Source organism: Chryseobacterium pennipullorum (genome assembly GCF_003384725.1).
GTDB classification, from domain to species: Bacteria; Bacteroidota; Bacteroidia; order Flavobacteriales; family Weeksellaceae; genus Chryseobacterium; species Chryseobacterium pennipullorum.
The window spans coordinates 1-230,686 of record NZ_QNVV01000001.1 but is presented as its reverse complement, the minus strand read 5'-3'; the positions used below and the strand labels follow the sequence as shown (position 1 = coordinate 230,686).

210 protein-coding genes, 4 tRNA genes, 1 other RNA gene and 1 riboswitch (1 of these 216 cut by a window edge) are annotated in these 230,686 nt (G+C 38.1%); of the genes, 137 read left to right on the top strand and 78 right to left on the bottom strand.

Translation table 11 applies throughout. The annotated features are described in order from the left end of the window. Positions 1-1,121, bottom strand: partial view of a methionine aminotransferase gene (locus tag DRF67_RS01070; RefSeq protein WP_115925983.1) — the 5' portion only. Its footprint begins 28 nt before the window's first position; the window shows 1,121 of its 1,149 coding nt (coding positions 1-1,121); it begins with the start codon at positions 1,119-1,121; its stop codon lies off the left edge, out of view. Positions 1,122-1,492: 371 nt separating this feature from the next. On the opposite strand from DRF67_RS01070, the gene DRF67_RS01065 reads away from it, so the two are divergent. The 7 genes from DRF67_RS01065 (at position 1,493) to DRF67_RS01035 (ending at position 10,179) form a co-directional block, all read left to right on the top strand. After that, the gene (locus DRF67_RS01065) at positions 1,493-3,376 is read left to right on the top strand and encodes a DNA topoisomerase IV subunit B (RefSeq protein ID WP_115925982.1); all 1,884 of its coding nucleotides are present in this window, start codon (positions 1,493-1,495) and stop codon (positions 3,374-3,376) included. Positions 3,377-3,392: 16 nt separating this feature from the next. Further along, positions 3,393-3,902, top strand: a complete 510-nt coding sequence (locus DRF67_RS01060) for a hypothetical protein (protein WP_165851713.1) — start codon at positions 3,393-3,395, stop codon at positions 3,900-3,902. Continuing rightward, positions 3,877-6,471 carry a DNA gyrase/topoisomerase IV subunit A gene (locus DRF67_RS01055; RefSeq protein ID WP_115925980.1) on the top strand — a complete coding sequence of 865 codons (2,595 nt, stop codon included), beginning with the start codon at positions 3,877-3,879 and terminating at the stop codon, positions 6,469-6,471. Before DRF67_RS01060 ends, DRF67_RS01055 begins: the two co-directional genes overlap by 26 nt. Positions 6,472-6,501: 30 nt before the next feature. After that, positions 6,502-7,143, top strand: coding sequence for a rhomboid family intramembrane serine protease (locus DRF67_RS01050; protein WP_115925979.1), 642 nt, complete (start codon positions 6,502-6,504; stop codon positions 7,141-7,143). A gap of 31 nt (positions 7,144-7,174) precedes the next feature. Next, a complete protein-coding gene (locus DRF67_RS01045) occupies positions 7,175-8,263 on the top strand; it encodes a helix-turn-helix domain-containing protein (protein WP_115925978.1) in 1,089 nt (362 codons plus the stop codon). A 159-nt stretch (positions 8,264-8,422) separates the two neighbouring features. Further along, complete coding sequence (locus tag DRF67_RS01040) at positions 8,423-9,208, top strand: SDR family NAD(P)-dependent oxidoreductase (RefSeq protein WP_115925977.1); 786 nt, start codon at positions 8,423-8,425, stop codon at positions 9,206-9,208. Beyond that, complete coding sequence (locus tag DRF67_RS01035; protein WP_115925976.1) at positions 9,205-10,179, top strand: NAD-dependent epimerase/dehydratase family protein; 975 nt, start codon at positions 9,205-9,207, stop codon at positions 10,177-10,179. The genes DRF67_RS01040 and DRF67_RS01035 overlap by 4 nt, the downstream gene beginning before the upstream one ends. Here DRF67_RS01035 and DRF67_RS01030 read toward each other — a convergent pair. The 7 genes from DRF67_RS01030 to DRF67_RS01000 are packed head-to-tail and all read right to left on the bottom strand — an operon-like array spanning position 10,176 to position 15,954. After that, positions 10,176-11,426: a hypothetical protein gene (locus DRF67_RS01030; RefSeq protein WP_123912689.1), complete on the bottom strand. Its 1,251-nt coding sequence runs from the start codon at positions 11,424-11,426 to the stop codon at positions 10,176-10,178. The genes DRF67_RS01035 and DRF67_RS01030 overlap by 4 nt on opposite strands. Before the next feature lie 52 nt (positions 11,427-11,478). Further along, the gene (locus DRF67_RS01025; protein WP_115925974.1) at positions 11,479-11,838 is read right to left on the bottom strand and encodes a DUF4180 domain-containing protein; all 360 of its coding nucleotides are present in this window, start codon (positions 11,836-11,838) and stop codon (positions 11,479-11,481) included. Positions 11,839-11,844: 6 nt separating this feature from the next. Beyond that, a complete protein-coding gene (locus DRF67_RS01020; protein ID WP_115925973.1) occupies positions 11,845-12,867 on the bottom strand; it encodes a serine hydrolase domain-containing protein in 1,023 nt (340 codons plus the stop codon). Positions 12,868-12,896: 29 nt separating this feature from the next. Continuing rightward, positions 12,897-13,838 (bottom strand): peptide chain release factor N(5)-glutamine methyltransferase, encoded by a 942-nt coding sequence (prmC, locus tag DRF67_RS01015; RefSeq protein ID WP_115925972.1) that lies wholly within the window; start codon positions 13,836-13,838, stop codon positions 12,897-12,899. Beyond that, positions 13,839-14,597, bottom strand: a complete 759-nt coding sequence (yaaA, locus tag DRF67_RS01010) for a peroxide stress protein YaaA (RefSeq protein ID WP_115925971.1) — start codon at positions 14,595-14,597, stop codon at positions 13,839-13,841. 4 nt (positions 14,598-14,601) lie between these two features. Next, the gene (locus DRF67_RS01005) at positions 14,602-15,309 is read right to left on the bottom strand and encodes a CPBP family intramembrane glutamic endopeptidase (protein WP_115925970.1); all 708 of its coding nucleotides are present in this window, start codon (positions 15,307-15,309) and stop codon (positions 14,602-14,604) included. Positions 15,310-15,342: 33 nt separating this feature from the next. Further along, entirely contained in the window at positions 15,343-15,954 is a 612-nt protein-coding gene (locus DRF67_RS01000; protein ID WP_115925969.1) for an L-threonylcarbamoyladenylate synthase, read from the bottom strand. A 101-nt stretch (positions 15,955-16,055) separates the two neighbouring features. On the opposite strand from DRF67_RS01000, the gene DRF67_RS00995 reads away from it, so the two are divergent. The 4 genes from DRF67_RS00995 to DRF67_RS00980 all read left to right on the top strand — a co-directional run bounded on the left by DRF67_RS00995 (position 16,056) and on the right by DRF67_RS00980 (position 16,461). After that, positions 16,056-16,128, top strand: a tRNA-Met gene (locus tag DRF67_RS00995). A 38-nt stretch (positions 16,129-16,166) separates the two neighbouring features. Next, positions 16,167-16,239 (top strand) — tRNA-Met (locus tag DRF67_RS00990). 38 nt (positions 16,240-16,277) lie between these two features. Then, positions 16,278-16,350, top strand: a tRNA-Met gene (locus tag DRF67_RS00985). A gap of 38 nt (positions 16,351-16,388) precedes the next feature. Next, a tRNA-Met gene (locus DRF67_RS00980) sits at positions 16,389-16,461 on the top strand. Between the two features lie 517 nt (positions 16,462-16,978). Here DRF67_RS00980 and DRF67_RS00975 read toward each other — a convergent pair. After that, the gene (locus tag DRF67_RS00975) at positions 16,979-17,281 is read right to left on the bottom strand and encodes an Ada metal-binding domain-containing protein (RefSeq protein WP_115925968.1); all 303 of its coding nucleotides are present in this window, start codon (positions 17,279-17,281) and stop codon (positions 16,979-16,981) included. A gap of 153 nt (positions 17,282-17,434) precedes the next feature. Continuing rightward, positions 17,435-18,148 (bottom strand): 2OG-Fe(II) oxygenase, encoded by a 714-nt coding sequence (locus tag DRF67_RS00970; protein WP_185142036.1) that lies wholly within the window; start codon positions 18,146-18,148, stop codon positions 17,435-17,437. 293 nt (positions 18,149-18,441) lie between these two features. On the opposite strand from DRF67_RS00970, the gene DRF67_RS00965 reads away from it, so the two are divergent. Further along, positions 18,442-18,888 carry a GNAT family N-acetyltransferase gene (locus DRF67_RS00965; protein ID WP_115925967.1) on the top strand — a complete coding sequence of 149 codons (447 nt, stop codon included), beginning with the start codon at positions 18,442-18,444 and terminating at the stop codon, positions 18,886-18,888. Between the two features lie 496 nt (positions 18,889-19,384). Here the strand turns inward: DRF67_RS00965 and DRF67_RS00960 are convergent, their stop codons facing one another. Then, positions 19,385-19,966, bottom strand: a complete 582-nt coding sequence (locus DRF67_RS00960) for a hypothetical protein (RefSeq protein ID WP_115925966.1) — start codon at positions 19,964-19,966, stop codon at positions 19,385-19,387. 329 nt (positions 19,967-20,295) lie between these two features. On the opposite strand from DRF67_RS00960, the gene DRF67_RS00955 reads away from it, so the two are divergent. From DRF67_RS00955 to DRF67_RS00940, 4 genes are all read left to right on the top strand, one after another. Beyond that, positions 20,296-20,661, top strand: coding sequence for a BlaI/MecI/CopY family transcriptional regulator (locus DRF67_RS00955; RefSeq protein WP_115925965.1), 366 nt, complete (start codon positions 20,296-20,298; stop codon positions 20,659-20,661). Between the two features lie 5 nt (positions 20,662-20,666). After that, positions 20,667-22,511, top strand: coding sequence for a M56 family metallopeptidase (locus DRF67_RS00950; RefSeq protein WP_115926280.1), 1,845 nt, complete (start codon positions 20,667-20,669; stop codon positions 22,509-22,511). Positions 22,512-22,564: 53 nt separating this feature from the next. Beyond that, a complete protein-coding gene (locus tag DRF67_RS00945; RefSeq protein ID WP_115925964.1) occupies positions 22,565-23,470 on the top strand; it encodes a GLPGLI family protein in 906 nt (301 codons plus the stop codon). Between the two features lie 167 nt (positions 23,471-23,637). Next, positions 23,638-24,207 (top strand): sugar O-acetyltransferase, encoded by a 570-nt coding sequence (locus tag DRF67_RS00940; RefSeq protein WP_262511394.1) that lies wholly within the window; start codon positions 23,638-23,640, stop codon positions 24,205-24,207. A 94-nt stretch (positions 24,208-24,301) separates the two neighbouring features. Here DRF67_RS00940 and fsa read toward each other — a convergent pair whose 3' ends face one another. Next, positions 24,302-24,955 (bottom strand): fructose-6-phosphate aldolase, encoded by a 654-nt coding sequence (gene fsa, locus DRF67_RS00935; protein WP_115925963.1) that lies wholly within the window; start codon positions 24,953-24,955, stop codon positions 24,302-24,304. A 257-nt stretch (positions 24,956-25,212) separates the two neighbouring features. Here fsa and DRF67_RS00930 point away from each other — a divergent pair, with 257 nt between their 5' ends. Further along, positions 25,213-25,701: a YdeI/OmpD-associated family protein gene (locus tag DRF67_RS00930; RefSeq protein WP_115925962.1), complete on the top strand. Its 489-nt coding sequence runs from the start codon at positions 25,213-25,215 to the stop codon at positions 25,699-25,701. Between the two features lie 39 nt (positions 25,702-25,740). Here DRF67_RS00930 and DRF67_RS00925 read toward each other — a convergent pair whose 3' ends face one another. After that, positions 25,741-26,301 (bottom strand): tetratricopeptide repeat protein, encoded by a 561-nt coding sequence (locus DRF67_RS00925; protein ID WP_115925961.1) that lies wholly within the window; start codon positions 26,299-26,301, stop codon positions 25,741-25,743. Between the two features lie 196 nt (positions 26,302-26,497). Between DRF67_RS00925 and pepE the strand changes: the two genes are divergently transcribed. From pepE to DRF67_RS00905, 4 genes are all read left to right on the top strand, one after another. Further along, complete coding sequence (pepE, locus tag DRF67_RS00920; RefSeq protein WP_115925960.1) at positions 26,498-27,190, top strand: dipeptidase PepE; 693 nt, start codon at positions 26,498-26,500, stop codon at positions 27,188-27,190. Positions 27,191-27,228: 38 nt separating this feature from the next. Further along, positions 27,229-28,041, top strand: coding sequence for a hypothetical protein (locus DRF67_RS00915; protein ID WP_115925959.1), 813 nt, complete (start codon positions 27,229-27,231; stop codon positions 28,039-28,041). Between the two features lie 113 nt (positions 28,042-28,154). Continuing rightward, positions 28,155-29,528, top strand: a complete 1,374-nt coding sequence (gene dacB, locus DRF67_RS00910) for a D-alanyl-D-alanine carboxypeptidase/D-alanyl-D-alanine endopeptidase (protein WP_185142034.1) — start codon at positions 28,155-28,157, stop codon at positions 29,526-29,528. A 7-nt stretch (positions 29,529-29,535) separates the two neighbouring features. Further along, entirely contained in the window at positions 29,536-30,702 is a 1,167-nt protein-coding gene (locus DRF67_RS00905; protein WP_228435701.1) for a sensor histidine kinase, read from the top strand. Positions 30,703-30,962: 260 nt separating this feature from the next. Here the strand turns inward: DRF67_RS00905 and DRF67_RS00900 are convergent, their stop codons facing one another. The 7 genes from DRF67_RS00900 to DRF67_RS00870 form a co-directional block, all read right to left on the bottom strand. Beyond that, entirely contained in the window at positions 30,963-32,819 is a 1,857-nt protein-coding gene (locus DRF67_RS00900; protein ID WP_115925958.1) for a M61 family metallopeptidase, read from the bottom strand. 135 nt (positions 32,820-32,954) lie between these two features. Further along, positions 32,955-34,586: a M1 family metallopeptidase gene (locus DRF67_RS00895; protein ID WP_115925957.1), complete on the bottom strand. Its 1,632-nt coding sequence runs from the start codon at positions 34,584-34,586 to the stop codon at positions 32,955-32,957. Between the two features lie 157 nt (positions 34,587-34,743). After that, positions 34,744-37,674 (bottom strand): reprolysin-like metallopeptidase, encoded by a 2,931-nt coding sequence (locus DRF67_RS00890; RefSeq protein WP_115925956.1) that lies wholly within the window; start codon positions 37,672-37,674, stop codon positions 34,744-34,746. A gap of 207 nt (positions 37,675-37,881) precedes the next feature. Further along, positions 37,882-38,709 carry a twin-arginine translocase subunit TatC gene (gene tatC / locus DRF67_RS00885; RefSeq protein ID WP_115925955.1) on the bottom strand — a complete coding sequence of 276 codons (828 nt, stop codon included), beginning with the start codon at positions 38,707-38,709 and terminating at the stop codon, positions 37,882-37,884. Between the two features lie 206 nt (positions 38,710-38,915). Further along, on the bottom strand, positions 38,916-39,602 hold the full coding sequence (locus DRF67_RS00880; RefSeq protein WP_115925954.1) for a type 1 glutamine amidotransferase domain-containing protein: 687 nt from the start codon (positions 39,600-39,602) through the stop codon (positions 38,916-38,918). A 96-nt stretch (positions 39,603-39,698) separates the two neighbouring features. Further along, positions 39,699-40,262, bottom strand: a complete 564-nt coding sequence (locus DRF67_RS00875) for a Crp/Fnr family transcriptional regulator (RefSeq protein ID WP_115925953.1) — start codon at positions 40,260-40,262, stop codon at positions 39,699-39,701. Positions 40,263-40,272: 10 nt separating this feature from the next. Continuing rightward, positions 40,273-41,232 (bottom strand): KpsF/GutQ family sugar-phosphate isomerase, encoded by a 960-nt coding sequence (locus DRF67_RS00870; RefSeq protein WP_115925952.1) that lies wholly within the window; start codon positions 41,230-41,232, stop codon positions 40,273-40,275. Between the two features lie 158 nt (positions 41,233-41,390). On the opposite strand from DRF67_RS00870, the gene recQ reads away from it, so the two are divergent. The 6 genes from recQ (at position 41,391) to DRF67_RS00840 (ending at position 48,416) form a co-directional block, all read left to right on the top strand. Next, positions 41,391-43,595, top strand: coding sequence for a DNA helicase RecQ (gene recQ / locus DRF67_RS00865; protein ID WP_115925951.1), 2,205 nt, complete (start codon positions 41,391-41,393; stop codon positions 43,593-43,595). A gap of 337 nt (positions 43,596-43,932) precedes the next feature. Continuing rightward, the gene (locus DRF67_RS00860; protein WP_115925950.1) at positions 43,933-45,012 is read left to right on the top strand and encodes a glycosyltransferase; all 1,080 of its coding nucleotides are present in this window, start codon (positions 43,933-43,935) and stop codon (positions 45,010-45,012) included. Between the two features lie 68 nt (positions 45,013-45,080). After that, positions 45,081-45,425: a hypothetical protein gene (locus DRF67_RS00855; protein WP_115925949.1), complete on the top strand. Its 345-nt coding sequence runs from the start codon at positions 45,081-45,083 to the stop codon at positions 45,423-45,425. 44 nt (positions 45,426-45,469) lie between these two features. After that, on the top strand, positions 45,470-45,856 hold the full coding sequence (locus tag DRF67_RS00850) for a cupin domain-containing protein (protein WP_115925948.1): 387 nt from the start codon (positions 45,470-45,472) through the stop codon (positions 45,854-45,856). A 130-nt stretch (positions 45,857-45,986) separates the two neighbouring features. Then, positions 45,987-47,390 carry a dihydrolipoyl dehydrogenase gene (gene lpdA, locus DRF67_RS00845; protein ID WP_115925947.1) on the top strand — a complete coding sequence of 468 codons (1,404 nt, stop codon included), beginning with the start codon at positions 45,987-45,989 and terminating at the stop codon, positions 47,388-47,390. A gap of 177 nt (positions 47,391-47,567) precedes the next feature. Further along, positions 47,568-48,416 carry a DUF4476 domain-containing protein gene (locus DRF67_RS00840; RefSeq protein ID WP_115925946.1) on the top strand — a complete coding sequence of 283 codons (849 nt, stop codon included), beginning with the start codon at positions 47,568-47,570 and terminating at the stop codon, positions 48,414-48,416. A 36-nt stretch (positions 48,417-48,452) separates the two neighbouring features. Here DRF67_RS00840 and DRF67_RS00835 read toward each other — a convergent pair whose 3' ends face one another. Next, the gene (locus DRF67_RS00835) at positions 48,453-48,899 is read right to left on the bottom strand and encodes a hypothetical protein (RefSeq protein ID WP_115925945.1); all 447 of its coding nucleotides are present in this window, start codon (positions 48,897-48,899) and stop codon (positions 48,453-48,455) included. 138 nt (positions 48,900-49,037) lie between these two features. Between DRF67_RS00835 and DRF67_RS00830 the strand changes: the two genes are divergently transcribed. After that, entirely contained in the window at positions 49,038-49,862 is an 825-nt protein-coding gene (locus DRF67_RS00830) for a CvfB family protein (RefSeq protein WP_115925944.1), read from the top strand. Positions 49,863-49,895: 33 nt separating this feature from the next. Here DRF67_RS00830 and DRF67_RS00825 read toward each other — a convergent pair whose 3' ends face one another. Next, the gene (locus tag DRF67_RS00825) at positions 49,896-53,807 is read right to left on the bottom strand and encodes a DUF7948 domain-containing protein (RefSeq protein ID WP_115925943.1); all 3,912 of its coding nucleotides are present in this window, start codon (positions 53,805-53,807) and stop codon (positions 49,896-49,898) included. A 178-nt stretch (positions 53,808-53,985) separates the two neighbouring features. Between DRF67_RS00825 and DRF67_RS00820 the strand changes: the two genes are divergently transcribed. The 4 genes from DRF67_RS00820 to DRF67_RS00805 all read left to right on the top strand — a co-directional run bounded on the left by DRF67_RS00820 (position 53,986) and on the right by DRF67_RS00805 (position 60,291). After that, positions 53,986-54,579, top strand: coding sequence for a TetR/AcrR family transcriptional regulator (locus DRF67_RS00820; RefSeq protein ID WP_115925942.1), 594 nt, complete (start codon positions 53,986-53,988; stop codon positions 54,577-54,579). Positions 54,580-54,674: 95 nt separating this feature from the next. Further along, positions 54,675-56,027, top strand: coding sequence for a TolC family protein (locus tag DRF67_RS00815; RefSeq protein WP_115925941.1), 1,353 nt, complete (start codon positions 54,675-54,677; stop codon positions 56,025-56,027). Positions 56,028-56,036: 9 nt separating this feature from the next. After that, entirely contained in the window at positions 56,037-57,098 is a 1,062-nt protein-coding gene (locus DRF67_RS00810; RefSeq protein ID WP_115925940.1) for an efflux RND transporter periplasmic adaptor subunit, read from the top strand. A 7-nt stretch (positions 57,099-57,105) separates the two neighbouring features. Beyond that, positions 57,106-60,291, top strand: a complete 3,186-nt coding sequence (locus DRF67_RS00805; protein ID WP_115925939.1) for an efflux RND transporter permease subunit — start codon at positions 57,106-57,108, stop codon at positions 60,289-60,291. A gap of 129 nt (positions 60,292-60,420) precedes the next feature. Here DRF67_RS00805 and DRF67_RS00800 read toward each other — a convergent pair whose 3' ends face one another. Continuing rightward, positions 60,421-60,867, bottom strand: coding sequence for a KTSC domain-containing protein (locus DRF67_RS00800; protein ID WP_115925938.1), 447 nt, complete (start codon positions 60,865-60,867; stop codon positions 60,421-60,423). 353 nt (positions 60,868-61,220) lie between these two features. Beyond that, positions 61,221-63,542 carry a 5-methyltetrahydropteroyltriglutamate--homocysteine S-methyltransferase gene (gene metE / locus DRF67_RS00795; RefSeq protein ID WP_115925937.1) on the bottom strand — a complete coding sequence of 774 codons (2,322 nt, stop codon included), beginning with the start codon at positions 63,540-63,542 and terminating at the stop codon, positions 61,221-61,223. 310 nt (positions 63,543-63,852) lie between these two features. Continuing rightward, positions 63,853-64,035, bottom strand: a riboswitch (cobalamin riboswitch). Positions 64,036-64,189: 154 nt separating this feature from the next. Here metE and DRF67_RS00790 point away from each other — a divergent pair. Then, positions 64,190-64,651, top strand: a complete 462-nt coding sequence (locus DRF67_RS00790; protein WP_115925936.1) for an Lrp/AsnC family transcriptional regulator — start codon at positions 64,190-64,192, stop codon at positions 64,649-64,651. 136 nt (positions 64,652-64,787) lie between these two features. Here DRF67_RS00790 and DRF67_RS00785 read toward each other — a convergent pair whose 3' ends face one another. The 8 genes from DRF67_RS00785 to DRF67_RS00750 form a co-directional block, all read right to left on the bottom strand. Beyond that, positions 64,788-65,558, bottom strand: coding sequence for a hypothetical protein (locus DRF67_RS00785; RefSeq protein WP_228435700.1), 771 nt, complete (start codon positions 65,556-65,558; stop codon positions 64,788-64,790). Positions 65,559-66,099: 541 nt separating this feature from the next. Further along, positions 66,100-66,771: a DUF2306 domain-containing protein gene (locus DRF67_RS00780; protein ID WP_115925935.1), complete on the bottom strand. Its 672-nt coding sequence runs from the start codon at positions 66,769-66,771 to the stop codon at positions 66,100-66,102. Between the two features lie 3 nt (positions 66,772-66,774). Beyond that, the gene (locus tag DRF67_RS00775; protein ID WP_115925933.1) at positions 66,775-67,149 is read right to left on the bottom strand and encodes a hypothetical protein; all 375 of its coding nucleotides are present in this window, start codon (positions 67,147-67,149) and stop codon (positions 66,775-66,777) included. A gap of 95 nt (positions 67,150-67,244) precedes the next feature. Next, on the bottom strand, positions 67,245-67,826 hold the full coding sequence (gene nudK / locus DRF67_RS00770) for a GDP-mannose pyrophosphatase NudK (RefSeq protein WP_115925931.1): 582 nt from the start codon (positions 67,824-67,826) through the stop codon (positions 67,245-67,247). A gap of 79 nt (positions 67,827-67,905) precedes the next feature. After that, positions 67,906-68,808 carry a TIGR01777 family oxidoreductase gene (locus DRF67_RS00765; RefSeq protein ID WP_115925930.1) on the bottom strand — a complete coding sequence of 301 codons (903 nt, stop codon included), beginning with the start codon at positions 68,806-68,808 and terminating at the stop codon, positions 67,906-67,908. 27 nt (positions 68,809-68,835) lie between these two features. After that, positions 68,836-69,180 carry a hypothetical protein gene (locus DRF67_RS00760; protein WP_115925929.1) on the bottom strand — a complete coding sequence of 115 codons (345 nt, stop codon included), beginning with the start codon at positions 69,178-69,180 and terminating at the stop codon, positions 68,836-68,838. Between the two features lie 5 nt (positions 69,181-69,185). Continuing rightward, positions 69,186-69,800, bottom strand: coding sequence for an HPP family protein (locus tag DRF67_RS00755; RefSeq protein ID WP_115925928.1), 615 nt, complete (start codon positions 69,798-69,800; stop codon positions 69,186-69,188). Positions 69,801-69,922: 122 nt separating this feature from the next. Continuing rightward, on the bottom strand, positions 69,923-70,705 hold the full coding sequence (locus tag DRF67_RS00750) for an arginase family protein (RefSeq protein WP_228435699.1): 783 nt from the start codon (positions 70,703-70,705) through the stop codon (positions 69,923-69,925). 404 nt (positions 70,706-71,109) lie between these two features. Here DRF67_RS00750 and DRF67_RS00745 point away from each other — a divergent pair, with 404 nt between their 5' ends. The 8 genes from DRF67_RS00745 to DRF67_RS00710 all read left to right on the top strand — a co-directional run bounded on the left by DRF67_RS00745 (position 71,110) and on the right by DRF67_RS00710 (position 77,433). Further along, entirely contained in the window at positions 71,110-71,442 is a 333-nt protein-coding gene (locus DRF67_RS00745) for a single-stranded DNA-binding protein (protein WP_115925926.1), read from the top strand. A gap of 14 nt (positions 71,443-71,456) precedes the next feature. Next, on the top strand, positions 71,457-71,912 hold the full coding sequence (locus DRF67_RS00740; protein WP_228435698.1) for an HRDC domain-containing protein: 456 nt from the start codon (positions 71,457-71,459) through the stop codon (positions 71,910-71,912). Positions 71,913-72,032: 120 nt separating this feature from the next. Beyond that, entirely contained in the window at positions 72,033-73,385 is a 1,353-nt protein-coding gene (gene hisS / locus DRF67_RS00735; protein WP_115926268.1) for a histidine--tRNA ligase, read from the top strand. A 273-nt stretch (positions 73,386-73,658) separates the two neighbouring features. Continuing rightward, complete coding sequence (locus DRF67_RS00730; RefSeq protein ID WP_115926266.1) at positions 73,659-74,522, top strand: SHOCT domain-containing protein; 864 nt, start codon at positions 73,659-73,661, stop codon at positions 74,520-74,522. A gap of 9 nt (positions 74,523-74,531) precedes the next feature. Next, positions 74,532-75,371, top strand: coding sequence for a PH domain-containing protein (locus DRF67_RS21725; protein ID WP_228435697.1), 840 nt, complete (start codon positions 74,532-74,534; stop codon positions 75,369-75,371). Between the two features lie 8 nt (positions 75,372-75,379). After that, positions 75,380-76,033 (top strand): GNAT family N-acetyltransferase, encoded by a 654-nt coding sequence (locus tag DRF67_RS00720; RefSeq protein ID WP_115925925.1) that lies wholly within the window; start codon positions 75,380-75,382, stop codon positions 76,031-76,033. A gap of 66 nt (positions 76,034-76,099) precedes the next feature. Then, positions 76,100-76,630 carry a PH domain-containing protein gene (locus DRF67_RS00715; protein ID WP_115926264.1) on the top strand — a complete coding sequence of 177 codons (531 nt, stop codon included), beginning with the start codon at positions 76,100-76,102 and terminating at the stop codon, positions 76,628-76,630. Positions 76,631-76,641: 11 nt separating this feature from the next. Next, entirely contained in the window at positions 76,642-77,433 is a 792-nt protein-coding gene (locus tag DRF67_RS00710; protein ID WP_115925924.1) for a class I SAM-dependent methyltransferase, read from the top strand. A gap of 410 nt (positions 77,434-77,843) precedes the next feature. On the opposite strand, the gene DRF67_RS00705 is transcribed toward DRF67_RS00710, so the two are convergent. From DRF67_RS00705 to DRF67_RS00695, 3 genes are all read right to left on the bottom strand, one after another. Continuing rightward, a complete protein-coding gene (locus tag DRF67_RS00705; protein WP_115925923.1) occupies positions 77,844-78,080 on the bottom strand; it encodes a YtxH domain-containing protein in 237 nt (78 codons plus the stop codon). 98 nt (positions 78,081-78,178) lie between these two features. Beyond that, entirely contained in the window at positions 78,179-79,021 is an 843-nt protein-coding gene (locus tag DRF67_RS00700) for an isoaspartyl peptidase/L-asparaginase (RefSeq protein WP_115925922.1), read from the bottom strand. Positions 79,022-79,275: 254 nt separating this feature from the next. Then, the gene (locus tag DRF67_RS00695) at positions 79,276-80,166 is read right to left on the bottom strand and encodes a cyanophycinase (RefSeq protein ID WP_115925921.1); all 891 of its coding nucleotides are present in this window, start codon (positions 80,164-80,166) and stop codon (positions 79,276-79,278) included. A gap of 199 nt (positions 80,167-80,365) precedes the next feature. Between DRF67_RS00695 and cphA the strand changes: the two genes are divergently transcribed. Continuing rightward, the gene (gene cphA / locus DRF67_RS00690; RefSeq protein WP_115925920.1) at positions 80,366-82,996 is read left to right on the top strand and encodes a cyanophycin synthetase; all 2,631 of its coding nucleotides are present in this window, start codon (positions 80,366-80,368) and stop codon (positions 82,994-82,996) included. A gap of 121 nt (positions 82,997-83,117) precedes the next feature. Here the strand turns inward: cphA and DRF67_RS21900 are convergent, their stop codons facing one another. The 10 genes from DRF67_RS21900 to DRF67_RS00645 all read right to left on the bottom strand — a co-directional run bounded on the left by DRF67_RS21900 (position 83,118) and on the right by DRF67_RS00645 (position 92,718). Beyond that, entirely contained in the window at positions 83,118-83,342 is a 225-nt protein-coding gene (locus DRF67_RS21900; RefSeq protein ID WP_262511393.1) for a MepB family protein, read from the bottom strand. Further along, entirely contained in the window at positions 83,302-83,610 is a 309-nt protein-coding gene (locus DRF67_RS21895) for a MepB family protein (RefSeq protein WP_262511392.1), read from the bottom strand. Before DRF67_RS21895 ends, DRF67_RS21900 begins: the two co-directional genes overlap by 41 nt. 42 nt (positions 83,611-83,652) lie before the next feature. Next, positions 83,653-84,837 (bottom strand): ATP-grasp domain-containing protein, encoded by a 1,185-nt coding sequence (locus DRF67_RS00680; RefSeq protein WP_115925919.1) that lies wholly within the window; start codon positions 84,835-84,837, stop codon positions 83,653-83,655. A gap of 195 nt (positions 84,838-85,032) precedes the next feature. Further along, positions 85,033-85,866: a type 1 glutamine amidotransferase gene (locus tag DRF67_RS00675; protein ID WP_115925917.1), complete on the bottom strand. Its 834-nt coding sequence runs from the start codon at positions 85,864-85,866 to the stop codon at positions 85,033-85,035. Positions 85,867-85,898: 32 nt separating this feature from the next. After that, entirely contained in the window at positions 85,899-87,017 is a 1,119-nt protein-coding gene (locus DRF67_RS00670) for a carboxylate-amine ligase (protein ID WP_115925916.1), read from the bottom strand. A gap of 29 nt (positions 87,018-87,046) precedes the next feature. Next, positions 87,047-88,000: an ATP-grasp domain-containing protein gene (locus tag DRF67_RS00665; RefSeq protein ID WP_115925915.1), complete on the bottom strand. Its 954-nt coding sequence runs from the start codon at positions 87,998-88,000 to the stop codon at positions 87,047-87,049. Positions 88,001-88,074: 74 nt separating this feature from the next. Continuing rightward, entirely contained in the window at positions 88,075-88,788 is a 714-nt protein-coding gene (locus tag DRF67_RS00660) for an alpha/beta hydrolase-fold protein (protein WP_115925914.1), read from the bottom strand. A gap of 32 nt (positions 88,789-88,820) precedes the next feature. Further along, positions 88,821-90,035, bottom strand: coding sequence for an ATP-grasp domain-containing protein (locus DRF67_RS00655; protein WP_115925913.1), 1,215 nt, complete (start codon positions 90,033-90,035; stop codon positions 88,821-88,823). 141 nt (positions 90,036-90,176) lie between these two features. After that, positions 90,177-91,592, bottom strand: coding sequence for a leucyl aminopeptidase family protein (locus DRF67_RS00650; RefSeq protein ID WP_115925912.1), 1,416 nt, complete (start codon positions 91,590-91,592; stop codon positions 90,177-90,179). 4 nt (positions 91,593-91,596) lie between these two features. After that, positions 91,597-92,718, bottom strand: coding sequence for an alpha/beta hydrolase-fold protein (locus DRF67_RS00645; protein WP_115925911.1), 1,122 nt, complete (start codon positions 92,716-92,718; stop codon positions 91,597-91,599). A 197-nt stretch (positions 92,719-92,915) separates the two neighbouring features. Here DRF67_RS00645 and glgB point away from each other — a divergent pair, with 197 nt between their 5' ends. The 8 genes from glgB (at position 92,916) to apaG (ending at position 104,129) form a co-directional block, all read left to right on the top strand. Then, on the top strand, positions 92,916-94,865 hold the full coding sequence (gene glgB, locus DRF67_RS00640; protein WP_115925910.1) for a 1,4-alpha-glucan branching protein GlgB: 1,950 nt from the start codon (positions 92,916-92,918) through the stop codon (positions 94,863-94,865). A 1-nt stretch (position 94,866) separates the two neighbouring features. Beyond that, the gene (locus DRF67_RS00635) at positions 94,867-96,273 is read left to right on the top strand and encodes a glycogen synthase (RefSeq protein ID WP_115925909.1); all 1,407 of its coding nucleotides are present in this window, start codon (positions 94,867-94,869) and stop codon (positions 96,271-96,273) included. 1 nt (position 96,274) lies between these two features. Next, on the top strand, positions 96,275-96,844 hold the full coding sequence (locus DRF67_RS00630) for an FEKKY domain-containing protein (RefSeq protein ID WP_123912688.1): 570 nt from the start codon (positions 96,275-96,277) through the stop codon (positions 96,842-96,844). Between the two features lie 15 nt (positions 96,845-96,859). After that, positions 96,860-98,128, top strand: coding sequence for a glucose-1-phosphate adenylyltransferase (locus DRF67_RS00625; RefSeq protein WP_115925907.1), 1,269 nt, complete (start codon positions 96,860-96,862; stop codon positions 98,126-98,128). A gap of 256 nt (positions 98,129-98,384) precedes the next feature. Further along, positions 98,385-99,425, top strand: a complete 1,041-nt coding sequence (locus DRF67_RS00620; protein WP_115925906.1) for an SRPBCC family protein — start codon at positions 98,385-98,387, stop codon at positions 99,423-99,425. 125 nt (positions 99,426-99,550) lie between these two features. Continuing rightward, the gene (locus tag DRF67_RS00615) at positions 99,551-102,364 is read left to right on the top strand and encodes a 2-oxoglutarate dehydrogenase E1 component (RefSeq protein WP_115925905.1); all 2,814 of its coding nucleotides are present in this window, start codon (positions 99,551-99,553) and stop codon (positions 102,362-102,364) included. A 40-nt stretch (positions 102,365-102,404) separates the two neighbouring features. Beyond that, positions 102,405-103,658, top strand: a complete 1,254-nt coding sequence (gene odhB / locus DRF67_RS00610) for a 2-oxoglutarate dehydrogenase complex dihydrolipoyllysine-residue succinyltransferase (protein WP_115925904.1) — start codon at positions 102,405-102,407, stop codon at positions 103,656-103,658. A gap of 81 nt (positions 103,659-103,739) precedes the next feature. Next, on the top strand, positions 103,740-104,129 hold the full coding sequence (gene apaG / locus DRF67_RS00605) for a Co2+/Mg2+ efflux protein ApaG (protein WP_115925903.1): 390 nt from the start codon (positions 103,740-103,742) through the stop codon (positions 104,127-104,129). A 99-nt stretch (positions 104,130-104,228) separates the two neighbouring features. Here the strand turns inward: apaG and DRF67_RS00600 are convergent, their stop codons facing one another. The 3 genes from DRF67_RS00600 to DRF67_RS00590 form a co-directional block, all read right to left on the bottom strand. Beyond that, complete coding sequence (locus tag DRF67_RS00600; RefSeq protein ID WP_115925902.1) at positions 104,229-104,783, bottom strand: 3'-5' exonuclease; 555 nt, start codon at positions 104,781-104,783, stop codon at positions 104,229-104,231. A gap of 100 nt (positions 104,784-104,883) precedes the next feature. Continuing rightward, on the bottom strand, positions 104,884-105,876 hold the full coding sequence (locus DRF67_RS00595; protein WP_115926263.1) for a glycosyltransferase family 2 protein: 993 nt from the start codon (positions 105,874-105,876) through the stop codon (positions 104,884-104,886). Positions 105,877-105,882: 6 nt separating this feature from the next. After that, complete coding sequence (locus DRF67_RS00590; protein ID WP_115925901.1) at positions 105,883-106,767, bottom strand: lysophospholipid acyltransferase family protein; 885 nt, start codon at positions 106,765-106,767, stop codon at positions 105,883-105,885. 80 nt (positions 106,768-106,847) lie between these two features. On the opposite strand from DRF67_RS00590, the gene DRF67_RS00585 reads away from it, so the two are divergent. Beyond that, positions 106,848-107,411, top strand: coding sequence for a thioredoxin family protein (locus tag DRF67_RS00585; RefSeq protein ID WP_115925900.1), 564 nt, complete (start codon positions 106,848-106,850; stop codon positions 107,409-107,411). 106 nt (positions 107,412-107,517) lie between these two features. On the opposite strand, the gene DRF67_RS22040 is transcribed toward DRF67_RS00585, so the two are convergent. The 5 genes from DRF67_RS22040 to DRF67_RS00565 form a co-directional block, all read right to left on the bottom strand. Beyond that, the gene (locus tag DRF67_RS22040; protein WP_449384846.1) at positions 107,518-107,703 is read right to left on the bottom strand and encodes a bacteriocin-like protein; all 186 of its coding nucleotides are present in this window, start codon (positions 107,701-107,703) and stop codon (positions 107,518-107,520) included. Positions 107,704-107,772: 69 nt separating this feature from the next. Beyond that, positions 107,773-109,134, bottom strand: coding sequence for an aldehyde dehydrogenase (locus DRF67_RS00580; protein WP_115925899.1), 1,362 nt, complete (start codon positions 109,132-109,134; stop codon positions 107,773-107,775). Between the two features lie 436 nt (positions 109,135-109,570). After that, a complete protein-coding gene (locus tag DRF67_RS00575; RefSeq protein ID WP_165851712.1) occupies positions 109,571-111,085 on the bottom strand; it encodes an MFS transporter in 1,515 nt (504 codons plus the stop codon). 270 nt (positions 111,086-111,355) lie between these two features. Next, on the bottom strand, positions 111,356-112,402 hold the full coding sequence (locus DRF67_RS00570; RefSeq protein ID WP_115925897.1) for an HlyD family secretion protein: 1,047 nt from the start codon (positions 112,400-112,402) through the stop codon (positions 111,356-111,358). Positions 112,403-112,407: 5 nt separating this feature from the next. Then, positions 112,408-113,664, bottom strand: coding sequence for a TolC family protein (locus DRF67_RS00565; protein ID WP_115925896.1), 1,257 nt, complete (start codon positions 113,662-113,664; stop codon positions 112,408-112,410). Positions 113,665-113,878: 214 nt separating this feature from the next. On the opposite strand from DRF67_RS00565, the gene DRF67_RS00560 reads away from it, so the two are divergent. After that, positions 113,879-114,682, top strand: a complete 804-nt coding sequence (locus DRF67_RS00560) for a helix-turn-helix domain-containing protein (RefSeq protein WP_115925895.1) — start codon at positions 113,879-113,881, stop codon at positions 114,680-114,682. Positions 114,683-114,751: 69 nt separating this feature from the next. On the opposite strand, the gene rplI is transcribed toward DRF67_RS00560, so the two are convergent. From rplI to DRF67_RS00525, 7 genes are all read right to left on the bottom strand, one after another. After that, positions 114,752-115,255: a 50S ribosomal protein L9 gene (rplI, locus tag DRF67_RS00555; RefSeq protein WP_115925894.1), complete on the bottom strand. Its 504-nt coding sequence runs from the start codon at positions 115,253-115,255 to the stop codon at positions 114,752-114,754. 165 nt (positions 115,256-115,420) lie between these two features. Beyond that, positions 115,421-115,723: a 30S ribosomal protein S18 gene (gene rpsR / locus DRF67_RS00550; protein ID WP_034706728.1), complete on the bottom strand. Its 303-nt coding sequence runs from the start codon at positions 115,721-115,723 to the stop codon at positions 115,421-115,423. Positions 115,724-115,755: 32 nt separating this feature from the next. Next, positions 115,756-116,097 carry a 30S ribosomal protein S6 gene (gene rpsF, locus DRF67_RS00545; RefSeq protein ID WP_115925893.1) on the bottom strand — a complete coding sequence of 114 codons (342 nt, stop codon included), beginning with the start codon at positions 116,095-116,097 and terminating at the stop codon, positions 115,756-115,758. A gap of 131 nt (positions 116,098-116,228) precedes the next feature. Further along, positions 116,229-116,987 carry a hypothetical protein gene (locus tag DRF67_RS00540; protein ID WP_115925892.1) on the bottom strand — a complete coding sequence of 253 codons (759 nt, stop codon included), beginning with the start codon at positions 116,985-116,987 and terminating at the stop codon, positions 116,229-116,231. Positions 116,988-116,998: 11 nt separating this feature from the next. After that, complete coding sequence (locus DRF67_RS00535) at positions 116,999-118,348, bottom strand: chloride channel protein (protein ID WP_115925891.1); 1,350 nt, start codon at positions 118,346-118,348, stop codon at positions 116,999-117,001. Positions 118,349-118,763: 415 nt separating this feature from the next. After that, on the bottom strand, positions 118,764-120,071 hold the full coding sequence (locus DRF67_RS00530) for a dihydrolipoamide acetyltransferase family protein (RefSeq protein ID WP_115925890.1): 1,308 nt from the start codon (positions 120,069-120,071) through the stop codon (positions 118,764-118,766). 63 nt (positions 120,072-120,134) lie between these two features. Continuing rightward, positions 120,135-120,962 carry an SAM hydrolase/SAM-dependent halogenase family protein gene (locus tag DRF67_RS00525; protein ID WP_115925889.1) on the bottom strand — a complete coding sequence of 276 codons (828 nt, stop codon included), beginning with the start codon at positions 120,960-120,962 and terminating at the stop codon, positions 120,135-120,137. Between the two features lie 132 nt (positions 120,963-121,094). Between DRF67_RS00525 and DRF67_RS00520 the strand changes: the two genes are divergently transcribed. The 6 genes from DRF67_RS00520 to DRF67_RS00495 all read left to right on the top strand — a co-directional run bounded on the left by DRF67_RS00520 (position 121,095) and on the right by DRF67_RS00495 (position 126,613). Further along, a complete protein-coding gene (locus DRF67_RS00520) occupies positions 121,095-122,054 on the top strand; it encodes a PhoH family protein (RefSeq protein WP_115925888.1) in 960 nt (319 codons plus the stop codon). A gap of 109 nt (positions 122,055-122,163) precedes the next feature. Then, a complete protein-coding gene (locus DRF67_RS00515; protein WP_115925887.1) occupies positions 122,164-122,826 on the top strand; it encodes a porin family protein in 663 nt (220 codons plus the stop codon). Positions 122,827-122,966: 140 nt separating this feature from the next. After that, entirely contained in the window at positions 122,967-123,464 is a 498-nt protein-coding gene (locus DRF67_RS00510) for a hypothetical protein (protein WP_115925886.1), read from the top strand. 453 nt (positions 123,465-123,917) lie between these two features. Then, a complete protein-coding gene (locus DRF67_RS00505; protein WP_115925885.1) occupies positions 123,918-124,568 on the top strand; it encodes an outer membrane beta-barrel protein in 651 nt (216 codons plus the stop codon). Between the two features lie 708 nt (positions 124,569-125,276). Continuing rightward, entirely contained in the window at positions 125,277-125,939 is a 663-nt protein-coding gene (locus DRF67_RS00500) for a porin family protein (protein WP_115925884.1), read from the top strand. Positions 125,940-125,953: 14 nt separating this feature from the next. Beyond that, on the top strand, positions 125,954-126,613 hold the full coding sequence (locus DRF67_RS00495) for an outer membrane beta-barrel protein (RefSeq protein WP_115925883.1): 660 nt from the start codon (positions 125,954-125,956) through the stop codon (positions 126,611-126,613). Between the two features lie 82 nt (positions 126,614-126,695). Here the strand turns inward: DRF67_RS00495 and ffh are convergent, their stop codons facing one another. Next, positions 126,696-128,057 carry a signal recognition particle protein gene (ffh, locus tag DRF67_RS00490; RefSeq protein WP_115925882.1) on the bottom strand — a complete coding sequence of 454 codons (1,362 nt, stop codon included), beginning with the start codon at positions 128,055-128,057 and terminating at the stop codon, positions 126,696-126,698. Between the two features lie 175 nt (positions 128,058-128,232). Between ffh and DRF67_RS00485 the strand changes: the two genes are divergently transcribed. From DRF67_RS00485 to DRF67_RS00345, 29 genes are all read left to right on the top strand, one after another. Further along, positions 128,233-128,604, top strand: coding sequence for a hypothetical protein (locus DRF67_RS00485; RefSeq protein ID WP_115925881.1), 372 nt, complete (start codon positions 128,233-128,235; stop codon positions 128,602-128,604). A gap of 59 nt (positions 128,605-128,663) precedes the next feature. Beyond that, positions 128,664-129,764: a F0F1 ATP synthase subunit A gene (atpB, locus tag DRF67_RS00480; RefSeq protein WP_115925880.1), complete on the top strand. Its 1,101-nt coding sequence runs from the start codon at positions 128,664-128,666 to the stop codon at positions 129,762-129,764. Between the two features lie 61 nt (positions 129,765-129,825). Then, positions 129,826-130,017: an ATP synthase F0 subunit C gene (gene atpE, locus DRF67_RS00475; protein WP_027384648.1), complete on the top strand. Its 192-nt coding sequence runs from the start codon at positions 129,826-129,828 to the stop codon at positions 130,015-130,017. A gap of 86 nt (positions 130,018-130,103) precedes the next feature. After that, complete coding sequence (locus tag DRF67_RS00470) at positions 130,104-130,601, top strand: F0F1 ATP synthase subunit B (protein WP_115925879.1); 498 nt, start codon at positions 130,104-130,106, stop codon at positions 130,599-130,601. A 2-nt stretch (positions 130,602-130,603) separates the two neighbouring features. Next, positions 130,604-131,143 carry an ATP synthase F1 subunit delta gene (gene atpH / locus DRF67_RS00465; protein WP_115925878.1) on the top strand — a complete coding sequence of 180 codons (540 nt, stop codon included), beginning with the start codon at positions 130,604-130,606 and terminating at the stop codon, positions 131,141-131,143. A 16-nt stretch (positions 131,144-131,159) separates the two neighbouring features. Beyond that, a complete protein-coding gene (gene atpA, locus DRF67_RS00460) occupies positions 131,160-132,737 on the top strand; it encodes a F0F1 ATP synthase subunit alpha (protein ID WP_115925877.1) in 1,578 nt (525 codons plus the stop codon). 83 nt (positions 132,738-132,820) lie between these two features. Further along, positions 132,821-133,684: an ATP synthase F1 subunit gamma gene (gene atpG, locus DRF67_RS00455; RefSeq protein ID WP_115925876.1), complete on the top strand. Its 864-nt coding sequence runs from the start codon at positions 132,821-132,823 to the stop codon at positions 133,682-133,684. A 270-nt stretch (positions 133,685-133,954) separates the two neighbouring features. After that, complete coding sequence (locus DRF67_RS00450; protein ID WP_115925875.1) at positions 133,955-135,313, top strand: hemolysin family protein; 1,359 nt, start codon at positions 133,955-133,957, stop codon at positions 135,311-135,313. Positions 135,314-135,323: 10 nt separating this feature from the next. Further along, on the top strand, positions 135,324-135,629 hold the full coding sequence (locus DRF67_RS00445) for an ATP-dependent Clp protease adaptor ClpS (RefSeq protein WP_115925874.1): 306 nt from the start codon (positions 135,324-135,326) through the stop codon (positions 135,627-135,629). 335 nt (positions 135,630-135,964) lie between these two features. Continuing rightward, positions 135,965-136,579 (top strand): uridine kinase, encoded by a 615-nt coding sequence (gene udk, locus DRF67_RS00440; protein WP_115925873.1) that lies wholly within the window; start codon positions 135,965-135,967, stop codon positions 136,577-136,579. A 4-nt stretch (positions 136,580-136,583) separates the two neighbouring features. Further along, positions 136,584-136,940, top strand: a complete 357-nt coding sequence (locus DRF67_RS00435) for an FtsB family cell division protein (RefSeq protein ID WP_115925872.1) — start codon at positions 136,584-136,586, stop codon at positions 136,938-136,940. A 95-nt stretch (positions 136,941-137,035) separates the two neighbouring features. After that, positions 137,036-138,199 (top strand): methylmalonyl-CoA mutase family protein, encoded by a 1,164-nt coding sequence (locus tag DRF67_RS00430; protein ID WP_115925871.1) that lies wholly within the window; start codon positions 137,036-137,038, stop codon positions 138,197-138,199. A 207-nt stretch (positions 138,200-138,406) separates the two neighbouring features. Continuing rightward, positions 138,407-138,790: a GxxExxY protein gene (locus tag DRF67_RS00425; protein WP_115925870.1), complete on the top strand. Its 384-nt coding sequence runs from the start codon at positions 138,407-138,409 to the stop codon at positions 138,788-138,790. A 187-nt stretch (positions 138,791-138,977) separates the two neighbouring features. Then, positions 138,978-140,126: a class I SAM-dependent methyltransferase gene (locus tag DRF67_RS00420; protein WP_228435696.1), complete on the top strand. Its 1,149-nt coding sequence runs from the start codon at positions 138,978-138,980 to the stop codon at positions 140,124-140,126. A 135-nt stretch (positions 140,127-140,261) separates the two neighbouring features. Next, a complete protein-coding gene (locus tag DRF67_RS00415) occupies positions 140,262-140,540 on the top strand; it encodes a hypothetical protein (protein ID WP_115925869.1) in 279 nt (92 codons plus the stop codon). A gap of 169 nt (positions 140,541-140,709) precedes the next feature. After that, entirely contained in the window at positions 140,710-142,089 is a 1,380-nt protein-coding gene (locus DRF67_RS00410; protein WP_115925868.1) for a dipeptidase, read from the top strand. Positions 142,090-142,392: 303 nt separating this feature from the next. Beyond that, entirely contained in the window at positions 142,393-143,139 is a 747-nt protein-coding gene (locus tag DRF67_RS00405; protein WP_115925867.1) for a hypothetical protein, read from the top strand. Positions 143,140-143,162: 23 nt separating this feature from the next. Continuing rightward, positions 143,163-144,896, top strand: coding sequence for a T9SS type A sorting domain-containing protein (locus tag DRF67_RS00400; protein ID WP_115925866.1), 1,734 nt, complete (start codon positions 143,163-143,165; stop codon positions 144,894-144,896). A 78-nt stretch (positions 144,897-144,974) separates the two neighbouring features. After that, complete coding sequence (locus tag DRF67_RS00395) at positions 144,975-145,682, top strand: SDR family oxidoreductase (RefSeq protein ID WP_115925865.1); 708 nt, start codon at positions 144,975-144,977, stop codon at positions 145,680-145,682. Between the two features lie 200 nt (positions 145,683-145,882). Further along, a complete protein-coding gene (locus tag DRF67_RS00390) occupies positions 145,883-146,629 on the top strand; it encodes an electron transfer flavoprotein subunit beta/FixA family protein (protein WP_115925864.1) in 747 nt (248 codons plus the stop codon). Between the two features lie 41 nt (positions 146,630-146,670). Then, the gene (locus DRF67_RS00385; protein WP_115925863.1) at positions 146,671-147,618 is read left to right on the top strand and encodes an electron transfer flavoprotein subunit alpha/FixB family protein; all 948 of its coding nucleotides are present in this window, start codon (positions 146,671-146,673) and stop codon (positions 147,616-147,618) included. 180 nt (positions 147,619-147,798) lie between these two features. Beyond that, positions 147,799-148,398: a bifunctional nuclease family protein gene (locus DRF67_RS00380; RefSeq protein ID WP_115925862.1), complete on the top strand. Its 600-nt coding sequence runs from the start codon at positions 147,799-147,801 to the stop codon at positions 148,396-148,398. 21 nt (positions 148,399-148,419) lie between these two features. After that, positions 148,420-149,802, top strand: coding sequence for a nucleoside permease (locus DRF67_RS00375; protein ID WP_115925861.1), 1,383 nt, complete (start codon positions 148,420-148,422; stop codon positions 149,800-149,802). Between the two features lie 285 nt (positions 149,803-150,087). Next, positions 150,088-150,492, top strand: coding sequence for a hypothetical protein (locus tag DRF67_RS00370; RefSeq protein ID WP_115925860.1), 405 nt, complete (start codon positions 150,088-150,090; stop codon positions 150,490-150,492). 139 nt (positions 150,493-150,631) lie between these two features. Further along, positions 150,632-151,810, top strand: coding sequence for an acetyl-CoA C-acyltransferase (locus tag DRF67_RS00365; protein WP_115925859.1), 1,179 nt, complete (start codon positions 150,632-150,634; stop codon positions 151,808-151,810). 105 nt (positions 151,811-151,915) lie between these two features. Further along, the gene (locus tag DRF67_RS00360; protein WP_115925858.1) at positions 151,916-153,406 is read left to right on the top strand and encodes an MFS transporter; all 1,491 of its coding nucleotides are present in this window, start codon (positions 151,916-151,918) and stop codon (positions 153,404-153,406) included. A 771-nt stretch (positions 153,407-154,177) separates the two neighbouring features. Next, positions 154,178-155,104: a mevalonate kinase family protein gene (locus DRF67_RS00355; protein ID WP_115925857.1), complete on the top strand. Its 927-nt coding sequence runs from the start codon at positions 154,178-154,180 to the stop codon at positions 155,102-155,104. Between the two features lie 10 nt (positions 155,105-155,114). After that, a complete protein-coding gene (locus tag DRF67_RS00350; protein WP_115925856.1) occupies positions 155,115-156,044 on the top strand; it encodes a UbiA family prenyltransferase in 930 nt (309 codons plus the stop codon). A gap of 63 nt (positions 156,045-156,107) precedes the next feature. Beyond that, on the top strand, positions 156,108-157,274 hold the full coding sequence (locus DRF67_RS00345; protein ID WP_115925855.1) for a proline dehydrogenase family protein: 1,167 nt from the start codon (positions 156,108-156,110) through the stop codon (positions 157,272-157,274). A 443-nt stretch (positions 157,275-157,717) separates the two neighbouring features. Here DRF67_RS00345 and DRF67_RS00340 read toward each other — a convergent pair whose 3' ends face one another. After that, positions 157,718-158,257, bottom strand: coding sequence for a helix-turn-helix domain-containing protein (locus tag DRF67_RS00340; RefSeq protein ID WP_115925854.1), 540 nt, complete (start codon positions 158,255-158,257; stop codon positions 157,718-157,720). A 950-nt stretch (positions 158,258-159,207) separates the two neighbouring features. Between DRF67_RS00340 and DRF67_RS00335 the strand changes: the two genes are divergently transcribed. After that, a complete protein-coding gene (locus DRF67_RS00335; RefSeq protein ID WP_115925853.1) occupies positions 159,208-160,317 on the top strand; it encodes a M14 family zinc carboxypeptidase in 1,110 nt (369 codons plus the stop codon). Between the two features lie 152 nt (positions 160,318-160,469). Here the strand turns inward: DRF67_RS00335 and DRF67_RS00330 are convergent, their stop codons facing one another. Then, positions 160,470-160,970 carry a DUF4920 domain-containing protein gene (locus DRF67_RS00330; RefSeq protein ID WP_115925852.1) on the bottom strand — a complete coding sequence of 167 codons (501 nt, stop codon included), beginning with the start codon at positions 160,968-160,970 and terminating at the stop codon, positions 160,470-160,472. Between the two features lie 142 nt (positions 160,971-161,112). Here DRF67_RS00330 and DRF67_RS00325 point away from each other — a divergent pair, with 142 nt between their 5' ends. The 6 genes from DRF67_RS00325 (at position 161,113) to DRF67_RS00300 (ending at position 169,430) form a co-directional block, all read left to right on the top strand. Next, on the top strand, positions 161,113-162,525 hold the full coding sequence (locus tag DRF67_RS00325; RefSeq protein WP_115925851.1) for an APC family permease: 1,413 nt from the start codon (positions 161,113-161,115) through the stop codon (positions 162,523-162,525). A 171-nt stretch (positions 162,526-162,696) separates the two neighbouring features. Then, positions 162,697-163,137 carry a GPW/gp25 family protein gene (locus DRF67_RS00320; RefSeq protein WP_115925850.1) on the top strand — a complete coding sequence of 147 codons (441 nt, stop codon included), beginning with the start codon at positions 162,697-162,699 and terminating at the stop codon, positions 163,135-163,137. A gap of 24 nt (positions 163,138-163,161) precedes the next feature. After that, a complete protein-coding gene (locus DRF67_RS00315; protein ID WP_115925849.1) occupies positions 163,162-165,045 on the top strand; it encodes a type VI secretion system baseplate subunit TssF in 1,884 nt (627 codons plus the stop codon). Positions 165,046-165,070: 25 nt separating this feature from the next. Next, positions 165,071-166,000 carry a DUF6845 domain-containing protein gene (locus DRF67_RS00310; protein WP_115925848.1) on the top strand — a complete coding sequence of 310 codons (930 nt, stop codon included), beginning with the start codon at positions 165,071-165,073 and terminating at the stop codon, positions 165,998-166,000. A 256-nt stretch (positions 166,001-166,256) separates the two neighbouring features. Further along, positions 166,257-169,085, top strand: a complete 2,829-nt coding sequence (gene uvrA / locus DRF67_RS00305) for an excinuclease ABC subunit UvrA (RefSeq protein WP_115925847.1) — start codon at positions 166,257-166,259, stop codon at positions 169,083-169,085. Between the two features lie 210 nt (positions 169,086-169,295). Further along, positions 169,296-169,430: a bacteriocin-like protein gene (locus DRF67_RS00300; RefSeq protein ID WP_115925846.1), complete on the top strand. Its 135-nt coding sequence runs from the start codon at positions 169,296-169,298 to the stop codon at positions 169,428-169,430. A gap of 32 nt (positions 169,431-169,462) precedes the next feature. Here the strand turns inward: DRF67_RS00300 and DRF67_RS00295 are convergent, their stop codons facing one another. Then, complete coding sequence (locus DRF67_RS00295) at positions 169,463-170,011, bottom strand: DUF3828 domain-containing protein (protein ID WP_115925845.1); 549 nt, start codon at positions 170,009-170,011, stop codon at positions 169,463-169,465. 189 nt (positions 170,012-170,200) lie between these two features. Here DRF67_RS00295 and DRF67_RS00290 point away from each other — a divergent pair, with 189 nt between their 5' ends. The 3 genes from DRF67_RS00290 (at position 170,201) to DRF67_RS00280 (ending at position 171,556) form a co-directional block, all read left to right on the top strand. Next, positions 170,201-170,713, top strand: coding sequence for a DUF421 domain-containing protein (locus tag DRF67_RS00290; RefSeq protein WP_115925844.1), 513 nt, complete (start codon positions 170,201-170,203; stop codon positions 170,711-170,713). Between the two features lie 5 nt (positions 170,714-170,718). After that, complete coding sequence (locus tag DRF67_RS00285; RefSeq protein WP_115925843.1) at positions 170,719-171,210, top strand: GNAT family N-acetyltransferase; 492 nt, start codon at positions 170,719-170,721, stop codon at positions 171,208-171,210. Positions 171,211-171,337: 127 nt separating this feature from the next. Then, positions 171,338-171,556 carry a hypothetical protein gene (locus tag DRF67_RS00280; protein ID WP_115925842.1) on the top strand — a complete coding sequence of 73 codons (219 nt, stop codon included), beginning with the start codon at positions 171,338-171,340 and terminating at the stop codon, positions 171,554-171,556. Positions 171,557-171,590: 34 nt separating this feature from the next. On the opposite strand, the gene DRF67_RS00275 is transcribed toward DRF67_RS00280, so the two are convergent. Continuing rightward, entirely contained in the window at positions 171,591-171,908 is a 318-nt protein-coding gene (locus tag DRF67_RS00275) for a DUF4286 family protein (protein ID WP_115925841.1), read from the bottom strand. Between the two features lie 147 nt (positions 171,909-172,055). Here DRF67_RS00275 and gyrA point away from each other — a divergent pair, with 147 nt between their 5' ends. The 7 genes from gyrA (at position 172,056) to DRF67_RS00240 (ending at position 179,258) form a co-directional block, all read left to right on the top strand. Next, positions 172,056-174,641 (top strand): DNA gyrase subunit A, encoded by a 2,586-nt coding sequence (gene gyrA / locus DRF67_RS00270; RefSeq protein ID WP_115925840.1) that lies wholly within the window; start codon positions 172,056-172,058, stop codon positions 174,639-174,641. Positions 174,642-174,670: 29 nt separating this feature from the next. Further along, positions 174,671-175,696 carry a tetratricopeptide repeat protein gene (locus tag DRF67_RS00265; protein ID WP_115925839.1) on the top strand — a complete coding sequence of 342 codons (1,026 nt, stop codon included), beginning with the start codon at positions 174,671-174,673 and terminating at the stop codon, positions 175,694-175,696. Between the two features lie 217 nt (positions 175,697-175,913). Further along, positions 175,914-176,750, top strand: a complete 837-nt coding sequence (locus DRF67_RS00260) for a 1,4-dihydroxy-2-naphthoyl-CoA synthase (RefSeq protein ID WP_115925838.1) — start codon at positions 175,914-175,916, stop codon at positions 176,748-176,750. A gap of 76 nt (positions 176,751-176,826) precedes the next feature. Beyond that, complete coding sequence (gene menA, locus DRF67_RS00255) at positions 176,827-177,756, top strand: 1,4-dihydroxy-2-naphthoate octaprenyltransferase (RefSeq protein ID WP_115925837.1); 930 nt, start codon at positions 176,827-176,829, stop codon at positions 177,754-177,756. 17 nt (positions 177,757-177,773) lie between these two features. After that, positions 177,774-178,220 carry an SRPBCC family protein gene (locus DRF67_RS00250; protein WP_115925836.1) on the top strand — a complete coding sequence of 149 codons (447 nt, stop codon included), beginning with the start codon at positions 177,774-177,776 and terminating at the stop codon, positions 178,218-178,220. 22 nt (positions 178,221-178,242) lie between these two features. After that, positions 178,243-178,554, top strand: a complete 312-nt coding sequence (locus DRF67_RS00245; RefSeq protein ID WP_115925835.1) for a hypothetical protein — start codon at positions 178,243-178,245, stop codon at positions 178,552-178,554. Between the two features lie 17 nt (positions 178,555-178,571). Next, positions 178,572-179,258, top strand: a complete 687-nt coding sequence (locus tag DRF67_RS00240) for a metal-dependent hydrolase (protein ID WP_115925834.1) — start codon at positions 178,572-178,574, stop codon at positions 179,256-179,258. A 115-nt stretch (positions 179,259-179,373) separates the two neighbouring features. Here DRF67_RS00240 and ffs read toward each other — a convergent pair. After that, an RNA gene (gene ffs / locus DRF67_RS00235) (signal recognition particle sRNA small type) lies at positions 179,374-179,471 on the bottom strand. A 131-nt stretch (positions 179,472-179,602) separates the two neighbouring features. Here ffs and DRF67_RS00230 point away from each other — a divergent pair. From DRF67_RS00230 to DRF67_RS00160, 15 genes are all read left to right on the top strand, one after another. Next, positions 179,603-180,205, top strand: coding sequence for a DUF4199 domain-containing protein (locus tag DRF67_RS00230; protein ID WP_115925833.1), 603 nt, complete (start codon positions 179,603-179,605; stop codon positions 180,203-180,205). Positions 180,206-180,220: 15 nt separating this feature from the next. Next, positions 180,221-181,171: a glycosyltransferase family 2 protein gene (locus DRF67_RS00225; protein ID WP_115925832.1), complete on the top strand. Its 951-nt coding sequence runs from the start codon at positions 180,221-180,223 to the stop codon at positions 181,169-181,171. 111 nt (positions 181,172-181,282) lie between these two features. Further along, a complete protein-coding gene (locus DRF67_RS00220; protein WP_123912687.1) occupies positions 181,283-182,254 on the top strand; it encodes a hypothetical protein in 972 nt (323 codons plus the stop codon). A gap of 179 nt (positions 182,255-182,433) precedes the next feature. Then, complete coding sequence (locus tag DRF67_RS00215) at positions 182,434-182,910, top strand: DUF4280 domain-containing protein (protein WP_115926261.1); 477 nt, start codon at positions 182,434-182,436, stop codon at positions 182,908-182,910. Positions 182,911-182,921: 11 nt separating this feature from the next. Beyond that, a complete protein-coding gene (locus DRF67_RS00210; RefSeq protein WP_115925830.1) occupies positions 182,922-184,895 on the top strand; it encodes a phospholipase effector Tle1 domain-containing protein in 1,974 nt (657 codons plus the stop codon). A 10-nt stretch (positions 184,896-184,905) separates the two neighbouring features. Beyond that, the gene (locus DRF67_RS00205; RefSeq protein ID WP_115925829.1) at positions 184,906-186,012 is read left to right on the top strand and encodes a DUF2931 family protein; all 1,107 of its coding nucleotides are present in this window, start codon (positions 184,906-184,908) and stop codon (positions 186,010-186,012) included. A 459-nt stretch (positions 186,013-186,471) separates the two neighbouring features. Next, positions 186,472-187,173, top strand: coding sequence for a GIN domain-containing protein (locus DRF67_RS00200; protein WP_115926259.1), 702 nt, complete (start codon positions 186,472-186,474; stop codon positions 187,171-187,173). Positions 187,174-187,230: 57 nt separating this feature from the next. Beyond that, entirely contained in the window at positions 187,231-188,946 is a 1,716-nt protein-coding gene (locus DRF67_RS00195; RefSeq protein ID WP_115925828.1) for a phospho-sugar mutase, read from the top strand. A gap of 17 nt (positions 188,947-188,963) precedes the next feature. After that, positions 188,964-189,863: a hypothetical protein gene (locus DRF67_RS00190; RefSeq protein WP_123912686.1), complete on the top strand. Its 900-nt coding sequence runs from the start codon at positions 188,964-188,966 to the stop codon at positions 189,861-189,863. A 27-nt stretch (positions 189,864-189,890) separates the two neighbouring features. Beyond that, on the top strand, positions 189,891-191,144 hold the full coding sequence (locus tag DRF67_RS00185; protein ID WP_115925826.1) for a pyridoxal phosphate-dependent aminotransferase: 1,254 nt from the start codon (positions 189,891-189,893) through the stop codon (positions 191,142-191,144). Positions 191,145-191,407: 263 nt separating this feature from the next. Then, positions 191,408-192,394, top strand: a complete 987-nt coding sequence (locus tag DRF67_RS00180) for a phosphatase PAP2 family protein (RefSeq protein ID WP_115925825.1) — start codon at positions 191,408-191,410, stop codon at positions 192,392-192,394. A 228-nt stretch (positions 192,395-192,622) separates the two neighbouring features. Further along, complete coding sequence (gene kdsB / locus DRF67_RS00175) at positions 192,623-193,345, top strand: 3-deoxy-manno-octulosonate cytidylyltransferase (protein ID WP_115925824.1); 723 nt, start codon at positions 192,623-192,625, stop codon at positions 193,343-193,345. A gap of 123 nt (positions 193,346-193,468) precedes the next feature. Further along, positions 193,469-194,131 (top strand): LolA-like protein, encoded by a 663-nt coding sequence (locus DRF67_RS00170; RefSeq protein ID WP_115925823.1) that lies wholly within the window; start codon positions 193,469-193,471, stop codon positions 194,129-194,131. A gap of 36 nt (positions 194,132-194,167) precedes the next feature. After that, entirely contained in the window at positions 194,168-194,743 is a 576-nt protein-coding gene (locus DRF67_RS00165; protein WP_115925822.1) for a glutathione peroxidase, read from the top strand. A 67-nt stretch (positions 194,744-194,810) separates the two neighbouring features. Further along, entirely contained in the window at positions 194,811-195,326 is a 516-nt protein-coding gene (locus tag DRF67_RS00160; RefSeq protein WP_317047984.1) for a VOC family protein, read from the top strand. A gap of 29 nt (positions 195,327-195,355) precedes the next feature. Here DRF67_RS00160 and DRF67_RS00155 read toward each other — a convergent pair whose 3' ends face one another. Continuing rightward, positions 195,356-196,012 (bottom strand): NAD(P)H-binding protein, encoded by a 657-nt coding sequence (locus tag DRF67_RS00155; RefSeq protein WP_115925821.1) that lies wholly within the window; start codon positions 196,010-196,012, stop codon positions 195,356-195,358. Between the two features lie 96 nt (positions 196,013-196,108). Here DRF67_RS00155 and DRF67_RS00150 point away from each other — a divergent pair, with 96 nt between their 5' ends. Beyond that, entirely contained in the window at positions 196,109-196,462 is a 354-nt protein-coding gene (locus DRF67_RS00150) for an MmcQ/YjbR family DNA-binding protein (RefSeq protein WP_115925820.1), read from the top strand. Positions 196,463-196,558: 96 nt separating this feature from the next. Beyond that, on the top strand, positions 196,559-197,035 hold the full coding sequence (locus DRF67_RS00145; RefSeq protein WP_115925819.1) for a hypothetical protein: 477 nt from the start codon (positions 196,559-196,561) through the stop codon (positions 197,033-197,035). A gap of 13 nt (positions 197,036-197,048) precedes the next feature. On the opposite strand, the gene DRF67_RS00140 is transcribed toward DRF67_RS00145, so the two are convergent. After that, positions 197,049-198,098 carry an acyltransferase family protein gene (locus DRF67_RS00140; protein ID WP_115925818.1) on the bottom strand — a complete coding sequence of 350 codons (1,050 nt, stop codon included), beginning with the start codon at positions 198,096-198,098 and terminating at the stop codon, positions 197,049-197,051. Beyond that, the gene (locus DRF67_RS00135) at positions 198,082-199,008 is read right to left on the bottom strand and encodes a bifunctional riboflavin kinase/FAD synthetase (RefSeq protein WP_115925817.1); all 927 of its coding nucleotides are present in this window, start codon (positions 199,006-199,008) and stop codon (positions 198,082-198,084) included. Before DRF67_RS00135 ends, DRF67_RS00140 begins: the two co-directional genes overlap by 17 nt. Before the next feature lie 206 nt (positions 199,009-199,214). On the opposite strand from DRF67_RS00135, the gene atpD reads away from it, so the two are divergent. The 3 genes from atpD (at position 199,215) to DRF67_RS00120 (ending at position 201,986) form a co-directional block, all read left to right on the top strand. Further along, positions 199,215-200,723, top strand: coding sequence for a F0F1 ATP synthase subunit beta (atpD, locus tag DRF67_RS00130; RefSeq protein ID WP_115925816.1), 1,509 nt, complete (start codon positions 199,215-199,217; stop codon positions 200,721-200,723). A gap of 81 nt (positions 200,724-200,804) precedes the next feature. Further along, on the top strand, positions 200,805-201,086 hold the full coding sequence (locus DRF67_RS00125) for a FoF1 ATP synthase subunit delta/epsilon (protein ID WP_115925815.1): 282 nt from the start codon (positions 200,805-200,807) through the stop codon (positions 201,084-201,086). 81 nt (positions 201,087-201,167) lie between these two features. After that, positions 201,168-201,986, top strand: coding sequence for a hypothetical protein (locus DRF67_RS00120; protein WP_115925814.1), 819 nt, complete (start codon positions 201,168-201,170; stop codon positions 201,984-201,986). 130 nt (positions 201,987-202,116) lie between these two features. On the opposite strand, the gene DRF67_RS22035 is transcribed toward DRF67_RS00120, so the two are convergent. The 5 genes from DRF67_RS22035 to DRF67_RS00095 all read right to left on the bottom strand — a co-directional run bounded on the left by DRF67_RS22035 (position 202,117) and on the right by DRF67_RS00095 (position 208,727). Beyond that, on the bottom strand, positions 202,117-204,306 hold the full coding sequence (locus tag DRF67_RS22035) for a B12-binding domain-containing radical SAM protein (protein WP_228435695.1): 2,190 nt from the start codon (positions 204,304-204,306) through the stop codon (positions 202,117-202,119). A 117-nt stretch (positions 204,307-204,423) separates the two neighbouring features. Continuing rightward, positions 204,424-205,167 (bottom strand): hypothetical protein, encoded by a 744-nt coding sequence (locus tag DRF67_RS00110; RefSeq protein ID WP_115925813.1) that lies wholly within the window; start codon positions 205,165-205,167, stop codon positions 204,424-204,426. 217 nt (positions 205,168-205,384) lie between these two features. Continuing rightward, on the bottom strand, positions 205,385-206,263 hold the full coding sequence (locus DRF67_RS00105; protein WP_115925812.1) for a DMT family transporter: 879 nt from the start codon (positions 206,261-206,263) through the stop codon (positions 205,385-205,387). Positions 206,264-206,333: 70 nt separating this feature from the next. Beyond that, positions 206,334-207,605, bottom strand: a complete 1,272-nt coding sequence (locus DRF67_RS00100; RefSeq protein ID WP_185142038.1) for an aminotransferase class I/II-fold pyridoxal phosphate-dependent enzyme — start codon at positions 207,603-207,605, stop codon at positions 206,334-206,336. Between the two features lie 84 nt (positions 207,606-207,689). Beyond that, positions 207,690-208,727, bottom strand: coding sequence for a PLP-dependent cysteine synthase family protein (locus DRF67_RS00095; RefSeq protein ID WP_115925810.1), 1,038 nt, complete (start codon positions 208,725-208,727; stop codon positions 207,690-207,692). A 222-nt stretch (positions 208,728-208,949) separates the two neighbouring features. Between DRF67_RS00095 and DRF67_RS00085 the strand changes: the two genes are divergently transcribed. The 6 genes from DRF67_RS00085 to DRF67_RS00060 all read left to right on the top strand — a co-directional run bounded on the left by DRF67_RS00085 (position 208,950) and on the right by DRF67_RS00060 (position 216,795). Next, the gene (locus DRF67_RS00085; RefSeq protein ID WP_115925808.1) at positions 208,950-212,435 is read left to right on the top strand and encodes a glycosyltransferase family 117 protein; all 3,486 of its coding nucleotides are present in this window, start codon (positions 208,950-208,952) and stop codon (positions 212,433-212,435) included. 89 nt (positions 212,436-212,524) lie between these two features. After that, positions 212,525-214,018, top strand: a complete 1,494-nt coding sequence (locus DRF67_RS00080; RefSeq protein WP_115925807.1) for a hypothetical protein — start codon at positions 212,525-212,527, stop codon at positions 214,016-214,018. A 46-nt stretch (positions 214,019-214,064) separates the two neighbouring features. Beyond that, positions 214,065-214,592, top strand: coding sequence for a DUF1697 domain-containing protein (locus DRF67_RS00075; protein WP_115925806.1), 528 nt, complete (start codon positions 214,065-214,067; stop codon positions 214,590-214,592). 186 nt (positions 214,593-214,778) lie between these two features. Beyond that, a complete protein-coding gene (locus DRF67_RS00070) occupies positions 214,779-215,567 on the top strand; it encodes an SDR family oxidoreductase (RefSeq protein WP_115925805.1) in 789 nt (262 codons plus the stop codon). 1 nt (position 215,568) lies between these two features. Continuing rightward, positions 215,569-215,973 carry a GlcG/HbpS family heme-binding protein gene (locus DRF67_RS00065; protein ID WP_228435694.1) on the top strand — a complete coding sequence of 135 codons (405 nt, stop codon included), beginning with the start codon at positions 215,569-215,571 and terminating at the stop codon, positions 215,971-215,973. Positions 215,974-215,991: 18 nt separating this feature from the next. Continuing rightward, complete coding sequence (locus DRF67_RS00060) at positions 215,992-216,795, top strand: helix-turn-helix domain-containing protein (RefSeq protein ID WP_115925804.1); 804 nt, start codon at positions 215,992-215,994, stop codon at positions 216,793-216,795. A gap of 105 nt (positions 216,796-216,900) precedes the next feature. Here DRF67_RS00060 and DRF67_RS00055 read toward each other — a convergent pair whose 3' ends face one another. The 3 genes from DRF67_RS00055 to DRF67_RS00045 all read right to left on the bottom strand — a co-directional run bounded on the left by DRF67_RS00055 (position 216,901) and on the right by DRF67_RS00045 (position 219,148). Further along, on the bottom strand, positions 216,901-217,977 hold the full coding sequence (locus tag DRF67_RS00055; RefSeq protein WP_115925803.1) for an SDR family oxidoreductase: 1,077 nt from the start codon (positions 217,975-217,977) through the stop codon (positions 216,901-216,903). An 82-nt stretch (positions 217,978-218,059) separates the two neighbouring features. Further along, on the bottom strand, positions 218,060-218,644 hold the full coding sequence (locus DRF67_RS00050) for a Crp/Fnr family transcriptional regulator (RefSeq protein WP_115925802.1): 585 nt from the start codon (positions 218,642-218,644) through the stop codon (positions 218,060-218,062). 45 nt (positions 218,645-218,689) lie between these two features. Beyond that, positions 218,690-219,148: a PPC domain-containing DNA-binding protein gene (locus DRF67_RS00045; RefSeq protein WP_115925801.1), complete on the bottom strand. Its 459-nt coding sequence runs from the start codon at positions 219,146-219,148 to the stop codon at positions 218,690-218,692. Between the two features lie 219 nt (positions 219,149-219,367). On the opposite strand from DRF67_RS00045, the gene DRF67_RS00040 reads away from it, so the two are divergent. Then, the gene (locus DRF67_RS00040) at positions 219,368-219,994 is read left to right on the top strand and encodes a chloramphenicol acetyltransferase (RefSeq protein ID WP_115925800.1); all 627 of its coding nucleotides are present in this window, start codon (positions 219,368-219,370) and stop codon (positions 219,992-219,994) included. A gap of 828 nt (positions 219,995-220,822) precedes the next feature. Further along, complete coding sequence (locus tag DRF67_RS00035; RefSeq protein WP_115925799.1) at positions 220,823-221,164, top strand: helix-turn-helix transcriptional regulator; 342 nt, start codon at positions 220,823-220,825, stop codon at positions 221,162-221,164. Here the strand turns inward: DRF67_RS00035 and DRF67_RS00030 are convergent. Then, positions 221,161-221,904 (bottom strand): MBL fold metallo-hydrolase, encoded by a 744-nt coding sequence (locus tag DRF67_RS00030; protein ID WP_115925798.1) that lies wholly within the window; start codon positions 221,902-221,904, stop codon positions 221,161-221,163. The two genes, DRF67_RS00035 and DRF67_RS00030, sit on opposite strands and share 4 nt — an antisense overlap. A 342-nt stretch (positions 221,905-222,246) precedes the next feature. Between DRF67_RS00030 and DRF67_RS21715 the strand changes: the two genes are divergently transcribed. From DRF67_RS21715 to DRF67_RS00005, 5 genes are all read left to right on the top strand, one after another. Beyond that, positions 222,247-222,612, top strand: coding sequence for a T9SS type A sorting domain-containing protein (locus DRF67_RS21715; RefSeq protein WP_228435693.1), 366 nt, complete (start codon positions 222,247-222,249; stop codon positions 222,610-222,612). Positions 222,613-222,621: 9 nt separating this feature from the next. Next, entirely contained in the window at positions 222,622-226,002 is a 3,381-nt protein-coding gene (locus DRF67_RS00020; RefSeq protein ID WP_123912685.1) for a hypothetical protein, read from the top strand. 5 nt (positions 226,003-226,007) lie between these two features. After that, positions 226,008-229,490 carry a DUF6443 domain-containing protein gene (locus tag DRF67_RS00015; protein WP_115925796.1) on the top strand — a complete coding sequence of 1,161 codons (3,483 nt, stop codon included), beginning with the start codon at positions 226,008-226,010 and terminating at the stop codon, positions 229,488-229,490. Between the two features lie 401 nt (positions 229,491-229,891). Beyond that, positions 229,892-230,047 carry a hypothetical protein gene (locus tag DRF67_RS21395; RefSeq protein WP_165851711.1) on the top strand — a complete coding sequence of 52 codons (156 nt, stop codon included), beginning with the start codon at positions 229,892-229,894 and terminating at the stop codon, positions 230,045-230,047. Beyond that, the coding region (locus DRF67_RS00005) for an RHS repeat-associated core domain-containing protein (RefSeq protein ID WP_317047982.1) at positions 230,040-230,686 on the top strand (647 nt) is incomplete at its 3' end. The genes DRF67_RS21395 and DRF67_RS00005, both read left to right, overlap by 8 nt.

Sequence of the window (230,686 nt, the reverse complement as noted above, 5' to 3'; positions counted from 1 at the left end):
TTTTCCAGAGTTTCTTCCTTTTTGGCAAAACACAGCCTGATGACATGCTCATTCACCTTGTTTTTATAAAATGATGAAAACGGTACAGTAGCGACCTTATGATTAATGGTCAGCTCTTTCGCAAAATCAAAATCATTTTTATCCGAAATCTTGTCATATTTCACGGCCTGGAAATAGGTTCCTTCACAATCCAGCAATTCAAAAGAGGTCCCTGAAAGTCCTTTTCTAAGGAAATCTCTTTTCGCCTGAAAGAATTCATTGAGATGGATATAATGCTCATCATTTTTCATATACTTTGCCAAAGCCATCTGGATGGGAGTATTGACGCAGAAAACATTGAACTGGTGTACCTTTCTGAACTCCTCCGTTAAATTTTTTGGGGCGGCACAATACCCGACTTTCCAGCCTGTAACATGAAAAAGCTTTCCAAAAGAAGCTACCAGAAGGCTTCTTTCTTTAAGTTCAGGGTAATGGCAGACGCTTAAATGCTGCTTTCCGTCAAAAACAATATTTTCATATACTTCATCACTTAAAATAAGAATTGACGTTCCCTCTATCAAACGGATCAGCTCCTGTATATCTCTTTCCTTAAGAATCTTTCCCGAAGGATTATTCGGATTATTCAGAATGATCATTTTTGTTTTGCTGCTGACCAGGCTACGTACTGCAGTCCAGTCGATATCAAAGTCGGGAGCTTTCATTTCAAAACGCTTGATAATCCCTCCGAAAAGTTCAACGGTAGGTTCATAACAGTCATATGCCGGTTCAAAAATGATTACTTCATCATCTTTTTTTACAAAAGCGGCAATCGCTGTAAATATAGCCTGGGTTCCCCCTGCAGTCACTGTGATCTCAGAGTCGGGATGATAAACTGCCTGATGGCTGTTTTCAATTTTACGGGCAATTTCCTCTTTTAATCCGATGACGCCTCCTAGGGGCGCATACTGATTGAATCCTTCTTTAATAAAATGATCCACATTGCTTAACAGTTCCGGATCCGGCATGAAATCCGGAAATCCCTGTGACAGGTTGATGGCTTCATTTTCATTGGCCAGCTGAGTCATTTGGCTGAAAATAGTGGTTCCTACATTAGAAAGTTTAGACAAAGGAAGTTGTATCATAAAAAGCAGTTTTGTTGACCGAATTTAATGAAATTTTAAAGATACCGGGAATTTAAAATGAAAATTATGTCCGGTTACAAATTTCATAGAACGAAAATGTGCTTTATCCTGAAAACCTGGTAACACATGGACGGATTGAAAGGCAGTACATTCCTGGAGGTAGTGTGATTTTGGTTATTCTGAGTTGATTATGGGCATAGCCCACTCTTCACATACAATGAAAACATCCTGTGTCTTTTACGATGATTTTCATGAAAATGACCCTGATCCGGATCCTTTTGTAATTAATAAAAAATGTTAATAAAAATGATTTTTAAAATTCGGATAATTTTATACAATTTCGTACTTTTGTATGTTTGCTGAAATCATATATGTCACAAGAAATAAATCCAACCTACTCCGAAGATAATATCAGAACCCTCGATTGGCAGGAACATATCCGTCTGCGTCCCGGCATGTACATCGGGAAGCTCGGTGACGGTTCTTCCGCTGATGACGGTATTTATATCCTGCTAAAAGAAATTCTTGATAACTCTATCGATGAGTTCAGAATGAAAGCAGGGAAAAGAATTGAAATAAAGCTGGATGACGGCAAAGTTACAATCCGTGATTTTGGACGTGGAATTCCGCTTGGAAAAGTAGTGGATGCCGTTTCCAAAATGAATACTGGTGGAAAGTACGACAGTAAGGCGTTCAAAAAATCCGTCGGGTTGAACGGGGTGGGTACCAAAGCAGTTAATGCGCTTGCAGAATATTTCAGGGTACGCTCTTTCCGTGACGGAAAAATGAAAGTAGCGGAATTCTCCAGGGGTATGATCACAGAAAATTTTGATGAAAAAGAAACTTCGGACAGAAACGGTACCGAAATTTCCTTCATTCCGGACGGAGATATATTCCTGCATTTTAAGTACAGAAAAGAGTATATCGAAAGAATGCTCCGCAACTATGCATACCTGAATCCGGGGTTAAAAATCCTTTTCAACGGCGAAACCTATTTTTCTGAGAATGGTCTTAAGGATTTGCTGGAAGAAGAACTGGAAAGTGATACCCTTTATCCGATCGTCCACCTGAAGGATGAGGATATTGAGGTGGCCATTACCCATTCTGATAAATCGCAGACAGAAACGTATTTCTCATTCGTCAACGGACAGAATACAACTCAGGGAGGAACCCATCTCAATGCGTTCCGCGAAGCCTATGTAAAAACTATCCGTGAATTTTTTAACAAAAGCTTTGATGCTTCCGACATCAGGAAATCAATTATTGCCGCCATCTCCATCAATGTAGAGGAACCGGTTTTCGAATCGCAGACCAAAACAAAGCTGGGATCCAACGATATGGGACCTAACGGACCTACGGTAAGAACTTTTATCATTGATTTTCTTAAAAGCAAGCTGGATAATTTCCTTCACAAGAACCCGGAAATTGCAGAAGCAATTCAACGAAAGATACTGATCTCCGAAAGAGAAAGAAAAGAACTCTCCGGAATCCAGAAACTGGCCAGGGAAAGAGCCAAAAAAGTTTCTCTTCACAATAAGAAACTTCGTGACTGCAGACAGCATTACAATGATCAGAAGGCAGAAAGAAAAGGAGATACCCAGATTTTTATCACCGAGGGAGACTCGGCATCAGGATCTATCACCAAGTCCAGGGATGTGGAAACTCAGGCAGTATTTTCCCTGAAAGGTAAACCTCTGAATTGCTACGGGCTTACCAAAAAGGTGGTTTACGAAAACGAAGAGTTCAATCTTTTGCAGGCTGCTTTGAATATTGAAGAAAGCCTTGAGGATCTGCGATACAACCAGGTGATTATCGCTACCGATGCCGATGTGGATGGGATGCACATCCGTCTGCTTATGATTACATTCTTCCTGCAGTTCTTCCCGGACCTTATAAAGAACGGACACTTGTACATTCTTCAGACCCCTTTATTCAGGGTAAGAAACAAGAAAGAAACAAGATACTGCTATTCCGAAGTGGAGAGGATAAAAGCCTTGAACGAGCTCGGGAAAAACCCTGAAATTACACGATTCAAGGGATTGGGTGAGATTTCACCGGATGAATTTAAACATTTTATAGGCAAAGATATCCGTTTGGAGCCGGTAGTGGTAGGGAAGGATCAGACCATAGAACAGCTTCTGGAGTTTTATATGGGAAAAAATACTCCTGACAGACAGGTCTTTATTCTTGAAAACCTGGTCGTGGAAGATCCCGATATTGATAAAAAAGAAATTCTGGATGAAGTAGAGAGCTAAAAATAGTGAAAACTAAATGAGACTAAGTAACCGTAATAAAGCTTCCGTTTATAATTTTATAAACACTCTTCTCCTGATGATGGTCGTGCTCGGCATCGTCGCGTACCTGGTTAATAAATACAGATTCAACGCAATAGAACATGGCGGTTCCTTACTGATTATGGTTCCTGTTCTGATGCTTATTACCTTTCATCTTGCGGGAAGACAGATTTTTGAATACGATAGTGACGGAGAAGCACTGAATTTTAAAAACAGAAATATCATTCCTTTTTTAGATAAAGCTCTGCACGATGAGTTTCCGAAATACAAACTGATAAAATATGACATCGTACGTATTCTCTTTATCAAAAGGCTATATGTTACCGTGTCCAGCAAGAACAGCGGTTCTACCATACTGAAATATGAAATTTCTTATCTCACCAGAAAAGAAGTAAACGATTTAAAACTCTCTCTGAATAAAGTAGTGAAAGCTAATAAAGAGAAAAAAGATAAAAAAACAGATGACGACAGACGAATATTCGCATGAGGGTGAAAGCTTAAAGAAGGTTTCCGGTCTTTATAAAGACTGGTTTCTGGATTATGCTTCCTATGTAATTTTGGATAGGGCAATTCCTTCGGTGTATGATGGGCTGAAGCCGGTACAGCGGAGAATTATGCACTCTATGCGGGAACTGGAGGACGGCCGTTACAATAAAGTGGCCAATATCGTGGGAAATACCATGAAATATCACCCGCACGGGGATGCATCTATTACCGATGCTATGGTGCAGATCGGGCAGAAAGAGCTGCTGATAGACACCCAGGGAAACTGGGGGAATATCTATACAGGAGATTCTGCAGCGGCTGCAAGGTATATAGAAGCAAGGTTGACTCCTTTCGCCCTGGAAGTAGTCTTTAACCCTAAGACTACCGAGTGGTCAAAATCCTATGACGGAAGAAATAACGAGCCGATTGATTTACCGGTAAAGTTTCCGCTGCTCCTTGCGCAGGGCGTGGAAGGAATCGGGGTAGGCCTTTCTACAAAGATACTGCCGCATAACTTCAATGAGCTTATCAATGCTTCTGTAGCCTATCTAAAAGGAAAGAAATTTGAGCTGTATCCGGATTTTCTGACCGCAGGATATCTGGATGTTTCCGAATATAATGACGGCCACAGAGGGGGGAAAGTACGTGCAAGGGCTAAAATTACCCAAACCGATAAACATACCCTGGTGATTTCTGAACTTCCCTATTCAAAGACAACCAGTGACCTTATCGACTCTATTTTAAAAGCAAATGAGAGAGGGAAAATCAAGATCAAAAAGATTGAGGACAATACATCGGACAAAGTAGAAATCCTGATCCATATTCATAATGACGTTTCTCCGGATAAAACGATTGATGCATTGTATGCGTTTACGGATTGCCAGGTTACCATCTCACCGAATGCCTGTGTAATTGTAGGAGATAAGCCGATGTTTATGAATGTTTCCCAGATCCTGAAGATGAACACGGATCATACGGTTTCATTGCTGAAAAAAGAACTGGAAATTGAGCTTCATGAACTTCAGGAAAGCTGGCATTTCTCATCCCTGGAAAGAATTTTCATCGAAAACAGAATTTACCATGATATTGAAGAGGTAAAAACCTGGGAAGACGTGCTGAAAACGATCGATGCTGGATTGAAACCTCACACCAAACATCTTTTGAGAGCCGTAACAGAAGAGGATATTCTAAAACTGACCGAGATCAGAATCAAGAGGATCTCAAGGTTCGATTTAGATAAATTTAAAGAAAATATTGCAGCCCTTGAAGGTAAAATAGAGCAGGTAAAACATCACCTTGCCAACCTGATTGCCTATGCAATTGATTATTATCTCAACATCCAGAAAAAATACGGAAAAGACAGACAGCGAAAAACCGAGCTTAGAATTTTTGATACTATTGACGCAACAAAAGTAGCGGTAGCCAATGAGAAGTTCTATGCCAATTTTGAAGAAGGCTTTATCGGGACTTCACTGAAGAAAGATCAATACCTCTTCGACTGTTCTGATATTGATGACATCATCACATTCCGGAAGGATGGAAGTATGAAAGTGGTAAAAGTAGAGGCAAAAACATTTATCGGGAAGGATATACTCCATGTAGCCATATGGAAGAAGAATGATAAGAGAACCGTCTACAATATGATCTACCGGGAGGGTAGAGAAGGCCCTTATTATATGAAAAGATTCTCTGTGACCGGAGTAACCAGGAATACAGATTATCCGCTGGCTTCAGATAAAAAAGGCTCAGAAACTCTTTACTTTTCAGCAAACCCTAATGGTGAAGCGGAAACCGTAACAGTACTTTTAAAGCCTAATCCCAGAATAAGAAAGAACAAAATGGAGATCAGCTTTTCTGATCTTGCCATCAAAGGAAGAGACTCCAAAGGAAATCTGGTCACGAAATATTCCGTGAAAAAAGTCGATTTGAAGGAAGAAGGGGTTTCTACGCTGGCTCCGAGAAAGATCTGGTTTGATGATACGGTACGCAGACTGAATGCAGATGCCAGAGGTACGCTGCTGGGAAGCTTTAAGGGAGATGATAAGATCCTGACAATTAATACCAATGGAGAAGTAAAACTGGTATCTTTTGACCTGGGGAACCGTTTTGATGACGAATATCTGGTCCTTGAAAAATGGAAACCTGCACAGCCGGTTACCTGCATCTATTATGACGGAGAAAAAGACATCTACTTTATCAAAAGGTTCTTACTGGAAAATACGGTCAATGTACAGACCTTTATGCCTTCTGAACATCCAAAGTCATTTATAGAAAATGTAATTGTCGCCAATGACGTAACGGCAGAAATTATTTTTGCAAAAGACAAAGGCAAGGAACGTGATCCCGAAACCATAAATATCGATGAATTTATCGCTGTAAAGGGGATAAAGGCTATTGGAAACCAGTTTACAAAGTTCAAGGTTAAAGCAATTAATATTACCATTCCTGAGCCAGTAGAAGAAGAACCTGAAGTGTATGAAGACCCGGAACCTACTGCCGGTGATACAGATGAAGACGGGGGGATTATCGGAGACCTGTTTCAGGGTGACGGAAGTAACGAAACCGAATAAGACCGAATAACAAAATAAAAAGAACATCAGATGAGTATAGTTGTTTTAATTATAATGGCCGTTACCTGTATATTCAGTTACATGGGTTTCAATAATATGAGTTTGTTTGAAAAATACAAATTCAATGTTGGGGCTATTGCCAACCGTAAAGAATATATAAGGCTGATAAGCTCGGCTTTTTTGCATGCGGATTTCATGCATTTATTTTTCAATATGCTTTCGCTGTATTTTTTCCAGGGTGTGGTTATTCACTTTTTTGGGGAAACAGGCTTTCTTATCCTTTATTTCGGGTCAATGATCCTTGGGAATCTGTTCAGCTTACAGATCTACAAAAAGCAGCCCTGGTATTCAGCCATCGGTGCCTCAGGTGCGGTTTCGGGGATTATTTTTGCTTCCATAGCGATGGCTCCGAATGAGATCAGTGTCAACTTTCTGCCGGGATGGCTGTTTGGTACCCTGTATTTCGGGTATTCTGTGTATATGATGCTGAATCCGAAGCAATGGGATAATTTGGGACATGCCGCCCACCTTGGAGGTGCTTTTTTCGGACTTGTATACTCTATTGCTTTGCACCCGCAGGTTGCGATGAGTAATATGCTTTTCCTCGGAGTAATGTCGCTTCCACTCATTTATCTGGGCTATCAGATCTTTGTGAGGAAACGGATAGGATAAAAGACTATTTTTGTAATAAATACCAAAACCAATGAACACATCAGAATTCAACAGTTTCATCGTGATACTTATCTATGGTTCATTGGTTTTGCTTTCTTTACTGAAGCTGACCAATCCCCTGAAGGTAAACAGAAAGGCCAATATATGGTTTGGAATCTTCCTCTTTCTGTGGTCTACATTCTGGCTGGATGAAGTCTTGCTGCTGATCACGGGTTCTGCTATAGAGTTTCATTCTCTTCTGCCGGTCCGCTTTGTACAGTTTCTGACTCCCATCGTTTTCTATCTCAGTGTTTTATTTTACACCAATCCCTCTTTTACATTCAAAATTTCGGGTTTAAAGTTTCTGATTCTTCCCGCAGCTTTTCTGCTTTGCATTATATTGGGACAATCAGGATACGAAGTTCCGTTTGAGAATCTCAGTGTGATCCTGATTCTCATTCAGGCGCTGTTTTATACCGGACTCTCTTATATTACCATCCGGAAACACCAGCGAAAGATCCAGCAGTTTTCATCCAACACGGAGGGAATCAATCTGAACTGGCTGGAATATATTATTCTGGTACTTTTTATGGTGAACATCATCTATGTGATCTATAATTTGTTTTATGATCCTAAATCCCTGAATTTCTTTATCAATACTACATTTCTTCTGGTTATCTATTTTGTTGCCTATTATTCTCTTAAGCAGAAAGAAATCTATCCTTTGGAAGAGAGGCAGCGCCAGGAACTGATTTCTATTGATGAAGATTCCGGTGATGAAGAAGTAAGAAGGAAACTGATTCCTGATGAAGAACTTTTAAAAATTAAAACGCAGCTTGAAATGATGATGGAAACTCAAAAACCATACCTGGACAGCGAGCTGAACCTTATCAAGCTGGCAGAAATGGTATCAGTATCCACTCACCATCTTTCATATGTCATCAATACCGGTTTTGAAAAGAACTTCTTCCAGTACGTCAATGAATTCAGAGTAGACTATGCTAAAATATTACTTAAAGATCCCAACAGCAAGTTATCCATTCTCGGAATTGCATACGAGTCCGGGTTCAATTCTAAAACTTCCTTCAATACCACCTTCAAAAAACTAACTGGGCAGACGCCTTCAGAGTTTAAAAAATAAGTTCCGTTTTATAAAGTTTTACTTTTTATTAGATGTAACATGTTGGTATTTAATGATTTGTATTTTTATTATTTTTTCATCATTAACCTGTTCGTTCAGATAACCCGGAACATATAAGCCCACTTTTCGCGATAGCTTTGTACCATAAAATTTAAACTTATGGACACCAAAGAATCTTATGCAGTGGTAACCGGAGCCAGCCAGGGACTTGGGAAAGCATTTGCTGAAAACCTCGCCAGGAAAAATATCAATGTAATTCTTGTCAGCCTGCCAGGGCAGAATTTAAAAGAACTTTGTGGCGAGCTTGAACAAACCTATCATATAAAATGTCATTATTATGAAACTGATCTTTCAGTACATGAAAATGTCATGAATCTTACTGAATGGCTCAACGGATCTTTTGATATTCATATTCTCATCAACAATGCAGGACTGGGAGGAACTAAAAAATTCACAGAAGCGACCCCTGATTATATCAATACCATTCTTCAGGTCAATGTGGCCGCTACTTCTCTTATTACCCATCAGCTGCTTCCCAATCTTTTGAAACAGCCGAAGGCTTATATTTTAAATGTCTCAAGCATGGCCGCATTTTCGCCAATAGGCTTTAAAACGGTTTATCCTGCTTCAAAAACTTTTATCCATTCATTTTCCAGAGGCCTGCATGAAGAGTTGAAAGGGACGAGCGTCTTTGTCAGTGTGGTGAACCCCGGTGCCATGAAAACCAATACAGAGGTATGCAAACGAATTGAAAAACAGGGATTCTGGGGAAAGCTTACCCTGCTCAATCCAGATAAGGTGGCCTCATACAGTATCCGGCAGCTCCTAAAAAAAGATTCTGTCATTATGGTAAACCCGATAAGCTGGCTGGTCATGAAAATATTGCCGATATGGATAAAACTTCCGTTGATGACCCAGGCTATAAAAAGAGAAATTGAGGCATGAAAAAAGTTTGTGTAACCGGAGCTACAGGGCTCCTGGGAACTAATGTTATCATTAAATTATTACAAGATGGTTATTCTGTTATTGCTCTGGTGCGCAAGAAAAGCGGCTGGCTGGGCGAAGAAAACAAAAATCTGAAACTGGTAGAGGTAGATCTTTCATCTGACCTTTCCTTTATGCTGGAAAACGTTGACTGCTTCATTCACATTGCTGCAGAAACACGCCAGGATCTCCTGGATTATCATGATTACAGAAATGTAAATTGTACCTTGTCTGCGCATCTGCTTACCCAGGCTGATCGGGCAGGGATCAAAAAATTTCTGTTTGTGAGTACAGCCAATACACTGGGATTTGGGAATACGGCTTTCTGGGGGACCGAAAAAGCTCCTCAGCTGTATCCTTTTACCCATTCACTCTATGCCCAAAGCAAGCTGGAGGCTGAAGATTATCTTCTAAAGAATTGTAGGAGTATGGAAGTCATCATTTTGAATCCTACCTTCATGATTGGCGCTTATGACAGCAAACCAAGCTCTGGAAAAATCATTTTCTGGGCCTGGAAAAAACGATTGGTTTTCTATCCGAAAGGAGGAAAGAACTTTGTACATGTGGGAGATGTGGCGCGAGGGCTGATCAATGCCATTGAAATGGGAAGAAGTGGTGAACGATATCTCTTAGCCCATGAAAATCTGAGCTATAGAGCATTCTTTACAAAAATAAACAGAATTACGGGCCAAAAACCGGTCATGATTCCGATACCGGATATGGTTTTGAGCTTCCTGGGAATAATAGGGGACGGATTGCGAAAATTAAAAATAAAAACAAACCTTAGCTCCTCCAATATGAAAGCACTGCAAATCCGTAATTATTATAGCAACAGGAAGTCTGTCGACGAATTAGGCATTCAGTACCAGCCTGTGGATGGAGCGATAAAGGATGCCATTCATTTTTTTGAACAAAAGAGAAGCGTTATTTAAAGTGTTTCAGGAACTATTTTTTCAGAAAGGTATTTCGGTAGTTTTTCTATGGCTTCTACAAGTTTTTCATTGTTTATTTTCTGGTCGCGCTTATCTTTAATATAATAATTGCAATTGGTGTAGAAAAAGTAAGCAAGGACCCGGTTGTAATCATCCAGCTTTTCATCAGCGATCATTGATAAAAGCTGTGTCAGAAATAATTTCAGATCTTTAGATTCAGAAATGGCCCTGCCCAGTCTGTAGATGTCACCGTAATAATGATTTTCAACAGGATTTTCCATTCTTAGGGAAATACCAAAGATCAGATCGGGAACATTAATATTCAGTTTTTCAAGCTCTTTGATGTAAGTTTGTCGTTGCTCTCTGGCATACCCATTGTCTGAGGCTCTTTCAAAATGATCGTTCATGATGTCAAGGTGAGACTTTAGAAAAACACTCCAGTTAGAAGTTTCTGCAGAAAGAAGAGCCATATAAATTCCCTGGTTCCTGGGTCCCTCGTCCTCGCTGCAAAATCCAACCAAAACTACGGATCTAAGGGAGTCAAGCAGGTTTTCCTTTTCATCTTTTGGAAGATTTCGCCAGTTTTCGGGAATGCCTTCACTGAGTCTTCCTTCCTTCGCCCCTTTCTTAAACTTGCTGTCGGAGGTATCAATTACACAGTCCGAATAGATGATTTGCCGGGAATATTTCGCGTCTAAAGGAATGGTTTTGAAGTTTTCAGGAAAATAGAATGCTTCAATATATTCATCCGAATATCCTGTTTTATCCCTGTAATAATATGCCCATCTATCCCGCACGGGTTTATTATAGCGATTTTTTTTATAATTGGTTTCTATGCGAATCCCCATGTTTTCATCAAGTGAAATTTCTCTTATTCTAGTAATGTCTTTATGGTTATAATCCTGGCTTTTTGTTTTTACTAATAAGATATCTTTCCTTACCATCGCATCAGGATATTTTTTGATAAATTGTTCCAAAGAAATACCCATGTCCATATCCTTTTTAGCACTAAGAATTTCTCCGGATTTCATGACCACAGAATGGCCTTTGGTCTGAAGCTGGGAATAGAAAATCTTACTGAGATCACAGGCTTTGTACTTTAAATTTAATGAATCAACAATCTTTTCAAGCTGGTGCATGGTTTTTTCACTATAGATCAGCCCGTTTTGATAGGTTTTATATTCCATTTGAGCAGATATAGTGCAACTGATTAAGATTCCTGTAAGCAGGGCCATTTTTTTCATCATAAGAGCGGTTTAGTTTTGCCTATAACGGAATATGTGTTTATTTATTTCCCGGTCATCTCGAAAGAATTTCCAGGCCTTCCTCCAGCATTTCCACAAAGTTAACCTGCTTTGTGGAGTTGCTTTCAAAGATAAAATCCTTCATGCTTTTACTTTCATATTTACTGAAATCACCAACGATGGCCAGACCAATGCGGTAGTTTGAGAATTTCTGGAGTATTTCGCCGGCAATTTTTGTTTTCAGGTCAAAAAATTCCGGGGTAATGTTTTTCTCGTAAAGGACTATTTTATCAAAGCCCTGATAATAGATATTTCCCATCAGGTCAAGGCCGTCCTGTGCAGATTGGATCAGTATTTCGTCGGAAATGACTTCTGCTATCTCCGTATTATTGATATGGTGTGATTTGATTAACATTGCTTTTTATTGAATTGTTTTTTTCATGTCATTTAGAAAATGGTCATGAGGAAAGGCATCCCCCTGATTGGTGAGCGCTATAATACAGCTGTTGTGCTGCAGATCTCGCCAGAACAAAGCCCTGAACCCGCTGAGGCCGCCGGTATGAACGGCTGTTTTTTTTCCATGCTTATCCTCTACAAACCATGCAAATCCATAATTTGACACTGACCCGTTAGTGAGTTTTGAAGGAGCATACATACGTGCAGTATTGTCTTTATTAACCAGAGTGAAATTTCGTAAAGCCTGATCAAAGGTATAAAGATCTTCCGGTGTAGAATAGATGCCGCCATCACCTGTGGTGAGAATAGAATAATCATCAGGTTTTTTCTTGCGGTCATATCCTAAAGCCCTATTTGGAATGGCTGTAGAAGCCTCATAAACATAGGTGTGGCCCATCTTCAGAGGCTGGATGATCTCCCGATGGATAAAAGTACGGTAAGACACCCCGGAAACCTTTTCTATCAGCTGGGAAAGGATAATATATCCGCTGTTGCTGTATTTGAACTGGCTGTCTGAGGGGAACTCAAGGTTTCTAAGACTGAAAAGCCATTGAATGACATCCTGATTGGTCAGTCCTTTTTTTTCAAAAAGATCTTCATAATCCCTGATCCCTGAAGTATGATGCAAGAGCTGTCTTATGGTTATGTTTTTGGCATAATCAGGAAGCTCAACATAACGGGATGCCTTGTCGTCATAATCTAAAAGACCTTTCTGCTGCAGCATCATGATCGCTGTAGCGGTGAAAGATTTGCTTAAAGAAGCAATGTAGAAAGATGTATTTTTATCTGATTTAAGATTTTTCTCCATACTGCTGAACCCCAAAGCTGTATCACACACAATCTTACCCTCTTTAACGACAATGACAGAACCGTTGAACGCTCCTTTACGATAATAATCATCCACCACATCCTTAGGATACTTTGTACAGGAGGTCACCAGGAGAATCAGAGATATCCTGAGGACTGTATGCAAAATGAGAGCTTTCATAGATCGGGTTTTTATGGAAATAAAGGTACTTATTTCCTTCCATAAATAAACCTGTCATTCCCAGATAAATCTTTCAATAGCTCAGCGTTGGAAAAATGCTGGTATAATTCCAATGTTTCCGGTCCCAATTTTTGATTGATTTCTAAGAATAAGAGTCCATGATCTTTGAGGTACTTTTTAGAATCTTCTGCAATTTTCCGGTAAAAGATAAGTGCATCAGATGTAGGGGAGAACAGGGCCATTTTAGGTTCAAATTCCTTAACGGAATCCGCAATGTCAACCTCCTCTTCAATGCCTATATATGGTGGGTTTGAAATGATGATGTCATACCGTTCCGGCAGATCAAAATGAAGATAGTCGGTATGAATAAACTGTATCTCCAGCTGATGATAAGCTGCATTGCGTCTGGCCGTTTCCAGAGCCTTTTCAGAATAATCGATGGATGAAACCACCGCATCAGGAAAATGCTTTTTTAAAACCAAAGGGATGATGCCGCTTCCCGTTCCGATATCCAGTATTTTTAAAGTTTTTGGTACCTTTTCTTTATCATTATCTGCTGAATCATATCTGGCTTCTTCACTCCATCTATAATCCAAACCTTTAGATTTTAGATGCCGATACATTGCTCTGGAAATGTATTCTTTGATTTCAAGAATAGCCATTTCAAGAAGTTCTTCCGTTTCAGGGCGAGGGATAAGCACGTTCTCATCTACAAAAAACTTCATTCCATAGAATTCAGTCTCGCCAAGGATCTGCTGGTAAGGTCTGCCGGTCTTCAGTTCAGAAATAAGGTCTGCCAGTTGTTTTTCATCCGTAATGAGAAGTTCCTGATCCGAAAACCTCCGCTGGTGGAAGCTGTCGAAACCTACAATTTTTTGGACAAAAAGAGAAGACAAAAAAGAACTTTCCGACTCTGTATAAAGACCGGAGAGCTCTGTTTTGAAATGTTTTTTAAAAGCTGAAATCGTCATCTATCTTGTAAATACCAGTTTTGTATCTGTAGATTGGTCTTCATCTATTCTATATCCCTCATAGTTAAAGGCTTTTACATCCTCCAGGGTTTGTGCATTATTTTCAGCACAGAATCTTACAACAAGACCTCTTGCGTGTTTGGTATAGACGACGATGGTTTTAAGCTTTCCTTCTCTCAGCTCATAAAATTCGAAATCGATGACGGTATGGTTTAATTTTTTTCTGTCGATTACTTTTCCATATTCATTGCTGGCCAGATGGAGAAGAATCTCTCCTTTTTTCATCTCGGAGTTGAGCTGTGCCGTGATTTTTTCTCTCCAGAATTCATAGAGGTTTTTGTATTGATCGAATTCAAAATGACGGCCCATTTCCAGGCGGTAAAGCATCACTTTATCAGACGGTTTTAGAAGACCATATAATCCGGAAAGCATTCTATAGTTTTTCTGAAGATAATCTACTGCACTTTTATCAAGGGTTTTGGCATCCAGTCCCCGGTATACTTCTCCCGTAAACGCTAACAGGGCAGGAGCAGATTCCTTTGATGTAGGTTTTGCTTTCCACTTTTGGTTTCTTTCCCAGTTTTCATCAGCCAGCTTTGGCGAGATCTCCATCAGTTCAGAAAGATATTTGGGTGATTTTTCTTTTAAATACGTTTGTATAAATGCTGCCTCATCAATGAATTTCGGACTGGTAGATCTCAACAGATCCGTTGAGTTTTCTACATTCATTAATTTCGCAGGTGATGTTACAATTTTCATAATGTTACAATACAGATAAGTGTTTAATATCAAGCATATTCATCATCATCAATGATATAAAGTCAATCATAAAATGACAGATCATCAAAATCTTAATATTTGAATATAGTTTATAAAATATAGCAAAAACGACCCCAATAAAGAAAGGAATAATGACCTGGCCTATGGTTCCGTAGGTACTGTGTAGAATGCCGAACAGAATTGCTGAAACTAAAATCCCTGAAAGTGGGCTGTTGTACATTTTCTCAATCCTGGGCTGTATATAGCCTCTCATCAGGAGTTCTTCTACAGCACCCGCCGTAAAGCATGTAAAAATAATTAAAAAATAATTATTTTTAAGAAGGGAACTTATCTCAAAAAGTTTACTGCTCATCTTTTCCTCAGTGAAAACCTGAATGGCAGCGCCCAGAAAGGCACCCCCCATGATACAGATAAAGTATAAGCCAACAATGGTTTTTATGAAGAATGCTAACGTATAATTTTTTTCCTTCTTCAGCAAAAAATGACCTTTTTCAACACAATGCGTGTACAGAAAAATGACAAGCAAAACGAACCATAGGGCAATTCTGCTGAGTGAAAAACTAAATGCTGTCATCTGTTTTATTCCCGTCATCATATACAGGACAGGGAAAATATACAGCATTACTGCTGCCAGAAGTATAAACGTAAGTAAAATCCCTACAGCATATTTTCCATTAAGTTGCATTGCCATCCGTCCGATCTAAACCTTCGACCCCTCTTTCTCCTAAATAATTCCTTTCCCCTGACGGATAATATCCGGTTCTCCGGAAGTGAGATCAACAATAGTGGAAGCTACATTATCCCCATATCCGGAATCAATGACAATATCTACCAGATGGTCATATTTTTCCGCAATGAGTTCAGGATCTGTAGAGTATTCAATAATCTCATCATCATCTCTGATGGAAGTGGAAGCGATCGGATGCCCAAGTTTTTCAACGATAAGCTGGGGGATCGGATGATCCGGAACACGGATACCTATCGTTTTATGACCTTTGTAAGCCAGAGGCAGACTTTTGTTCGCGTCAAGAATGAAAGTAAACGGTCCTGGAAGGTGACTTTTCAGAAATCTGAAAACCGAAGTTTCAATAGGTCGGGTAAAATCTGAAAGATGGCTCAGATCATTACAGATAATAGAGAATTTTGCTTTTTCCAGTTTCTGCTTCTTCAGTTGAGCCAGCTTTTCCATGGCTTTTATATCAAAAATATTGCAGCCAAGCGCATAAATCGTATCTGAAGGATAGATAATCAGCCCACCATTATTTAGGGTTTTAATGACCTCATTCACAAGATTTTCCTGTGGGTTGTCGGGATAAATTTTTAATATTTTTGCCATAAAACAAAGATACAAATAATAAAATAGTTTTTATAAAAGTCCTTTATTTAAAAGAAAAATTAGGATTTTTGAAAATTATTCGTACCTTTGCAATCCAATATCGCGGGATGGAGCAGTAGGTAGCTCGTCGGGCTCATAACCCGAAGGTCATCGGTTCGAGTCCGGTTCCCGCTACTAAGCAAGTGTTGTCGGTAAACACTTTAAAAATACACCGCGGGATGGAGCAGTAGGTAGCTCGTCGGGCTCATAACCCGAAGGTCATCGGTTCGAGTCCGGTTCCCGCTACTAAGCAAGTGCTGTCGGTAAGCACTCTAAAAATACACCGCGGGATGGAGCAGTAGGTAGCTCGTCGGGCTCATAACCCGAAGGTCATCGGTTCGAGTCCGGTTCCCGCTACTAAGCAAGTGTTGTCGGTAAGCACTCTAAAAATACACCGCGGGATGGAGCAGTAGGTAGCTCGTCGGGCTCATAACCCGAAGGTCATCGGTTCGAGTCCGGTTCCCGCTACTCAACGAGAGAAGTAATAGTAATATTGCTTCTCTTTTTTGTTATAGTTCACCCATCAGTAGTAGGAGAAATTCAGGATCAGGTACAAAAGTTGTGGGGCCTGGCAAAAGCTTGAGTTAATGTGAATAGAAAAAATAATATAGGATTGTATACCAATCACTGTTTGACTCTGTAAAATAGTATTCACCGACTGAAGAGAGATGATTTCGATTGTAGCGTATAAGTAAAAGGATTAACCACAGATAACACTGATTTTCACAGATTTTTGAGCACAAATTTTAAGGGAACTCTGTAGCAGAGCCATGGGAAATAGTTGTAAGTATTCTATAATCGACCTAGGAATCAGGAGCGTTAAAAAAATTGATCTTGAATCCGTTAAAAAATTTCCAGTGTCTGAGCATGGCCACCCTATTGAGTCGAAGAACCAATGCTGAATCCATGCGAGTTTGGAAATTTTAGGAGACAAGGTCAATTTTTAGCGGATGATTCCAGTCTTGAATTTTTGTATACTTTTGCTTCAAGGCAAAAGTATAAATAGAAAATATCCTTTTCTCCCCACAACTTTTGTACCTGATCCAATAGAAAGACCTTTCCATTTTCTATACGCCCGCCTCATACAATGGCCGCAGGGACGGTAATTATTTTGTAACGCTTCTTCTTCACTTTCAAAGAAAACCCGGTTCTCCTTTTTCATCCGTTTTCCCGATCGGCAATGGAGAAGCCCATAGATTTTAAGTTTTTTATTTCCGCCCAAACAAATGTGCTGTTTTCGGATTTTACTTCTCAGTTCAGGGGGCAATAGTTGTGAGTGAGGTATCATACTTTTAAAATAAAAGATTGGACTGCGGCTGAAGAAGCCTGGTGAAGACGAAGCTAAATGGAACTTTACTTTTAAATCAATACTAATTACTTGTGATATACTGCCTGATAATCACATTCCGCCTTACTCCTCCATCCTTTCAGATCCATCAAATTACTGAATTGCATCATGAAAAATGATTCCTAAAGCATATCTTTTTCCTTTTTTCACTTCACTCACCCCATGCTTCATATTGACCCTGTAGTACCCTTTGGTTCCTCTTTCAGGTTTGAAATTCGTGGTGAAAATAAGGATATCCCCTTTTTGTGGTTTTAAAACAATGGCTTTTGACTGCGCTCTGGGAACCTGCTGAGTCAGCACAAATTCGCCACCTGTGAAGTCTTTACCAGGCTCACTCAACATCATTACGGCTTGCATAGGAAAGTAAAGATCACCATATAAATCCTGATGCAAAGTGTTGAAGCCTCCTTCGCCATATTTTAAAATAAGCACAGTCGATTTATGCTGACCATTAGCGTGGCATTGCTGTAAGAAGGCTTTGTGATCTGAAGGGAAATCAAGTTGAATGTTTAATGCCTTGAACCAGGAATTGGCGATAGAAGCCAGATAAGGATACAGATGCGTCCTGATGGTCTGAATCAATTGAGGCAAAGGATAATTGAAATACTTATATTCCCCGAGTCCGAAACGATGCCGCTCCATGACAACGGTTTTACGGTAGAGATCAGACTGGTCATATCCTGATTTCAGTATTTCACATTCATCATCTGACAGGATACCTGAAATAATTGCATAGCCATTTTTGTGCATGGATTCTGTAATATGCTGCCAGTCTGAGTTTTTGATTTTATTCATGATATCTTTCATTGTTCTGCTTTTACAGGACAAAGTTCAGAAGCCGGCAGCAGGAATACAATCCGAAACGTGCGGTATTTCTTAATAAAAAACAGAAGGAAGATCTGTATGGATTGTATAAATTATAGTCGTTATTATCTATTGTATTGCACTTTTAGAAATTGGAAAGCGAAAGCTTTAAGTTCCGCCTTTTCTTTTCTGGTGAAACATATCTGTTGTCTGGACTAGTGAGATAACTGTGATCTGGATCATGCGGACAGTCCTGTTTAAAGGTAATTTTGCGCTGTTAATCAAAATAAATAACGATGAATTACACCATTAAAAAAGCAAATCTTGAGGATCTGGATGAAACTGCAGAATTATTCAATCTTTACCGGGTCTTTTACAGACAGGAATCTGATGTAGAAAAAGGAAAAGCATTCCTTAAAGAACGGTTTTTAAACAATGAGTCCGATATTTTTCTGGTCCTGGTAGACAGTAAGGCTGTTGGTTTCGTACAGCTTTACAAGCTATTCCATTATACAAAATTACAGAAGCAATGGTTGTTGAGCGACTTATTTGTACATCCGGATTATCGGGGGAAAGGACTTTCTGTAGCCCTCATCGATCGCAGCAAGCAATGGTGTGTAGAAACAGATGCTTGCGGACTGATGCTGGAAACCGAAAAGACCAATGATATTGGAAATACATTATACCCCCGTTGCGGATTTGAATATGATGGACTCCACAATTACTACCACTGGTGGAAGTAATATGAAATAATAGGTGCTTGCCGGTTGTTACCGGTACGTAGAATTATTTCTACAATTCCCCGAACTTAATTCTACAGGTATTCTTTTAACAGCGTGAAGCATAGCCTTATTTTTGTAAAGCTCTACAGATCGAGGGTAGGACAGTTGATCCTGTAGAGCCTATGCAAAATTGTCTCCGCCTATTTTCTACTTTTTCCCCAAAGTTTTATGATTAGTACCACAAAACTGCTTTTTTTGGCGGAGATTTTTTTGCTGAATAGTAGAACCGCGTTTGCGGTTCTTTTTGGGTATTAGTAGGGGTTGAAAATGCTCTGCCTTCATCCACTGATCGTATTCTTAAGACTTTTACAACCTAAAAAGAAGATTCAGTAAGTCTTGCTCATAAGGAAACAAAGAAGGCGGTAAAATCCGTACAGTATAAATAAAAAAACAATTTAAAGAAAAAAAAACCTGCTTTAAAGAAAAACAGGTTTATTATATCATTGATGTCAGAATATTATTGAGCCAATTGAGCATAAGGAGTAAGCTTGTTGTCATCAGACATAGTCTGCCCCAAAAATTCTCTTTTCTGATCCGCTTTCATTCTCCCTACAGCATCGTTGGCATTGAAGTAAGCTTCACTCAGTTTGGTAGCAATATCAGAAGGTTTAAAATCAAATTTAGTATCACCTTCTACACCCAGATATCCGTTCTTTCTTGTAAGGTTGGTAATATAATTATTGTAGTTGATCATTGTACCTCTCAGCATATTGTTATGGTATTCCATACATTTCTTGGCTTTTTTAGACGAATTGTTCAGAATACAGTTTTTCATATTATTTCTGTACAGATACCATTCGGATTCCAGAATGCCATATTCTTTCCCAACCATAATTTTACCGTTCGTTACAATATTATTGTCTCCTTCTTTTGTCGCAATCGTCTGAAGGTGCTGTATAACCAACGGAACTGTCGCTTCGATTTTTGATTTTGTATCTTTTAATATGCTGAGATCCGCAGCCGGAGATTTTTTCTTTTGGGCCGTAGTGACGTTAAAAATAAGCAGTAATAGTACAATCAGTAAATTATATCTTTTCATGAGAAATTTTTAAAGCACTAAAATAAATATAATTTCCCGTTTTAAACAAATTCATTTTAATTTTATTTAATAAAAATTAACAAGTTTTAAGAATTTTCATTAAAAATGATTTTTTTTCTGCTGATTAATCAAGTGATCATATAACCATTATACCGGTTTATACTATTTTTTGTTTATTTATTGTGTTGGTTTTCATTTAGTTATGAAAAAGATCTCTTTTATCACTAAAAAAATAGTTGTCTGAATGAAATTTATTTCTACATTTGTATAACTAACTTCTTAGTGATACGAAATGTAACAATGGCTATCACATGAATAAATGAAAGAATATGAAAATTCAGACTTTAACAAAAGCGGAAGAACAGGTCATGCAATATCTATGGAGAATAGAAAAAGGATTTCTAAAAGATGTTCTGGATCTTTTCCCTGAACCCAAGCCTCATACGAATACAGTTTCTACCATTTTAAAAGTATTAAAGGACAAAGAGTTTGTAGACTATAGGGTACACGGAAGACAGCATGAGTATTTTCCATTGGTTTCCAAAGAACAGTATTCTGGAAAAACGATGAAAAGCCTGGTGAAAAACTATTTTAAAGGTTCGTATAAAAGTGCTGTTTCATTTCTGGTAGAAAAAAATGAAATGACCGTAGAGGATCTTGAAATGCTGTTGGATGAACTAAAAAATAAAGACTGATGACCATGGAAGCAATTGTACTGTATTTTGGAAAAGTAATTGTATGCTCTGGTGTAATGTTTCTGTATTACCAGTTGTCTTTAAAAGACAAGACATTTCATCATTACAACAGATTCTACCTTCTGGGCGCAATGTTGACAGCATTGCTGCTGCCACTGGTAAAAGTGGAGGACTTTACCATAGAGGTGAGTAATGATGTGTATATGTTTCTTGATAAGATTCAGAATTTTAACACCGAAAAAAGACTAGACAATGGTAACTTTTATTTTAGCATTATTTTTTCAGCTCTGGGACTGGTTTCTCTCTATTTTTTAGGGAAGCTGACTTACGGAATTTTTAAGATCCGTACGTTTAAAAAGCAGTTTCATAAAGAAAGTTTTGACGGGATCAACTTTTACCGTACAGATCTGACCGAAGCTCCCTTTTCCTACTTTAAAAATCTCTTCTGGAAGAATACCATTACCCTGGATTCCCCGGCAGGAAAACAAATTTTAAAGCACGAAATGGTACATATTGAACAAAAACATTCGTTTGATAAGATCTTTATTGAGATCATTACCTCTGTTTTCTGGTTCAATCCGTTTTTTCATATCATTAAAAAAGAAATTAATCTAATCCATGAATATCTGGCTGATAAAAAAGCCGTAAAGCATTCGGACACCAAAGCATTTGCGCAGATGCTTTTAGCAAGCCACTTTTCCGGAACACAGTTGCCTGCCACCAGTCCGTTTCTAAGTTCAAACCTTAAAAAAAGACTTAAAATGTTACAAAAACCAAAAACTAAATTCGGGTATGCGCGAAGAATTTTTGCATTGCCGGTTGTATTTACCTTGGCATTTGCTTACCTCGTTAATGCAAAAAATAATGAAATTGAAGAAACCAATCTTACTCTTAAAAAAGCGGTTTCTGAGATGCAGAAGGATACGGTACGACCTGCAAAAACAGAACAGAAGGATAGCAGAGAACCCCAGATCATCAATTCTGACCATGACAAAAAACTGGCTGAAATTGAGAAGAAGATGGACAAAAAAGGGAAAGAACTGGATCAGTTAAAGCCAGGATCAAATGCCTTTAATAAAAAAGTGGAAGAAATCAACAGACTGGCTGACGAATTAGGTAAAATTGCCTCAGAGAAAGCTATTCAGGAGACCGATAAATACTTCGATTCTCCGGAATGGAAAAATCAAATGCTTGCTCTTGAGAATATGGAAGTAGATGTAGATGTTCCTGAACCGGATGTTGCTCCCGGTGAAATTCCTTCTGTGCCTAAAGCTCCGGGTGCTCCAAAAAGCCCGCGAATCACTTATAAAAACAATACGGTGTTTTATAAAGACCTGAGCGCTAAAGAGAAGAGAGAAGTACAGAAAGCCATGAAAGAGGCCAAAAAAGCGATGGAGCAAGCCAAAAAGGCGATGAAGGAGGGTGAAAAAGCACGAAAGGAAAGTGTGAAAGCTAGATTGGAAGGCGAAAAAGCAAGGATAGAAAGCTTAAATGCTCTGAAAGAGGGTGAGATCGCAAGAAAAGAAAATGAAAAGGTAAGGATTGAAAATGCAAAGGAAAGAGAATTCTTTAAGGAAGATCAGTTTAATAAGATCAGCAATCCACCTAAAGTAATCGTAATGCAGGCAGACTTTATAAAAAGGGATGGCAAAGGAAACATCGCGATGAACGGGATTAAAAAATTTAACGTCAGCGGTATGGATAATATAAAGTATTTTATAGACGGAAGAGAAGTTCCTCAGGCAGAGACACAAGCACTAAAGCCTGAAGATATTGCCAGCATTCATGTTTTCAAAGAAAATAAAACAGGAGATAGGAAAGGCGAGATAAGAATTAAGACAAAGAAATAAAGTTCAACATAGCTTTGTCAGGACCCTACTGACAAAGCTTTTTTTTCTTCATTATGAAAAGTAAAATTCTAATTTTTTTGGTACTGGGAGTAGCTGTCAATGCCCAGATTAACAGATTCTTTTATGAGTATACCTTTATTCCTGATTCCCATAACAAGGAAGAGGTGAAAAAAGAAATGATGCTGTTGGATATTGATAAAAACGGATCAAGCTATTACAGCCATGATAAATTTGTTGCTGATTCCACGGGAAGGGCAGAGCTGGAAAAACAGCTGAAATCAGGGGGTGGAAATATCAGTATCAACAGGCGTGAAAAGCCCGGACAGGTTTCGTATAAAGTTACCAAACAGTATCCTGAGATGACGACCTTCCTTTACAGAAGCATCTCTATGGACAAGTATAAGATAAAGGAAGATAAAAGACAGGAATGGAAAATTCTGCCTGATCAACAAAAAATAGGAGAGTACAATGCCCAGAAGGCAACCACCAGCTTTGGCGGAAGAGACTGGACCGCATGGTTTACGACCGATATTCCCTTTCAGGACGGGCCCTATGTTTTTTCAGGATTGCCGGGACTGATTGTCATGATTGAAGATTCTACCGGCTCTCACAGGATGACTGTCGTCGGTAACAAAGCAGTAAAAGCTCTGGATTCCGAACAGGATCTTCAGCTGCCCGAAAATGTAAAAGTATTGGGTATAGGGGGAAAAGAAATTGAAGTGACAAAAGATCAGTTTAAAAAAGCGTGGAAAGCATACGTTAATGATCCGACTAAAAACATGAGGGAAATGATGATGAAAAATGGAGGAGATACTCCTTCAAAAGTAGTCTTTAAGGTAAAAACAGCAGACGGAAAAGAAATCTCAGATCCTAACCAGGTTTTCAGGGAAATGGAAAAGAGAACGAAGGACCAGCTTCAAAAAGACAATAATCCGATAGAGCCGGATCTGGTGAATTAAAATGAAATTATTTAGTAATAGACAGGACAGCATTCAGTGGTGTCCTGTTTTCTTTTTTAAGGGTACATCTTCAGGGAAAGGCAATTCACTGAAAAGACATGTTCTTTAATGTAAATATGCTTACCTTTCCGGAAACTTAAGCTAAATCCCCATAATACCCTTACTATATGATGACCGAAAAGGAAAAATGCGCAGCAGGAATTTTATACAATGCCAACCATGACAAGGAATTGATCCGGGAAAGGATTTTCTGCAAAGATCTTTGCCAGGAATATAATGAGATAAAGAATTCTGATGCCGAAAGAAGAAATGAAGTGATCCGGAAAATTTTAGGAAGTGTAAAGGCCAATATCTGTATAGAGCCTGCTTTCTGGTGTGATTACGGTTATAATATTGAGGTGGGAGAAAACTTTTATGCCAATCATAATCTTGTTATTTTAGATTGTGCAAAGGTAAAATTTGGTGACAACGTTTTCATTGGTCCCAATTGCAGTTTTTATACCGCAGGCCATCCGCTTGATGTACGACAGAGAAACGAAGGACTGGAATATGCCCATCCCATTACTGTGGGGGATAATGTCTGGTTCGGGGGTAATGTTGTCGTTCTACCCGGAATCACGATTGGAGATAACGCCGTGATAGGGGCAGGGAGTGTAGTGACCAAAGATATTCCGGCCAATACCGTTTCGGTAGGCAACCCCTGTAAGGTAGTCAGGGAAATTGTGACAGAAAACTAATCTGACTTTAGTATAGAAGATTGATCTATAAAAAATAGGATCCCGGCACCAAAGGTGCCGGGATTCTTTATCGTGTAGATGATAAAATCTGATCTTAAGATAATTTCTGAGAATCTGCAATGAACTGAGCCAGTCCGCTGTCTGTTAACGGGTGCTTTAGCAAGCTCAAGATTGGAGGAAGCGGAGAGGTGATTACATCAGCCCCGATTTTAGCACAGTCGATAATGTGCATGGAGTGACGGATAGAAGCAGCCAGAATTTCAGTTTCGAACATATAGTTATCGAAAATTAATCTGATTTCCTGAATAAGGTTTAACCCGTCTGTAGAGATATCATCTAATCTTCCTAAGAAAGGAGATACATACGTAGCTCCTGCTTTAGCAGCTAAAAGTGCTTGTCCAGGAGAGAAGATCAAAGTACAGTTGGTTTTGATCCCTTTGTCTGAAAAATATTTTAAAGCTTTGATGCCATCTTTGATCATTGGGATTTTCACAACGATATTCGGGTGGATAGCAGCCAATTCGTCTCCTTCCTTGATCATTTCTTCATACGTTGTAGAAAGTACTTCCGCAGAAATATCTCCGTCTACAATTTCGCAGATCGTTTTGTAATGGTTTTTGATTGCTTCAGCTCCCTGGATTCCTTCCTTAGCCATTAATGAAGGGTTGGTGGTAACACCATCTAAAATTCCAAGGTCTTTAGCTTCTTTGATTTGCTCTAAATTAGCTGTGTCAATAAAAAATTTCATTTCGTTAAATTAAATAGATTTCTTCCAGCAAAGATAGGGGAATTAATTGAGTTCTGGCATATGATTTTTAAGGTATCAGTTAGATGCCCCAATGCCTTTCAGCCTATAAAATTTCTGGTTTGGTAAGCAGTAAGAGAAAAAAATGAATACGTTTATTACCCATTTTCTTATTTTTACATCTAGCAACCAATCACCAACCACCATCAACCATCACCCAGCAACTATCAACCAACTATCAACCATCAACTAACATCCACATGAAAAACAACAGCTTCACTGCAACTCTTGAGATCATCGGAATTAACCCATTTGTTTTTGTTCCGGAAAAAGTCCTGGAGCAGATATTTAGCGATTCGGGGAGAACAAAAAGTCCCATTCCGGTAAAGGGAATGGTGAATGGAAAAGAATTTAAACAGAATCTGATGAAGTATCTGGGGGAATGGAGACTTTACATCAATCTGCTGATGTTGGCAAACTCTCCTAAGAGAATTGGGGAAGTGATTGAGGTGACGCTTGAATATGATAATTCGGACCGAAGCATTTCTATTCATCCGCAGCTGGAGCAGGCTATTAAAAATAGTGATCTTGCTGCTGCCAATTTTGAAAGATTAAATCCTTCTCATCGGCTTGAACTGGTTCGTTATATCAATAACCTGAAAACAGAAGCCGGCATCCATCGTAATATTGAAAAGATCATCCGTCATCTGCAGGGAGAAACGGATTTTTTTGGTAAAAGAATAGAGTAGAAGATACAAAAAATTCCGGAAATAATTCCGGAATTTTTATTATGAATTTAAAGCTTTGCTCAACTTTAAAGCGTCCTGATTGGTAGGGTCATATTGCAGTGATTTAGCAATATGTTCCTTAGCTTTGGCAGGATCGCTCTGCTGTTCTGCAAATGCAATATAAAAGTAGGCATAAGCAAGATTCTTTTTATTTTGCTCTACCTCTTCAGGTTTTACTGTAGCAATATATTTTTCATACGCCAATTTTGCATTGGCATCATCTTTAGAGGATTGATAGGCATACGCCTGGCTGTAATAAGACGGAGCCCAGTCCGGTAGTAAAGCTGATATTTTTTTCCATGTATCAATTGCGTTGGGCCAGTCTGAGGCTTCCTGATAAGCGGCAGCTAGCTTAGATAAAGATTCTGTATCTTTTGGATTGGCCTCAATCTGTTTTTTCAGGCTGTCAATAGTTGGATTACCAGACTGGCTTGCTGTGGTGGTAGCCGCTGTCGTTTTGGTAGTATCCGTTTGTGTGGTCTGAGCACTCATAAGACCTGCAGTTCCTACAAACATTAAACCTAAAAATAAACTCTTGATATTAACTTTCGACATTTTCATAATCTTATATTTTAAAATTCTGTAGCATAAAATTCAATAATAATTCCATAAAAGTTTAAATTTTAGAAGCTTTAAGCTTTTTTAGAAAATATTAACGAGTTATATGTTTTTTTTAATTTAATTTTTGATTCCTTGGCGTATCAGTTTTATCTTTGTCTCGCAACTATTTTTTTTAAATCACTTTAATATCACTTGTATGAACATCATATTAGCGTCAACATCTACCATTTTCGGTGGTGAATATCTGGAATACCTTCGGAAAGAATTAATCCCTTTATATAGCGGAATAGACGAAATTGTCTTTATTCCTTTTGCCAGGCCAGGTGGTATTTCACATGATGAGTACACAGCCAAGGCACGTTCTTTTTTCGAAACCATGAACATTAGGGTAAAGGGCCTTCATGAATTTGACAATAAGGAAGACGCTTTAAATCAGGCAAAAGGATATTTTACAGGGGGTGGCAATACCTTTTTACTGGTAAAAACATTACATGAAGAAGGGTTAATCTCCGTTCTCAAAGAAAATATATCCAATGGAAAGGCCTACCTGGGATGCAGTGCCGGAAGTAATATAGGCGGTCAGAATATGAAAACCACAAATGATATGCCCATTGTTTATCCGCCAAGCTTTGATTGTATGGGGCTGGTACCGTTCAATATCAATCCCCATTACCTGGATCCAAATCCGGACCTGAAACACAATGGGGAAACAAGAGAAATGCGTATCAAAGAATTTCTGAACCAGAATGATATTAAAGTTGTAGGACTCAGAGAAGGAAACTGGATCAGAAGAATAGGCGATATCATTACTGTTGAAGGAAGTGAGCTGACAAGGATTTTTGAAAAGGATAAAGACCCCTACGAAATAGAAGCGGGGAGCAGACTATAATGACCCGCGAAGCTATACAACGCTTTACAGAGCGTAATATGAAGAACTTTTCGGTCAACAGTACAGGCTGGAATGGCATAATCAGACAGTTGCTGTTTGAATTTGCTGTTTCCGGATGGGATATAAACCATGATGTTTTCGGAAAAGAAAAATCCGGGGAATTACGGTGCTCTACCTATTCTGAAAATCCTGAACTGAATGCTGTTATCAAAAACATTACGACAAAATACCTCAATCTTTCCGTTAAAACCTGCGAAATCTGTGGAAGTGAGGGCAAACCAAGAGTTGTACAGTCATGGCAGACCACCTTGTGTCTTACTCATTACCTGGAACAGCATCCTGCTATCGAAATCGACGGGGGACTCAATGTCAGCATTAAAAATAAGAAGCTGCTGAATTTAAGGGAGATCGTACAAGCTGATATAGAATATGATCTTCAGAAAATATGGCTTTATACAGAAATGCCGGCAGATGATGCGCATGCGTTCTGCTTTTCATGGCAGGAACCTAACTATTACCTTCTTTTGAAAACAATTCCAGGCGATCTGTTTCCTGAAGACAGACAGGAGGAGATTTCAAAACTGTTTCAGAATCTGAAGAACTGTGAAATATGTGGTTACACAGCAGTTCATCAGAAAAGCTGTCTGCGCTGTCACCATGAAGAATGGAATGATTCAGGATTCCTGGCTGATGATTACAGGGAAAGATCAGAATACATCAAAGCCTGCCAGATGGATATCTTTTTAGATGAAGATAATTATGAAAAATATTTTAAAAGGGACCGGTCGTTTGAAAAGTACCCTGATCATCAGATTCTTTTCTGCCATAAGGATCTCAGGGCATATCAGTAGTTTTTATTTTACTTATATTTGGTCAGAAATTAAATAAGGAAGGGCTCGAGATTTTGCTTTGAAAATCTTTAAAAAGGCCATTCCAGATGTATGACTACCAAACTGCAATGCAAATGAAAAAAACACTGGCTGTTCTCGCCTTTTCGGTACAGATGGTTTCTGCTCAGAATATGGCCCAGAAATTGGAAAAAGCAACCAAAGACCTGATGGATTCTTCAGGAGCCCTGGCATCCAGCTTATCATTTTATGTCTCGGATGACAGTGGCAACTTTATATATGAGTACCAGGGAAGCAAAGGACTTTCAACAGCATCTACTCAAAAAATTTTCACTGCCGGTGCCGCACTGGAAACTTTGGGTAAAAACTTTACTTTTACCACCACTTCCAGTTATTCGGGATCTGTTTCAGGAAATGTTCTGAACGGAAATCTTTTTATCAGCTCCAATGGTGATCCTACCTTGGGAAGCTGGAGGTATGAAGCCTACAAGCCCGAAAGTTTTAAAAAGAAACTGACAGAAGCGATTAAAAAATCAGGCATTACAAAAATAACAGGGGATCTGATTATTGATGATTCCTATTTTGATCACCAGACCATTCCCGGAGGCTGGCCATGGGACGATCTTGGAAATTACTATGGTGCAGGAGTCTGGGGACTTAACTGGAGAGAAAACCAGTTTGATATCAATATCAATGGGACTGATTTCAAAAGCTTTTCCTATCCTCTGGAAAATGTAAAGTGGCTGAATGATCTCAGAACAGGAGGAAGCTCAGATCAAAGCCTGATATTTACCGCACCCCATTCCAATGTTGCAATGATTAACGGGATGCTGCCGTCGGGAAAAACAGTAACGGTTTCCGGAGCAACTCCCAATCCTCCGGTACAGCTGGCAGCCGAAGTACAGCAATGGCTGAAAGAATCGGGAATTGAGCTCTCTGGAAAAGCAGTCACCAATTCTCAGCTTGAAACAGAAGGAAAGCAGGTACTGGCAGCCCCTAAGAGTAATATGCTGATGACGTACCAGTCTCCGACTCTGGATAAAATTGTATTCTGGTTTTTGAGAAAAAGTGTTAACCTGTATGGAGAAACCCTTATCAAAACCCTGGGAAAAGAAAAAAAAGGAAATTCCAGTTTCAAAAGCGGAGTTGCTTACCTGAAAGAATTCTGGAAATCAAAAGGAATCAACCCGAACCTGATCAATTTTGCTGACGGAAGCGGCTTGTCTCCTCAAAACTATGTAGCCGCGAAAGCGGAAGTACAGGCTCTTTTATATGCAAAAAAACAAGCTTGGTTCGAATCTTATTATGACGGATTTCCAGTTCAGGAAAACGGGATGAAGATGAAAAGCGGAACGATGAAAGATACCAAGTCCTTCGCCGGATACCATACTGCCAAAGACGGAAAAAAATATGTGTTTTCAATTATTATCAACAACTATCAGGGAAGCGGAAGTGCCGAGCTGCAGAAAATCCTGAATGTTTTAAAATAAAATAGCCTTGGGGAAATCCATACTTGCCAGACTGAATAACTGGATTATTTTTGTTGTGATGACTACATTGGTGATCGCCATCGTAGTATCTTCCACGTCATTGATTAATTTCCTCAGAAAAGAGGAGATCAAAAGGATCAGTCTTCTATCCAAAGCAATCAGGATCCAGCAGGAAGTAAAAACTCCGGATACGGATGTCCTCGATCTGCTGCCGGATATTCTCAATATCAACAATACCATTCCTTTTATCGTAACGGATAAATACCGGATTCCTATTCTTGATCTCGGGTACTACAGGAATATTCCTGAAAGTACAATAAAAAACCCTGAGAAGCTCCACGATCTGATGGCGAACATGGAGAAAAATTACACTCCTATAGAGATCAAAGTACCGGATGGGAATAATCAGTTTGTGTACTATGACAACTCCAGAATGCTTAATAATCTTCGCTACTCACCTTATATTCTAGGCTTATTCATCCTCTTGTATTTTGGCTTTACCTTCTGGTTCTTCAGGACCATAAAAAAAACAGATGAAGGCTATCTTTGGGCAGGGCTGGCCAAAGAAACGGCCCATCAGATCGGTACACCGCTATCATCAATGATAGGCTGGATGGAAATTATGAAAATGGACAATCCGGAATCGGAAGGGGTGCACGAAATAGAAAAAGATATTGAAAGATTACGGACCATCTCTGAAAGATTTTCAAAAATAGGTTCAGTTCCAGAGCTGAATGATATGAACTTCAATGAAACGATCCAGGAAAATTATGATTATTTAAAAACCAGAATCTCCAGAAAAATTGATTTTACCCTGCAGCTCCCTGCCTATATCGTTCTGGTTCCGCATAATAAGATCCTGATGAGCTGGGTTATCGAAAACCTTGTGAAAAATGCGGTAGATGCCATGAAGGGAGAAGGAAGCATTACCCTATCGGTTTCTGAGCGCAATAAAAGTATTCTGGTTGAGGTAAAAGACAACGGAAGCGGAATGACCAAGCAACAGGCGAGAAATGCTTTTAAACCAGGATATTCTACAAAGAAAAGAGGATGGGGACTTGGCCTGTCACTCGCAAGAAGAGTTATTCATGAGTACCATAACGGAGACATCAAAATCTCACAGACAGAAGTAGGAAAGGGAAGTACTTTCAGAATAGCAATTAGAAAAGAATAAAAGAGAAACTGATCCTCACATGAGAGGAAAAACTGATGGTATTCATCTTTAAGGAAAACCAACTCTCTTTTTATTATATTTTTGCTTTGAAATCCAAGGTTTGTCCGGTCTCGATCTCAATATTCAATAGCAACGGTCTTAGCCTGTTCACCTCTTATAGAAAATCAGTGATCGGCTATATTCATTATGCATAATGATCCTGTACTAAGGTAAGAAAAGACATAAATAAAGGCTGAACCTTTACGGATCAGCCTTTATTTTTATTTTTTACCGGTCAGCCACTGGTTCTGCAGCTTCAGCTCTTCAGGACTTGGATTGGCTTTAAATTTAAGCGTTTCCATGGTCATTTTGTCGAGAATAGCTTTTCCTTTCAGGTTCATCTTTTCTTTCTTTCCTGCATTATCTCTCAGAATCGTTACCGTAACTTCCTGGCCGTCTTTGATAGTCTGGGCATAGCCGATAAATTCCTGTACGTTTTTGATATTGACATTCTTCCCGTCTAAAGCAAGTACCTGATCTGTGATTTTAAACCCTATACTTTTGGCAAACGGTGATAAAGCAGAACTTTCATCAAAGGCAAAAGCATTGTTTTTTTCATCAAAACCGGTAAGGTTTGGATTTTTAATAAACCAGAAAATTGGTCGGCTTTCCTGTTTCTGAACCTCTACACCCACCATATTAAGGTATTCTGCATAAGGTGTCGGCTGATTTCCTGCAATATATTTATTATAGAAATCCTTTACCTGTGAATAGCCGGTGACTGTTACCAGCTCATCAATTAATTTATCATCCTTGAAAGGCTTGTTTTCCCCGAATCGCTGTGACAGTTTTCTGATCATATCACGGTAGCCCATTTCTCCATTGGAAAGTTTTCTGAGCTCAATATCCAGGCACATGGCCAGAAGTGCTCCTTTCTCATATACATTCCGGTACTGATCCTTATAAGGCTCTTTAAGAACATTTTTGCTCATTACCGTAAACGGCATCGTATCATCATAATTTTTGGAATTGGCGATTTTTTCACTCATTCTCTGAAGAAATGCGTCCTTATCGATAAGGCCTTCCTGAATCTGGAATAAATTCGCAAAATATTCTGTTCCGCCCTCATACATCCAAAGGTGCTGGGACATTTTCGGATTGGCATAATCAAAATAATGAATCTCTTCAGAATGGGTTTTCAACGGATTTACCGTATGGAAAAACTCGTGCGAAACCACATCCGTAATCGTATTGTCGATCGCATCTTTCGGCATACCCTCAGGCAGGACTACGCTGGTGGATTCGTGATGTTCCAGCGCTCCGAAACCTTTGATGGCCGGTCCGTCACCACCAGAGAGGTAAAGCATGATCGCATACTTTTTATTGGTGTTCATATCCCCTAAGAATTTCTTTTGGGCAATGACCATTTTTTCAAGATTGTCTTTGAAATCAGCTGCCTTATATTTTCCTGTTGGAGAATAAACACCCAGCACCAGTTCCATTCCCCCAGCGTTGAAGGTAATGTAATCCGGTTTTGTGTACATCAGTGGAGAGTCGGTCAATTTAGCATAGTTGGCTAAAGTAAACGTATCGGTGGATTCTGATTTATCCTGATCTACCAAGGCAGTGGTTCCATAGAAATCCGTCGGCTTCTGAATCACCAGCTGATAAGGAACATCCTGCATATTATCAATATATCCGACAAATCCATGGGTATTGATCATGAATACTTTTCCCTGTTCAATATCCGTTCCCGATGGGGAGAATACCGCTTTATGCTTAGAAGTATCCGTTTCCTCATCAAAACTGTCGTTCACCAGATAAGAAATTTTGCTAAGGTTCTGAGCATTTTTTAAAGAATAGGTGTTGTCATTCACTTTTGTATACGTAAGCTCTTTGCCTTTATTGTCATAAAACCTGATCCCTTCTATGAATCTTCCATAATCATCTACGGAATAGGTGCCGGGAACCGTTTGTGGAAAATGAAACTTGATATCACCGGATTTCATTTTCGGAAATTCCATGGTAACGGCTACTTTATCATCTTTTACATTGACAAGATCGATGGTGGTTTTTATAGACTGGGCATTCGCTAAAAAAGCGGCAAAAAGCCCTAAGCTAAGTGCTGTTTTTCTCATTAGGTTTAAATTTATAGTTAAATAGTTGTTGTTTTTTCCATTTTGTTACGTCATCAAGTATTAAACTTTTCTTAAATTATTTCAATAAAAGGAAAAAGGCAAATCCACTTATTTGCGAATCTGCCTTTAACTTATCTACTGAATCTGCTCATAATTGATGTAATAGTTTTTATTAAACACCACTGGACCTGGTTTTTTTAATTTTACCGTTTGCCAGCTTTCCACCGGATTGATGGTTTGGTTACCATTAATGATGATAGGCAGTTTGAAGTTTTTCACAACATCTGTATATCGGAATTTCAGCATTTCCCCATCTTGAGCATATTCAAGTGAAGGAATTTGGATTGTTCTCAGATATTGATTGAACACACTCGAAAAATCAATTCCCGATTTTGAGGATATGTAGTCTTCAATCTGTTGGGTGGTTACGGTCTGATGATAAAAATCTTTATTAAGGCCTCTTAAGATCTGTCTGAATTTTTCATCGTTATTGATGACCTGTCGTATAGTATGAAGCATATTAGCTCCCTTTGGGTACATGTCTCCGCTTCCTTCATTTCTTACGCCGTAATTTCCGATAATCGGGACATCATTACTGATGATATTACGGATCCCGATGGCATAGATATCCGCCGATTTTTTATCCAGATATTTTTCTGTAAAAAGTACTTCTGAATAATTGGTAAAGCTTTCATGGATCCACATATCTGCCTGATCTTTGGCTGTAATACTATTAGCAAACCATTCATGTCCGCTTTCATGGATAATGATAAAATCCCATTTTAGACCCACTCCCGTTCCCGAAAGATCTTTTCCCCTGTAGCCATTCTGGTAGCCGTTTCCGTAGGCAACATTACTTTGGTGTTCCATTCCCAGGTACGGCGAATCAACCAGTTTATAAGAATCTTCATAAAAAGGGTACGGCCCAAACCAATATTCAAAAGCGGAAAGCATAGGCTTTACCTGGCGGAACTGTTTTTTAGCTTTGTCAAGATTATAGTCCAATACCCAGTAATCAAGATCCAGCTTTCCTTTCTCTCCCGCAAAGGTATCTTTAAAATTGACATATTTACCAATATTCGGAATGATAGAGTAGGCATTGATTGGGCTTTTTACTTCCCAGGTATACGTGGTTTTGTTTCCTTCAGTTTTTTTATCGGTTAATCTTCCATTACCCACTCCTACAAGATCATTGGGTGTGATAATTTTCATGATTATTCCTTCATCCGGCTCATCGCTCCAGATATCTTTGGTAGGAAGCCAGATAGAAGCCCCGATTCCTTCATCAGCAACACTCATCCATGGACGTCCTTTTTCATCTTTGGCAAAAACCCAGCCTCCGTCCCATGGTGCATTTTTAGCGATGAGTGGTTTCCCGGAATACACAACATCCAGGGTATATTTTTCTCCTTTTCTGAATTTTTTATTTGCTGTTACAAAAATGAAATCACCATCTTGCTTATAGGCGGTAATGGGAAAGTCCCCGGTCACCTTATCAGCTTTCATAGGCTGCTGAAGATCGATCTGGAAAACAGGATTGGTTACATCTTTGATGATTTCAAAACTGATCTTATTCGTTCCTTTGATGCTCTTCTGGTCAAAATCCGGTTCTACGGAAAGGTCATACTTTCTGACATCCCAAAAGTTTCTGAATTGGGTATCGGAACCTTTTAATGTGTCCTGCCTGGTGAAAACTTTATCCTTTTCAAAAAACTGTCCGAAAACCAGTCCTGAGGCAAACAAAAGGGAATATGATAATTTTTTCATTTTAAATTGTATTAATAATCTTTTCAAAAATAGAAAATTTAATTAACAGCTGCATGCAAAGTATTTAAAAAATACAGATTATCCGGACTGCAATTCACTTTTCCCGGTCATGAAAAAAGCCCGGCTATAACCGGGCTCTTATTATGGTATAATGATATTATTTTTTGATAAATTTCAGATTGGTCTTCGTTCCTTTATCTTCAATAGAAATTACATAAGCACCTACGCTTAATCTTCCAACAGAAATTTTGTTATCTGTGATCTGACCGTTCATCACGATCTGTCCTGCCATATTGGTAATGGTATACAATGCTTTAGATGATACCTGAGTGATGTTTAATACATCATTTACCGGGTTAGGGAAGATCTGAATTCCACTGTTATCTTTCGTTGTATCATGAGTGCTCAGATTTCCATCCACAATGCGAACAGGGTAGTCTTCAACCTCACCATACTGCGGGCTGATACATCCGGTTTGCGGCAGCGTATTATAGGACAATACCACTCTCATGATGACGTTTCCGTTGGTGTACGCATCTGCCGGAACAGTAAAGGTTCCTGAAACAGGTGTGGTAGTACTTGGAGCACTGGAGAAAATCATTTCAGAAGCAGTGAACTGCCCATCTTTATTATAGTCAATCCAAGCTCTTACCCCATCGTTATACGATTGGCCATTCCATGATTTAGACACGCTGATCGTATTTCCTGCAATTCCTTTTTTCAAAGTAATTATCTTGCTGAAATCAGGGGTATAGTCTGAATATGCAGAGCCCTGGCTGGTGTTTGATATGGCAGGCATTCCTACAGGAGTTACTGTAACGTTGGAAATAAACTCATCTTCAGGGTTTGAAGAAACCGTACATGTTTCATAATAAAGCGTTGCAAAGATGGTCGCTGTGGAGTATGTTCCTGTAGTAGATCCGCAAACCTTGGCAATCTGTACCTCATATTGAGTTGCTTCGTCCAATCCGGTAAGATAATAGGAGTTGGTGGTAACAGGGAGTGTAGTCCATGTAGCAGTTCCTAATTTTCTATACATTAATGAATAGGTAGCTCCTTGTGATGCCGTCCAGTTGATGCTGGCAGAAGTTTTTGTAATTCCCGAAACAGCGATTCCTGTCGGGGCTGTGGCTGAGCATTCTGCAGCAGCCGAAACAGTCGCATTTCCTATGGCATAGAATACATTATCAAGAGCACTTACTCTTACCTTCAGGTTTGCGCCTGTAGCAAGGGAAGCGAAAGAATACGGTTCAGATCCGTCATTAGGAGTAGATGGAGTGATCACAGTCCAGTTAACCCCGTTATCTGTTGTATAGTCTATCTTAACATTCTGTACATTGTAAGGAGCAGCATTGGTATTCACTACATCCCAGGTAATTGCTCCCGGAGTATTATTGTAAACCGATGCTGAAGTCACTTTGAATGGGCCTTCATTTCCTACGTTTATCTGAGCCAGAGCGCTTTGTGTCTGCTGCTGAGTAACAGTAGGGTGGTTATCTCTTACGGTTACCTTGAAGTTCATATTTCTCTTGACATTGGATACGGTTTCCCAACCTGGTATATTGACCAATGTTCCGGCAAGGACAGTTTCCAGTTTAGGGAAGTAACGGGTAGGAGAAGTGGTAGGCATTAATGATCTGAAGTTAGCTCCATTTGTTCGTGTTGGGCTTACAGGGCCAAAGGTTGTGGCCGCAAGATCATATTGTTCCCATGTATAGGTCATTGGATCATTTTCAGCATCCGATGCACTCGCCGTCAGTACAAAGGCCGTTCCTTTAGGGATTGATTTAACCGCTAGTGGTTGTATTGTAGGTGGAGTATTGGCAACAGGCGTGATGACCCCACAAGTCTGAGAACTTACATATGTTTCTACTTCTTCAATATTTTTAGTATGGAAATAAGCGTCGGAATGCATCTGTACATTGGCATTGGTAATTCCTGCATACCCCATAATCGTAGATCCTGACCCCGGTTCCATATGAGCACCATGAAGAGCAAGAGACATTGTATGGGCACCACCGAATTGATGACCTATTTCGTGTGCTACAAAATCAATATCGAAATTATCACCGAAAGGTTGGTTCGCTACGCTTGGAGAAGTGATTCCGGCACCTTTTGAAGTATCGTCATCATTATCTACTGGGTTTCTACATACGTTTCCTACATCCCCAGCACTTCCGCCTCCTCCTTTGTGTCCAAAGAAATGGCCGATATCATAAGCATCATTACCTATAGCTGCTGTTATAGCACGCTGAACCTCCAGATTCCAGGCACCAGGCGCACCGTTAACAACCGTCGTATATGGATCGGTAGCAGGATCTGTATAAATAAGTTGCGGTACATCCAGAACATTCATATGAATACCAAAGTCTTTCTCAAATACACCGTTTACACGGTTCATTGTTGCATTGATACGGGCGGCAGCCTGAGGCACACCTCCAGCCAGCTGAGTATATTCTCCGTTTACAGAAATGGCAATTCTATACGTACGGTACTTTTGCTGGTTGCTTTTATTGAAAACTTGTGAACCGTTCAGAACCGTTTTTGTTTTTAAAAGCTTCTGCATTCCCTTTTTCATTTCTATAGGCTCAGAAGTTGTACATTCAAAAGGATCCGTTTTAGATTTGTTGGATTTATAGAAGACACCATAGATATCTTTTGCGTTGTTCACCGGCTCTATAAATTCGTATTTTCCTGTATTTCCATCAAAAAGCATAGACTGGAAATCGTTGGGTGCCGTACTGAATCTGATCTGTTTGTTAGGATCATCTATTCCGATTCCGGCATAGGCTCCCAGCTCATACCGGTCTGCCATAGATTTTTCCACTACAGGAGAGCTGTATACGGAAAACCGCTCCACTTTTCCACTTGTCGTAGGTAGTGAGATGATGACCGGAGATCCCTGCCCGGCTTCAGGTGCATTTTTCAGAAGACTTCTGATCGAAGCCAGGTCGACTCTGTAAGCGTAGACAATATTGACTTCCTTCCTTACGGGAGCCACCTTTTCAGATACAGGTTCCCACCGCTGAGCCTGTAAGCTGGTTAGGCTCAAAGCTAATGCGAAAGCAAAAATAATTTTCTTTTTCATATATTATCGTAATAAATTGAGTTAATTATTGTAAATATAAAATATTTTTCTGATTGATTGTTACTTAAATGATAATTATATTGTTATTTTCTTTAAAGGAATAACTAAAACATTGTGATTTACCGCATTATAAAAAGAAAAATTCACTTTTCTGGGAAAAGTGAATTTTTTATAATTTTAATATTTGTTAAAATTTTTTATGTTCAGTTACTTTTGAACAGCAGGGAGATTTGAATTGTTTTTCTGTATCTTTTTATACGTGAAGCTACACATCATAATACTGAACTCATATAAGATCAGCAGCGGAAAGGCGGCCATCAGCATGCTTAAAACATCGGCCGGTGTGATAATGGCTGCTACCACCATAATCAAAACAATTGCATGGCGACGGTACGTTTTCATAAAGGTAGGCGTCAGGATTCCGATACTGGTAAGGAAATAGATCAGAATAGGGAAGAGGAAAATGACTCCCATGCCCAGAACCACCTGCAGAAAAAGTGTGGTGTAATCACTCAAATCATAAAGCGGAACAATAATATCCGAAATTTTAAAGATCACTCCAAAATTTACGGCGAAAGGAAGAATTAAAAAATAACCGCACAACACTCCCGTCATAAAAAGGATCCACACGGCATTAATGATATAAATAGAATTCTTCTTTTCTCTCGGATGTAAGGCCGGGCCGATAAAGCGCCACAGTTCCCATACAATATAAGGAAATGCCCCCACCATTCCTCCAAAAACAGAAACAGCCATCATAACATTAAACTGCTGATAAAGCCTCTGTACACGAACGGGGAAATCTTTTGGCAGATGAATGCTGTCTTCTCCTATGATCATCCTCGAAAAATGATTTACAATTCTGAAGGTAGGAAAGTCATTTCGTGTAGGCCCAAAGAAGATATGATCCATAATCCAGTTGATATTATAACCAACTGCAAAAGCAGCAATTACAATAGCGATAATAGAACGGACCAGATGGCCTCTTAATTCTCCAATGTGCCCCAGAAAGGACATCTCTTTATTGTTATCCATATAGTAGAATCTGTCTGAGCTGCGCCCTTTCACAGGTAAGCAGTTTAAGTCTGCGAAATTATGAAATAATAATTAGTATTTAGAATTTATTGGTTAAGATTTTGTTCAATGGTTTCTGATACCTGCAAATAGTATATCAAAACAGAACCAGATCCGGTTCTTACTATAATTGGCCGGATCTGGTTCGGATTATCTGGAAGCGTATCCTAATTTTCTAGAATCTCAAGAACTTTTTCAGCAACCGCACCTCCGGATTGTGGATTCTGTCCTGTGACCAATCTTCCGTCAGCAACAGCAAAAGGAACAAAATCCTGATCTGCCTTTACATAGTGAGCACCTTTACTTTTCAGCACATCTTCCGTAAGATATGGCATATGGTCTGCCAGTTCAGCTGCGATCTCTTCAGAATTTGAAAACCCTGTGAGGGTTTTGTCTTTAATCAGCAATTCGCCGTTAGAAAGACTGATGTTGAAAAGCCCGACAGCCCCATGACACACTGAAGAAACAATTCCTCCATTCTCATAAATGGTACGGGCGGTTTTCTGAAGTTCTTTATTATCCGGAAAATCCCATACAACACCGTGTCCGCCTGAATAATAAATAACACTGTAATCATCAGGATTGATCATATCAGGGGTCAGGGTGTTCCCGAGTTTATCCCTGAAAGTGTCATCCGAGTAGTATTTCCAATCTACAGGCTGCACAAACATTTGTAAAGAAATTGGATCAAGGGGGGTGTATCCTCCCTTTGGACTTACAAAATCAATCTCGTATCCTTTTTCATGAAGTTTTTCATAGAAATGAACGGCTTCTCCAAGCCATAATCCCGTTGCCCGATCCATTTCAGGATATTTCTCCACACTGGTCACTACAATTAATGCTTTCTTTTTCATAAATTTTATGTTTAAAGTTGTATTGCAAAGATTGTCATTTTAAAATAAACGGAATAAGGACTTACCTCAAAAAAAAAGCGTGATCTACATCACACTTTAAGTATATAACCTGCTCAAGGTCTCCCTTGAGATGCCCAGATAGGCGGCGATAAGCTGTTTGGGAAGATGATTGATAAATCCGGGATACTGCTGTACAAAATCTTCATAGCGTTCTTTGGCAGATTTGCTCATTAAAGAAAGGATTCTTTGTTGCAGCGCCACATATCCGAAATTAGACTTTATTCTGAAAAAATGTTCCATGACGGGTATTTCCGAGCAGAGAACTTGTAGATTTTCATGAGATACTGCATACATTTCAGTATCTTCAATACAGTCTACAGCCAAAGAAGAAGGTTCTTTTTTAAAGAAGCCTGCGAAATCCGAAATCCACCAGTTAGCCGCAGCAAACTGAAGGATGTGTTCTTTCCCGGTCTGATCCGTAAAACTACTTTTAAGAAGCCCTTTTTCAATCAGGTAGATCTCACTGACCATCTGGTTTTCCTGAATGACAAACTGTCTTTTTCGGAATTTCCTTTTGATGAAAAGCGATTGCACGGTTTCAAATTCTTCATCGCTGAGATTGACGATTCCTTCAATATGTTTTCTCAGAAATTGGCTCATGACAATCCCATTAGTTTATTCCTTCATCCAGGAGCTTGTGAAGATCGATGATCCCGAAATATTTTCCGTTTTCTGTTACCACGAGCTGTCCGATATTGTTCTCTTTCAGTATTTTCATAGCTTCTTTGGCCAGCGCTTCTTTTTCTATCGTTCTCGGATGTGAAGACATAATATCTTTAGCCAGGGCTTTATTGATATCTTCCCCCTGCATCAGCATTCTTCGAAGATCTCCGTCTGTAATGACTCCGGTAATCTGGTCTGCATCGGTCACCACCGTGATTCCGTGGCTTGAGGCACTGATGGAAATGATCACATCTCTTATCGAGGCATCTTCTGCAACCTGAGGTTTCTGTGAAGAAAGAAACTGCTCCACTTTTGAAGTAAGGTTTTTCCCTAAGCTGCCTCCCGGATGAAATTTGGCAAAATCATTAGCCTTGAAATCATTCAGTTCCATCAAAGCAACTGCCAGAGCATCTCCCAATGCCATCTGAATTGTAGTAGAGCTGGTAGGTGCCAATTTGTTTGGACAGGCTTCTACGTCTACATGGGTATCCAGGATCACCTCGGAAAATTCTGCCAGCTTACTTGCTTTATTGCCGGTCATTCCTATCAGGGCAGAAGAATAGTCTTTTAAATAAGGAACAAGATTCGCGATCTCCGGAGAGTTGCCGGAATTGGAAATACATAAAACAACATCCTGCTTTTGGATCACTCCCAGATCTCCATGAATGGCTTCTGAGGCGTGCAAAAACTGTGAAGGAGTACCGGTAGAATTTAATGTGGCTACGATCTTATTCCCTACATGAGCCGATTTCCCTATGCCCACCACAATGAGTTTGCCTGTTGCCGAATTGATGATCTCAACAGCCCGCGCAAACTGGTCATCAATTCTGTTTTTCAATTTTTCGAGTTCTGAAATCTCTATATCCAAAGTGCTTTTAGCAATTGATATGATGTTGGTTCTGTCCATTTTACTACAATAGGGTATACAAAAAAGTTTCTAAAAAACGTTATATTTTAAAAACAATATTTAATATAAATTTTATTTTTTATAAATTCGTTCGCTTTTATTTTAAGCAGAAATTTTATAACTTTGGGTTATATGCAAATTTAGCAATAGAAAATTAGATGAGCGCAAAAAAAGCCAATTTATCAGGCGAATTGAAAAAGTATTTTGGGTTTTCTACATTTAAAGGACAGCAGGAACAAATCATAGATAATCTTTTGAATGGAAAGGATATTTTTGTTTTGATGCCGACAGGAGGTGGAAAATCATTATGCTATCAGCTTCCGGCACTAATATCGGAAGGTACGGCAATCGTCGTTTCGCCCCTAATAGCCTTAATGAAGAATCAGGTAGATGCAGTGAATGGCCTTTCATCTGATGATGGGGTAGCACACGTATTAAATTCATCATTGAATAAGACACAGACAAAACAGGTTTTTGACGATATCAAAAGTGGCAAAACCAAACTTTTGTATGTGGCTCCGGAATCACTGATTAAAGATGATTACCTGGATTTTTTGAAAGAAGTGACAATTTCCTTCTTTGCTATTGACGAAGCGCACTGTATTTCTGAATGGGGACATGATTTCCGGCCGGAATACAGAAATCTTAAACAGATTATAGATAAGATCGCAGATGTACCGGTAATTGCCCTTACGGCAACTGCAACGCCTAAGGTTCAGGATGATATCCAGAAAACACTGGGGATGACAAATGCTTTAGTCTTTAAAGAAAGCTTTAACCGCCCTAATCTGTATTATGAGGTTTGTCCGAAAATCAATGTAGATAAGGAAATCGTAAAATTTATCAATCAGCACAAAGGGAAATCGGGCATTGTATACTGCCTGAGCCGCAGAAAGGTTGAGGAGTTTGCCCAATTGCTGCAGGTTAACGGAATCAATGCTCTTCCTTACCATGCAGGGCTGGATCAGAAAGTAAGAGTGGCCAACCAGGACAAATTCCTGATGGAGGAAGTGGATGTGATCGTCGCAACGATTGCTTTTGGAATGGGAATCGATAAACCGGATGTACGTTTTGTAATCCACTATGATTTTCCAAAATCTCTGGAAAGCTACTACCAGGAAACGGGAAGGGCTGGCCGGGATGGCGGAGAAGGGTACTGTCTGGCATTTTATGATCCTAAAGATATAGAGAAACTGGAAAAATTCCTGGCACAGAAGCCGGTCTCGGAAAGAGAAATCGGATTACAGCTTTTGAATGAGGTGGTGGGCTATGCGGAAACTTCAATGAGCAGGAGACAGTACATCCTTTATTATTTCGGAGAAGTTTTTGATCCGGTGCATGGAGACGGTGCGAATATGTGTGATAATTCCTCACATCCACCCAAACTAAAAGATGCTACCGCAGATCTTAAGAAATCACTGGAATTGATTAATGATACCGGGGAAAAATTCAAATCCAAAGATTTGATCTCCGTGATTGTCGGTAAGGAAACGGCAGTGACCAAATCTTATAAGCTGGAGCAGAATCCTCATTTTGGTTTTGGAAAAGAAGAAAAAGATAATTACTGGAAAACGATCCTGCGACAGGCTACCGTTCAGAATTTCTTGCAGAAAGATATTGAGACCTATGGTGTTTTGAAAATTGCAGAAAAAGGGAGAAATGTCTTGAGTGGTAAAACTTCTGATCCTTTTTTAATTGCTGAAGACCGTGAGTTTGATCTTACGCAGGCCAAAGCGGAAAGTGACCAGGTTCAGATGCAAGCTGGCGGAGGTTTGGACCAGAAGCTGTTTGCCCTTTTAAAAGAATTACGGAAGAAGGTGGCCAAAAAGCATGGCATTCCGCCATATACCGTTTTTATGGATCCGAGCCTGGAAGATATGACGGTACAGTACCCGATTACGGTAGATGAGATCAATAAGATCTATGGAGTGGGAGAAGGGAAAGCCAAAAAATATGGTAAGGAATTCGCAGACTATATTAAAACATACGTTGAGGACAATAATATAGAACGTACTCAGGATATGGTGCTGAAACAGGTGGCCAACAAATCAAGCCATAAAGTTTTCATCATTCAGAGCACCGATAAAAAAATAGACCTTGAAGATATAGCAAGGGCAAAAAACCTCTCGATGGATGAACTTCTGAAAGAAATGGAAAGAATTGTCTATCAGGGAACGAAATTAAACATCGATTATTATATAGAAGATAATTTCGATGAAGATATCGTAGACGGGTTCATGGAATTTATGAATGAATCGGAAAGCGACAGCATGAAAGTGCTTTTGGATGAGTTCGGTGATGAACTGTCTGATGAAGAAGTGCGGATGCTGAGAATCAAATTCATTAGTGATGTCGCTAATTAACCTTATAAAATCAATGGTATGGCACAATGCCATCCAGTGTTTTTAATTTTTTAAGCTGTATTAGAAAGAAGAGTAAAATATTGGCCGGAGCTGAAGGAAACTTAGCTCCGGCTATTTTTATGCCCGGAATGCAGATCGTTCTATCAGGCAAAAATTAAGGCTCTGCAAAAAGTTAAGGGTACGGTTGAATATAATGTTATTTCTATATTTCTTTCATGGAAATACGGTAAAATTGGTATCCAACTCTTTCATAACGATAAAGGGAATGGCGGTTATCCATACCTCTTCTTCCTTTGAATATTTGACACGTAATGAAACTTTTTAGTAACTTTAACTGATGAAAAAAATATCTGTCATATTTATTCTGCCTGATCTGGAAACCGGAGGTGCAGAGAGGATTGTTACCACAATAGCAAATCATCTTTCCAGGGATCGTTTTGAACCCAAGATTTTGCTGTTGCGTAAAAAGGGCGGATATCTCAATTTTCTTAAAAATGATGTTGAAATTATTGATATCAACACAGAAAGAATAAGACATTCCTTAAAGCCCATTCTCGGTGAGATTTACAGAAGAAAACCTGATATTGTATTTTCCGGATTTGGTGAAGTGAATGCCTATTTATCATTGTTTATAAAGCTTTTTCCAAGAACCAAATTCATTGCCAGGGAAACCAATGTGGTGACCCAGCATGTCACCCGAAAAGAGATTAAATTTTTCTATAATTTTTATAATAACTATCAGAAGATTATTGCACAGAGTGATGATATGATGAAGGATCTCGTGGATAATTTCAATATCAGGAAAAAGAAAATTGTTAAAATAAATAACCCGGTAGACTTCGATTTTATTGAGGATAAACTGGCGGTGTCCCTTAAACCAGAATGTTTCAAATACAATTACAAAAATGTAGTGGCGATTGGCAATCTCTCACCCAGAAAAGGGTTTGATAATCTGCTGAAGGTATTTTCCAGGCTGAAAGGTGAAAACATCCTGCTTCATATTTTAGGAGATGGGAAAGATAAGGAGGTCTTGCTTCAGATGAAAGAATTTCTGGGTCTGAAAAATGTCATTTTTCATGGGCGTCAGGACAATCCTTACCAATACCTGAAATATGCTGATTTGTTTATTCTTTCTTCAAGATATGAGGGTTTTCCCAATGTGCTGCTCGAGGCAGGAGCCTGCGGAACGTATTCCCTGGCCAACAACTGTCCCGGAGGAATCAACGAGATCATTCAGCATCATGTGAACGGAGAAATTTCCAATATTGAAAATTATGAAGATTTCTCACAGAAAATAGTGGCCGTTATGCATGAGAATTATAATAGGGATGCCATAAAGAATTCTATCAAATCAAGATTTTCAAAGCATATTATACTGGATAAATATGAGAAAGTTTTGCTGGATTTGATGAAGTAGTATTATCCTTTCATTTGTCATGTGGCGTTTTATTTTCTTAGATTTGGCATCGGATAAAATATAGGTTAATGAATAAAATCCCCAAAATAGGATGCGCTTGTGAAAAACCAGACCACCATTATACTGAATATAGAAGTTCCGAATTGGGAATAGATCATACCAATGGAAGGCATGGAGAAGTAAGTATTCAACAGTGTAAATTATGCCAACGAATATGGATTCATTATTTTGTTGAATATGAGCATTATGCCAAATCAGGAAGATGGTATAAAGGAATTGTTTCGAAAAAAGACCGTTCACAGATCACTCCGGAAAATGCAGTGGAGTATCTGGAAAGTCTCGAATGGTATGTGTATGGAGGTTCTTTTTTTGAAAGCACGGGAACATTTGGACAGGGAACGTTGAATGTATAAAATTTTATACTGATAAAAAACAAATATCATTAAATATCAAAATCATGAAGCCTTTTGTAATCTTTATTTTGATGCTGAACTCTGTTGTACTGGCTGCTCAGCAAAAGACGATCTCCAGAAAAGAATTATTAAAAACTGCTGTTGATCAGAATGTTAAATCGATAGAGGTTCAGGAAATAACAATGGCTGCAGGACAGGGAGCCCCGGAACATCTTCATCCGTGTCCCGTATTGGGAATCATAAAGTCTGGAGAAGTTGTTTTTCAGATTGAAGGGCAGGAGAAAGTCATCCTTCATGAAGGCGATGCTTTTTACGAACCTAAGCATGTGAAAATTCTTCATTTTGATAATGCATCGAAGGAAAAACCACTGGTTTTTATGGCCATGTATCTGAAAGAAGGTAATGAAGAAAATATAAAGTTATTAAAATAATACTTTTTGTGAAATTAAGGCACATAATCACCAATTTTAAAATTGATAAAACTCACTTTGGTGCTTGGTAATTTATATGTAAATTTGTGAGACGTAAGATAGATAATAATAAACAAATTCATAAAATAACATGAGTCAATTCGATGTTACCGTAATAGGTTCTGGTCCTGGAGGATATGTAGCTGCTATCCGTGCAGCACAATTAGGTTTCAAAACAGCAATTATTGAAAAATATTCAACTTTAGGCGGAACTTGTCTTAACGTTGGATGTATTCCGTCAAAAGCTCTTCTTGACAGTTCTGAGCATTTCGAGAATGCAAAACATAATTTTGCAAGCCACGGAATTATTATCAATGAACCAAAGGCAGATATTGCCAGAATAATAGAGCGTAAAAACGAGGTTGTAGATCAGACAACGAAAGGGATTAACTTCCTTATGGACAAAAACAAAATTACTGTTTTTGAAGGAGTAGGAAGCTTTGAATCTGCTACTCAGATAAAAATTACTAAAAAAGACGGTTCTTCTGAAACGATCGATTCAAAATATACCATTATTGCAACGGGTTCTAAGCCGTCTTCACTTCCTTTCATTTCTCTTGATAAAGAAAGAGTGATCACTTCTACCGAAGCGTTAAACCTTAAAGAAATTCCTAAACACCTGGTTGTAATCGGAGGTGGAGTAATAGGCCTTGAATTAGGATCTGTATACTTAAGATTAGGTGCTCAGGTTACCGTTGTTGAGTTTATGGATAAAATTATTCCTGGAATGGATGGAGCTTTAAGCAAGGAATTAACTAAAGTTCTTAAAAAGCAGGGAATGAAGTTTATGCTTTCTACGGCAGTTTCTGCAGTGGAAAGAAACGGAGATACTGTAAAAGTAACCGCTAAAGATAAAAAAGGGGAAGAAGTAGTTGTAGAAGGTGATTATTGTTTGGTTTCTGTAGGAAGAAAACCTTATACTGAAGGTCTTGGTCTGGAAAAAGCAGGCGTAGAACTGGATGAAAGAGGAAGAGTAAAAGTAAACGATCATTTGCAGACTAATGTTGCCAATATCTACGCAATCGGAGACGTTATCCAAGGAGCAATGCTTGCTCACAAAGCGAGTGAAGAAGGAACTTTGGTCGCTGAAATATTAGCCGGTCAAAAACCTCATATCAATTATAACTTAATTCCTGGTGTTGTTTATACCTGGCCGGAAGTTGCAGGAGTGGGTAAAACTGAAGAGCAGCTGAAAGAAGAAGGTGTAGCTTACAAGGTAGGATCTTTCCCGATGAGAGCATTAGGAAGAAGCCGTGCAAGTGGAGACGTTGATGGTCTTGTTAAAATTATTGCAGACGAAAAAACTGATGAGGTTCTGGGAATGCACATCATTGGAGCAAGAGCAGCAGATCTTATCGCAGAAGGAGTCATCGCTATGGAATTCCGTGCAAGTGCCGAAGATATAGCAAGAAGCTCACATGCACACCCAACGTATGCTGAAGCCATTAAAGAAGCTGCATTAGACGCTACAGGAAAAAGACCAATCCACATATAATTAATAGCTGATTAAAGGATTTTAGTCATTACAATAAAAAGTAAGGGGGCTGTTTCACACTGTGGGACAGTCCCTTTTATTTTTTAGTATAGAAAAGCAAACGATAAAAGATCTATACGGCCTTTATTAAAACCTTTTTTGGCATAGAAATGGAGCATGACTTTTTAAAATTTTGAGATGAAGAGAACTTTTATCAGCTTAATGCTTTTAGCAACCGTCAGTTCGTTTGCACAGGAAGCTGGAAAAGCAGGGAAGCTATTAAAGAATGAGGCTTCTAAAACTGAAATGAAGGCGTCTAAGGAGAGGACTGATAAAGATAAAACTTCTGATTATAGGACTTGGGGTCCTATTTTTCCAGAAGATAGAGTTAAAAACTATACTTATCTCCAACAAAATTACGGATATGCAGAAGTGTTTTTGAGAATTCCTGAACACGGCTTTTTCACTGTGGAAATTGGAGATCAGATGATGGCCAACGGTACCGGAAAATATCGTTTCTTTGATTTGCAGGCAGGAGCACTACCTATATCAATTTATGAAAACGGCCTTTTGATCTATCAGACTACTTTAACGCTCCGTAATAATAATAGGACAGTGCTTGACTTTTTTACTCATGAAGGTTTGTATCTGTTGGATTCATATCCCCTGAAAAACCATCAATATGGGTTTAATGACTGGGATGACCTATGGAATAATCCTTATGGAAATCATTCTGGCAACGGGCACTATTCAGGAAATGTAATGGATCATACTACTTTCGGCCAGTTTTTTGAAATGCTGCAACGAAATGAGAAATTTGATGATGGTAAAATAGCGCTTATTAATCAGCAGATGAAAAGCACGCTCTTTACCTCTGTACAGATAAGGGATCTGGTAAAGATAATGAGTTTTGATAAAAATAAATTGGCGCTGGCCAAATCCATGTATCCGAATTGTGCTGACAAAAATAGATTTTTTGTTGTCTATGATGCATTCGATTTTGAAGGCAGCAAGCGGGAACTGATGGATTATATTTCTAAATTATAACATTGAGGTTCAGCTTATGCTGCAAACACGATGATATTACATCACCTTCATCTGGTCATAAAATTTTGTTCCCTTCGGTGCTATATTGAATTGTATTCCAAAAGTGATGCCTTTGAAATATTTTTCATGATGAATCGGGAAAGCATATCCGGTATTGAGAAAGAAAATATTAAATAACGAAATCCCGATTCTCGGCTCTATTGAATATGGGTTTACTGAGACGCCATACAGCTGACCATTGGTTGTATAATATACATTAGCTTCAGGAATAAACCGATCTGTTTGATTGATCCGGGTATACAGCACAGACGGACCAAAAATTACAGGCCTGTGGCTGGATTCTCCGGTTTTGAACTCCAGGCCTGCCTGTAATATATTTCTTCCTGTATACCGGTATGCAACATTCAGTGCCGTTTTCTCCAGGAGCTGAGCCTTAGAGGATATACCCAAAAGTAACAGGGTAAGAATGAAGTGTTTTTTCAAGGGGTCAGTTTTTTTAGGTAAAGATAGTGGTTTTAGCGATTGTAACAAGGTAGAACCAAACCTTAAAAAGATAATCACAGGATTAACTAGGTTGGCATCTTCAAATTTCCGTACCTTTGTAAGCTAATTTTATCATCAATGCAACTCGGAAAAACTCAGATTTTACAAATTTCAGAAAAAATTAATTCAGGATGGATCCTCGTGGACGAATCCGGTGAAAAAACTTTTTTGCCTAAAATTTTTATTCAGGAAGAAAAAGAAATTGACGAAGAAGTTGAGGTTTTTGTTTACCAGGATGATGATAAATTAAAGGCCACTACAGAAATTCCTTTGGCTGAAGTAGGGGAATTTGCCGTGATGAGCTGTGTGCAGAGCCTGCCAAGCGGTGCCTTTATGGATTGGGGGATTATTAAAGATTTATTTATTCCTTACAAGCAGCAGAAAACCAAGATCATCGAAGGAAAAAGATACCTGGTGTACATCTACGTAGATGAAGATATGGAACTGATCACAGGAACTACAAAATTCAAAAGAAACCCCCAATATCAGGACCTGCCACTCAAAAAAGGGGATAAGGTAGATCTTATCATGATGAATGAAAGTGAGCTGGGCTGGAATGTGGTGATTAATAAAAAGTACATAGGGCTGATCTATGTTTCAGATGTTTTCAAAAAGCTTTACCCTCTGTCAGAAGAAAAGGGCTACATCAAGGCTATTCGTGAAGACGGTAAAATAGATGTTTCCCTGCAGCCGGAAGGCTTCGAAAATATTGACGAGTTCAAGCAGAAGATTTTGGACAAGCTGGAAGAAAACTACGGCCTTCTTTATGTATCTGATAAATCTTCTCCTGAAGAGATCAGGGACGAACTTCAGATGAGTAAGAAAAACTTTAAGAAAGCAGTCGGAGGACTTTATAAAGATAAAATCATCGATATTCTGGAAGATAAGATCAAATTACTATAAAATAAAAACGAGCAGAATTTTCTGCTCGTTTTTTTATTCCCTGTTCTTTACCAGAAGCCATCCGCTGTAGATTCTTCCATCGGAAACTTTGATCATATACCAGTAGTTCCCAGTGGAAACGGGCTGAGAATTATAGGTTCCGTCCCATTGGAAAGGTTTGTTTTTAATAGTTTCTTTGTAGATAAGGGCTCCTTTTCTGTCGTATAAGCCGACTTCTGTTCCAGGATAGTTTTCCAAGCCTGCGATTCTCCAGGTATCATTGATGCCATCACCATTGGGACTGATCGCGTTTGGAATGTTGAATATGGAGAAGTTTTTCTGTCCGATGATACATCCGGACTTCGTTCTTACATATACCGTATATTCTCCTATATTTAAATTGGTGAAGATATGGGAATCCTGCCATGTCATCTGATCTAAAGAAAATTCATAGTTTCCGTTCTGAGAAAGAATGACGCTCGCAGTATTGTTGGTGACATTTACAGAAACAATATGAGCTAAAACAGAATAGCTAACCTGAGTGGAGCCTGTGCTTTCGCAGCCGAAACTATTGGTGACTTTCACAGTATAAGTCCCAGGTGCGGATACGGTAATGGTTTGAGCTGTTGCTCCGGTACTCCATAGATAAGACTCAAAACCTGGTCCTGCATCCAAAACTATTGATTTTCCTTCGCAGAAATCAAGTCTGTCAGGAAGCTGAACAAAAGGCTTGGGGTTAAGCGTAAGGTTTAATCTTACCACTTTAAAACATCCGTCAGCCGTTGCTACTTTTACATGAATAAGCGTGGTTCCAAGATTTAAGACATAAGCTGAAGGATTGGAAATAGGATTTCCCGCAATATCAGTATAGGTGAAAATATAACCTGTAGGATTATTAATAACATTGGTTTCATAAGCGTGGAGATTCACAACCATTGAATTTGCAGTCGTAGTATTGCATAATACCTCAGCCACATCTTTTGCAGGAACATTATCAGTAGACAACGTCACGGTTATGGCCAGTTTTTCAGATTCACAGTTATTTAACGTCTGGGTTACATAATAGGTTTGACCATGGACTAGGGGAGTTGTCACTGAGATTACATTTCCTGCAGCATTATAGAACGTGAGCGATGTTCCGGTTACAACAAGTTGTTCTATCGTAGGATTTGCAGAAGCACAAAAATCCTGACTGATATTGGCTGTCGGTTCAGGAGTGCTGCTCACCGTTACCTGAATTGCTGTTTTATTGCTCTCGCAGCCCGTAATAGTCTGAGAAGCATAATAGCTTTGTCCATCAACAAGGGCAGTTGCAGGGGATAAAATATTTCCTGCTGCATCGTACCATTTGATATTCTGGCCTGTAATTTGGAGGTCAGAAATCTTTGGATTATTGGTAGTGCAGAAGGTTTGCTGGGTATTGGAAGTCGTTGGAAGAGCAGGAGAGGATACAATTACATTCTGATTTTGACTGGCTGTATTTCCGTTTCCATCATCATAAGTCCAATGGATAATATAATTTCCAGGGATTGAATAAGATAATGGATCTGTTGTTGTTGCAGTAATTGTTCCAGCACAGTTATCTGCAGCAGTAGGAAAGTTGGTAATTACTGTATTACAGTCACCTGTAATGTCTGCAAGAGTGGAAACATTCGGAACCGGAGCAATTTGATCACCTACAACAACGTTTACTGTGAAAGTCCCATCACAACCTCCCGATCCTGAAACCTGGCATGTATAGGTTCCTGAATGAGCAACTGTCGCATTGGGAATAATCGGATTTTGCTGATTGGAAGTGAAGCCGTTGGGACCAGTCCAACTGTAGGTTGTTCCACCTGTAGCGTTGAGCTGGATTGTATTGCCAGAGCATACTGGAGAATTTGAAGTAATAACCGCAGCTGAAGTACAATCTTGAAACTTAGCAATGAATAGGTCATTTCCACCACCCGGTGATTGTTGAAATGTTCCTGGTGTTGCAATGCCAGATGTATTTCCGCTTGACATTCCTGTCAAATAAATCGCTCCCTCATTATCTTTCGTCACTTCACCCATTTGAGTAGCTCCATTTCCTGTATAATAGGTACCCCATTCTTTTACATCATACTGATTATATTTAATTACGAATGTAGAATTATACATTGCCGGTATTCCCATATAGGCCCCCGGAGTAGATATATCCGGCTGTCCACTTGAATGCAATCCCGTGAATAAAACATTTCCGGAAGAGTCAGGATACGCCAATAATTGTGGATCACCGTTAAAATCGAAGTAATTTTTTGTAATGGTATTTGTCGTTAAATTGACCCTCCAGATTCCCGGTTTTCCCTGAGGATAATCCGTAGTTGAATATTTTCCCGGAAGAATCAAAATATTATCAACAATTCTCGCTTTCCAAACTACTTCTGATCCGATATTCCCATAGTAGCTTGATCTGAGAATATTATTTCCTGATTTTGAAATTTTTAGATATATTCCATCTGATTGACCTCCTTTTAAAGGTTGGAAAGCATTCACCATGGGAATCACTGAAGATTGTGTAGCTCCAATAATTTCAAGATTATCACTTGAGGAGAGAATTTGAAAAATAGAAGTAGAGCCATCGCTTCGTCCAAAATAGGTTGCCCAATCCACATTACCGGTTGTTGAGTTTAAAGAGGCAAGGATACCGTCCGTGTATCCTATAGGCGTAGATTTTGTAGGTTGCATGGCATTGATGGTCGGAAAGTCGGAGCTAGAGGAATCACCTCCTATATATATGTGATTTTGATTGTAGGAAACAGTATATAGTTTGTTCTTCCTGGTTGAAACAAATTCTTTTTCAAAACCAAAACTTCCATTACTATTAAATTTCACTACAACGATATTTTCATTATTCTGTCCCCTTTGAACGGTTCCACCAGCATAGATATTAAAATTTTCATCAAAATCGACATCTGAAAATGTATCGGTCATTCCGTAACCATAGTAAGTTCCCCAGATCCTCTGTCCATTTTTTGTGAGTTTTACCAGAAATGCATCAAATGTACCCGCAATATTTTGCTGATAGGTTCCGGAAGTTGCAAAATTCGTTGTACTATTGGTAGCTCCAAATAAATAGCCGGTATTTTGATTATCTGTTTTGATCTTTCCATAATCATCTCCGGATCCACCGGCATAGCTTCCCCAGATTCTTGTAGGGACAGGATCTATTATAATTGTTTTGTCAGAAGTATTCAACGGTGCACTAAATCCAAAAGTCTGTTCACCAATATCTTTAAAAGAAACATCAATATTTCTCTTTATGTTGTCTGCAATCCAGCTGTTAGGGATGTTTTCATACATTTCTCCGAAACGTATATTCATGGTCAGCTTTCCATCTTTGATTAAGGTAGGAGCACCATTGAATTTCATTTTAATATCTGAGATTTTTCCGCCCGGATTGATAATGAAATTATATTCAATAGGTTTTAACGTATCATTCGGCTTAAAGAATATCAGATCTATATGGGGATATATCTCTTTATATCGAATTTTTTGATAACGATAAACATGCTGGATTCCTTTTGGATTATTAGGGAGATTATAATAATTGTTATAATCAGGGGATTTTCCTTCTGACATTATAACAACTTTTTTATTAGAGTTGATCAGCTCAATATCTATGCGGTGAACAAGTTTTTCATAATTATATTCATCGATATCATACTGCTTTGGAATGGGAAGTGTGCTTTCTGTCTTTTTTGAAAAATCCGGATTTGCAGCTTTTCTGGTCTCGTAGATATCATAAGAAAAACCATTGGAACGAAGCTGAACATTCAGGCCATTGGAGTGAAAAAGATACTTGACCTCTTTGTTTTCTTTCCCTTCCTGATCAATAATCTGACCTTTATTTTCATAAAAATCGTAGGTATTGTTTTCAGCAATTTTTTTCTGCGAAAAGAGAAGCATCCCACTCAATAGCGAGAAAAAAAGTAAAATTTTCTTCATCAGTTAGTAATTTTTGCGGCAAAGATATAAAAATAGCGTTCTCAACAAACATTAACTCATCACAAACTTGACAATAGAAATATGATGAATGTCATAACAATTGTGTTTAATTTTTTTGTTTAACAATTTTGTCAAAAATATTTTTTGATTTAAATTTGCACAAATTTGTTTAACAAAAATGTCAAATCAAGCAAAAAAAGACCAAACACAGGAATTGATCAAAGAGACAGCGAAGAATTTATTCTTTGTGAAAGGAAAATTTGATGCTACTACGCAGGAGATCGCCGATGAAGCAGGAGTGAACAGAACGCTGATAAATTACTATTTCCGGTCGAGAGATAAACTGATTCAGATCATCTTTGATGAAGCGCAGAGAGTAGAACAGGAAAAATCCAAAATCATTCAGAATTCTGATCTTCCCTTTAAGGAAAAAATCAGCAAGTTCATAGAAAGCAGCCTCTCCACAAGTCTGCAGTATCCTTATCTGGAAACCTACATCGTTTCACAGATCAATAAAGGAACCTGCCATCATAGAGAAATTGAAGAAGATATTCTGAATGATATGTACAGGGATATCGAAAAAGAAATGGAATTGGGGAATATTGAAAAGATGGCTCCTGTTCAGTTTATACTGAATATGGTTTCACTGTTGGTTTTTCCAAGTGCAATACGGCCTCTGTTTATGGAGAATCTTTTAATTGATGATCAGGAATATGATAAAATAATTTCTGCAAGAAAAGAGATTATCATTAATATGTTGTTTAAAAACTAAAAAAGTGAAAAAATTATAAAGTATTTCTGAGAATGATCCGTCATTTAGAAATAATATAATGTGAGAAACAAAAAAAATAAACGAAGTATAAAATTATGAAAGGAAAACGTATAACTGCTAATAAGCTAAAAATTGGGATAGCTGCAGCATTTATGATTTTCGGCTTTTCATCGGTGTCTGCCCAGCAGCAGGTTTCCCTGCAGGAAGCAATAAAACAGGCACTCCAGAATAAGGCAGAGGCTAAAAAAGCCGCCCTACAGGTTAAAAAAGCCGAATATAAGATTGATGAAGCACGAGCAGGAGCCCTTCCTCAGATCAGTGCTACTGCGGGACTTACCTACAACCCAGTCATTCAGGAATCGTTACTTGAATTCGGGGGCGAAAGAATCAGAGCACAGCTGGGACAGCCATGGAGCTCCAGTGCTGTTGTTCAACTTCAGCAGGCATTATTTGACCAACGGGTTTTTACCGGTCTGAAAGCTGCAAAATCTACCAGAGAATTCTATGTGCTGAATGCCCAGCTTACCAATGAGCAGATCATCGAAAATGTAGCAACAGCCTATTATCAGGTTTTTGTACAGGAAGAAAATCTTAAAACGGTAGAAGCAAGCTATGCCAACACAGAAAGAGTAAGAAATGTGATCAAAAGTTTGGTAGATAACGGATTGGCAAAGTCTATAGACCTGGACCGTACAAATGTACAGCTTACCAATATCGGATCCAACAAGCAGCAGCTGATTAATTCTGTTGAATTGTCCAAAAATGCTTTGAAATTCTATATGGGAGTTCCCATTGCTACAGATATCGAGCTTGAAGAAAAAACAATAGAGCCAAAACCCGAACTGCTGGCAAGCAATGTAAATCTTGACAGCCGTACCGAAATCAGAGTGCTAAATAAAAACAGAGAGCTGCTCCAGTTCAACAAGAAAGCCACTGAAGCCTATCTTTATCCTACAGTAAGTCTTACAGCAAACTATGGCTGGGCAGGTATGGGTAAAAAATTTCCATTAACCAATGGTCTGAACAATGGGGTACTATGGAGTGATTACTCTGCAATTGGTCTGAATGTCAACATTCCTATCTTCACAGGAGGTGCTACAAAAGCGAAAATTCAACAGGCTGAGATTGATATCCAGGATATAGATCAGGATATTCAGAAAACACAGTTGAGTCTGGATCTTGATCATAAGAACGCTATTACCAATATGGAAAATGCAATCATTAATATCCAGAGTACAAAAGATAATGTGGACCTAGCAGAAAGGGTACAGAAAAATACCCAGTCCAATTATCAGTACGGCTTGGCAACCCTTACCGAAGTACTGGATTCTGAAAATGCACTGACGCAGGCAAAGCAGAATTATTCTAATGCATTATTAGATTACAAGCAGGCTGAGATCAAGCTGATAAAAGCTAAGGGTGAACTTAATACACTACAAAACTTATAATTAACGAAAATGAAAAAAACTTTAATATATATCATCGTAGCCGCTGTACTTGTAGGGTTAGCCGCTTACAAGATCGCAGGAAACAAAGAAAAGCAGACTCAGGAAGTAAAAGAAGTTGCCAAGCAGGTAGATAAAATCAACGTAAATATTGTCACTGTTGCCAGAGAAAATATTGATACGGATTATTCAGCGAACGGAACTTTCATTCCAAAGCAGGAAATGAACCAGTCGGCCGAAATATCAGGACGTATTGTAAACGTACTGGTTAAAGAAGGTTCCAGAGTGGGCGCAGGGCAAGTGTTGGCGACAATAAAAAGAGATGCTATCGAAGTGGATGTGACGCAGGCTCAGAATAACCTTCAGAATGCCATCATTGACAATCAGCGTTATGAAAATGCCTACAAAACAGGCGGAGTGACCAAGCAGCAGCTCGACAACTCAAGACTGCAGCTTAAAAATATGCAGGCCGCTGTTCGTGCTCAGGGAGTAAAAGTAAATGATACCAGCATCCGTGCCGGAATCAGCGGTACAATCAACAAGAAGATGGTAGAGCCGGGAACAGTGGTTTCTCCAGGTACAGCATTGTTTGAGATCGTTAATATCAACAGCCTGAAACTTTCTGTTTTAGTCGATGAAAGTCAGATCGGAAGAATACAGCTGGGTCAGGAAGTTCCTATTAATGTAAATGTGTTGCCGGAAGATTCTTTTGTAGGTCGAATTACATTCATCGCGCCAAAAAGTGATGCTTCTTTGAATTTCCCGGTTGAAATTGAAGTTCAGAACAGAGGAAATCTAAAAGCAGGGATGTACGCGACAGCTACCTTTAAAACAAATAACGGAGCAGAAACGCAGAATATGCTTACGGTGCCGGCTGAAGCCTTTGTAAACGGGGTAAGCTCAGGACAGCTATTTGTTGTTGAAAACGGGGTTGCCAAACTGATAAAAGTAACGGTTGGAAAGGTGTATGGAGATAAAGTTCAGGTACTAAGCGGATTAAATGGAGGAGAACAGGTAGTAACCAGCGGACAGATTAACCTTGACAACGGATCTAAAGTGAATATTATAAAGTAGGAGGTTTATGAAGTTAGCAGAAATATCGATTAAAAGACCATCGTTGGTAATTGTATTATTTACAATTCTGACGCTGGGGGGTATCCTGAGTTATACACTCATGGGATACGAATTGATTCCGAAGTTTGAAACCAATATGGTAACCATTTCCACGGTTTATCCCGGGGCTTCCCCTGCAGAGGTGGAAACTTCCGTGACCCGGAAGATTGAGGATGCCGTAGGTTCTTTGGAAAATGTGAAAAAGGTAGAATCTTCTTCCTATGAGAGTTTATCCGTGATCATGGTTCAGCTGAACGATGGGGCAGACGTAGATTACGCGCTGAATGATGCCCAGAGAAAGGTGAACGCCATCCTCGCAGACCTTCCGGATGATGTGGATGCACCGTCCCTGAATAAATTCTCTTTGGATGATCTACCGATTATCACGATGAGTATATCATCTGATAAGCTGAACAGTAAAGATCTTTACGACTTACTGGATAAAAAAATTGAACCGATCTTCTCCCGTGTTAACGGGGTAGCTCAGGTTGATCTTGTAGGAGGCCAGGAAAGAGAAATTCAGGTAAACCTGGATGAAAAAAAGCTGCAGGGATATGGGCTTTCTATTGCTGATGTGCAGCAGGCTATTCTTTCATCAAACCTTGACTTCCCAACGGGGAGCTTGAAAACGAGAACGAATAAATCTACGATCAGACTATCAGGAAAGTATAAGTCGATTGCGGAAATGAACAACCTTGTTGTTTCCAATAAAAACGGAGCTCAGGTACGTCTATCTGATATTGCTACCGTTTTCGATTCCCAGAAAGATGTTGAAAAAGTAGCACGATTCAACCAGTTTCCAACGATCCTGATGCAGGTTAAAAAACAATCCGATGCCAATGCGGTAGCGGTATCTGAAAGTGTTCAGAAAACCATTGCAACGGTAGAAGAAGCATATAAAGTTCAGGGCGTAAAAGTAAAAATTGTAAACGATACAACAGAGTTTACCCTTGAATCCGCCAACCACGTAATTTTCGACTTATTCCTGGCGATTATTCTTGTGGCCATTGTGATGCTGTTATTCCTTCACAGTATCCGAAACGCATTCATTGTAATGGTTTCTATCCCGGCTTCCCTGGTGGCGGCGTTCATCGGAATGAATTTAATGGGATATACGCTGAACTTAATGAGTTTATTGGGACTTTCCCTTGTGGTGGGTATTCTTGTGGATGACGCGATTGTAGTACTTGAAAATATTTACCGTCACATGGAGATGGGTAAAAGCAAGATCAGGGCAGCCTATGATGGTGCTTCAGAAATTGGATTTACCGTTGCTGCGATTACTTTGGTAATTGTAGTGGTATTCTTACCGATTGCGATGAGTTCAGGTCTTGTTGCAAACATTTTGGCCCAGTTCTGCGTCACGGTGGTTATTGCAACCCTTTTATCATTGTTAGCATCCTTTACCATTATTCCTTGGCTTTCTTCCAGATTTGGTAAGCTTGAGCATTTAACAGGGAAAAACTGGTTCGAGAAATTTATCCTTTGGTTTGAAGGAATGATTGACAAATTCACCCACTGGATTACAGGAATTCTTGAATGGTGTTTGAAAACTACTTTAAGAAGGGTGTCTACAGTCATTATAACCTTTATTGTATTAATCAGTTCATTTATGCTGGTGGCATTTGGCTTCATTGGAGGAGAATTCTTCCCGCCAATCGACCGTGGTCAGTTCCTGGTGCAAATGGAGCTTTCCAAAGATGCAACTGTTGAAAAGACCAATCAGCTGACATTGGATGTTGAGAAGTTCTTAAGAAATGATAAAGATGTAGTAGACCTTATTACCACCGTGGGTCAGCAATCAACAGGTTTTGGAGGTGCCCAGGCTACAACGTATCAGTCTGAGGTTCAGGTAAACCTGACCGATAAGTCTGAGCGTAGCGAAAGTACCAACATCAAAGCAGCAAAAGTAAAAAGAGCTCTGGAAGAGAAGTTCACGGGAGTGGAATTCAAAACAGCTCCAATCGGGATTATGGGGGCTGAAAATGCACCGATCGAAATGGTGGTAACAGCTCCGGATAATGCAATTGCTGTAAAAGAAGCAACAAGAATCCTTGAATTGCTGAAGAAAGTTCCGGGAGCAGTGGATGCAGAATTGTCAACAGATACAGGTAACCCGGAAGTTCAGGTAAATATCGACAGAGATAAAATGGCTTCTTTAGGCTTAAACCTCTCAAGTGTAGGACAGACGATGCAGACTGCATTCAACGGAAATACAGATGGAAAATTCAGAGCCGGAGAGTATGAATACGATATTAACATCCGTTTTGGTGATGCCAACAGACAATCCATCGATGATGTTAAAAATCTGATGTTTACCAACCCGCAGGGACAGCAGGTTCGTCTGAGCCAGTTTGCAGAAGTGAAGATGGGTTCAGGACCGAGTTTGCTTGAACGTAGAGATAAATCTCCTTCCGTAAAAGTAAGAGCGAAAGCAGTAGGTAGACCGGTAGGGGATGTTGCCAACGAATGGGCTGCCCAGTTTATGGAGAGCAAAACCAAACCTGTAGGAGTAGATTACATCTGGAGTGGGGATATGGAAAACCAGCAGGAAGGTTTCGGTACGTTGGGAATTGCATTGCTTGCAGCAATTGTATTGGTATACCTGGTAATGGTTTCATTGTATGACAGCTTTGTTTATCCGTTTGTGGTATTGTTCTCTATTCCATTGGCGATGATTGGGGTAATGGTGATCCTTGCTCTAACCGCCAATTCACTGAACATCTTTACCATGCTGGGGATGATCATGTTGATTGGTCTTGTTGCGAAGAACGCGATCCTTATCGTTGACTTTACAAATGCAAGGAAAGAAGCGGGAGCCAATACCCACGATGCTTTGATCCAGGCCAATCACGCACGTCTTCGTCCGATCCTGATGACAACCATTGCAATGATCTTTGGTATGTTGCCAATCGCATTGGCATCAGGAGCAGGAGCGGAAATGAACAAAGGTCTTGCATGGGTAGTTATCGGTGGTTTGACATCGTCTCTATTCCTTACCCTGATCATTGTACCGGTAGTATACTCTCTGTTTGACTCTATTCTACGAAGAATGGGCAAGCATAATAAAGTAGATTATGAAGCCGAAATGAAGGCAGATTATGATCACAGAGAATTGAATGAAGACGGATTTACTCCGAAACATTTAGACTAAATATAACAACCTTAATTAACCGAAAAACCGTATCACTCGTTGATACGGTTTTTTATTTTCTTATTAATAATTGATCATAAAAAAAGCTTCCAGCAAAACTGGAAGCCCTTTTATATTATCAGTGAAAAATTAATCTGCCATAGCCTCACCGGACTTTCTGTAGATGAAATTTCCGTAGATATGTCTTCTTGCAAAACGGCTTGGAGAATCAGCGTTGACCATTTTGATATACGTATTTCTTGGAACTCCGATGTACTCATACATTTTACCATTCAGATGCTGGACAGTCAATATCGACTTTTCCAGAAAGAAATCCTGAATATTGGATTTTGTTATAGTTTCCGTGTATTCTTCTTTATATTTTTCCTGAGTCTCCGGGTTGATGCTCACCAAAAAATGATAAGCTTCAATCACAGTTTTACTTTTTTCTTCTGCTTCCAGCTTTCCAGCCTCATCATTCACAAATTTATCAGGATGTGAATCTTTCATCGTATTCCTGTAAATTGTTTTCAGTTCCTTTAAGGTAACATTCTGATCAACTCCAAGAAGCTTTCTGTGCTCACCAATTCTTTTCATAGGTAGATATTTATTGATTTTTAAGGATTTACAGTCGTTCGGTTACAGCTATTCTTCTGCTTCATACGTTCCTGTATTTGAATCCTTATTTTCGGGGTGCAAAATTAGGGAAATAAATTTAAAAAAACATAACTTATTCATTATTAATTTATTTAGTGTTGCTTTTGGGTAAAAATATTCCAGGGAAAAGAACAAATCAAAAAGTTGATTACCAATATAACATTTGATGGCAGACAGTGAATTGAATAATAAAAATTGGCTTGTATAAAGAGTGGAAGAGTGAACTGTTTTTATTTAAAAGAAAACAGAACAGAAACCTTAGCTTCTGTTCTGTAGAATAATCATCAGACTTATCACTCAGCTTTTTCTGTGGCATAAGCAGCACTTGCTTCCCGTGAAGCTTCTACCATCGCGATCAGTGCCTTTTCCGTCTCTTCCCAATGACGGGTCTTCAGTCCACAGTCGGGATTTACCCAAAGCTGTTGTGCGGGAATGACAGCCTGAGCTTTCTTAAGGAGCCGAACCATCTCTTCTTTGGAAGGAACCCTGGGAGAATGAATATCATAGACTCCGGGACCAATTTCATTCGGATATTTAAAATCGGCAAAAGCATTCAGCAGCTCCATTTGGCTTCTGGAACATTCTATGGTGATCACATCAGCGTCCATATCAGCAATATTCTGAATGATATCGTTGAATTCAGAATAGCACATGTGCGTATGAATCTGAGTGGCGTCCCCAACACCGCTGGCAGAAATTCTGAATGCTTCAACAGCCCATTTCAGGTACTGCTGCCATTCCGATTTTCTTAAAGGAAGGCCTTCCCGGATCGCCGGTTCGTCAATCTGAATAACCCTTATTCCCGCTTTTTCAAGATCCGTTACCTCGTCGCGAATAGCCAGGGCGATTTGTTTACACGTAAGAGAACGAGGCTGATCGTCCCGTACAAATGACCATTGAAGAATTGTGACAGGGCCGGTGAGCATTCCCTTCACCCATTTTTGCGTTAAAGACTGGGCGTATTCTGACCAATAAACGGTCATGGGATGAGGGCGGTGAACATCACCATAAATCACAGGAGGCTTTACACATCGGCTTCCATAGCTCTGTACCCACCCGTTTTGGGTAAAGGCAAAGCCAGCCAGCTGTTCCCCGAAATATTCTACCATATCATTGCGCTCAAACTCACCATGGACGAGCACATCTATTCCAATTTCCTCCTGCCACCGGATGGTTCTTTCTGTTTCCCTTTTCAGCAGATCATCATACTGTGCAGCGGTGAGTTCTCCTCTTTTGAATTTTGCTCTCCAGCCCCGTACTTCTTTTGTCTGTGGGAAAGACCCGATGGTCGTAGTGGGAAACAGAGGAAGCTGTAATGATTTCTGAGCCTGTTTTCTTACACTGAACGGACTGTTTCTCTGCGCATCATTTTCAGTGGTGAAGGCAGCGCGGCTTTTTACCTCCTGATGATGAATCAAAGGGGAAACCTTGCGGTTTTCGATTGCCTGTTTATTTTCGGCCAGCTGCTGTAAAATATGATAATCCGGATTTTCTGAAGCCAGTTTTTTGAGAGAGGTAACTTCATAGACTTTCTGTTTGGCAAAAGCCATCCACTGTTTAATTTCAGGCGAAAGTATACTTTCATTCCCTTCAGCGTCAAGATCAAAAGGGATATGAAGAAGAGAGCAGGAAGGGGCGATGAAAATTCTTTCTGTCCCCATTGTAGCAACGGCTTTTCTAATGAACTGTAAGGATTTCTCAAAATCATTTTTCCATATGTTTCGTCCATCTATAATGCCTAAAGAAAGGCTTAGGGTTGGCGGAATATGCTGTAATACCTCATCCAGCTGTTCGGGACAGCGTATCAGGTCAATATGCAGTACATCAGCAGGGAGAGATACTGCAAGGGAGAGGTTGTCTTTTACACCCTCAAAATAAGTGGCCACAATGAACTTCAGATTTGTGAAGTGTTTCCTGAGCTCAGCGTACACTAACTCATAGGCTTTCTTTGCTTTTTCATTGAGATCCAATGCCAGAAAAGGCTCATCAAACTGGATGTACGTGGCCCCCTGACGTTCAAGTTCCTTTAGGAGTTCAATATAAACCGGCAGCAGGTTTTGAACCAGATCCAGTTTATCAAAACCGTCTTCTTTCTCTTTCCCCAAAAGAAGATAAGTTAGGGGACCAATAATAACGGGCTTTGCGTTGATTCCTGCCTGCCTGGCGCTGATCAATGCATTGATGATCTTATCTGAAAAGAGACGGAACTGTTGGTTCTTACTGAATTCCGGAACGATATAGTGATAGTTGCTATCAAACCATTTTGTCATTTCCATAGCCGTAATGTCCAATCCGTTTTTCTGATACCCTCTTGCCATGGCGAAATAGAGGTCGAGCTCCGTACTGCCGGCATCAGAAGCGATCTCCTGATACCGTTCAGGAATAGCTCCCACGGTAAGGGTCATATCCAATACCTGGTCATAATAGGAAAAATCATTGCACGGAATAAGATCAATACCTGCTTCCTGCTGAAGTTTCCAGTTTTGAAGGCTGATGTGGTCTCCGGTTTCCAGCAATTCTCGGGCTGATGTTTTTCCTGCCCAATACTGTTCACAGGCTTTCTTGAGTTCTCTGGTGCTACCAATACGCGGGTAGCCAAGGATGTGTGTTTGCATTCTTTTAAACTTTTAATTAAATTTTAGCTATAAAAGCCCTCTTATAATGCTTCGCAACACCAGCGCGGAAGAATTTCAGCAATAAAGAAAAATACTTGACGAACGTAATGTGATCAGAGTCTGATAACTTTGGAGTATAGAAATCAATTTCATTCTGTGCGAAACAGACCGCTCATGATTACAGCAGTATACCTCTTGCCATTAAGCAGAGTATTGCTATAAAAAATACCGGCTTCACAAAATATCAATCCACATCCAGGTACGTTCACAAAATATCATCTGTATGACCAAAAGCTTCAACCGCGAAAGCATTGTCAGTTCAGAACAGGCAGGTCTCCTGGCTTGTAACAGCTTTTATCATCCTTCCCGCTTTGGCAGTGGATATCTTTGATAAAAGCTTTGGTTTTGTTACTTACAGTTGCGCGACAGCTCGTGATTTTCACACGATTCCCTATTAATCTACGATGGTAAAACCTTTTCTGTTTGATGAAGTATTTTAAAGAACAAAATAGGTTGTAAAGGTAAATAATATGGGTAATTAATTGGAGTTTATTTGAAAATTAAGGATATAATTTTATTTTTTAGTACTATAAAAGATAAATATTCTTTAATTTTGAAAAAAATATTATAAAAAAGAATATTATCCTGTGGAAAGACTAGATGAAAAGGATCTTCAGCTGCTAAGAATCCTGCAGAAAAATGCTAAACTAACCGTGAAAGAACTGGCAAAGGAAATCAATTTATCCCCTTCTCCTGTTTTTGAGAGAGTTAAAAGACTTGAACAGGAAGGGTATATAAAGCACTATGCTGCTGTTTTGGAAGCTGAAAAGCTGAACAGGGGTTTTATTGTATTTTGTCAGGTTAAATTGAAAATCCACGACCGTTCCGTTGGAAATCGGTTTGTGAAAGATATCCTGCACATCGATGAGGTAGCAGAATGCTATAATATATCCGGTGATTTTGATTTTCTGCTAAAGGTTCAAGTGAGGGATATGAAGCACTATCAGGATTTTGTATTCAATAAGCTGGGATCAGTGGATTCTATAGGAAGCACTCACAGTACCTTTGCGATGGCTGAAGTCAAAAATACGCATGGCGTTTCCATATAAGAAGCGTACATTACGCATATCAGTTCTGTAGTGATTACTCTCACAGTAATTCAACGGTTTGAATACATTGAATAGTCCAAACAAAAAGCAGTACCCGAAATGAGTACTGCTCTCGTATATTTACAATCAGTTAAGCTTATGGCTCATCACAATTTCTTTTCAACTTCGTAAAGATTTTGTCAAAATCTTTATAGACTGTTCCCTCGTCATCACGTTTTTGTCTGAAGCTGCTGTTGGCACAGTTATGAAATCCTAGACCAATCATATCGATCAGCGCATAATCTTCCTTTTGAGGATCATTCATTTTCGCATTGAATCTTGCCATTACTGCCTTTGGATCAGCATTGTTTTTGCTTTTGAGTTCCGTATAGTTTTTCCATACAGCAAACATTTTTTCTTTATCAGGGGAAGAAATAGCGTCAATCTGTTCTCTGCAGGTCTCGTAATACTTGCTGTTTTTCAGTGTGGAAGGATCAGAATACGCGATAATTTCTTCTTTATTCAGTTGGTATTCGTTTTCAAAAGAGTGAATGGTTTCCTGCTGAAGTTTTTTCCACATCGGAAGGTCGATCACTTTCAGGCTGTACAGTTCCTTTTTCTTTTCCTGGTATTGCCTGTCCAGATCTTCTAGATAAGCTTCTCTATTCTTCCGGATTTCTTCCAGCTGAGAAATTTTGAAAACCGGACGGATGTCAAACTGAACCCCATTGAACTGATACAACAGCTTATTCACTCCGTCTATTTCCTCTTTTTTATATCTGATGGAATCAAAATAACCCTTGTTATCACAATTAAAGGTCTGATAGCTGTAAGGTGCCAGATTGGAAGCTTTTGCGGGCGCTTTCTGACCCCATATAGTAACAGACAGAGCTAAAGAAAGCCCGATCGTCAATTTTTTAATGTACATAGTTGTTGAAAGAATCTGAATTTTCTGAATTTCGCTTCAAAATTAAGGCTTTAAATTCAAAATATAAATAGATTTTCTCAATTGATTTTGCAAATTTTATATGGATTTTGTACTGTAGAGGTTATTAAAGTTTTATAATTTATATGGAAAGCCTTTAACTGTGAGGTATACAGATAATATAAATAAAAATTATGGATGTGAATATTGTTGGTAATTTACTTGGATTTCGACAAACTTCTATATTGATTTCGTATCAAACTCATTGGGTTTTGGAATAAATTCAAAAGGTTGGATTAAAAATTGGGTCATCTTAATTCCTTTTCTTGGTCTTGATCATTGTTTTTTCAGATTTAAAATAATAGATTTACATGAATAAACACAAACCATGATCTATTATTTTTTTCTTCTTTTTATTATCGCTGTTTTCGGAGGAATCGCATATCTGATCATGCGTTTTTTCAATAAATGGACTAAGAATAGCAAGTATGAATTGATTTTTAATACATTAATATTTATCGGATCATTTTTTCTGGTATCATTTCTAAGTCTTTGTATTTTCTTTTCTACTGTTGATTTTTCCAGATAATCCTGTATTTTTTCTGATCATTACATAAGCTATGCACATGTTGATGAAAAGGGCAGCCCAAACATTTAAACCATAAAAAAGCTGGTAATCATGTTGGGTTTCATTATACAAAAGATTTTTAACGATCCTGAATGTAATGGCTGTTGTGGTTACCGCATAGCTTAACATCATATAATTTCTATGCCTGATCATATTTCCTTTTTTAATAGAAAGGACAGCAGCAACAGTGAAATAGGCCCAGAGAATATCCTGAATCAAAAATCCTGTAATACCGATAAGACCTCCATTTGAAAACAGTCCCAGTACAAAACATGCCGGAACATTGATAATCAAAATATTGTAAACATATATTTTCCCAATGATCTTATGAAGAACTCTGTTCTCTACTAAAAACCGATTGGAAAATTGGGTAAGGCCAGCCAGAAGACAAAGTGTTATAGAAAAAATATGAATGTAGAAAAAAGCCATCCAGTACGGATTCCCGACCACCTGCTGCTTAAAGGCCAGAAATCCGATGTTTTTATTAAATGATGTATATTGGGAAATCGTTTTCAGCATTAGAATACTGAAAAGAAGGATTAAAAATAAAGCAGTTACTTTTATGATTTTTATTCCCAAAGATTGCATGACTTATGAAGGTTCAGCGCTGTTGATATGGATTATTTCAGGATTCTGACCATCTGAATTTCTTTTCGATCTTCCATACAGCCCTATTTCAAGATCATTTGGGGATTCACAATCCAGTTCTGAAGGATGTACATAAGTATACATACCATACCCATGTCCGGAAACAAGCCATCCTTCGGTTAGCTTTAAGTGTATAATATTAAAATCCCCTGCTGGGCCCCCACCATATACCGGCCCAAATTCTTTCATTAGTTTTATTGCTTCTTCTTTTACGTCTTCGACAGTAGAAATGTCGTCAAAAATAATATATGTACCATTTTCAAAAAGAACCCAATCCTGAAATTTGGGATTAATGGCAAGCTTTACATGTTCAATCATGATTAATAGTTTAAAATAAGAGTAATAAGTTAATATTTTTATTTATTATACAGGCTTTTACACATCATCAATTAATCATCAATGATATCCTGATTCTACAATATTCCTTTGATTCGTAAATGCTGCAAAAGCATAATGGTCTTAGCATCTTTAATTTCTCCTGTATCAATCATTTTCAGCGTTTCCTCAAAAGAAAATTCCAGAACTTCAATCTGTTCACCTTCTTCTTCCAGTCCGCCACCATCGTTAATTTTCATATCATGTGAATATTCGGCAATAAAGAAATGAAGAATTTCTGTAACCGATCCGGGAGACATATAGGCTTCAAACACTTTTTGTGCCTGGGTGATTTTATATCCGGTTTCTTCTTCGGTTTCCCTTCGGATGCAATCCTCCGGATTGTCATGATCCAGTAGTCCTGCACAGGCCTCAATAAGCATTCCTGTTGCATTTCCATTAATGTAGGTGGGAAGCCGGAACTGTCTGGTAAGAATGACATTTCGGGAAACCCTGTTGTAAAGCAGTATTACAGCTCCATTTCCGCGGTCATAAGCTTCTCTGCTTTGGGTCTCTTCCGTACCGTCTTTTTTTCGAATCGAATACGTCACTTTGTTTAAGGTATACCAGTTGTCAGAAAGAATCTCTGTTTTTAAGATGGTGATATTAGGGTTTTGCATAAGATATATCTCTATATTGTAATGGATTGGAAATCTCATTAGCTCTTTCCATGAAAGAGCCTGACAAGATTATTGGAAATTATTTTAGTAAATCATTCAGTGCCTCCGTGACTTCAGGGAACTTAAACTGAAAGCCTGCATTTTGAATTTTTTGCGAAGAAGCCCTGGAGCCCTTAAGAACTGCATTGGCAAGTTCTCCAAAAATCAGTTTTAAAACAAACTCCGGAACATTAGGCATCAGTAAAGGTTTGTGTAGGACTTTAGCCATTTTTTTTGTGAACTCTGCATTGGTAATGTGCTGTGGAGAAACAGCATTATACGGACCATGCATGCCTGAATTTTTCAAAGCAAATTCGTAGATTGAGCAGATGTCGTCAATGTGGATCCAGGGCATATACTGTTTCCCGCTTCCCAAAGGCGAACCGATATAATATTGTACCGGTGTGATCATTTTTTTCAGGGCACCGTCTTTTTCAGAAAGGACAACAGCGGTGCGGATCTTTACGACCCTTTCCGCAAGATCCTGCTCTTTAAAATCATCAGCCGCTCTTTCCCATTGCACAACCACTTCACTTAGAAAGTCATTACCTGGCAGATCATCTTCCTGAAATATCTTTTCCGATGTTACCGTCCCATAAAAATTGATTCCTGAAGCCGAAATAAAGGACTTCAGTTTTATATTATTCTTTTTTAAAGCAGTCCGTAGGAGTTCTGCAGAATCCACCCGGCTGGAGATCAATTGCCTTTTTCTTTCTGGAGTCCAGCGTTTCTCTGAAATATTGGCACCTGCAAGGTGAATGATGTGAGAAACATTATCCAGAGCTGCTTCATCTATACTTCTTTTTCCCGGATCCCATTCATATTCATTGTCCTGTTTTTTCCGGCGGGTGAGAAGCCTTACATTATATTGCGTTCCCAGCCTGTAGGCTAGCTCCCTGGCAATCATACCGCTGGCTCCGGTAATCAAAACTACTTCTTTCATATTGCTGTTTAATGGTGGTGAGTATTGCTATGCCTGATTTTTTACGATCAGTATAAAGTCATCATCCAGAAGTTTATATCCGTAATCATAAATAAACTTGTATTCAGAACCGTTTTTATAAACTTTCAGATTGGTAAAATAATCAAAATCAAAACCCAAGCCATCCAGTCTGGCTCTGGTCACTTTTGTTTTGCCATCCGTATTGATTTCTACAAGGATGCGATAATTTTTACGGAGCTTATTATTGACATTCCGCATCAGGTTGTTAGAATCCTTGTTCTGTTTATTATTGTAGGCGTTCCGGCAGGCATCGTTGCAGAATTTTTTATCGGATCGTCCGATAATTTTTTCGCCACATTCCAGGCAGTTCATGATGTTTATTTTTTCATTTTATGGTGTTGCACATGTCCATGGGCATGTTTTTTTCTTAACAGCTTTTTAAATCTGCTATGGGAAGGATAGCTCCTGTTTGACGTTATATTATTAAAAAATAATGCCACAATCAGCAGAATAATACACCCTGAAAGAACAGGAGAGATTACATACCAGTATCCAAGCTCCGGAATTTTTCCTGTCGAGCTTACCGCAATCAGCGCAGTGGCTCCTCCCGGTGGATGCAGAGTCTTGGTATACTGCATCAATACAATGGAAAAAGCTACCGCCAACGGTGCAGAAAGCCAGATAATATCGGGCACAAACTGATAGACGGTGACTCCCACCAGTGCAGAAAGAACATGGCCGCCCACAAGATTCCTGGGCTGGGCAAGGGGACTCTGAATGGCTCCATAGATCAGTACACTAGAGGCCCCGAAAGAACCGATCAGGAATATGTTTTCCGTCTCTGTAAGTGAATGCGACTGGATAAATGCAATAATCCCAATGCCAAAAAACGCTCCTAGAAATGACCAGAAATGCTCTTTATAATCAACAAGAGTTTCTTTATAGATTACATATTTTGAGACTCTGAATGTTCTTTTAATGGTCTTCTTCATTTAATCTTCTTTATTTTTTTAAAATTTGAATAAGGTGGTCTGCAAAAGGCTGAGTGTAGGTTCCGTCCTGATCATAATCAGGATCTAAGATGGTAATTTCCATACCAAAGCAGTGTGGGTTTTCAATCAGAGGTTGCAACATTTCGCTGAGATCTCCATAGGATCCCGTCATCCATTCTGCTGTCTACGGCGGGCATAAGTTCGTCTTTCAGGACATCCACATCCAAATGGATGAAAAAGCCGTCCAGCCCTTTTTCTTGTGTCATTTTTAAGAAATCTTCAGCCGTTTTTCTAAAGCCGTTCCGGCGGAGATGTCCAAGGTCAAAGTAATGAATATCAGAGTTAACGATTGCACGCACATATTCATCATCATCTGTTTCTGCATTTCCACAACAGAAAATATTATCTTCAGATAAATAAGGCTTCAATCCATCTATATCCGTCAGTTTCTGATGTCCGGTTCCGGTAATAATGGCGAGATCCATTCCTGCTGCGCCTCCCGTTTCTGAGAGTTCAGGCGGGATAAAGTCCGTATGTCCGTCAAGATAAAAAAGTCCGAAATTCCCCAGCTTTTTCAATGCAATTGCATTTCCGATCAGAATACTGCAATCGCCACCCAGAATAATATTAAAGGTATCTTTCTTATAATTACCTACAATAAGCTCAGCCTGTTGTCTTGCGTAGTCAATAATACCGTCCGCATTCCTGACTTTCGACTCATTGTCAAAATCCATAGTATATTCCGGCGCTTCAAGCCTGAAAACATGGGAAGGAGAGATTCTTTTATGAAAATCAAACTTTCTGAGCCAGTCCGGAAGTTTACGTACTCCAGGTTCTATCTCATGTTCTTTTTTTGTTAGCCCCAAATTGAGAGGAAACTCAAAAATATTGATGTCCCTTTTCATAAATGAATTTTCACAAAGGTAAGGAATTATCCGTTTGTAAATGGATAGGTCAGCGATATAAAAGATGATAATGAATAAATCAATTCTTCTCTTTGCAAAAAAAAAAATCAAATTGAAATTTTTCACTCTGGCTTTAATTTTTTTTTAAGTTGCAAAATTTCTCAAATTATAATCTTGATTGTTGAATTTTTAATTTAAAAGTAGAATTTAGGCTTATTCATTTCGAACACGACCAATTTATGCAGGACAATTTTTATTTCTTTATTCGTTTTCAAACGATTACAAACGGATTTAAATAGTTTGTAACCGACTGCGCTGGGCTGTGATCGCAATCTTTGCAACAGAGATTTGAGAAAACAGTGAACCTCTCTGATCTGATTATTAATCTTTAAAATCTAAAAGTTATGTCACTAAGAAACAAAGTAACACTTATTGGTTACACAGGTAAAGAAGTTGAATTGATAAACTTCGAAAGCGGAAATGTAAAAGCAAGCGTATCGCTGGCTACCACCGATCATTACACCAATGCTAAAGGTGAAAAGGTAGAAGAAACACAATGGCACAATCTCATCGCATTCGGTAGAGCGGCGGAAATCCTTGAAAAATACGTTCCCAAAGGTAAAGAAATAGCCATTGAAGGAAAAATTACGTACAGATCGTATGACGATAAAGACGGAGTAAAGCGGTATATAACCGAAATTCGCATCGATGAAATCCTTTTATTAGGAGGGAAATAATTCTAAAAACGCAAATGATGAAAGTAAAGGTTTTTAAAATAAGGCTTCCCGAAGAATTTCTCTATAAAGATCAGCAAATGCTGGACGAGTTCCTCGAAGCCCATGAGATCATGAAAGTGGAAACAGCTTTTGTGAGTGAAGAACGGTATTGGTCTGTAATCCTATATTTTGAAGAATATAAATTGTCAAAAAATACAGTAAAAGAACCAAAAGTGGCGAAATACTCAGCAGATAACGACTCTTTGAATACAGATGAAGAAAAAATTCTTGATGCCCTTAAGGTGTGGAGATCGGAAAAAGCGAGAGAGCAGAATCTTCCCACCTACTTTATTGCCAGCAACAAGGAACTGATGTCTGTAGCCAAGTACAAGCCTGCCAAAAAAGAAGAACTTCTGGAAATCAAAGGTTTCGGAAAACATAAGATTGAAAATTATGGTGAAGAAATACTGGAGATCCTTGAAAGTGTATGATTTTTCAGAATCAATGATGATCTGATGATAAAAACCGGGAAGATTCTTTCCCGGTTTTTATGCTGTGTAAAATTCCTGGCAATTCCGTACTTTTGCGTTTATCAAAATGACATACAAGAAATGAAGCCAAGTTTAGCAAAAGGGACGAGAGATTTTACAGCACAGGAAGTTTCCAGAAGAAAATATATTATCAATATTCTACAGAATAATTTTGAATTATTCGGTTTCCAGCCATTGGAAACACCGAGCTTTGAAAATCTTTCCACACTGACAGGAAAATACGGGGAAGAAGGTGACCGTCTGATTTTTAAGATCTTGAACTCAGGTGAGTATACTTCAAAAGTAAACCAGGAAGATTGGGACCATAAAAATCATCAAAAGCTTACTTCGCAAATTTCTGATAAAGCACTTCGTTACGACCTTACCGTACCTTTTGCACGATTTGTTGCTATGAATCACGGGAAACTGACGTTTCCTTTCAAACGTTTTCAGATTCAGCCAGTCTGGAGAGCAGACCGACCGCAGAAGGGAAGATACAGAGAATTTTATCAGTGTGATGCTGATGTGGTAGGAAGTGAAAGCCTGTTGCAGGAGGTGGATCTGGTTCAGCTGTACTTAAAATCATTTGCAGACCTGAAGGTTCCTGTAACCATTCATATGAATAACAGAAAAATCCTTTCGGGATTAGCAGAATATGCGGGGATTACCGATAAGCTGATTGAGTTTACTGTGGCTTTGGATAAACTTGATAAAATTGGTAAAGAAGGAGTTGTCAACGAACTGCTAGAGAGAGAAATAGCTCAGGAGTCAATTGATAAACTGGATTTTCTGTTCAGTCAGTCGGATGATGCCTTAGAAAATCTTCTTCAGCTGAAAGAGAAATTTGCGGGTAACGAAATCGGCTTGAAAGGAGTGGAAGAGTTGGAGTTTGTTCTTACACAATCTCTTAATTTGGGCGTAAACATGCAAAGCCTGGTGTTTAACATTACTTTAGCAAGAGGTCTGGATTATTATACAGGTGCTATTTTCGAAGTGAAAGCAGATGAAGTGGCTATGGGATCCATAGGTGGTGGAGGTAGATATGATAACCTAACTGAAGTTTTTGGCGTTAAAAATATTCCGGGAATAGGAATTTCATTCGGATTAGACAGAATTTATCTCGTTATGGAAGAATTGAATCTTTTCCCTGAAGAAGCATCATCCAAAGTTGAATATCTGATCGCGAACTTTGGAGCGGATGGAACAACAGAGGCCCTAAAGCTAATGATGAAACTAAGAGCCAATGGAATTTCAGCGGAACTATATCCTGAAAATGCGAAAATCAACAAACAGTTTACCTACGCTGAGAAGAAAGGGATTAAAAACCTTGTTTTCTTGGGGGAAGAGGAAATTAAAAATAATACGGTCACCTTCAAAAATCTTGAAGCCGGAGAACAGAAAACTGTTTCTTTGGAGGAATTCTTAGGACAGTAGTTTAAAATCTTGTATAGAGAATAACTGAAGAAAAAGAACCTCCATAGTACGTAAAAATTAAAGAATCACTTCGATAAATTATAAGTTTATTGAAGATACGCGAAAGAAAAATCAACCACAAAAGCTTTTTTGTGGTTGATTTGTTTGACAGATAGTAAGATTTAAATATTTTTGATATCTAAATTCAGTTTAGAATTTGTACTTTGGATCGGTAGTAAGAGAGCGTGAAAAATATCCTCTTGATTCGCTAAAAACTTTTAAACATAAAACCAAATGAATACGATTTGTGCATTGTGCGGAACACCACTTACGCCCACAGATATGCTGATAGAAAAAAATAAGCTTGCGGATGGCGGATACCTGTGCACCGGATGCTTTACCAAAGCAATCAGTATTAACAGAGATCTTATCAATACGCTGGACCAGTTTTACTTCGCAGAGATTACAGGAATGTTTCTTAAGAATAAAATTGATGCAAGCCAAAATCCTGGCGGGATACAAAGCTCCAATGGAAATACATATGAATATGATGCGCCAACAAGATTGGATGCCATCAAAGACCAGATCGTGGCCCTTAATGCAAGGCTAAGTGTCTTTGCCAATGAAGAGGTCAATGAACTGGACCGTGTGTTGGATCAGGATGAAAATCTTTTGGCTATCGCAGAATGTATCTATCTTCAGAATAATAGGGAAGGAATTGTTTTTGCAACGCCGAGAAGAGTTGTTTTTATAGATAAAAAGATTTTAGGCGGAATTGTCAGAAATGAGTTTCCTCTGCGGGAGATTATTTCTATAGAACATATTGAAAACCTTTTGTATTCTGTTTTAAAAGTCAATATCAAAGGTATTTCAGCCGAATTTAAATTGCACAACAAAAATGATGGAAGGGCATTCTGTACCATCGTTAACAGAAATATTCAGGAACCTCAGCAATATCAGAAACGATCTACCGAACAGTTACATGCTTTCCAACCCAATATTTCCGGGTTGGTTAAGGAAAATGCATTCGCCGCTGGTAAAGAGTCATCTGAAGCTATTTTCGAGCAGCTTGAAAAGCTGGGGAGGCTTAAGGATAACGGAATTTTAACGGAGGATGAATTTGCCGAGCAGAAAAAAAAATTACTTGATAAATTATAAACAAGGAAAATGAAAAATACCTGTTCATTATGCAATACGGAACTAACGGCTATGGACACATTGCTGGGGGCCAATAAGCTTTCAGATGGTGGTGCCTTATGCAACCAATGTCTGGAAAAAGGAAGTGCTGTTAATCAGGAGTTGTTATACAAACTCAATACATTCAGCATTGGTGATATCCGCAATATGATAGAAGGCCGGAATGTACAGCATCAGGACCTGACAAGAAAGTCAGAACAATATCTTCCGACGCTTCAGGATCCGGTATCTCAGACCATTTCACGGGAAGTATACAGGCAAAGAAAAAGGAAAATAAAAAGCGAGCTTGAGAAGCTTAATGCAAACCTTTCCATGTTCACAAAGGGCGAAATTAAAGAGCTTCCTTACCTGATTTCTGAAGATGAAAAAATCATTGCAATAACTGATGCCCAGTTCGTTAATACCCTGGATGCAGGAATTTTGGTGGCTACCGCCAAAAGGATGCTTTCCGTTTCGAAATCCATGCTCGGACAAGCTAAGATCAATGAATATCCCAATGAAACTATTAAGACCGTAAGTTTTGTTACGGATCCCAGATCTCCTGTGATCAAATTGCATCTCGAAGAGAGAGTGGTTGAATTTGAATGCTATATGGATAAAGAAGATGCTGAAAAGTTTTATGATGTCATAAGGATGATCTATAATGATCCCCAGAAGCAAAATCAAAATCAAAGCGGAAGAGGAAAAGAGGTATCATCAGAAATGGTCTTTGAGCAACTTGAGAAATTAGGGAGACTTCGTGAAAGTGGTATTCTGACTGATGCTGAGTTTACAGAACAGAAAAGGAAGCTGTTGGAACAGTTAAGATAAAAAGGCATATGGAAGATCAAAGATTGTTAAAAAGAAAAATTGTTGAAAAGTGGCTTAAGGGCTGGTGTCTGTCAAGGGAAGTGTCTTTTCCTGTTCAGTATAAGTCTGGTTTTAGAGTTTTTGTGGGGGATGAAAAGCAAAAGGAACGTTATGTTTTTCCTGAGCTCAATGAAGACTTTTTTCAACTTGCTCAAACCATTGACGAGCCCTGGGTTTACCTGAAAGTAAGCACCTCTTCTGATCAGCTTTTAGAAAATATTCCTGAAAAATGGCAACTGCAGCCACAGGGGTATTTAATGACTTGTTTCCAACCAATGGTTTTCCCGGAAATTAGTCTTGCAAATGGATACCACCTGGAATTTTCTGAATACAATAGAACATTTGTTGTCAGGATTGTAGCGGAAAATGGTGAACAGGCTTCAATAGGCCGTGTTTCCTTGACAGATGATGTTGCTGTTTATGACAGAATCATTACCGAAATACCTCATCAAAGGAAAGGATTGGCATCCTTTCTACTGAAAGAACTGGAGCATATCGCGTTATCAAAAGGATTTTCTAACAATCTTCTGGTTGCCACAGAAGAAGGAAAATTTTTATATGAAGCTTTAGGTTGGGAAGTCTACAGCCTGCATACATCTATTGTTATTCCTTCTCAACATTAATATTTTTTTTAAATTAAATTATTTTCTTACCGATAAACAGTAATTTAGATCCATAAAACTATTACGATGAATGAGAGATCTAGACTCGAAGAAATAAAAGACGAACTCGAACAACTGGATATTAATCCCACAATTTTTGCCCGAAAAGAAATCCGGGAGCTGCCAGATATACTTTCAGAAGAAGAAAAAATCGTGTATCTTGTTGAAGGCAGAAGTAACACCACACAACATCATATTATCCTCGTTGCCACCAACAGGAGATTGATCTTCGTAGATAAAGAGTTCATGTATGGGCCCAAAGTACAAGATTTTTCTTACGATAAAATAAGCTCCATCCAGTATGAAACCTCACTTATGCTTGCTTCTATAGATATTCATACCTCAGACATTACAGTCCGGATCGATGGAGTGGGAAAATATTATGCTGAGCTGTTTTGTGAAAAAGTACGGGACTTTATGTCCCGTCCCAAACACTATGATAAGCCTTCTCAGCCAACTCTTCTCGATCAGCTGGAACAACTGGGCAGATTAAAGGAAGCCGGAGTGGTAAGCGAAGAGGAATTTAATGATCAGAAGAAAAGACTTCTTGAAAAATAAATATACCAATCATGGAAAACTACTTAGAAATCAATAAAAAATCATGGAATGCCAAAGTAGAACCCCATTTAAAATCTGATTTCTACTTTGTGGACGAATTTCTAAAGGGAAGGAGTTCACTTAATTCAATAGAACTCGAGCTCCTTGGCGATATAGAAGGAAAGACTATTCTCCATCTGCAGTGTCATTTTGGACAGGATTCCATTTCCCTGTCAAGACTGGGAGCAAAGGTGATGGGAATTGATCTTTCTGATAAAGCAATCGATGCGGCCCGGGATCTTGCTGCGCAATGTGGAACAGATACAGAGTTTATCTGCTCGGATGTGTACCTTTTGCCTGAAGTTCTAGATAGGAAATTCGATATTGTCTATACTTCGTACGGAACTATAGGGTGGCTCCCGGATCTTGAAAAGTGGGCTGGAGTTATCAGTCATTTCCTGAAACCTGGTGGAAGGTTTATTATGGCAGAATTTCATCCCGTGGTCTGGATGTTTGATGACGACTTTGCCAAAGTAGCTTACAATTATTTCAATGAAAAACCGATCATAGAAACGTATGAGGGAACATATGCTGATCAGTCTGCACCTATTGTACAGGAATACGTGATGTGGAATCATTCCTTAGCTGAAGTTCTCAGCAGTCTGATACAGAAGGATATGGAGCTTGAAATCTTCCGTGAGTTTGATTGGTCACCTTATCCGTGTTTCAGGCATGTTGAAGAATTTGAAAAAGGAAAGTGGAGGATTCCCCAGTTTGGAAACAAAATTCCTATAGTGTATGCATTGACCGCAAAGAAAAAATAAGTTTTAAAGAATAGACAGCACAAAAGGTGTGGCTATTACAATTAATGTTCACTAATCATCAATGCTCAATAGTAATAATAGCGCTGGCTTGCAAATTCTGCCCGTTTACGATACCAATATTCAATAGGAATGGACTTTAGTCCGTTCACCTATAATAGAAATTTATCCATTGGCTTCAGCCAAAACCTATTTCTATTCAAAGAAAGATGTGAATTTAAAAATTCAGGCTTTAATTCAGAGGAGTACAATATAAATCATTTTTTAACTTCTGATTATCCAAAGTCTTGTTTAATCTACAACTTCTGACTGATCCATCCGTTTTCTGTCAGGGAATTCCATCAAAAAAGCCATCGGAATAATCACGATGGCTTTTTCTATATATGAATGTTAAAAAAACTACTTTCTGTTTTTTAGTTTAAAGTATCTTCAGCCTTTGTTTTAGCTTCGTCCACTTTGTTCTGAACCTGAGAAGCAACATCATTGGCTTTATTTTTAAGATCATTTCCCCATTTGTTAAAGTTGTCTTTAGCTGTATTGATTTTATCTTTTACTGCTTGCTGATCTTCAGGACTTGAATTTTTATATTTCCAGTAAGCAACTGCACCTAAACCTAGTAAAGCTAATAAGCCTTTTGTTTTGTTTCCCATGATTTCTATTTTTAAAGTATTAATATTAAAATTTGTTATTAATAGTTATGTAAAATACGTGCCAAAAAAATATTTAGACTTATAAAAAAATGTTAAATTTAAGAAAATACCTCAAAGCTGGTGCCGTCAAAACTTGCAAATACCATGGTAGGATAGGAGTCCTTGTGGAATAGGTTTCCATTGTGGTCTATCGCTATAGCTCCTGCGAATCCGTCAATCATCTTAAGCTCCTCAAATGTTTTTTCGAATGCTTCTTCAAGACTCATCCCATCGGTAACCCGTGTTACAATCTTTGCTGCTGTAGCATTGCTTACAATATCTTCTCCCACACCAGTACAGCTTACTGCACAGAAATTGTTGGCATAATTGCCGGCTACTGTGGCAGAGTCTGATATTCTTCCTGGGATTTCAAAACCTTTTCCGCCTGTGGAGGTTGCCACTGCCAGTTTACCTTCTTTGTCGATGGCTACACAGCCTACCGTTCCTTTGCCTCCGTTTTCAAGCTTGGCTTCATATTCTCTTCTTCTTTGCGGTATTTCTGTAGAAAAATTTTCAAAACCGTGATTTGTGGCATATTGCTTGGCGCCAAGTCCACCCAATACCCGGTCATCTTCCCCGATCAGTCCTTTTGCAACAAAGACCGGGTTTTTTACCTCCTCAATATTAATGACACCACTTAGCCTTTGGGTGTCTCCGTTCATAATTGCTGCACTCATCCGGATGATACCATCGCTCTGAATCTGCGAACCAATTCCCGCATTATATAAAGGATCGTCTTCCAGAAGAGACACCGCATAAGCTGCCGTATCGAAAGCGGAATGTGATTGAAGATACACAAATGATTTCTGTGCGATTTCTTTTAGTGAATTCTGTTTTGCCGTTTTGACCTCGTGGCTCTGGTCACTTTCCGAAAAAAAACCACCGTGAATGATAATTTTCATATAATGTAAATGATTGTTGATAAATGTTATTCTTTTACGAAGTTAATTTATAAATATGGAATAAAAAATAAGGATGGCCCACAAAGTTGTGGGACCAAGCACGAAAATAAAAGCGTTCGGCAAAAAATCATGTAACTTCTTCACAACTTTTTTCCATCCATCATAAAATAAACTTTAGAAGAGATCTGAACCTGAAAAATATACATAAACAAAAAAACGGAACTTAAGTCCGTTTTTATTCTATCCTATTTCAGTTATTTATCAATGGGTATTGGGTTAAACTGTGAGTTTTCAATGGTGAGGGTCTTGGTTGTAAGATCATAATGATCGTTCATAGACATCACATGAACGGTTAAATTATCAATTGATATCGGTTCGCCAAGATTGATGTTGGTCAGGTTGGTATCTTTAATGAATCTTCCGTCCACCAGGATGACAAGTCCGGAACCTACGGCGGTCATTACATCATTATGAATGAAAAGTCCCGTATCTTCCCCAAGTCCAATTCCCAATGTTCTCGGATTATTCACTACCGCCTGGAAAAGGCGCCCGATTCTTCCTCGCTGTACAAAATGCGTGTCAATAATAACATTATCAATGAGTCCTAATCCCTGCGTTGTTTTGATCTCTCCCTTCAGCAGAGCCTCAGAGCTGCTCCCCTGGTAGATCATATTCTCAGAAGCGGCAGCTGCACCCGCAGAAGTTCCTGAATAGATAAAATCCTGTTCCTGATATTTTAATAAAATGGTATCATGAAATCTCGTTCCGCCAAGAATGGAAGTGAGCCGCAGCTGATCGCCGCCTGTGAACATCATCACATCAGCAGCATTCGCCCTGGCAACCATTGCATCTGAATTAGCTTCCTCACGGTTATGAATATCTATAACATTTACATTTCTAGCTCCTAAAAATTCAAACGCTTTCTTATATTCTGTTCCTACAATCTGAGGAATTTGTGACGCTGTAGTCACAATTTCAATGACAGAATTCTCCTTGTGCTTTGATTCATTGATGATCTTTCGTAAGATCCCACGCTCAAAAAAATTAAGATTCTTTTCGATATTCTGATCATAATCGGTTTCTGCAAAACTACCCTTGTTTACAGCTCCTCCGATAACTATTAATTTTCCAACAGGTTTTGTCATGGTACAAAATTAAAAAATAAATAACATTCTTTGGCGAAAAACGTGCCATCTTTCACTGATTTTTAGTGTTTTAGAAATGTGAATTAAAATTAATTTTTTTTTAATAAATCTTTAAACATGGTATGGTTTTGTTTTGGGTTTTACATTATCTTTGGCTAAGAATGGAGTTATTGTTAACTGTTAAAAATGCCAATAGATTATGAAAATCGAAAAGATTCAGGCACTACGGGGTCCAAACATCTGGAGCATCAGACGAAAGAAGCTGATACAGATGAGGTTGGACCTTGAGGAAATGGAAAATTATCCTACCAACAAGATAGAAGGATTCAGGGAGAGGATTGAAAAATTAATACCTTCATTGATTACCCATCGCTGTTCGGAAGGAGTGGAAGGAGGTTTTTTCCATAGGGTGGAAACGGGAACCTGGATGGGACATGTCATTGAGCATATTGCACTGGAAATTCAAACCCTCGCGGGCATGGATGTTGGCTTTGGAAGGACCCGGGAGACCAAAACTCCGGGGGTATATAATGTAGTATTCAATTATATTGAAGAGAATGCTGGAATTTATGCTGCCGAAGAAGCTGTAACGATTGCCAAAGCATTGATAGAAGGACAGGATTATGATTTGAATGCATGTATTCAAAAATTAAAAGAGATCCGGGAGCGCGTCCGCTTAGGACCTTCTACAGGAAGTATAGTAGAAGAAGCTGCATCCAGAAGAATCCCCTGGATAAGACTGGGAACAAATTCTTTGGTACAGTTAGGGTATGGCGTGAATCAGCAGCGTTTCCAGGCTACCATTACAGGAAAAACAAGCTCTATAGCTGTAGATATTGCCTGTAATAAAGAATTAACCAAAAGAATGCTCCATGATGCGGCTATTCCTGTTCCTATCGGAGATCTGGTAGTGGATGAAGAAGGCTTAGACAGCGTGATCAGGAAAATACAATATCCTATTGTATTAAAACCTCTTGACGGAAATCACGGTAAGGGCTCTTCTATCAACGTTAATGATTGGGAATCTGCAAAAACAGGTCTCGAACACGCACAGAAATATTCCAAAAAGGTAATTGTTGAAAAGTATATTACCGGTTATGACTTTCGTGTGCTGGTCATCAATAATAAAATGGTGGCCGCAGCCAGAAGGGTACCTGCTCATGTCGTAGGAGATGGTGAAATGAATCTCCAACAGCTTATTGAAAAAGAAAATAAAGATCCAAGAAGAGGTTATGGTCATGAAAATGTCCTTACCGAAATTGAAGTGGATAAAGATACTCTGGAGCTGCTTGAAAAACTTCAGTATACCCTGGAAACCATTCCCCAAAGAGGAGAGGTGGTGTATCTGAAATCTACAGCGAACCTTTCAACGGGAGGAACGTCAATAGATGTTACCGATATGGTACATCCGGAGAATATTACAATGGCAGAAAGAATATCCAAAATAATAGGATTGGACGTTTGTGGCATTGATATTATGGCCGAAAATTTAACCCAGCCTTTAAAGGAAAGTGGTGGAGCGATTATAGAAGTAAACGCTGCCCCTGGTTTCAGGATGCATCTTGCCCCAAGTGAAGGATTACCAAGAAACGTTGCCGCACCGGTGGTCGATATGCTTTATCCGCAGGGAAAGCCATTTACCATACCTATTATTGCAGTAACGGGCACCAACGGAAAAACAACGACTACCCGGCTTATTTCCCATATTGTAAAGAGCAATGGCTATAGAGTAGGATTTACTACTTCAGATGGTATTTATATTCAGAATACCATGCTTTCCAAAGGAGATACTACCGGACCGCTTTCTGCAGAGTTTATTCTGAAGGACCCTACGGTGGAATTTGCTGTTCTGGAAACGGCCAGAGGAGGAATTTTGCGTTCCGGACTAGGATTCTCACAATGCGATATCGGAGTGCTCACCAATATTGAAGAAGATCACCTGGGAATGAATGACATTCACAGCCTGAAAGACCTTACCAAAGTAAAGCGGGTAGTACTGGACAGCGTAAAGAAAAGCGGTTGGAGCGTGCTGAATGCAGATAATGAATATTCCATGAAAATTGTGGGCGACCTGGACAGCAATGTTGCCATTTTCAGTATGGATGAAAACAATCCACACATCGTTAAATTTGCTAAAGAAGGAAAAATTACCTGCATTTATGAAGAAGGTTTTGTAACGATTAAAAAAGGAGACTGGAAGATCAGGATTGGAAAAGCTAAAGATTTCCCGATTACCATGGAGGGGAAAGCCAGGTTTATGATTGAAAATGTGCTGGCAGCCAGTTTGGCAAGTTACCTTTATGGATTTGGAATTGAAGATATTTCCAATTCATTGAGAACTTTTATCCCTAGTGCCCAGCTCACTCCCGGCAGGTTAAATGTTTTCAAATTCAAAAACTTTAAGGTTCTGATCGACTTCGCCCATAATCCATCCGGATATGAAGCCATTGAGGATTATTTGAAAAATGTAGAATCTACAAAGAAAATAGGCATTATTTCAGGTGTCGGAGACCGACGGGATCATGATATCAGAGAATGTGGGAAAATTGCAGGCAGAATGTTCGACTATATTATTATCCGGAATGAAAAACATCTTCGCGGAAGAACGGAAGATGAAATTAACGGCTTGATTATAGACGGAATTAATGAGGCTGGTAAAGATGTAAGCTATGAAATTATCCCTAAAGAAATTGAAGCCCTGAAGCATGCCATGGGAATGGCAGAAGAGGGAACTTTCATTACCGCCCTCAGTGATGTGATTTCCAATGCTATTGATCTGGTGCAGGAATATCAGGCCAGAGAACTGCTGGAAGATGATAAAAATCTTTAAAAATAAAATTGATTAAAAAAACGACTGTGCTAAAGTACAGTCGTTTTTTTATTATTGTTTTTGCCTTAAGGCAAAAGTATAAATAGGAGAAAATATTCTCCGCGCTTTTTTACCAGATTCTTCACAAACCTAGTAAAAGAGCAACCTTCTTAAGCATTAATTCTCTATCACCCGAAAATTCTAAAAAATATTCAATCTGCCATTTCTGAGTCTTTTGAGCTTGCTGGTTTTCAGCGGTGTCCCAGGAGGGGTAAACCCGGAATCCCCTTTTTCCAGTCTTTTTTTCGTATGAAAGAATCCCTTTTTCAAGAAGAGTTTTTTTTGGGGAAAATAAACATTCCGTCATGCTGATCTTTGGAAGCTGCAATAATATAGAAATCAAAAGGATCACGATAGTCAAATGCCACAGTCTCTCCGTACTTATCTCTTTTCCATAATGTAACAAATTGTCCGGTTTTGGTCGGAGTTATTTTTGACAAACGGAATTTTACATTCAGATGGGTTAATGTAAAATTATATCCTGAATATGCTGTGGATTCTGGGTCTTTCTCAATATCCGAACAGGTCATAGCAAGCGGATAAAAAATCTGCTCTTCAATAGCTTTTAAAATCATTCTGTATACTTGGATTTAGAAATTATGCTGATGGAAGGTATTTTAGGATTCTCCAAAGAAAGCATTAGAGCTCCCAATCCAGATGGCATCTTTTTTATTAAAATCTACATTGACCATAGCGGCTTTGGTCATTCTTCCCAGATTTTCCAGTAGAATGGGACGCTCGTCACTTTCACGCCAGATATACAGTAAACGGATTTCTGCTTTTGAGAATTCTCCGTTGATATCTTCAAAAATAGGCTCATAGCGTACTTTTCTCTGTAAAATGTAGTTTTCTTTGTCTGTAATCGCATCAATGATCGCCTGAGTCGGGTTTAAATTTACTCCACTGCCTGCAAATGAAAATAAAGGTTTTAATACAAAATCTTCAAGGCGTTCCTCCTGTGGAAATTGATGAAGAAAATAGCTTTTTGGAACAAATTGATGCTGTAATAACGGTAGAAGGAATTTTGATATTTTGAAGAACCAATTAGGGTGAGTGATCCATTTTACATCCACTTCTTCGCGAAAATCAAATTCTGTGGTAAGATCAGGAATGTTATTCAGTTCATCAAAGATCACCCGGTTGTAGATTCTTTTAATTTCCGTCAGCTTTCCATCATTTTCGTAATATAGCGTTTTACCTTCCTTCTTTACTTTGGTTAGACAAACGGTTTTTATGCTCAATAGTTTTTCTGTTAAGGCAAAATCAATCGCTGTTTTCTGTTTTTCAGGAAAGATTTCGAGAAGAATGACATGTTCCGGATTTTCGTCACCAACGATCAGTTCCTTCAGGTAATTTCTGAACGTCTCTTGGGGCATTGGATTTCTGATTTCCGAAATAAAAGGATATACTTCGCAGAATGTATTTTCAAAAACTTTCTGAAATGCATATAGCGAAGGGAAGGCTTGTAATTCGATCAACTGAGGCTCAATCTCTCCTTTTTCACTTTTGCAGACCCCAAAATCAATGGTGAAAAAATGGGGCTGATCCGTATCACCGGGAACCCTGCAGTCATCGGGAATCGCTTTTTGAAGGGTGTCAGCGGGAAGACCTTTGATCTGGGTGATGATACTTTCGCTGGCATCGATCATTTTAGCTTCAAATTCTTTGGTAAGGAAAATAGGGCTTTCCGAAATTCTGAAGGTGGGTTCTACACCTCCTTTTTGTTTTAGAATATCTTTAAGTTGCCGGTATTTGTCCTGTGAAAATTCTTCATTAAACTGTTTTCTGTATTTTGGGATCATATTTTTTTTCTTTTGTGGTGTTTAAAAAAAATCGAACATTTCTGTCCGATTATTATAGTAAAGAAGTCTCAAGCTGGAAGCCGAAATCGAAGTCTGCCATAGAATTTGCATTCAGGTACAATAATGCTTGATTCAATTTTAAGATTAAGCAGCATTATAATAACTTCCAACCTCTCTCTTCCAGCTGCCAGCCTATTAAGCTAAAGACTCAACGTTCTTCAAAATGTTTTTTTTTGCAAATTGAAGGAATCTCGGAAGAATCTGGTTTCTGGTCAGAATGATTTTATCTTCATCATCTATTCTGTCCATGGTTTCAAGATATTTTTCCATTCCGAAGTTTTCGATCATTGCCTCTTTGTTTTTTTCGTCTTTCAGATTCTCTATCAATGCTTCAGGGCTGGCTTCAGGGTGAAACTGAGTGCCGAATATTTCCTCCGAGAAACGGACAGCCATTACAGCCCTTTCCAGGTTAATATGGGGCCGGAATTTCTCAATTGCCATAATTTTCATTCCTAATTCTTCGAAACGGGCCTGGTCCGGTTCAATAAACTGATAGGCCCTGGAATCAACTGCATAAAAAGGATCCTGAAGATTTTTGAATAAAAACTCATCTTTCCCCTCTTTTGTTTTATGAATAGGCATTACTCCGAAAGAATACGATTTTCTCTTACAGATATTCCCCAGTTTCCAGTGGATGCTAGCCAGCTGGAACGAATGGCAGATCAGGAAAAGGTATTTTTTATCTTCAGAGTATATATTGTGTTCAAAAACAGAGTCCAGAAAATTGGCAAAACGGTTTTCCCATTCAAAACCTTCACGGTGCGGTGTCCCGGGTCCCCCTGAAGAAATAAAAATGTCAAAATCTCCTATCTCCGGCATTTCTTCTTTATATCTTACATCAAATGTTTTGATGACTACATTTTCTTCAGAGTTCTGCTGAAATGCTTCGGAAATCTCTTTAATGTTTCTAAAGCCTTGATTGACATGGTTATTGTTCATGTCCAGCAGAGCAATTCGAATATCTTTCATTACATGATATTTTTTGTAAAGGTACCAAAATATTATGAGGTGGGTTCACCATGCGTTATGCCATACTCTGTTTCTGAGATCATATAATCTACCACTCTGGTGAGGTCACCGGTTTCTCTGAAGATCTCAAGTTGTCTGTCTGCTCCGGTTCCGTGCTCCAGAATTTTCCATGCGTATTCTACTTCCTGGCGGCATCCTAAATCATCTACTACGTCATCAATAAATTCAAGAAGTTCTTTTAGTAAATGAGGATACGGTACCGATTCTTCTTTTCCAAAGTCGATCAGATGTGCCTCGATACCACTTTTAGAAGCCCGCCATTTATTTTCGTTCAGCAATAATCTTCTGTAGCTCCTGAAGCTCAGGTTTTGCTGATGAAGTTTATAGATTTTGGCTACCAGACTTTGCATAATAGCAGCAAGGCAGACCGTTTCGTCGATCCTCAGCGGCATATCACAGATCCTGAATTCAATAGTGGGGTAGAAAGGATGAACCCGCAGATCCCACCAAATTTTCTTGGCATTATCAATGGTTCCGGTTTTAATCAGAAGATCAACATAGCTGTCAAACTCTCCCAGTGAGTTGAAATAACTGGGAATACCCGTTCTTGGGAATTTGACAAAAATTTCCTGCCGGTACGATTTAAAACCGGTATATCTGCCGATCCAGAATGGTGAATTCGTGGATAGGGCATACACGTGGGGCAGAAAGTAACGCATGACATTCTGAATTCTTACCCCTTCCTCGCGGTTGGGAATTCCGATATGAACATGAAGTCCGAAAATCAGATTTTCACGGGCGACATCTCCCATGTCGTCCACAATTTTAATATATCTTTCCCCCTGGGTGATATTATTTTCCGACCAATGTGAAAATGGGTGAGTACCGCCTCCGGAAACACGCAGTCCCTGTTCATGGGCAATATTGATCAGATGCCGTCTTAAGTTGGTAAGCTCTGCTCTTGCTTCCTGAATATTCTGGCAGATTCCCGTCTCCATCTCAATCATGGATTCGTGCATTTCGTGCTTTAAATTTTCACTTAAAACCGCTTTACCACCTTCAATGATTTTCGAAACATGAGAAACAAGATCTCTGCTCTCAACATCAATGATCTGATATTCTTCTTCGATTCCAATAGTAAACTGATGCATTTTCTTGTGTTTTTTTATTCTTTTCAACCTTATTTTATTGAATCCTTCACGAAGGTTCCCCAGGTGATATTAGGTGTTCCAGGAACATATTCTTTCGCTTTTTCGATAGCCAGTTTTGCAGCATGTTCAATGATCCATGCAAAATTCTCTTCGCCTACCGAATTCCGGTCTGCATCTGGTGCGGGGTTGCAGAAATCTATGGCGTAAGGAATCCCATCTCTAACCGCAAATTCCACTGTATTGAAATCATAGCCTAAAGCCTCATTCATTGTGATGGTATAGTCGTGAATCGTTTTCAAAAGTTTTTCAAGCTCTTTACCTTCTGTCTGATGCGTTGTTGCATACCTCAGATGAGGAGCATTGCGTGGCTCATAAGGCATGATGTGAACGTATTTTCTGCCCAGGCAATACACCCGGTAATAATCATCAAAAATAATCTCTTCCTGTACCATCATCACGAGCTGTTCCGTTTCACCCAGTTTGCTCCACAGGTCGTCCGGATTTTCTACGCGGTACACGTTTTTCCATCCGCCGCCATCATGAGGCTTCATATAAGCCGGGAATCCTACATAATTGAAGATATATTCCCAGTCATGAGGAAATTTAAGGTTCCTGAATGATGTTTCAGAAGTACTGTCAGGCCTTTCATGAGAAGGAAGGAGTACTGTCTTTGGTAGTGGAATGCCAAGTTTGCTCATCAGTGCATTGTTGAAAAACTTCTCGTCAGCGCTCCACCAAAATGGATTGTTGATGACATAAGTGCCGTTCAGCGCTGCATTTTTCAGATAAGCTCTGTAAAAGGGAACGTCCTGCGAAATTCTGTCAATGATTACTGCATATCCATAATCCGCGCCCTGCTCCAGCTTATCAATGGTTACCGGCTCAGCTACAATTTCCCCGCCACCCAATTCATTCACCTTATCTATAAATGCCCAGGGAAAGGTATCTTCCATACCGAATAGAATTCCTACTTTTTTTGTCATAATTGTTGTTTTTAGTGTATTTTTCAATTTTATAATTGTGATCAGTGTCTTTTACCCTCTTCAACGAATGGTAATTAAGAAAAATAAGCTCCTACAAAGGTAGGAAAGACCATTCTCCACAGCGGCCAGTCATGGCCGATCCACTTTCTTTCATCATACCAGAAGCTGATGCCTTTATTTCTTAAAATGTCTGCCATTTCAATATTTTTATCCCTGCAAATGTCCTGATCAGATGTACTCAGGACAATATGCATATGCTTATATTTCCAAGCTTCGTCATTCCTTACAAATTCTTTCGGACAGTTGAAATATACCAGGTCATCTGAATACCCCTCCATAAAATTTCTTATCGTGAAAGCTCCGGAGAGACAAAAAAGATGAGAAACTACATCGGGAAACCTGAATGCAAAATTAGCGGCATGATACCCCCCAAAACTTGCTCCCGCAACTGCTACACGGTGTATCTTGTGAAGCTTCTGAATATATGGGACAAACTCTTTGATCAGAAACTGTACGTAGCGTTCGTAGTTTCTTATTCTTTGCTTTGGTGAGATCTTATCATCATAAAAACTCCAGCTGTCGATGGTTTGAATATTATACAATTTTACTTTTCCCTGTTCAATAAACCAATTGATACTTCCATTAAGGTGAAAATCATGATTCTGGGTATATTGACCCTGGGAAGTAGGGAACATAATGATTGGATGTCCGTAATGTCCGGTTACTTCCACTTTCAATGTGGTTCCCAATATATTTGAATAATATTCTGTATGTTCTATGTGAGGCATGGATACTTTTTTTACTTACTATTCGGGTTATATTAGCTGTTTAATTTACTGCTTTTAGGCGGCATAATATTCAGCATTTCTGCATGAATCTTTTCCGCAGCATTGTCCAGTCTTTCCTGTATAATATCTTCATCACCGGATTTGTAAACAATTCCGATGTGATACTCTATCGGGAGGAACTTCACGGCCTCTTCGCATTCGAACTGGCTGTAATCGGGCTCTTTATCTTTAATCAGGGCCACAATCAATCCGGAATAATATCCTGTGGGCGGTGAGATACTGTATTTTTTATTTTTCAAAAGAGCATCTTCAATTTTTGCCCATTCCCGCCAGATGTTGATGCCGCTTGAGGCTTCTACAAGATCCGGAATGTGGGCACCGCCTACCCTTGAAGACGTCTCCAGGAAATACCACTTTCCGTCTTCTTTACCCCTGATAAATTCTGTATGGGTAGCTCCGTTCATCAATCCAAAGTTGGAGAGCACCTGAGCATTGATATCCTCCAGGGCTTTAAATTCTTCGGAATATCTTCCCAGTGTTTTAGACCGGAATACTCCCCCTTCATGAGAAACCTGCATGGGAGGAGCAAGGTACCGGGATGCTGAAGTGAATACGATTTCCCTATTAAAAGTAAGGCTGTCCACATGATAAACGTCTCCGGGTTTAAAGCTTTCCAATAAAAACAAATGCCGTTCTTCCCCCAGGGCCTCCAAAGCCTTACGAAGCTGTTCTTTTGATGTTATTTTCTTAATTCCCGATGACGAAGCTTCGGAACGGGGTTTCAAAACCCATGGTGCCGGAATTTTTTCTGTAAATGCATCAACCTCCCCGTCATTGAAAACTGCTGTAAATTCAGGAACATTGATTCCCGAGTCTTTTGCTTTCTGACGCATCGCCAGCTTATCCCGGAAGTACCGGTGTGTTGTCTGTCCCATTCCCGGAATCCGGAATGTTTCTCTGATTAAAGCTGCTTTTTCCACATCATAATCGTCAAGTGCCACCACAGCATCTACTTTTCGGGTTTTCATCAGATGCGAAAACCCTTGTACGAGATGCTCGAGATTCCATACGGAAGGTTTCAGTTCAGGCATATAGAATACCTCATCAATGGCATGCCATGGCCAGTTTTTTTCTTTAAGACTCTCTGATGTTACTAAGATTATTTTGTTACCGAGCTTCTTCATTTCGTCCATGAAATCGTAGCCCTTGTAATAGCACGAAATGCATACAATGATTTTCTCCTCCATATAATGTTTTTTTAATTTTAGTAAATTTTCAAAAATAAAATCATATCATTATTGATTTATTAATATCAAAAACTGGAATATGGTGTGTTTTTGAAAAACTACTAATCAAGTATACAGAGATTTTTTGTAATAAACTAATTTTTAGTGATAATTTTCGATTAAATCCGTGAGGAGCTGAACCCCAAAACCTGTTGCTGCCTTTTCCTTTGCATAGCCCACATTTCCAAAAGCTACACCCGCAATATCCAGATGTGCCCATTTGGGATGGTTTTCAATAAACTGCTCCAGAAATTTTGCAGCAATAATACAATCTCCAACAGGCTTCAAAGACATGTTTTTTAGATCCGCCACATCAGATTTCAACTCCCCGGTCCAGACATCCCACAAAGGAAGATTCCATAGTCTCTGGTTCGTCTGATCTCCGGTTTTTATAAAAAGGTTTTTTAGCTCTTCATCATTGGAGAATAGGGCTCCGCAGGTATCACCAAACATTCTTACCGAACTTCCCGTTAACGTTGCAAGATCAATGAGCAGGTCTGTTTTATAATTTTTGGAAAGGTAGGCAAGACTATCTGCCAGGACCAGTCTTCCTTCAGCATCGGTATCCAGAACCTCAATCGTTTTGCCATTATAAGCAGTAATGACATCACTTGGGAGCAACGCTTTTTCAGATATCGCGTTATCGGTGACCGGGAGAACTGCCACGATATTCACCGGTAGTTTCATTTCGGCAGCATAGATCAATGTGCCCAGAACAGCCGTTGCACCGCCCATATCGGATTTCATATAATGAAGATTGGCAGAATTCTTAAGTGATACACCACCGGTGTCAAACAGGATACATTTTCCCACAAGTCCGATGGTTTTAGCATTTTTAACGGAGGTTTTGTATTCCAGAATCGTGAAGGCTGCATCATAAGCGCTTCCTTGATTAACAGCTAAATAAGCTCCCAGGCCGAGTTCTTCACATTTCTTTCTGTTGAAAACCGTATATTTCATCTCGTACTTTTTAGCCATATTTTTAAGATAAAGACTAAGAGCATCGGGTTTCTTAAAATTCGCAGGCTTGTTAAGCCACTCCTGGCACGCCGTCTGTCCACTGCATAAAGCCTCAGCTTTCTGGCTGATGTATTCCAGTTTTTTCTGGCTTAAATTTTCAAAATGAAGTTCAAATTTTGCATTCCAGAATGCATGTTTTTTCTCAAAGGGATATTGATACGTTCCGAGCAGCAGGCCTTTCACAAATTCTTCAAATTGTTTTTCATTCATGAAATCTGCCAAAAGCAAAGTAGGAACCGCCTGCAGTTTTTCTTTTTGAGTCTGTGAAAATTTTACTGCGACCTGCTGAATTTCAAAATTCTGTACACCGGATTTACCGAGGCCAATGAAGTAGGTAATCCCTTCTTCATGGGCATTGATAAAGACTTCATGTTTTTTTCCGGTAAAGAATGTGGAAATGTTTCTGTTGAAATTTTTGCCGGTTTTTATCCATTCTTCCTCAGTGAATACATGGAAAATCTGAGTATAATTTTTATTTTTTTTGTTGATTAGTTTCATAAGGTTAATTCTTGATGCTTTTTTGCTGAGGTTTTACCTCAACGGGGTTTTCTGTATTATCGTAGAAGAGCCATTCAATAGCTCTGGGGAATTCCTGTGACCAGTAAAATTCATTATGAGTTCCGTCGGGGTTAATGCTTGTTTTGAATTCAAAATCAAAAAGATTCTTCTTTTCCCACCTTTTAAGATACTCTTCAAAAATGCGAATCCTTTTTACCATTTTTGATCCTTCCTGACCGCCGCCGTATAGGTAGATCTTTGTTTTAAAGGGAACCCGGAAGTTCATCATTGGAAAATTGTTGTTGGGCTCTACCCAAAGCGAAGGAGAAAATATCAGCAGTTTGGAGTAGACCTCAGGATAGAGAAAGCCACTGTATATGCTGATCAGTGCCCCCAGAGAGCTTCCTCCGATGCCGGTATTATCCCTGTCTTTCAAAGTCCGATAGTTTTCATCCACAAAAGGCTTCAGGGTATCTGCAATAAAGCGGATGTACTTTTTACCTTCAGATCCGTTGGCAATATTGTCATTATCGAAAATATATTCTTTGATCCTATCTTCGCTTCCGTGCTCAATGGCGATGACGATGACATCACCACGCCCGTACTCCGCAAGGATAGACAACTTTTTGTCTATTTCCCAGTTTCCAAAACCGCTTCCTTCATTGAACAGATTCTGAGCGTCCTGAAGATACAAAACCGGATAACGTTTTTCCGAAGTATGATAATCATATGGAAGTACTGCCCAGACCTTTCGGTAGCGGTCCAGCTGCGGGATGTAGAATTCTTCGGAAATAACCTCGGCTATTGGGAAAAACTCGTCTTTAAACGGACCCCAGTTCAGTCTCCATTTTTTTACGGTGTCAGATATTTTACCGGCCGCTTTCTTTACTTTCCGATTGGGAGTAATGTTTCCGTAGGCGTCAAGCTCTACATTTTCCCAGCCGCCTTTGGTAAATTTGTATTCAATTTCGTTGGGGAGGCTCTGGTTGTCGATTTCGATAAAGTAATCCGACGGATCTGTCTGCTGAAGCTGATAGCTTTCGTCGCGGGGGTTCCAGTTGTTGAAATTTCCCGTAATAAAGACCTTTCTGTCGTCTTTTTCGTCTGTATGTAATTCAAACCTCATCCTTTGTGAATAATAATATTGGCGCTAAATTTATAAAAAAGATTGTTTTAAAATCATAAAAAAGTGAGTTAAAAAGTGATATATTTGATAGATAAGTGAGGAAGAAAACGACTTGACAATTATTTGATGAATAATTAATCGCTGTTGTAAAGATTTTTCCGTAGTTTCAAAGAAAATATAAATATAAACGGACCTTGATGAATTCTGTTAGAACCTATACGCTTTTCAACGATCAGGATGTATATCTTTTTAAAGAAGGTAGACACTATAAGCTGTATGGTAAATTTGGAGCGCATTCTGCAGAAAAAGAGGGTGTGAAAGGGATTTATTTTTCAGTGTGGGCGCCCAATGCAAAGAAAGTGTCTGTAGTGGGAAATTTCAATAACTGGAATCATAAAGACCATATTTTGTTTCCAAGATGGGACGGATCGGGGATCTGGGAAGGGTTTATTGATGGACTGACCTGGGGAACATTATATAAATATGCTATAGAAACACCCAGGGGTGAAATCCTTGAAAAAAGCGATCCGTTTGCCCTGAGCTGGGAACAGAATATACAGGCGGCTTCGCTGGTATCCACCACATGGTATGAATGGAATGACCATCAATGGATGGAAAACCGGTGGAAAAAAAATACTCTCAAAGCCCCTATATCCGCTTATGAGCTTCATCTTGGCTCCTGGGTACGTGAAGAAAGTGATCCTGCGCGTTTTTTGAATTACCGTGATATTGCTGCAAAGCTGGTCCCTTATGTAAAAAAAATGGGGTTTACCCATGTGGAACTGATGCCGGTGATGGAATATCCTTATGATCCCAGCTGGGGATATCAGATTACGGGTTTCTATGCTGCTACCTCACGGTTCGGATCACCCCAGGACTTAATGTATCTTATTGATGAACTTCATAAAAATGAGATCGGCGTTATCCTGGATTGGGTACCATCACATTTTCCGGGAGATGCCAACGGATTGTACCGTTTTGACGGCTCTCATCTGTATGAGCATGAAGATCCAAGAAAGGGATTTCATCCTGACTGGAAGTCCCACATTTTCAATTATGGGAGGAATGAAGTGAAATCGTTTCTTATTTCCAATGCGATGTTCTGGCTGGATCGTTATCATGCCGACGGATTACGCGTAGATGCGGTAACTTCAATGCTTCATCTCGATTATTCGAGAAATGATGGGGAATGGGAACCTAATATCTATGGAGGAAATGTAAACCTGGAAGCCAAATCCTTTCTTCAGGAGTTTAACACTGCTGTTTACCGGGAGTTTGGGGATAGTATAATGACCATTGCAGAAGAAAGCTCAGATTTTCCGATGCTTACAAAACCTGTTCATGATGGTGGGGTCGGTTTTGGGATGAAATGGATGATGGGATGGATGCATGATACGCTGGATTATTTTAAAGAAGATTTCAATAACAGGAAATTTCATCATCACAAACTTACATTTGCCTCCATGTATATGTATAATGAAAATTATATGATGCCTTTATCACATGACGAAGTCGTACATGGAAAAGCAAGCCTAATCTATAAAATGAAAGGCGACGAATGGCAGAAATTTGCCAATCTGCGTGCTCTGTATGTCTATATGTATACTCATCCCGGAGCTAAGCTGCTTTTTATGGGCGATGAATTTGGACAGACCGGTGAGTGGAATTTTAAACAAAGTCTCGACTGGCATCTGTTGAAATATCCGGTGCACAGGGGATTACAGGATCTTGTAAAAGAACTCAACCACCTCTATAGGTCAGAAGCCGCTTTTTACGAAAATCAGTTTGACAAACATGGTTTTGAATGGGTGGAGGCAGATGATCTGGAAAATTCAGTATATATCTACCTGAGAAAGGGTAAAAGAAAAGATGACATACTGATGGTTATCCTGAATCTTGCACCAAAAGTGCTGGATTACAAAGTAGGGATAGGAGATGGAACACATTGGGAGGAAGTTCTGAATTCTGATGAGGCAAAATACAGCGGCAGTGGAGTAGAACCTGAAATAGTAGAGGTAAAAGATGAGGAATGGCGGGGATACCAGAGAACAATGACACTGAAATTGCCTCCCCTGGCAGGAGTAGTTTTGAGACAGAAAAAAGATAAAAAATATAAATTACATAGAATTAAACACAAAAGATCATAAAATGGTTATTTATCATCTAAGTACAGAATGTTACCCCATAGCCAAAGTAGGCGGACTGGCAGATGTTGTCGGCGCATTGCCGAAATATCAGAATAAAATAAAAGGTATCGATGCCAAGGTGGTAATGCCATGGTACAATAAATCTTTTGTCTACGATCATGAATTTGATATCATTTTTGATGGGTTTATCCATCAGGGACCTAATATGCTGCAGGTTCAGGTTTTAAAAGAAAAATCAGATAGTCTGGGCTTTGAATTGTATATGGTAAAAATTCCAGGGCTGCTGGATAGAGATAATCCTTATGGCTATCAGGATGAAAATTTTCAGTTTCTGGCCTTTCAGCAGGGGATTCTTCATTGGTTGTGCGCTATGGAAATCCGTCCGGATGTTCTCCACTGCCACGATTACCATACCGGATTGATCCCTTTTATGGTGGAACATTGCCCGGAATTTGGTTTTCTGAAAGGGACAAAAACAATAGGAACGATCCATAACGGGGAATATCAGGGGATGATGAGCTGGAATATGGCACAATATATGCCTTCTTTTGATGCCTACAAATGGGGATTGATGGACTGGAACGGCTTCATTAATCCGCTGGCCAGTATGATTAAATGTTCCCATGCGTTTACGACCGTTTCTGAAGGGTATCTGGAAGAACTTTTTATTAGTTTCAGAGGACTGGAAAGCCTCGTGCGCCAGGAGTTCGGAAAAGCTTATGGAATTATCAACGGTATTGATACGGAAGTCTGGAACCCTGAAACGGATCCTATGCTGGATTTTAATTTTAACCGTAAAAATGCGGTTGCTCAAAAAAAGAAAAATAAGGCTAAGCTTTGTAAAGAGTACGGTTTAAAACCTGAACTTCCTCTTTTTGCTTTTATCGGAAGGTTTGCTACAGAAAAAGGCGCCGACCTTCTGCCCGATGTTGTCTGGAGAAGCATCAAGCAGAGTTATGGAGCCCTGAATATTATGATTTTAGGCTCAGGAAATACTTATATTGAGAATAAGCTGAAAGAGTATGATTACACGTATACCAATTTTGCATTGGATCTTGGATATAAAGAACATCTTTCTCATAAGATCTATGCTTCGGCAGATTTCCTGCTGATGCCCTCCAGGGTAGAACCTTGCGGGCTCAATCAGATGTATTCCATGAGATACGGAACGGTTCCCGTGGTACGTTATACGGGTGGACTCAGAGATACGGTGGAAGACATTTCGACAGGAGGAGCAGGGCTGAACTTTACCTATGCGGGAGTGGACGATATTGTTCATACGATGAACAGAGCTTTGGCAATGTATAATCAAAAAGGAGTGATGGATGATCTTATCCATGCTAATATGAGTTTTGATTTTGCGTGGGAGAAATCTGCGGAAAAATACATAGCTTTATATACCAACTGATATGATAAGGCTCCTTATCTTATCGATTGTAATGGTAAGTTGTGTTTCCTGTAAAGCGAAAAATAAGAGTGGCACGATTTATTTAAAGGAAAATAAAGCGCTCCGGGATATCTCGTACAATACGATTTTGCATTATGGCTACCCGAATACCAACAGGCTGTTGCTTATGGAAATGATTTCGGAAAAGTGGAACATAAAGCATAAAGAAATTACCGGATGTATCGTGGATGAAAGGTTGATGCGTACAACAGATCGCCGAAATAAAAAGACCTTTGCGGCGATAGAAAAAAAATATGGCGCAGATTGGCGGATAAGGTATGAAGAAGATATTCTGGATGCAGCAGTAAAGCAGGTAGATATTATGGATGTTTTAATTACCAATACGCCTTTCAGAGACCAGCTGAAAAAGTGTAATATAGAGATTGACGGGGTAGAGAAAGAGGTCCGTTTGCTCAGCAATTCCGATCTCTATGAAGTATTTGTACATGCTTATGATCAGAATTATAGAAAAACAGGCTGTTGTACACTCCATGTAGACACTAAAAATAGAAAAGTAAACATAATAAAATAAAAACGCAAGATATTTATGAACCGAAATGTAATCTCTATTGTATTGGGAGGAGGCAGAGGAACAAGATTATTCCCATTAACGTATACCAGATCAAAACCGGCTGTACCTATTGCAGGTAAATACAGATTGGTGGATATTCCTATTTCAAACTGCCTGAACTCTGGATTGAATAAAATTCTGGTTTTGACTCAGTTTAATTCAGCTTCTTTAAACTCACACATTAAAAACTCATATCATTTTGATATTTTCAGTAAAGGGTTTGTAGATATTCTGGCTGCTGAGCAGAATGTAGAAAACGACAGTTGGTATCAGGGCACCGCAGATGCAGTGCGCCAGTCGATGAAGCACCTTGAAAAATATGATTATGACTATATTCTGATACTTTCTGGTGATCAGCTTTATCAGATGGATTTCCGTGAAATGCTCGATTTTCATATTGAAAACGGTGGCGACCTGACCATTGCAACCATTCCGGTTGTCGCTAAAGATGCAACAGGTTTTGGGATCTTAAAATCCGATGATGACGGAAATATAACTTCCTTCTATGAAAAGCCGGATTATGATATGCTGGATGGATTGAAATCTGAAGTTTCAGAAGAAAATAAACGCCATGGAAAAGAATATCTCGCTTCTATGGGAATCTATATTTTTACCAGAAGCATCCTCAAAAAAATGTTTGATGAAGGAGCCGGAGATGATTTCGGAAAAGATATTATTCCTAGCTCTATCGGGAAATATAAAACATTAAGCTATCAATATGAAGGATATTGGACGGATATCGGAACAATAGAGTCTTTCTACGAGGCGAATCTTGACCTTTGTCTTGATCTTCCACAATTTAATCTGTTTTCCTCTTCACCTATCTATACCAGGGCGAGGATGCTTCCGCCATCAAAGATCAATGGATCTTATGTAAGTAAAGCTGTTTTTGGAGACGGATGTATCATCATGGCCGATAAAATTGAAAACTCAGTGATCGGAAACCGGACGAGAATCGATAAAGGAAGTACGATTGTGAACTCTTATGTAATGGGTGCAGATTTTTATCAGAATACCACAGAAATTGTTCTTAATGACAGGGCCGGACGTCCAAATATGGGGATCGGAAAATACTGTTATATAGAAAAAGCAATCCTGGACAAAAACTGCTATATCGGAGATAATGTGAAAATTATCGGCGGAAAACATATTCCGGACGGTGATTATGGAACGTATTCGGTGCAGGATGGTATTGTGGTCGTGAAAAAAGGAGCTATAGTAGCTTCGGGTACACATATTGGATAAGACAGGAGACGGGAGGCTGGAAGCTGGAAGGTATTGAAGTCTAGGAATGACTGAAAGTTTGCTCTGCTTGAAACCTAGTCTATGTAGCATCATTGGAATAGTTTTAATCAAAGAACTCATGGCAATTGTCTGTCAAATAGTAACTTCCAGCTTCATTCTCCCGGCTTCCAACACCTAATAGGTTAATTATTGTTAAACATACAACCGGAGTGATCAGCGTATTGGTCACTTTTTTAATTTGTATTACTTTTGTGCGATGCGTATTTTTAAAATAGTAACGGTAATTATTATTCTATTGGGAGGAGCTTATGCTGCTTCCATGTATTATTTTGTGGACGACAGCAAGAATTTTACTGTTGAAAAAGAGATTGACTATCCTGTAGATAAAGTTTTTGCACAGTTTAATAACCTGCAGAATTTTACCAGATGGAACAATTTTTTTACGAGCTCACAATCAATAGATATCGATTATTATACGCCGTATGAGGGGCAGGGAAGTGCCATCAGCTATGTAGATCCCAAAAACGATACCGATGGTGAAATGTTCATCAGGTATGAAAATCCCAATAAGACCCTGAAGTATCAGCTTTTTGAAGATAAAAACGAAAACCCGACGCTGGTGGACGTTAAATTTAAACCAGTATCTGCTGAAAAAACAAGAATTACGTGGTACGTACACACCCCAAAACTTCCTGTCTGGAGAAGAGTGGAAAATTTCTGGACTGAAGACCGTTTTGCCGAAAATATCACCAAAAGTATGGTGAATTTGAAGAATTCCCTCGGAAATAAGGTGGAAAAAGACAATCAGATGGCCGCGATAAAATATGACAGCCTCATGATAGAAAATGAAGAAGACAAACTCCTGCTGGGGATCAATGTAAGCACGTCGAATAAAAAAGATGCTCTCTACAGAAATATTGTGATGAACTATAACAAAGTCTATAATTTTGTAACGATGGATCTGGGGAAAAAGGATGATGAATTCGGATATCCGATTCTGATGACCGATGCTGATAATTACAAAGACAAAGAGGTTTCTTACTTTCTGGGAATTCCGCTTTCCAAGAAAATAGGCGTTTCTGACAATAATTTCAATTTCAGGTCGGTAAATCCTTCCCAAAACTACGTAATGTACTACAAAGGAAGCTATGAGGGCCGGATTAAGGCAATTCAGCAGCTGATTCAGAAAGCCAAAAAAGATGAGATGCGCTTCGGAGACATCCGCCAGACCTTTATAGAACGTCCTATGGAAGGACAGGCGGTGAGCATGAAGCTCTCATTATCAGTGTATAAGTGATTTTTATTTCCTTTTTTTTTTCTTAATTTTTTTTAACGGTTTCAGACTGTTCTAACTCGGTTTTTTTTATTAAATTTGAGGATTAATTCTACAAATAAATTTTAATAAATAGATAAACTGTAATAATGGACAGATTTTCATTCCTAAACGCAGCTCATTCTCAGTTAATTGAGGATTTATACCAACAGTACTTAAAATTCCCGGACTCTCTAGAACCATCATGGAAAGCTTTCTTTCAAGGCTTCGACTTTGCTTTAGAGAACTATGGAGATGACGATAACACCCAGTTTATTCAGGCTTCGGCCAACGCTGCCCCGGCAGTACAGCAAATCTCTCAGGCAGTATCAAACGGAGAGGTTCCTGAACACATCAAAAAAGAATTCAAAGTAGTAAACCTTATTGAGGCTTACAGAACAAGAGGGCACCTGTTTACAAAAACAAACCCGGTTAGAGAGAGAAGACATTACACTCCAACTTTGGATATCGAAAACTTCGGTCTTTCCAAAGAAGATCTGAACACAAAATTCAACTGTGCCGTTGAAACAGGAATGAAAGAGCCTGCTACTCTTGCAGATCTTATCACTCATCTTGAAAATATCTACTGTGATTCTATCGGAGTAGAATATACATACATCAACAATGTTGAAGAAAAAGATTTTATCAAAAGATGGCTTCAGGTAAACGAAAACCATCCAAGTCTTTCTGCAAACGAAAAAACAGAAATCTTATTAAAATTAAATCAGGCTGTTGCCTTTGAAAATTATCTTCATACAAAATTTGTAGGGCAAAAAAGATTCTCACTGGAAGGTGGTGAAACATTAATTCCGGCTTTGGATCAACTGATCTCAAGATCTTCTCAGCTTGGCGTGGATGAAGTGGTATTGGGAATGGCTCACAGAGGGAGATTAAATGTATTAACCAACATTTTCGGAAAATCTTACAAGCAGATTTTCTCAGAATTTGAAGGGAAAGAATTCGAAGAAGATGTTTTCTCTGGTGACGTTAAATACCACCTGGGATCGTCTAAAAAGATCAAAACGGCTTCAGGAGAAGAAGTTGCAATTAACCTGACACCAAACCCATCCCACCTGGAAACGGTAGCAGCTCTTGTAGAAGGAATCTGCCGCGCTAAAGTAGATGACAAATACAAAGATTACTCTAAAATATTACCAATCATCATCCATGGAGACGGTGCAATTGCCGGACAAGGGATTGCTTATGAAGTTGCCCAGATGATGACTCTGGAAGGATACAAAACAGGTGGTACAGTTCATATTGTTGTCAACAATCAGGTTTCGTTTACGACAAATTATATGGATGCAAGATCATCAACATACTGTACAGACATCGCAAAAGTTACAGAATCTCCTGTAATGCACGTTAATGCAGACGATGCTGAAGCAGTTGTTCATGCCATTCACTTTGCTGCTGATTTCAGAGCTAAATTTGGTAAAGATGTATATATCGATCTGTTAGGATATAGAAAATACGGACACAATGAAGGTGACGAGCCGAGATTCACTCAGCCTAACCTGTATAAAACAATTTCCAAGCACCCGAATCCAAGAGAAATTTATAAGGATAAATTACTTAAGGACAGCGTTACCTCGAATGATGTAATCGCTAAAATGGAAACGGAATTCAAAGCTCTTTTAGATAAAGATTTTGATGCTTCCAAAGAGATTGAGAAAAATGTAATGGATGTGTTCATGGCTGAAGATTGGGTAAACTATCCAATTGGTAAGAGAGGAGCTGTTCAGTTACCGGTAGATACCAAATATGACTTAGCTAAATTGAAGGAGTTGGCGCTTAAAATGTCAACACTTCCGGCTGATAAAAAGTTCATCAACAAGATTACAAGACTTTTCGATAACCGTATCAAAGCTATTGAAGCCAATTCATTAGACTGGGCACTAGGAGAGTGGTTAGCGTATGCTACACTTCTTGTAGAAGGTCACAATGTAAGAATTTCCGGTGAAGATGTGGAAAGAGGTACATTCTCGCACAGACATGCCGTAGTAAAAACTGAAGATACAGAAGAAGAATATATCCCGCTAAGACATGTGTCAGAAAGCAGATTTGATGTATACAACTCTCACCTTTCAGAATATGGTGTTTTAGGTTTCGATTACGGATATGCAATGGCATCTCCCAATACACTAACGATATGGGAAGCTCAGTTCGGAGATTTCGTGAACGGTGCTCAGATTATTGTTGACCAATATCTGGCAGCTGCAGAAGAAAAATGGAAAATTCAGGATGGATTGGTGATGCTATTACCTCACGGTTCAGAAGGACAGGGTGCAGAGCACTCTTCAGCAAGACTGGAGAGATTCCTTACCCTTTGTGCCAATGAAAACATGGTTGTAGCTAATATCACTTCACCGGCTAACTACTTCCACTTGTTGAGAAGACAGTTGAAATGGGCATTCAGAAAACCATTGATCGTAATGAGCCCTAAATCTTTACTGAGACACCCTAAAGTGGTTTCTCCACTTGAAGATTTCGCGACAGGTTCATTCCAGCCAATCTTGGACGATCCAACTGCAGATCCTAAAAAAGTAGAAAAATTAGTTCTTTGTTCAGGTAAACTGTACTTCGAATTATTGGCGAAGAAAGAAGAACTGAACTGTGAAAATATTGCATTGGTAAGATTCGAGCAGTTGTATCCGCTTCAGGCAGATGCTATTGAAGCGATCTTCAATAAATATGACAGCAGAACACAATTGGTGTGGGCCCAGGAAGAACCTGAAAATATGGGAGCATGGTCTTATATCCTGAGAAACTTCAGAGATACAGGAATCCAGGTAGTTGCTCCGGTACCAAGCGGTGCTCCGGCTCCAGGTAGCCACAAAATGTTTGAGAAGAACCAGAATGCAGTGATCAACAGAGTTTTCGACAGAGATGATGCGCCTGCAAAAAGACCCGTTACAGCATAATTAAAATAATAATCAGTTAAAAAAATAAAAAATACTCGATATGTCAGTTTTAGAAATGAAAGTTCCTTCACCGGGCGAATCAATTACAGAAGTTGAAATCGCAACTTGGCTTGTAAAAGATGGTGATTATGTAGAAAAAGATCAACCTATCGCCGAAGTGGATTCAGATAAAGCAACTCTTGAATTACCGGCAGAGCAAAGTGGTATTATCACTTTAAAGGCAGAAGAAGGTGATGTAGTACAGGTAGGTCAGGTAGTTTGTTTAATTGATATGGATGCTGCAAAACCAGAAGGTGCTGCACCTGCTGCTGAAGCTCCAAAACAGGAAGAAGCTCCTAAGGCTGCTGAACCTGCTAAACAAGAGGCTCCAAAACCGGCTGCACCGGTGGCCGCTCCTCAGACTTACGCTACCGGAGCTCCGTCTCCTGCTGCTAAGAAAATCCTTGACGAGAAAGGAGTAGACGCAGGACAGGTTTCAGGGACAGGAAGAGATGGTAGAATCACGAAAACTGACGCTGAATTAGCTGCAGTTCCTGCATTAGGAGGAAGCCCTCTTACTGCTACAGGTTCAAGATCTACGACAACTACGAAACTTTCAGTTTTAAGAAGAAAAATCGCTCAGAGATTAGTTTCTGTAAAGAATGAAACCGCAATGCTAACAACTTTCAACGAAGTTGACATGTCTGAAATCTTCAGATTAAGAAAGCAATATAAAGAAGAATTTGCTCAAAAACACGGAGTAGGTCTTGGTTTCATGTCTTTCTTTACAAAAGCAGTGACAAGAGCATTACAAATGTATCCGGATGTGAATGCATCTATCGACGGTGACTTCAAAATCAACTATGACTTCTGTGATATTTCAATTGCCGTTTCAGGTCCTAAAGGATTAATGGTTCCTGTATTGAGAAATGCAGAAAACATGTCTTTCAGCGCTGTAGAAGCTAACATCAAAGATCTTGCTACAAAAGTAAGAGATGGTAAAATTACTGTTGATGAAATGACTGGCGGTACTTTCACCATTACCAATGGTGGTACTTTCGGATCTATGATGTCTACACCAATCATCAACCCTCCACAATCTGCTATCCTGGGAATGCATAATATCATCCAGAGACCGGTTGCTGTGGACGGACAGGTGGTTATCAGACCGATGATGTACGTAGCGATGTCTTATGACCACAGAATTATCGATGGAAAAGAATCTGTTGGATTCCTTGTAGCGGTAAAAGAAGGTATTGACAATCCTGTTGAAATCCTGTTGGGTGGCGACGAAAGAAAAGGCCTTGGATTATAAGTTTTAATAAAATTATAATATAAATATACAATCTCGCCTTAAAAAAGGCGAGATTTTTGTATTTATTAAGGAAATACAACAATGATGTTTTCAAAAATGACTTCCAATATCAAAGTTTCAGTAATACCTGAATATGATAGTAAAAACAGTTATCCATCCGAAAACCGTTATGTTTTTAAGTACAATATTACCATAGAAAATGACGGTGACTTTCCCATCAAAGTACTGAAAAGAAAATGGCTGATTTTTGATGTAGGATTTGGATATACAGAGATTATTGGTGACGGAGTTATCGGCCTGACTCCCGAAATAGGAACAGGTGAAAATTTCGCTTATTTCTCCAATGTGATGCTTCGGTCCGGAGTTGGGAATATGGGAGGAAAATACCTTGTTCAAAACATGGATACACAGGAAACTTTTGAGATCGATATCCCCAAATTTAATCTGCTGTCTGAAGTATTGAGCAATTAACCTTGTTTTACAAATGAAAAGCAGAAGATACTAATGTGTTAACCTACTGTGGGTAAAAGAGTATGATAATGGTTATTTCACCAGGATTTCTCTGGATAGCTACAGCCTTTTAATCTTAGCTTTCATGTACTCATTCACTTCATCATTATTGGTGAGGAAGAGCTTTTCAAAAGCCAGCAGAGATATTTTGGCACATACTTCAGCATCTGCTCCGGCCCTGTGGTGCGTAAAATCAATCTTATGATATTCTGCCAAAGGTTTTAGTCCGTATTTCGGAAGATAGTTCCATGACTTTTTTGCGAGCTGAATGCTACACAGATAATTTAATTTCGGCGTAAACATTCCATAATGTTCCAGGCAGCCTCTTAAAACAGAAGCATCAAATCCAGCATTGTGAGCAATCATGAGTGTTCCGTACATCATATCCTGGGCTTCATGCCAAATTTCATCAAATGTAGGTGCATCTTTCACGTCCTCAGGTTGTATTCCATGTACCGCCACATTAAACCTGCTGAAATAAGGAAAGCTGGGCGGCTTGATCAGCCATGTTTTAGTCTCTACAATTTTAGAGTCCTGTACTATACAGATCCCCATTTCACAAGCTGAGCTTTTCTCGTGTGTTGCCGTTTCAAAATCTATTGCGCAGAAATCCATTGTTTTAAATTATAGGTGGTTGCTGGTTCTTTTGGTTGCTCGTTTTCTGGTTGCGGGTGCTCTGGTTGCTCGTTTTCTGGTTAAAAGTTTAAGGTTATTCCTAATTCCTAATCTGCTGCCTTCTACCCAAAAAATGCTTGAAAATTAACCATTTTGACTGGTAGAATTTTTTCTTCTGGTGATTTTGGCGAAGTTTCCAGGTTCCGGGAAGCTGTCCGTAGAATCCAAAATGTGCCCGTACTACCGCCCAAAGGTGTGGGAATCCCTGTTTTACCCCAAAGTAAATTCCAGCAACACCATCCAGGCAAAGTCTGAAAAAGATCAGCCAGATCAATTTTGGAAAAGGAAGGTTTTTAAGCATCATTGAAAGGTTGTTTCTGATGTTTAAAAAGGTTTTTTGTGCACTCTGCTTGTTCAAAGTTCCACCGCCAACATGATAGACTTTGGCTTTTCCGGTATAGAAAATCTTTTTCCCCGAATTGATAAGCCTCCAGCATAGATCGATCTCTTCCTGGTGGGCAAAAAATCGGGCATCAAAACCATTCTGTTCCCAAAAGTCTTTGGAACGTATAAAAAAGCAGCATCCTGATGCCCAGAAAATTTCTGTTTCATCGTCGTACTGGCCCTTATCTTCTTCAAGCTCATCAAAAACCCTTCCTCTGCAATAGGGATAGCCAAGATTATCAATCAGCCCGCCACCTGCACCTGCAAATTCAAAATATTGCGGACGGTTATAGGAAAGGATTTTAGGCTGCACTGCAGAAATTGAAGCATCTTTTTCAAATAGCTCCAATACAGGGCCAATCCAGTTTTCTGTAACCTCTACGTCAGAATTCAGAAGGCAGTAATATTCATTTGTGATCTCCTGTAAGCCCTCATTATACCCCCCTGCAAATCCATAATTTTTATTGTTTTTGATAATTTTTACGGGGGGAAAGTGTCTGCTGAGAAATGCCAGGGAATCGTCCGTAGAATGATTATCGATCACGTAAACATCTGCGTGCTGAGAAAATTGGAGCACACCGGGTAGAAATTTCTCAAGCCAGTTTCTTCCGTTCCAGTTTAAGATGACAATTGCCAGTTTGTTCTGCATGTGCATTTATTTTTTTTCAGAATCAAAATTTTTGATAGAGTCCTGGTATTTCCATTTTCTATGGGACCACAGGTAGTTATCCGGGTGCTTATGTAAAGTGTTTTCCAGTAGTTTATGGAATTTCCTTACCACTTCATTCTCAGTGAATTTTTCACCATCCGGATATATTCTATGGTAATTGACCTGATAATACCCTCGTTTTACCCGTTTCATTTCGCAATAGATAAAGATAAGGTCCATTCTTGTTGCCAGCTTATCATAGCCGATAAAAGCAGGGGTTCTTTGGTTCAGAAATTCCAGCCCATAGGTAATGTGGGCAAAATGGGGAGTTTGGTCTGCTACAAACATATAAGCAGAATCACCATTGTTCTTCGATCTGAAAATATTAAGGATTACTTCATTCGCTTCAAGAGCTTCATTCCCGAATTTGTTCCGGACCTTTTTCATCTGGTTTTCCCAAAAATCATTATTCACTTTTCTGTATACGGGGTGACAGTGAGCTTGTGGAATGACCTTGGCCAAAGCATTGATCCATTCCCAGTTGAAAACGTGCCCCGCCAGTAAGATAATATTCTTGCCTTCCTGTTTAGCTTCGTGAAAAAGCTCCTGGTTAATATGCTGCATTCTCACCCTGGATTCTGTCTCGGAAATGCTGAATGACTTTACAGTCTCCGCCAGATAGTCGGAGAAATTGTGATAAAACTTTTTGCGGATTTCTCTTATTTCTTCATCGGATTTTTCCGGAAAGGAATTTCTCAGATTTTGAGTAATTACATGTTTTCTGTAGCCCACCAAATAGTAATTGAGGAAGAAAATAACGTCCGAAAAAACATAGAGTATTCTCAGTGGAAGTTTTGAGATGAAATATAATATTTTGATCAGGAAGTTCATAAAAGATGCAAATTTAGTGATAATTAAATTATGGTTCTATTTTTGCTGGGAGATAAGTATTATTTTTTTACTTTTATGTTATGAAAAAATTGATAATTTTCGCTTTTCTGGGATTAGGCACACTTGCTTTTTCACAGAATGTAAAGAATACGCGGGAAGACGGAAAACAGAAGACCGCCCTTATTGTCCCTACGGAACAGAAAGAGCTTGATGCAAAGAAGAAAGCTGCTGAAGAAAAAGCCAAGCTTCCAAAGCCTTACGATCCGAAGGCTGATGCGCAGGCTGATATTGCTAAAGTGATAGCGCAAGCCCAGAAAGAAGGCAAAAAAATTATAATTCAGGCTGGGGGGAACTGGTGTATCTGGTGTCTCCGATTTAATAATTTTGTACAGCAAACTCCTGAACTGAAAGAAATTGTAGATAAAAATTATGTATACTATCACCTGAATTATTCTCCAGACAATAAAAATGAGAAAGTCTTTGCCCAGTATATTAATATTAATGAACAACAATTTTATCCATTTTTTATTATTTTAGATAAAGATGGTAAAAAACTTCATGTTCAACAAAGTGAGATTCTAGAGGATGGAAAGGGATATAGTAAAGCAAAAGTGAAACAATTCCTGGAAAATGGAAAAGTTTGATAGACATTTTATTAGCGAATTGCTCTCAGAATTAGAATAAATTATATTTGATAATTTAAGATATATGAAAAAGCCATATCACAGATTGTGTATGGCTTTTTTTTATTTAACAATTCTCAACATATATACTTTGTTCATGAGCATTATGACAGGCTGCCCCGCCAGAATAGCTGATGCATGAAGTACATGAACTTATAGATACAAAAGATCCGTCTGAACAAGTTCCCGCACAAGAAGTTCCTCCAGACACAATTCTTAATTGTTCACGAGATAATTTTTTTAAATTTTTCATAATTATTGGTTTAATAGTTCGGTACCAAAGATATGTTTTTATTTTAGAAAATCCCTATTTGTGGAATAATTATAATAATTTTTTGATCCAGCTTAATTTTTTATCAGAATACGGTGGATATTTGATATTTGGCTCACCCCAGGTTGCTTTTTCAAGAATGGCTTTCTGATGTGAAAACGCTTCGAAGCCATATTTACCATGATAATTTCCAATACCTGAGCTTCCGACACCTCCAAATGGCAGATGGTCATTACTCAAATGCATGATGGTATCATTGATACATCCACCTCCGAACGAAAGTTTACGCGTAAAGATCTCTTTTTCTTCAGAATTATTAGTGAAAAGATAAGCTGCAAGTGGTTTTTCCAGTTCCAAAATGGAATTGAGTACTGTATTATAGCTCTGAAAGCTGATGACAGGGAGGATTGGGCCAAAAATCTCTTCCTGCATAATTTCATCGTTCCAATCTACAGCATTCAGAATGGTTGGTGCAATGTATAGTTGTTCTTCGTTGAAATCACCTCCGGTATATACTTTCTTTTGATCAATAAGGGTGGTGAGACGATGAAAATTTCGCTGGTTTATGATTCTGGTATATTGTGCCGATCCCGGATCATAACTGAATTCCCTGATGTATTTTCTGAGCATTTCCAGAAACTGCTCCTGAACGGTTTCTTCTACCAGGAGATAATCGGGAGCTACACAGGTTTGGCCAGCATTCAAAAACTTTCCCCAGACAATTCTTTTCGCGGCAACTTCAAGATTGGCATCTTTGGTGACAATAGCAGGTGATTTTCCACCTAATTCCAGAATAACAGGTGTAAGATGTTCAGCAGCAGCTTTGTACACAATCTTTCCTACTTTGGTACTTCCGGTAAAGAATATTTTATCAAACTTAAGTTTTAAAAGGGCTGTGGTCTCATCAATACCTCCTTCATACACCCGAAGATATTCCGGCGGAAAATTTTCATTGATGAGAACAGACATTGCCATCATGGTATGATGGGCTATTTCACTAGGTTTGAGAATGCAGCAGTTTCCTGCCGCAACAGCGGCAACAAGAGGAGACAGGGATAGCTGATATGGATAATTCCAGGCCCCAATCACCAATACGCAGCCCAGCGGATCGGAATAAATTCTACTGCTGCCCAGCTGATTCACCAGATTTGTGTTTACTTTTTTAGGCTTAGAGAGAGACTTCAGATTTTTTAAATAATAGTCTATATCATTCAGTACAAAAGAAATTTCTGTCGTAAGTGTATCAAACCTGGATTTTCCAAAATCCTTAAGAATGGCATCATACAGCATATTTTCATGAGAGATTATAAGATCCCTTAGTTTTTCCAGATACATTTTCCGGAATGCAATACTTTTGGTTTGCTGAGTCTTAAAAAATTCTCTCTGACTGTGTAAAATTTTTTCAATTTCCATATGATGGCTTTTCTGTTAAACGCAAGTGCTTAAGTGATACTGTAATGAACAGAAGCAACAATAAGTTGGCCAAAGTGAGTAGAGATGGAAGACGGTAGCGCGAAGCTGGAAGTTTCTTTTTGACGTTATGAGGGTATTGGTTATTTTTATAAGAATTGATTATAATTCGTTTTAATTTTAAAAAATTTCAGTTAATATGTTATTCCGCGCCAAGGATTATTTTTCTCACACAAAGATCACAACGAATTTGATTTGAAAATTTTTAAAAAAAAGATAAATACTTTAAGCCTTTGCGGACACAGCGTTAAAATACAAATTTCCTTAACCGAATCCATTAGTAATTTAGGACTTCAACAACTTCCAGCATCCAGCATCCAGCATCTAGCATCCAGTATCCAGTATCCAGCATCTAGCATCTAGCTTCCAGCATCTCTTCTTACATAATATTCCTCACTGCGATCTTCACCGGGTGATAAAGTAATACAATGAGCGCTGTAATAAAGGCTAGCCAGAATAATCCTGTAAAAATCTCCATATTGGAGAGCAGCATTGCCTGTGCATTGATTTTTGTTTTAAAAGCACCGGCGGTCATGGCCATAGATTCATTAACGGGCAGCCTGGAAATATGGTTTCCGAAAATCTTATTCCACTGGCTGTAGAAAACCGGATTGGTATCTGTGAGATTAAAGCTTAACGTGTCGGCATGTTTTAAAGTTAAAAATAACATCAGGTTCTGCATTAAGGCGTAACCAATCGCTGTTGCCCAGAAACGGGTGGTAGTTCCCATAACACTTGCATTAGCAACGTATTCTTCCGTCATCCCAGAAATAAGAAAGAAAACCAGAGGTGTAAATAGCAGTCCCTGAGCTATTCCCTGCAGAAATAAAGGCGGACAGATCGTGGTAAGGCTGGTATCCGGATAAAAGGTATAGGTAAACCATGCACAATCTATTGCCAGTAAAAGAAAGCCTGTAAAGAAAACGATTCGGGAAGAAATCCCGCGAACAAGGCAAATACCGGATATGAAAACTCCGATCAGTGTTCCAGCTACATTCCAGTATTGGATGTTCACAATATAATCCCAGGGCCACTTCCAGATGACTGCCATAATGCTGTACACATTGTTCAACCCGGAACGGATGAGATAGAAAATAAAGAAAAGGATCATTCCTGCAATCACATTTTTTGAACTTAAAACTTCAAAATGAAATAATGGCCGTTTTGAGTTTCTTTGTTTGAGCATAAACAATCCGCCGGAAATAAGGAATACAAATAAGCAGATAAGAATGGTGTCAGATTCCAGCCACATTAGTCTTTTTCCATAGACGATCGCATAAGCTCCGGATTGCAAACACACCCAAAGCAGAAACCAGCTGGGAATATCCAGCTGATAAAGTGGTTTTTTGGGAAAAAAGCGGTTCCTGTTGAAAATGACAATACCCAGAATCAGCACAAAAACATGAAAATACGCCATCATTAAAATCATATGCTGAAAATCGTAATCCTGGATGCTTGATTTCATTAGGGTAGTGGTCACAGTTCCTCCTGTCAGCATGAGAGAATACATAAAGAGATAAGCGATCACCTTAGCATGTCTGGTCCTGAGTTCTGCGATAATCAATGGCAGGAAAATAGCGCCCTCAAGCAGCCCGAAAAAACCTTCCAAAAACCGAATAACCAGAATTACATGATAATCATTGGTGACGGATAAGACATACAGAAGGATCACGGAAACGGAAGACATCAGAAGCACATAGTATTTAACGCTGAAATAAGCCATAAACCTTTGCAAAACCAAGAGAGTCACTACAAATGTTCCGTACATCAGCATCATTAAATATTGAATATCATCCGAATCTACTCCCATAAAAGAAGAGGTGAAGGCACTGTTGGAATGTAATAATGACAGTAACATGATGTGTGGAAATAATGCCAGTATGAGTAAAGGCAATTTTAACCACTGCGGCAGCCATTTATGATAAACTGTATTGTGTTGCATAAACTGTTGAAAAAGGCTAGGAATACATAGAATGCATTCATTTTATCTAAATTAAAAAGCGAAAAGACAAAAAGGCAAAGAGTAAAACAAAAGGGTAAAATAGCAAATATGCTTAAGAAAAAATTTGCAGTTTTGTCTTTTCGCAGAAAAGATTATTAATTTGAAGATTTGAAAATGTGTTAATTTGAAGATATAGAGGATTTGTACTCTAACAGCTCCATTCTAAATCTTCTTCGCGCTTACGAGGACGTTCATTCCGGAAAGCAGCTTTTCATTATCTTTATTATTATCAAGGATGATTTTAACAGGAAACCGCTGTTCGATTTTTACAAAATTTCCGGTCGCATTGTCGGGTTTTATCAAAGAAAACTGGGATCCCGAAGCCGGAGATACAGAAAGAATTTTTCCTTTAAATTCGATTCCCGGATAGGCATCAGCGGTGATGATGACCTCCTGCTTCTGATCGATCAGCCCAAGCTGTGTTTCTTTGTAATTGGCTATAATCCATTTTTCTTTGCTTACGATCTGCACCAATGCCTGTCCTTCCTTGATCAGCTGTCCTTCCTGGATTGTTTTTTTGCCTACCCAGCCGTCGTAAGGAGCTGTAATAACTGTATAGGAAAGGAAAAGCCTGGCATTATTCAAATTGGCTGAGCTCTGGCGGATCTGGCTTTTGGCAGGTGCCACTTTAGTCTGCTGTTCGCTGGCTCCTGCTCTCACTGCATTTTTTTGTTGTTCCAATGCCAGCAGATTGGCCTTTGACTGTTCATAAGAAGCTTTTACATTTTCAAATTCCTGCTCCGTAGCGGCATCTTCAGCCAACAGGTTTTTGTATCTTTTGAAATCCTGTTCATTTTTCCAGATGTCAATTCTTGCCGAAGCAATTTTGGCATCGATAATTTTTGTATCGCTTTCTTTTGTACTGACACCGCTCTGGATTGTTGCTATATTCTCAGTAGTGGCATGAAGACTGGCTTCTGCCATTTGTATCTGGTTGACAAATTCCCTGTTATCTATGACAATCAAAGTATCCCCTTTGTGTACAAACTGATTTTCATCAAACCTGATCTTTTGGATAAATCCGGATACTTTGCTGGAAATTGGTGTAATGTACTGTTCGATCTGTGCATCATTGGTGGTAACATTTTTTCTTGAAAAAAGGTAAAAACTTACCATTCCTGTAATCCCGGAGATGATCAGGATCCAGGCAAGCAGGCTGATTACCCTGTTGATTCTTTTTTCCTTTCGTGTCAGTTGTTTCTTTGCCATAGTTTTTATAAGTTTCCAATCGTATATTGGAGTTGATAATACTTTAGTTGTCTGTTAATTTTTACGGAAATAAGGTTGGATTCGGCTTCAAGGTAGGTGTTGTCCGCATCAATAAGCTCCGTGATCAGGCTTAGTTTGTTTGCATATTTTGTTCTCACGATGCGGTAGTTCTCTTTGGCCTGTACGATGGCTTCTTCAGCGATGGTTACCTTTTGGTCGGTTTCTTCAAATTTTTTATATGCCTGATAGACGTTGTGCCTGATCTTTTCTTCATTTTCCCCGATCTGAAGTTTTGCCAGGTTAATGTTCTCTCTGGCTTCCTGCATTCTGTATTTGTTTTTGTAGAGGTTTCCGATGGGATAGGTGAGATTTACCCCAATCATTCCTAAACGGTATGCATAAGGCTCCGGAGGAAAAAACATCATGTTCGGATACTTTAAGAAATACTCTCCACCGGCTGTTATCTTTGGAAGATAATTGGCTTTGGTGATTTTCTGGTCCAATTCTTTTAAAGAGAGGTTTTTATGGGTGATTTCCACCGATTCATTTTTGTGTAAAGCGGTCTCTGTCAGCTCATCAATATGGGGGATGGATGCTTTATCAGAAATCAGATCTTCCGTATCAGCATGCATTTCCTGGTCTTCAGGGAGTGAAAGAATCGTTTTCAGTTTGTGTTCTGCAATCTGGATGTCATTATTAAGCTCCGTCCAGCTCATTTTATGATTGGAAAGCTGTAATGATGTTCTCAGGACTTCATTTACCGTAACCACTCCGTTAGCTTTTAGGACTTTTACCTGTCTTATATTCACAGAATCTTCTTTCATTTTGTCCTGGATAAGGTTTTGCTGTTCCTTCAAATGATGAATCTGTAAAAAAGCGGTAATGATCTCCATCTTAAGCTGTCTCTCATCCATGTGTGTTGTAAGGGCTGAAATTTCTGTATCTATTGCCGCTTTTTTTTCCGTATTTTTTATTGTACCACCCATATACACCGGAATGGATGCCGATAGCGTAAAATCATACATTCCGTTGATGGCATTATATTTTGTAGGTTGACCGAATACGCCATCCTGATACTGAAAAAGATTTGTTACCTGGCTATAGCTTGTATGAAACTCAATATCCGGAAGTTTTTCCATTTTAAGATCTTTCTCTCTGGTTGCGGACATTTCCTGTTTCAGGTGACTTATCTGAATGTTTTTGTTGTTTTTTAGACCGATTTCCACGGCCTGCTGAAGGCCTAGATGCCGGTAATCTATCATCTGTGAATGAAAAAAATTGCTCAATAAAAGGCACAACGCTATGCACTGATATCGGCATGCGTTAAATATCATATTCATAAATTTATTAAAGGATTTTTGCTAAAATGATTTTGATATTGCAAAGGTACGCGGTGGGGAGCCGGACATGATTTGTGAAAACAGAAAAAGATTTGTTCATTTACGCCAATATAAAAAATCTTAGTATCTTTATTTCATGAATAACAGTCATTTTAGTGAAGTAGAAGAAGAAGATGCTGAATTTTACATTTATCATGTACTTACAGGAAATATTACAACAGAGATTCATTATCACAGCTCGGCCCAGCTCGTATATGCTGAAGGCGGTATTGTGCATGTTTTTACCGATCTAAAGCACTGGTACCTTCCGGCAAGATGTTTTATGTGGATTCCAGCAGGAACACCCCATTATATTTTTTCGACGAGCCCAAAAGTAGATCTGTATAATTTTTACTTTAAAAAAGAAGAAAATGAGAATGGCTTTTTTGATGAAATTAATATCTATTCCGTCAACAACCTGCTGCGGGAAATGATTTTACATACCAAAGAATGGAATGGGAAAATCACAAAAAATGATACTTCTGAATATTATTTTCTCAAAGCTCTTAAGGGAGTCTTGCAGGAGAAAAAACATCAACATCTGGCATTTCCGATACAACATCCTTTTCCAAAAGATGAAACATTGCTGAAGATCGCACGATATATTCATGCTAATCTTGAAAAACCACTTAGTATCGAATCTACCGCCAAAGAATTCGGAATGAGCACCAGAACCCTTTCCCGGAGGTTTAAAGAGATTTTGGGAATGAATTATGTCCGTTTTCTGAGGGCTTTAAGAATTACCCGGTCTCTTGAATTGATGCTGGAAGGTAAATATAATATGTACGAGATTGCCATGATGGTAGGGTACAACAGTTTGTCTTCTTTCAGTAATATCTTCAAAAAAGTAATTGGAATAGCACCCACCGAATATCAGAATAAGTTGAGAGGGGAGCGTTAGGTACAAAAAAAACCACTTCAAATACATGAAGTGGTGTTGTATGGAGAGAAATTCTCAGTCGCTTATTAATTAAGCTTCTTCGGATTTAACTTCTTCTTTCTTAGCAGCAGGGGCAGCTACAACTGGAGCGTCAGATACGATATCGAATTCGAAATTGTACTCAACGTTTCTGTGTAATCTGATGTTTGCTGTTACTTTACCAGTTCTCTTGATTGTGTTCCCTGGAATTTTAATGTATTTCTTCTCTACAGAAACTCCAGCTTTAGCAAGAGCATCAGAAAGATCTGCATTGTTGATAGATCCGAATAGTTTATCACCAGAACCTACTTTTGCAGGGATGGTGATAGAAGTTTTCTTTAATTGATCAACTACCGCGTTAGCAGCAGCGATTAATTTAGCTTCTTCTTCTTTTCTAGCTTCTAAAGTAGCTTCAAGAGCTGCTTTGTTTTTAGGTGTAGCTAAAAGTGCAATTCCTTGAGGAAGTAAAAAGTTTCTAGCATAACCTGGCTTTACGCTTACTGTATCAAACTCAAGTCCTAAGTTTTCTACGTCTTGTTTTAGGATGATATCCATTGTTGTTGTCCGTTTTTAGTTTTAGAGAAAAGAAAAAAGAAAAAAGAAAAAAGACGGATGTCTTAGAAATTATTTCTTTCCTTTCATCTAAAAATCGTTAGAATTAATTTTATTTATTCAGCAACAAAAGAAGAGGTTGCCCTCTTCTTTTATTTATTTTTTGTCTTATTTCAATAAGTCAGCTACGTAAGGTAGTAAAGAAAGGTGTCTTGCTCTTTTGATAGCAGCAGAAACTTTTCTTTGGTATTTTAAAGAAGTTCCAGTGTATCTTCTTGGTAAGATTTTACCTTGCTCGTTTACAAACTGTAATAAGAAATCAGCATCTTTGTAATCAACGTGCTTAATTCCGTATTTTTTGAATCTACAATATTTCTTTTCAGATTTTGTATTGATATCAAGTGGAGTAAGGAATTTTACTTCTGATTCTCCTCCAGCTGAGGCTTGTTTAGCCATTTCATCTATTGCCATGTCTTGTCTTTTTTAAAAAATAGGGTTAATAATTAAGCTTTAGCTGCTTTTACTTTAGCTCTTCTCGTTACAGCGTACTCAATAGCATGCTTGTCAAGTTTTGTAGTAAGGTAACGGATTACTCTCTCGTCACGCTTAAATGCTAATTCTAAGTCAGCTACTACAGTACCTTCACCTTTAAACTCGATTAAAGTGTAGAACCCATTCTTTTTCAATTGGATAGGGTAAGCTAATTTTTTAAGTCCCCAATTTTCTCTAGCAACGATTTCGCAGTTCTTTTCTTTGATAAGATCTACATACTTGTTCACTGCTTCCTCTACCTGTGACTCAGATAGAACGGGAGTTAAAATGAAAACAGTTTCGTAATTGTTCATAATGTTAAATGAATTTATTAATTATTTCGAGGTGCAAAAGTATAAAATATATTTGTTATATACAAGCGTAGTGGTGGAACTAATATTATTCTTTTGTAAGATCATGAGTTTTTATCCCATATTAAGTATTTTTAAATTGCATCAAAATTAAAGTTATCAAATTTATCAGCCGTAGATTTTAAGGTATTCCAATCAAAATCATATTTTTCACTATTAATCCATGTGGTTGGTAATTGAATTTTAAAAATATTTTTTGAAGTGCTTAGAAAGCCTTGGTCTTCAGTAAAAGATGTATTCAGTTGAAATGGATCAAAAGAAAATGAAAAATATTGAGAAAATAGTATTGTAAATAAGCCAGATAATGCTAGTGTTAAATTTTCTAAACTCGCATCATGAAAATTATTATTTCTATTGTGTTTTACATTATTATATGCCTTATACCAAGGTAGTGAAACATATGTAGCTGAGTTCCATTCTTGAAAAGGATCTAAAAGCTTGGATGTAGATCCCCAAATATCTAATTGAACTTTATACTCATGTAATTTTGAAGCTTTATTTATTTTAAAATAATCTGTAATATTCCAATCTCGGGGAGCTTTTGAGAATTGGTTTGAACTTAATATAGATTTACAATTAGATTCGAATTCAGTACAAGTTCTTAGAAATAATTCATATATTCTGTGAGAATATACTTTTTTATTACTGTCATTAGGTTCAATATAATCAAGAATGTCGAGATAATCCTGTACTATTAGATGAAATGCTCTAATTGAGCTTATTCTTTCATTTGAATAATCTGAGTCTAATAAGTAAGTGTTTCCAATTGATCGTAAATAATTATCATCAATAAATGGCCTAATTATTTTCTTAAATGGTTTGTTTAGTGACATAGTTTTTAGTTTTAGTTTTTTCTTATTTCTGTTAAGAAGTTGATTTTCAGTACATCATATAAAGAATGTCTGCTTACTAAGATCGAAGCAATAGAAGAAACCATACCGGCAAGCATAAGGTGAAAGATCAGTGAGTGCCTGTCGGTCATTTCCAATACAATAATTGCTGATGTAAATGGTGCTCTGGTAATACCGGTAAGAAATGCAACCATGCCGCCAAGAATCACAACATTCGTTTCATGGGGGGTTAAGTGGATCGCTCCGGAAATGACAGATCCAATACTTGCCCCTGCCGTAAGTGCCGGTGCAAAGATCCCGCCTGCGCCTCCCGAAGTAAATGACAGGGCAGGGCCCAGCATTCTTAAAATAGGAACATACCAGTCTTCATGCTTATTCTTAGTAAAGAGAACGCGTTCCATAATCTCTTTTCCGGAGCCGAGGATTTCCCGATTGATAAAGTAAGCAATCGAAGCAATGATCAGCGCACATACAACCAGGAATATGATGTTGGCTTTATCTGTTTTTAGTCTTTTCTTTTTCCATGCACTGATCTTCAGCATGATCACAGAAAGCTGGCTTGCAAGGATCCCGGCCGTAGCAGCGACAAGGATAATGGGAAACATGACCATTAAAGAAACATCATTTGTTTTGGGATAACCAAGGTATAAGTACGATCCGGCCAACGTCTGAGCAGTTAAGCCTGCAATAATAACAGCGGTAAATAAAGCGGTTTTAAAATAATTGATATGCGTCTTTGAAAGTTCTTCGACAGCAAATACAATTCCTCCCAGGGGAGTATTGAAGGCGGCCGCAAGTCCTGCAGCTGCTCCGGTCATGATCATATTTTTCTTGGAGATTTTCGGCCACCATTCCGGTAGATACTCATTGACCTTTCTGAAAACAGAGCCGGCAATTTGAATGGTGGGACCCTCGCGACCTACAGCGCCACCTCCGATAACCAGTATGACGGAGGAAATGATTTTAAAAATAATAATCTTAAGACTCAGGAGGCTTCTTATCATTTTGTGTTCCTTGGGGTTGGCCAGCTCTACAGCGGCCATTACTTGCGGAATACCGCTTCCTTTGGCATTGGGAGCAAATTCCTTGACCAACCACCACGAGAGGACAAATCCTATGGGCGCAATAATAAAGATCATCCAGGCATGCCAGTTGAGGATAAAAATCATCAGGTTTTCACCCCACGCGAAGATCTGGGCATACATAACGGCAAAAAAGCCTGTGATCACAGACCCTATCCAAAAGGGAATAGCCTGAAGAAGATTGTACTTCAGCTGTTCATTCCGGATATTGTCAAAGGAGTTTTTGATGGATTTGCGTAGAAGAATAAAGATTTTCAGCATTTGTGTGTTGGGAAAAGTTTAAACGTTAATTGTTTTTAAATGTAATACTAATAACTTAAACTTCCAAAAAAGTCCATATAATCTAAAATAGATGATCTAGAATTGATGTTTTTACATGAAAAACTATATATTTTAAATTATTTGTAAAATAAAAATCGCTTTTTTTAGGTTTGTATAACGAATCTGATTTTTCAATGTCATTAAGGAGATTTCTATTTTGTTGATTTTTTTTGTCACAAATGCAGCTTATTTAATTGATGTACCTCTGTCATAAGGAAGTCATGTTCTGTTGTATCGTTGACAAATCTCCTGTGTATACAGTAATAATTACATTTTTTCAATAAAAAAGCCTTCGAATCAATCGAAGGCTTTGTATTGGAACCGGCAAAAAATAGTTTTGCCCGTTACCTATTTCTTAGATTTCTGTATTCAGATCCCAGTTTTCAAGATAATCGTGAACATGCTTCAGCATCATTCCGCCTAAAGATCCGTCTACCACCCTGTGGTCATAAGAGTGAGACATGAACATTAAGTTTCTGATCGCGATCACATCACCATCAGCCGTTTCAAGAACTGCAGGCTTTTTAACAATAGCTCCGATTGCTAAAATGGCTACCTGAGGCTGAGGAATAATCGGTGTACCCATCAGGTTTCCGAAGCTTCCTACGTTGGAAATGGTATATGTTGCTCCCTGAGTGTCTTCAGGTCTTAATTTTTTGTTTCTTGCTCTGTAAGCCAGGTCATTAATTGCTTTTGCAAGACCGGAAAGAGAGAGCTGATCAGCATTTTTGATGACAGGAACAATAAGGTTTCCGTCCGGAAGGGCAGTGGCCATACCAATGTTGATATTTTTCTTCTTGATGATATTTTCACCATTGATAGAAACGTTGATCATTGGGAAATCCTGGATTGCTTTCACAACAGCTTTGACGAAAATCGGCATGAAAGTAAGTTTTTCACCTTCACGTTTTTCGAAAACCGCTTTGTTTTTATTTCTCCATTTTACAACGTTGGTAACGTCTGTTTCAATGAAAGAAGTCACGTGTGGAGCAATTTGTTTTGCTTTTACCATGTTTTCAGCAATGATCTTTCTCATTCTGTCCATTGGAATGATCTCATCACCTGCACTTACCGGAATTGTCGCTGCCGGAGCAGATGGTGCCGGTTGTGGAGTAGAAGCTGCCTGTACCGGAGCTGTCTGCTGAACGGGCTGGCTTCCTCTGTTGGAAACGTAGGCCAATATATCTTCTTTGGTAATTCTTCCTTCCAAACCACTTCCCTTGATGGATTTCAGCTCGGTTTCAGAAATTTTTTCCTGTTGTGCGATGGATTTTACAAGTGGAGAAAGATAAAGATCTCCGGAAAATTCTACGGTTGAAGCAGCAGGCTGCAATGGCTGCTCAATTGTTTTCAAAGTATCGGCATCCGGAGTGGTTGCTGCCGGAGCTTCAGTTTTTACTTCTTCAGAAGCGGTGCCTTCTCCTTCGATTTCTAAAATAGCAATGGCCTCACCTACTTTTGCAACTTCATCTTTTTGCTTTAAAATTTTCACGATTTTCCCCGAAACTGGTGTCGGAACGTCTGAATCTACTTTATCTGTTGCAATTTCTACCACAGAGTCATCTTCTTTTACGTTATCACCCTCATTGAATAACCAAGTGATAATTGTCGCTTCCATAACCCCTTCTCCCATGGAAGGAAGCAATAATTTGTATTCTGCCATTTTTGATTTTTAGATTTTGACAAATATATAAAAAAAATCGGTTTTTTTATGAAATATATAATTTTAGCTGAATTCAATATAGATATTTTCGCCTACGTTCAAGCCAAACAGGCTTTTAGCGCCGTTTTTCTTGCTTCCTTTATAGATCGTAAGTTCCAGCTGCTGGCCGTCATTGAAAATAGCTGCAGACTGACCGTGGTATTCCGTTTCCCTTTCCCAATCCGAAACCACTTCGGTATGGCTTGAAAATATCCTGGAAAGGCTCAGGTTTCTGAATTTTATGGTGAATCCATTGTATCCTTTGCTGATATTCTCGAAAAAATCTTTATTGATATTTGAAATTATATTTCCGAAATTATCAATATAGGTAACTTCCCCAATGATCATGCCTTCAGACTCATTATACACCGCTCTAGGGAACATCAGTTGTTTCGCAGAATCTATTTTTCTTCCGATCACTTCGGGAAGCCCACCATTGGCGAGGTGTACTGCTGCGGGTACAAAAATATCGGTCGAAGTAAAGTCGATAATATCATCAAATCTGTTATTCAGCGTCAGCTCATAGATCGCTTCAGGCTTTATATCGAAAAATATAAGGCTAAGAAGGCCGTTGTCTGCTGCCAGAAAATAAGATCCGTCTGCCTTGTAAAGGATGTTTTTTCTTGATCTATGGTAAAAGCTGTCCACAGAAAGAATGTGGATGCTGCCTTTTGGAAAATATTTATAAGCATTTCGTACGATGTACGAGGTTTGTATCAGATTGAATGCCTGGATATCGTGGGTTATATCAATAATATTAACCTCAGGATTTAGAGACAGAATTTTACCTTTCACAGCGGCAACTCTGTAATCTAAATTTCCGAAATCCGAAGTAAGGGTAATAATTGACATGAGCAATTTTAGAATAGTCTGGTATTGCAAAGTTATTTAAAATAAAAAGAAAGCCCGAAATATTGTTGAAAAGAATTTGATATAAATTTGAAAAAAAGCTTTAATTTTAAAATCTAAAAATAAAAATACTGCATGTTTGAATTGACATATGATCTGGAAGATATCGATGCGAAAATCTTCTATGGAGTTAATAACCAATATTTCAACTTAATAAAATCAAGTTTCCCAACCATTAAAATTACAGGAAGAGATCATTTTATCTTTGCCATGGGAAATCAGGAAGCTTTGGATATACTGAAACAAAAACTGAATGATATTGTAAGTTTTATCTCTAAAAACAACTCAATAGGGCTGAAAGATGTTGAAAATATTCTCAATATTAAAGACGAAAGCGAAAAGCAGCTGATCTTTGACCAGGATATTATTGTAAAAGGAGTCAATGGTAAGATCATCAAAGCCAAAACTACCAATCTTAAAAAACTGGTAAAAGAGACTGAGAAAAAAGACATGGTTTTTGCCATCGGACCAGCAGGAACCGGTAAGACGTATACCAGTGTGGCATTGGCAGCAAGAGCATTGAGGGATAAGGAGGTCAAAAGAATTATCCTTACAAGACCGGCAGTAGAAGCAGGGGAGAGTCTTGGGTTTTTACCAGGTGACCTAAAAGAAAAGCTGGATCCGTATTTACAGCCTCTATACGATGCATTGCGTGATATGATTCCACATGAGAAGCTGGAGGGGTTTATGGAGAAAAAAGTAATTGAAGTGGCACCGCTGGCTTTTATGAGAGGACGTACGCTGGATGATGCATTTGTAATTCTTGATGAAGCACAGAATACCACGCATGCCCAGATGAAAATGTTCCTGACCAGAATGGGAATGAATGCCAAGTTTATCATTACGGGAGATCCCAGCCAGATTGACCTTCCGAAAAACCAACAGTCCGGATTGAAAGAAGCCATGAGAATTCTGAACGGAGTGAAGGAGATCGGATTTGTACACCTTACAGAAGAAGATGTCGTAAGGCATCCTGTTGTAAGAAAGATTATCCTGGCCTATAACGATGAGGAGCAAAGACTGAGAAATGATTAAAATACAACGGTAAAAGTTCTGTTAACCTTTCATTAACCTTAATTGTTTTATTAACATTTGGAGATCTGAAAAAAATAATTAGATTTGCAATCCTTAAAACTAATTAACAATGAAAAAACTTTTACTTGTTGCAGCGGTAGCTGTATTGGGAATTTCCATGAATGCTCAGGAATTTCGATTCGGTCCTAAAGCAGGATATTCATACTCTACTCTTAAAGCGAAAGGTGACGGTCAGTCTGAGACTTCTGATCCCCTGCATACCTTTTACATCGGTGGAATCGCTGAGTATAAGCTAAGTGACAAATTTGCCCTACAGGGAGAGCTTTTATATTCTCCACTGGGAGGTAGGGTAAATATAGAGGCTGCTGATCCTGAGGACCCGACTACATTCCTGAACTTTAAAGCAAAACAGACTTTTCATACGTTATTGATTCCTGTATCTGCTAAGTATTTCATTACGGAAGGACTGTCTGTTTCGGCGGGTGCAAGTGTCGGTCTTATCCTTTCTGCAAAAGAAAAACTCTCTGCTGATTTTGGTTTAGGGCCATTGTTTGAGCTTGACGCAGACCAGGAAGTGGACATCAAAGACCAGGTGAATACCTTAAACCTTGCCCCTTTCATCGGCGCTGAGTATGCACTGGAGAACGGATTATTTTTTGATGCACGATATAACCTTGGTGTTTCTAACCTTGCCAAACATGCTGAAGGTAACGAGAAGCTGACTAACAGTTTTATCCAGGTAGGTGTTGGTTTCAAGTTTGGAGGAAACTAATGGTATTGATTAGATAAATAAGATAAGGACCTGGCAATTTGTCCGGTTTTTTTGTTACCTGAGAATAACCGTATTGACTTTGCCTGAATAATGAAAATTATTAGTAATTTTGGGCCCTTAATTCAAAGCTACTAAAAAAAATGAAAAAACTATTAGTACTAGGTGCTTTTGCACTTTTAGGAGGTGCTGCTCAAGCTCAGGAAGGTTTTAAAATTGGTGGACATATTGGTGTTCCTGTATCTGATGCAAGTGATGTATCTTCATTTACATTAGGAGTAGATGCTGCTTATATGTGGAATATCACTAAAGGTCTGGACCTCGGAGTGACGACAGGATACTCTCATTTCTTCGGAAAAGATCACTTTGATGATTTCGGATTTATTCCTGTAGCGGTGTCTGGTAAATACAAATTTACAGGTGCTCCTATCTTTGTAGGGTTAGATTTAGGATACGGAATTTCTACCAAAGATGGTATGGACGGAGGATTCTACGCTCAGCCAAAATTCGGGTACCAGATGTCTAAAGGGGAATTGTACCTGGGATACCAGTCTATAAGCAACCGTCAAAAAGTAGGATGGGGTACTTATAGCTGGAATGTTGGTGCTATTAACCTTGGATACAACTTCTTTATCAAATAAGAAGAAATTACAGAATAACAATAGAACTCCGGCTGAAAAGCCGGAGTTTTTTTATGAGACTACCTACTACATCTGAGTTCTGCTTCTAAATCAGCCATAGATAGACCTTTTAGAAGAGAAATTAAAGACTGGATTATAAACAAATGTTTAGATTTTAACAGTTAATAACTTAAATACTAATATTTTAAGTTAATTCAATGAGCCGGATTTGACAAAATTGTAAAATTTTTGGCCAAATGACCAAATTAAAAAAGTTAAGTATATCCGTATCTGATTGATAAATTGATGTTTTTTTATTCATAATAATGTGAAAAACTCAAAGACTTATTGTAGATAAAATTTTTATTTGTAAAACACCTGAATCCTGCAATGATATTAATCACATTAACAAATTTTAATATTAGTGACTACCACAGTAAATTTGCCTCCAGAAAGTATTAAAATTTTTTAAAAATGAAAAAAATATTATTAGCGGGTGCTGTTGCACTTTTCGGTTTATCTAACGCTCAGATTGCTAAAGGTACTACATATTTATCAGGACAAGTTGGTTATTCTCAAACTGAAAATAACAACAATGACACTAAAGTTGAAAGCTTTAAAGTGGTTCCTACTGTAGGATATTTTGTAAACACTAACCTAGCTGTAGGTTTAGGAGTTGGTTACCAAAATGATAATACAAAGCAAACTACAACTTCTCCACTGGGTACTATCGATTCAAAAGAAACTGTATCTGGATTTGTTGTTGCTCCTTTTGTAAGAAAGTACTGGACTTTAGCTGACAAATTATACATCTTTGGTCAATTAGAAGTGCCAATGGTATTCGGTCAGAATAAAGATGAGGAGACTGCTACTACTACAGTTGCTGGAAGTACTACTACTACGTCTTCTTCTACTAAAAACAACTTCACTTCAATCGGAGTTAACATTAAGCCAGGTTTAGATTATTTCCTAAACAAAAACTGGTCTATTGAAGCTACTATTGGTGAATTCGGATACAATACTTCTAAAGTAGATGTTGACGGAGCTGAAAGAGTAAACAACTATAAATTCGGATTGAATTTATCAGCTGTAACTTTCGGAGTTAAATATGTATTTGCAAAATAATAAACAAAGCATATAGCAACAGAGCCCTGAGATCTTCTCAGGGCTTTTTTCTATGTGAATAGCTCAAAACCGTAACCATGAAAAAATGCCTGTTGGCGGGTGCCGTTGCACTTTCTGATTTTCAGATGCCCGGATTTCCAAAAGGACTGTATAGATTTCAGGACAAGCGATACAGAAAGCATGTACACTAACAGCTTTAGAAGATGATGTCATAGAATTGGAATCAGTGCTACATTTTGCTCTGGCAGTAGAAATTTTTTAACGTACTCAATGTTAATTTTGCCTCTGATTTTTTATTTTAATTTGAATCGGCGAGCATTAAATGGTTTCTTAATGCTCCCGATTTCGTAGGCTGATGGGAGGTGTACCTGCAATTTTCATAGCTTCAAATTCTGTTTATTCTTGGCAACAGTATTCAATAGGAATGTACTTTAGCCCGTTCGCCTACAGTGAAAAATGGTTCATTGGCTTTAGCTAAAACTTATTTTAATTCAAAGAAGGTATTGGTAGTAAGTTGAAAAATATGAACTCAGGTTAATATAAAACTAGCCCATTGAGGCTGTGATCGATGGGTCCGGATATGGAAACCTCTCAAAAGAGATAGAGAAGGAACTAAATATATATTCACAAAATAATCAGGTAAAAAAATCAGAGGCAGTCCGTAAAAACCTTATTTTTGCAGACATTCTTAAATAAATATAATAAATCATGAAAAAAATCTTTATGGCATCAGCAATTATCTTATTTGCTGGAATGCATGCACAAATTACATTCGGAGTAAAAGCAGGATATGCTTTATCAACATTGAATACCAACGAAGATGATTTTGAGATGGGTGGAATAGAAGGCGGATTAAAATCAAAATCTGGATTTTACGTAGGTGCTTTGGTTGAACATAAATTCAATAGTAAATTTGCTATTCAGGGTGAATTGGAGTACGCTAATCTGGGTGGGAAGGCAGAAGTGTCAATGCCTGGTATTAAGGTTACTGAAAAGCTCAATCTGAACAGAATTATAATCCCGGTATCGGCAAGATATTATGCAACCCCTGAACTGGGTATTTATGCTGGTCCATATGTAAGCTTTAAAACCAATAATAAAGTGAAATTCGAGATGAGTGGGCCTAATGCCGGTATGGTAGATCCTGCGGGAATCAGTCAGGGAGAAAAATATGTAGAGAAGTTTTTGGATGATAATTTAAAATCTACAGATTTCGGACTGTTCCTGGGTGCTGATTATAGCGTTTACAAAGGATTGTTTGTAGATGCACGTTACAGTTTTGGTTTGACGAATATGATCAAGAATCCTCAAAATGATGAAAAAATGAAGATGAATTTCTTACAGATCGGACTGGGATATAAATTTAAATAATTCAATTAACAACCATGAAAAAACTAATACTAGCAGGTGCAGTCGCACTTTTCGGATTATCTAATGCTCAAATGACTAAAGGAGATTGGGTAATCAGTGGAAACACAGGAATCGGCTTTAATAACGCTACAACAACGGTAAAAATAGGAGGGAAGTCTTTGGATGGTCCAAAAGTAAATACATTTTCAATTGCTCCTTCCGTAGGGTATTTTGTAATTGATAAATTGGCAGTGGGTATTGATCTTGGATACATCAGTACTACTACTAAATATGACGGTAATAAATCGACCAACTCTTCTTTTTCAGTACTGCCTACAGCTACTTATTATTTTACTAATTCCAGCAAGCTTGTACCATTTTTAGGAGCTGGAATCGGATACGCCTCCAATAAGACAAAGTTCTCTTATGCGGGCGCCATTAATAATGAGATTATTGATCCTCTACTTGTCCAGGGTACAGAAACGACTACAGATGGTCTGGCTTGGAGAGTAAAAGGAGGGGTAACCTATATGGCCACTCCGTCTTTAGGAATCAATCTCGGAATCTCTTATGATCAGTTTTCAAATAAAGAAACGATTATGAATACAGAAGTTAAGACTAATGTGAAAACTTTTGGGGTTAACGTTGGTTTCTCTTATTTTATCAAGGGTAAATCTCAAAAAGCGGATAGATAACCCATTTATTTTAAGATAAAAAAACAAAAATCCGACTCAGTTTTGAGTCGGATTTTATATTTTGATTTGATCTGTTCTAGAATTATTTTCCAAACATTCCGCCCATTCCCGGCATATTTGGCATTTTGCTCATCATCTGCATCATCTGCTTTCCTTGAGGACCCTGCATCATCTTCATCATTTTACCCATCTGATCGAATTGTTTCATCAGCTGGTTTACATCTTCAATCTTTCTTCCGGCTCCTCTGGCAATCCTGTTTTTTCTCTGGGTATTGATGATAGAAGGCCTTCTTCTTTCTTCAGGAGTCATAGAGTGAATGATCGCCTCTATGTGTTTAAACGCATCGTCGCTGATCTCAACATCTTTGATGGCCTTTCCAACTCCCGGGATCATTCCCATAAGGTCTTTCATATTCCCCATTTTCTTGATCTGGTTGATCTGCTTAAGGAAATCGTCAAAACCGAATTCGTTTTTAGCGATCTTTTTGTGAAGTTTCTTTGCTTCTTCTTCATCAAATTGCTCCTGAGCCCTTTCTACTAAGGAAACAACGTCTCCCATTCCAAGGATTCTGTCTGCCATCCTTTCCGGGTAGAAAAGATCCAGAGCTTCCATTTTTTCTCCGGTAGAGATAAACTTAATCGGCTTCTCCACTACAGAACGGATCGTCAATGCAGCACCCCCTCTTGTATCACCGTCTAACTTCGTTAAAACAACTCCGTCAAAATTCAATGCATCATTGAAGGCCTTGGCTGTATTCACAGCATCCTGACCGGTCATGGAATCAACTACGAAAAGTGTTTCCTGCGGCTTAATGAAATAATGCACGGATTTGATCTCGTTCATCATCTGCTCATCAATTGCCAAACGACCTGCGGTATCCACAATAACTACATCATGGTTATTGGCCTTTGCAAAATTGATGGCGTTTTCAGCAATAGTAGACGGATTTGTAGCTCCTTCTTCAGTATATACAGGAACGTTGATCTGTCCCCCTAATACCTTCAGCTGGTCAATGGCTGCGGGACGGTACACGTCACAAGCTACTAATAACGGCTTTTTACTTCTTTTTGTCTGTAGGTAGTGGGCAAGCTTTCCGGAAAAAGTGGTCTTACCGGAACCCTGCAGACCTGCAATAAGAATTACTGATGGTTTTCCTGAAAGATTGATGCCTTCCTGGGAACCTCCCATAAGATCTACCAATTCATCATGAACGATCTTGGTCATCAGCTGTCCCGGAGTAAGCGAAGTAAGAACATTTTCCCCTAATGCCTTGTCCTGAACTCTCTTTGTAAGATCTTTTGCAACTTTATAGTTAACGTCGGCATCTACCAATGCTCTACGGATCTCCTTTACGGTTTCCGCGACATTGATCTCGGTAATTTTTCCTCTTCCGGAAATATTGTGTAATGCCTTGTCTAATTTATCCTGTAAACTATTAAACATATGTATTGTAAATTATAGGTTTGCAAAAATAAGGAATTTTTGGGAGATCTAAAGAGTCCCGAGACGTAATATTATATATATACAAAAAATTATATATATACAAAAAATGATAAATATCAAATTCTATTATAATACGATAGAAAAAGTCTATTTTTGCGATTAATTAAAATTTTGAATGAAAATCAATCCCAATATTCTTGTTGTCATTTTATTATTTCTGACTTTTCTGATTCATTTTTCCCTTTGGAAATTTGTTTTTCATCTTGACGAAATTGTTATCATCAAATTTTATCTTTTTCTCAGTGTCATGTTTATGATGATGATTACGCTCGTGATCTTAATCAATAGAGTAGCACCACAATTTTTAGGACTGTCGGTTATTGGTTTGATCCTTTTAAAATTCGGTTTAATGTACCTGATCAGAAAAAAACTGAACTTTGAAGTGATTCCAGGCTATAAATTTCATTTTATCATCCCATATTTTGTCCTGACAGCCCTGCTTACGTACTATGCCATCGGGTTGATTAATCATGATAAAAAACAGTAAAATTATTTATTGAAACTAGAAAAAATATCCTATTTTTGCACAACGAAAAAAACCTATCAATGTTTAAGAAATTCGCAGTTTTATTCTACAGTATTTTTGTATTAAACTTAGTGTCTGCACAGCACGGTGAAGCTACTGCTGAGGCAGCTCCTGCTAAAGAGCTTTCAGAGAAAGACAAAGTAACTAAAGAAAACAAGGAGTTTATCGATCATCACTTGTTGGATGCACATGATTTTACATTGATGGTTGATAAAGAGGGTCATCATATTGGTTTTCCTCTGCCTGTTATTTTTTATGATAACGGATTCCACGCTTTCATGAGCAACAGCAAAGAAGGGTTTATGCACGGAGAGCCTGTTGAAGTAGATGGTTCTCATTATGTATTACATCATGAGAAAATCTATAAAACGGATGAAAAAGGAACGATTACTTTAGATAAGCATCATCACCCTACACAGGATAAGGTTCTGGATCTTTCTATTACGAAAAGTGTTCTGATTATTTTATTGGTTGCTATTTTCATGTTTGCGTTATTTGTTGGAATGGCTAAATCTTATAAGAAGTCTGTAGTTCCTACAGGTGCGGCAAGATTCTTAGAGCCGTTGATCATCTTCGTAAGAGATGAGATTGCTATCCCAAACATCGGACATAAGTATAAAAGATTTATGGGGTATCTGTTAACGGTATTTTTCTTTATTCTTTTCCTTAACGTTCTGGGATTAATGCCTTTCGGAATCAATGTTACAGGTAATATTACCATGACGTTCTTCCTGGCAATCCTTACGTATCTGATTACAACATTTTCAGCAAATAAAGATTACTGGAAGCATATCTTCTGGATGCCGGGAGTTCCTGTTCCGATGAAGTTTATTATGTTGCCAATCGAATTGTTGGGGACTATTACTAAGCCTTTCGCTTTGATGATCCGACTTTTTGCTAACATGACGGCGGGACACATTGTCGTAATGACTTTGATCGGGTCAATCTATATTTTCAAAAACTGGATCGCAGGAGTAGCATTCCCATTCTTAACACTGGTAATTTACTTATTGGAAGTATTGGTAGCATTCTTACAGGCTTATATCTTCACCATGTTATCAGCATTGTTTATCGGAATGGCTGTTGAAGAGCATGAGCACGAACATCATGCAGCTCACTAATTGAAGTTAAAAAAGAGAAATTAAAACAAAGTATTAAAACAATTTTTTAAAATTATATATTATGGAAATCCCTAGAATTATTGGTGCAGGTCTTATCGTACTAGGTGTAGGTATCGGTCTTGGTAAAATCGGAGCTGCTGCTCTTGAAGCTATCGCTAGACAGCCTGAGCAATCTGGAAAAATCCAAACTGCTATGCTTATTGCAGCTGCACTAGTAGAAGGTGTTGCATTTGCTGCGTTATTCGCATCATAAGCCAATCAAACTAAAACATTGTTGCAGCGGTTGGCTGCAGCAATGTTAATTTTAAAAAAAGTAATAATTATTTATACATTTATATAATGGAATTAATTCATCAGTTTTCATCAGGATTATTTATTATCCAGTCTGTAATTTTTCTAGCATTATTATTTTTGTTAGGTAAATTCGCTTGGAAACCTATTTTAAAGTCTATCAACGACAGAGAAACTTCTATTGTTGACGCTCTTAATCAAGCTAAATTAGCTAGAAAAGAAATGGAAACTTTAAAAGAGGATAACGAAAGAATCATTCGTGAAGCTAAAATCGAAAGAGATGCTATCCTAAAAGAAGCCAGAGAGATTAAAGACAGAATCGTAGGAGAAGCTAAAGATGTTGCTAAAGCTGAAGGAGACAAAATGATCGAAGCTGCTAAGCAAACGATCAACGCTGAGAAAAATGCTGCAATGGCAGATATCAAAACTCAGATCGGTAGTTTATCTGTAAACATTGCAGAATCTATCCTGAAGCAAAAGTTAGATAACACTGAAGCTCAAAACGAATTAGTTCAAAATTATTTAAACAAATCAAACCTTAACTAAGAATGCTTACATCTAAAGTAGCTAAAAGATACGCACAAGGTTTACTTGATTTTACAAACGAATCAGGGCAAACGGCTACTGTATTTTCTGAAATGAAAGATGTGGTAAAGGTAATGACTGAATCTAAAGATTTAAACAAGTTTTTCCTTACTCCCTACATTGATTCTAAAAAGAAAATAGAAGTAGCAAACGAAATTTTCAAAGGTTTATCTGTTTCTTCTCAAAATTTGATCAGATTGGTCATCAAGCACGGACGTGAAAACCAATTGAAAAATATCGCACAGGAATTCATCAATAAAGTGGAGGACCTTAGCGGTGTACAGAGAGTAACGGTTACCACAGCAACTCCGCTTTCAAAAGAAAATCTTGACCAGATTTTAAGATCTACCAATCTTGTGAATGCTGATTCGAATTTTGATTTGAAAGTAATTGTAAAGCCTGAAATTCTTGGAGGATACGTTCTGAGAGTAGGTGACCAGCAGATAGATGCGTCTGTGAAGACCAAATTGAACCAAGTTAAAAAAGATTTCCAATTAAATTAAGAAAAACAACCATACAATGGCAGAAATAAATCCGGCAGAAGTATCTGCGATCTTAAAACAGCAATTGGCCAACTTCGATACTCAATCAAACGTTGAGGAAGTAGGTACAGTTTTAACCATCGGTGATGGTATTGCTCGTGTATACGGGTTAGAAAACGTACAATACGGAGAGTTGGTGAAATTTTCTAGTGATGTAGAAGGTATTGTACTTAACCTTGAAGAAGACAACGTAGGTGTTGCGCTACTTGGTGAAAGTAAATTAGTAAAAGAAGGTGATACAGTAAGAAGAACAAACAGAATTTCTTCTATTAAAGTAGGAGAAGGAATGTTAGGAAGAGTAGTAGATACTCTTGGTAACCCTATCGATGGTAAAGGTCCTATTACTGGGGATTTATACGAAATGCCATTGGAAAGAAAAGCTCCGGGAGTTATCTTCAGACAGCCGGTAACTGAGCCTTTACAATCAGGTATTGTTGCTATTGATGCGATGATCCCTGTAGGAAGAGGTCAGAGAGAGCTTATCATTGGTGACAGACAAACAGGTAAAACTACTGTTGCGATCGATACGATCATCAACCAAAAAGAATTTTTTGATGCTGGTCAGCCAGTATATTGTATATATGTAGCGATCGGTCAGAAAGCTTCTACCGTAGCACAAATTGTTAAAACACTTTCTGATAAGGGAGCCTTAGCTTATACTGTAATTGTTGCTGCTAACGCATCAGATCCAGTTCCAATGCAGGTATATTCTGCAATGGCAGGAGCTTCTATCGGTGAGTTCTTCAGAGACACTGGTAGACCAGCGCTTATCGTTTATGATGATTTATCTAAACAAGCTGTTGCTTACCGTGAGCTTTCTCTACTATTGAGAAGACCACCGGGCCGTGAAGCTTATCCTGGAGACGTTTTCTATCTTCACTCAAGACTATTGGAAAGAGCTGCAAAAGTAATCGCTGATGATGACATTGCTAAGCAAATGAACGATTTGCCAGAGTCTCTTAGACCAATCGTGAAAGGAGGAGGTTCATTAACAGCCCTTCCAATCATCGAAACTCAGGCTGGTGACGTTTCTGCATATATCCCTACCAACGTAATCTCTATTACAGACGGACAGATCTTCTTGGAGTCTGATCTATTCAACTCAGGGGTTCGTCCTGCGATCAACGTAGGTATCTCTGTATCCAGAGTAGGAGGTAATGCTCAGATCAAATCAATGAAAAAAGTATCTGGTACACTTAAACTGGACCAGGCTCAATATAAAGAACTAGAAGCTTTTGCTAAATTCGGTTCTGACCTTGATGCTTCTACTTTAGCAGTAATCTCTAAAGGAGAAAGAAACGTAGAAATCCTTAAGCAGCCGGTAAACGCACCACTTCCTGTAGACAGTCAGGTAGCGATCGTATATGCAGGAACAGAAAACTTAATGAGAAACGTTCCATTGAACAAGATTAAAGAATTCCAACACGAATATATCGAGTTCCTGAGATCTAAGCATCCTGATACAATGGCTGCTATTAAGTCTGGAAAAATCGATAACGATATTACAAGTGTTCTTAAGCAGGCGGCTAACGATTTAGCTTCTAAATACAACTAAAATTAGTTGATGGTTGTTGGTTGATAGTTGACAGAATTTTCTAAAACTACAACCAACAACTGACAACCAACAACTAACCCGATATGGCAAACTTAAAAGAAATACGAGGCAGAATTACGTCAATTTCATCGACGATGCAGATTACCCGTGCTATGAAAATGGTTTCCGCTGCGAAACTAAAAAAAGCACAGGATGCGATCGTAATGCTAAGACCTTATTCTGAAAAATTACAGGAGCTTATCCAGAATGTAAATTCTAGCTCAGATCCTGATCAGATTTCTGTATATGCTCAGAAAAGAGAGGTTAAAAGAATACTTTTCATCGCTGTTACTTCAAACAGAGGTCTTGCCGGAGCTTTTAACTCTTCAATTGTAAAAGAGCTTAACCTTCAGTTCCAGAATAATGCTCAGTACGAGATTGAAGTACTTCCTGTAGGTAAAAAGGCTTATGATGCTGTAAGAAGAAACCGTTCGGTATATGCTAATGGTAGTTCTGTATATGATAACCTGAACTTTGATATGGTTGCCAACATTACAGAAGGAGTAATGAGCAGCTTCAAAGAAGGGAAATTTGACGAAGTTTATGTTATTTACAACAAATTCATCAATGCAGCAACTCAGGAAGTAACTACAGAGCAGCTTCTTCCTATCTCAATGCCTGAAAATACAGAATCGGAAGTGGAGACAGACTATATCTTCGAACCTAACAGAGCTGAGATTCTGGATAACCTGATTCCGAAGTCTATCAAAACTCAGGTTTTCAAATCGATCCTGGATTCGGTAGCATCCGAACACGGAGCGAGAATGACAGCAATGCATAAAGCAACAGATAATGCAGAAGCTTTGAGAAATGATCTGAAGATCTTCTACAACAAAGCAAGACAGGCTGCAATTACCAACGAAATTTTGGAAATTGTTTCCGGAGCAGAAGCTTTGAAGAATTCATAATGAATTTTTTTAACATACCCATTAAAAGCACCGATCATCGGTGCTTTTTTTATGTGCACTGGTAGAAAAAAAGCTTTTTAGTATTCAAAAGCTGCCTTTAAACCCATAAATGATGTCTCAGGTTCAGTAATGCTTTTTATGCCGGAAAAGACGACTCTAATGAGGTCATTTTTCTTCTTTGAAAATCATCAGTCGAAATATCGGATCACAGATTCAGGTTATTTATATTTTGCATATCTTTGTACTTAATTAAATTTATACAACTTCTAAATGGACTCGGACATAGTCAGGCTTTTGCTGGCCTTATTTCTTGTTTTACTAAATGGCTTTTTCGTAGCCGCAGAATTTTCAATTGTTAAAGTTCGTTACTCACAGATTCAACTAAAAGCTGCAGAAGGCAATTCTATGGCAAAACAGGCGGAGCATATCATCAAGCATCTTGATGAATACCTTTCTGCCACACAATTAGGTATTACCTTGGCATCGCTTGCCCTTGGTTGGGTAGGAGAAAGTGCCTTACATCATATTGTTGAAAATATTTTCCTGTCTTTAAGTATTAATCTGACTCAGACAACAATTACTACAATTTCAGTCGTGACAAGCTTTGTGTTGATTACCATCATGCATATTGTATTTGGTGAGCTTATTCCAAAATCAATTGCAATCCGAAAATCAGAAGCTACAACCATGGCAACAGCTGTTCCGCTGAGAGTGTTTTATACGATCTTCAAACCATTTATCTGGTTAATGAATTCGATGTCAAACGGTTTTCTCCGACTGGTTAAAATCCATCCTGCTTCAGAACAGGAAATTCACTCTACAGAAGAACTTCAGCTTTTGGTAAAACAAAGTGCTGACAGCGGAGAGATTGAGGAGGAAAACTATGAGATTATCAAAAATGCATTTGATTTTACCGATCACTCTGCCAAGCAGATCATGGTCCCTAGACAAAATATTACCTCAATAGACTTTGAAGAAGATGTCAATGATATCATCAACAAAATTATGGATAGCGGTTACTCCCGTATCCCTGTTTACATCGACTCTATAGACAATGTAATAGGGATTTTCTATACAAAGGAAATCATAAGAGAATTTGTCAAGAGAAAAGGAGATCTGGATCATGAAGACCTTAAAGACCTAATGCGTGATGCTTTTTTTGTAGTAGAAAGCAAAAAAGTTTCAGACTTACTGAAGACTTTCCAGCTTAAAAAGCAGCATATCGCTATTGTTATTGACGAATTTGGTGGAACAGAAGGAATTATTACCTTAGAAGATATTCTGGAAGAGCTTGTAGGGGAAATTCAGGATGAAGAAGATGATGAAGAAAAAATAGTTGACAAAATAGCTGAAAATACCTATTGGGTACAGGCTACACAACCACTGGACGAAATCAATGAATTCCTGCCTAAAAAGCTGCCGCTTTCCGAAGAAAGCGAGTACAATTCATTAGCCGGGTTTATTCTTTATGAATTGGAAGAGATCCCGGAAGAAAACCAGGAATTTGATCTTGATTACTACCACTTCAAAATTCTGAAAATGAACAATAAAAGTGTGGAACTTGTGGAGCTGATTTATCAGGAACCTAATGCCATCGACAGTTTAGCAGATAAAATCGGAGAAGTTTAAAAAGGGACGAATGAATTTTTATAATAGCATAAAAGATTACGAAAATCCAAAACGTCAGTACGAAGAAGAAGTGCTGGTGCTGGATGATACGGATGATGTTTACAAACTGGTACTGCATAATGATGATATTCACACCTTTGATTATGTCATCGACTGTCTGATCGAAATATGTAAACATACCCTGGAGCAGGCTGAACAATGTACAATTCTTGTCCATTACAAAGGCAAGTGTACGGTAAAAACAGGCTCAATGGATGTTTTGAAACCCATGCATGAAAAAATGATTTCGCGGGAATTAACAAGCGAAATCGTATAAAATAGAAACCGACAATTAACTTGTCGGTTTTTTTTATGAAGATTTTCGATGGCTCCTATTCAATGAGTACACATCATCATTTCGCTTCATCAACGGCGAAATCGGTGTATTGCCCCGTAAAATAAGACATCAGAATACGATAACTTTGAGCGGTAAAAATAAGATCGTAAAGTATGGGTGGGAAAAATAGATTTTTTCCAGCTAAACCGGCCTAATCTTTTATCTCATCATGAATTTTTGAAACCAACTTCTTTATTTCTCAATTTCTCTCTCTTCATTGTCACATTTTATCTAAAATAGTATATTTGTACCAACTATAAAGAAACAAAAAAAGAATGCTTGTAATAGGAATTGCCGGTGGTACAGGATCCGGCAAAACTACAGTTGTTGATAAGATACTTCAGCAGCTTGATATTGAGGGAATGAATATCCTCTCTCAGGATAATTATTATCATGACAACCAAGGTCTGACACTAACGGAAAGAGAGGCACTCAATTATGACCATCCGAAGTCGATCGATTTTGAATTACTCATAAAACATGTGAAAGCTTTAAAGAACAATGAGCCTATTGAACAGCCGATTTACAGCTTTGTTACCCATTCCCGAACAGGAGATCATGTGACTGTAGAACCTAAAAACGTATTGGTGGTAGAAGGAATCCTTGTTCTTACCAATAAAGAATTACTGAAAGAATTTGACCTGAAAGTATTTGTTCATGCAGATTCCGATGAAAGACTGATAAGAAGAATACGGAGAGATACCCAGGAAAGGGGAAGAGATCTGGGGGAAGTCTTACACCGATATCAGACCACTTTGAAGCCAATGCATCAGGAATTCATAGAGCCCTCCAAGAATGAGGCCGATCTTATTATCCCGAATATGAGACAGAATTCCGTAGCAATCGATTTTTTAACTACCGTTATTAAAAACTCATTGAGAAAACACTAGTACAATGGAAGAAAATAAACTTATCAAAGACATTCAGCCGAAATCTGAAACATTCAAACTTATTCAGAAATATGTTTTGAATAAATATACCATTACGATCTGTCTGTTTTTGGTATGGATGGTTTTCTTCGACAAAACTTCATTTCTTGTGATCAATGAGCTGAATGGTGAGATTCATAAATATGAAGAGCAGCTGGAGTACTACAAAACAGAGTACGAAAAAAATGATGCTTTTTATAAAAAACTGATGAACAACAAATCGGAAAAAGAAAAATACGCGAGAGAAAATTATTTTATGAAAAAACCGAATGAAGAAATTTTCATTCTGGTGGTAGACAGTACAAAAGTCGCTAAAAAATAATAACACTGAATACGATGTCAACAGTGAATTTTGTTTCTGAAGATTTCTCTGGGAAGCAAAATTCACAATTGGCCATTCACCAATACATACACCTAATGTCAAATACGGATATACTTTCAAACTGGGAAAACCTGGTAAAAAAACAGCTTAAGACCGAGGATATTTACCCGGTCTTAGAAAAAGAGAACCTGGAAGGAATTGAGGTAAAACCTTTTTATACAGAAGTTCGGAAACCACTGGTAAACCTGCCAAAAGTTGAAGAAAGCACCCATCTGGTATCAAGATATCACGAGAGTCTGGAAGAAGAAGTATTTGCATTCCTGCTGGATCAGAATGTGGAAAATCTGGATCAGAAAACCATTTTTGTCAACAACAAAGACCTTGCAGGTCATATCAGTCCAAAAGAAGAAGATCAGTATTTCTCGCTCATTGACATCTTTAATGAAAAAGAGGGAAGTATAGACGATCAGCTGGCAAAAGAACTGCTGGCAAAAGATTTCAAAAGAAATATCTGCGTAGATATTTCACTTCATCAGAATGCAGGAGCTGCTATCTATCAGCAGCTTGGGATCGCTTTAGCAAAAACGAAGGAACTGGTAGAAATATATGGTGAAGATATATTGAATAAACTGATCTTCAGAATCGCGGTAGGAGGCAGCTACTTTTTTGAAATGGCAAAACTGAGAGCTTTTAAAATCATCTTCAATCAACTCTCCAGGGAATATGGATTGGATATCGTTCCGTATATCTTTGCAGAGACTTCTCTTAGAAACAAGGCCATTGCAGACAATGAGAACAACCTGATCCGTTCTACATTGGAGCTAGCTTCAGCAATGATCGGTGGGGCAGATGCTGTTTTCTCCAATAATTATCTGATTGACAGAAGTACAGACAATTCGGAAGAAATCTCCTTCAAACAGCAAATTGTTCTTGCTTACGAGAGTATTATCAATGTTTTTGAAGATGCAGCCAATGGAAGTTTTTATATTGAAGACATTACACAGCAGATTGCCGAAAAATCCTGGGCCCTCTTTGTTGAAATAGAAGACGCGGGTGGATATCTGAAACTTCTGCAGGATGGAACTCTCCAGAAAAAAATCTATGAACACGCAGTGAAAGAGCAACAGTGGATTGAAGAAGGCAAAATAAAGCTGATTGGAGTGAATTTGTACCCTAAATTAGACGTTAAAAGATCGATAGATGAGCTATACAACGAAAAAGAAATAAAAGCGGTTCGTTGGGCTGAAATGTTTGAATAAGATTTTTTAACCACAGATTATACAGATTTTCACAGATGATTTTCATAAGATTCTGTGATTTTTTTTATATCATAAGTTTAACATGATCAATGATGGGAAATTAAGCTCAGATAAGGTTAAAATATAAGTTCCTATTTAATTTTGGTTTAAATTAAGAAACTGTAATGCTATCTCATAATATTGTACTTTTGATATAAATACAATGTAATGAAAGAAAATGAGATAAGTTTTTATATCAGAAAATCTATATTTTCTGTTTACAACGAGCTAGGTCCAGGTCTTTTGGAGAAAGTTTACGAAAGGGTTTTAGCTTATGAGTTGGAAAATAATGGTTTAAGAGTACAAACCCAAGTTTCAGTGAATGTCAAGTTTAAAGATGTATTTATTGATTCAAGTTTTATAGCAGATATGATTGTTGAAGATAAAGTAATCATAGAAGTTAAAGCAGTTACTGAAATATCAAATATCCATCATCAGCAATTATTAACTTATTTAAAACTAACAAATTTGAAATTAGGGATTTTAGTTAACTTTAATACCGACCATATTGATAAAAGTATTTTTAGAAAGATAAATGGAAAGTTAGACTAAAAATGGAGAAAAATCATCTTCAAAAGTTTATGAAAACTATACGATCTTTTAACTTGATCCCAAATTCATAGACTTACTCAGATGTTTGGTATCCTTAAAACATAATCATCCGTGCAAATCTGCGAAAATCTGTGGTTAAATTACTAAATAAAGAAATATAGCACGATCTGTGCAATTTGTGAAATCTGTGGGAAACAAATTATTAAACAAAGAAGTTCAAAATTATATCAAAGCAAATCTGAATACAGATTTACATACTCTACTGTTGAAAAAATCCCCTTTTCCGGAGGTTTCTATGCAGGAGATTGTGCAGCAGATCAAGGGAAAACAGGTGGCTGAAAGAAAATTTCCCTTTCTGCTGAATGAAGGAATTATTTTTCCACCACAGCTTAACCTGGAACAGTCATCATCTGAAAAAACAGCCATTTATAAATCAGGAATTTTAACCGGATCGTCATTTATTGATCTTACAAGCGGCTTTGGCATTGATGCGTATTACCTGTCTGAAAATTTCGATAATATTACTCTGGTTGAGCAGAATTCAGACCTCTTATCATTGGTAGAGCATAACTGGAGTATACTGAAAAGAAAAGCAAAGTTTGTGAACCGGAAACTGGAAGACTTTTTAAAAGAAAACCGAGAGGAATTTGATGTTGTTTATCTGGACCCGGCCAGAAGAGACCAGAACAAAAATAAGGTGTTTCTTTTGGAAGATCTCTCTCCCAACATTCTGGAGATCCAGGAAAAATTGCGGTCTATATCAAAACAGGTCGTGATTAAACTTTCTCCGCTTATTGATTTGCGATATCTGATTTCAGAGGTATCCAATATTTTCAGGATTGATATTATTGCGTTGAAAAATGATGTAAAAGAAGTGGTTATCTTTTTATCAAATGAAATTCCAAGCGAGATTGTCTGTAATGCGGTGAATCTTGAAAGTGGTGAACCTTCTTTTACTTTTACGATTGGCGAAGAGGAAAAAGCCGAATCGGAGTTTTCTGAGCCTGAAAAATTCATTTATATTCCTAATCATTCCATTTTAAAGGCGGGAATCTTTAATCTCATTTCAAAAAGATGCGGATTGAAAAAACTTCATCCCAATACCCACATTTATACCTCAGGTGAAAAGAAAAATGATTTCCCGGGCAGGGTTTTTGAAATGGAAGTTATTGATTCTAAAAAGATTAAAAAGAAAGAGCAATACAATATTATTTCAAAAAACTACCCTTTAAAACCCGAAGAGATCAAGAAAAAATATGGACTAAAAGATGGGGGAGAACACTATCTTATTTTTACCCAATCCAAAAAAGGTAAAATTATTTTAAAATCAGTCTAAAAATGTTGCCGAAAAAAGCAGGATTTCTTAATTTTGGGCAATTAAAAATTTAAGCATGAAATTGTTGGCCGTATAGATCATTAAAAAGATTAAATCCTGCAATTCCATATGACCTTTAAAAAATAAATTATACATATGAAAAAACTGATTATATGTTTAGCTCTTGCCACTGTAGCTGTAAGCTGTAAAAAAATTCAAGCCGGAGGAAATAAAAATACTCTGAAACTGGAAGAAGGGGTGGAAAGATATTCTGATGATGCACAGGGTGGAGAAGCTCACGGGCATGAAGCTGCTGCCGGTCACAAAGAAGAAGCTGCTGCAAAACCTGAGGCTGAAACTCCGAAAACGGATAGTACTGCTGCTGCTGCTGCAAAACCAGCTGAATCAGAAAAGGCTCCAAAAGCTGAACACTAATTATAAGTACAAAATATACCATTGCCCTGTTTTTGCAGGGCATTTTTTTATTGAAAAAAATGAAAGATTGTGTAAGCATCCGGGAATAAGCAATTACGTGAGGAAAATCCTGTATTTTGCTTGTCCCTGACAAGCATTTTTTTTAATTTTAACAAAATAAATTTATACAATGCAAGAGACATTAAATTACATTAACGAAAACAAGCAGCGTTTCGTGGATGAATTATTTGAGTTATTGAGAATCCCTTCCATTTCTGCTGATCCGGCTTATAAAGAGGACGTATTAAAGTGTGCGGAGGTTTGTGCACAGCACCTTAGGAACGCGGGAGCAGATAACGTAGAAGTATGCCAGACAAAAGGGTATCCAATTGTTTTTGGAGAAAAAATAATTAATGAAAGTCTGCCGACCGTATTGGTCTATGGGCATTATGACGTTCAGCCAGCAGATCCATTGGAACTTTGGAGAAAACCTCCTTTTGAACCTTATATTGAGAAAACCGAACTTCATCCGGATGGGGCTATCTTCGCAAGAGGAGCAGCAGATGACAAAGGACAGTTCTTCATGCATCTGAAAGCTTTCGAAGCCATGATGAGAACCGATACGCTTCCTTGCAACGTTAAATTTATTTTAGAAGGAGAAGAAGAAGTAGGCTCTGTAAGCTTAGGGGATTTCGTTAATGAAAACAAAGAGAAATTGTCTTGTGACTGTATCCTGATCTCTGACACCCATATTTACAGCAACGAGCAGCCTACCGTTACAACAGGACTTAGAGGGCTAAGCTATGTGGAAGTAGAGGTAGAAGGACCAAACAGAGACCTGCATTCAGGACTTTATGGCGGGGCGGTTCCAAACCCTATTCATGTGCTTTCCAGAATGATTGCCAAAATGATTGATGATGACGGGCATATCACGATTGACGGTTTCTACGATAATGTGGAGATTGTATCTGATGCAGACAGAACAGAAATGAATAAGCTGAAGGATAATCCTGAAGAATTCAAAAAATCAATCGGACTGAGCGGAGTGGAAGGAGAAAAAGGCTATACAACGCTGGAAAGAGCATCCATCCGTCCTACATTGGATTGTAATGGAATCTGGGGAGGATATACAGGAGAAGGTGCTAAAACAGTTATTCCTTCCAAAGCGTTTGCTAAAATTTCCATGCGACTGGTTCCTTATCAGACTCCGGAGGAAATCACTGAGAAATTTACAAGATATTTCGAAAAGATTGCACCGGATACTGTAAAAGTAAAAGTGACGCCTCACCATGGAGGAATGCCTTACGTTCTGCAAAGTGATACCAAAGAGTTTTTAGCCGCTAAAGAGGCTATGGAAACAGCCTTCGGTAAAGAAGTACTGCCATACAGAAGTGGAGGAAGTATTCCTATTACGTCTATGTTTGAAAAAGTTCTGGGGGCTAAATCTGTTCTGATGGGCTTTGGTTTGGATTCCGACGCTATCCACTCTCCAAATGAACATTATGGATTATTCAATTTTTACAAAGGAATTGAAAGTATCCCGCTATTCTTTGAGAACTATTCCAAATAATTGGAAAATATGATAACAAATAAGGTGTTTCTGATAAGAAATACCTTATTTGTTTTTTCATTTATCTGGGGATGTTGGGCTATTTTTATTTGGATTTATAAAATGGGACTAGTGTTGACGCATTCAATAGCTGCATCATCTGGTTTCCAACAAATGTGTTTTTTTCTGACGATCGCAATCATTTTAAAACAAATATTTAAATTTAATATCAAAACACGTATTATTGGGTGTTTTTTTTACTTAACGGTCTTGTGTATTGAAATATTATTAATATTTTTGGCTTTCAATAAAAAAATTAATAACATGAAAAAAACAACTGCAATTTTATTCGCACTTCTGTGTGCCAACTCTTTATTTTCGCAACAATGGACCGGAAACAATACAACTTCAGATCCTATCAACAGAGTGGGGGCCGTAAGCGTGGGAACTGCACAGTCTTATGATAAAGTTACCATAGGCAAAGGAAACCTGAGAATGGTAGATGGAAAAATCAATTTTGGATACCGTATTCCTAACAGGGGAAGTTATGTAAACTCCTATTTTACTGTGGAAAATGTGATCAATATGTCCAGCATTTCAGGGACAGATGGTCTTTATATTTATCCTTCGCATGAATACATCAATCTGGATGGAAGTGTTCCGGATCAAAGTAAAGTTTTCTTCGTTTCATCCACTTCGAGAGTAGGGATCGGAACCAATGCCGTTAACTGTGTTGGCTGTGATGATTATATGCTTTTTGTCAGAAACGGAATCAAAACTGAGAAAGTAAAAGTTGAAATTGCAGCTAACAATGGCTGGGCAGACTATGTCTTTGCCAAAGATTATCAACTGATGCCTTTGAAGGAGCTGAAATCCTTTATCAATGATAATGGGCATTTACCGGAAGTTCCTACTACTGAGGAAGCGATCAAGAACGGAATAGAGCTTAAAGAAATGAATATCCTTCTTCTGAAAAAAATTGAAGAACTTACCCTGTATACGTTGCAGCAGCAGGAAAAAATGGATGAACAGAGCAAACGTCTGGAAATGCTTGAGAAAAAAGTGAAATAAATAATTCTAAACTCACATTATTTATGAAAAAGCTTTTTTCTACAATGCTCCTCGCCATGTCCTTATGGGGCTATGCTCAGGGAGAAAATAACAACTGGTACTTCGGCTACCAGATAGCCATTAATTTCTCTGGAAGTACTCCTCAGTTTGTGAATGGCAGTGATATGACCAGCCTGAATTCCTCAGCGACCGTAAGCGATAGTGGTGGAAAGCTGCTATTCTACAGCAGCGGAGGGAAAGTCTGGAACAGACAAAACCAGGAGATGCCCAACGGTGATATTGATCAGGACGGGCTTCAGACGGCTACCGTAAAACATCCCACCAATCCTAATTTGTACTACATTTTTACAACCACCTGGGTAGCTGGTAATGTTGTTCGCTATTCTGTAGTGGATATGTCTTTAGGCAGCAACGGATCTAATGGTCAGCCATTAGGTGATGTTGTCCAGAACCAGAAAAAAGTTCCGCTTCTGGACGGACAGGGAAATGAAATCAGTAATGCACGCGGAGTAACGGTTGTTCCTCATGGAGATGGCAGTTCGTACTGGGTTTTGGTGACCAACGGGTTAAAATTATATGCCTACCGTTTAAGTGGTTCAGGACTGAGCACTACTCCTGTAGTAACCGATCTGAATACCTCAGGATTTTTTACCTCCTATGATGGGATTTCGATCAAAGCTTCACCGGAAGTAGGTGATTCCTGTAACTATTCACACTTGCTGTGTATCACCAATTCCAATCCAAGCCTGAAAGAAAACGAAGGAATGGTACGCTCTTTTGATAACCTTTCGGGATCGCTGACGACAGATTATAACTTATCTATTGCCAGCACATCAGCGACCTATGCAGAATTCAATCAATATGCAAATATACTGTATGTAAGCGGTTATGATCTGACCAGCAATACGACAACATTTTACGCTATAGACCTCCCGAATTCTAACAATTCCAACATCGTTTATACTCCGATTTACAACGGAATGTCAGGAACCAATGGTGTAGGAGGACCTAGCACCATTCAAAGGAATACAAAAGGGGATATTTATTTTCATATGGTTGGATATAACAATGGGGGCAGCTTGAGCCAGATCATTAATCCTGATGTTTATGGACAGAGCTCTATCAACCTTAACGCGATGACTCAGCCAAGTGCATTCATCTATGTAGGTTCTACCAATAACCTTCCTCAGCTGCTTCCAAAGCTTTCGAGAAGGGTAGGATCATGTGTGGCGTCTTATGATCTGACAGCACCAGATACCCACACTGCCCCATATACCTACCATGCAAGCAGCACGATTACAGCCCAGCAGAACTATCAGGTGAATTCCACACAGGATATTACCATGAAGGCCGGGACAAGCATCAGTCTTCTTCCGGATACTTATATTCAGAATGGATCCAACTATCTGGCAAAGATTGAAGATTGTAAATGTTCCGGTGGAGAAGTTGAAGCAAGAAATAAAAATTCAAAAAATAATATGTTGCTCAATCTGAGAACAGCACCTAAAGCTCAGACAGATAAAAAAGATCTGTTTGCTAAAAAAGTGCAGCTGTTCCCGAATCCGGCTTCAGATGTTCTGAATATCATAACTTCTTCAGAGATCATAAACGTATCTGTTACAGATATCTCAGGAAGAATGATACAGGTAAAACTGGACGGTAACAAGGTAGATATAAGAAGCCTGCCTTCAGGAAACTATCTCATCAACATTGAGACAAAAGAAGGAAAAACTTCACAAAGATTTGTCAAAAAATAATTACTGATAAATGTTAGCATAATAAAACGCTCCAATTGGGGCGTTTTTGTTATTTTTAAGAACTTAAATCTATACATTATGATAGAAAATAAAGTCGCTTATATCACAGGCGGAACAAAAGGCATCGGTTTCGGAATTGCTAAAATCTTGCTTCAAAATGGAGTCTCAGTGGCATTTTCCGGAAGAAAGAAAGATGATGTGGAGAAAGCAGAACAAGATCTGAAACAGTATGCTCCGAATGTTTTGGGAATCGTTTCTGACGTAAGAAGCCTCGAAAGTGAAGAACAGGCTGTACAAAATATTACTGAGAAGTTCGGAAGGCTGGATTTTGTGATCGCCAATGCCGGGTTAGGAATTTTCAAGCCCGTAGATATGCTTACTGCAGAAGAATGGAATGATATGATTGAAACCAATTTAACCGGTGTTTTCTATACCTTAAAAGCTTCCGTAGAACAGTTGAAAAAGACGGAAGGGTATTATATCACGGTTTCCAGTCTTGCAGGAGCTAATTTCTTTGAGAATGGTGCCGGCTACAATGCCTCTAAGTTTGGTGTAGTAGGATTTACGCAGGCTGCCATGATCGATTTAAGAAAATACAACATCAAATCTACAGTCATTATGCCAGGATCGGTAGCCACTCATTTCAATGGAAATGTTCCTTCAGAAAAAGACAGCTGGAAGATCCAACCGGAAGATATGGGGAATCTGATATTGGATATTTTAAAGATGAATCCAAGGGTTTTGCCCAGTAAAATAGAGTTTAGAGCGACGCAGCCAGCGAAGTAAATACTTCTAATGTATTGAATAATAATTTAGTAAGTATTATGCATGCATAATATATTTTTTATTTATATTAGCAAAAATTAATTCAAACAAAATCTCTCCAAAAACCGTCAGGATTTTGTACTTGAAAGAGATAAAAATAAAATAGTACACATGAAACCGTAAGGTTACATATGATCAAATAAAAAAATTAAGAACAACATATGAAAATATTAGTTTGCATTAGTAGTGTTCCGGATACTACTTCCAAGATTAACTTTACAGCAGATAAATCTGCTTTCGACAAAAACGGAATTCAGTGGGTAATCAATCCGCTAGACGAATTTGCGTTGACCAAAGCAATCAAACTTCAGGAATCTCAGGGAGCTACCGTAACAGTACTCAATGTAGGAGATGCTGCTACAGAGCCTGTGATCAGAAAAGCATTAGCTATTGGTGCTAATGATGCAGTAAGAGTAAATTTAGACCCTAAAGATAGCTATTCTACAGCAAAAGAAATTGCTGCAGTAGCACAAAACGGAGGATATGATTTGATCCTTTGTGGTAAAGAATCTATCGATTATAATGGTGGGTCTGTTCCGGGAATGGTAGCTCAGCTACTGAACCAGCCATTCGTTAATGCATCCGTAGGATTGGATGTAAACGGAAGCGAAGCTACTGCCGTAAGAGAAATCGAAGGCGGAAAAGAAACGATTTCTGTAAAATTGCCGGCAATTATTGCGGGACAGAAAGGATTGGTAGACGAAAAAGACCTTATCATTCCAAACATGAGAGGGATAATGTCTGCAAGAACAAAACCTTTACAGGTTGTAGAGCCTACGTCTTCCGAAGTGAAAGTTCAGGGAGTATCTTATGACAGTGTACCGCCAAGAGCTGCTGTAAAGATGGTTTCTCCGGACAATCTGGATGAATTGGTAAGATTACTTCACGAAGAAGCAAAAGTAATCTAATCTTTTAATTCTTTAATTTTTAATCTTTAAATTTAAAAAAAATGGCAGTATTCGTATACGCAGAAAATATAAATGGAGTTTACAAAAAAGCAGCTTTCGAAGCAGTGTCTTATGCAAAAGCAGTAGCAGACAAAGCTGGAGATACCGTTACGGCAATCTCTGTAAATCCTACCGATTCTTCAGATTTATTATACAAATATGGAGCGTCAAACGTTATCAATATCAAAGACGAAGGTCTTAAAAACTTTTCAGCAAAAGCATTTGCGCAGGCTGTAAGCGAAGTGGCAGACGGAAACCTTATTGTTTTCCCTCACACTACAGATGCTTCTTCTATTGCTCCCATGTTGGCAGTGATGAAAAATTATTCTTTAATTACCAATGTTCTGGAAGCTCCGGAAAGCCTTTCTCCTTTCCAGGTGAAAAGAAAAGCGTTCTCAGGAAAAGGTTTTATGCATGCTAAAGCTGAAGGAAACGGAGTTATTATTACGGTTTCTCAGAATGCTTTCGGAGTAAAAGAAAACGCAGTATCAGGATCGGAAGAAATTAAAAATCTTTCCGTTGCAAACGAAGATACAAAAGTGATCTCTCACGAGCAGAGTTCTGGTAAACTGGACCTTAAGGAGGCTGAAGTAGTTGTTTCTGCAGGTAGAGGTATGAAAGGACCTGAAAACTGGGGAATGATTGAAGATCTGGCTAATGTTTTAGGAGCTGCTACAGCATGTTCTAAGCCGGTTTCAGACATCGGATGGAGACCTCACACAGAACACGTAGGACAGACAGGTAAAGCTATCGCCCCTAATCTTTACATTGCAGTAGGGATTTCAGGAGCAATCCAGCACCTTGCCGGAGTCAACTCTTCAAAAACAATCGTAGTTATTAACAACGATGCCGAAGCACCATTCTTCAAGTCAGCAGATTACGGAGTAGTGGGAGATGCCTTCCAGATTATTCCTGCATTGACAGAAAAGATCAAAGCGATAAAAGGATAAAAAATGAATCGGCAGTAGTCAATACGTTTTGCTTGTTGGTTTAGAAATTTATCTTCACAGCAAATTTCACTATTGACGATTAATAATCATAAACAATACAATAAAAGCTCGGCTTTCCGGGCTTTTATTTTTGCGTAAAAAAGTGAAATCACAACAAAAAATTAATCTATATTTGTAGCTATGGATTATAAGCAGCTAATTATTCGCGGAATATCGTACAGCCAGACTCAATCAGGGGCGTACGCATTGTTACTGGAGCATGAAGAAACACACATAAAATTACCTGTTGTTATAGGAAATTTCGAAGCACAGTCTATCTCTCTCGGACTGGAAAAAGATATCCATCCACCGCGTCCCCTTACCCACGACTTATTCACAAAATTTATAGTTTCTACCAATTATGAGTTGGTTTCTGTCATTATATATCAGATTGTTGACGGCGTGTTCTTCTCAAATATTAACTTTAAAAACAAGGAAACTGAAGAAGAATTGATTCTTGATGCGAGAACTTCAGATGCCGTTGCGATGGCTGTAAGATTCGACGCACCTATTTTTACCACACAGCAGGTCCTTAATGAAGCCGGTATTCTGTTGGAGCTTGAAGATGTTTCAAAAGAAGAACAGTCTTTCTCAGAGACCGTACAGACTGAAGATAACCTGAAATCCCTTTCAATGGAAGAACTTCAGAAGCTTCTGGATGATGCCGTTAAAGAAGAAGATTATGATACCGCCCTTGAAATTCAGGAAGAAATCAAGAGGAGGAAAAAGAAAATTGACTAAAAGAGATACTTTATATAAACTATGAATTTAAAATTACGACTGACCATCCTCAGCTTTCTCCAGTTTTTCGTCTGGGGGGCATGGCTGATTACGATGGCAAACTTCTGGTTTGGCACAAAACACTGGGAGGGAACTCAGTTTGGAGCTGTTTTCGGAACCATGGGAATTGCTTCCATTTTTATGCCTACCATTACTGGAATTATTGCTGACCGATGGGTCAATGCTGAGCGCATATTTTCAGTATTACACATCCTTTACGGAGTTATTCTTTTCATATTGCCTCATTCTGCAGATCCGAATTCATTCTTTTCTGTGATGCTTGTTGCCATGTGTTTTTATATGCCTACAATTGCCCTGGCCAATTCCATTTCCTACACCATTCTGAAAAATAACAATCTGGATGTAGTAAAAGATTTTCCTCCAATCCGTGTATGGGGAACCATTGGTTTCATCGTGGCGATGTGGATTACCAATCTTAGTGGTAACAAAGCCACAGAAGGGCAGTTCTATATCGGAGGGGCGGTAGCCATATTTTTAGGGATCTATGCCCTTACCTTACCAAAATGCCCGCCACAAAAGCTGATCGACAAAGACGCACCGTTATCTGAGCAGTTAGGGCTTAATGCATTTAAGCTTTTTGGAAGCTATAAAATGGCATTGTTCTTCTTATTCTCTATGCTTTTGGGAGCGGCTCTTCAGCTGACCAATGCTTACGGAGACGTATTCCTAAGTGAATTTGCCCATTTTCCGAAATATGCAGATTCATTCGTAGTACAGAGATCTACGATCATTATGTCAATTTCTCAGGTTTCAGAAACCTTATTTATTCTGGCAATTCCTTTCTTCCTGAAAAAGTTTGGAATCAAAAAAGTAATGCTGATGTCCATGCTGGCATGGGTGCTAAGATTCGGTTTCTTTGCCTATGGAGTTCCGGATGGGTTTGGGCTGTCATTGATCATCCTTTCGTGTATCGTGTACGGGATGGCGTTTGACTTCTTTAATATCTCAGGTTCACTTTTTGTGGAGACTACGACCGATAAGAAAATCAGGTCTTCCGCACAAGGTTTGTTTATGATGATGACGAATGGTTTTGGAGCCGTTTTTGGCAGTTATATCGCAGGCTGGGCTATTGATAAATTCTTTACCCATAAATTTACGACGGCTACAGATCTGTCTGCCTATCTGGAAACAACACCCGATAATCCTACCTTCCTGGAAATTTTGAAAAATAGCTTTAATGCAGCCGTCAATTCCGACGGAACCCTTTCTTCTATTGTTTTGGTAAAAGACTGGCAGCAGATATGGCTTTCTTTCGCTATTTACGCGTTGGTGCTGGCTATATTCTTTGCATTACTGTTCAGACATAAGCACAAGCCTGAAGATGTATCCTCAGTGAGTCACTAAAGCAATGAGAAAAAAACATATCAATGCACTTTCATTTGAAAGTGCATTTTTTTTAACCTGTTTGTTGCCAAAGTGTGATTTTAAGAATAAAAAATTGTGATCATCAGTGATAGAGTTGTTACCATTGTATTTCAAAATAATCAGTATAACAGATAAATTATTAATAAATAAATAATATCTCGGGTATTTTATTGAGACTAATGACTGTTAGGAAGAAGAATGGTGGGTTTGCTGACAGATGGTTTGAAAATGTGTTTTTTTTTGTATTTTGGCACTTTAGTAAATATGAAAAATATTCAGTTATTAGGATTATTATTGGTTGTTGCAGGAAGCTTTCTTCCATTGGTACACGTTCCCGTTATCGGAAATTGGAATTACTGGAAGCTTGATCATTATCTGGCCATTGCATGCTGGATCTTTTCTGCATGTGCCGTTTTTGGAGTAGTAAACAACAGTCCGAAAATCGTCAGGGTTTTTGGTGTTTTGCTAATCATATTATTTGTATTCACTCTTGCCGCAGTCAAAATGCAGTCGTTACAATACTTCAGTTTCTTACCTTTCAAATCCTGGAGAGAAAGCCTTGCCGGGGTGGTGAAATTAAGATGGGGCTGGATAGTGGAGTTTATTGGTGCTCTGCTGATGATCTTTGCCGTGAAAAGCAAAAAAATAAATAACAGGACACAGATTTAGGGATGGGCTCCTTGCCACTTAGGATAATGTACTGAAAGTCGAATCTAAAATTGAAAAAACTGCCTTTAGCGTGGTTTATATAAAAGTAAAATAAATGAAACCGCCGTTTCATTTCAGTTAAAAAATAAAAATTATATACATGAAAGAAGTATTCATCGTTTCCGCAGTAAGAACACCAATGGGTAGTTTTATGGGAAGCTTGTCGACAGTTCCGGCTACAAAACTTGGATCTGCAGCAGTAAAAGGAGCGTTAGATAAAATAGGTCTTGATCCTGCTAATGTACAGGAAATTTATATGGGGAATGTATTGCAGGCAGGCGAAGGACAGGCTCCCGCACGTCAGGTGGCTTTAGGAGCAGGCCTTTCTGTCAATACACCATCCACTACAGTCAATAAAGTTTGCGCTTCAGGAATGAAGGCCGTAACAATGGCTGCTCAGGCGATTAAAGCCGGTGATGCAGACGTTATTGTGGCCGGAGGTATGGAAAATATGTCTTTGGTTCCTCATTATTATAATGCCAGAGTGGCTACAAAGCTGGGTGATATTAAAATGCAGGACGGAATGGTGCTTGATGGCCTTACGGACGTATACAACAAAGTGCATATGGGAGTATGTGCAGAAAAATGCGCTGTTGACTACAGCATCACCAGAGAAGACCAGGATAACTTTGCGGTAGAATCTTACAAAAGATCGGCAAAAGCCTGGAGCGAAGGAAAATTCAATGAAGAAATTGTGCCTGTCTCCATTCCTCAGAGAAAAGGAGAGCCGGTAATCTTTGCTGAAGATGAAGAATATAAAGCGGTAAACTTTGACAGGATTGCTACACTTCCTACAGTATTCAAAAAAGAAGAGGGTACGGTAACAGCAGCTAATGCTTCCACTCTTAACGATGGTGCTTCTGCTCTGATCCTTGTTTCAAAAGAGAAAATGGAAGAACTGGGGCTTAAGCCTCTGGCAAAGATCATTTCTTATGCTGATGCAGCACAGGAGCCGGAGAACTTTACAACAGCACCTGCCAAAGCATTACCTATTGCTCTGAAAAAAGCAGGTCTTGAAGTTTCAGACATCGATTTCTTTGAATTTAATGAGGCGTTCTCTGTAGTAGGACTGGCTAACAACAAGATCTTAGGATTAGATGCTGCCAAAGTAAACGTAAACGGAGGGGCAGTAGCATTGGGACATCCACTGGGAAGCTCAGGTTCAAGAATTATCGTTACCCTGATCAACGTATTGAAGCAGAATAATGCAAAATATGGTGCAGCAGCCATCTGTAACGGTGGCGGTGGAGCGTCTGCTATCGTTATTGAAAATATCTAACATTCTGTTTCAGAATATATTACCATTAAGGAATAGATAATTTTTTTAAAAACTTATCCATTTCTTAATGGTTTTTCTATTTTTGTGCTACTAATATTATTTGAAATGTCTGAAACTGAGAATCGACAGCCTAAAAACATAAAGAATAACCCAAAGATTATGAAAGCCTGGGCAGTATACGACTGGGCCAACTCTGTGTACTCTTTGGTAATTACCTCTACTATTTTCCCCATTTATTATTCTATCCTTACCACAGCCTATGAAAAAAAGGAGTATGTGGAGGAAACAAAATCCTGGATTGATGTTCCCGTAAGGCATATGATTAAAATTTTTGGAGACGAGTATCAGCCGGATGCCGTGTATGGGTATTCACTTACCATATCGTTCTTTATTGTGGTTTTGCTGTCACCCTTTCTGTCTTCCTTAGCGGATACCATAGGAAACAAAAAATCATTCCTCCAGTTCTTCTGCTATCTGGGAGCTACCTCATGTATGGGGTTAGCCATGTTCACTGGGATGCATAATGTATTTCTCGGGCTTCTGTTCAGCATAACGGCGAGTGTCGGTTTCTGGGGAAGTTTGGTGTTTTATAATTCATTTCTTCCCGATATTGCCACTCCGGACAGGCAGGATGCACTTTCTGCCAGAGGATATGTTTACGGATATCTGGGTTCTGTAGTTCTGGTTGTGATTTGTCTGATCCTTATTCAGGTTTTTGCTAAAGGTGCAGCACAGCAGCTATTGTTTACAAGAATCAGCTTTTTATTAACCGGTGCCTGGTGGTTCGGATTCTCACAATACACCTTCAAGCATCTTCCGCAATTCGGGGATGTGAAGGAAAAGCTCCCTAAAGATCTTGTACTGCTGAATTACAAAAACATCTTCAAAAAACATGAAGAGCAGGGAGGCTTCTTCGAGGTACTAAAAGACAATCTAAGCTTTTATAAAGATATTGCGAAGGAGAGCTTCCATGAACTGTTTAAAGTGGGAGGCGAACTTTTCAAAGATAAAAACCTGAAATTTTTCCTGTCCAGTTTCTTTTTTTACAGTGTGGGAATGCAGACGATATTTCTGATGGCCACGCTATTTGGGAAAAGTGAGATCAACCTTGCTCAGGACAAACTTATCGGAACCCTTCTGGTCATTCAGATCGAAGCCATTATCGGGGCGGTTATTTTCTCAAGATTATCTAAAAAAATAGGTAACAAAAATGTGATTTCAATTGCTATTGTACTTTGGATTGTAGCCTGTCTATGGGCTTACTTCCTTAACAAAGAAAATCCTACAGTGGAATACCAGTTCTATGGGGTAGCTGCCGTAGTAGGATTGGTGATGGGAGGACTTCAGGCAATGTCAAGGTCCACCTATTCAAAATTGCTTCCTGAAAATTCTATGGAAAATACCACGTATTTCAGTTTCTATGACGTACTGGAGAAAATTGCGATTATTATCGGAACATTTATATTTGCAACGCTTATCGAGCATTTCAATAATATGCGTATTGCTGCTTTATCAATGACTATATTTTTCGGTGCAGGATTAGTTTTGATCCGGTTTCTGAAGGTCACCATGAGAAAAGAAAGAGAAACCTTATAAAAATTAAAAGACGTTATTTTTAGCGTCTTTTTTTATGCCCAATGTGAGAAGGCAAGCTTCGGGCTAAGCAAAAAGCTGAGTTAATGTGAATAGAAAAATAACATTGATCGACTGAAGGAGATGATCTTCGATTTTAACATATAAGTATAGAAAATGACCACAGATGTTTGAGAATGTTTTCGGAGTTTTTTTTCTAATTCGATTACAGTCAGGACTATGTGGAGTAGTTGTAAGCATTCCTTAATCGACCTAGGAATCAGGAGCGTTAAGAAAATTGATCTTGAATCCGTTAAAAAATTTCCAGTGTCTGAGCATGGTCACCCTATTGAGTCGAATAACCAATGTAGAATCCATGCGAGTTTGGAAATTTTAGGAGGCAAGGTCAATTTTTAGTGGATGATTCCAGTCTTGAATTTTTGTATACTTTTGCTTCAAGGCAAAAGTATAAATAGAAAAATATTAAGTTTCTCTCCTAACTTTTGTACTTGACCAGAAGTTTCCCGTGGAAAACACTTAATAGAGCATTTGATTCAGCTTTTTTAACCCTTATAACGTAACAGTGATAGTCATCCTTAGTTTAAATCATTGTACAACTGCTCGTCATATCATGCAGCTATTAATTTTATTATTTAAATTGTAGCTGCTTTAAGCATTTTTTTTCGTAATTTTAGTAGAACAATGAAGGGAAGCAAAATAGATGGCAATTCGGCCTGACTTTTGCTTATATTCAGCGGAATAATTTTTAACTTTGCAAAAAGATTTATTGTCAAAATGACCAACCCTCTATTTTATGCAAAAATAATTCTGTTCGGAGAATATGGAATGATTGAAGATTCCCAGGGACTCGTTGTACCATACAGTTTCTATAAAGGAGCTTTAAAATTTTCAGATCTGAGTTCTGAGTTTGAACTCAATTCCAACAGACACCTGCAGAAATATTCTGATTTTCTGACAGCACTCAACCTTTCTGACGATTTTAAAATGGATATTGAGCGCTTCAAAAATGATATCTCAAACGGACTTTTCTTTGATTCCAACATTCCGCAGGGATATGGTGTAGGAAGCTCCGGAGCTCTGGTTGCTGCTATTTTCGAAAAATACTCAATAAGCAAGCTAAATCCTGAGAATATTTCAAAAGAAAATCTTAAAAAATTAAAAGCTGTTTTCGGTGAAATGGAAAGTTATTTCCATGGGAAAAGTTCAGGAATGGATCCTTTGATCTGTTATATGAACCTGCCAATCCTTATTGAAAACAAAGAAAACCTGGACCGGGTTTCTATTCCGGAAGGAGAAGAAGGAAAAGGAGCGATCTTCCTGATCGATTCCGGAATAACGGGGGAAACCGGACCAATGATTCAGATCTTCTTTGAAAAAATGAAAACCGAAGGTTTCCGTAAAACATTAAAGGAAGAGTTTATCCGTTATAACAATGCCTGCATAGATGCCTTCCTTAAAAAAGACATGAATCCGTTCTTCAGAAACCTGAAAAAACTTTCTCACTGGGCTTACGAACATTTCCGCCCAATGATCCCCGAAAGTATTTTTAATATCTGGAAAAAAGGGCTGGATTCGAACGCCTATTACCTAAAGCTCTGCGGAAGTGGCGGCGGCGGTTATATTTTGGGCTTTACCAAAGACTATGAAAAAGCTGAAAAAATGCTTGAAGGCTTCCAAAAAGAGGTGATTTACAGATTTTAAATGTACTGGAATGAATTCTGAAGAAGAAACTTTCCAATCTAAAAACTTTGTCTCAAAATCTCTTTTGTACAGATTTTCACAATTCGTGGGCTTTCTGCTTGGAGCACGCTTTTTTGTAGCAGCTTTGCTCACATTTGCCCTCTATGTTTCTACTTTTTTCCTGTTCAATCAGGATGAATCTTTCAGAAATTTTGTGTTCGATTTTAAAGTACACGGCATTATTTTCTGCACCGTCCTCACCATTCTGGCTGGAGGAATCATTAACCAGTTCTACGATCTTGAAAAAGATCATGTGGTAAAACCTTTCCGGACCCGCGTACAAAGCTTCATCAAACAGAAATATTTCTTATACGCCTATCTGGGGCTGAGTGTTATTTCTCTCGGAGTAGCCTGGATGATTTCCCGTAATGTTTTTGTTTTTTTTCTTGTATATCAGTTCTTTATGTGGCTGTACAGTCATAAATTGAGCCGGATGCTTATCATCAACAATCTTACTTTTGTCAGCCTTACCCTGTATCCTTTCTTCGGAATGATGGTATACTATGAAACTTTTTCAAAAAAGGTATTTCTGATGGCAGTCTTCTTGTTTCTTATTTTGCTGTGCATTGATATCGTAAAGGACACCCTTACCAAAAGTGTGGATAAAACCTTTGGATATACTACCATTCCGAATTATTTTAAAAGCAAAACTGCCAGGACTATCCTTATATCTTTACTGGTCATTACCATGGCTGTCTGCATGAAGATCATTACCAAAACCGGTGTTGCCGGATTTATGGCGTATTACTTTGCAGGGGCCTTGTTTGTGATGATTATTTGTATCTACCTTCTTCTCAACGCTTCCAGAAGAAGTAACTTCTTTACTCTGAATATATTGCGTTTTTGGGTTTTTGTAGGAATTGTTGCAATGCTTTTAAATGGAATAGAGCATAAATTGTAAAAAAATTCTTTAAATAAACTGAGGTTATTATTACCTTTGCATAACTAAATTTAATAAATAGGAATGCCCATTTTTAATGATACTAAAGTTGCATTTGCAGACAAGACGGATGCACAACTGAGAAAGGCTTACTGGATGTTTAAAATGATTGAGCAGCCGACTCTTACAAGCCTCGGAACTTCTGTCCTTAATTTTACCGTACACCACAATTTTCCTTTCGTAACAGGAATTGTAAAAAATACTTTATTCGACCAGTTTTGCGGTGGAGAAACCCGGGAAGAAAGTATGAAAGTTGTGAAACAGCTTTTCAAAAGAGGAGTTGGCAGTATTTTCGACTATTCTATTGAAGGTAAAGAAGATGAAGAAACGTTTGATGCCGTATGCAAGGAAATCAAGGATATTGTAAGATTTTCGGTAGGAAATCCGGCTATTCCTTTTATTGTATTCAAACCGACAGCCTTTGGAAGAATAGATCTTTATGAAGCAGTGGGTAAAGGTGCAGAGCTTACCACCAGCCAGAAAGAAGAATGGGAGAGAGTGGTGAGAAGATTCGATGAGATATGCAGTCTTTGTCATGAAAATGATAAAAAAGTAATGGTAGATGCTGAAGAAACATGGATGCAGGATGCCGCAGACCACCTTTGTGAAGAGATGATGGAGAAATACAACCAGGAAAAACCTATCGTCTGGAATACCATCCAGATGTACAGAACAGGAAGACTGGAGTATATGGAAGGACACCTTACAAGAGCCAGAGAAAAGAATTATTTTATCGGATATAAGATCGTTCGTGGTGCTTATATGGAGAAAGAAAGAGCAAGAGCCGCAGAAAAAGGATATGCAGACCCAATCCAGCCGACCAAGGATGCTTCCGATCAGAATTACAATGCCGGAATCGACTTTGTCATGAATCACCTCGATAAAGTTTCGGCGTTCTTCGGAACCCATAATGAGATCTCTTCAGAGCTGATTATGGACAAGATGAAAGCTAAGGCTCTGGAAAATGGGAACCCTCACGTGTATTTTGGACAGCTTTACGGAATGAGTGATAACATTACCTTCTATTTATCAGATAAAGGCTATAATGTGGCCAAATATCTTCCCTATGGTCCTGTAAAGGATGTTGTCCCATATCTTACAAGAAGAGCGCAGGAAAACACTTCAGTGGCCGGACAGACCGGTAGAGAGCTTGGGCTGATCAAAAAAGAGCTGGAAAGAAGAAAAAAGTAAACAATACAGAATAATGATACTGATGAGACCTGCACAATTTGCGGGTCTTTTTATTTGAATTATTTGTTGAAAAACACGGTTTATTGGCGTGTCTGCAATAATTAACCTTAAAAGTCAATATTAATAATAATTAACCTAATGGATTATAGTATTAATTATTTATTAAAACAATGCGCTATTTGTTGTTAATTTAATTTAAATTTTCTATATTTGGTATAACCATAGAAAACTGATGTCTGAGAACAGCAATGAGCTTTTGCAATGCAGGTGAAATGTCAGACCAGAATCAAGTGGGGCACCCGGAATAGCAAGTATGATGTAAACGTGTCAGGCGATAAGAATGCTACCGGAATCTCCAAATTAAAAAACTAATAAAGCAAATAGCTTTAGTTTTCTTCTTCAAATATTTTTTAGCCTGCCCATTTTCTTTGGTCAGGCTTTTTTTATGGTTCAAAACTTTCGAATTTTCCGTTTTCATAAAACAAAACAATACGTTTTATCTTATTGGATTGATTTCCAAACATTTGACCCAGCACTTGCTCTGCAGGATTTTCTAATCGCTGAGAAGCGGATATTTTTTCTTCAACCTTACCTTGATGCGCTGTAAAAGATTCTCCGGCACCCTGGGTTGCGGGTTCGATTTCCGATTCGTCATTCCCGAACTCCTCATCACTGCTGTTGATCATCGTAAACAGATCGGGCAGAGGAGTAGGCTTTCCCTTTTCTTCTGTTGAATCTTCTTGAAGAATTTGTGGTTCCATTAGCTGGGATTTCAACATCTCACCTTCACCCGTAACCAGCCAGTCCCAAAGTAGTTCCGGGAAACGGGATTTTATTTTTATGATAAACTCCAATGAAGGTTTATTCCTTCCTGATGTAATATGAGAGATCGACGAACGTTGTACATCAATCTCGTCAGCAAATTCAGAGGGAGTAAGACGGGAGTACTCGATAACTTTTGAAATTCTTTCGTTGAGGCTCATAAAAATAGGCGATTAATTGTGTTACAAATGTAATGTATATAATTTACAAATGCAAAATACAAATGTAAATAAAGTGAAATTTATTAAATGTACAAATGTAAATAGTGCATAATGTATTGTTAATTAGTAATTTATGTTAAAATTACATTTGTAGTAATTCATATTGCAGATCATTTTTACAAAACTAAATGTATTAATTTCCTTAATACTTCTTGAATAATAAAGGGGTAAAAAGGTCGTATTGATAAATTATGTGGTTTTAATACCGTCTAATTCTCTCCAAAATATCTGATTATTACAGTTTACATTGTTAATTTAATAGAGTAAATGTTTAGAGTAAATATGCTACATATTTCCGTAATTATCATGTAATTAATGTATTAAAAACAATATACAAACGTAAATTACTAAAGTATTATCATTTGACTGCAAATTATTTTTGGAAATAAGCTTCTAAGGAAAAAATACTTCAAGCTTCTATCATTAAATGCCCTTAAACATAAAAATAAGCTGAATTTTCAATTACGATTAAGTATTTTGACTATTTACATTTGTTATTATCCGATAATCGACCAACTTTTCCACAATGGGTACGTTTAATAAAATAATGAATAAATGTCGTAAAAGGCCCTTTTATTTACCTCAAGTAATATTAAAAGTAGTATTTAATTAAATATTATAAATAACTGAAAATCATATACATAAATTACACGTTTTTAATTATTCGCAATCCACAATTTTATCCACAGACATTTTGTCTGTCGTTACTGTTTAACAATGTTACAAATGTTGCATACAATCTTTATGAGTAAAATAGGGATTTTAATATTTGTAAATTAGCAAGTGTCAAATGTAAATTCTTAAATCAATTGATTTTTTGACTTATTTACATATGTCAATAGTGTTTTTTACCTTAAAATGGTTAATTTTGATCTTGTAAACTATTCCTAATGAATTTTGAACAGATCTATTCTCAGAACCCCGATTTCTCAAATCGCTATATTTCTCCTGAAAAATTATTTTCTTACCTACAGGCAAATCTCAGAGATTATATTCAGGAGATCGGAACATCCTATTTAGACAAACCTATTTATAAGCTAAGCATCGGAACCGGAGATATCCATGTACTGGCATGGTCACAGATGCACGGCAACGAATCCAACGCTACCCATGCGATCCTTGACCTGATGATAAGCCTGGATAAAGCTCCAGAAATGAAAGAGGATTTATTCAGTAAAATCAGCTTGGATTTTATATTGATGTTAAATCCTGACGGTTCAGAAAAATGGACCAGGCTGAATGCTGCTGATATTGATCTGAACCGGGATTTTCACAATGAATCAAGTAAGGAGATTAAGTTCCTTAAAAATGCGGCGGCTTCCAGGAAATATGATTATGCTCTGAACCTTCATGAGCAGAGAACCATTTTTACTACCGATGGTATTCACCCGGCTACACTTTCTTTTCTGGCACCTTCAGAGAATGTAGAACGAACAGTAACGGACAACAGGAAAAAATGTATGGCGGTAATCGGAAATGTTTACACACACCTGAAAGAGATCATTCCTAACCAGATTGGACGATACTCTGACGAGTTTTATCCGACCTCTACCGGAGACAATTTTATTAAGGCCGGAATGCCCACTATTTTATTTGAAGGGGGACATTTTATTGATGACTATACCAGAAAAGGAACAAGAAAATATTATACAATTGCATTGTATTATGCGTTAAAAGCTATCAGTGAACTGAAGTCAGATATTACGGGGTGGGAGACTTATCTTGAGATTCCTGAAAATAAAGAAACACATTATGATATCGTATACAGGAATGTAAAACTGAACACGGCACATGAATGTATTCTGGATATTGCTGTGCAGTACAGGGAAGTGATAGAAAACGGAAAAGATGAAATTTCTTTTGTCCCATTTGTCATGGAGGTAGGAGATGTAAAGAAAAGAAAAGGCTGGCTGGAAATAGACTGTACCGGAAAGAAATTTATATCCGCTACCAGATATCCAAAACTGGATGCGGTAGTAGATTTTAAAATAGAAGATTAAAAAAACCGGCAATCCTTGGATTGCCGGTTTTGATTGTATAGTCTGTTCTTTATTAAAAAGAAAGATATTTGTGCGATAACCTCTGCGTGAGTACTATAACAAGTGTAGCCCACTCATATTGAAACAGGATTTTCATCCGGTTTCAGGCAAATCTAGTTGATTACTTTAATACCGTTTGCTACAAATCTGATCTCTTCTTTTGGCTGTGTGATTGCATCAATTTCAGACTGAGGTTTCTTGGCGTCTTCCGCATAATGTTTCTGCTCATTCACAGAAGTTACTTTCCTTTCTGCATTTCCTTCCAGCACTACGTTTTTGCCCTTTAAGGCTGTAGGAACAAAAAAAGCATAGTCTTTCATTTTTACAAAAAACTTTGAATGGTCTTCCGTCTGAATGGTAAGCCAGCATCCTTTTTTATCACAAACATCCGTTACTTTTCCTTTAATGGCAACATTTTCAACCTTTTTGTTGTCTTTTTTAAGCTGCTTACTCAGTTTGCCTACCGTAATGGCTTTGGATTCAGCAGCAGGAGAAACCTCTCCTCCATATGTGTCACCTACCACTGCATTTCCTGCAGGTGGTCCCATTTCCTGTGCAAAAGCTAAAGTGGAAGCACTTACAGCCATAGCAAATAATAAAGCCTTGAATTTCATTTTTAATATTTTTTCCAAAAATACTAATTAATACTGAATCATAAACGAATAAAAAATGATAAAAAATAGCTTATTTCTTAAATTTTCAATAAAATTCAAAATGAATGACAGATTTGTTTATATTTGACGCCTATACTTGACTATGCAGAAAAAACTGAAACTTTGGGATGCCATTATGCTGGTAATGGGATCCATGATCGGAAGCGGGATCTTTATTGTAAGTGCTGACATGATGCGGAATCTGGGATCCGGATTTTGGCTGGTTGTAGTATGGGTGATAACAGGAATAATGACTGTGGCCGCCGCCATTAGCTATGGAGAGTTATCCGCATTGTTTCCGAAAGCGGGAGGGCAGTACACATATCTGAAAGAAATTTTCGGCAAAAGGATGGGATTCCTGTATGGCTGGGGATTGTTTACCGTGATACAGACCGGAACCATTGCTGCAGTGGCCATGGCTTTTGGTAAATTTACCGCCTATCTTATTCCTTCACTTAATGATGCTGCTCCTATTTTTCAAAGCGGTGAGTTTAAGATCACCTGGATACAGATTCTGGCAATAGCCATTATTCTTTTGCTTACTTATATTAATACAAGAGGTGTACAGAGTGGTAAGATTCTTCAGAATGTATTTACAGGATCAAAGATTATTGCTTTGCTGGGGTTGATCGCCGCAGGTTTTATATTGGTAGAGGTATCTCATTTGTCTGAAAACTTCAGTCTGGGAACAGACTCTTTCAGCAATCTTACCAAAGATCTTACTGGTAATTTTATGAAAGAAGGCTGGGAACCTATTGGAGGAATGACCCTGCTGGGAGGAATTGCCGCCGCAATGGTGGGTTCTGTGTTCAGCTCAGTGGCCTGGGAAAGTGTAACTTTTGTGTCGGGAGAAATTGATAATCCCAAGAGAAATGTAGTAAAATCCATGATCTACGGGACGACGGCTGTCATGATCCTTTATATAGCCGTGAACTATGTCTACTTAAATGCACTGGACAGAGACGGAATAGCATTTGCGGCGAATGACAGGGTAGCAGTAGCTGCATCGCAGAATATTTTCGGAAGTGCAGGAACGGTGATCATTGCCCTGTTGGTGATGATCTCTACATTTGGTTGTGACAACGGATTGATTCTGGCAGGAGCCAGGGTATTCCAAACCATGGCAAAAGATGGAATGTTTTTCCACTCTGCAGTAAAGAATAATAAAAATGAAGTTCCTGAAAATGCCTTATGGATGCAGGGAATATGGGCTTCTCTTCTATGCCTTAGCGGACAGTATGGAAACCTGCTGGATATGATTTCCTTTGTCATTGTGCTCTTTTATATGATTACCGTTTTTGGAGTTATTTATTTAAGAATTAAGCAGCCCGCCCTGGAAAGACCTTATAAAACATGGCTTTACCCTGTAACTCCTATCGTTTATCTGGTGATCGGAACCTGCTTCTGTATTTTGCTTTTAATCTATAAACAGCAATACACATGGCCGGGATTTGTACTCGTTTTATTGGGATTACCGGTTTACTACTTTATTAACCGTAAAAAGGCAGATAGCTAATACATTACTAAAATAACATAAAAAGATATCCGTTCAGGGCTTTCAATTTGATTTGAAAGCCCTGATTGCTGAATAATATTTCAAAGTATTTTGGGTATTATTTAGTGAAAATGTGTATTTTGGTATTTCGTTTTTAAGTAAACAAAACCATGAAGTAAAAATTAACAAGTTATGGATACACCAAATTACAGAATGCCTTTCGTTCCGTCTACTTTGATGACTGAAGGGGGAAGTATCGATACCTGCGATATGGGAGAAAGTATTGCCCATAATATTATGCTGCTGATCACGACCAAAAAAGGGGAGAACAGATATGATGAAAATTATGGTAACGATGTCTGGAACCTCGAATTCGATAATGGCGTTACCAGTGCCATATGGGAAAATGTCTTCATCAAAAGCCTCCGGAGACAGATCCAGGAATATGAACCACGGATCGTACAGCCGCAGATCGATGCCCATATTCAGTTTGTAGAGCACAGCTACGATACCAAAGAACACACAGAAATCAAAAAGAAAGTAAGAATTGCCATCAATGCAAAAATGGAGGAAACAGGAGAACGGTTTAGTTTTTCCACAGAACTGTTCCTTAGTCCAATGTCTATTGATTAATATTTTTAACAGCGAAAGAAAATTATGAATTTAGATCAGAATATCTATTCCAAAGAATCTGTAAAAGCAAGAATGCTTCAGAATGCCACCAAAGTCTGGGGACTGAAAAGCCCACAGTCATTAGATCCTTTTGTAAAACTGTTGATTGACGCATTCAGTACAGAAGTTTTTAAAGCCAATAATGAAATACAGACCGTGAATGCCCGCATTTTGGAAAAGCTGGCAAAACTCCTCACACCGTCTATCTATACCCATCCCATTCCGGCTCACTCGGTTGCATTTACACAGCCCTATGATTCTTCCGAAGTTTTATTGGAGCACACGGAATTTTTCTTCCGGAAACAGATGACTTCCACCGTGAAATCTGAATCTGATAAACAGGTGAACATACCTTTTACTCCCGTAGGAAATGTAAGGATCAATAAAGTTCATACTTCCATTATGTTTGTAGGGAATACCTGCTACAGTATTGATGACAGATTCAACAAAATTCCTATCGCAAGGTTTCAGGGAAGACCGGAGGATTATCGTAAAATTACAATAGGAGTTGATGTCAGCAAGTACATCAGCGAAAATTTCCCTAAATACCTGAGTATGTTTTGCTCCAATCCTGCTTTTGAACATCTTGATTTTGTCTACAAACTTCTGCCTTACATAACAGTTTCCAGCAATGGAAATCCTTTGTTCGTCAGAGAGGGACTGAGCTATCTTACCGAAAGCCACACGGACAGTTATGAGCAGATGTTTAAAGAACAGTCGATTAAAAATAAGGTTATTGAAGATATAAAAAGTATCTACCGCCATAAATTTATCGAAATCACAGGCATCTCCAACAGCCTGTTTTCCGAACCCGGACAATTGCCTCAAAATCTAGATTTCCTGGCCGGAAAAGATGAAATCATTAAATATCTTGAAAACAAAAGGTATCTATGGCTTACTTTTGAATTTCCACCCCAATTTTCTGCTGAGATCCTTGATAACTTTTCCTTTGTGCTGAATGCTTTTCCGGTTTATAACAGAGGCTGGAAGAAAACAGAATACAGTTTAGATATCATGGGGAATAATATTCCTCTGGTAACTGATGAAGGCGAGCATTTTTTATATGTAGATGAAGTCCAGGACGGGGACGGAAGAAAATATACAGAAATTCCCTTTACTCCGGCTGATGATCTGAAAAAAGGACTTTATACCGTAAGGAAAGGGGGAATGGAACGTTTTACCAATAGAAATGCAGTTGATATGATCGCTAATGTTCTGGAGCTTACAAGAGATGAGATCGCAGCATTTTCCCTGTTAAACAGAGATAATGTGAAAGGAGTGCTCAGTGAAATGTCTGATAAGATGAAATCTATGGTTCAAAAGGTCAATAATGCCAAAAGGAATATCCGGCAGGAGCTGAACTATGTTATCATGGAACCTGTAGAAAAAACCGATCATACGTATGCTTCTTTCTGGGTGACCCACTGTACCCTTGCCAATCATATGCGCCCGGGCACGGAGCTTTCAAACCAGCTGAAGTCCCAGACTGTTGTGCTGCTTACAGAGACATTAGGCGGAGCAGAAGAGCAGAAAGGAACGGACAGTATCCAGGCATACAAATATGCACTGACCACAAGAGATAAAATTATCTCCCTGGAAGACGTTAAAAATTACTGCCGTATGATTCTGAAAGATGAACTGAGGGAAGTAAGAGTAAGAAGAGGAACAATGGTAAGCAATCGTCCTAAAGAAGGATTTGTGAGGACCGTAGAGGTTGAAATTATTCCTCAGAATTACTCATTTTACGGGCGGGCTTACTGGGAAAATATGGCCAACATCATCAGGAATCAGATTATTGCCAAAGCAATTGATGGCATCGAATATCTTGTGAAAATAAGCAATGAAGATGTAGAATTTCAGGATATGTAAATTAAGAACCTATAATGGATAAAATATGAGAAAGATTATTATGCTGACAATGGCTCTGTCTTTAACGGCCACAGCAGTAAGCTGTAAGAAAGGGGCCTCAAAAATTGGAAATACTGTTTTAAACCTTGGAGGGGAAGCAGAGGCCAATGCGATTATCGACTTCAATAATAACTTTATTGATTCTTACAAAAACTCCTCCAAACACATTGAACGGATTTTGAAATATGCTGATGAGGCAGTAGTCAAATCCAAAGGAGGAAATGTATTGATCATGCCTGTTGTGATCAGCTCTACAGATTATACGCTGGCCAAAATTAAAGAAGTTCCGTCAGGGTTTGAAAAAGATAAATCCGCTATTGAAACAGAATTTAATACCTACAAGGCTAAAAGGGAAAACATCGATAAAAAATTCGACGAGCTTAAATCCTATATGACCTCCGAAGATTATAAAGATGATAAGGGAGCCAAAGCTGAGACGCTAAGAAAAGAAATTGAAGGTGAAGCGAATGCCTTTTTTGCTGCCGGAGAAAATATCATGATTAAGATTAAGCCTGCTACGGATGCAGCAGAAGAGGTAGTTCTGAAAGATCACCCGATGAAAGAGTATATCATCTCTTCTAAAAATGTGATGAATTCACTGGATTCTGTCATCGATGTGCTCGGTAAGCAATACACTGGGCAGTTCAATGAGACTGAAGCCCAGAAAAAGTACGATGAATTAGCTAAGCAGGCAGAAGCAAATGCTAAAAAGGAATTTAACGTTAAGGATCAGCAGTACGCCTATAAAAAATCTCAGTTTGAGAGCTTCAATAAGAATACTTCCAACTTTCTGGATACCTACAGAAAGCTGATCAGGGATTCCAAAGAAGCAGGGAAAATTCCTGACAATGATATTCAGCAGATCGATTCTTCCTATGAATCCGTATTGAGTGCTTACAATTCATTTGTAAAATAGAGACAAAATTTTTTTTTATTTGATATCAACGGGCTTCTGCCCGTTTTTTTATTTTATACGCTATCATTGGCTTTAGCAGAACCTGGATATACCTTTACATCTGCTCATTTCAATGATCAGGGAAAGGTATATTCATTTTTTACCTTGGTAGATGTCAATCTGTGATGATCAAATTTCTGCTCCAGATCATAAAATAAATTCCATAAAATTCCGTAATTTTGCACGTTGTGATTTTCAGGCAAAATCATTCCAAATTATGAGCAAATCAACAGAATATATAGAAGTTTACGGAGCACGTGAACACAACCTGAAAAATATTAATGTTAAAATACCACGAAACGAATTGGTCGTTATCACAGGCCTTTCCGGAAGTGGAAAATCATCTCTCGCTTTTGATACGATCTTTGCAGAAGGCCAGCGCCGGTACATTGAAACTTTCTCTGCGTATGCACGTCAGTTCTTAGGAGGGCTGGAGCGCCCTGATGTAGATAAGATCGAAGGACTTTCACCTGTTATCGCTATCGAGCAGAAGACTACAAATAAAAATCCCCGTTCCACGGTGGGAACTGTTACTGAGCTGTACGACTTTCTGCGGCTTTTGTATGCCCGGGTTTCCGACGCTTACTCGTTGTCTACGGGCAAGAGGCTGGTAAGTTATACGGAAGATCAGATCCTTGAGACCATCAAAGAAAATTATAAAAAAGAGAAAATCATGCTTCTGGCCCCTGTGGTACGTTCCAGAAAGGGACACTATCACGAGCTTTTCGTACAGATGGCTAAAAAAGGGTATGGGCAGGCAAGAATAGATGGTGAGCTGCAGGATATTGAATATGATCTGAAACTGGACCGTTATAAAACCCACGATATCGATATTGTCATCGACCGTTGGATTATCGGTGAAAATGCTTCAGAAGGCAGAATGGAAAAATCATTGCGTACTGCCATGGAAATGGGCGAGGGAATCATTGGAATTCAGAAACTGGGGAGTACGGAGATTGAATATTTCTCCAAAAACCTTATGGATGCAGAAACAGGACACTCTTTAGCGTTACCCGAACCGAATACATTCTCGTTCAATTCACCCAAAGGAAGCTGCCCGGACTGTAAAGGATTGGGGACTATCAAAAAGATCAATACGGATTATTTTATAGACAACCCGAAGCTATCCATCAATCAGGGAGGTTTATTGCCTTTGGAAGACATTAAATCCAACAAATGGATTCTTGCACAGATTAAAAATATTCTCGAAATTTTCGGACTGGGGTTAACCACTCCAATGAAGGATATTCCGGAAGAAGCATTGGAATATATCTACAATGGCTGTCATAAAGAATTCAATAAGGATTTGAAATACGCGGGAATTACCAAGAAAATAAAGATTGGTTTTGATGGTCTTATTGCTTTCATGGAAGAAATCATTGATGAAAGAGAATCCTATGAAGCCATCCTTCTGGAAAGACACTTCACGACAGAAGAAACCTGTCCGGAATGCCATGGAACACGTCTTCAGCCTTCAAGCCTGAGCTTTAAAATAGACGGAAAAAATATTGCTGAGGTTAATGCGTTGAGTTTAGCAGATCTAAAAGACTGGCTGGCAGACGTCAGAGATAAGTTCTCAGAAAAAAATAAAATCATCGCTCACGAAATTCTGAAAGAAATTGAAACCAGGCTTCAGTTCCTGCTGGATGTAGGTTTGGATTATCTGAGTCTGAGCAGGAGCTCTAAGACCCTCTCGGGCGGAGAATCGCAGAGGATCCGTCTGGCGACACAAATTGGGTCCCAACTTGTGAATGTATTGTATATCCTGGATGAACCAAGTATCGGACTTCACCAGAGAGATAACGAAAGACTCATCCATTCCCTGAAGAATCTAAGAGACATCGGAAATTCAGTATTGGTCGTGGAACATGACAAAGATATGATTCTGGAAGCTGATGAAGTATTGGATATTGGTCCGAAAGCTGGAAAATTCGGTGGAGAAATATTGTGGCAAGGGAAACCCAAAGATCTGTTGAAAGCAGATACAATCACGGCACAGTATATCAACGGCAAAAGGAAAATTGAAATACCTGCAGAAAGAAGAGCAGGAAACGGAAAAAATATTCTTCTTAAAGGTGCTACAGGAAACAATCTGAAAAATGTAACACTGGATGTGCCTCTTGGGAAACTCGTTGTGGTAACTGGAATTTCCGGAAGTGGAAAATCCTCTCTGATCAACGGAACCTTGTATCCGATCCTGAACAAACATTTTTACAGAGCCGTTCAGGAACCTTTACCCTATAAAAAGATTGAAGGACTGGAGAATATTGATAAAATTGTAGATGTAGACCAGACTCCGATCGGAAGAACACCCCGCTCCAATCCTGCTACCTACACCGGAATGTTTACAGACATCAGAAATCTTTTTGCTGAGCTTCCGGAAAGTAAAATCCGTGGATACAAGCCCGGAAGATTCTCTTTCAATGTAAAAGGCGGAAGATGTGAAACCTGTCAGGGTGGAGGATTGAAGGTGATTGAAATGAATTTCCTTCCGGATGTATATGTTCACTGTGAAACCTGTAATGGAAAACGATTCAACAGAGAAACCTTAGAAGTCCGTTACAAAGGAAAGTCCATCTCTGATGTATTGGATATGACAATTGATGAAGCGGTGGAATTTTTCCAGCCAATTCCTAAAATTTTCGCGAAAGTGAAAACGCTGCAGGATGTAGGGCTGGGATATATTACGCTTGGACAGCAGTCAACAACCCTTTCAGGGGGTGAAGCACAGCGTATCAAGCTGGCAACAGAACTCGCTAAAAGGCAAACAGGAAACACGCTCTATATCCTTGATGAGCCTACCACTGGTCTCCATTTTGAAGATGTGAAAATCCTAATGGATGCCATCAATCAGCTGGTCGAACTAGGTAACTCTTTTATTATCATCGAACACAATATGGATGTCATCAAACTGGCAGACCACATCATTGATGTAGGTCCGGAAGGTGGAAAACATGGTGGACAGATTGTAGCTCAGGGCACACCTGAAGAGATTGTGAAGTCTAAGAAGAGTTTAACCGGAAAGTTTTTGAAGAGAGAGCTGTAATAATAGAATATCAATTTAATTATAGAAAAGAATTTGCGAAAGCAGATTCTTTTTTTGCTTAAAATAAATTTAATGAAGAGGATATAAGTATTGCAAGGAGGATCATATTTTTTGGATTATAGATGAAAATAATGAAATATTTAGGGGTAAATTTATAATAAGGTAGTATGAAATTCGTTTTAACTTTAGCAAACCATAAATTAAAACGATATGAAAAATTTAAAAAAACTGACTAAAACAGATTTGAAGTCAGTGTCCGGAGGAGAGCCTAAAAAATACTGTACCTACTGCGAATGGGCAGATAAGATTTTTTGCAGTGAAATTCCAATCGTTCAATGTCCATAAAATAAGAAAACCGCTTGAAAAAGCGGTTTTTTTTATGGGTGGGAGCCTTGTGCAAAATCAGTGAGAACTCCTTTAAGGTCTTTAGAATTTCCTATAGAATCGAAAGTAATATTATCAATCCTCCATTGTTTATGATCTTCAATCAGACGAAGGGTGTCGGTCCATACAACTTTTGGAGTAGCCATATCATATTCGAAATGGACAAGAGCATCTGCGGTGTTGCCATTCACTTTTATTGACTGAATATTGTAACGGGAATAGCCTTCATATAAGCTTGAAAAAATTGCTCCTTCGAAAATCAGGGGCTTCTCGTCAGGATGGTCGCTTTTTTTTACTTTTTCAATATCCGCCTTTGATGCATTAATCGCGTTCTCCACAGCCTTTTTAAGGGACGGGGAGAATAGGTTATCCGGAATAGGCTGGTTATAGACAGCATCATTTGATTTTCCATATTGGGTATAAAGTTCGTCAATTTTCAAACCGATCGCTGTATTGGATGATAGACTGCATTCCGTTGTTTTTTCTTTACAGCTTACAAAGAACAGGAGGATGCTGAAGCATAAAAATAATTTTTTTTTCATTGTATAAAAAAGGTTTTATGAAAGTCGTCAAATCCTATACCAATCAGTAGTGAATTTAGAACGGATAGCACAAAGAAATACTCAATCCTTTCGATGCTGCTGTTGTACCTATATTGATGGTATCTGATAACTGTAAATACTTTTCAGGGGAATGCAAAAAATCAATACATTTGAACAGATAAAAAAAGTGTGGATCCTATTCTGAATGTCGTCATCCGTTCCCTTTGCGTTTACCTTTTCATGGTAATAGCCATCCGTTTGTTTGGTAAGAATCAGCTCTCCCAACTTAACGCGGGAGATGTTGTTTTATTGCTGCTGATTTCAAATGCCGTTCAGAATGCTATGGTGGGGCCAGATACGTCTCTTCAGGGTGGCATTATTGCGGCACTGGTTTTGTTTGTAGCTAACTTTATTCTAAAAAGAATTATGTTCTCCAGTCGTTCATTTGAAAATTTTATGGAAGATGAACCGGTAGTCCTGATCAGAGATGGAGTAGCAGATCAGACCGCTTTGAACCGGGTGAAAATTACGTGGGACGAATTACAGGAAGCCATAAGAGAACATGGTATAGAAAAAATAGAAAATGTAAAGCTCTCGATTTTGGAAGTGGATGGAAACATCAGCGTTGTTTCTGAAGATGAAAAAAGCAAACAGACCCATTATTCGAGAATAAAACGAAAAAACAAAAGAAAATATCATTAAACACAATGAATTACGAATTAAGAGAAATGATACCCAGTGATGAAAACAGAGTTCTTGAAATTTTCAGACAGGGAGTAGATGGCGGAATTGCCACATTAGAAACGGAGGTTCCAACTGCTGAAGCATGGAGTATGGAATATTTCAACGACTGCCGTTGGGTATTGGAGAATGAAAATAACGAAGTGGTAGGATGGTGTGCCTTAAAACCGGTAAGCAAACGCGAATGCTTTAAAGGCGTTGCAGAAGTGAGTATTTATTTTGATAATGAATACCAGGGTAAAGGTTTGGGTTCCATATTGCTAAAGAAGCTGATTCTGGACAGTGAGGATCATGGATTCTGGACATTACAAACCAATATCTTTCCCGAAAATGAAATCTCAATCAAATTTCACCAGAAAAACGGTTTCAGAATGGTAGGAGTCCGCAAAAAAATAGGAAAGCTCAACGGTGAATGGAAAGATCTTATTATGATGGAGAAAAGAAGTGCTCTTGTTTGATAGGAAAGGATACAGGAACCATCAACGTCTATACTTTTTTTCAGACAACCTTTAAGATTAAAATTAATCTCTTTTTTTGGCATTAACATTGTTATATTCCAACACTAAGTTTGAAAAAGTGAAAATAATGAAAAGTTTGATTAAAGGTATCGGGGTAGCTACCGTATTGTTCATGTTGTCTTCGTGTATTGTTCACGAGCCTCATGGCAGAAGACTTCCTCCGGGCCACGCTAAAAAAGTGTACGGTGGAAGCGCCAGACATTATGCTCCGGGTCATGTAAAAAAAGTATATATCTATGATGACAGAGGGCACGGCCGCAGAAACCATGGCAGACATAGACACTAAAAAATAAACCCCTGAAAATTCAGGGGTTTGTGTATCAAAGTCTGGATTTCTTAGGATTCAGGAAGGTATTAAAAATCATTACCTCGTGGCCAAATTTTTTCTCAATCCGTTCCGCAATATTTTTTAATTCACTTTCAATAAAATCAGTCCGCAAAGTTTCGTTATCGAACATCAGCAGAAGATTGTAATTTTTCCCTTCATCATCAATATAATCACTGTGGACTTCAGAAAGGATATATTTGTTGACATCCATTAAGTTTTCAGTCATTAAAATCAGTGTTTCATCAATATAATTTTCCCATTCTTCCAGATTATTTTTTGTGCAGTGGAAAGTTATACTTAATACGCTCATATTTTAAGAATTTTTAAGATTTTGTGGATAAATTCTAACACAAAAATCGGCATTTTTTTCGTAAATTAGCCCGTTAATAAAAATTGGAAATAAATAATTTTCAGACTATCAGCTAAGGGTCTGACTATCATTATAATAAATTTGTTTATGCAAAAAGAAGGAGAAAGACTGATTCCTATCAACATCGTTGATGAAATGAAGTCATCTTATATCGATTATTCGATGTCCGTTATCGTTTCGAGAGCGTTGCCGGATGTAAGAGATGGCTTGAAACCCGTTCATAGAAGAGTGCTTTACGGTATGTATGGATTAGGGGTTTTTTCTAATAGAAAATATTTAAAATCTGCAAGAATTGTTGGGGATGTATTGGGTAAATATCACCCGCACGGAGATTCCTCAGTATATGATGCGATGGTAAGAATGGCCCAGGATTGGAGTCTGCGTTACCCTCAGGTAGACGGGCAGGGTAACTTTGGTTCTATGGATGGTGACCCACCCGCAGCAATGCGTTATACGGAGGCCCGACTGAAAAAGATTTCCGATGAGGTACTTTCAGACTTGGATAAGGAAACGGTAGATTTCCAGAATAACTTTGACGACAGTTTGCAGGAGCCTACTGTAATGCCTACTAAAATACCGAACCTTTTGGTAAACGGTACTTCAGGGATTGCAGTGGGAATGGCTACGAATATGGCGCCCCACAACCTTTCTGAATCCGTAGATGCCATCTGTGCTTATATTGATAATAAAGAAATTACGATCGATGAGCTGATGCAGCATATTATTGCTCCGGATTTTCCTACAGGAGGTATTATCTATGGATATGACGGGGTAAGAGATGCTTTCCACACGGGTAGAGGAAGAGTAGTCCTTAGAGCTAAAGTGAGCTTTGATGAGATCGGAAACAGAAATGCAATTATTGTTACGGAGATTCCTTATCAGGTAAACAAAGCGGAAATGATTGCCAGAACCGCAGAACTCGTTAAAGACGAAAAAATTCCTGGAATCTATGAGATCAGAGATGAGTCGGACAGAAAAGGACTTCGTGTTGTCTATGAATTGAAAAATGACGCGATCCCGAATGTTGTCCTGAACTTGCTATATAAATATACAGCACTACAGACTTCTTTCAGCGTAAATAATATTGCGTTAGTTAATGGAAGACCTGAGCAGCTGAATCTGAAAGATATCATTCATCACTTTGTAGATCACAGACATGAAGTGATCATAAGAAGAACGCAGTACGAGCTTAAAAAAGCAAAAGAAAGAGCGCATATTCTTGAAGGGTTCATGAAAGTAATCGGAAGTCAGGATGCTTTAGATAGAGCTATTTCTATTATCCGTCACAGTGCAAACCCTCAGGCTGCAAAAGAAGGTCTGATCGAAGCTTTTGAGCTTTCAGAAATTCAGGCTCAGGCTATTCTTGATCTCAGATTGGCACGTCTTACCGGAATGGAGCTTGATAAGATCCGTGATGAGTATGATGCAATTATGAAAGAGATTGCCAATCTTGAGGACATCCTGGCCAGCGAGCCAAGAAGATTCCAGATCATTAAAGACGAATTGATCGAGGTCAAAGAAAAGTACGGAGACGAAAGAAGAACAGAAATTGATTATTCAGGAGGAGAAATGTCTATTGAAGATATTATTCCGAATGAATCTGTAGTTCTTACGATCTCTCACGCAGGATATATTAAGAGGACTTCCCTTTCAGAATACAAAATTCAAAGTAGAGGAGGTGTAGGAAATAAAGCCGCAACCACACGAGATTCCGATTTCCTAGAATATATTGTTTCTGCAACCAATCACCAGTACATGTTGTTCTTTACAGAAAAAGGAAGATGTTATTGGCTGAGAGTATTTGAAATTCCGGAAGGCTCCAGAACGTCAAAAGGAAGGGCTGTACAAAACCTTATCAACATCGAGCCGGATGATAAGATCAAAGCCTATATCAGAACCAACAACCTTAAAGATTCAGAATATGTGAATCAGATGAGTGTTGTAATGGTCACCAAGAACGGAACCATCAAGAAAACATCTCTGGAAGCATATTCAAGACCGAGAGTAAACGGGGTGAATGCTATTGAAATTAGAGATAATGACCAGTTATTAGGTGCTTACCTTACCAACGGGACTTCTCAGATTATGATTGCGACCAAAAACGGTAAATGTATCCGTTTCCCTGAAGAGAAAGTAAGAGAAGTAGGAAGAGGATCTATCGGAGTTCGTGGTATTGCCATGGATGATAATGATGAAGCAATTGGTATGATTGTTGTGAATGATGTAGAGAACGAGACGGTGCTTGTGGTATCTGAAAAAGGATACGGAAAAAGAACTGCAGTAGAAGACTATAGAATTACAAACAGAGGAGGAAAAGGAGTTATTACCCTGAACATTACCGAGAAAACAGGAAATCTGATCGCAATCCAAAACGTAACAGATGAGGATGGTCTTATGATTATCAATAAATCCGGTGTTGCCATCAGAATGGGAATGGATGAAATGAGAGTGATGGGTAGAAATACGCAGGGAGTAAAACTGATCAATCTGAAGAAAAATGACGAAATTGCAGCCATTGCAAAAGTAGAAATGGATAAAGATGTAGAGGATGATTCTGAAGAAATTGAAGAAGGAGAAGAAAGATTGGTAGACCATCAGGATAATGATGCTGCACCTCAGTCTGAAGAAGAAACTTCTGCAGAGGAAAATGAAAACTCCGACTCTGAAGAATAAATTGTACAATTAAATATAAAATAGTTATTATGAAGAAACTAATTTTAGGAATGGCTATCGTAGCATCAGCTTTTGTTTTCGGACAGAAAGGTGATGTTAATGCTCAGCTTCAGGCTACCAACAAAGCGGCTATGGATGCATACAATGCAAAAAATTATGCAGCAGCAGCGCCTAAGTTTGTAGAAGTTTACGACTTATTGAAGGCTAACGGTCAGGATAATAAAATTTATATGTATTATGCAGGGCTTAGTCACGCGTTAGCCAATAACAGTGATCAATCCATCAAAATATATACTGACCTGGTTAATTCCGGATTTACTGGAGTAGAAACAACATATACCGCAAAAGAAAAGAAAAGCGGACAGGTGGTTAACCTGGATAAGGCGACATGGGATCTTATGAAAAAGAACCCGGACTATTCCGATTTCAAAACAGAACAGACGAAAAGTATAGAGGCTGAGCTGTATGAAACACTTACTTCATTGCTGCTTAATGCTAAAAAGTCTAATGAGGCCCTTGTGATCATTGAAAAGGGATTGGTAAAATTCCCTAACAATGCTAAATTAAAAGAAGCTCAGACTAATGCGTACCTTCAGTCAGGAAATACAGATAAGTTTGTGACCGGATTGAAAGAGCAATTGGCTAAGAACCCTAATGATCCTACCAACTGGTATAATCTGGGGGTAATGCAGTCTAAAACTCCTGCTACTGCTAATGATGCTTTAGAATCATTTAAAAAAGCAATAGAGTTGAAGCCGGATTTTGCTGAAGCTTATCAGAACTTGGTATACACTACCATTGGTGATGATGGTAAAGCTGTAGCAGATATCAATGCCATTAGAAAAGAAAAGCCGGACGAAGCGTCTAAATTAATTGATGCCAGAAGAGAAAGGTTCAGCAAAGCTTTGCCATTCGCTGAAGGATGGTATAAAGTAGCTCCTAAGAGCATTGATGCGGTTACCACATTAAAAGAAATTTACATCGTAACTAAGAATAACGATAAAGTAAAAGAAATGAAAGCTAAAGAAATTGAGCTAGGTGCAGCAGCCAAGTAATCATTTCATTACTCAATATCATAAGCCGGAGCAGAAATGTTCCGGCTTTTTTATGCAAAAAAGGGGTACTTATCCATTGAATTTTCAGTGATTTTCAACGCTTAAAAAATTCTTTGTTTCCAACCCCGGAGTACCCTTTCCTAAATACAAATACTCGTCTAAATTCACCCCTGAAAATTCTCTGCAATTCCGTATCTTTGAGAAAAATTTTAACAAAATGATCGAGTGGAAAACCGCTAAGGAATACGAAGATATTACTTATAAAAAATGTAATGGTGTAGCACGAATTGCTTTTAACAGGCCGGAAGTGCGTAATGCTTTTAGACCAAAGACAACTTCAGAATTATATGATGCTTTTTATGATGCTTCTGAAGACCCTTCCATAGGCGTTGTTCTGCTTTCCGGAGAAGGACCAAGCCCTAAAGACGGAGGCTGGGCTTTCTGCAGTGGCGGAGATCAAAAAGCAAGGGGAGATCAGGGATATGTTGGAGAAGATGGAAGACACCGTTTAAATATTCTGGAAGTTCAACGTTTGATCCGTTTCATGCCGAAAGTGGTTATCGCAGTAGTTCCGGGATGGGCTGTTGGAGGCGGACACTCTCTTCATGTGGTTTGTGACCTTACTTTAGCAAGTGAAGAACACGCTATTTTCAAACAAACCGATGCCGATGTTACAAGTTTTGACGGTGGATATGGATCTGCTTACCTGGCGAAAATGGTGGGCCAGAAGAAAGCTCGTGAAATCTTCTTTTTAGGAAGAAACTATTCAGCTCAGGAGGCTTTTGAAATGGGAATGGTGAACAAAGTTGTTCCTCATGCGGAATTGGAAGATACTGCTTATGAGTGGGCTCAGGAAATCTTAGGGAAATCTCCGATGTCCATCCGAATGTTGAAGTTTGCCATGAACCTTACAGATGATGGAATGGTAGGACAGCAGGTGTTTGCCGGAGAGGCAACCCGTTTAGCTTATATGACCGAAGAAGCTAAAGAGGGAAGAAATGCATTCCTTGAAAAAAGAAAGCCGAACTTCGGAGAAGATCAATGGATATCTTAAAATTGTAAAAGTACAATGTAAAAAGTATTGATTAAATCAAAATTCTTTACATTGTACATCATACATTATACAAATTATGACTGATTGGATAAAAGCCGCAAGGCTAAGAACTTTACCGCTTTCCTTAAGCGGGATTATCATGGGAGCCTTCATTGCAAAGTGGAGACTTTACAGAGAAGGTGGAATATGGGACTGGAAAATTTTTGTATTGGCACTTTTGGTAACCCTTTTGTATCAGATTTTATCAAACTATGCCAATGATTATGGAGACGGGGTAAAAGGAACCGATGCCAAAAGAATCAATGAAGCAGAAGCAAGAGCGGTAGCCTCAGGAAAAATTACTGCCGTACAGATGAAAAATGCGGTGATTCTCTTCTCGGTATTATCTTTCATTGCTACGGTTTCTTTACTGTACGTGGCCTTTATTCCTGAATACATGAATGAATTTTATATCTTCATAGGACTGGGAGTGGCGTGTATTCTGGCAGCAATAGGATATACGGTAGGTAAAAAACCTTATGGTTATATGGGGCTTGGGGATATTTTTGTCTTCATCTTCTTTGGACTTGTATCTGTTTGTGGAAGCTACTTCTTGTTTACAAAAACTTTCAGCTGGGATATGCTGTTGCCGGGAACGGCAGTGGGGATGATGAGCATGGCCGTGCTTAATCTTAACAATATGCGCGATATCGAAAGCGACAGGTTATCTGGAAAGAACAGTTTCGCGCTGAGGATAGGTTTCAAAAATGCAATGATCTATGAAATGATCCTTCTGCAGCTTCCTCTCGTGCTCATCCTGATATTTTTAGGAATAAACGGATTTATACAGGCGCAGAATTATTATGTATTCATTGTGATGATCTTGCTGTTCCCGCTGGCAAAACTGAGAAGAAATATTATGTCGGTAAAAGAGCCCAGAGAATTGGATCAATATTTAAAGCAGGTTGGGATTATGACTTTTGTCATGGCTATCCTAACGGCAGCCGGGCTTAATTTATTTAACTAACCTAAAAATATTATATCATGAATTCTACTGCCTTTGTTGAAGCTCAAATGCTGATCAGAAAACCGGTTGAAGAGGTCTTTGAAGCATTTATCAATCCTGAAGTAACAACCAATTTCTGGTTCACAAAATCTACCGGAAGACTTGAAGAAGGAAAAACGGTGACCTGGGAATGGGAAATGTACGGTGTGAAAAACGTCGTAAAAGTTCATCAGATGATCCCGAACCAGCTGATAAAAACAGAGTGGGGAGAACCATCAGTAAAGGTAGATTATGAATTCAAAACGATGGAGAATGGTACTCTGGTTGTCATTAAAAGCTATGGGTTCAGCGAGACAGGTGAAGATCTTTTAAAAGCGGTTAACGACAATACAGGAGGCTTTACGACTGTTTTAGACGGTTGTAAAGCTTTTTTAGAGCATAATATCAGGTTACGCCTCATTGAAGATAAATTTCCTCAGAAATGATCTTTTTTTTGATTTCTGCTGAATGAAAAATACAATGCCTTCTCATAAAATTATTACGTATCTGTCATTGCTGATGGCAGGTCTGTTTTTCTTTGAGTTTATTAAAGAATTCTGTCTAGACTTGTCGTTTATGGAGATCAGTGCTATAGCGGCTTTTACTACTGTTCTTATAATCGGTAATGTTTTGATTTCAGTATTGCTTTTAACAGGAAAAGTGAAGCCTTCAATCTGGTCGCTCCTTTTTCAGATCGTACTGCTCATCTATGCCGGATGGGCACTTTATCAAATTTATGTATCATCCGTAGTCGTTACAGGTCCGGTATACAGCCACTAATTAAAAATAAATTTAAAATGAAAATACAATTCTTAGGACAAAACTGTTTTTTGTTTACATACAAAGACAAAACCATTTTATGCGATCCTTTCTACAACTACAGAAAAGCGGAATCAGGCTTTGATATCACCGCTCAAAAAATTGATTACATTCTTCTGACCCATGCGCATGGAGATCATATTGCGGATGTGGCAGAGGTACTGCAACATTATCCAGACGCTACGGTAATTGGAGTACCGGAAGTATGCGGATACTTTAAACAAGCAAAAAACACAGACGATGTGAACTTAGGGGGATCGGCAAAAATCGACGATCTTAAAATTTCCATGGTTCCGGCTCACCACACCAGTTCATTCCCTGATGGAAGCTATGGGGGCGTTCCTGTAGGATATATTTTCAGACTTCCTGAAGGAAAAAATATTTATCTGGCAGGTGATACCGGAGTAATGGCTGATATGGAGCTGTTTCCAAGATTATACGGAAATATCGATCTATCTATCCTTCCTATTGGGAGCCACTATACAATGTGTCCGAGAAAAGCATCTTTTGCAGCAGCAGAATTATTAAAAACTCCAAAAGTGATCGGATGCCACTTCGATACTTTTCCTGCTATTGAGATCAATCATGAAAGTGCCTTAAAGCATTTTGCAGATAGAAATATAGAGCTTGTTTTACCAAAACTGGGGGAGACGTTCGAATTTTAATTAATGATGAATAGGGGTAATCTGAAAATAGGAAAAATGAAAATAATGCTGAAGGTATTAAAAACAAAAAAAGATAATTATCCAATTACCTCTCTTCTCACTTTAAACCAAAAAAAAATGGCAAGCTACCTAAATCACACCGCTACGACCGATTACCTTTGCTGCGTTCCCACCCTGGAGGATTCTCAGGAGCTGGTTGTTTAGGACTTGCCGTTGCAAAGGTAGGAATATTTTATAAACTTCAAAACTTTATCAGAGAAAATTAGTCGAAAAAATGCAGTGGTAAAGCTAAACGGCTGACATTTAGAGGAATAATTTTTCAACTTTTTTCTAAAATTTTAAATATGACGAAAAGTCCATCAACACTAGGAATTATACTTTTTATCGCTACAATGATTGTTTTTTTTGTAGTATACTTTTTTTTATCGGGAATCAATTATTTTGATATCTCACTGAAGGCCAATGCTTTTGTGTTGCCTATTCTATATGCCGGTGCTGCGTTCTGGTCCGTGAAACTGTATTGGAACAGCCATAAAGTAGTTAGTTTTAAAGAAGCATTCAAAAGGGCTTTCGTTCCCATGTTTATCGGAGGAATTCTTTCTATATTCAGTATGTATACTTTCTTGAATTTTGTAGATCCTGATGCCAAGAAACTGCTGAACTATCAATATGTACAGAGGCAAAAGAGCGAACTGGATACAGAATATACCTCGGCCAGAAAAATTCTAAAGCATCAGAAAGACATTGATGAATTGGATCAGAAATACAACGAAAGACTTCAAAGCTTCACCCCGGAAGCTGTTAAAGGAAAAGATATGCTTACCGCAAGTCATTTTTCAGGATATTTTGCAGCAATTCTTATATTTTACGTAGTTTTGTCGGTGTTTTTCGGCGCATTTTTCAGAACAAGAAGCATTTATCAGCCCGAAGAAGAGATTAAAGAATAATTTTATTAAAATTAAATGAATTTATCTATAGTAATTCCGTTACTGAACGAAGAAGACTCTCTGGAAGAGCTTTTTTCCAGAATTGATAAAGTCTGCAGAAACAGCAGCTTATCTTATGAAATCTGGTTTGTAGACGATGGCAGTACGGATTTGTCGTGGAGTATTATTGAGAATATGAAAGTTCAGTATCCTCAGATCCACGCCATTAAATTTTCCAGAAATTACGGAAAGTCACAGGCTCTTCACGCTGCCTTTGAAAGAACAAACGGAGATGTGGTGATTACCATGGATGCTGATTTGCAGGATTTTCCTGAAGAAATACCGGAACTGTACAATATGGTGATGGCTGATAATTACGATATCGTTTCCGGATGGAAGAAGAAACGTTTTGATAACGTAATGACGAAAAATATTCCTTCGAAATTGTTCAATGCAGCCGCCAGAAAAGTTTCAGGAGTTGAGCTTCATGACTTTAATTGTGGATTGAAAGCGTATAAAAGACAGGTTGTAAAATCCATAGATGTCTACGGAGATATGCACCGTTATATTCCGGTACTGGCAGCTAATGCCGGTTTCAGAAGAATTACAGAAAAAGAAGTTCAGCATCAGGCAAGACCATACGGTACTTCAAAATTCGGAACAGAAAGATTTATAAGGGGATTTCTGGATCTTGTAACCCTTTGGTTTGTAAGTCGTTTTGGAGGAAGGCCTATGCATTTCTTTGGAGCGGTTGGAACCTTAATGTTTATTTTCGGTTTTCTTTCTGCGCTTTGGCTGGGGATTTCAAAACTAATTGATGTTGCAAGAGGAATTTATGGCCATCTGATTACCAACAACCCATGGTTCTTTATTGCTTTAACGATGATGATCATGGGGACTCTACTTTTCATCGCAGGATTCCTGGGTGAAATGATTATCAGAACCAACCGTGAACATAAAAACTATACTATTGATGAAGTGATATAATTTTAAATTTATATACTTTATTAAACATATGATATCTCAGAAGTTTTCTTTCTGAGATATTTTTTTTAAACATTATTTTCCCGATCTTAGTGTAAGATGAAAAACACACAAATGGAAAATACTAGAATTAAAATTAAAGATATTACCGACCTGGATTCCCTTTCCAGCGAATATGATATTTCTAAAGAAGAACTGATTGCCTTTCACAATCAGCATTGTGCTCTGCACGAAATTATTCCCGGAAATCTACCGAAATACCTTAAATATATTTATATCCCTGCTGACAAGAAAAGTAAACGGAAAGAGAAAAGTCTCTTTACTCCACAAATAATACTTCCTGGGACCCCCGAAAAATCTACCTATGGTGTAGTGATGACCACTGCTTTACCAGAAACAAGAATACACTACCTTGTTGATATTCAACGAAAACAGGGGATGGCTTTATCTATTGTGAGAAAAAAAATATACGTCAATGATCAGGAAGTGGAATTGATGTTAGAAAAGCTTATGGAAACTGCGAGTAAGGCACTTTATCCATTAGAAATTTCTTTAAAAAAAGATGGGCGAGCAGAGGGGATACTCAACGTAAATGAGATCAAAAATCGCTGGAAAGAAGAATATTATCCCAGAATACATCAATATTATGAAGGCAAGGTAGCAGATGAAACGATCGGGAAGCTAAACCGGTTTTACGAAAACATGAGCGGGAGTACAGAAGTATTGCATCAGAATCTGTTTTATGCAATTTACTTTATGCCGCTGTACACTTTATATCCTGATTACCAGAAAGAAGAAATGCTTAACTTTTATTTTCCCTCTCTGAAAGAGGTTATTTCTTATACAGTCGTCTTTTCGCTGCAAAAAACACTGACGGAATATAATAAAATTCTTATCCATATAAAAGGGAAACAAATAAATACTCCCATTGCAGCAGATTTGAAAAATGGCTCTCTTGATCTTCTTTATCAGCTTAATGAGGAGACAAAAACTATTTCTTCAGTAATAGGGAAATTATCAGCATTTCATCAAAATAAGGAAGTTGGTATTGCTATTGAAGTATATCAGCAGAAATCTTATATTTAATATACCCAATCATTGAAATTAATAGTATGGAATATATTGTGCCCCTAAAAAAACAGGACATACTTAAATTTCGACCTATTTTGTTACCGGAATAATAAGTTTCCAGAGAGAATGATCTATCTTTTAGATATTTCATGGAAGCTTCAGAACAAAATAAAAAAGTAAAAACACAAAACATAATGAGCGAGAAACATTTAGTATGCCAGGGAGCTGTCTGTATATGCCAGTTCGGCACAGCTCCGGATAAATTGCTGGTGAAAACCCAAAGCAAACGATACATTAACGATAAGGAAGGCAGCAGTAAGCTGATGGCTACTCACGCAGATATTGGTAAAACTTTTGAGAAGAATACCTTTGGAAGTTGTGCCAAAATGAACAATAATCCTTGTCAGGTTACCATCACCCAATGGAGCAGCTACTATAAGAACATTACGCTGGAAGATAATAGTGGGAAAGCGCTGTTGGAAGACAGTAAAGCGACCTGTCCGATAGGAAGCCCGGATTGTATTACCATTGTCAACCACGGACAAACAGCGGAAATTTCTCAACAAAACATAGATAATGCACGCCCTGAGGTGCTTGCAGAAGTATTTCCGTTTATTGATTTGAGGAAAGAAGAAATTGCAGAGGAGGAAGAGGATATTGTTAAACTTTAAAAAACACATTGATGAAAATTATAGGAGAAACAAGACCTCTTACTTATAAATCATACAGCTACAGCCTGCTGGCCGTCACAGGAAATCCAAAAGTAAAAGAGTGGAAAATAGAATACAATGGTAAGATACTGTCGACGAACGCTGCGGGAACTTTTAAATTTCACCCTAATCTGGCAGGAAAGAAAGTAAGACTTATTGCTGTAGTGGTTAAGAGTGGTAAAAATATTGAGCATTCTATTGATTTATTTATTCTTTTGGGAAATCCAAAAATCCTATCCATAGAATGGCAGGATTTCAGAGGTAAACCGATAGGAAAAAGAAAGGTAGGCTATCTGGATAAAATACAGTTAGCCATTAAAACAATCAATATTCCAAAGGGAGATTCCCTGGAAATATCTATTTACGAAGCGGAAACTACTAAAGATCGGCCGATGGGTACTTCTACAACCAGCGGTGTAGATGATAAAGGTTTTGCCTATCTGTATTTTAATCAACTCAGTCTCTATCAGGATGCTCTGAACAAAAAAGACTGGATCGATGAAAGCGAACACGAGTATTATATTAAAGCGGAATATAAAAATTACATCAATCGTACAGAAGAAAAAATTCAGCTTGTTATACAAAATGAGCTGGCACAACATGTTGATAAACCGCAGCAGACGAATAAGCCAATTGTAGTTAGTGCCCCTGACAACAAACCTAAACAGGATAATAAATCTAAGAGAGACGTAGTTTTCAATATGTTCTTTGATGGAACTATGAACAATATGACCAATACTACAGAAAGGATTGGAAAAACAGATGTTTATAACAGAAAAAGTAATAAAGAGGATGATAGTTATACTAATTTCTACTCCAATGTAGCTTTACTGTATATGAATAATGAGGTTAAAAAAAATGAAGATATTATTAAAATTTATACCGAAGGGATAGGTACTGAAGATAAAAAAAAGGATCAGACTTTTCCCGGAGGAGCATTGGGGACGGGTATCGCTATTTATATGAGAGGTATTAAAGATAAAGTGCAGCGGGGAGTACAGCAAATGAAGGATCTGGCTAATGAAAAATATTTTGCTAATAAAATATCTATTGGTAAAGTAACCATCAATGTATTTGGTTTCAGCCGGGGTGCGGCAGCGGCAAGATATTTTTTGTCCCAGGACTCGTTAATTGCGATTTATCTGAATTTAAAAAGTTCTAAAGAAATTACCTTTAACTTTATCGGGTTGTTTGATACCGTTGCATCCTATGGTATCCTCCATTTAAATGATGTGATTGAACTTCAGTTAAAATTAAAAGGGAGAGCAAAAAAGATCGTACAGTTGACTGCTGCTGATGAATACAGGAATAATTTTAAATTGACTAATATTGATAGTTCTGTAAAAGCGGGAGTAGGTTACCAGCTTACGATGCCGGGAGTGCATTCAGATATTGGCGGTGGGTACGGTGAAATAAGCGACGAAAAAAGATACTTAGGAGAATACATGCTCTATGGAGATAATGAGAGTGCAGCGAAAAAAGAACTGGAAAAAATAAAAAAACGTTATATTGAAGAAGGATGGTATCAGCCGGAGCAGTTTATGATTACAAAAGAGCTTAAAACCAATTTTTCTAAACTGGATACCCTTTCTTACAGTCATTTATATACATTATATGGGGTAAGAAACGGGCTGTCTAATAGCTATCAATATATTCCTTTTGCAATTATGAAAACTTTTTGTGAGAAATATGGAAAAATGGTGTTTAAAAAAACAACTGATAACATATATACAGTATCAAAAGAATTACAACCTGTAAAGCATGAATTGTATGATTATGCAATTACTAATGATGGTATCAATTCTCTTACAGTTACTCTGCCAAAGGTGCAGTTAATGTGGGTTCGCAATAAATACCTTCATCGTTCAAACAAGGATGATGCTACACTAACCATGGATGGACGTTATATAAACGGAAAACCCGAACGGGATATTTTAAAAGGTTAAAAAAAATATTATGAAGAAATTATTAGGACTATTGCTGATAATTGGACTGCTAGTTTATAGTTGTGAAAAAATAAACAATATGAATAACAAGTACGAATGGTTGATTTTGACAACTGCCGATATGGGGTATCCAATGGAGATAAAAGGGGGTACTTTTTATAATGAAAAGCATGAAGATATTGCAGGGATTCCTGCTGATATGACTTTGTCGTCTCAATGGTGGAGCGGAGATTCCGGGGTTGTTATCGCTGGAGAACAATATCGTTCTGTTCCTTTTGGGATGAAGATCAGATGGTTTTCTTATGCGGAAGATAAGTTTTATGAAGGCGATTTTAAATTGGATTATGAAAAATTGTCTGCACTTTTTAAAGAAGGACTAAACTGTAAAGAAAGTTCTAATTATAAATATTTTAAAGTATCCATTGCTCCCGGTGGGCAGGTATTTCTTTATTTACTGGGTGGGAATTCTCTTTTGGTAGGAAGTTATCAGGCTAAGGAATACTTTGTAGATGATTATTTAAGTGAAATGAGAATAACAAGAGAAGGAGCGACTCGTCAAACATATGTTGATGATAAAATTAAAGAAATGCCTCTTCAAACGCAGCAGGAAATTTCAGAAAAAAGAATCAATACCCAGATTTGGAAAGATATTAACCTCCATTATCCATGGAGCTATACTTTTAAAATAGCAGATTTTAACAATTCCTTTGATTTAAAAGAAAAAGATATAATAGTCAACTATATCAATGGAGAGAATGCACGATGTATCTCTGAAATAGATTACTTAACCAAGTCCTCTCCCAAAGCAATTCCATTAGAGATAGATGGACAATTTGAAACTTCGGCTGGAAGAAAATTTACAATTCGTGTTTATCCAGGCAATGTAAATGGACAAGAACCTCAAAAACAGACGTACGAGGTGCAAAGAGGTCGTGAGCAGGAGCTTGTAAAATTATTTAAAGATTTTTATGCAAAAATAGGGCAGAAGGATTTTGAGATTCATTTAAAACTATCACCAGACTTTAAAACCGGTAAAGTATACCTGAAGAAAAATCATATAGAACAAGAAATTCCTAACGTACAAGTCGATATTTTCGATATGACATTTGATCAATGATAAATAAGCTATTCCCAATATTACTCTCGTTATTGATTGTTTTGCAATTTTTTAGTGTTAAAAAGATTAAATTGGATAAACAAAAATAGCTAAGATTTGGAGTGGTTAGAAGGTATATTTATATTGAAAATATCATCAAGGTGATATAAATATTAAAAATATTTTTTGGAAAACTTAAAAAAAATTAAGTAGAATCAGAGTATAAAAAGAACAACATCCATTTATTGGGTGTTTTTTTATTGCTGTCTATAAAAAATACCACCATATGGAAACTGAAAAATTGAAACTTATCAGGTATTTTATTGTCAAAAGACAAAGATTTTTAAAAATTTTAATCCTATTTTTGTTTAAATTTAATACTGAAAGTTTCCTTATATGGTGAGAAATAACCCGGGAAATTTCGGGAGTATAACATCGGCTTGTTATTACGAATCATATATAGAATATTTTAAAAATAATATGAAGAAAGTATTGTACACAATAATGCTGGCTGCAGTAGTTTCCTGTGGAAAAATTTCTCCGAAAGGGAACATTGAAAAGAAAGATGTGGATGTATCGGAATTTGTAAACCTTGATTTGGAAGGGAAGTTCCGTGTATTTTATGCAAGAGGGCCTAAAAATTTTGTAGAAATAGAGACCTATCCGAATGTGGCAAGCAATCTGGATGTAGATGTGAAGGACAAAACACTTTTCATCAAAGAAAAAAGAGGCACAAAAGGAGTAGATTTTTATAATATAACGATTTATTCAAAATATAATCTGGAAAAAGTAGCTGTTTCCGATTCTGTGGAAGTGAATATTTCAAGTGAAATAAAGACAGACAACTTCAGACTTAATATGAAAAATAATGCAAGTTTCATGGGGTCTGTAAATACCAGAAGAGCAGAAGTGGAAATGCATAACAGAAGCAGGGCCAACTTTTTGGGGCTCACTAAAGATGCCCTCATCAAAATATCGGATACAGCAAGTTTAATTGCTCCTTATTGGAAAATTACCAACCTGAATATCGATTCCAAAAATGGGAATTATGCGGAAGTGAATGTAAAAGATTCTTTAAAAGGACATATCCAGAACACAGCAAAATTTGTCTATTATAACGATCCGATCAGAGCGTTTAAAATTGATAAAACGACAAAAGTCGAAAACAAAAAGCTGGATTAAAAACAGCATTATTTAAACTAGGAACTTAACAAACTATAAAAGAACAACAATACAAATATGAATACATTAGAAAAAGCGAAACTTTGGTTAGGTGATACCTTCGATAAAGAGACGAGAGATGCGGTACAGCTATTAATCGACGGAAATTCTCCTGACCTGGAAGATTCTTTCTACAGAGAACTTGAATTCGGGACAGGTGGAATGCGTGGAATCATGGGAGTAGGAACTAACCGCTTGAATAAATATACACTAGGGCAGGCTACTCAGGGATTGGCAAACTATATGCTGCAACAGTTCAAAGGTGAAGAGATTAAGGTGGCCATCGCTTATGATGTTCGTAACAACTCAAAAGAATTCGGGAAACTGGTAGCGGACGTTTTGACAGCCAACGGAATTAAAGTATTGCTTTTCAAAGACCATAGGCCAACCCCGGAACTATCTTTCACGGTTCGTGATAAAAAATGTAATGGAGGGATTGTATTGACAGCTTCTCACAATCCGCCGGAATACAATGGCTACAAGGTATACTGGAATGACGGAGCTCAAATTGTTCCTCCCCACGATGAAGCCATCATCAATGAAGTATATTCTGTAAAATTTGAAGAAATTAAATTCAACGGAAATGATGATCTGATCGAATGGATCGGAGAGGAGCAGGATGATGTGTATATCGATGCATGTATCGAAAACTCTACTTATCAGAACGTTGGAAAAGAAAATTTAAATATTGTTTTCACATCCATCCATGGAACTACCTATACTACTGTTCCGAAAGCATTGGAAAAGGCTGGATTCAAAAAAGTGGATCTTGTTAGAGAACAGATGATCCCAAGTGGAAATTTCCCAACAGTAGATTCTCCGAACCCTGAAGAGCCGGCTGCACTGGAAATGGCGATGGATCTCGCAAAAATAACCAATGCCGACATCGTGATCGGAACGGATCCCGATGGGGACAGATTGGGTATTGCGGTAAGAAATCTCGATGGCGAAATGCAATTGCTGAATGGTAATCAAACCAATACAATCCTTACCTATTATATCCTTAACGAATGGAGAAAGCAGGAAAGAATTACCGGCAGAGAATTCATTGGTTCTACAATCGTAACTTCCGACATTTTCTTTGACATTGCCCAGAAATTTGGTGTTGAATGTAAAGTGGGGCTTACAGGATTCAAGTGGATCGGAAAAATGATCCGTGAAGCGGAAGGAACTCAGAAGTTTGTGTGTGGAGGCGAGGAAAGTTTTGGCTTTATGACTGGAGACTTTGTCCGCGATAAAGATTCTTGCGGAAGTATCATCCTGGCTTGCGAAATTGCAGCCTGGTGTAAAGCAAACGGAAAAACAATGTATCAGTACATGATTGAGATCTACCAGGATCTTGGAATGTATTATGAAGGACTGATCAATATTGTGAGAAAAGGGAAAGAAGGTGCCGAAGAGATTCAGAACATGATGAGAAACTTCCGCGAAAACCCGCCGAAAGAATTGGCAGGTTCATTAGTGGAAGAAGTGAAGGACTTTAAAGAGCAGACCAGCCTTACCGTTTCTACCAACGAGAAAAAAGTAATGAATGACATCCCGAAATCCAATGTATTAATCTATTATACTCAGGATGGTACGAAGGTTTGTGTAAGACCTTCAGGGACAGAACCGAAAATAAAGTTCTATGTTTCTGTAAAAGATTCGATCACTTCAGAAGCGGATTTCAGAGATAAATTAAAATCACTGGAAGCTAAAATCGGAGCCATTAAAACAGATTTACAACTGGACTAATTTTCTGAGATTAGCGGATGATAAAACAATTAATGGCAGTTTGCCTGCTTTCTGCAATTGCAGTTTCATGCAAAAAGGAAACTGCAGTTTCAGAAGAACAACCGATTCGTAATTCGGTTGCCAAAAACGAAACCAAAGAAAATCAGTACAAACCGATTGATACAGCTTGCTCTCCCAATAATAAAATGGAAGACTATATTATGGCTCTTCAGTGGTATAGTAATAAGATAAACAAGGAGATGGCTGGAAACAGTCCGGAACAGAACACTAAAGTGTATGATGACTACATTAAAATCAGAGAAAAATATACTGATTGTTTAAATATTTCACAAACTGAGATATTAGATAAATATATAGATTATCACACGAATGAACCGGGAACCGGGCATTTGCCGGATAACATAAAAAAAATGGCTGCCGAATTGAATAAAGCAGGCCTTGAATTCCGTGAAATGGGAGAGGGACTTACAGAAATTCATTCATTGCCGGGATATTATGAGTCAGTTTTTAAAAATAAAGTAACTCCTGATTATCAAGCCTACATCTCGCTGATGGCAAAAGATGATCAGGAAAACTATGCCGTAAATGGTGGACTTTTGATTACCTGGGAGGAACTGGGAGAACGACTGATTGCGTGGGAAAAATTTATTAGTCAATATCCTAAAAGTCCATTGATAAAGGCCGCAAAAAATAAATATCATGATTATTTGCTGGATTATCTTCTGGGAATGGATAGCGATAGGATTTATGATAGTGAAGCAGGAGTGATCTATGAGGATAAAAAAGAAGCCTATAATACGCTCATCAGAAAATATCCTAACTCCTCAACCGCCAAAAAAACTAAAGAACTAATAGCCGCGTATGATGCCAACGTCCCCGCGGAACAAATAGATGATAAAATTAATCTGAGAAGATAATATTAGTAAATTTTAAATAAGAATAAAGTGAAAGTTTCAAAATTAGCAGCGAACCTGATCGGTTCTGAAATTGTAAAAATTGGTAACGAAGTAAATGATCTAAAAGCAAAAGGAGCGGAAATTGCCAACCTTACTATTGGTGATCTGAATTCTAATATCTATCCTATTCCAGCATTGCTGAAGGAAGAAATTCAGAAAGCATATCAGAATAATCTGACCAATTATCCGCCTGCCAACGGACTTTTATCTTTAAGAAAAGAAGTCTCTAAAGACCTTAAAAACAGATGGAATCTTGATTATTCTCCGAACGATATATTGATTACTGCAGGATCAAGACCCTTGATCTATGCCGTATATAAGACAATTGTAGACGAAGGGGATAAGGTCGTATACCCTACACCATCGTGGAATAACAACCACTATGCATATCTTACCTCTGCTAATGCCGTAGAAGTAAAAACAAAGCCTGAAACGAACTTTCTTCCGACTGCAGATGATTTGAGACCTCACCTGGACGGAGCGGTTTTGCTGGCACTTTGTTCACCATTGAACCCTACAGGAACAATGTTTACCAGAGAACAACTTTCAGAAATATGTGAGCTGGTGATTGCTGAAAACAAAAAAAGAGGTGAGGATGAAAAGCCACTGTACCTGATGTATGATCAGATTTATTCTAATCTTACTTTCGGGGCGGAGCACGTAGATCCGGTTTCTCTTTTCCCTGAAATGAAAGAGTATACCATTTATATTGATGGGATTTCAAAATGCCTTGCAGCTACAGGAGTACGTGTTGGATGGGGATTCGGTCCGGCTCATATCCTTGATAAGATGAAGGCACTTCTTACACACGTTGGAGCATGGGCACCAAAACCAGAGCAGGAAGCAACTGCAAAATTTTATGAAAACCCGGAAAACGTAAACGTTTTCGTTGAAGACTTTAAGTCAAAACTTGAGGAAAGCTTAAAGGTTCTTCACGGTGGAGTGCAGGATTTAAAAGGAAAAGGACTTGCAGTAGACAGTATTGAACCCATGGGAGCCCTTTATCTTACTATCAAATTAGACTACATTGGAAAAACAAAACCGGATGGAACGGTGATTGAGAACTCTTCAGACCTTGTGTTTTATCTGATTAATGAAGCTGGAGTAGCTCTGGTACCATTCTCAGCATTCGGAGAAGAAAAATCAGAACCTTGGTTCCGTGCTTCCGTTGGAGGATTAGCTGTTGATGAGATCAAAGTGATGATTCCTAGACTTGAAAACGCTTTGAATAGCTTGAAATAGCAGGAGCAGTTAATCGATAAATATACCAGTGTAACAGTGTACCGATTTTTATATAAGTTGGTATCGTTACACTGGTATTTTTTTATTGCCTAACCATGGGTGGCTACAGATTACTTTTACTGGATTTTGAAGAGATAATTCTTTATCGCGAATAAAAAATTAAATAAACATTAAAAGTAAGCCACTGCTTTGTACGATACCCGAACAGGAATTACCTTTGCGGCTTTTACACGCCAGAATTAAAAAAAGTGAAAATTACAACGATGAAAAAACTGAAATTTCTATTATTGCCGTTTTCAATATGGGTATCCTCACAGGAAGTTGATACATTGAACCTAAAAGAATTAACACATGAACCTGAATTGCCAAAAGTACAGGCATATACCTTACAAGACGGTTCTGTCCGGATATATGCCAAACCGAAATTACTGGATTTTGTAACCAAATTGCCCAGAAACTTTATTGACACCAACAAAAATTTTGTATCCCAGGACCATGCTTATTATTTGGGTGGAGCTGTTGCCGCGACATTGATCCTTTTACCTTTTGATCAGAAATTAACGGACAATTCAAGAGAATTGGGGGAAAGGTGGGGAATGGATAAAGATAATAATTATACCAAGCTTGCAGGTGTTGTAAAGATTCCAAAAGATATCGGTTCCACACTGTATCTCATAGGAAATGGCTCTACTGTGGTATTGCTGGGGATTGGTTTTGGAGCTTATGGCTTGCTGAAAAATGATTACAGGGCACAGGCTACAGCCAGCGGGCTGATGGAAAGTTTGATTCTTTCCGGTGTTTTTACTCAAACCATAAAAAGAATTACAGGAAGGGAGAGCCCTTTCATTGCTGAAGAATATGGACATAAAGGAGGGGCCTGGAACCCGTTTCCGAGCTTCGCGGCATATGGTAAAAACACATCGAACTATGATGCAATGCCTTCCGGACATCTTACAACATTTATGGCTGGGTTAACAGTTATTGCAGACAATTATCCGGATGCTATATGGATAAAACCGGTAGGGTATACGCTGGCAGGTGCACTGGCCTTTCAGATGATGCAGAGTAAGGTACATTGGGCTTCTGACTACCCTCTAGCTCTTTTGATGGGGTATTTTATAGGAAAAACCATCTCAAAAAGCAGATATACCATTTCCAATTCCGCAGGAAAAAATAAAAAATACAAACTGGACCTTATTGCCTCTCGTCAATGGGAGTATAATATGGTGGGAGTAAAAATCTCTTTCTGAGGTTGATAAACATTCGCGTGCCCCTGCTAAATCCTCATTAATGAAGCAAAATTTTCCTCTTCATACCAAGATAAAACAGGAACGATTGATAGAATACCCTTTTAATTAGGGTAGAATACAGTAGTTTTTTACTAAATTTGATCTTCAGATAGGCCATGAGTACTGCCCTTGTGAATACAAAAGACCATGCTCAATGGATTAAAATACATATATTAAATATTTTACTTAATGAAAATAATTGCTGTCATCCCTGCACGCTATGAAGCAAGCCGGTTTCCGGGGAAACTAATGAAGATTTTAGGAGAAAAAACAGTTATTACCACTACCTATCAGAATGTGGTGGATACCGGATTGTTTGATGAAGTATTTGTCGCCACAGACTCTGAAATCATCTTCGGTGAAATTGTGAAAAATGGTGGAAAAGCAGTCATGACAGGACAGCATGAAACTGGAAGTGACCGTATTGCAGAAGCTGTACAAAATATAGATTGTGATATTGTGATCAATGTTCAGGGTGATGAACCCTTTCTTAAGCTGGAACCTTTGCAGCAGCTGATCGAAGTCTTTAAACATGATGAGCAGCAGGAGATTTCCCTAGCTTCTTTGAAGATTCAGCTTTTTGAAAAAGAAGAAATTGAAAATCCTAATAATGTCAAAGTCATTACCGATAACAACGGTTTTGCTTTATACTTTAGCCGCTCTGTCATTCCCTTTCACAGGGAAGTTTCTTACGAGGTAAGCTATTTTAAGCATATCGGAGTCTATGCCTTCAGGAAAGAGGCCCTTTTGCAGTTTTCACAGCTGGAAATGAAACCCTTGGAAATATCAGAAAAGATAGAATGCATCCGCTACCTGGAATATGGTATGAAAATCAAAATGATAGAAACCAACTTCATAGGAGTGGGTATTGATACCCCTGAAGATCTTGAAAAAGCAAGAAAATTGATTTAATTAAGACCTAAAGAAGATATTGTGAATGAATACAGCAATCTGCAGTTTCATGTCATGAGCTTTCGCTGGCTTTTTTGCATTTTATCCCAAATCCCCCTATATTTGAATTTATAAATAAAATTAATGAAGAAGTTACTTTTAGTATTTGTACTGATATTTTCACAGCTGACATGGGCACAGACCGCCAAGGAGATTATTGATAAAAACATTGAACTCTCCGGGGGACTCACAAACTGGAAGCTGTTGAACTCGGTACTGCTACAGGGAAAAGTGGTATTGGGAATAAAGGATGAGTATCCCATAAAAATTTATCAGCAACGCCCGAATCTTACTAAAACATTGATTACGACAGGAGGAAAAGAAACAGCTATTGAGGGATACGATGGGGTGAAAGGATATGCAATGAATTATGCCGCAAATAAGCTTCAGGAATATCCTGAATATATTCCCGAGAGTTTTGATAACGATTTTATTGACTGGGAGAATAAAGGATTTGCTGCCAAATATCTTGGAAAAGAAAAAATAGGAGAGGTCTACTGTCATAAAGTGCAGCTTACCAAAAATGTGAATAAGAACCTGTATTATTTTGATGTCAATACCTATATGCTTGTCAAAGAAATAAAAAAAGATGAGACCTTGGTATATTCAGACTTTAAAAAGGTAGGAAACCTGATGATGCCTTTCAGGATTGAATCTTCAAGCCAGAAAAAAGACGGTGATTATGTAATGCTGTTCACCAGAATTGACGTTAATAAAGTTTTTCCAGCCAATATTTTTAAATTTTAATTCAACTGCGGGCTGACCCGTATAACATTATAACTAATGAAAAATATTTTTGTACTGCTGTTTTCTTTTATAGCTTTTCTGCAAAGCTGTACCAATCAAAAAAGTGAAATTTCTAAAGCTAAAACCAAAGAACTTATGGGAAAAACGATATACGACTTTAAAGTAGAAGGCCTTGATGGCAAAGAAATCAACTTTGCAGATTTTAAAGGAAAGAAAATTCTGATTGTCAATACCGCTTCAGAATGTGGATTTACCCCTCAGTATGCAGACCTGGAGAAAGTCTACGAAGAGTATAAGGACAAACTGGTGATCGTAGGTTTTCCTGCTAACAACTTTGGAGGACAGGAACCGGGAACCAATGCTGAAATTGGAACATTTTGCCAGAAAAACTATGGGGTGACGTTTCCAATGGCAGCCAAAGTTTCGGTAAAAGGTGATGATACCGCACCAATCTTTAAATATTTAACAGAAAAAGAGTTGAACGGCGTAAAAAACTCAACCATCTTATGGAATTTTACCAAATTCCTGATCGATGAAAACGGAAAGCTTATTGATTCGTATGTAAGTACTACGAAACCAACAAGTGAGTCGATTACGAAGCATTTAAAGTAAATAAAAAAATGTATGTTTAAAGTGGGTTTTATAATCCACTTTTTTGTTATAAAATAAATAGTAACTCATGAAAAAAATATTTTTTGCCCTGTGTATCCTGGCTTCTTTTATATCAGGATTTGCTTTTAAAGCTGTTACAGAAAAAGAGTCTGATGATCTGAAAAGAGTTACAGGTATCGGTGGAATCTTTTTCAAATCTAAGGATCCCAAAAAAATCAGAGAATGGTACAAAGAGCATCTGGGATTTGAAATCAATGAATATGGAAGCGTTTTTGAATGGCATCAGGGGGCGGACAATTCCAAGAAAGGTTTTAGCCAATGGAGTCCGTTCAGCGAAAAAACAAAATATTTCCAACCTTCTGAGAAAGATTTTATGATTAATTATCGGGTACAGGATCTTGATAAGCTTGTCGAACAGCTGAAAAAAGAAAATGTTACTATTTTGGATAAGATTGAGGCGTACGATTATGGAAAGTTTGTACACATCATGGATATCGAAGGAAATAAAATAGAGCTGTGGGAACCTAATGATGTGGAGTATGAAAAATTAGGAAAAAGTATGGGGAGCAAAACCATCAAATAAATTCTTACCATACACTCCCATTCACTTGTCTAATCGTTCATCTTTTCGGCAAAACAAAAAATATTTCCAAGCTTGATGCTGGAATACCCATTGCTTTTGATTTTTGAAGAATTGATCATTGCTTTTGCCAGAATATCGGTAGGCAATGGCTTCTGACTTTCCAGCAATCCAAGTTTATTGGCAAACTTTATGATCCGGCTGCCCAACACTTCACCTGTTCTTTCAGAGTTCTTACGCTCCAGCATTCCAGGTTTAAAAATAGTGATTTTATTGAAGTGTAATTGCTTTACAGCTTCTTCCAGCTCACCTTTCATTTTAGAATAAAAAATACGGGATTTTGGATTGGCGCCATAAGCAGAAACCAAAATGTAGTCCTCCACATTATTTTCCCTGGCAGCTTTAGCAAATTCATATTGATAATCAAAATCTACTTTTTTCTGAGCCTCTTTACTTCCGGCAGCCTTCAGGGTGGTTCCTAAACAGGAAAAAGCGACATCACCTCTCACCATTTTTTTCCATTCCTCAGGGTTCTCGAAATCGACAACGTGAACCTTAAGCCTTTCATTTTTGAGATCAACAGGTTTTCTTACAAAAATATCGACTTCCTCAAAAGCCTTATCATTGAGCAATTGATTGACGAGATCTTTTCCTGTGGCGCCTGTGGCACCGATTACTAAAGCTTTCATAACAATTTGGTTTGACGTAAGAATATTTCTTTCTTAAATTTACTAAATTTGAATTAAAGATTAAAAATTTATTAAACATCATTTTCAAATTAACCCATGGATGCCAACGAAATTTTAGATTATTGCCTTGCCAAAAAAGCAGTTACAGAAAGCTTTCCTTTTGACAATGAAACACTTGTGATGAAGGTAGATGCCAAAATGTTTCTTCTGATGGGGCTTGAAAAACAACCCTTATCCATCAATGTAAAAACAGATCCGGAATGGAGTGCCGAGTTACGGGAACAATATCCCCAGATTACGGGTGCCTATCATATGAATAAAACCCACTGGAATTCTGTTCTGATCGACGGCCTGAAAAAAGATTTAGTCCTGAAGCTTATCGATCAGTCTTATGAGCTGGTTTTTAAATCTTTGACACGCAAAATACAGGAATCAATCAACAATTCATGAAATCTACAAGAATAGAAAAGACCTATTTAATTCTATAAGGCATGAATTTTGCTTTTGTCTGTGGAACAAAACAATTATTAACTAAAAAGGATACAAATGAAAAAGCACTTTGCAATACTGGCTATGGCTGGTACCCTAACATTATTAAGCTGTAATGCAGCTGATAAAAAGACCAATGCTGAGACTACTCCTGTGGCTGCAGACTCAAAAATGGTAAAAATAGAATTTTCCGGTACGGAGAACTTTACGATTAAAAACCCTAAATTAAAAGTAAGCCTGTACGGATCTGACCCTACTTTGGCTGATGTTCCTGCAACATTAATTACTGAAAAAGAATTTGAACAAACTTCAGTTCCTTTTACTATTGATCTGCCAGTGCCAAATGATGCTGCTAGCAAAATCACACCAAGTTCTAAAGGACCTGCTAAATACTATGTTGGTGTAGAATGGGATTCTGATGGAAACGGAAAAGCCAATGAAAAAGGAGATATATTCATTGATCACGACAAACAATTTCCGAATGTGAAACTGGATGGTGAAACCCAGAAAGTTTATCTGAAAGTATTGAAATAATAAAAAAGCTATCCTACAACGGGATAGCTTTTTTTGAAACTAAATCTTTATATTTTAAAGCTCTTTTCTCAACGAGATGCCAGGACAGATATCCTAGCAGTAGAGATAATATCAACGAAAATATCATTAGCGGGACCGTATCAAATTTGAAGAAATAGACCAAAGTCTGCTGGATTGGAAATGAATAAATATAAATTCCATATGAAGTGTCTCCGATAACAGTACCCACCTTATTGATATACTGGGTTGATCTATTTCCAATAAGAATCACCAATATTGGAAGTGTGAAATAGCATGTATATTTAAATACCTGTAAATATATACTGGCAATAAGAATTATGAGGGAAAATATAATTATAATATTTTCTGTCTTTTTGCTTTTTATTTTCCAATAAGTTAATAACATTCCTCCTGTGAAAAAGCACATCAGATTATAAAAGCTACTACTCACCAATTCCATTTTAATAAACACTCCATAAAGGAAATCGGGATAGAAAACACTCAAAATATAACTTGAGATAAATAGTAGCACAACAATAATGTTAATAAATGGTTTTGTGCGTACAAAAAATAGAAGGGAAACCATTACATACATACTAAATTCGTAGCATATAGTCCATAAGCTTCCATTAATACTGCTTTTATAGGGATTGTTTTCAAAAACTCCATCAATACCTCTTTGGCGGAAAAATAAAGTTAAATTTTTTGGTATATAAGTATATATAGAGTTGTTTTTCAAATAAGGAAGAGAACTTTCATAGACAAAGGGTGCCAAAAGAACAGTAAGAATAAGTACAATTAACAGGGCAGGAAAAAGCCTTAAAACTCTTTTCCAATAAAAATCAGCAAGACCTTTACAGCGCAGCAAACTTTTAAAAATCAGATATCCGGAAATAATAAAAAATCCGTGGACTCCGATGGATGAAAACATCATCTGACCCTGCGTAAGCTGAGACAGAAAATCTGCTTCAGCAGCTCCAGATAGAGGATAGGAGTGAGTAATCACCACCAGACTTGCAAAGATTAGCCTTAAAAAGTCAAAATTATTACTTCTGGAAATCATAATCCGCTGTAATTTTTTTATCTATATCAAGTCTTTCAATCAGTTTTTCAAGACCTTCAAATTTAATTTCATCATGCAGGAAGTCTCTGAATTTCACTGTGATTTTTTCATCGTAAATATCCTCATCAAAATCCAGGATATACACTTCAACCGTTAGTTTTTCTCCATTCACTGTGGGATTGGTGCCAATACTCAGCATTCCTTTGTACTGTCGGCCTTTTACATCAACTTCAACAATATAAGCTCCCTTTTTTGGAAGAAGTTTAATAGATTCTGTATCGATATTCGCAGTAGGATAACCAATTGTTCTTCCAATCTTTTTTCCATGAACTACCGTTCCGGAAACAGAATAGGTATAGCCCAGCATTTCATTCGCTTCTTTAATATTTCCCGTTAAAAGAGCATTACGTATTTTCGTGGAGCTGATATTATTTTCATGAATATTGATGGCTTCCATCTGTTCAACTTCAAACCCAAGCTCTTTAGAAAGCTTTTGAAGGAGTTCAAAATTTCCGCTTTTATTTTTTCCAAATGAATGATCGTAGCCTATAATAAGATATTTTACATTAAGCTTTTCAACGAGGATCTGCCGTACGAATTCTTCTCCTGTTAAATTTCTGAATTCTTCATCAAATTCTTTCAGGAACAAATGATCGATACGATATTTATCAATCAATTCTTTTTTTTCTTCAATCGTATTCAGCAGCTTTAGATCTTCATTAGGGTTAAAAACAAACCTTGGATGAGGCCAGAACGTAAGAATGGCTGTTTCCAGATTATTTTCTGTACCCACGGTAATCAGTTCATCAATGATACTTTTATGGCCCAGATGTACTCCGTCAAACATGCCTAAAGACAATGCAAGAGGCCTTTGTGAGGAGTAATCTTTAAAATTTTTGAAAACTTTCAAAACGAAAAATTTTTTGATTGCAAATATAGATATAATGTGGCAATGTACCAATGTATCAATATAACAATGTAGTGATGCAGGTAGCATTAGTATTGATACATTGTTGCGACTATTTGCAGAATCTCAAAAGCATGATAAAAATCTTTTTTTTACCAATTGTGGGTTTATGAAGAATCACTATATTTGCACCAAGAAAAAATTTAGCAATGGCAAACCAAATTAAAGGTAAAATTTCTCAAATTATTGGTCCGGTAATCGACGTTGTCTTCAATGATGTGGAAGCAGTTCCAGCAATCTATGACGCGTTAGAAATTACAAAAGAAAACGGTGAAAAAGTAGTTTTAGAGGTAGAACAACATATTGGCGAAGATACAGTAAGATGTATTGCAATGGACGCTACTGATGGTCTTAAGAGAGGTCAAGATGTAATCGGATATGGAAATCCTATTACAATGCCAATCGGTGAGGCTGTAAACGGAAGACTATTCAACGTTGTTGGTGATGCTATCGACGGACTTCAAGATATTTCTAAGGAAGGTGGTCTTCCAATTCACAGACCAGCTCCAAAATTTGATCAATTATCAACTTCAGCAGAAGTTTTATTTACAGGTATTAAAGTAATCGACCTAGTTGAACCTTACGCAAAAGGGGGTAAAATTGGATTGTTCGGTGGTGCCGGTGTAGGTAAAACTGTATTGATCCAGGAGTTGATTAACAATATTGCAAAAGGACACGGAGGTCTTTCTGTATTCGCCGGAGTAGGTGAAAGAACGAGAGAAGGAAATGACCTTTTGAGAGAGATGCTTGAATCAGGAATTATCAAGTATGGTGATGATTTCATGCACTCTATGGAAAACGGAGGTTGGGATCTTTCTAAAGTAGACCTTGAGGCTATGAAGGATTCTAAAGCAGCATTCGTATTCGGACAGATGAACGAGCCGCCAGGTGCGAGAGCGAGAGTAGCCCTTTCTGGTCTTACATTAGCTGAGTACTACAGAGACGGTGGAGAAAGCGGACAAGGTAGAGACGTACTTTTCTTCGTAGACAACATCTTCCGTTTTACACAGGCTGGTTCTGAGGTATCTGCACTTCTTGGGCGTATGCCTTCAGCAGTAGGTTACCAACCGACTCTTGCTTCTGAGATGGGGGCGATGCAGGAAAGAATTACTTCAACTAAAAATGGTTCCATTACTTCAGTACAAGCGGTATACGTACCTGCGGATGACTTAACTGACCCGGCTCCTGCAACTACGTTTGCTCACTTGGATGCAACTACAGTACTTGACAGAAAGATTGCTTCATTAGGTATTTACCCGGCAGTAGATCCATTGGCTTCTACTTCAAGAATCCTTTCTCCGGAAGTTATCGGTCACGATCACTACAACTGTGCTCAAAGAGTAAAAGAAATTCTTCAAAGATATAAGTCACTTCAGGATATCATCGCGATTCTTGGTATGGAAGAACTTTCTGAAGAAGATAAATCAGTAGTTTACCGTGCAAGAAAAGTTCAGAGATTCTTATCTCAGCCTTTCCACGTAGCTGAACAGTTTACAGGTATTCCAGGATCATTAGTAGATATCAAAGATACGATCAAAGGATTCAACATGATTATGGATGGTGAATTAGATCACTTACCAGAAGCTGCTTTCAACCTTAAAGGGACTATCGAGGAAGCTATCGAAGCTGGACAAAAAATGTTGGCTGAAAACGCATAAATTATTAACAATTTGAGATTTGAAATTTGAGGTTCGACGAGTAATTTCAAATTTCAAATATCAAATTTCAAATTTGTTTATATGAATATAAAAATTTTAACACCAGAATACGTAGTTTTTGAAGGAGAAGTAGACTCAGTATTATTGCCTGGAAAAAATGGTGAATTCCACATCATGAAAAACCACGCAGGAATTGTTTCTTCTTTGATCGGTGGTGAGGTAAAGCTTTTTGCTAATTCTATTGATGAAGCTTTTGCTAAAAACTTCACTAAAGAAGCTGGAAAAGACTCCGTTTTTGCTTATGCTATCAAAAGCGGTGTTGTAGAATTTAATCATAATAAAGGAATTATCCTTTGTGAATAATTAAATGAAAAGCTAAATATATTTTCAAGAAAGTGTAACTTTGTGTTACACTTTTTTTATTTCGTGTAAAAGTCTGATTCTATGAAGAAAAGTATAATCATATTCTTTACAGTTCTGGGAATTTTCCTCAATGCCCAGAATATCAAAACCAAAAGAGGAATTATCAATTTGGACGGAACTCCGGTAGCAAAGCTGTCCAATAGATCCAGTGAATATACTTTTATGGATCTGAAGGAAACACCTATCTATACCATAAAATTTATTGATAAAAGTATTGTTGATTCTGTGCGGGACAGTTATATCACACTCAACAGGGTATACAACAGGGATAAGACCCTGGAGCTGGATTATATTTCTCCATCCGCTTTTTCGGGGGAAGAAAAGTCTGCCGTCTTTACCTGTGTGAAAGATCTTAAGATCATTGATAATAAAGGCATCAATGTGAAAACTCTTGATGAACTTTTCTCTAACGCTCCCAAAAGAAAGCTCGATAGCAAAACGAAAGAGGCTTATACGATCAGAAAAAAGATTGATAAGCTGAATATCGAAGTGAATAAAGTGGGCGAAATTCTGAGCAATGGTGTTCCTGTAGGCTATTTTACCAATTTACCTGTAAGTTTTGGGTCAGAGGATACAATTACAGATAAAACGCCTATAGATATTGAGATCTATGATGCCAAAAGTAAACTGATCGGTAGGTATGTTACCACGACGAAACAATTAAAAACAGCGGGTGGAAAGTCTTTTACCATTTACAGGGAAATGTCTGGCAGAGCCTCTATTCTGAAATTCCCAACCTATAAAGCTATTGCAGAGCGTATGGCCATAATGGATCCAAACTTTATTAAAGTACAGGATAAAGTATCTGTAGGTCCAGTTTCAAAAGAGACCTCGAATTAAAAAACGTCCTTTGTAATAGGGGCATTGATAGAAATAGGCTTTAGCACAGCCTTAAAATAAGCTATAAAACTTTCTGATTTTAAGAGAAATTATACCAGCAGAAAAATTCCCGCAGAAAAAAAGGAAAAAATTATAAACTTAAAATGACTCCATTTTCTTTCAATTGCTGCATCGGTTTTGAGAACCAGAAAAGTTCAAAATCTTCGAAATGCTGCTCAAAATTAGTCTTAAGTTGTTGAATGGTAGTCTTTTTCTGATTTTGAATCGAAGTTTCTTCCAGTACGTCCATCAGCCAGGTTGCTTTATCTTTTTCCAGTTCAACCTTTACAATATTGGTTTTTAAGTGAAACGTAAGAAGCGTATACGTACCAGAATGCGATTTTTTATTTTTTACGCGATTCTCAGCGATTACATTATTAGTTAAAAAGACAACTTTTGAATTTCCTTTCAGATTAAACTGATCATCTCCCAACAGGCAGTCATGAATATAGTCCGGATGAACGGATGTCCTTGGAATTTTAAAATCAAACCATTCCTGTAGCGGGAGTTCGAAGTTCACTCCATGCATATAATTAAAGAGTGACTTTTTTAATCCAAAACTGAATTTGTTATGATTAATTCCGGTTTTATCTTTAAAGTCTACATCGTTGTTGGCAAATTGTATTTCCTGTTTTACCGGAATGACTCCAAAATCTTCGGGACTTATCCCTACGGGAGAATGCGCGGTCATTGCAAACTGGTGCCAGAATCCACTTTGAAGAATTCCCATTTCAAACATCTGACGAACCATTTCCAGTGAATCCACAGTTTCCTGAACGGTTTGGGTAGGGTAGCCATACATCAGATAAGCATGTACCATAATTCCTGCCTCCGTAAAATTTCTTGTAACGTTTGCCACCTGCTCTACAGAAACTCCTTTTTCTATTAATTGAAGCAACCGGTCACTGGCCACCTCAAGCCCTCCGGAAACAGCAACACATCCCGAAAGTTTCAGAAGATAGCAAAGATCACTGGTAAAGCTTTTTTCGAAACGAATATTGGTCCACCAGGTAACCACAAGATTTCTCCTGAGAATTTCCAAAGCAACTTCTCTCATCAAAGCGGGTGGTGCAGCTTCATCTACAAAATGAAAACCTGTTTCGCCGGTTGTTCTGATCAGCTCCTCAATACGGTCTACCAGTATTCTGGCAGAAATAGGTTCATATATTTTGATATAGTCTAAGGAGATGTCACAAAAAGTACATTTTCCCCAATAGCATCCATGCGCCATGGTGAGCTTGTTCCATCTTCCGTCACTCCACAGGCTATGCATGGGATTGGCAATCTCAATAACGGAAATATACTGATCCAGTTTCAAATCTGTATAATCCGGAGTACCAATTTCTGCCTGTTTGTAGTCTGGTCGTGTTGAATTATTCTTGTAAACAACTGCTCCGTTTTCAAGCAAAAATGTTCTTTTAAATAGTGCTTCTTTTTCAGGAGCATCTAAACTTTGACACAGAAGTTCAACCGGAAGTTCACCGTCATCTAGGGTAATAAAATCAAAAAATTCAAATACTCTCTGGTCTTTAATTTCTCTCAGTTCCGTATTTGGAAAGCCGCCGCCCATCGCGATTTTAATCTGTGGATAATTCTTTTTTATCCATTGGGCGCATTTAAATCCGGAATATAAATTACCTGGAAAAGGTATTGAAAAGCAAACCAGTCTGGGCTGCACGGTTTCAATTTTTTCACGAAGAATATCTAAAGTAAATTCGTCGATAAAGGTTTGTCCACCGGATAGTTTCGTGTATAGCTCATCAAAAGAGTTGGCACTTTTTCCAAGCCGTTCAGCATATCTGCTGAATCCAAAGTCAGAATCTATGCTCTCAACAATATAATCTGAAAGATCTTCTAAATATAAGGTGGCCAAATGTTTGGCCTTATCCTGCAAGCCCATGTTTCCGAAGGCAAATTCCATATCATCCAACTGGTTGAAACGCGATGCTTCAGGAAGAAAGTTCATGCTGCAGATCTGTCTGGCAAGAGTAGGTATTTTTCCCTGTAAAAAAGGGATAACCTGATCTATGGTTTTTAAATATTCTTCTCTCAGCGCAAAGATTCTCTGTGAATTTTCAGAGGTGTTCTGAAGGTCAATCGTTTTGCTGAATACCTTTATTAAGCCCTCCTTCGAAAATAAATCCAGAATAACATCAATCCCCAAATCCAGTTGATAGCTTGAAATATTCTTAGTTTTTAGAAAACCTTTGATATATGCGGTTGCCGGATAAGGAGTATTGAGCTGGGTAAAAGGCGGAGTAATAAGAAGCAGGTCTTTCAACAGAAATTTTTTGCAAAGTTATTCCAAAGTTTTTTGAGAAAAAAATTTTTTACCCTGATTATAAACACAGAAAATAATTTGCCACATGAAGATGTTTTTTATTTGTCAATTGATGTACTATCTAAAAAGTGCCTGTGGGGAATTGCTGTTGATGAAATTCAAGAAGAATTCTTCATCAAAATAGCCGTCGTCATCTAGGATTTCAGGGTTTAACAAAGCGGTATCACTGGCTCGTTCCATACTTATATTTTCGATAAACTTTCCTCTTTTTCCGGTAATCTCATTATGAAAACTAATCGAATATCTGGAATATATATTTCCTTCGACAACAGTATAATGCCCGTTTTCTGCAACAAGAGCAGCCATAATACTTCCTCCGATCCATGTTTCATTATCATTTCCAGAGGCTCCGAATAATGTACTGCACGAAATATTGCCTGAACAGTATAAAGAGCCGTTAACAATAATATTTTCAGCTTTTAAAGAACCTGATATAATGAGCACCACATAATCTTCGATAAAGAGATTGCCAGATAACTGAATGTCATCTTCAACGAGAATAATCTTATAGCCCTCACCTTCGTCAGTAACAAGATTCAGGGAGGTGCCGGTTTCGTTTTCCATAAGCAGAATATCGGGTATATCCTCGTCATGATTGATGTTCAGGGAAGATTCTCTGATCTTTTCTGCCGTTTCTTCATCCAGCATTTCAAGGAATTCAGCAAAGCTGTCCTCGTCTAAAGAATTTTCTGTAAAAAAATTGTTTTCCAGGGCGGGAAAAACAGCAGAATAGAAGGACTCAGATCCTTCTTTAAGCTTGCTGTACAATTGATCTTTTGTAAGTTTTTGTAATTCTTTCATGGAGTATGAGGTAACCGTTGGCTGTAAGTAAACATCGATTAATAGGGAGACGCAATATAAGAAGATAATTTGTATTAAAGCTAAAAAGCTCAATTGTAGCGGACACCTTTTCTTAAAAAAATATTTTTCATCCCATTAATGATCCTTAAAGCATGAAAATAGAGTAACAAATATAAATCCAAAGAAATTAGCTTTCGGGTTTTATGGTGTTAAAAATTCATGCATGATTCAGTTTCTTACGATCTGTAATCACATTAAGAGTGACTCCCAGCAGAATCAGCGTAATACCGATCGATAAGTTGGCTGTAAATTTCTCATGGAATATCAGGACACTGATCAATACAGCAACTACAGGTTCCAAAGCTCCTAAAATAGCTACAGGGGTAGACCCGATATACTTAATGGCAAATACCAGACACAAACTGGAAATGACCGTGGTGAGGAAAGCAAAAATAACAAAATTAAAGAAAATTCCTGCGGAAGGAATAGCAAAGGATTCATTAGCTATAGCTGCTTTAATCATAAAAAACAACGAAGTAAAAATCATAGAATAAAAAGAGAGTTTGAATCCGGAAACTTTAATATTCGACTTGTTGACAATTACCATATATAGAGCATAAAAGAGTGAGCTGAGCATCACAATTCCGAGTCCTGCAAAATTTATTTCGAGTCCATTTCCTTTTAAGCATAAAACAATGACCCCTGCAAATGCGAGAAGCAATGACCCTACGGAAAATAGGGTAAGTTTCTCTTTATAAAAGAAAAACATAATCAATGCTACAATAACCGGATAAATGAATAAGACCGTAGAGGCAATTCCAGGTGTAAGAAAATCATATCCTATAAATAAAAATTCTGAAGACAGCGCGTAGCAGATCCCCAGAACAGCTAATATTAAAGTTTCCTTTTTGCTGATCCTGAAGCTTTCCTTAGAATACAGCAGATATCCACCTACCATCAATGCAGAAAAGAAGAACCTGTAAAATAGTGTAATATCCAATGAAAAATGTGCCTTTTTAATCGGCAGAATAAAAATTGGGATCAGGCCATATGAAACAGCCGACACGATTCCGAGTGCATAACCTCTGAGTTTCATTTTGTTTGCTTATCGTTTTTTTTAAAATAAAAAACCACTGAATCAATCAGTGGTTTTTATATTATTAAGATTAAATCGGTTTAAAACTTAATCCTTGTTCCTGCAGTAGTTTTTGCTCCTGCTCTTTATAGTAACCACTTACTAATTTATCATGAATGGCCTCAAATGCGGCAAGAGTTTCATTGATCTCTGCATCTGTGTGAGATGCTGTAGGAATCAGTCTTAACAGGATCATTCCTTTTGGTATAACAGGGTATACAACGACTGAAGTGAAGATTCCGTAAATTTCTCTTAAGTCTTTTACCAACAGGGTGGCTTCTACCGGTGTTCCCTGCATCATTACCGGAGTCACACAAGTATTGGTATCGCCAATATTGAATCCTCTCTTTATAAGGCCACTCTGTAATTTTTCAACATTTTCCCAAAGCTTGGCTTTAATCTCAGGTCTGGATCTTAAAAGTTCCAGTCTTTTCAACCCTCCGATTACCATCGGCATCGTCAGTGATTTTGCAAAAATCTGTGATCTAAGGTTGAATTTCAGATATCTGATAATGTCTTTATTTCCTGCAAGGAAGGCTCCAAAACCTGCCATAGATTTAGCAAAAGTGGAGAAATAAACATCGATCTGATCTGTACAGTCCTGTTCTTCACCAACACCTGCACCTGTTTTACCCAGGGTTCCGAATCCGTGTGCATCATCCACCAAAAGTCTAAACTGGTATTTTGATTTCAGGTCACAGATCTCTTTTATTTTTCCCTGCTGGCCTCTCATTCCGAAAACCCCCTCAGTGATCACAAGGATACCTCCACCTGTTTCTTCAGCTACTTTTGTCGCTCGCTGAAGGTTTTTTTCAAGGCTTTCCATATCATTATGTCTGTAGGTAAATCTCTTACCGGAATGAAGTCTTACCCCGTCAACGATACATGCATGAGAGTCTACATCATAAACAATTACGTCGTTTCTGCTTACCAAAGCATCAATGGTGGAAACCATGCCCTGATAACCGAAATTCAGTAAATATGCGGATTCTTTTTGTACAAAGTCTGCCAATTCTCTCTCCAACTGAAGGTGCTGATCTGTTTCTCCAGACATCGCTCTTGCTCCCATCGGGTAGAACATTCCATATTCTGCAGCTGCTTTGGCATCTGCTTCTATGACTTCAGGATGATTACACAATCCCAAATAATCATTGGCACTCCAGAAAATCACTTCTCTCCCCTGAAACTGCATCCTTGGGCCGATAGGTCCCTCTAATCTCGGGAAAATAAAATAACCTTCACCGTAATCTGCAAATTGTCCAAGAGGTCCTGGATTTTCTTTTATTCTTTCAAAAATATCCAACATTTTATATCGTAATTTTAAGTAAAAAAGCCTTTTTTGTAGAACACGCAAAAGGCTTGATTTGTATTGTGATTTATTTTTCTATTATTTGATAAACTCAGTTTTGAAAACTTCGTCATAGTTGTGAACGCAGTTGTTCACAAATCCCTGTTCAGCCATCCATTGATCACTGTATACTTTTGTGATATATCTCGAACCATGATCCGGGTATATCAAAACAATGACGTCATTCTCAGTAATTTCATGTGACTGTGCATACTGTATAAGACCCTGTGTTACTGCTCCTGTGGTATAACCGCCCATGATGGCTTCCTTCAAAGCAATCTCACGGGTTCTGTAGGCAGCCATCTCATCATTTACCCTTACAAATTCATCTACCTTATCAAAAAGAAGGGCAGAAGGGATAAGATTTTTTCCCATTCCCTCAATCTGGTACGGATGTACATCTTCCTTGTGGATTTCCCCTGTTTCGTGATAGCTTTTTAGTATGGATCCATCTGCATCGACCCCGATAATCTTGATATCCGGATTTTTTTCCTTCAAAAATTTCGCTGAACCGGATAATGTACCCCCTGTTCCTGTGCAGGCAAAAAGGTGAGTGATTTTCCCTTCTGTCTGTTCCCAGATCTCAGGACCGGTAGTCTGATAATGGGCATCAATATTAAGCTCATTAAAGTACTGATTGATATAAATGGAATTTGGAGTTTCCGCAGCGATTCTTTTGGCAACTTCATAGTAAGACCTTGGGTCGTTTGCAGGTACATTTGCCGGGCATATGTACACGGTTGCTCCCAATGCTTTCAGATAAGCAATCTTTTCAGGCTTCGTTTTGTCGCTTACTGCGAGAATACATTTATATCCCTTTATGATACATACCATTGCAATAGAAAACCCAGTATTTCCGGAAGTAGTTTCTACAACGACGGAATCTTCTTTTAATAAGCCTTTTTTTTCTGCATTATCTATAATATGAAGTGCGATTCTATCTTTGGTGGAATGTCCAGGATTATATGATTCTAACTTGGCATAAACGGTTGCTGGAATATCTTTTGTGACAGTATTTAGCTTCACCATAGGAGTGTTTCCTATTAGGCCAAGGATATTATCGTAAACATTACTCATTATTTGTTATTTTCAATAAAAATCTGACTGCAAAAATACAAAAAAATAAATAATTACTAAACTTTTGTTTGATTTCTAGGGCGTGTTTTGATAAAAATCTATTTCGTATTTTCAGTTTTAACACGTCTATTGTCTCAAATACCATTCCAAAATTTTTAAAATTTGTTAAAACCCGCATAAAATAATATAAAAGCCCTATTTTCGCATAATTGATTTAATACTATGAAAAATTGGACTTTTAGGCAATGGAACACCGTTTTGGGATGGGTGATTTTCGTCATTGCGTTTTTCACGTACTTGTCCACAATAGAACCCAATTTCAGTTTCTGGGATTGCGGCGAGTACATTTCTTCTGCAGTAAAACTTGAAGTAACGCACGCTCCCGGAGCGGCTTTATTCCAGATAGTGGGTGCCGTGGCAGCCATTTTTGCATTAGGAAAAGGCGAGAATTATTCCATCGTTATCAACGCGATGTCTGCATTGTTCAGTGCACTGACTATTTTATTTTTATTTTGGACCATCACTCATTTTGTGAGAAGACTGCTCAACAAAGACTTTGAAGAGATCACCAAACACCAGGAAATTTCCATTCTATTTGCAGGAGCGGTTGGAGCGCTTTGCTTCACCTTCTCGGATACCTTCTGGTTCTCTGCGGTAGAAGGAGAGGTGTACTCAATGGCGTCAATGTTTATTGCACTTTTGGTCTGGTTGATTACAAAATGGGAAAATGAGTACCAGGCAAAAGACAGTGAAAGATGGATCATTCTGATTTTCTTTGTTTTGGGACTTTCCGTAGGGGTACATATGATGGGGATGCTGGCTATTCCTGCAGTATGTCTGGTATATTATGCAAGAAATTACAAGTTTACCTGGAAAAATTTTATCTGGGCTAATCTGATTACACTGGGAATTTTGATTATTGTTTTCAAAATTATTTTCCCTCTGATCATGACCATGTTTGGAAGATTAGAAATCTTCTTTGTCAATGGCCTCGGACTTCCTTTCCACTCAGGAACAATTGCAGCATTTATCTTAATGGTTGCGATCTGCTACTTTCTTATCAAATATGCAAGAAAGGCAAAAAGAAATGTCTATCAGACTATTGCTTTATCAGTTGTTTTTATGATGATTGGATTCTCTTGTTGGATGGTTATTCCCATTAGAGCAAACGCGAACCCACCAATGAACCTTAACGATCCGGATACCGCAATTGGAATGCTGGATTATTATAACAGGGAACAATATGGTGACTGGCCAACAATATATGGACAAAACTATACTGCTTTCCTTGATGCGAACGGAATTGAAAAAAATGAGGACGGAAGCTTTAAAACAAAAAAGACGGGTGAAATCTTTGAAAAAGATGAGAAAACCGGAACATACAGAAAAACCGGAGACCGTTTCAATTATGTATTCAGTAAGTCTCAGATAAGCTTAATGCCTAGAATGTTTAATGAAGATAAGGACGTGATGGCGAACTATATCTCAATGTATGGGGCTCCTGATTTTGCATTCAACTATGGTAATGAAGACGTGGCAGACAATCCTCAGGCGAAACAGATTTTCGATGAGCTGAGAACAAAATATGAAGATAAGTCGATTACTGCTGCAGATTACCTGAAAGTAAAGCCTTATAATCTGATTAATGTTCAGAAGCCTTCGTTCCTTCAGAATATGGACTACTTTATTACCTTCCAGAACGGATATTACTTTGTAAGATACCTGATGTGGAATTTCGTAGGAAGGCAGAATGACCTTGAAGGAAATATGGAAAGCACAAAAGGAAACTGGATTTCCGGAATTCCTTTTGTTGATAACGTGACGGTAGGAAATCAGGATAAAATGCCTGCTAAATTTAAGAATGAAAGTACCGTAAAGTTCTTCTTCCTTCCCTTAATTTTAGGTTTGATCGGGTTCTTTTTCCAGCTGAACAGAGATTTTGGAAGATTCTATGCACTGTTATCATTATTTATCTTAACCAGTGTTGGGATTATTTTCTATACCGGAGTAAAACCTTTCGAGCCTAGAGAGAGAGATTATGCGATGGTAGGATCTTTTTATGCTTTTGCCATCTGGATCGGTATGGGAGCAGGAGCCATTCTTTGGTTCTTACAATCTAAAGTAAAGTCCAACGGAGCCAATATCGCTTTAGGGGTGGTTTTATTGGGGGTCCCTTTCATGATGGGCTTCCAGAATTATAACGTTCATGACAGAAGTGAGAGGTATACAGCATATGACTATGCCTATTCTGTATTAAAGTCACTGCCAAAGAACGATATCCTTTTTGTATATGGGGATAATGATACGTATCCGGTATGGGCGATTCAGGAAACAGAAAGATTCAGAGATGATGTGAAAGTGGTTAATTTTACCCTTGCGTCTACACCATGGAACCTGGATCAGATCAAAAGAAGAACATACAATGCTATGGGAATCCCTAGCCAGCTTACTCACGAAGATTACAGAGACGGGGTGAATGACCAGATCTATATGATGAAAAAAGAAGACTGGGAAGGCGTATTCTCTATGCTGAAAGAGCAGGGTGTTCCTGATACGGAATTCCAGGCGTTCAGAAAATACCTTACTCAAGATTCTCTTACGCTGAAAGAAGCGATCAATTTTATCAAATTTAAATCTCCTGAAAAAGATGAATTGCTGAAAATGTACTTCGGAGAAGAAAAATATGAAAAATACAATATCCTACCTGTTAACAAATTCATTCTTCCTGTGAATAAGGAAAATGCATTGAAAGCAGGAATTATAAACCAGGCTGATCTTCCGAACGTTGTGAACCAAATCATGATCACATACAAAGGGAATACACTGTATAAAAATAATCTGATCTTAATGGATCTCCTGGCGAACTTCGATTGGAAACGTCCGATCAATTTCTCTTCAGGTGGAATCTACGACAGCGAGAATATCTTTTACCTTAATGAATATCTTCAGTTTGATGGATTCAGCTACCGGTTACTTCCAATTCATACCCCGCCAAGTGCAGACGGTGATATGGGAAGAGTAGATGCCAATTCTCTGTATAATGTGGTAAAAAACTTCAGATGGGGGAACTTCAAAAACCTTAATGTTCATTTTGATGAGACGGCTACTTCCAATATTATCAGTTACAGAATGTCCGCGAGCAGAGCCGCTTCAGCACTTGCCCTGAAAGGAGAGAAGGCAAAGGCACTGGAGATTCTTGACCTTGCTGCTAAAGAAATTCCTGCAGAAAAATATAACGATCCGCGTTCATTGAGTTCTATTGTTTCAGGTTATATTATTGCTGGACAGGAGCAGAAAGGCCTTCAGCTGGCAGAGGTTCTTAAAAAAGGAATTTTTGAAGAATATGATTATTACTTAAGCCTTTCCAAGGCAGATCAGAGCTATCTGAGAAGACAGATGAGAACAAAACCTATGGAATATTCTCTTGTGGTTTCTGCAGTAACAGACGCCTATACAAAGATCGGACAGAAAGAAAAAGGATATGCATATCTGGTAAAATCCATAGAGCCGATCGATAAGAAATTCAATGCTTTTGTAAAAGATCTTCAGCAGATGGGCAAAGAAAAAGCGATGAAGGAATCTGAAGAGATACAGAAGATCTCTCCTTTTTATCAGTATCTGTTTGATGTAATGGAGCCTTATGATTCCACCTATTCAAAGGAAAAAGAAAATCAGATCACTACAGCAATTATCAATGCGACACGATAAATATTTTAAAACGGAACTTCGGTTCCGTTTTTTTTTGTTATTGGGAATCCTGAATTTTAAGATTATATTTGTGAAACTAAAAATACATAATGGCTGAAACAAAGAATAGCAGGTTCCCTATCTACGCCGTAATCATAACGGTTATCTTTAAACTTCTTTTTTTATTAACGCATTACATTCAGGAGGATGCTTTTATTACCTGGAGGGTAGCCCAGAATCTACTGGACTATGGAGTGATCGGCTTTAACGGGGATACTAAAATTTCTGCTTCCACCACTCATTTATATGTTTTTGTGTCATATATCTTCAACCTGATTTTTGGTAAAGAAAACTTTATTGAACCTCTTTTAATCTTCAATTCTATACTGTTTACCGTTGGAACCTTGTTTCTCTCACATCTTGTTCTTAGAAACCCATGGCATAAAGCAGTCTTTATATTTCTGATGGGTATTTTGCCACCGGCTGTTAAAATTTCAATTCTAGGAATGGAGTATGGCATTCTGTTTTTTCTGGAAATGGTGTTATTATATTATGGCTTCCATAAAGGGAAAAGGTGGGTGCTCACACTTCTGCCGGTACTCATCATGTTTACAAGGATAGATACAGTCATCTTTTTAGGAATTGTATTTGTAGTGGATGTATTGTGGAACCGGAAAATCAGATGGAACTATGTTTTCGGTGGGATTCTTGGGGTTCTGTCAACAGTGGCTTTCAACTGGTTCTATTTTGGAGAACTTGTTAATAATACCATTACCGCTAAAAAACTGCTGTACGAACAGACCTTTACTTTTGAGCAGCACATCAGCTACTTTTTGGTAAGTTTCGGGAATTTCTGGGGAATGATGAAACTGCCAGGGAATTTTAATCCGGTAACGATAATCGTCCTTATTTTTGAATTGCTCTGTTTTATTTACCTGATCAGAAAAAGGGAAAAGAGAAACTATTTTCTTTGGATGATTTTTATATTCGGATGGACCAAGCAGATCATTTTTATCTCGCAGAAAAGTCTTTTTGACTGGTATTACTGGGTTCCTCAGCTTCTCCTGTTCGTTCCTGTTCTCATATTTGTTCTGGAGCAGAAACAGAAAAGAAACCTATGGCTTTCTCTGCTTATTGTATTTTATATTCTTCCGATGCTGGCTTTTCAGGCTGTTCATTCTATTGCCACAGGAAATGGGGAATGGAACTACCGCAGAACAATAGGATTGTTTTTAAATACTTATGAAAAAGATAAAAATCAATGGATTTTGCTGGAACCGGCAGGGTATGTACCGTATTTTTCAGGTTTAAAAACAATTGATGAAGTAGGACTGGTAGACAAGAAGATTCAGGAAGAGATCGTGAAGGATAAAACCCATTATTGGATCAATACCGTTAAAACGAGAAAACCGAAGTATCTTTTGTCTTATAAAAATCTGTATGAAGGCGACCATGCCGACTCACTGTATTATCAGACTCATTATAAACTTTTAAAGGAATTCAGGGTGAAAGACCACCTGCAAAGTGATTATAAGATACTGGAAAAAATCTACCATTTGAAACCTTCCGGAACAGACTATAATCTGTATATTAGAGTAGATTAATAAGAAAGACTAAACATTCGAATCTCTGCAACCTAAAAACTAACCTATGAAATACTGTGCTTTTCTCCGTGGCGTAAACGTAAAAGGAACCAATATGAAAATGGCAGATGTCTGCCAGGTTTTTAAAGATGCCGGAATGAAAGAGGTAAGCTCAGTGCTGGCTTCGGGAAATATTGTATTCTCTTCAGATGAAAATGCTGAGAAATTAAAAACTATTCTGGAAAAAGCAATGTCTGAGCAATTTGCCTATGAGGCCTTCTTATTTGTGAAATCTCAGGAAGAGACAGTCAGGTTTTGGAGTAGCATTCCTTTTGAAAAGAGGGAGGACGCTCATATCTATGCTTTTGTAGGAGTTCCGGGAATTCAAAATACCTTAATGGAGGAATTTCAGAAAGCCTCTCAAACTGAAAACGAAAAAGCAGCAATCGTCGATACGATCTTTTATTGGCAGGTACCAAAAGGAAATACGTTAGAATCTTCCTTTGGAAAAGTATTGGGAAAGAAAAGCCTCAAAGATCAATTCACTAGCAGGAATGTCAATACCTTTGAAAAGGTTCTGAAAAAAATGAACTGATAAACCATCCCGTACCTAGCAATTTTCAGTTTCCGAAAAACTTTTTCCTGCGGCTTTTTCATATTTTTTTCTTACAGTAGAAGCACCTGGTAATTTGAGCTTTTCAGCAATAAAAATTTGGACCTTGGACCAATAACTTGTACCCTTAATTCTTTGAAATTTGTATAAACATAAAAAAAAGATACAATGAGTAAAACAATTCTAATTACAGGTGCAGCAAGCGGATTCGGGAAAATTGCTGCTTTTGATCTCGCTAAAAAAGGACATAAAGTGATTGCAACAGCTCAGGTTTATCCTCAGGTAAGTGACTTAATCCGTGAAGCGAAAGAACAGAATATTGAACTGACAGCAGATAAACTGGATGTGACAAACTCCAGGGATATTGCTTATATTCTGAAAAAATATGATATTGATATTCTCATCAGCAATGCCGGGATTATGGAAGGCGGACCCATTGCAGAACAACCAGTAGATTTGATCCGCTCGATGTTTGATGTCAATGTTTTTGGAGCGCTGGAACTTGCTCAGGGATTTATTAAAAAAATTGTTGGAAAGAAGGCCGGAAAAATTGTCTTCACCTCTTCAATGGGCGGATTGTGGACGGTGCCGTATGTTGCCGCGTACTGTGCATCCAAACATGCTTTGGAATCTATTGCGGAAGGACTGAAAACTGAGCTGGCTCCTTTTAATATCAAAATTGCGACGTGCAATCCAGGAGTATTTGGAACAGGATTCAATGACAGGGGAGTAGATTCTATATTCCGCTGGTATGATCCGAACGTCAACTTTACTCCTGAATCGTCTTTTGACGGTGCTGCTGAATCTCTTGCCCATCAGCTCGACCCGAAATCTATGGCAGATGTTATTGTTGATGTCGCTTTGGATGACCACAGCAATTTCAGGAATGTACATCCCAAAGAAACAGAAGATTTCGTTAAACAGCTTCAGGCCGATGCCTGGACAGCAAAAAGCTAGCATGATGGGAATTACTTATAATTTAGCAGCAAAAGCATTAAATGCTGCAGTAGAAAAAGCGAAATCCCTGAATATTCTGGTAAGCATTGCTGTTGTGGATAACGGAGGGCATCTGGTTTCTTTTGCCAGGCTGGACAGTGGGTATGGAGTTATTGATTTTGCGGTTAAAAAAGCAAAAACTGCAGTAATGTTTGGGGTAGACAGTGATGTGATGGGAACTATTATTTCAGGGGCTGACCTTCATGCCTATGGAATGTTAAACTCTAACGGGGGACTTTTAACCATTGCAGGCGGGGTTATCATCAAAGACCATGAGGGTACAATCATAGGGGCTATCGGTTCTTCTGGTGGCAGTCCGGAGCAGGATAAAGATATTGCCGCTGCAGGCGCTGCTGCTATAGCTTAAATTTCAGATATTTGCAGGATGGATAGAACTTCTGAGATCATTTTTGACAAACTGGTGTATTCGTGTGCTTTTGAAATTTACAGAGGCCATGAGGAGTTTATTCCTGATCATTTTCTGGGATTTCAACTGTCCGGAGAAACCCATGCTTTCCATGAACAGGGTAAAACAGTGATTAAGGAGAATACGGTGGTACTGGTCAGGAAAAATCAACTGATCAGGACCATCAAATATCCTTCAAAAAATGACCGTTACCAATTTATCTCTATTACGTTGGATCAGGAAATACTCAGACAATATGCCGCTGAGAATAATCTGATCAGGGAAAAGCCGTTTTCAGATCATCAGCCTTTGTTTTTTGAGCCGGATGATTTCTTTTCCGGGTATTTTGCTTCATTGATACCTTACATCAACAAAAGTAAAGAGATACTGCCTCGACTTGCTGCTTTAAAGGTCCGGGAAGCAATAGAGCTTCTTCTGCAGTGCGATCCGGATTTTAAAAATCTGCTTTTTGACTTTTCCGGGCTTCATAAAATTAATCTGAAAGAATTTATGAATAAGAACTTTATGTTCAATGTACCGGTGGAGGTATTTGCCCAGCTCACAGGATGCAGCCTTTCAGGGTTTAAAAGAGATTTTAAGAAAGTATTTGGCACTTCACCCCAACAATGGCTGAAGGATAGGAGATTGAAAGAAGCGTATCATTTAATTAAAAACAAAAATAAAAAACCTTCGGAAATCTACCTTGATCTGGGATTTGAAAATCTTTCTCATTTTTACTCGTCATTCAAACAGAAATTTGGGCGGACGACTGGCGAAATATAGCAAGGTGTTCGTACAAAATAGAGGAACCAAAAAAAAATTATAAAGCCGGAAAGTGCTGAGAAGGAATACTATTTTCTCCAGCTTTGCATTTCCGGCCTTTAATAATTAAGGGATCATTCTTTCAGCTCTCAGTCTTTCAAAAACTTCTTTAAATGAATTCTCGGTGCTTTTGAATGCGGAAAATCCCAAAGCCCTGCTTTTAGACATATCACACATGACTTCCAACGGTCTTCCAAGATCCAGATCGGTGTGCCAGGCTGATGCGAGATGCTCAAGCTTTTTTTCTTTAAGATCATAGGTATCGGCTATTTCACTCCAGATTTGCTGGTCATATTGCATTTGTTTCTCCAGTGGTCTTACCTCACCGTTAAAACCATCTGCCTCTATCCCGAACCAGTCTGCAAGCCTTTTCCAGAGCCATTTCCATCGGAATACGTCACCATTGGTAATGTTATATGCCTGATTTTTTGCGGATGGAGTCGTAGAAGCCCAGATCAATTGCTGAGCCAGTATCCCTGCATCTGTAACATCCGAAATCCCATTCCATTGCGCTTCAGATCCCGGCCAGGTAAATTTCCTCCCTGCTTCTTTGCATATGGTAGCGTAGACAGCCAGAGTTGTAGCAATATTCATCAGATTTCCTACAGCATGTCCTACCACGGTGTGGGGTCTGTGAATACTCCATGTAAATCCATCCCTTTCAGAAGCTTTATAGACTTCATCTTCCTGTGCATAGTAGAAATTGGGTAATGAGAGTCTTGGATGTTCTTCCCGGACAGGCGTTTCCGGCAAGACTCCTGCTTTAGCGTACGCTTCGAACGGCCCTAAATAATGTTTCAGACCGGTAACTAACGCTACATGCTGTACTGTTTTTTTAGGGGCAAGGATATTAAGCATATTTCTCACAAGCGCACTGTTGACACGGATGTTTTCTTCTTCGCTGTCATTTTTCATCCATGTGGTAAAATATACATGAGTAGGTGAAATTCCTTCTAAAGCATCTACAAGGGTTTTTGGATCCATCAAATCTGCCTTTATGGAGTGCAGTCCCGGAATGTTGCTGTGTTTATTTCTGGACAGTCCACAGGTTGTCCAACCCTGAGAGATCAGTTCTTCTGCAAGATTGCTTCCAGTAATACCTGTAACACCTACTACCAATGCAATGTTTTCTTTATTTTCCATAAGTTGTAAAATTCTTTCACAAAATTATGGATGGAGTTTCTGAAGATCCTTGATGTGGATCATGCATATGAATTGATCTGGATCAAGTGCCCGAAACGGAATTTTTTTTACGGATCCTGCTCACTGTTTCCGGTGCCAGCCCAAGGTAGGAAGCAATAAGATTGTGAGGAACCCTTTTGATCATTTCGGGATTTTTCTCTGCAAACTGGAGATATTTTTCTTCAGCCGTATAGCTGTTGGAGACGATAAGCCGGTAATCTTTAGTCACCAGGCTATTTTGATAAAGAATCCTGAAATAACGGTCCATCACCGGGATTTCAATCATCATCTTTTCGTAATTTTCTAACGTAATCATCAGGACTTCGGTCTCTTCGACAGCATCAATATTCAATACGGAGTTCTGCTGGTGTATAAAGCTGTTGAAATCTGAGATCCACCAGCCCTCAAAAGCAAACATATTGATGTGTTCATTTCCCCTTTCATCCAGAAAATAAGATTTCAGCAATCCTTTACTTACAAAAGAGAGATTTTTACAGATTTCTCCTTCCTGTAGGAGATACTGTTTCTTACGAAGTTTTTTTGAAGTAAAAAAGCTCTGTACCCGGCTTATTTGCGCGTCGGAAATATCAACTTTATTTTGAATATGGGAAAGTAGGACATCAAACATCGGAAAATATTTTATCAAAAATAAGGTTTTCCGTTCAAAGACGTTCTATTTTTCAAAATCATAAAGGTTGATTCCGGTAGCCTCATCCTTTATCTTGTGTACTTTCGTGTTAAGAGTATAAAAAATAAATTCACCCGCACCATTTATTGTTGCATCCAGCAGATGGCCGGCCAAAGCTGTATAGTCCTCTCTTCCCAATGTGATATGAAGATGTAGCATGGGTTTTCCTTCTACCTCAGAAATATTTCCCGAAATATTGGTGACTTCCATCTGCTCTTTAAACGTTTTATCAACATAATTTTTCGTTGCAGGACTGAAAAAACGAAGTGTGGCTTCACTTACCGCGCCAATTCCGGTCACTTCACCCGCCCGGATATTGTGATGCTTTACAAAGTCTGTCAGTGCTTCAATGATGCCTGAATGGTTTTTAATGCTTACCAGGTAGGTATGATCAATCTTTCTCGCCGACCAACGGTCTCCCTTAAAATTTTGTATTTCTGTCATAATAGGTATGGAATCTGTTTACATCTGTTTTTAATAAAGTCCGGCCTCAAAGAGGGCAGGTAAAATATACGGCTCCTGTCTGTCTTCAAAACATTGCGTTTTCTTACCAGTGCAAGAATTATGCATTACTAATACGACCTGAAAATAAAGTGCTGTTATTTTTTTTCCATATTTGAAAAATGGTAAAAATTCCGGAAATTTGTAACAAATAAGAAATCGATGAAGATTGTAGATATTGAAAACTGGAACAGAAAGGAGCATTTTGAATTTTTTGCCAATATGGCTAGTCCGTACTTTGGTTTTACCACAGAAGTAGACTGTACGAAGGCTTACGAAACAGCGAAAGAAAATGGATATTCTTTTTTTGCGTATTATTTTCATAAATCTATGGTAGCGGTAAACATGGTAGATGAGCTTAAGCTCAGGATTGTTGATGGTCAGGTGGTTCAGTTTGATACCGTTCACGCAGGAAGCACTATTGGAAGACCGGATGGGACTTTTGGCTTTTCATTTACCCATTTTTCAGAAGACTTTCAAATATTCAATGCTGCCCTGCAGGAGGAAATAAGAGGTGTTCATCAATCTTCAGGACTTCGCTTAAGCAATGAAAGGCTGGGAAAAGATCATGTACGGCATACTACGATTCCCTGGAGCAGCTTCACTGCAATCCTTCACCCAACAGATTTTAATACCTCCGAATCTGTCCCCAAAATCTCTTTCGGAAAATTCTGCGTCCGTGAGGGTAGAAAATACCTTCCTGTTTCTATTGAAGCACATCACGGACTGGCCGATGGAATTCATATCGCCCGTTATCTGGAAGAATTTCAGAAAGAGCTCAATAAGTAATGATCCAGGAAACGAATAGACCATATTTTTATCATATTTACCATACTTTTTTCGTATTGTTTGACTGTTTGTACAGTGTCAGATCCTGTAAAAGTAGCAATTGATCAATATATTGACGCTCAAAATATAGTTCGAATAAAACTTTTTCCTGTCTTCCGTACAAGTATGATATTCATGGTTGGAGTTTATCCGGTGAATAGGAACTCGTCTTTCCGGTAGGTCATACAGCTATATATGATCTCAGCCTTAATGAAATCAATACACCTTCCATCATCATTCAGGAATTATAAATAAGCTTTACACTTTTTAGAGAATAAAGAAACGTCTTTTTTTCACAAATATTGACGAAATAGGATACCATCTGAGCATAATAAATCTTTATTTTTTAATGTCAAAAAAAATAAGGGTATTGATTGAGATCATAAAAATCGGATGCCAGAACTGCTACTTTTATCCCATCAAAAAGAAAAGCCGATCATTCCAAAAACTGCTTGATAGTAGTAGTTAGGATATTTTGATTAAAAATGTAACGTGGTATGTATGTGGTACGCTATTATAGGAAAATTTTAATCATTTTTTCTTTCTTTGCCTTATACAAAAAAATAACATAGTCACTCATGTTAACATCTTTTGCAATTGAAGTATGAGATGAAAGTTCAGCAATAAGTGATATTAAATTATTTTAAGTAAAGCCAATGAATTTTTGAATACCTAAAAATTATTGTCATGGCCCATTTTGGATTATCAGCCCTATTGATAAGAAAAAAAGATTTGTACTGATGCATAAAAAATGAAGCATCAGAAAATTAGTAGAGATGAGAACGTATTATGAAAAACAAAAAACCTGAATCCAACCTAGAGGATTTGAATCAAAAAAGTCTGGTACAAGACGAAATTATGGCACTGGCGAAGGCCAATTCGCCCCGTCTGCTTAATAAATTCAGATTGGTCTATCCGGATTTTTTCGAAAAGTTATCTGCTATACAGCCTAACCTTAAAAACTCTGAACTGATCTTTTGTATTTATCTTAAGCTCAATATGACCACCAAAGAAGTAGCGACATGCATCTTTGTAACCCCCAAAGCTATTCAAAACCGGAAAAACCGGCTCAGGAAGAAACTCAATATTCCTTCTGAATTTGATATTTATAAGTGGTTTAATGAAATTTAAACCATTTTTTTTTCCTTGCAGGGCTCAATAACAGCTTTAGTAAGGTCATGATAGAGTAGTATTTTCCAACGGTTTTCTATTGCCTCCTTCTCCCATTCAATCCTTAGCTTCATAGCTTTTTTCCCATCGAAGTCACTTTTATAGGCAAGATGGTACTTCAGATAAGAAGCCTGGGGGAGATCGTCCGCACCATAGAAAACCGTTTCTTCGTTTTCACGGATCCAGAAAACCTGCATAAAGGGAGTGTGGCCACCTACAACCTCGTAAGATATTTCATCCGTAATCTTGCCCTTATCCCCATTCATCCAGACGATATGAGGAAGCTGAATAAGTTGCTCCAATATATTGAAGTCAAAAGAGGGGTTCCCCATATTTTCAAGGGCAAAATCCAGTTCCCGTTTTTGAATATAAATTTCTGCATTGGGAAATGCTGCTTCAAAACCATCTTCAGTAGAACGTATAGCGCCTTCAATATGATCTTTATGAAGATGTGAAAGAAGTAATTTTGTAATCTGTTCCGGACGGATATTTTCTTTCGCCAGAATTCCCTCAATAACCGGATTTCCATCTTCATTTTCCCATCCAATACCAGCATCCAAAAGAATATAATCATTTTCTGTAATGATAAGAAAAGGCATTTTAATGCCGGGCACCGTATTAAAGTTTTCTTCTGTCAGAAGGGTAAAGTCCTTGGTTTTACTTGCTGAGAAATTACCTTCTTTAAGTGGAATAATTTTCATGCTGCAAATTTCCTTAATATTTCTAAAATCTGAAACTTTTTTAGGTAATAGTTACTATTGGTAAAAACAATAGCTATCCGAAGGTATTTCCGGTTTGGAATTTACTCAGTTTTTCGTCTGTCTATGGTCTCAGTGAAAAATGGCTTGGCTATCGTAGCGAATATTATAATCATTCATACAAAATCTGGGATATCTTTGGGATTGTAATCATTAAATAGAGTAATTTGTTTTAAAATTTACTATATAAACAAGTTTTTATTGTTTATTCTTTATTTAATAAGGGTGTGATATTGTCTTGTGTTTTAGAAAGTATTAATTTCCAGCATTTTATAAACACAAATTATGAAAAAACTCTACATGAATCACTCTATATTATTATGTGCTATTTTGGGCCTCTCTGTCCAGGAAGTGGTATGGCAGAAAAATATCAAATCCTCTACTCTGGATTTTCTAATCGAGGTGATTACCACCAGAGACCGGCAATATTTAATCACAGGAAATTCTATTCAATCCGGAAGCAAACGACACAACGGATATGATTGTAAGGAAGCAGAAATCCTGGTGTATGACATGAGCGGAAGACAGCTGAAAAACCCGAAGACCAAGAATAAAGTCACTAAAATAAACACCCAGGCTTTGGGACAGGGAGCTTATGTGGTAACCATAAAAACAGATACTAATAAAACGGCGAATGCTAAACTGATTTAAAAAATAACCATGAAGAAGAAAATAATTTTAATAGCTACATTAATAGTTAATCATACCTATTTGGCTCAATTAAGTGATGAAAAATTTCTACCTAACATTACCCCCCCATCACTTGCGGCTTATTCTTTAGGGAAGTTCGGAAATCTTGAAATAGGAGAATTTACTGGATCTCCTAATATCAATATCCCATTATTAAAATTTAAGGGAAATAGCTTGGAGATGGACCTCTTATTATCTTATACATCACCCGGAATCAAAGTTGATGAAAAAGATGGATATTTTGGACTAGGATGGACACTTATTGCTGGGGGAGTTATCAATAGGATAGTAAGGGGAAAAAATGATTTTGTAAATAAAAAATTAGCACCACCTGACAATTTTGATAATGGCGTATATGATCCTAAAGTAGCTCAATTCTTTTATGATGCAGCGAATGGTAACAATGATACTGAAGCGGATTTGTTTTCTTTTAATACTGGAGATATCAACGGTCAATTTGTTATCAATAACCAAGGACAGATTACGCTTTTAAGTAAGGATAATATAAAGTTCCAGATTCTATATGATATGGAACACAAGCCTTATTTTGTAATGAAAGACTCTAAGGGCGTAACTTATTATTTTACAGCCATAGAGGAAATATTTACCAGAGTTTCTGGAGGATCAAGCCATGTACCCCCATCCCCAACATCAATAACAGCATGGTTTCTTACAAAAAAAGAAAATGTTGATGGAGAACAGATAATATTTGAATATGAAGAAGATATACAGCGATATATATTATCTCACTCACAAACATTATCCTATTCATCTCCTTTTATACAATTAGACTGCGAATATGATGATCAAGGATTAGCTATAACTAAAAATTATTCTAAAGCTCCAACTCTTGGATCAATATTATCAAACGAAACTAATAATTTTGGAAAAAGACTCAAAAGAATATTGAGTAACCGGAATACAGCAAAAATAGAACTTGATTACAATAATGGAGTAATTATGACTCACTATAATAACTCCAACATTATTGAAAAACTTAATTTTCAGATTGATAAAACTCTTAATGAAAGGTTGTTCCTTAATTCAATAATTTCCCTTACTAAAGCAAAAGATTATAAGTTTGAATATATACAGCCGGCTGCATTTCCTCCAAGATTATCATTTTCACAAGATCATTGGGGCTACTTTAATGGAAAATTTAATACGAATATTGTTCCGAAGAATCTAAAGTATTTATTAAACCTAAATACTATCAACTATAATGGAGCAGATAAGCAACCTGACCATACCAAGTCGGTATATGGTGCTTTAAATAAAGTTATATATCCAACCAAAGGTTTTACTACTATAGAATATGAACCTAATTCTTATTATGGTACTGAAATAGTCTATCCTAATCCTAAAAATATTCATGAAGGGTTAGTAGTGGCAAAGAATCAAAGACAGATTACCAAGACATTTACAATTCAAGCACCAATTAGTCAGGAAATTAAAATACAAGGATATGGTAATTTTAATTCAATAGATTGTGAAAATTCATTGAATTTGGGGAGTCGACACAGAATCGATTTTAGTGTTATGGACCTTCAGACCAATCAAATTGTTAATTTAAATGGAAAAGATTCACAAGGAAATCCAATGGGATCATATTCTGATGTGAGTTTTTCAGATGGAAATACCAGTTATTACTATTTGAAGACGGAACCAGGAAAATCATATGAATTTAAACTTTTTGCAAACTGGAACTGTACCAATGGAAGTGTAGGACTAAGCTATTATGATCAACCACCCACAGAGGTCACGAAAAATATCTTAACAGGTGGAAATCGTGTGGTTAAAATGATTGACTTTGAAGAAAATGGGCAATTTATCAAAAGGTATTATTATGCTCCAAAAAATAATTTAAATCAATCATCTGGAGAAAAGGGTGCTGATCCTAATTATTTTGATTTCAGAAAATGGGAAACTGGGTGTATAGATTTAACGGTTTTAAAAGATGCAATTATTAGTTCCTCCAGTATTATTCCATTGTTTGACAGTGGTAAGAGTAATGTTTACTATAAATATGTAACGGTAAGCCTAGGGGGTGATAACTTTGAAAAAGGAGGAGTGGAAAAAGAATATATTGTTAATAAAGATTATTCTGGAAATCAGCTTTTTGGTTCTGAAAATGTAGGGTCTGCTCCTTGGACAAATTTTGGCTGGAATAATGGCTACTTAAAAACGGAAAAATTTTTCGACAATACCGGTAAAACTCTCAAAGCAAATGATTACCTCTGGGAAAAAAAGAATATAACAAACAATAAATCCTATTATATCCGTAAAAATTATAATCAAAAAGCACCTAGAAACCCTGTTTATACTTGTAGTAATGAAGATGTTAATAGAGATAACAATGGAACTTACTGGGTGTGTACAACGAATCATACTCATTTTATATTAGTTGGTAGTGGAAAGTGTACATTACCCAACTCAAATAATATTGAAAAAAAATATTCCAACCCTTGTTATCAAAAGCCTCTTGGGTATCAACTGGTACATCAATATGCTATTGAAAACCTCGATATAGTGGAATATGATAATATTTCCTATCAAAAATATCTTAAAACTGTTACTTCAACAGATTATATGAATAACCAGCCCATGAAGTCTACGGTGACTGAAAATTCATATGATAGTAACTTGCATTATCAATTGACAAAAGAAATAAAAACTTATCCTGATAAAAAAATAGTTGAAACAAATACTGGTTATGCCCACGAAAAAGGCAACCAAAAGCTTATCAACGCCAATATGATAGGTATTCCTTTAGAAACAACAGTTGTACAAAAACAAAATGTAAGTGATAGTAATGGGAAGATTATTCTAAAAACAGAAACCAAATACGATGATCCTGCAACCTTATTTCCTACTTCTACCTTATCCTATGATCTTCAGAATAGTAATCCTATCACTGAAGTTACCTATGACCAGTATGATTCTAATGGTAATCTTCAGCAGTATACCAGTAAGGACAAGATTTCTACAGTGATTATCTGGGGCTACAACAATACGAAGCCTATTGCAAAAATTGAAGATATAAAGCTGACCGCGATCCAGCAATCTTATATTACCACTATTGTCAACGCTTCCAATACGGATGCTGCTGCCGGCACAAACAATGATGAATCTTCCTTACTATCTGCTTTTACCACGTTCAGAGGTCAGCTTCCGAATCATCAGATTACTACTTATTCTTATGATCCATTAATTGGAGTGAGAAGTATTACCCCGCCATCCGGTATCAGAGAGGTCTATCTTTATGACTCTGCCGGCAGGCTTAAGGAAATTCGTGAGAATAATCAGACGGGGCGTCTGGTGAAAGAATTCAAATACAACTATAAAAACTAACACGAATGAAAAAAATAATAATTCCCGTAGGACTCCTGCTGCTAGGCAGTGTCAAAGCCCAGCTTACCCCTACTGAAAACTATATTCAGACCAAGACCTATCTTGATTACAATGTAACTTCCCCTACCAAATCTGCCGAAACTGTTCAGTATTTTGACGGATTGGGAAGACCAAAGCAGATCGTTAATGTCAAAGCATCCCCTCTTGGACGTGATGTGGTCACTCCCATTGTTTATGATGCTTTTGGAAGACAGGTCAAAGATTATCTACCGGTTCCCCAATCTAATACCCTGAACGGAGCCATCGTTCCCAATCCTTTAGCCAATGCTACTCAGCCTAGTATTTACGGACAGGAAAAGATCTTTGCTGAAAAAGCTCTGGAAAACTCTCCCCTTGACCGGATCCTGGAACAAAAACAGGTGGGAACAGCCTGGGATACCAAACCGGTGAAGTTTCAGTATGACGTCAATGTGCATGTAGACTACGTAAGGAAATACGAAACCACAACCACCTGGGTAGAGAACAGAACCCAAACCTTTGTTAAGCTTCTTCAGTATTTTCTTCCCAACAGCCTCTATAAAAATACCATCACCGATGAGGATGGTAACCCAACCATTGAATTTAAAAACGGTAAAGGGCAGCTGATCTTATCAAGAAAAGCATTGAATGCGACAACAAATGCAGATACCTATTATGTATACAATGAATATGACCAGCTGGCATTTGTTATTCCTCCTTCAGCACCTGCTCAAATAGTGGACCCTGTTACCGTAGAAAACCTTTATTATCAATACCGTTATGATGGGAAAGGTAGGTTGGTAGAAAAGAAGCTCCCTGGAAAAGACTGGGAATACAGGGTGTATGACAAACAGGATAGGCTGGTTTTAACCCAGGATGCCAACCTCAGGGGAAAAGGACAATGGCTGTTCACCAAATATGATCAGCTTTCACGGCCTATTTATACCGGGATCTTTGAAAGTACTGCCGGACGGCCTGCACAGGTCAATACAATAAATGGCTTTTCCTCTAATATCGAAATCAAGACTTCTTTAAGCTGGAGCAATAGTGGTATTGAGGTTTACCATACCAACAGTACGGCTTACCCCACTACAAATTTTAAACTATTAAGTGTTACTTATTATGACACTTATCAGGCGTATGGCTTTAATCCTAGTTTTCCATCAAGCATTCAGGGACAGACTACTTTACAGCCATCAACGATGGCTGATGGAAAAAGCACCAAAGGACTTCCTGTGATGAGTCTCATTAAAAATATTGAAGACGATAACTGGACCAAAACCTATTCTTATTACGATACCAGAGGAAGAGTCATAGGAACCCATTCCATTAATCATCTGGGAGGGTATACCAGAACAGAATCAAAACTTGATTTTGCAGGAGCTGTTAAAACCTCTGTGACCAAACACAAAAGACTTACTACGGATACCGAGAGGATCATTACTGAAACATTTGAGTATGATCACCAAAACAGGCTATTGGTTCACAAACATAAGGTAGGAAGTAATCCTGTTGAAATTCTGGCTCAGAATAAGTACAACGAGCTTTCACAGCTTGAATCCAAGAAAGTAGGAGGGATCAGTGCTGCTTCACCGTTACAGCAGATTGATTATAAATACAATATTCGTGGCTGGATGACTAAGATCAATGACCCGAAGAACTTAAACGGGAAATTGTTTGGATACGAAATTAAATACAATACCATAGAAGGCTTGGTAACCCCCAATATGGATTATTCCAGCCTTACTGTGAAGCCTAGGTTTAATGGGAACATTGCAGAAATAGACTGGAAAACCGCTACAGTTCCTAATGATAACCTGAAAAGGTATGGGTATGTTTATGATGGATTAAACAGATTATTAGCCGGTTTTTATCAAAAAGATACCAACCCCTCTGCAAAAGAATATTTTGAAAAAATGGACTATGACCTGAATGGGAATATTGCAGCCCTCAAAAGGTCTGGTTTCTCTTCAGGCACTACAGCATCATTAATTGATGACCTGACCTACATCTACATCGGAAATAAGCTGACACAGGTTAAAGAAGCCGCTCAGAATGATATAGGATACGAAGGCGGAAACAACTTTATTGACTATGACCTGAATGGAAATATGACCAATATGAAGGATAAAGGAATTCAGAGCATTACCTACAATTATCTGAATCTGCCTGAAGTTCTATTAATCAGTCAACGGGATCCTTTTTTGGGACCGAATCTGGAATCCAGTCTTAGCTATTTATACCGTGCAGACGGGGTAAAGCTTCGTAAAAGCTACTTCAGACAAGCAAGGAGAGGGCCAACCGGTACTGTCCGTACAACAGATTATCTGGACGGTTTTCATTACAATTATTTTGGAGACGGGGAAGTATGTTTAACCTGCCGGACTGAATTTGCGTATGAAGAGCAGGCATATAAAAAAGCAGACAGCCAGCTTAATGAAATTAATTTAACCCCCGAATGGAAACTGGATTTTGTACCCACCTCTGAGGGTTTTTACAGTTTCATAGAAAACCGCTATATTTATCAATACAAAGACCACCTTGGAAATGCAAGGATCAGTTTTGGTAAAAATAGCGCAGGCGCTCTGGAAATTACAGACAGCAATGACTACTATCCGTTTGGACTTAATCATATTGGCAATGGAAAAAGTCTTATAGGTTCGTATTATAGCTATAAGTATCAAGGACAAGAACTTCAAGAAACAGGTTTTTACAGTTTTAAATGGAGAAATTACATGCCGGATGTGGGAAGGTTCTTTAATATAGATCCACTTTCTGAAAAATATGCTTATCAATCCCATTACAATTTTTCGGAAAATCGTGTTGTCGATGCAAGAGAGCTGGAGGGATTAGAAGCTGTAGATTTTAGAAAGGATGACGGATATAAAAATTTAGTTGTTGTTGTCCAGGGATGGTCGGGAGATACTAAGAAAGGATATACCCAAGCTCAGAATGTAGGAGGTAGCAATAATCCTGATTTTAAAGGAAAAGGAAACCTTGATCTTACTGGTATTGGAGGGTTAGTTGGTTTAGCTAATTCTAATACTCGAGTTGTTGTTTTTGATTCATCACAGAATGAAAATACAAAAAATGATCTCAAATCAACTATCTCAAATTTTAATAATGTGCATTCAGATGGTGTGGTTGCTGCTGTTGGACATAGTTTAGGAGGTGATAATCTGGTAGAATCATTAAATGAAAATAAAAAATTAAAAGTAGATTTAATGGTGACTTTAGATATAATGGATGGCTATGCTGATACAAAGATACCGTCTAACGTATCGAAAGCAGTTAATTACTATCAGACAAAAAATATATACGGAGGAGAGAAGATAGAACCTACAAGCGATAATAAGACTACTAAAATAGTAAATGTCCTAGCCCCTACATCAGATCATAAAAGCATAGATAATGATTTAAGCACAAAAGTTAGAGATGTTGTAAAAAGAGAATTAATACCTAATCAATAATGAAAACAGTCACAAAAATAATTTTAATTATTTCAGTAATTTATACCGTACTTTTATTATATTTTCAATATGATTATTTTTTAGAATTTACCCCTTTGGTGATAGTTCTACTGGCAATTAACTTTTACATGATTTATAAATACAATAATAAGTTGCTAAACTTTATTTTAAATGGTTTATTGTTTGTCTTTCTATTATTTTGCTTCTCCTTTGGGGTAGCACTACGGCAAGATTGGTAGACATAAGCTTTATAAAATAACAAAGCCACCGATCAGGTGGCTTTGTTATTTTATAAAAAGCTTTGCAGCTTACATTATCTTGAAAAGATGTAATATGACCTTAACGGTAATATTACAAGACTGCAAAGATCAGAAGGGCTTCTTCCGGGAAGCACTGTCGCCATGAAAATAGATAATCTTAAGTATGACTATTCAGGGAACAGATTGGCTAAAGTGACCGATGAACAGCAGAATCCTTCAGGCTACCCTTACACCGCTGTTCCCAACACTATTGAATATGATAATGGAAGTACCAATGGAAAACGCAAACATGACTAAACATTTAGATAAAGGTATTGCTTCCATTGAATATAATTATTTAAATTTACCAAAGCAGATTACACAAAACTCACAAGTGACAAGCTACTTGTACAGAGCAGATGGAGTAAAAGTAAAGAAGCTGTTTGACAATCTTGAAACTCATTATCTGGACGGATTTCAGTATAAATCTACATTTTTAAGAGAATCATGGAATGGTAAAGGAACCTTCATTTCTGATCCCAATGAAGTTCCGGTATTACAATTGAGGATTATTCCTACCTCTGAAGGGTATTATGATGTATTACTGAACCGGTATGTATATAACTTCACAGATCATTTAGGAAATCTACGGTTAAGTTATACGGATCTAAATAAAGATGGCATTATTCAGCCAAGAATATATGATGCTTCAACCTGTTTTGGTAAAATATGTATTAAAGATTGGCGACCTGGGGAAATTGTAGAAGTCAATAACTATTATCCATTTGGATTAATGCATAACTATACAGCAACAACTCAAAATGCTTATCAGTATAAGTATCAAGGACAAGAACTTCAAGAAACAGGTTTTTACAGTTTTAAATGGAGAAATTACATGCCGGATGTGGGAAGGTTCTTTAATATAGATCCACTTTCTGAAAAATATGCTTATCAATC

Excerpts from the sequence above, each read along its gene's own strand:
- DRF67_RS00670 (WP_115925916.1), bottom strand. The coding sequence starts at position 87,017 with ATGCATCAGTTTACTATTGGAATCGAAGAAGAATATCAGATCATTGAT.
- rplI (WP_115925894.1), bottom strand. The coding sequence starts at position 115,255 with ATGGATATCATCCTAAAACAAGACGTAGAAAACTTAGGACTTGAGTTT.
- DRF67_RS00635 (WP_115925909.1), top strand. The coding sequence starts at position 94,867 with ATGGTTATTTATCATCTAAGTACAGAATGTTACCCCATAGCCAAAGTA.
- DRF67_RS00730 (WP_115926266.1), top strand. The coding sequence starts at position 73,659 with ATGAATACGATTTGTGCATTGTGCGGAACACCACTTACGCCCACAGAT.
- DRF67_RS00855 (WP_115925949.1), top strand. The coding sequence starts at position 45,081 with ATGAATAAAATCCCCAAAATAGGATGCGCTTGTGAAAAACCAGACCAC.
- atpD (WP_115925816.1), top strand. The coding sequence starts at position 199,215 with ATGGCAAACCAAATTAAAGGTAAAATTTCTCAAATTATTGGTCCGGTA.
- DRF67_RS00030 (WP_115925798.1), bottom strand. The coding sequence starts at position 221,904 with ATGAAAATTATTCCACTTAAAGAAGGTAATTTCTCAGCAAGTAAAACC.
- DRF67_RS00215 (WP_115926261.1), top strand. The coding sequence starts at position 182,434 with ATGAGCGAGAAACATTTAGTATGCCAGGGAGCTGTCTGTATATGCCAG.
- DRF67_RS00955 (WP_115925965.1), top strand. The coding sequence starts at position 20,296 with ATGAAAATTCAGACTTTAACAAAAGCGGAAGAACAGGTCATGCAATAT.
- DRF67_RS00400 (WP_115925866.1), top strand. The coding sequence starts at position 143,163 with ATGAAAAAGCTTTTTTCTACAATGCTCCTCGCCATGTCCTTATGGGGC.
- DRF67_RS00045 (WP_115925801.1), bottom strand. The coding sequence starts at position 219,148 with ATGACAGAAATACAAAATTTTAAGGGAGACCGTTGGTCGGCGAGAAAG.
- glgB (WP_115925910.1), top strand. The coding sequence starts at position 92,916 with ATGAATTCTGTTAGAACCTATACGCTTTTCAACGATCAGGATGTATAT.
- atpG (WP_115925876.1), top strand. The coding sequence starts at position 132,821 with ATGGCAAACTTAAAAGAAATACGAGGCAGAATTACGTCAATTTCATCG.
- DRF67_RS00530 (WP_115925890.1), bottom strand. The coding sequence starts at position 120,071 with ATGGCAGAATACAAATTATTGCTTCCTTCCATGGGAGAAGGGGTTATG.
- DRF67_RS21715 (WP_228435693.1), top strand. The coding sequence starts at position 222,247 with ATGAAAAAACTCTACATGAATCACTCTATATTATTATGTGCTATTTTG.
- DRF67_RS00085 (WP_115925808.1), top strand. The coding sequence starts at position 208,950 with ATGAAAAATTGGACTTTTAGGCAATGGAACACCGTTTTGGGATGGGTG.
- DRF67_RS00495 (WP_115925883.1), top strand. The coding sequence starts at position 125,954 with ATGAAAAAACTAATACTAGCAGGTGCAGTCGCACTTTTCGGATTATCT.
- DRF67_RS00450 (WP_115925875.1), top strand. The coding sequence starts at position 133,955 with ATGGACTCGGACATAGTCAGGCTTTTGCTGGCCTTATTTCTTGTTTTA.
- DRF67_RS00060 (WP_115925804.1), top strand. The coding sequence starts at position 215,992 with ATGGATAGAACTTCTGAGATCATTTTTGACAAACTGGTGTATTCGTGT.
- DRF67_RS00075 (WP_115925806.1), top strand. The coding sequence starts at position 214,065 with ATGAAATACTGTGCTTTTCTCCGTGGCGTAAACGTAAAAGGAACCAAT.
- DRF67_RS00200 (WP_115926259.1), top strand. The coding sequence starts at position 186,472 with ATGAAGAAAGTATTGTACACAATAATGCTGGCTGCAGTAGTTTCCTGT.
- DRF67_RS00570 (WP_115925897.1), bottom strand. The coding sequence starts at position 112,402 with ATGGCAAAGAAACAACTGACACGAAAGGAAAAAAGAATCAACAGGGTA.
- DRF67_RS00875 (WP_115925953.1), bottom strand. The coding sequence starts at position 40,262 with ATGAGCCAATTTCTGAGAAAACATATTGAAGGAATCGTCAATCTCAGC.
- DRF67_RS00510 (WP_115925886.1), top strand. The coding sequence starts at position 122,967 with ATGAAAAAACTATTAGTACTAGGTGCTTTTGCACTTTTAGGAGGTGCT.
- DRF67_RS00925 (WP_115925961.1), bottom strand. The coding sequence starts at position 26,301 with ATGAAAATGTCGAAAGTTAATATCAAGAGTTTATTTTTAGGTTTAATG.
- DRF67_RS00155 (WP_115925821.1), bottom strand. The coding sequence starts at position 196,012 with ATGAAAGCTTTAGTAATCGGTGCCACAGGCGCCACAGGAAAAGATCTC.
- DRF67_RS00600 (WP_115925902.1), bottom strand. The coding sequence starts at position 104,783 with ATGGATTTCTGCGCAATAGATTTTGAAACGGCAACACACGAGAAAAGC.
- DRF67_RS00055 (WP_115925803.1), bottom strand. The coding sequence starts at position 217,977 with ATGGAAAATAAAGAAAACATTGCATTGGTAGTAGGTGTTACAGGTATT.
- DRF67_RS00035 (WP_115925799.1), top strand. The coding sequence starts at position 220,823 with ATGAAAAACAAAAAACCTGAATCCAACCTAGAGGATTTGAATCAAAAA.
- DRF67_RS00540 (WP_115925892.1), bottom strand. The coding sequence starts at position 116,987 with ATGTCACTAAACAAACCATTTAAGAAAATAATTAGGCCATTTATTGAT.
- DRF67_RS00080 (WP_115925807.1), top strand. The coding sequence starts at position 212,525 with ATGGCTGAAACAAAGAATAGCAGGTTCCCTATCTACGCCGTAATCATA.
- atpA (WP_115925877.1), top strand. The coding sequence starts at position 131,160 with ATGGCAGAAATAAATCCGGCAGAAGTATCTGCGATCTTAAAACAGCAA.
- DRF67_RS00975 (WP_115925968.1), bottom strand. The coding sequence starts at position 17,281 with ATGATACCTCACTCACAACTATTGCCCCCTGAACTGAGAAGTAAAATC.
- DRF67_RS00655 (WP_115925913.1), bottom strand. The coding sequence starts at position 90,035 with ATGGAGGAGAAAATCATTGTATGCATTTCGTGCTATTACAAGGGCTAC.
- DRF67_RS00370 (WP_115925860.1), top strand. The coding sequence starts at position 150,088 with ATGAAAAATATTCAGTTATTAGGATTATTATTGGTTGTTGCAGGAAGC.
- DRF67_RS00395 (WP_115925865.1), top strand. The coding sequence starts at position 144,975 with ATGATAGAAAATAAAGTCGCTTATATCACAGGCGGAACAAAAGGCATC.
- DRF67_RS00020 (WP_123912685.1), top strand. The coding sequence starts at position 222,622 with ATGAAGAAGAAAATAATTTTAATAGCTACATTAATAGTTAATCATACC.
- DRF67_RS00560 (WP_115925895.1), top strand. The coding sequence starts at position 113,879 with ATGAATAACAGTCATTTTAGTGAAGTAGAAGAAGAAGATGCTGAATTT.
- DRF67_RS00190 (WP_123912686.1), top strand. The coding sequence starts at position 188,964 with ATGATAAAACAATTAATGGCAGTTTGCCTGCTTTCTGCAATTGCAGTT.
- apaG (WP_115925903.1), top strand. The coding sequence starts at position 103,740 with ATGATGTTTTCAAAAATGACTTCCAATATCAAAGTTTCAGTAATACCT.
- DRF67_RS00820 (WP_115925942.1), top strand. The coding sequence starts at position 53,986 with ATGTCAAATCAAGCAAAAAAAGACCAAACACAGGAATTGATCAAAGAG.
- DRF67_RS00280 (WP_115925842.1), top strand. The coding sequence starts at position 171,338 with ATGAAAAGTTTGATTAAAGGTATCGGGGTAGCTACCGTATTGTTCATG.
- DRF67_RS00745 (WP_115925926.1), top strand. The coding sequence starts at position 71,110 with ATGTCACTAAGAAACAAAGTAACACTTATTGGTTACACAGGTAAAGAA.
- DRF67_RS00195 (WP_115925828.1), top strand. The coding sequence starts at position 187,231 with ATGAATACATTAGAAAAAGCGAAACTTTGGTTAGGTGATACCTTCGAT.
- pepE (WP_115925960.1), top strand. The coding sequence starts at position 26,498 with ATGAACATCATATTAGCGTCAACATCTACCATTTTCGGTGGTGAATAT.
- fsa (WP_115925963.1), bottom strand. The coding sequence starts at position 24,955 with ATGAAATTTTTTATTGACACAGCTAATTTAGAGCAAATCAAAGAAGCT.
- DRF67_RS01025 (WP_115925974.1), bottom strand. The coding sequence starts at position 11,838 with ATGTTAATCAAATCACACCATATCAATAATACGGAGATAGCAGAAGTC.
- DRF67_RS00805 (WP_115925939.1), top strand. The coding sequence starts at position 57,106 with ATGAAGTTAGCAGAAATATCGATTAAAAGACCATCGTTGGTAATTGTA.
- DRF67_RS00210 (WP_115925830.1), top strand. The coding sequence starts at position 182,922 with ATGAAAATTATAGGAGAAACAAGACCTCTTACTTATAAATCATACAGC.
- DRF67_RS00900 (WP_115925958.1), bottom strand. The coding sequence starts at position 32,819 with ATGAGAAAAACAGCACTTAGCTTAGGGCTTTTTGCCGCTTTTTTAGCG.
- recQ (WP_115925951.1), top strand. The coding sequence starts at position 41,391 with ATGAGCGCAAAAAAAGCCAATTTATCAGGCGAATTGAAAAAGTATTTT.
- DRF67_RS00700 (WP_115925922.1), bottom strand. The coding sequence starts at position 79,021 with ATGAAAATTATCATTCACGGTGGTTTTTTTTCGGAAAGTGACCAGAGC.
- DRF67_RS00945 (WP_115925964.1), top strand. The coding sequence starts at position 22,565 with ATGAAAAGTAAAATTCTAATTTTTTTGGTACTGGGAGTAGCTGTCAAT.
- DRF67_RS00970 (WP_185142036.1), bottom strand. The coding sequence starts at position 18,148 with ATGAAAGATATCATGAATAAAATCAAAAACTCAGACTGGCAGCATATT.
- udk (WP_115925873.1), top strand. The coding sequence starts at position 135,965 with ATGCTTGTAATAGGAATTGCCGGTGGTACAGGATCCGGCAAAACTACA.
- DRF67_RS00445 (WP_115925874.1), top strand. The coding sequence starts at position 135,324 with ATGAATTTTTATAATAGCATAAAAGATTACGAAAATCCAAAACGTCAG.
- DRF67_RS01050 (WP_115925979.1), top strand. The coding sequence starts at position 6,502 with ATGAGTATAGTTGTTTTAATTATAATGGCCGTTACCTGTATATTCAGT.
- DRF67_RS00040 (WP_115925800.1), top strand. The coding sequence starts at position 219,368 with ATGAAGATTGTAGATATTGAAAACTGGAACAGAAAGGAGCATTTTGAA.
- hisS (WP_115926268.1), top strand. The coding sequence starts at position 72,033 with ATGAAGCCAAGTTTAGCAAAAGGGACGAGAGATTTTACAGCACAGGAA.
- DRF67_RS00630 (WP_123912688.1), top strand. The coding sequence starts at position 96,275 with ATGATAAGGCTCCTTATCTTATCGATTGTAATGGTAAGTTGTGTTTCC.
- DRF67_RS00470 (WP_115925879.1), top strand. The coding sequence starts at position 130,104 with ATGGAATTAATTCATCAGTTTTCATCAGGATTATTTATTATCCAGTCT.
- DRF67_RS00590 (WP_115925901.1), bottom strand. The coding sequence starts at position 106,767 with ATGAACTTCCTGATCAAAATATTATATTTCATCTCAAAACTTCCACTG.
- DRF67_RS00360 (WP_115925858.1), top strand. The coding sequence starts at position 151,916 with ATGTCTGAAACTGAGAATCGACAGCCTAAAAACATAAAGAATAACCCA.
- rpsF (WP_115925893.1), bottom strand. The coding sequence starts at position 116,097 with ATGAACAATTACGAAACTGTTTTCATTTTAACTCCCGTTCTATCTGAG.
- DRF67_RS00665 (WP_115925915.1), bottom strand. The coding sequence starts at position 88,000 with ATGACAAAAAAAGTAGGAATTCTATTCGGTATGGAAGATACCTTTCCC.
- DRF67_RS00620 (WP_115925906.1), top strand. The coding sequence starts at position 98,385 with ATGCGTATTTTTAAAATAGTAACGGTAATTATTATTCTATTGGGAGGA.
- DRF67_RS01020 (WP_115925973.1), bottom strand. The coding sequence starts at position 12,867 with ATGAAAGCTCTCATTTTGCATACAGTCCTCAGGATATCTCTGATTCTC.
- DRF67_RS00815 (WP_115925941.1), top strand. The coding sequence starts at position 54,675 with ATGAAAGGAAAACGTATAACTGCTAATAAGCTAAAAATTGGGATAGCT.
- DRF67_RS00125 (WP_115925815.1), top strand. The coding sequence starts at position 200,805 with ATGAATATAAAAATTTTAACACCAGAATACGTAGTTTTTGAAGGAGAA.
- DRF67_RS00870 (WP_115925952.1), bottom strand. The coding sequence starts at position 41,232 with ATGGACAGAACCAACATCATATCAATTGCTAAAAGCACTTTGGATATA.
- DRF67_RS00595 (WP_115926263.1), bottom strand. The coding sequence starts at position 105,876 with ATGCAGAACAAACTGGCAATTGTCATCTTAAACTGGAACGGAAGAAAC.
- dacB (WP_185142034.1), top strand. The coding sequence starts at position 28,155 with ATGAAAAAAACACTGGCTGTTCTCGCCTTTTCGGTACAGATGGTTTCT.
- DRF67_RS00380 (WP_115925862.1), top strand. The coding sequence starts at position 147,799 with ATGGATTATAAGCAGCTAATTATTCGCGGAATATCGTACAGCCAGACT.
- DRF67_RS00765 (WP_115925930.1), bottom strand. The coding sequence starts at position 68,808 with ATGAAAGAAGTAGTTTTGATTACCGGAGCCAGCGGTATGATTGCCAGG.
- DRF67_RS00950 (WP_115926280.1), top strand. The coding sequence starts at position 20,667 with ATGGAAGCAATTGTACTGTATTTTGGAAAAGTAATTGTATGCTCTGGT.
- DRF67_RS00930 (WP_115925962.1), top strand. The coding sequence starts at position 25,213 with ATGAAAAACAACAGCTTCACTGCAACTCTTGAGATCATCGGAATTAAC.
- DRF67_RS00880 (WP_115925954.1), bottom strand. The coding sequence starts at position 39,602 with ATGAAAAAGAAAGCATTAATTGTAGTGACCAGTGTGGAGAAATATCCT.
- DRF67_RS01055 (WP_115925980.1), top strand. The coding sequence starts at position 3,877 with ATGACGACAGACGAATATTCGCATGAGGGTGAAAGCTTAAAGAAGGTT.
- DRF67_RS00265 (WP_115925839.1), top strand. The coding sequence starts at position 174,671 with ATGAAGAAACTAATTTTAGGAATGGCTATCGTAGCATCAGCTTTTGTT.
- DRF67_RS00365 (WP_115925859.1), top strand. The coding sequence starts at position 150,632 with ATGAAAGAAGTATTCATCGTTTCCGCAGTAAGAACACCAATGGGTAGT.
- DRF67_RS00260 (WP_115925838.1), top strand. The coding sequence starts at position 175,914 with ATGATCGAGTGGAAAACCGCTAAGGAATACGAAGATATTACTTATAAA.
- kdsB (WP_115925824.1), top strand. The coding sequence starts at position 192,623 with ATGAAAATAATTGCTGTCATCCCTGCACGCTATGAAGCAAGCCGGTTT.
- DRF67_RS00070 (WP_115925805.1), top strand. The coding sequence starts at position 214,779 with ATGAGTAAAACAATTCTAATTACAGGTGCAGCAAGCGGATTCGGGAAA.
- DRF67_RS00715 (WP_115926264.1), top strand. The coding sequence starts at position 76,100 with ATGAATGAGAGATCTAGACTCGAAGAAATAAAAGACGAACTCGAACAA.
- DRF67_RS00825 (WP_115925943.1), bottom strand. The coding sequence starts at position 53,807 with ATGAAGAAAATTTTACTTTTTTTCTCGCTATTGAGTGGGATGCTTCTC.
- DRF67_RS01005 (WP_115925970.1), bottom strand. The coding sequence starts at position 15,309 with ATGGCAATGCAACTTAATGGAAAATATGCTGTAGGGATTTTACTTACG.
- prmC (WP_115925972.1), bottom strand. The coding sequence starts at position 13,838 with ATGACGATTTCAGCTTTTAAAAAACATTTCAAAACAGAGCTCTCCGGT.
- DRF67_RS00720 (WP_115925925.1), top strand. The coding sequence starts at position 75,380 with ATGGAAGATCAAAGATTGTTAAAAAGAAAAATTGTTGAAAAGTGGCTT.
- DRF67_RS00410 (WP_115925868.1), top strand. The coding sequence starts at position 140,710 with ATGCAAGAGACATTAAATTACATTAACGAAAACAAGCAGCGTTTCGTG.
- DRF67_RS01040 (WP_115925977.1), top strand. The coding sequence starts at position 8,423 with ATGGACACCAAAGAATCTTATGCAGTGGTAACCGGAGCCAGCCAGGGA.
- DRF67_RS00160 (WP_317047984.1), top strand. The coding sequence starts at position 194,811 with ATGAAAAAAATATTTTTTGCCCTGTGTATCCTGGCTTCTTTTATATCA.
- atpB (WP_115925880.1), top strand. The coding sequence starts at position 128,664 with ATGTTTAAGAAATTCGCAGTTTTATTCTACAGTATTTTTGTATTAAAC.
- DRF67_RS00750 (WP_228435699.1), bottom strand. The coding sequence starts at position 70,705 with ATGAAAAGGGACATCAATATTTTTGAGTTTCCTCTCAATTTGGGGCTA.
- DRF67_RS00105 (WP_115925812.1), bottom strand. The coding sequence starts at position 206,263 with ATGAAACTCAGAGGTTATGCACTCGGAATCGTGTCGGCTGTTTCATAT.
- lpdA (WP_115925947.1), top strand. The coding sequence starts at position 45,987 with ATGAGTCAATTCGATGTTACCGTAATAGGTTCTGGTCCTGGAGGATAT.
- DRF67_RS00050 (WP_115925802.1), bottom strand. The coding sequence starts at position 218,644 with ATGTTTGATGTCCTACTTTCCCATATTCAAAATAAAGTTGATATTTCC.
- DRF67_RS01035 (WP_115925976.1), top strand. The coding sequence starts at position 9,205 with ATGAAAAAAGTTTGTGTAACCGGAGCTACAGGGCTCCTGGGAACTAAT.
- DRF67_RS00390 (WP_115925864.1), top strand. The coding sequence starts at position 145,883 with ATGAAAATATTAGTTTGCATTAGTAGTGTTCCGGATACTACTTCCAAG.
- DRF67_RS21900 (WP_262511393.1), bottom strand. The coding sequence starts at position 83,342 with ATGACGGAATGTTTATTTTCCCCAAAAAAAACTCTTCTTGAAAAAGGG.
- DRF67_RS00415 (WP_115925869.1), top strand. The coding sequence starts at position 140,262 with ATGAAAAAACTGATTATATGTTTAGCTCTTGCCACTGTAGCTGTAAGC.
- odhB (WP_115925904.1), top strand. The coding sequence starts at position 102,405 with ATGTCAGTTTTAGAAATGAAAGTTCCTTCACCGGGCGAATCAATTACA.
- DRF67_RS00680 (WP_115925919.1), bottom strand. The coding sequence starts at position 84,837 with ATGATCCCAAAATACAGAAAACAGTTTAATGAAGAATTTTCACAGGAC.
- DRF67_RS00165 (WP_115925822.1), top strand. The coding sequence starts at position 194,168 with ATGAAAAATATTTTTGTACTGCTGTTTTCTTTTATAGCTTTTCTGCAA.
- DRF67_RS00755 (WP_115925928.1), bottom strand. The coding sequence starts at position 69,800 with ATGAAGAAGACCATTAAAAGAACATTCAGAGTCTCAAAATATGTAATC.
- DRF67_RS00500 (WP_115925884.1), top strand. The coding sequence starts at position 125,277 with ATGAAAAAAATCTTTATGGCATCAGCAATTATCTTATTTGCTGGAATG.
- DRF67_RS21895 (WP_262511392.1), bottom strand. The coding sequence starts at position 83,610 with ATGATTTTAAAAGCTATTGAAGAGCAGATTTTTTATCCGCTTGCTATG.
- DRF67_RS00675 (WP_115925917.1), bottom strand. The coding sequence starts at position 85,866 with ATGAAAGATATTCGAATTGCTCTGCTGGACATGAACAATAACCATGTC.
- DRF67_RS00810 (WP_115925940.1), top strand. The coding sequence starts at position 56,037 with ATGAAAAAAACTTTAATATATATCATCGTAGCCGCTGTACTTGTAGGG.
- DRF67_RS00120 (WP_115925814.1), top strand. The coding sequence starts at position 201,168 with ATGAAGAAAAGTATAATCATATTCTTTACAGTTCTGGGAATTTTCCTC.
- DRF67_RS00110 (WP_115925813.1), bottom strand. The coding sequence starts at position 205,167 with ATGAAAGAATTACAAAAACTTACAAAAGATCAATTGTACAGCAAGCTT.
- atpE (WP_027384648.1), top strand. The coding sequence starts at position 129,826 with ATGGAAATCCCTAGAATTATTGGTGCAGGTCTTATCGTACTAGGTGTA.
- DRF67_RS00170 (WP_115925823.1), top strand. The coding sequence starts at position 193,469 with ATGAAGAAGTTACTTTTAGTATTTGTACTGATATTTTCACAGCTGACA.
- DRF67_RS00330 (WP_115925852.1), bottom strand. The coding sequence starts at position 160,970 with ATGAAATTCAAGGCTTTATTATTTGCTATGGCTGTAAGTGCTTCCACT.
- ffh (WP_115925882.1), bottom strand. The coding sequence starts at position 128,057 with ATGTTTAATAGTTTACAGGATAAATTAGACAAGGCATTACACAATATT.
- DRF67_RS00535 (WP_115925891.1), bottom strand. The coding sequence starts at position 118,348 with ATGCTGAAAATCTTTATTCTTCTACGCAAATCCATCAAAAACTCCTTT.
- DRF67_RS00645 (WP_115925911.1), bottom strand. The coding sequence starts at position 92,718 with ATGAGGTTTGAATTACATACAGACGAAAAAGACGACAGAAAGGTCTTT.
- DRF67_RS00300 (WP_115925846.1), top strand. The coding sequence starts at position 169,296 with ATGAAAAATTTAAAAAAACTGACTAAAACAGATTTGAAGTCAGTGTCC.
- DRF67_RS00095 (WP_115925810.1), bottom strand. The coding sequence starts at position 208,727 with ATGAGTAATGTTTACGATAATATCCTTGGCCTAATAGGAAACACTCCT.
- DRF67_RS00650 (WP_115925912.1), bottom strand. The coding sequence starts at position 91,592 with ATGAAACTAATCAACAAAAAAAATAAAAATTATACTCAGATTTTCCAT.
- DRF67_RS00915 (WP_115925959.1), top strand. The coding sequence starts at position 27,229 with ATGAAGAACTTTTCGGTCAACAGTACAGGCTGGAATGGCATAATCAGA.
- DRF67_RS00435 (WP_115925872.1), top strand. The coding sequence starts at position 136,584 with ATGGAAGAAAATAAACTTATCAAAGACATTCAGCCGAAATCTGAAACA.
- DRF67_RS00065 (WP_228435694.1), top strand. The coding sequence starts at position 215,569 with ATGATGGGAATTACTTATAATTTAGCAGCAAAAGCATTAAATGCTGCA.
- DRF67_RS00335 (WP_115925853.1), top strand. The coding sequence starts at position 159,208 with ATGAATTTTGAACAGATCTATTCTCAGAACCCCGATTTCTCAAATCGC.
- DRF67_RS00350 (WP_115925856.1), top strand. The coding sequence starts at position 155,115 with ATGAATTCTGAAGAAGAAACTTTCCAATCTAAAAACTTTGTCTCAAAA.
- DRF67_RS00940 (WP_262511394.1), top strand. The coding sequence starts at position 23,638 with ATGATGACCGAAAAGGAAAAATGCGCAGCAGGAATTTTATACAATGCC.
- DRF67_RS00375 (WP_115925861.1), top strand. The coding sequence starts at position 148,420 with ATGAATTTAAAATTACGACTGACCATCCTCAGCTTTCTCCAGTTTTTC.
- DRF67_RS00230 (WP_115925833.1), top strand. The coding sequence starts at position 179,603 with ATGACGAAAAGTCCATCAACACTAGGAATTATACTTTTTATCGCTACA.
- DRF67_RS00965 (WP_115925967.1), top strand. The coding sequence starts at position 18,442 with ATGAATTACACCATTAAAAAAGCAAATCTTGAGGATCTGGATGAAACT.
- DRF67_RS00430 (WP_115925871.1), top strand. The coding sequence starts at position 137,036 with ATGTCAAATACGGATATACTTTCAAACTGGGAAAACCTGGTAAAAAAA.
- DRF67_RS00340 (WP_115925854.1), bottom strand. The coding sequence starts at position 158,257 with ATGAGCCTCAACGAAAGAATTTCAAAAGTTATCGAGTACTCCCGTCTT.
- DRF67_RS00740 (WP_228435698.1), top strand. The coding sequence starts at position 71,457 with ATGATGAAAGTAAAGGTTTTTAAAATAAGGCTTCCCGAAGAATTTCTC.
- DRF67_RS00695 (WP_115925921.1), bottom strand. The coding sequence starts at position 80,166 with ATGACAAAACCTGTTGGAAAATTAATAGTTATCGGAGGAGCTGTAAAC.
- DRF67_RS00515 (WP_115925887.1), top strand. The coding sequence starts at position 122,164 with ATGAAAAAACTTTTACTTGTTGCAGCGGTAGCTGTATTGGGAATTTCC.
- gyrA (WP_115925840.1), top strand. The coding sequence starts at position 172,056 with ATGCAAAAAGAAGGAGAAAGACTGATTCCTATCAACATCGTTGATGAA.
- DRF67_RS01000 (WP_115925969.1), bottom strand. The coding sequence starts at position 15,954 with ATGGCAAAAATATTAAAAATTTATCCCGACAACCCACAGGAAAATCTT.
- DRF67_RS00275 (WP_115925841.1), bottom strand. The coding sequence starts at position 171,908 with ATGAGCGTATTAAGTATAACTTTCCACTGCACAAAAAATAATCTGGAA.
- menA (WP_115925837.1), top strand. The coding sequence starts at position 176,827 with ATGACTGATTGGATAAAAGCCGCAAGGCTAAGAACTTTACCGCTTTCC.
- DRF67_RS00355 (WP_115925857.1), top strand. The coding sequence starts at position 154,178 with ATGACCAACCCTCTATTTTATGCAAAAATAATTCTGTTCGGAGAATAT.
- DRF67_RS00525 (WP_115925889.1), bottom strand. The coding sequence starts at position 120,962 with ATGTCAATTATTACCCTTACTTCGGATTTCGGAAATTTAGATTACAGA.
- DRF67_RS01060 (WP_165851713.1), top strand. The coding sequence starts at position 3,393 with ATGAGACTAAGTAACCGTAATAAAGCTTCCGTTTATAATTTTATAAAC.
- DRF67_RS00780 (WP_115925935.1), bottom strand. The coding sequence starts at position 66,771 with ATGCAATCTTTGGGAATAAAAATCATAAAAGTAACTGCTTTATTTTTA.
- DRF67_RS00625 (WP_115925907.1), top strand. The coding sequence starts at position 96,860 with ATGAACCGAAATGTAATCTCTATTGTATTGGGAGGAGGCAGAGGAACA.
- DRF67_RS00800 (WP_115925938.1), bottom strand. The coding sequence starts at position 60,867 with ATGAAAAGAATTGGTGAGCACAGAAAGCTTCTTGGAGTTGATCAGAAT.
- DRF67_RS00485 (WP_115925881.1), top strand. The coding sequence starts at position 128,233 with ATGAAAATCAATCCCAATATTCTTGTTGTCATTTTATTATTTCTGACT.
- rpsR (WP_034706728.1), bottom strand. The coding sequence starts at position 115,723 with ATGGCAATAGATGAAATGGCTAAACAAGCCTCAGCTGGAGGAGAATCA.
- DRF67_RS00325 (WP_115925851.1), top strand. The coding sequence starts at position 161,113 with ATGCAGAAAAAACTGAAACTTTGGGATGCCATTATGCTGGTAATGGGA.
- DRF67_RS01030 (WP_123912689.1), bottom strand. The coding sequence starts at position 11,426 with ATGATGAAAAAAATGGCCCTGCTTACAGGAATCTTAATCAGTTGCACT.
- DRF67_RS00565 (WP_115925896.1), bottom strand. The coding sequence starts at position 113,664 with ATGATAGATTACCGGCATCTAGGCCTTCAGCAGGCCGTGGAAATCGGT.
- DRF67_RS00250 (WP_115925836.1), top strand. The coding sequence starts at position 177,774 with ATGAATTCTACTGCCTTTGTTGAAGCTCAAATGCTGATCAGAAAACCG.
- DRF67_RS00850 (WP_115925948.1), top strand. The coding sequence starts at position 45,470 with ATGAAGCCTTTTGTAATCTTTATTTTGATGCTGAACTCTGTTGTACTG.
- DRF67_RS00285 (WP_115925843.1), top strand. The coding sequence starts at position 170,719 with ATGAATTACGAATTAAGAGAAATGATACCCAGTGATGAAAACAGAGTT.
- DRF67_RS00830 (WP_115925944.1), top strand. The coding sequence starts at position 49,038 with ATGCAACTCGGAAAAACTCAGATTTTACAAATTTCAGAAAAAATTAAT.
- yaaA (WP_115925971.1), bottom strand. The coding sequence starts at position 14,597 with ATGAAAATTGTAACATCACCTGCGAAATTAATGAATGTAGAAAACTCA.
- DRF67_RS00345 (WP_115925855.1), top strand. The coding sequence starts at position 156,108 with ATGCCCATTTTTAATGATACTAAAGTTGCATTTGCAGACAAGACGGAT.
- DRF67_RS00785 (WP_228435700.1), bottom strand. The coding sequence starts at position 65,558 with ATGTACATTAAAAAATTGACGATCGGGCTTTCTTTAGCTCTGTCTGTT.
- tatC (WP_115925955.1), bottom strand. The coding sequence starts at position 38,709 with ATGGATAACAATAAAGAGATGTCCTTTCTGGGGCACATTGGAGAATTA.
- DRF67_RS00240 (WP_115925834.1), top strand. The coding sequence starts at position 178,572 with ATGAAAATACAATTCTTAGGACAAAACTGTTTTTTGTTTACATACAAA.
- DRF67_RS00760 (WP_115925929.1), bottom strand. The coding sequence starts at position 69,180 with ATGAACTGCCTGGAATGTGGCGAAAAAATTATCGGACGATCCGATAAA.
- DRF67_RS00385 (WP_115925863.1), top strand. The coding sequence starts at position 146,671 with ATGGCAGTATTCGTATACGCAGAAAATATAAATGGAGTTTACAAAAAA.
- DRF67_RS00580 (WP_115925899.1), bottom strand. The coding sequence starts at position 109,134 with ATGGAAATTGAAAAAATTTTACACAGTCAGAGAGAATTTTTTAAGACT.
- DRF67_RS00245 (WP_115925835.1), top strand. The coding sequence starts at position 178,243 with ATGAAAAATACAATGCCTTCTCATAAAATTATTACGTATCTGTCATTG.
- DRF67_RS00315 (WP_115925849.1), top strand. The coding sequence starts at position 163,162 with ATGAATTTAGATCAGAATATCTATTCCAAAGAATCTGTAAAAGCAAGA.
- DRF67_RS00310 (WP_115925848.1), top strand. The coding sequence starts at position 165,071 with ATGAGAAAGATTATTATGCTGACAATGGCTCTGTCTTTAACGGCCACA.
- DRF67_RS00015 (WP_115925796.1), top strand. The coding sequence starts at position 226,008 with ATGAAAAAAATAATAATTCCCGTAGGACTCCTGCTGCTAGGCAGTGTC.
- DRF67_RS00140 (WP_115925818.1), bottom strand. The coding sequence starts at position 198,098 with ATGATTTCCAGAAGTAATAATTTTGACTTTTTAAGGCTAATCTTTGCA.
- DRF67_RS00520 (WP_115925888.1), top strand. The coding sequence starts at position 121,095 with ATGTTTGAATTGACATATGATCTGGAAGATATCGATGCGAAAATCTTC.
- DRF67_RS00890 (WP_115925956.1), bottom strand. The coding sequence starts at position 37,674 with ATGAAAAAGAAAATTATTTTTGCTTTCGCATTAGCTTTGAGCCTAACC.
- metE (WP_115925937.1), bottom strand. The coding sequence starts at position 63,542 with ATGCAAACACACATCCTTGGCTACCCGCGTATTGGTAGCACCAGAGAA.
- DRF67_RS00220 (WP_123912687.1), top strand. The coding sequence starts at position 181,283 with ATGGAAAATACTAGAATTAAAATTAAAGATATTACCGACCTGGATTCC.
- DRF67_RS00775 (WP_115925933.1), bottom strand. The coding sequence starts at position 67,149 with ATGATTGAACATGTAAAGCTTGCCATTAATCCCAAATTTCAGGATTGG.
- DRF67_RS00840 (WP_115925946.1), top strand. The coding sequence starts at position 47,568 with ATGAAGAGAACTTTTATCAGCTTAATGCTTTTAGCAACCGTCAGTTCG.
- DRF67_RS00320 (WP_115925850.1), top strand. The coding sequence starts at position 162,697 with ATGGATACACCAAATTACAGAATGCCTTTCGTTCCGTCTACTTTGATG.
- DRF67_RS00615 (WP_115925905.1), top strand. The coding sequence starts at position 99,551 with ATGGACAGATTTTCATTCCTAAACGCAGCTCATTCTCAGTTAATTGAG.
- uvrA (WP_115925847.1), top strand. The coding sequence starts at position 166,257 with ATGAGCAAATCAACAGAATATATAGAAGTTTACGGAGCACGTGAACAC.
- DRF67_RS00150 (WP_115925820.1), top strand. The coding sequence starts at position 196,109 with ATGGATGCCAACGAAATTTTAGATTATTGCCTTGCCAAAAAAGCAGTT.
- DRF67_RS01045 (WP_115925978.1), top strand. The coding sequence starts at position 7,175 with ATGAACACATCAGAATTCAACAGTTTCATCGTGATACTTATCTATGGT.
- DRF67_RS00960 (WP_115925966.1), bottom strand. The coding sequence starts at position 19,966 with ATGAAAAGATATAATTTACTGATTGTACTATTACTGCTTATTTTTAAC.
- DRF67_RS00710 (WP_115925924.1), top strand. The coding sequence starts at position 76,642 with ATGGAAAACTACTTAGAAATCAATAAAAAATCATGGAATGCCAAAGTA.
- DRF67_RS00180 (WP_115925825.1), top strand. The coding sequence starts at position 191,408 with ATGAAAAAACTGAAATTTCTATTATTGCCGTTTTCAATATGGGTATCC.
- cphA (WP_115925920.1), top strand. The coding sequence starts at position 80,366 with ATGAAAATCGAAAAGATTCAGGCACTACGGGGTCCAAACATCTGGAGC.
- nudK (WP_115925931.1), bottom strand. The coding sequence starts at position 67,826 with ATGCAAAACCCTAATATCACCATCTTAAAAACAGAGATTCTTTCTGAC.
- DRF67_RS00705 (WP_115925923.1), bottom strand. The coding sequence starts at position 78,080 with ATGGGAAACAAAACAAAAGGCTTATTAGCTTTACTAGGTTTAGGTGCA.
- DRF67_RS00295 (WP_115925845.1), bottom strand. The coding sequence starts at position 170,011 with ATGAAAAAAAAATTATTTTTATGCTTCAGCATCCTCCTGTTCTTTGTA.
- DRF67_RS00425 (WP_115925870.1), top strand. The coding sequence starts at position 138,407 with ATGAAAGAAAATGAGATAAGTTTTTATATCAGAAAATCTATATTTTCT.
- DRF67_RS00505 (WP_115925885.1), top strand. The coding sequence starts at position 123,918 with ATGAAAAAAATATTATTAGCGGGTGCTGTTGCACTTTTCGGTTTATCT.
- DRF67_RS00860 (WP_115925950.1), top strand. The coding sequence starts at position 43,933 with ATGAAAAAAATATCTGTCATATTTATTCTGCCTGATCTGGAAACCGGA.
- DRF67_RS00225 (WP_115925832.1), top strand. The coding sequence starts at position 180,221 with ATGAATTTATCTATAGTAATTCCGTTACTGAACGAAGAAGACTCTCTG.
- DRF67_RS00585 (WP_115925900.1), top strand. The coding sequence starts at position 106,848 with ATGAAAAAATTGATAATTTTCGCTTTTCTGGGATTAGGCACACTTGCT.
- DRF67_RS00660 (WP_115925914.1), bottom strand. The coding sequence starts at position 88,788 with ATGCCTCACATAGAACATACAGAATATTATTCAAATATATTGGGAACC.
- atpH (WP_115925878.1), top strand. The coding sequence starts at position 130,604 with ATGCTTACATCTAAAGTAGCTAAAAGATACGCACAAGGTTTACTTGAT.
- DRF67_RS00895 (WP_115925957.1), bottom strand. The coding sequence starts at position 34,586 with ATGAAAAAATTATCATATTCCCTTTTGTTTGCCTCAGGACTGGTTTTC.
- DRF67_RS21725 (WP_228435697.1), top strand. The coding sequence starts at position 74,532 with ATGAAAAATACCTGTTCATTATGCAATACGGAACTAACGGCTATGGAC.
- DRF67_RS00145 (WP_115925819.1), top strand. The coding sequence starts at position 196,559 with ATGAAAAAGCACTTTGCAATACTGGCTATGGCTGGTACCCTAACATTA.
- DRF67_RS00205 (WP_115925829.1), top strand. The coding sequence starts at position 184,906 with ATGAAGAAATTATTAGGACTATTGCTGATAATTGGACTGCTAGTTTAT.
- DRF67_RS00405 (WP_115925867.1), top strand. The coding sequence starts at position 142,393 with ATGAAAAAAACAACTGCAATTTTATTCGCACTTCTGTGTGCCAACTCT.
- DRF67_RS22040 (WP_449384846.1), bottom strand. The coding sequence starts at position 107,703 with ATGAAAAATTTAAAAAAATTATCTCGTGAACAATTAAGAATTGTGTCT.
- DRF67_RS01065 (WP_115925982.1), top strand. The coding sequence starts at position 1,493 with ATGTCACAAGAAATAAATCCAACCTACTCCGAAGATAATATCAGAACC.
- DRF67_RS21395 (WP_165851711.1), top strand. The coding sequence starts at position 229,892 with ATGAAAATAGATAATCTTAAGTATGACTATTCAGGGAACAGATTGGCT.